The organism is Streptomyces tagetis, assembly GCF_018069565.1.
GTDB classification, from domain to species: Bacteria; Actinomycetota; Actinomycetes; order Streptomycetales; family Streptomycetaceae; genus Streptomyces; species Streptomyces tagetis.
The window spans coordinates 169,896-395,895 of record NZ_JAGPNL010000005.1 but is presented as its reverse complement, the minus strand read 5'-3'; the positions used below and the strand labels follow the sequence as shown (position 1 = coordinate 395,895).

Sequence of the window (226,000 nt, the reverse complement as noted above, 5' to 3'; positions counted from 1 at the left end):
CGGGATGCCCATGGCGGCGTTGGAGTCCCAGTTGTTGATCGCCAGCGGGTTGCCGGACGACTCGCGCATGATGTTGCGGTGAATGCCGTCGTAGCTGCCGGGAATCCCGTGCCGGGCCATGACGTCGAGCGACTCGCGGATCCAGCCGTCGAGGTTGTTCGGGTAGACCGTGGCCGTCGTGGCCGCCGTGGTGGCGGTCGTCGCGGCGGCCGGGGTGGCCGCGGGGGTGGCGGCGGAGGCGGTGGTGGCGCCGATGAGGGGCAGGGCCAGGACGGCGACGCCGGTACCGGCGACGGCGAGCTTGCGGGCGATGCGGGCGGTTCTGGCGTGACGGTTCAGACCGTTGGCAGGCATGGTGAGTCCCTCTCCTACGCCTACGAGGTGAGCTGTCGGGTTCGGGCGGGGAGGTGCCCGGCCACGCCCTCATGGGCACGGCTTCACCCCGAGCCGCTCCGGAGGTGTCCGGCGCGGCGACTTACCTGGGTCCCCCGCTCCTGCCGGCGAGTGTCGAGTGAATGGGTGAGCGTCGGGGCGGTGGCAGGATTCGGCGTCCGCCCGACAGGCCGGGAAGCTATGCGAGAGCACATGTCCGAAACAAGTGCAGGAATCACCCGACATGCTTGTTGACCTTGATACGGGGTATTTGGGGTGCTTGATCCTTTACGAGTGCACACGGCCAACTCGTATGCGGCACAACGGGCCCGCGCCCTTCCGGCGTCCGCGGGGCGGGGTTGAGCGGGGTGAGTCAAATCACTGCCCTCAATAAGTGCGGCAAAAGGGGCATTCAGGCCAAGGGGGCGTCAATCGGCCCCCGCCGGGGCGCCGGTGGGGCAGGGCGCGTCGGGGGTGTCGGGGCGCCGGGGGTCGGGCGGGGAGGTTCGGCGGGGAGGTGGGGTGTGGCCGGCGGGCGCATCCGGGTACCTGTGGGGCTTGTGGGGTCTGTGGGGTCTGTGGGGGCTACGGGGTCTGTGGGGCGTCTGCGGGGTGCCTGGGGTGGTGGGTCCGGCTGGGCGGCTCTGCGGAGTGGAGCGGTCCGGTTGCGGGCCTCCGGGGTGTCGGGGGCCTCGGGGGTGGCCTCCGGTGTCGGCGGGGCCGGTTGGGGCTTCGGGTGGTGTTCCGCCGCGCCGGGTGGGAGTCCGTGCCGCACGTGCGGGCGTGCGCCCGGAGCCGGGGGAGGGGCGCGTGCCCCATGGGTGAGGTTCTCGGGGTGCGCCCCGTGGGGAGGAGTGGTGGGATCTTCGGTGACGGCTTCCGGGCGTGCCGTGGCCCGCCGCACCCGCCTCCCGCCCTCCCCGCCAAATCGCTCAATATCTGCTCATATCACCTGATCAAAAACATACCGTTCGTGATCGGATATCGACCGGCCTGTAACGGTGGGCGCGAGCGGTGATCGAAACATGACCGGATACGCTGACTTGAGTGGTGGCAGCGACCTATCGACAGACCAGGTAATCGCCAGTAGACACCAGCAGACAGGAGACCCCTCGTGACCGTCGTCGGGCCATTCGGGCTGAGCGTGCGGGACCAGGCTCTCGAAGCCGATGTCCAGGCCGGGATGACGGCTGTCGAGGAAGGGTTGCTTGAGGCAACCAAGAGTGAGGTGCCGTTCATCACCGAGGCCGCCCAGCACCTGGTGCGGGCCGGCGGCAAGCGGTTCCGTCCGCTGCTGGTGATGCTCGCCGCCCAGTTCGGCGACCCCTACGCCCCCGGCATCGTGCCCTCGGCCGTGGTCGTCGAGCTGACCCACCTCGCCACGCTCTACCACGACGACGTGATGGACGAGGCCGCCGTGCGGCGCGGGGTGCCCAGCGCCAACACCCGCTGGGGCAACTCGGTCGCCGTCCTCACCGGCGACTTCCTGTTCGCCCGCGCCTCGCAGATCCTCGCCGACCTCGGCCCCGAGGCGGTCCGCGTGCAGGCCCTCGCCTTCGAACGGCTGGTCACCGGCCAGATCCTGGAGACCGCCGGGCCGCAGGACGGACGGGACCCCGTCGACCACTACCTCGACGTGCTCGGCGGCAAGACCGGATCGCTGGTCGCCGTCTCCTGCCGGTTCGGCGCGATGATGTCCGGCGCCGACGAACGGGTCGTCGACGTGCTCACCCAGTACGGGGAACGGCTCGGCGTCGCCTTCCAGCTCGCGGACGACGTCCTGGACATCGCCTCCGACTCCCACGAGTCCGGCAAGACGCCCGGCACCGACCTGCGCGAGGGCATCCCCACCCTTCCGGTGCTGCGGCTGCGCGAGCGCGCGGAACGGCTGGGACTCGCCGAGGACCGCGCCCTGTGCGACCTGCTCGACTCCGACCTGGCCGACGACGCCCGCCTCGCCGAGGCACTGCGCCTGCTCCGCGCCCACCCCGCCCTCGAACAGGCCCGGCGGGACACCGTCCGCTACGCCAAGGACGCCCGCGCCGCGCTCGCCCCGCTCCGGGAGTGCGAGGCGAAGGCCGCGCTGGTGGAGCTGTGCGACGCGGTGGTCCACCGCGCCGGCTGACCGACACCGCCACGCCCGGCCCCGCGTGTCGGACGCCCGACGGACCTCGCCACGCCCGGTTCGCGTGTCGCGCGCACGAGGGAAGACACGCCGCCCCGGCCGACCGTCCCGACACGCCCACCCCGGCGTGTCGTATGCACCAGGGTCTGCGCCGCGCCCGGTCCGCATGTCGCGCGCACCAGGGTCCGCGCCACACCCACCCCGTCGCGTCGTACGCCCCACAGCCCGCGACACACCCACCCCCGCGTGTCGCACACCCCACGGTCCCCGACACGCCGCCCCCGCGTGTCGTACGCCCCCGCGCCGACACGCACCCACACCCCTGCACCCCGACGGAGGTACGCGTCCCCTACGGGGTGCGCAGGACATGGACCCGGCGTGTCATCCCGCAGGAGTAGGCGGAGTTGGGCCCGGGGTCTGACGCTTCCACCCGGCTGATTTGGTCGTATGGAGACAACGGAAAACACCGCTCCTCGCCGCTTCGGGGGGAGAATGGTGGCTGACGGGTGGACACGTGCGCGTCGAGTCAGCCGCCGCCGACGACGGAGGTAGGGCACACATGGCACCGTTCGATTCCGAGGACAGCACGACGACCGCCGCGGCGGCCGGGGACGTGCGGGAGCCGCGGCGCAGGTTCGCGCGGTACGGCGTCCCGGTCACCGTGATGGGCGTGGCGGCGGCGGCCATCGGCCTCGTCCCGGCGCTCGCCGACTCCGGCGACCCGGACCTGCCGAAGCTGACGGCCGAGCAACTCGTCCAGAAGATCGCCGAGTCGGACGTGGAGCAGCTCTCCGGCACGGTCAAGATCACTACCGACCTCGGGCTGCCGGACCTCGGCGGGCTGGAGAGCGGCCTGCTCTCCGGTGCCGTGGGCGGGGCGGGCGGCGGCTCCGCGGCCGACCCGTCGGCCAAGCTCACCGAGCTGGCCACCGGCACGCACACCCTGCGGATCGCGGCCGACGGACCGGAGCGGCAGAAGGTGTCGCTGCTGGAGGACGCCGCCGAGTACAGCTTCATCCACGACGGCCAGGACGTGTGGGGCTACGACAGCCGGTCGAACGAGGTCTACCACGCGACCGTCGCCGACGGCGCCGAGCGCCCGGAGAAGGACGTGCCGGCCACGCCGAAGGACTTCGCCGAAGAGGCCCTGAAGGCGGTCGACGACACCACCTCCGTGACCGTGGACGGCACCGCCCGGGTGGCCGGCCGGGACGCCTACCGGCTGGTGGTCAAGCCCCGCCAGTCCGGTTCGACGGTCGGCGCGATCAGCGTGGCCGTGGACGCGAAGACCGGTGTGCCGCTGAAGTTCACGCTGACCCCGGCGAGCGGCGGCGCGGCCGTCGTGGACGTGGGCTTCACCCAGGTCAGCTTCGCCAAGCCGGACGCGTCCACGTTCGACTTCACCCCGCCCAAGGGCGCCAAGGTCACCGAGGCCGACCCGGCCGCCGAATCCGCCGAGAAGGGCAAGGACGGCAAGCCGGCCGAGGCCACGCGTCCCGGCCACGGGACCGAGTCCGGCCCGGCCGGTGAACTCGACGGCATGAGGGTGCTCGGCGAGGGCTGGAACGCGGTCGCCACCTTCGGCACCGGCGGCGAGGGACTTCCCACGGCCACCGGCGGCGGCGACCTCGACGGCTTCCTGGGCTCCTTCGGTGACCAGGTCAAGGGCGGTTTCGGCAAGGGCACGGTCTTCTCGACCCGCCTGATCAACGCCCTGGTCACCGACGACGGCACCGTCTACGTCGGCGCGGTCACCAAGGACGCGCTGGTCAAGGCGGCCGAGTCGGCCCGCTAGGACGGACCGGCGACGGACCGGCCACAAGCCGGCGGACAGACAAGCCGGCGGACAGACAAGCCGGCGGACAGACAAGCCGGCGAAGAGACCGGCGACGGCGGCCGGACAGCGAGACCGGCCGCCGACACGGGGACCGGCCGGACGGCGGCACCACGGGGGCGGGCAGGACAGGCACGACGACAGGGCAGCGGGACGCACGTCCCGGCCGTACGAGGGCAGCGCGCGCGACGAGGAGAGAGCCGATGGGCGAACCGTCCGGCACCGAAGCGGAGAGTCCGCCCGAGCCGGCCCACGGCCCGGCGTACGACCCCACCCCCGGCCCGGCCGAGGCCCCCGCCCCCGCGCCGTCGGCCCCCGCCCCCGCCCCGCCGGACGGTGCCGTCATCGCCACCCGCGCCCTCACCAAGCGCTACCGCGGCGGGCAACCGGCCGTCGACAGCCTGGACCTGACCGTCCCGGCGGGCAGCGTCTTCGGCTTCCTCGGCCCGAACGGCTCCGGCAAGACCACCACCATCCGCATGCTGATGGGGCTGATCGCACCGACCTCGGGCACCGCCCACGTCCTGGGCCGCTCCATGCCGCGCGCCGCCCGCACCGTCCTGCCGCGGGTCGGCGCCCTCATCGAGGGCCCGGCCGCCTACGGTTTCCTGTCCGGCCGGGACAACCTGCTGCGGTACGACGCCGCCGACCCGACCGCCGACCCCCGCACCCGGCGCCACCGGGTCGCGGCGGCGCTGGACCGGGTCGGCCTCGCCGCCGCGGCCGGCAAGCGGGCGGGGGCGTACTCGCTCGGCATGAAGCAGCGGCTCGGCCTCGCCGCGGCCCTGCTGCGCCCGCGCAGCCTGCTCGTGCTGGACGAGCCCACCAACGGGCTCGACCCGCAGGGCATGCGCGAGATCCGTTCCCTCGTGCGCGAGCTGGCCGCCGACGGCACCACCGTCTTCCTCTCCTCACACCTGCTCGACGAGATCGAGCACGTGTGCACCCACGCCGCCGTCATGGCCCGTGGCCGGCTCCTCGCACAGGGTGCGGTGGCCGACCTGGCGGCCGGGATGCGCGGGCGGCTGGTGGTGACCACGCCGGACCCGGGGGACGCCGCCCGGGTGCTCAAGGAGCGCGGCGCCGGGGACGTGGCGGTCGACGGGGACCGCGTCACCGCCCAGCCGCCCGACGGCGACCTCGCCGAGCTGAACGCCGCGCTCGTCACGGACGGCGTCCGGGTCCGCGGCTTCGCGGTGGAACGGGCCTCGCTGGAGGACGCGTTCGTGGCGCTGACCGGGGAGGGCTTCGATGTCGCGGGCTGACACACCGGACGCCGCCGAGCGGCCCGGCGCGCAGCGGGACCCCGCCCCGGTCACGGCCGGGGCCGGCGCACCGGCGGGGCGGCGGTTGCCGCCCTCCCTCGGGCTGTTCCGCAGCGAGCTGCTGATCACCTTCCGGCGGGGCCGCACCCTCGTACTGCTGGGCGTGCTGGCCGCCGTGCCGGTCCTGGTCGGCATCGCCGTGCGGATCGAGACGGGCGGCGGTCCTTCACGCGGCCCCGGCGGGGGACCCGGCGGACCGGCGTTCCTCGCGCAGGTCAGCAACAACGGGCTGTTCCTCGTCTTCACGGCGCTGGCGGTGACCCTGCCGTTCTTCCTGCCGATGGCCGTCGGCGTCGTCGCGGGCGACGCCCTCGCCGGCGAGTCGGCCGCCGGAACACTCCGCTACCTCCTGGTCGCCCCGGCCGGCCGCACCCGGCTGCTGCTCACCAAGTACGCGACCGTGACCGTCTTCTGTCTGGCGGCCACCCTCGTGGTCGCCGTCTCGGCGCTCGCGGTGGGGGCGCTCCTGTTCCCGCTCGGCGATCTCGTCACCATCTCCGGCACCCGCATCGGCTACGGCGAGGGACTGCTGCGGGCGCTGCTGATCGCGCTCGTCGTCGCCGCCTCGCTGACCGGCATCGCGGCGCTCGGCCTGTTCGTCTCCACGCTCACCGGCAGCGGCATCGCGGCGATGGCGGCCACCGTCGGCCTGCTGATCACCGTGCAGATCCTCGACCAGATCCCGCAGCTCCACGCGATCCACCCCTACCTCTTCACGCACCACTGGATGTCCTTCGCGGACCTGATGCGCGAGCCGGTCTACTGGGACGCGCTGGTGCGGAACCTCGGCCTCCAGGCCCTGTACGCGGCGGTGTTCGGCTCGGCGGCCTGGGCGCGGTTCGCGGCGAAGGACATCACGGCGTAGGACGCCCTCCCCGTGCCGCCCCGGCGGGCGCGGGGCCCGCTGGAACGAGCCTGTGACAGGCCGGTGACCCGGGGACCGGGAGCGACCGGGGAGACTCGGGGGCAGGAGGACGACCGGCACGACCGGGCCGCGCCGGGGACGCGGCCGGGACCGCCGGGGAAGCAGGGGGGAACCATGACTCGATCCGACCGCGACGAGCGGCGCGGCCCGCGGGACGCCGTGCGCGCGCACGCCACCGGGGTCCTGCCGATCGACGTACGCGTACCGGCGGGCGCGGCCGGTGTCCGGGGCGCGTCGGTCGACGGCGCCCTGGTCGTCGCGGCCCCCGGCCAGGAGATACAGCACGCCGTGCTGGAGCGCCTGCACCGGCTCGCGCTCGCCGCCGACCGGCCCGTCCTCGCCGCCGTGCGCGACGAACGGGTCGGCTGTGTCGTACCGCTCCGGGTCGACCCGGACGGCTCCAGCCACCTCGTCGCGGACCCGACCCCCCTGGCCCCGGACACCCCGGACACCCCGGACACGGCGGACACGGCGGCACCGGCCCCGAACACGCGGGACACGGACACAGGTCCGGACACGGATACGGACACGGACACGGACGCCACCGCGTGGGACCGGGCCACGCAGGTGCTCCGCCTGGTGGAGCCCGTACGGGAGGCCGCGGCGCCACGTACGGCAGAGCCCCCCGGCACCCCTGCCCTCCGGCCGCCCGGCACCCCCGCCCTCCCGCCACCCGGCACCCCTGCCCTCCCGCCACCCGCCCCGCACTCCGGCACCCCGCCCGCCGCGCTGCCCCGCTCCCTCGCCGTCCCGCCGCCGGGCACGGTCGTGCCGCCGACGGGCCGTTTCGGTCCGCCCCCGAGGATGGAGGCGGTCCCGGGCCCCGCCGTCGCCCCCCTGTCCCCGTACTCCCCGGCCCCCGGCGCCCCGCGCCCCGTACCGGGTCACACCCCGGACCCCGGGACCCACGGATTCCACGCACCTCGTCCCACCCCGGAACCGGCGACGCCCCCGCCCCCGCCACCCACCCCCGCCCCGCGGCACCTCCCTCCGCCGGGGGACGACCACGCCCGGCCCACCCCCGCCCGGGGTTTCGACGCCGTGGCCGAGGCGGTGCTCGGGGACGGTCCGCCCGAGCCGCCGGGCACCGCGCCCGGCGTCCTCGCCGAGCCGACGGCGCGGGTGAGCGAGGCGGTCCGGGAAGGGCGGACCGAGGAGGCGGCGCGGCTCGCGGAACGGACCGTCGAGACGGCCTCCGCGAGCCTCGGCCCGGACCACCCCGAGGTGCTGCGGCTGCGGGAGCTGACCGCGTACATCGCCTACCTCTCCGGCGATCCGGAGCGGGCGTTCCGCCTCTCGCTGGACCTGGCCGGAGTGCACCGCCGGGCGGGCGACGCGGAGGCCGCGTACGACAACGTCCGCAGCGCGGCCACCGCCTGGCGGGGCGTACGCGACCCGGAGCGGGGGCTGGAGCTGGGGCGCGCGGTGCTCGGCCTGTGGGACGAGCTGGCGGCCGAGGGCGGTCCGGCCGCCGAGGACACCGAGGAACGCGAGTCGGCCCACGCCCGCCAGACCCGCCTCACCGCCCGCCTGCGCGACCGGCGGGGCTGACCCGGTCGTCGCTACGCGGTGAGCTTCCAGACCGCGTAGGCGATGGCGTCGCTGTTGCGGTCCAGGGCCGTGTCGTCGATGTTGGCGACGGTGTCGCAGGAGGAGTGGTAGCAGGGGTCGAAGGCCCGGCCCGCCGTACCGCCCCACTTGGCGGCCTGCGCGGCGGTCTTGCGGTAGTCGGCGCCGCTGAAGAGGCCGCCGACGGGGACGCCCGCGTTCTTGAAGGGGGCGTGGTCGGAGCGGCCGTCACCCTCGGTCTCGATCTCGGTGGGGATGCCGAGGCCGGCGTAGTAGTCCTTGAAGGTCTTCTCGATCACGGGGTCGTCGTCGTAGACGAAGTACCCGGGGTTGGGCGAGCCGATCATGTCGAAGTTCAGGTAGCCGCCGATCTTCGCGCGTTCGGTGGCGGAGAGGGTGGAGACGTAGTGGCGGGAGCCGACCATGCCCAGTTCCTCGGCGTCCCACCAGGCGAAGCGCAGGTGCTTGGCGGGGTGGTGACCGGCGCGGGCCACGGTGAGGGCGGTCTCCAGGATGGCGGCCGAACCGGAGCCGTTGTCGTTGATGCCGGGTCCGGCGGCGACGCTGTCCAGGTGTGACCCGAGCATGACAACCTTGTTCGTGTCGCCGCCGGGCCAGTCCGCGACGAGGTTGTAGCCGGTGCGCCCGGAGGACGTGAACTGCTGGACGGTGGTGGTGAAGCCGGCCGCGTCGAGCTGGGCCTTCACGTAGTCGAGGGAGGCCCGGAAGCCGGTGCGGCCGTGGGCGCGGTTGCCGCCGTTGGCCGCGGCGATGGACTGGAACCGGGTCAGGTGCGCCTTGACGTTGGCCACGGATATGTCGGGCGCGGCGGCGGCCGGTGCGGCGGGCTCGGGGGCGGTGGCCGCGCCCGCCGCGGTGGTGCCGGCCAACAGGGTGACGGCGGCGACGGCACCAGCCGTCAGCGCACGCCCGGAGAGCGACAGCTTCATGTGGGGGCTCCGGATTCCTGGGAAGTCCCGGACGGGACTCGCATGGGAGGGGACGCGAGGATGGTGTGACCAGAGCTGACACCCCGTCAAGGCCACCAACCGGCCATCGCACCCCGCATATCGGAGACCGACGAAACACCCTCAGGCCGCGCCGCGCCGGGTCGGCCCGCAGCGAACGCAGAACTCGTTCCCGTCCGGGTCAGCCATCACTCCGAGGACCATGCCCGTACGCATCTTCCTGATGCGCGCTTTCACCAACGGGCGAGCCTTCTTGGTGAGGACGTGCCAGGCGAGTTCGAACGCGTGCATAACACCCGAAGCCGGCCGCGACCCGAGCCAGGGGGTCGTGTCGGCGCAAGTACACCCGGCCGACCAGGGCACGATGGTGCGGTGGGAAGTAGCAGCGGCGGTCACCCTCCCGGGTGACGATGAGCATGGTGACCCGCTCGGTCAGAACATGAGGCAGGCCGAGTGCCGAGGGATAGGCAAGCGACGAGGCTCCCGCGCCGTTGAGGGAGACGTAGAACGCCTCCCTCAACGGCGTGGTGGCCTTGTGCGTTGCGGGCACCGATCCCCTCACCTGATCAGCGACTACGTTGAATAAGCTCCGTGATCCACACTGTGAACCCCGAGCATGCCGTAGCCGTCAGCAGCGTCAACAGCCTCACGGGCACGCGCTGCATGGTCACTCGGAGTCCGCGAATGCGGATGTCCACCGCGGGTCGGATGGGTTCGGGCTGCACTGCTTCCCCCTGCTTGGGTTGGGGTCAACGGATGTCTTGGAGGCGGGTGCGCCAGTGGCGTTCGCTTCCACTCAGTTGTACGAGTCAGATGTGTGAACGGGTACGTCACGCTAAGTAGTTACCGTGCCATCCGCCATGTCGGCACAGATGCGTAGAGGTGGCACGGAGCGCATCGACGAAGGCGTTCGTGCTGCTGGACGGCACACTCCTGCCGATCGACCGGATCGCGGCCGACCAGCCCTTTTACTCGGGAAAGCACAAGAGACACGGGATGAACGTGCAGATCCTGACTGACCCCCGCGGTCGTCTTCTGTGGGCCTCGCTGGCCCCACCCGGTGCCATCCACGACCTCCGGGCCGCCCGCGAGCACGGCATCATCAGCACTCTCGCCGAGGCCGACATCAGATGCTGGGCGGACAATGGGTACCGAGGTGCCGGAGGTACCGTCCGTGTCCCCTACCGAGGTCCTTGGGAGACGCTTTCCACAAGTCAGCAGGCCGTCAACCGCTCCCACGCGAAGATCTGGGCCCAGGTCGAGCAGGCCGTCGCCATCAAGTCCTGGCGGCTCCTCGGCAAACTGCTGTGCTCAACCACCCGTATCACCAGCCTCGTCTACGCCGTCCTATGCCTCCATCTGGCCAGCTCAGAGTGTGGATGGAAGGCCCTCACTCCGTAAAAGAACGGAAGGGAGGTAAAAAAACTTGCGCCGCAGCTACCGCCGTTTGCGCGGGGAAGATTCACCAAATGGCGGCATGCGAAAATCCCTAACCCCTAGACTGCTAAGTTCTACGTCCCGTCAGGCGGACACGTGATGCCATTCGGGTAACGTCGGTCAGTCGGTATCCATCGGGAAATGCGGTAACCCTGCCGATGTCTTCCCTGGGCGCCCAAGAGGGCGATGTTCGCGGCAGATAGGAGATCACCTGGTCAACCATTCCTGCTGAAGCGATGCGAGAAAACTGATCGGCTGCACCGGATAGCAAAATAGACCGTGCCCCTGTATTGCTGAGCAGTTCCAACATTTTATCGAAATCAGTGCTCAGTGGTCCATGCGGAAGATGGAATACTTCGTTGCCGTGCCCTCCTGGCACTCCTTCTTCGATACCGCCTTCCTGACTGATCACGAGATCGTAAGATCCCCGGAGTGAATCCACTTCTCCAAGAGCGACACCTTGTGCGGAACTAAGGCCGGGTTTCCCGTCCTCGCCCGCTTCGTAGATCCACGTAATAAAGGGGCGGCCATTTTCAAGGGAGGCTCGCCAAGTGCTCAGAACCAGAAGTGCCTCATCTGCCAGAAAATCCTGTTCGACTTCTACTCCGGCCCTCCGCAGAAGAGCTGCCCCGCCTTCACCGCGAGAAGTCGGGTCCATTACGGCAATAAGCACTCTCGCTACGTTCGCATGGATCAAAGCCTCGCGGCATGGTGGTGTACGGCCATGGTGATTGCATGGTTCCAGTGTGACGACGGCCGTTCCGCCCTCTGCCCGTTTCCCGGCGGCGCTAAGCGCATTGACCTCGGCATGTGATTCACCTTTGCGTACGTGATAGCCCTCACCGGCGGTCCGGCCCTCGCTGTCGAGAATGACACAGCCGACAGGCGGGTTCGGACTGGTTGATCCCAGTCCCTGTGCCGAGATCGCGATTGCGCGACGCATGGCCGCCGCCTCGTCCGCGTTCGCCACCTCAGAAATTCCCCTCTTCCTCAATGGTGTCAAATAGTTGAGACACTGCCTGTGATGTATGAACTTCCCCGAGTGCGTTAATCGCGGACACCGTCTCGTGCATCGTGCGCAATGATCCGGAACTGCGTGCGATGCTCAGTGCGGAGGCGGCTTTCGCTGCCGCCGAGTCATACTCTCGTGTTCCCACGTACGCAAGTGCCAGGCGTGCCTGTGCGAGACCTCTGTCGCGCTGGTAGGCGTCGGGAAGCTCGTCGAGCGCTGCTTCAAAAAGCGGGACGGCCCGGTCAGGGCGACCGAGAGTGAGCCAGCAATTGGCGCGCTGAATCTCGATGTAACTTGCTGTACAGAAATCTCCGTGCCCAGCGCGGGCATCTCCCTTTGTGTCCGGCGAGGCGGCAAAGTCGTGGGCATCGTCCAGACGGGTATGGCAGGAAACCTCGTCCGCATCCAATGCATACCCCTGCGCTTCCTGCTGTATGGCAGCCGCTCGCATGGGTCGTGTAAGGGCGGTGCTGTTTCGCTGAGCAGCCTGAGCGAGGCTGATGGCCTGTGCCGCATTCTTCTTCGTGGTGGCCTGCTGGCTCTTTCGGAAGAGTGTCCATGTCAGCATGGGTTGATCGCCGGACTCGGTTGCCCATTCCATGGCCTGACTGGTCCACCTGGTGGCGTTCGGCATGTCTGCCGAGTCTTCATACAGCCACGCAGCGGACTCGGCGTATTGTGCGGCAAGTCTGAGGAGCTCGGAGCGCTGCGTTCCTCTGGTGTATTCCAGAAGCGATTCGAGGATGGATAGTTGTTGGCGCACTGACGTGAGAGCGTGCCGTGGGCCGAAGAGATTATCGGCCCGGACAAGGGAATGCCACATGTCTCGGAGATGCTCTATCGCTGCTTCGATGCGGGTTGCGTCGAGCTTCGGATACGGTGCGCAGACTGGGTTGGGTTCGCTGACGGGTGCCGGAAACAGCACCGGGTCCGCTGCTTGTAGGGCGGCGCCGATCGCGCCAGTCATCAGGGTTCGCCGGCTGATGGGCACGATCTGTTTTCTCCCCCCGATCCATACCGAGATCAGAAGTACACCGGAATGAGTGGCAGTAAGAGTTCCTTCGTCGCTCTGTGGGAGAAGACGCGCTGTGCCCGCTGCCTCTCGACTTGGATCAGAGTAAGTCGTCGAGTGAGGCAGGTGAACTTTTTCCGGGGAACCCTCCCACGGCCGTCGGGGTAACCCAAGCATTTCGCCGGGGATGCCGAAGCCGTCAGCTACGCGCTCGATCACTTGCTGCCCGCGAATTCTCCGTACACCACGGATCACATCACTCACGCGTGAACTGGTCATCTTGCCGACTGCGGCAGCCATCACTGCGTAACTGGAGCCCGTGCGTCTGTTGACGAGACGGAAGATCTCCTGAAAGTCATGGGTCGCGCAGGCTCTGCGCATGGCATCGCTCTGTAGCAGCGTGTCAGGGATCGTCAGCGAGTATCCGATGCGCCGTGTGTCGCAATCGTCCATGAGCGCCACCACCTTGGAGGGACGGAAGTGATCCCGTCCCAGGGTAGTCCCGGTGCTGCAGAGGGGTTCCCCAAATGGGCTTGCGGGGTTCCCCGTTCGCGGTTCCCGGACGGGTCCTGTCCGGCTGAAGATCTTCAGGCGGCGCGACCCACGTGCCGAACGGTCAGACCCCCGCGACGCGGTGGACGTCCGGGGGCGTGGCCGGCAACCGGTAGGAGGTTGACGACAATGCCCAAAGCTACAACCAGGCTTCTTGGAAGTCCCCAGCGCGCCGAGGCTGACACCGACGCGAGACAGGGTGAGTACACGACCTATGCGCCCTCGGGGGAGACGTGCCCCGTCTGCGCACAGCGGATCAAGTCGCTTGAACCCTGCCGCCGGGTGGAACTCCGGCAAGCCTCACGCGGCCTGGCCGTTCGGTACCGGCACTTGGAGTGTCCCCAGTGACCACGACCGATGACGGTGACCTCCTGGCGCCCACTGGCGAACTGACGGGCACGGTCGGGGACGACGTGCTGACCGTTCACCGGCTCAGCGAGGCAAAGCCGGCATGCGGCGCCGCCGGCGAGGTGGCCGAGTGGCAGCGAGCCGTCACATGTCCTGAGTGTCTGGATGCGGACCAGGACTGATGCCCTTGAAGGCACCTCCAGAACGAGCCCCGTTCCGCCGCGCTTTTTCCCCGAGGCGCGTGGGTGGGGCTTCTGGCTGCCCGTGCTGGGTGGTCGTAGTCGGGGGCTTCCCGCGTCCGGGGGCTCCAGCGGGTACGGCCGCAACTCAAGATCCGTACCCGACAACGCGAATAGCTGGCCTGGGCGTACGGGTCCGGTCCGGGGCGTCGACGAGGGCACTGCGGCACGACGGTGCTACGGCTTCACAGCCGGGGCGTCGAGCGGGTCGGGTCCGGGGCAGCCGCCCGGGGCGGGCGCGGCACCCGAAGCGGCCGTCACCCCCGAAGCGGCCCCCGCCTCCGTGGCGGGCTCGGCCGCCCCCGTCGTCCCCGACGCCACGATCCCCGCCTCGCGGGCCGCGCCACCCGGGCCTCCGGGCAGGACCGCCCCGCCGGGTCCCTCCAGCCGTTCCGCCAGGGTCCGTGCCGAGCGGCGGGCGGTGTGCAGGGCCTCCCAGGTGAGCACGGTCAGCGCCACCCAGACCAGCGCGAACCCGGCCCAGCGCTCGGTCGGCATCGCCTCGCGGAAGTAGAAGACGCCGAGCGTGAACTGGAAGACCGGCGCCAGGTACTGGAGCAGGCCCAGCGTGGACAGCGGCACCCGGATCGCCGCCGCGCCGAAGCAGGCCAGCGGCAGGGCGGTGACGATGCCGGTCGAGGCGAGCAGCAGGGCGTGGCCCGTGCCCTCGGTGGTGAAGGTCGACCCGCCGGACGCGCCGAGCCAGAGCAGGTAGCCGAGGGCGGGCAGGAACTGGATGGCGGTCTCGGCGGCGAGCGACTCGACCCCGCCGAGGTTGACCTTCTTCTTCACCAGCCCGTACGTGCCGAAGGAGAAGGCGAGGCAGAGCGAGATCCAGGGCGGCCGGCCGAAGCCGATGGTGAGCACGATCACGGCCGCGCACCCGGTCCCGACCGCCGCCCATTGCAGGGGCCGCAGCCGTTCCTTCAGGAGCAGCACGCCGAGGGCTATCGTCACCAGCGGGTTGATGAAGTAGCCGAGCGACGCCTCGACGACGTGGCCGTTGTTCACCGACCAGATGTAGACGCCCCAGTTCACGGTGATGACCGCGGCGGCGACGGCGGACAGGCCCAGCTTGCGCGGCTGCCGCAGCAGTTCGCCGGCCCAGGCCCAGCGCCGGACGACGAGCAGGGCGACGGCGACGAAGCCGAGGGACCACACCATCCGGTGGGCCAGGACCTCCGCGGCGCCCGCGGGCTTGAGCACGGGCCAGAAGAGGGGGACGAGCCCCCACATCCCGTATGCCGCGACGCCGTTCAGCAGACCTATTCGCTGTTCACTCCTGGACGACCCGGCCACGGGCACCTCCCTCTCGCCACCGACACACGGGTACGGACGCATGCCACGAACGAAGGTAGCGCCGCCCCCGGCCCCCTGTCATACCCGTGGTGCCCTACGGTCATGACAGGGGGCTGTGGGAGCGTACGGGGGTGCGCCGGACGCACGCGGGGGCGCTCAGTCGGCGAGGGCCTCCCGGACCGCCTCCGCGAGCGGGGTGGTGGGGCGGCCGGCCAGCCGGGAGAGGTCGCCGGTGGTGACGACCAGTTCGCCCTTCTCGATGGAGGCGTCCACGCCCGCGAGGACGGCGGCCAGCGGCGCGGGCAGCCCGGCCCCGGCCAGGATGCCGGTGTACGCCTCGACGGAGACCGGGGTGGCGACGATCTCGCGGCCGGTCTGCCGGCTCAGCTCGGCGGCGTACTCGGCGAAGTCCCAGGCGGTGTCGCCGCCCAGTTCGTAGGCGCGGTTCTCGTGGCCCTCGCCGGTCAGCACGGCGACGGCCGCCGCCGCGTAGTCGGCGCGGGAGGCGGAGGAGATCCGGCCCTCGCCGGCCGCGTGCACCACCGCGCCGTGCTCCAGGACCGGGGCGAGGCGCTCGGTGTAGTTCTCGTGGTACCAGCCGTTGCGCAGCAGGACGTACGGGACGCCGGAGGCGGTCAGCGCCTCCTCGGTGGCGCGGTGGTCGTCGGCGAGCGCGGCGGTGAGGGAGGCGGGCGCGCTGGTGTAGGCGAGCAGGGCGACCCCGGCGGCGCGGGCGGCGTCGATCACCGTGGCGTGCTGCCGGGGGCGGTCCCCGCCGACCTCGTTGCCGGAGATGAGCAGCACCCGGTCGCCGGGCGCGAACAGGCCCTCGAAGGTCTCCGGGGCGTCGTAGTCGGCGACCGCGAGGCGCACCCCCCGGGCGGCGAGGTCCGCGCCCTTGCCGGCGTCGCGGACGACGGCGGTGACCCGGTCGGCGGGCACCTTCTCCAGCAACTGGTCCACGACGTGGCGGCCGAGGTGTCCGGTGGCTCCGGTGACGACGATGCTCGTGGGGCTCGTGGGGCTCGTGGGGCTCGTGGGGCTCGTGGGGTTCGAGAGGTTCGTAGGGCTGCTCGGGGTGCTCATGGTGAGGGGACTCCTAGGGAGGATGCGGTGTCTCCGACCCTAGGAGGGGCGCTTTCCAAAAGTAAGTACCCACTTTTGAGTAAGGTACCCACATGGCCGTAAGTGACCCGCGCGCCGGCGAGGCGCTCTGCCCGTACCGGCTCGTCCTGGAGCACGTCACCAGCCGCTGGGGCGTGCTGGTGCTGATCGAGCTGCTGGAGCGGGGGCTGCGCTTCGGCGAGCTGCGCCGGGCGGTCGGCCGGACCGGCCGCGAGGTGAGCGAGAAGATGCTCACCCAGACCCTCCAGACCCTGGAGCGCGACGGACTGGTCCACCGCGAGGCCCACCCGGTCATCCCGCCCCGCGTCGACTACTCCCTCACCCCCCTCGGCCGCGAGGCCGCCCACCAGGTGCGGGCGCTCGCCCGGTGGACCGAGCGGCGGATGGCCGACGTGGACCGGGCCCGCCGGGCCTACGACGAGGCCCGGGACGCGACGCCCCGGGCCTCGTGAACCGCCGCCGCGCTCAGCCGACGACCGTCCAGGTGTCGTTGCCGGAGAGCAGCGCCGACAGGTCGCCCTTGCCGTGCCGCTCCACGGCCGCGTCGACCTGGTCGGCCATGAGCGTGTCGTAGACCGGCCGTTCGACGGAGCGGAACACCCCGATCGGCGTGTGGTGCAGGGTGTCCGGGTCGGCGAGCCGGGAGAGGGCGAACGCCGTGGTGGGCGTGGCGGCGCCCGCGTCGTGGACCAGGACCTCCGCCTCGTTCTGAGGGGTCACCGCGACCACCCGCAGGTCGCCGGTGTCGCGGTCGCGGACGACGCCCTTGGCACCGTCGGCGCCGAAGCGGATCGGCTGCCCGTGCTCCAGCCGGATCACCGCCTCCTCGGCCTGCTCCCGGTCCTTGAGCACCTCGAAGGCGCCGTCGTTGAAGATGTTGCAGTTCTGGTAGATCTCCACCAGGGCCGTGCCGGGGTGCTCGGCGGCCTGGCGCAGCACCTCGGTGAGGTGCTTGCGGTCGGAGTCGACGGTGCGCGCGACGAAAGACGCCTCCGCGCCCAGCGCCAGCGACACCGGGTTGAAGGGCGCGTCCAGGGAGCCCATCGGCGTCGACTTGGTGATCTTCCCGGTCTCCGAGGTGGGGGAGTACTGGCCCTTGGTCAGGCCGTAGATCCGGTTGTTGAACAGCAGGATCTTGAGGTTCACATTGCGGCGCAGGGCGTGGATGAGGTGGTTGCCGCCGATGGAGAGCGCGTCGCCGTCCCCGGTGACCACCCACACCGACAGGTCCCGGCGCGAGGTGGCGAGCCCGGTGGCGATGGCCGGGGCCCGGCCGTGGATGGAGTGCATCCCGTAGGTGTTCATGTAGTACGGGAAGCGGGAGGAGCAGCCGATGCCGGAGACGAAGACGATGTTCTCCCGGGCCAGGCCGAGGCTGGGCAGGAAGCCCTGGACGGCGGCGAGGACCGCGTAGTCCCCGCAGCCGGGGCACCAGCGCACCTCCTGGTCCGACTTGAACTCCTTCATGGACTGCCGTCCCTCGGCCTTCGGGACGAGGGAGAGCGCCTCGGCGGCGACCGGGGCGGTGGTGGTCGTCTCAGCCATCGATGGCCTCCTTCAGGACCGCGGCGAGCTGCTCCGCCTTGAACGGCATCCCGTTGACCTGGTGGTACGAGCGGGCGTCGACCAGGTACCTCGCCCGGACCAGCAGGGCGAGCTGGCCGAGGTTCATCTCCGGGACCACCACCCTGTCGTACCGGCGCAGGACCTCGCCGAGGTTGCGCGGGAAGGGGTTGAGGTGGCGCAGGTGGGCCTGGGCGATGGGCTCGCCGGCGGCGCGCAGCCTGCGCACGGCGGCGGTGACGGGGCCGTAGGTCGAGCCCCAGCCCAGCACGAGGGTGCGGGCGCCGTCCGGGTCGTCGACCTCGACGTCGGGGACGTCGACGCCGTCGACCTTGGCCTGCCGGGTGCGGACCATGAAGTCGTGGTTGGCCGGGTCGTAGGAGATGTTCCCCGTGCCGTCCTGCTTCTCGATGCCGCCGATGCGGTGCTCCAGGCCCGGCGTGCCGGGCACCGCCCAGGGGCGGGCCAGCGTCTCGGGGTCGCGCTTGTACGGCCAGAAGACCTCGGTGCCGTCCTCCAGGGTGTGGTTCGGCGTCCGCGCGAACCGCACCGAGAGGTCCGGCAGCTCGTCCGGCTCGGGCACGCGCCAGGGCTCGGAGCCGTTGGCCAGGTAGCCGTCGGAGAGCAGGAAGACCGGGGTCCGGTACGTCAGGGCGATCCGGGCCGCCTCCAGCGCCGCGTCGAAGCAGTCGGCCGGGGTGCGCGGGGCGACGACCGGGACCGGCGCCTCGCCGTTGCGCCCGTACATCGCCTGGAGCAGGTCGGCCTGCTCGGTCTTGGTGGGCAGGCCGGTGGAGGGGCCGCCGCGCTGGATGTCCACGACCAGCAGCGGCAGCTCCAGCGAGACGGCGAGCCCGATCGTCTCGCTCTTGAGCGCGACCCCCGGCCCGGACGTCGTCGTCACCGCCAGCGAACCGCCGAACGCCGCCCCGAGCGCCGCGCCGATGCCCGCGATCTCGTCCTCGGCCTGGAAGGTGCGCACGCCGAAGTTCTTGTGCCGGGACAGCTCGTGCAGGATGTCCGAGGCCGGGGTGATCGGGTACGAGCCGAGGAAGAGCGGCAGATCGGCCTGGCGGGACGCGGCGATCAGGCCGTAGGCCAGCGCCAGGTTGCCCGAGATGTTGCGGTAGACGCCGGGCGGGAAGGCCGTCGAGGCCGGCGCCACCTCGTAGGAGACGGCGAAGTCCTCCGTGGTCTCCCCGAAGTTCCAGCCGGCCCGGTAGGCGGCGATGTTGGCCTCGGCGATGTCCGGCTTCTTGGCGAACTTCGTCTTCAGGAACCGCTCGGTGCCCTCGGTCGGCCGGTGGTACATCCAGCTCAGCAGGCCCAGCGCGAACATGTTCTTGCTGCGCTCGGCCTCCTTGCGGCTGAGGTCGAACTCCTTGAGCGCCTCCAGCGTCAGGGTGGTCAGCGGCACCGGGTGCAGCCGGTACGCCTCCAGCGAGCCGTCCTCCAGCGGGGAGGCCGCGTAACCCACCTTCTGCAATGCGCGCTTGGTGAACTCGTCCGTGTTGACGATGATCTCCGCGCCGCTCGGCATGTCGCCGATGTTCGCCTTGAGCGCGGCCGGGTTCATGGCGACCAGCACGTTCGGCGCGTCGCCCGGGGTGAGGATGTCGTGGTCGGCGAAGTGGAGCTGGAAGGACGAGACCCCCGGCAGGGTGCCGGCGGGGGCCCGGATCTCGGCCGGGAAGTTCGGCAGCGTCGACAGGTCGTTCCCGAAGGACGCCGTGTCCGAGGTGAAGCGGTCGCCGGTGAGCTGCATACCGTCGCCCGAGTCGCCCGCGAACCTGATGATCACCCGGTCCAGCCGGCGGACGTCCTTCGTCCCCACCGGTTTGCGCTGCTCTCCCACGACGGTTCCGTCGGCCTGCTCCGCTGGGCTGCTGACCTGGCTGGTCACTGAAGTGGACCTCCCTAGAGGCGGCTGTCCCAGGACCGGCCTCCACGACCGGCCCGGATCAACCCTACGTCCGAGAGGCCCGGCTTCCGGTGGACATTCGCAGGAATGGACGCGGCGCGCGGGCCCCCGGTCACGCCGCCCGGCCACCCGGCCCGGGTGCGGGCCGCGGCGCCTCACACGCAGGGACGCCGCCCGGGGCCCCGCCGCCGCGCGCGGCCCGGCGGACCGGGGCGGCGGCGGGGTCCCGGACGGCGCTTCAGGACCTGAGGTAGGTGAGGACGGCCAGCACCCGCCGGTGGTCGCCGTCGCTCGGGGACAGGCCCAGCTTCAGGAAGATGTTGCTGACGTGCTTCTCCACCGCGCCGTCGCTCACCACGAGCTGCCGGGCGACCGCCGAGTTGGTCCGGCCCTCCGCCATCAGCCCCAGCACCTCCCGCTCCCGGGGGGTCAGCCCGGCAAGCACGTCCTGCTTGCGGCTGCGGCCCAGGAGCTGCGCCACCACCTCCGGGTCGAGCGCCGTGCCGCCCCGCGCCACGCGCACCACCGCGTCCACGAACTCGCGCACCTCGGCCACCCGGTCCTTGAGCAGGTAGCCGACCCCTCGGCTGGAGCCGGCGAGCAGTTCGGTGGCGTAGCGCTCCTCGACGTACTGGGACAGCACCAGCACGCCCAGCTCCGGGTGGGCCTTGCGGAGCTGCACCGAGGCCCGTACGCCCTCGTCGGTGTGGGTCGGCGGCATCCGTACGTCCGCCACCACCACGTCCGGCAGCATGCCGTCGGCGTCCAGCTCCGTGATGGTCTTGATCAGCGCCTCGCCGTCCCCGACCCCGGCCACGACCTCGTGGCCCCGGTCGGTCAGCAACCGGGTCAGCCCCTCTCTGAGCAGCACCGAGTCCTCGGCGATGACCACTCGCACCCTGTCCTCCACGATCACGTCCCCCACAGCCCGGCTCCGTCCGCCCGGCGGCCGACGCGGCCCGCGCCGCGTCCACCCACCGCCGGGGGCGACGGGTCCAGCATTCCAGCATCGCGGGCCGGACGGTGCGAGGACAACGGGCGGGGGGTGCGGAGCGGGACGCCGGTCCGGCTTCGGGCGTTCGGTGGCCGGTTTCGGCTGGTACGGAGCCGGGGGCGCCGGTTGGCTCGTACGGAGCCGGGGTCCCCGGGGGAGGGGGACCCCGCCGGCCGGGGCGGTCTCCTCGGCGTCAGCGTGGCAGCGGCTCGGTCCGCCAGGGCAGCTCGGCCGTCACCCGGGTCGGCCCGCCGGGCGGCGAGTCCACCACGAGGACGCCGTCCACCGCGCCGAGCCGCTCCGCCAGCCCCGCGAGACCGGACCCCGGACTGACGCGGGCACCTCCCACGCCGTTGTCCACGACCTGGAGCAGGAGCCGGTCCTCCGCACGCCACACGTCGACGGCGGCCGACGCGGCACGCGCGTGCTTGCTGACGTTCTGGAGGAGTTCGGAGACGGTGAAGTAGGCGATGCCCTCGATGGCGGCGGCGGGGCGTTCGGTGAGGTCGACGGTGACGGTGACGGGGACGGTGCAGCGGGAGGCGACGGAGGAGAGGGCCGCGTCGAGTCCGCGGTCGGTGAGGACGGCGGGGTGGATGCCCCGGGCCAGATCGCGCAGCTCCTGGAGCGCGGTCTTCACCTCGCCGTGGGCGTCGTCGACCATGCGGGCGGCGGCGTGCGGGTCCTCCCGGAGCTTCTCCTTGGCCAGGCCGAGGTCCATCGCCAGGCCGACCAGGCGGGCCTGGGCTCCGTCGTGCAGGTCGCGTTCGATGCGGCGCAGGTCGGCGGCGGCGGTGTCCACCACCACGCCCCGGTCCGACTCCAGCTCCACCACGCGCGTGGCCAGCGGCGACGGGCCGAGCAGCCCGTACACCAGCAGCCCGTCCACCGCCGTCAGCGCCCGGACGATCCAGGGGGTCGCCAGCGTGACCAGCAGACCGGCCAGCGCGGTGACGGTGACCTCGAACGGGTTGTCCAGGTACACCTGGTGCGTCCCGTCGCCGTAGAGCTGGATGCCGTCCTGGCCGGCGTAGGCGGGGAAGACCCAGAACCACAGCGGGTAGGTGAGCATCGTCCAGCCGACCGACCAGAAGGTCACCGCGACGCAGAACGAGAACACCGCCCACGGGAACTGCACCACCGCGTACAGCAGGCTCCGCCAGGACGCGCCGCTCTTGAGGACCGCCCCCATCCAGGCCATCGCGCCCGGCTTGCGCACCCGCAGCGGCTCCGGCTCGTCCACCCGCAGACCCAGCAGCGCGCGCGCCCGCGCCCGCTCCAGCGCCCCGAGCCCCCGGCAGCCGGCCAGCCCCGCCGCCAGCACCGGCACGCCCAGGAACGTCACCAGCAGACCCGCCCCGAGGGACACCATCGTGACGGCGTACGTGAAGAAGAGGACGCCGAGCGGCAGGCTCAGCAGCACGTACCCGTACTCCCGCCAGCTCCGCCCCTCGAACGGCGCCCGCAACCAGGCGGGCAGCAGGTGCCGGCGCGCACCGGGGTCCCCGGCGTGGCCGGACCCGCTCCCGAGCCCGTAACCCTGTCCGTACTCCGTGGCCATCGGCGCCGTCCCTCTTCCCTGTCCTCGGTCCTCGTGGTCCTCGCGGCGGTGCTGCCGTGCCTTCACCCTCCTCTTCCGGCGGCCGTCGGGCCATGGAGCCCGTCGGCGTCTCGGGAGGGGGGTTTTCCCCACCTTGGGGGCGGGGGAGCGGGGGAGCGGGGGTGGCGGGGGTGGCGGGGCACGTGTGCGGGAGGCCCCGGTCCCGGGCGGGCGGGACGGGGGCGGGCCGCCGGTCGGCCGACGCAGGGTCACGTGGTGCGGGTGTCCGGCGAGGGCCGGCGGCCGGTCGTCAGTGGCCGGCGGGGGCCGCGTCGGACTCCACGCGGTCGCGCCACGGCAGCTCGGCCGTCACCACCGTCGGACCGCCCTCCGGCGAGCTGACGACGAACAGCCCGTCGACCGCGCCCAGCCGGTCCGCGAGCCCGCGCATCCCGGTACCGCCCTCCAGCCGCGCGCCCCCGCGCCCGTCGTCGCCCACCTGCAACAGCAGCCGTTCCTCCGTACGCCACACCTCCACCGAGGCCGTCCTCGCCCCGCTGTGCTTGCTGACGTTCTGGAGGAGTTCGGAGACGGTGAAGTAGGCGATGCCCTCGATGGCGGCGGCGGGGCGTTCGGCGAGGTCGACGGTGACGGAGACGGGGACGGTGCAGCGGGAGGCGACGGAGGAGAGGGCCGCGTCGAGCCCGCGGTCGGTGAGGACGGCGGGATGGATGCCCCGGGCCAGGTCCCGCAGCTCCTGGAGTGCGAGCTTCACCTCGCCGTGCGCCTCGTCCACCATCCGGGCCGCGGCGTCCGGGTCCTCCAGCAGCTTCTCCTTGGCCAGACCCAGCCCCATCGCCAGGTTGACCAGGCGGGCCTGGGCTCCGTCGTGCAGGTCGCGTTCGATACGGCGCAGGTCGGCGGCGGCGGTGTCCACCACCACGCCCCGGTCCGACTCCAGCTCGGCGATCCGCCGCTCCAGCTCGTCCGAGGGCGACAACAGCGCCCGCACCATCGCCCGGTCCACGTTGGCCAGACCCCGCGCCAGGAACGGCAGCACCGGCCAGAGCACGAACAGCGAGACGAGCGTCACCGTGAAGGTGAGGATGCCCCACGGCAGCCGCATCAGGTCGTACAGCACCGTGCGCCAGCCCACCGGGTCCTTCAGCCCCAGCCAGAGCCGGGGCAGGAAACCGCCCGCGCGCCGCAGCGGTACCGCGCTCGGCTCCTCCACCCGCACCCCGAGCAGCGACCGGGCCCGCGCCCGCTCCAGCTTGCCCAGTTGCCGGGACCCCAGCAGCCCCGCCGCCAGCAGCGGCAGACCGATCACCGTGAACGTCAGACCGAAACCGACCAGCACCATCGTGATGGTGTAGACGAAACCGATCAGCGCCATCGGGAGGTTCGCCAGCAGGTGGGCGATCTCCCTCCAGGTGTGCGCGTCGTAGGCGAGCCGGGCCGGCGGCAGCGCGCCGCCGTCAGTGTTACCGGCGGACCCGGCGGACCCGGCGGACCCGGCGGACCCGGCGAAGGGGGAGGTCGAGTGGCGTTCGGTCATACGTGCCAGCGTGCCGTGCCGCGCGCCACCGCGCCATGAGGTGGGCCGCCGGGCCGCCCTGAGGAAAACCCCACCCCGGCCCCGAAGGGTCCCGACGGGCTGCTTACCGTCTCTTTAACAGGCCCTAGACTCCCGTGTCGGACAGATCGTCGACACGGCGGCGTTCGCGCCCGCGCCACACGGCCGGGCGACACGCCTCCGGGACAGGGAGGGACGGACGTGCCGCAACCGACCGCCGGCGACGGGCCCGCCGGCGCCGCGACCACCGTGCTCGCGGCGGGGTACTTCCCGTCCTACTCGGTCGTCGGAGTGCTCGCCGTCCTCGGCGTGCTCTTCGTCGCCGTCGCCTTCGGGGCCGGCCGCCTGCTGCGGCCCGTGGTCCCCACCCCGGAGAAGCTCCTCACCTACGAGTGCGGCGTCGACCCGGTCGGCGAGGGCTGGGCCCACACCCAGGTCCGGTACTACGTCTACGCCTTCCTCTACGTCGTCTTCGCCGTCGACTCGATCTTCCTCTTCCCCTGGGCCACGGTCTTCGCCGACCCCGGGTACGGGGCGACGATGCTCGTGGAGATGTTCGTCTTCCTCGGCTTCCTGACCGTGGGCCTGCTGTACGCATACAAGAAGGGCGTCCTGTCGTGGGCGTGAACCCCGGGGCCGCGCGGCCCGATCCCGCCGGTCCGGTGCCGCTGCCGGAGCCCCAGCGGCTCGGCGTGCTCTCCCGCCTGGCCCCCGAACCGATGAAGGTCGTCCTCAACTGGGGCCGCCGCTACTCGCTCTGGGTCTTCAACTTCGGCCTCGCCTGCTGCGCCATCGAGTTCATCGCCGCGTCGATGGCCCGGCACGACTTCATCCGCCTCGGCGTCATCCCCTTCGCGCCGGGCCCCCGGCAGGCCGACCTGATGGTGGTCTCCGGCACGGTCACCGACAAGATGGCCCCGGCGATCAAACGCCTCTACGAGCAGATGCCCGAGCCGAAGTACGTCATCTCCTTCGGCGCCTGCTCCAACTGCGGCGGCCCGTACTGGGACTCCTACTCCGTCACCAAGGGCGTCGACCAGATCCTCCCCGTCGACGTCTACGTCCCCGGCTGCCCGCCCCGGCCCGAGGCGCTGCTCCAGGGCATCCTGAAACTCCAGGAGAAGATCGCGCGGGAGTCGCTCGGCGAGCGGTACGGCACCTCCGCGTCCCGCCCGTCGGCGGCGGCCCTCCAGAGCGGGCTGGTCGCGCCGCCGGGGGCGGGGGGCGGGGGGAGTCTTGGTGCGGGTTCCGGTGGTTTGGGTTCTGGTGGTGGGGATTCCGGTGGTGCGGGTCCTGGTGGTGCGGATACCGGCTCGGATTCCGGCTCGGGGGAGGCGCGATGAGCGCGGCCGGCTGGCTGCCCGAGGCCGTCACCACGCTCTTCGGACCGGAGGCCGTGGCCGAGGAGTCGTACGACGTCCTGTGCGTGGACGTCCCGGCGGCGGAGTGGATCAGCGCCCTGGAGACCGCCCGCGACCGGCTGGGCTGCACCTACTTCGACTGGCTGAGCGCGGTCGACGAACCGGGCACCGGGATGCGCGTCGCCGCGCACCTCGCCGCCCTCGCCCCGGTGCGCAAACTGCTGCTGCGCACCACGGTCCCGCACGAGGCCCCCGTCCTGCCCACCGCCGTCGGCGTGTACGCGGGCGCAGGCTGGCACGAACGCGAGACCCACGAGATGTTCGGCGTCGTCTTCGAGGGCCACCCCGGGCTGGACCACCTGCTGCTCCCCGAGGGCTTCGAGGGCCACCCGCTGCGCAAGGACTTCGTCCTCGCCGCCCGGGTCGCCAAGGCGTGGCCCGGCGCGAAGGAACCCGGCGAGTCCGAGCACGGCGGCCCCCGGCGCCGCCAGATGCTCCCCCCGGGCGTCCCCGACCCCAACGAATGGGGCCCTCTCAAGGGCCAGCTCCCCCCGGCCACGGCCCGCGGCGCCGGCCGTACGGCGGGGGAGCGCCCCGCCCGCCGCACCCGCTCGGCCGCGGAAGGCTCCACCGGCCAGACGCCCCCGGCGGCGACCGCCCCCCGGCGCACCCGCAGCGCCTCGGAGGGCTCGGCGAGCCAGACACCCCGGCGTTCCCGCAGCGCGAGCGAGGGCTCGGCGAGCCAGCGCGCGGCGAAGACGGAGGAGACCGGCAAGGAGACGCCGACCGGCACCGGCTCGGACACGGGGGCCGGCACTGACACCGGCACCGGCTCGGGAGCCCCCGCCCCCCGTACCGCCCCCGTCGTACCCCGCAGCGCGGACGCCCCCTGGCACCACGCCCGCCCCGCCTTCGACGAACCGGAGGCCGGACCCGACGCCGGACCGCTGACCGGGCCCGAGACCGGACCGGAGGCCGGGCCCGAGACCGCACCCGAGGCGCCGCCCGAGCGCACGGACCCCCCGGCCGAGCAGCCCGCCCCGGCCCACGAGCCCGCCCCGGCCGACGAGCCCGGCACCACCACTCCGACCCCCGACGAGAACCGGCCGAACCCCCCTGGAGGCCCGCGGTGAACGACGTACTGGACGTCACCCTGCGCCTCCTCGTCGTCCTCGCCGTCTTCCTCACCTTCCCCCTGCTCGTCGGCCAGACCGAGCACAAGGTGATGGCCCACATGCAGGGCCGCGTCGGCCCGATGTACGCGGGCGGCTTCCACGGCTGGGCCCAGCTCGTCGCGGACGGCGTGAAGTTCGCGCAGAAGGAGGACATCGTCCCCGCGGAAGCGGACCGGCGTGTCTTCCAACTCGCCCCCGCCGTCGCGCTGCTGCCCTACCTCCTCGTGCTCCTCGTCATCCCCGTCGGCCCCGGCGAAGGCGCCGTCGGCCAGGTGGTCGACGCCGGCATCTTCTTCGTCCTCGCCGTCATGGGCGTCGGCGTCCTCGGCTCGCTCATGGCCGGCTGGGCCTCCGCCAACAAGTTCTCCCTCCTGGGCGCCCTGCGCACCGCGGCCCAGCTCCTCGCCTACGAACTCCCGATGCTGCTCGCCGCCGCCTCCGTGGCCATGGCGGCCGGCACCGTCTCACTCCCGGGCATCCTCGACGCCTTCACCTGGTGGTGGCTGCCGTGGCAGCTCGTCGGCGCGATCGTCTTCTTCGTCGCCGGACTGGCCGAACTCCAGCGCCCGCCCTTCGACATGCCGGTCGCCGACTCCGAGATCATCTTCGGCGCGTACACCGAGTACACCGGCCTGCGCTTCGCCCTCTTCCTGCTCGCCGAGTACGCCGGGATCGTCGTCCTGTGCGGCCTGACCACCGTCCTCTTCCTGGGCGGCTGGCACGGCCCCTGGGGCGCGGACGGCCTCGGCTGGGTGTGGACCCTGCTGAAGGCGGCCCTCCTCGCCTTCGTCGTGATCTGGCTGCGCGTCACCTACCCGCGGCTGCGCGAGGACCAGCTCCAGAAACTCTCCTGGACCCTCCTCGTCCCCCTCGCCCTCGCCCAGATCGCCCTCACCGGCGTCGTCAAGGTGGTGTTCCTCTGATGGCCCCGATCCCCGGCTCCGGCCTGGCCAAGGGCCTCGCCGTCACCCTGCGCACGATGACCCGCAGGACGGTCACCGAGCAGTACCCGGACGTCCAGCCCGACCTGCCCCCGCGCACCCGCGGCGTGATCGGCCTGTTCGAGGAGAACTGCACGGTCTGCATGCTCTGCGCCCGCGAGTGCCCCGACTGGTGCATCTACATCGACTCCCACAAGGAGACCGTCCCCGCGGCCACGCCCGGCGGACGCGAGCGCAGCCGCAACGTCCTCGACCGCTTCGCCATCGACTTCTCCCTCTGCATGTACTGCGGTATCTGCATCGAGGTCTGTCCCTTCGACGCGCTCTTCTGGTCCCCGGAGTTCGAGTACGCCGAGACGGACATCCTCGAACTCACCCACGAGCGGGACCGGCTCCGCGAGTGGATGTGGACGGTCCCGGCGCCACCGGCCCTCGACCCCGGCGCGGAGGAGCCGAAGGAACTGGCCGCCGCTCGCAAGACGGCTGACAAGCTCGCCGCCCAGCAGGACACCGACCGGCAGGAGGGCCGGGAATGACCCCCGCAGCGACCCTCGCGCGCCTCACGGCGGACACCGCGACCACGGCCGCCGAAGCCCCCGGCTTCCTCTCCCCGACCGGCGTCGAGATCACCTTCCTCCTCGTCGGGCTCGTCACCTTCGGCGCCGCCGTCGTCACCGTCACCACCCGGCAGCTCGTCCACGCCGCCCTGTGGCTGGTGGTGGCCCTCGGCGGCCTCGCGGTCGAGTACCTGCTGCTCACCGCCGAGTTCATCGCCTGGGTGCAGGTCCTCATCTACGTCGGTTCCGTAGTCGTCCTCCTCCTGTTCGGCCTGATGCTCACCAAGGCGCCCATCGGACGCTCGCCCGACGCCGACTCCGGCAACCGCCCGGTCGCCCTCGCCGTGGCCCTCGCCGCCGCGGCGGCCCTGGTCTGGGTCGTCGTCGACGCCTTCCGCACGGTCCGGATAGACCTGGACGGGCCCGCCGCCGGCTCCACCCGGGTCACCGGGGCGAGCCTCTTCCAGCACTGGGTGCTCCCCTTCGAGGCGCTCTCCGTCCTCCTCCTCGCCGCCCTCGTCGGCGCCATCGTCCTCTCCCGCCGCACCACCGCGGGACCTGCCCGGACCGGCCCCTCACCGGCCCCGGCCCCCACCCCGTCGGGAACCGGCCCGACCCCGCCGACCGCCACCACCTCCGGAAGCCCACGAGCCAGAACCCCCGGCACCGGTCCGGCCACCGGCCCGAACGACGCCACCGGCCCGGCCACCGGCGCCGCCGCGAGGGCCACTCCGGCCCCGGGCACCACCCTGGCCCCGGGCACCACCCCGGCCCAGGGCTCCGGCCCGGCCCCGACCTCCGGCCCGGCCCCGACCTCCGGCCCGGCCCCGGGCTCCGGCCCGGCCCCGGACAGCGGCCCACCGGCCACCGGCTCGCCCTCCGGGACCCCCCAGGCCCCCGACGGCCCCGCCCCCGCCCCCGACGCCCCTACTCCCGCCCCCGCCCCCGCCCCCGGCCCCGCCCCCGGCGATCCCGCCCCCGGCGCCCCCACCCCCCGTGACCCCGGCAAGGGCGGTGCCCGCTGATGCACCTCGCCTATCCCGCCGTCCTCTCCGCCCTCCTCTTCTGCACCGGCCTCTACGGAGTCCTCGCCCGGCGCAACGCGATCCTCGTCCTCATGTCGGTCGAGCTGATGCTCAACGCCGTCAACCTCAACCTCGTCGCCTTCGACGTCTGGCTCGCCAAGGCGGCCGAGGACACCCTGCACTCCGGACAGGCCCTCGCCCTGTTCACCATCGCCATCGCCGCCGCCGAGATCGGCATCGGCCTGGCCATCGTCCTCGCCGTCCACCGCAACCGCGGCACCGCGGACATCGACCGGCTCCGCGACACCGCCGAGAGCCCGGACGGCACCGACCCCGACGCCCCCACGGCCGGGACGGCCGACGAGAAGGCTGAGGCCACCGCGTGACCACGACCACCCTCGCCGTCCTCGTCCCGCTGCTGCCCTTCCTCGGGGCCGCCGCCGGCCTGCTGCTCGGCCGTACGGCGCCCGGCTTCGTCAGGCCGCTCGCCGTCCTGCCGACCCTCGCCTCCCTGGTCCTCGCCGCCCTGGTCGCCGCCCGCCAGGGCGGAGGCGCCGCCGTCGACGCCGCCACGGAGCTGACCCCCACCGGGTCCGTCCCCATCGCCCTCGCCCTGCACGTCGACGGCTTCGCCGCCCTCGTCGCCGTGCTGGTCGGCTGCGTCGCCACCTGCGTGCAGGTCTACTCGACGGGCTACCTCCGCGACGACCCCCGCTACCCCTCGTACGCGGCCCTCGTCTCCCTCTTCACCTCCGCGATGTTCCTCGTCGTCTACTCCGGCGACCTGATGGTGCTGCTGGTCGGCTGGGAGGTCATGGGCATCTGCTCCTACTTCCTGGTCGGCCACTACTGGGAGACCCCCGAGGCGCGCGCCGCCTCCCTCAAGGCGTTCCTCGTCACCAAGCTCGGCGACGTCCCCTTCCTGATCGGCCTGTTCGCGCTGGCCACCGACGCCGGCTCGTTCCGTGTCACGAAGATCCTCGGCGCCGTCGCGCACGGGTCGATCGACCACCCCACCGTCATCGCGCTGCTGCTCCTGGCCGGTGTGGCGGGCAAGTCCGCGCAGTTCCCGCTGCACACCTGGCTGCCGGACGCGATGGCCGGCCCCACCCCCGTCTCCGCGCTGATCCACGCCGCGACGATGGTCGCCGCCGGCGTCTACTTCGTCGCCCGCCTCCTCCCGCTCTTCGAGGCGTCCCCGGCCGCGATGCTCGTCCTCGCCGTCATGGCAGCCGTCACCATGGTCGGCTCGGCGCTCGCCGCCCTCGCCCAGGACGACATCAAACGCGTCCTCGCCTACTCGACCATCGGCCAGCTCGGCTACATGACAGGCGCCCTCGCCGCCGGCGACCGCGGTGCCGCCGTCTTCCACCTCCTCACCCACGGCGCCTTCAAGGCGCTGCTCTTCCTCGCCGCCGGCGTGATCATCCACGCCGCCGGCACCAACTCCCTGGCCGCCATGTCCCGCATGCGGAACCTGCGCGACCGGGTCCCGGACGCCTACTGGACGACGACCGTGGCACTGCTCGCGCTCGCCGCGATCCCGCCCTTCAGCGGCTTCTTCTCCAAGGAGTCCGTCCTCGTCGCCGCCGAACGCGCCGCCACCGGCCACACCGCGCACGCGTCCGGCGCCGCGGGCTGGACCGTCCTCGTCGCCGGCCTGCTCACCGCCGTGCTCACCGCCGGCTACGCGATGCGCCTGTGGCTGCTGGCCTTCCGGGGACGGGGCACCGAGGCCCCCGACCACGGCCGCCAGCCGGTCGTCATGAACGCCGTCCTGTGGGTCCTCGCCCTCCCCTCCCTCGCCCTCGGCGGGCTCGCCTTCCGCGTACTGCCCGACTGGTTCGACGGCCGGGACCTCACCCCCGCCCTCACCACCTCCGTCCTCGGCACCGGAGTCGCCCTGGTCGGCGGCATCGTCACCTATGCCGCCTGGCGGCACACCACCGCGCTCGCCTCCCGCGTACCGCTGGGCGCCGTCGCCGCCCACCCGGAGGGCGACGCCGCACTGGTGGAGGCCGAGGCCATCGCCAGCCACACCCCCGCCTACGGCGACATCGCCTCCGCCGCCGACCCCTCCGACCCCGGACGGCTGCTGCTCGGCCCGCTGCACCGGCACGCCGCCGCAGGCTTCCACCTGGACGCCGTGTACTCGACGCTGTTCGTCCGCCCGGTGCTGGCCGCGGCGAGCCTCGTCCGCTTCCTCGACCGCGAGGTCGTCGACACCTACGTACGCGGGGCCGGCCTCCTGCCCCGCCTGCTCGGCGCCGCCGTACGCCGGGCCCAGACCGGCAATGTGCAGACCTATGTGAGCGCGCTGCTCGCCGGCACCGTCGTCCTCACGGTCGCCGTCGTCCTCGTCGCCACGGGAGCGTGAGCAGGCGTGATCGATATCAACGAGTCCGTGATGCGGTTCCTCCTCGCGTTCGTGGTCGTCGGACCGCTCCTCGGCGCCGTGGCGGCCCTCCTGCCCGCCCCGCCCGGACTGAAGGGCAGCTCACCCGAGCAGGCCGTCCGGCGCCACGGCGTCACCGTCACCGGCGCCGTCCTGCTCGCCGCCCTCGTCCTCGTCGCCGGCTTCGACCACGACCAGCCCGCGAAGATGCAGGCCACCACGGACATCAGTTGGATTCCCGCACTCGACGTGCGCATCCACCTCGGCGTCGACGGCATCTCGCTCCCCCTCCTCGTACTGAGCGCGCTGCTGACCTTCCTGTGCGCGCTGTACTCCTACTTCGCGCCGCCCGCGGGCCCCTCCCCGAAGGCGTTCGTCGCCCTGCTGCTCGTCCTGGAGTCCGGCACCCTCGCCACCTTCGCCGTCCTCGACCTGATCCTCTTCTTCCTCGCCTTCGAGACGGTCCTGATCCCGATGTACTTCCTCATCGCCCGCTGGGGCGGCGAGAACCGGGTCAGATCCGCCTGGACCTTCATCCTCTACACGCTGCTCGGCTCCGTGGTCATGCTGCTCGGCCTGCTCCTCATCGGAATCAGGGCGGGCACATTCGACATGGTGGCACTCGCCACTGACAACGGCCGGTCGCTGACCACATCCGTGCAGGTCACCGCCGTTCTGGCGATCGGACTGGGGCTCGCCGTGAAGACCCCGATGTGGCCGCTGCACAGTTGGCTGCCCGACGCCCACACCGCCGCGCCGACCGTCGGCTCGGTCCTGCTCGCCGGCGTGCTGCTGAAGATGGGCACGTACGGCTTCGTCCGCATCCTGCTGCCCGCCGCCCCCGACGGCTTCCGCGTCTTCGCGCCCTACCTCGCCGCCCTCGCCGTCGTCGGCATCGTCTACGGCTCCCTCGCCTGCCTCGCCCTCGCCCGGCCGGGCGCCAAGGGCGACCTCAAACGCCTCATCGCCTACTCCTCCGTCGGCCACATGGGCTTCGTCCTGCTCGGCATCGCCTCGATGACGCCCACCGGCGTCAACGGCGCCCTGTTCGCCAACATCGCCCACGGCCTCGTCACCGGCCTGCTCTTCTTCCTGGTCGGCGGCGTCAAGGACCGTACCGGCACCACCGACCTCGACACCCTCGCCGAGGGCACCGGAGCGGCCCTCTACGGCCGGGCGCCCCGCCTCGGCGGACTGCTCGCCTTCGCCGCGGTCGCCTCGCTGGGACTGCCGGGACTCGCCGGGTTCTGGGGCGAGATGCTGGCCCTCTTCGGCGCCTTCGACCCGCACCAGGGCCTCAGCCGCCCCGCGTTCCTCACCTTCACGGCCGTCGGCGCGTTCGGCACCCTGCTGACCGCCGCGTACCTGCTGATCGTGGTCCGCCGCGTCTGCATGGGCGCCGTACCGCGCGAGGCGCCCCGGCTGTCCGACGTCCGCGGCCACGAGTTCGCCGCCTGGGTGCCGCTGGTCGTCCTCACCGTCGTCGCCGGGCTCTGGCCGAGGACCCTCCTCGGGCTGACCGACCCCGCCGTGCAGCAACTCCTCGCAGGAGGCACCCGATGAGCCCGGTGGCCCAGAGCCTCGTCCAGTCCGTCGACTGGCTCGCCATCGCCCCGCCCACCGTCGTGGCCGTCGCCGCGCTCGCCGTGCTGGTCGCCGACCTGTTCCTGCCGGACGCCCGCAAACCGCTGCTCGGCCTCGGCGCCGTCGGCGCGCTCGCCGCCGCCCTGCTCCTGCTGCTCCCGCTGGTGGGCGCCGACCGCTCGACGTTCTGCCTCACCGGCGACACGGCGGTGTGCAGCTACACCGCCGACACGTTCACCCTCGCCATCCAGTTCCTCGTCCTCGGCGGCGCCCTGGTGGCCGCCCTGCTGTCCGTCACCGCGCTGCGGGACTCCGGCCGGCGCCTGCCCGACGGCGAGTTCTGGTTCCTGCTGCTCTCCTCGGCGGCCGGCGCCGCGCTGCTGCCCGCCTCCCGCGACCTCGCCACCCTCGTCGTCGCCCTGGAAGTGGCCTCCCTGCCCGCCTTCGCCCTGGTGGGCCTGCGCCACGGCGACCGGCGCTCCTCCGAGGCCGCCCTGAAGTTCTTCCTCTCCTCGGTCACCGCGACCGCCGTCAGCCTGCTGGGCGTCAGCTTCGTCTACGCCGCCACCGGCACCCTCCACCTGACCCGGGTGGCCGAGCGCGTCCAGCACGTCGACGGCCAGTTCACCACCCTCGTACGGACCGGCGTCGTCCTCCTCCTCGTCGGCTTCGCCTTCAAGACGGCGGCCGTGCCCTTCCACTTCTGGGTCCCCGACACCTACGTCGGCGCCCCGCTGCCGGTCGCCGCGTACCTGTCGGTCGTCGGCAAGGCGGTCGGTTTCAGCGGCCTCATCCTCGTCACGGTCGTCGCCCTCCCCTCGTACGCCGACGTGTGGGGGCCCGCGCTCGCCGTACTGGCCGCGCTCACCATGACCGTCGGCAACCTCGGCGCCCTGCGGCAGAGCGGCACGCGCGCGTACAGCGCGGTACGGCTCCTCGCCTGGTCGTCCGTCGGCCAGGCGGGCTACCTCCTGGTGCCGATCGCCGCCGCCGCGTACGCCGACGACCCCCGGCGGCCGATCGGCTCCACCGTCGCCTACGCCCTCATGTACGCCGCCGTGAACCTCGGCGCCTTCGCGGTGGCCGCCCTCGTCGGCCGTACGAAGACCCTCAACCGGGTCGACGACTACCGCGGCCTGTACGCCGCCAACCCGCTGACCGCGCTGCTCCTCGCCTTCTTCCTGCTCTGCCTCGCCGGACTGCCGCCCGGGATCATCGGCCTCTTCGCCAAGGTCACCGTCTTCGCCGCCGCCGTCGACGCGGGCCTCGGCTGGCTCGCCGTCGTCATGGCCGTCAACGTCGTGATCGCCCTCTTCTACTACCTCCGGTGGACGGCCCTGCTCTTCCGCGCCCCCGAGGGCGAGACCGCCGCCCACCGCCTCCCGGCCCCCCTCACCGCGGCCCTCGCCGCCACCGGCGCCCTCGGCATCGCCCTCTCCGGAGCCCCCCAGCTCGTCCTGCGCTTCGCCGGCACCGCCCTCTTCTGAGCCCGACAGGGGCGCGTGGGCCCACCGCGACGGGCGCGCGGGCCCTCCGCGCGCCCCCTGAGGACAAGGGGCGCCCCCGGGGCGGTCCCCGCCACCCGTACGGACCGCGCACCACCGTACGCATCGGGGAACCGGCGGCATTCGCCTGGCGTTGACCAGTACGGAAGGGTCCACTGGGCGGGACGCGACACCACGACCAGGCGCATCCCGGACAGCGACCACGCACAGCGAAGCGAGACCAGCAACCAGAGGGTTCCCCTGCTGCACGATTTGGAGGGCGTACCGTGCACCGCCGGCACAACGGGCTCAGGACCGCAGTTCTCCTCGGGGGACTGTCCGCGCTCATCATCGTCATCGGCAGCTTCTTCGGCCGAGCCGGGCTCGTCGTCGCCGTCCTCGTCGCCCTGGGCACCAACGCGTACGCGTACTGGAACAGCGACAAGCTCGCCCTGCGCGCGATGCGCGCCCGCCCGGTCAGCGAGTTCGAGGCCCCCGCCCTCTACCGCATGGTCCGCGAGCTCTCCACCCAGGCCCGCCAGCCCATGCCCCGCCTGTACATCTCCCCGACGGAGGCGCCCAACGCCTTCGCCACCGGCCGCAACCCGCGCAACGCCGCGGTCTGCTGCACCGACGGCATCCTGCGCCTGCTCGACGAACGAGAGCTGCGCGGCGTCATCGGCCACGAACTCAGTCACGTCTACAACCGCGACATCCTGATCTCCTCGGTCGCCGGAGCCCTCGCCTCCGTGATCATGTTCCTGGTGAACTTCGCCTGGCTGATCCCCATCGGGCGGTCCAACGACGACGACGGCCCCGGCGTGCTCGGCATGCTGCTGATCATGATCCTGGGCCCGCTCGCCGCCACCCTCATCCAGCTCGCCATCAGCCGCTCCCGGGAGTACGAGGCCGACGCCTCCGGGGCCCAGCTCACCGGCGACCCGCTCGCGCTCGCCGGCGCGCTGCGCAAGCTGGAGGCCGGCACCCGGCAGCTCCCGCTGCCGCCCGAGCCGCGCATCGAGACCGCCAGCCACATGATGATCGCGAACCCTTTCCGGCCGGGGGAAGGACTGTCGAAGATGTTCTCCACCCACCCGCCGATGGCGGAGCGGATCGCCCGACTCGAAAAGATGGCAGGTCGCCACCAATGAAGACCATCCTGAACATCATCTGGCTCGTCCTCAGCGGCTTCTGGCTCTTCCTCGGCTACCTGGCCGCGGGCTTGCTGCTCTGCGTCACCATCATCGGCATCCCCTTCGGGATCGCCGCCTTCCGTATCGGTGTCTACGCGCTGTGGCCCTTCGGGTACACCACGGTCGAACGCCGGGACGCGGGAGCGCCCTCATGCCTCGGCAACGTGCTCTGGCTGGTCCTGGCCGGCTGGTGGCTGGCGCTCGGCCACATCTTCACCGGCATCGCGCTCTGCGTCACGATCATCGGCATTCCGCTCGGCATCGCCAACTTCAAGCTGATCCCCGTCTCGCTGCTCCCGCTGGGCCGCGAGATCGTCCGCACCGACCAGCCCTTCACGGCCACCGCCGGACAGCGCGACGGCTGGTAGCCGACGGCCCGTCAGGAGTGCGGGCGCAACCACGGGGCATGATCGGGGCGTCCTCTCCACCGACAGGACACGACAGCACGCGCGCGGGATCGGCCCACAGTGGCGGCACGGCGTGAACGAGAAGGGGCAGGGTAGCGGCATGACCGTCATCGGCTGGATCATCCTGGGACTGTTGGCCGGGGCCATCGCCAAGTTCCTGTTGCCGGGCCGCGACCCGGGCGGGATCATCGGCACCACGCTCATCGGCGTCGCGGGCGCGTTCCTCGGAGGCTGGATCTCGGCCCGCTGGCTGGACCACCCCATCAGCAAGGGCTTCTACGACGGCGCCACCTGGGCGGCGGCCATCGGCGGCTCCCTGGTCCTCCTGATCGGCTACCGCCTCCTCTTCGGCAACTCCCGGAACTGAACCCACCGGGACACCGCACAGACGAAAAAGGGTGGGCACCCACGGGCGCCCACCCTTCGCCGTACGTCCCGGACTACCGGTAGTTCACGAACTGCAGCGCGAAGTCGAAGTCCTTGCCCTTCAGTAGCGAGATCACGGCCTGGAGGTCGTCCCGGCTCTTCGAGGTGACCCGCAGCTCCTCACCCTGCACCTGGGCCTTCACGCCCTTCGGGCCCTCATCGCGGATGATCTTCGCCACCTTCTTCGCGTTGTCCTGGGAGATGCCCTCCTGGATCGACGCGAAGATCTTGTACTCCTTGCCCGAGAGCTGCGGCTCACCGGCGTCCAGGGCCTTCAGCGAGATGCCGCGCTTGATCAGCTTGGACTGGAAGACGTCGAGCACGGCCTTCACCCGGTCCTCGGAGTTCGCCTCCAGGAGGATCTTCTCCCCGGACCACCCGATCGAGGCGCCCACACCCTTGAAGTCGTAGCGCTGCGAGATCTCCTTGGCGGCCTGGTTGAGGGCGTTGTCGACCTCCTGCCGCTCGACCTTCGAGACGATGTCGAAACTGGAGTCGGCCATGTCCTGTGGCTCCTTGTATCTGGTGCGTGTCGGGTCGCGTACGGGACCCGTACCGGCATACGACGGCGGCCACCGAGCCCCTCCGGGGGCCTCGGCCGCACCCGGCCAGCCTAGCCACCCGCGGCGCCCGGGACGGCGATCAATCAGGTGGCGGAGCACCCCCGCGCATCGGGTATTGTTTACGTCGTTGCCACGGAGCACCGCCCCAAGCGGCGCGACGAGCAGCGAACCCCGGCGGTGTGCCCGAGCGGCCAAAGGGAGCAGACTGTAAATCTGCCGGCTCAGCCTTCCCAGGTTCGAATCCTGGCGCCGCCACCAGACCGAAAGGGTCTGTGACCAGCAGCAATGCTGATCACAGACCCTTTCGGCGTTCATGAGACCGACCTGATCGTTATGGGTGCTTTTTCCCAGTGTGTCTCACCCTGATTCGGGTGCTGACCAGTCCGCGTGGGGCAGACACGGGGTGCCTAGTGCCGCGTCAGGCAACGTTCGCCCGCTCCTCTTCGTCTGATGCCGAGGTGGCTGCGGTCAGTCGGTTGGTGATCTCTTCGGCGGTCAGTACGAGCGCGAAGCCCTTGCGTAGCACAGCGAGTTCCGGTTCCTGTCGCGACTCGTCATCGGTGGCCGTGACATCGGCCCCGAAGACGACCTTGTAGCCGCGTTCGTATGCCTGCCGGGCCGTGGTGCCGCAGCAGTAGTTGGTAAGCGTTCCCGTGACGATGACCGTGTCGCGGTCGAGGTTGCGCAGCATTGTGTCGAGGGGGGTGTCGTAGAACGCCCCGTAGGAGGGCTTACGGATCAGGGCTTCATCGGGACGACGGCCCATCCGGCCCCACACCTCGGCAGGGCCCGGTCGGTGCCAGTCGCGGTCGGCGTGCGGGAGGAAGCGCAGGGCGTGCGGCCGGTCCAGACCGAGATGGGTGTCGTCGAAGATGGTCCAGATGACCGGGACCGCGGCGGCCCGGCAGTCTTCGGCCAGTTGCTGCAGCCGGGGCGCCATCCGGGTGGACGCGGGCACCCAGTAGGGACTCCAGTTGGGCCGGACGAACTCGTCCTGCATGTCGATGACCAGCAGTGCCGTCCGTTCGGGCCGTATGTCGAACGATGCTCGGCCGTGCTCGTAGGCGTTGCGCGCTCGCTCGGTCACCCATTCCTCGGTGTACGTCATTCCCGCCCCCTGTGTCGGTTCGAGGTACATCGCTTCGAGGTACCTCGCTTCGATGTGCGAGAGTAGCAGCATGCTCGAACTCGCGATCCTGGGATTCCTGGCCGAGGGGCCGCTGCACGGCTATCAACTGCGCCACCGGATAGCGCACTTGTCCGGCCATGCCCGGCCCGTCAGCGACGGCAGCCTCTACCCGGCGATCAACCGGCTGGTCAGCGCCGGGCTGCTCGGCCGACGGACAGAACCGGGTGCCTCGGCCGCTCAGCGGCACACCCTGAGCCTGACCGGCCCCGGCCGCTGTGAGCTGCTGAGCCGGCTGCGGGGTGCCAACGGTCTGGACATCAGCGACAGCACCCGGTATTTCACGGTTCTGGCCTTCCTCTCTCACCTGCCCGACACTGCTGACCAGCACGCGGTACTGCGTCGCCGGCTGGAGTTCCTGGAACAGCCCGCGAGCTTTTTCCACGATGGTGACCACCCGCTGGGTGCCGACGACATCGACGACCCCTACCGGCGTGGCATGCTCACCATCGCCCGCGCCACCAGCCGCGCGGAAAGGTCCTGGCTTCGGGGAATGCTGGCCTGACACGGCACCGACAGGCACCTCGCCCGGTCTGGAGCCGGACGCCTCCTCTTCCCGAGAGGCTGGGGGCCGGCAGAGCCCGTACGGGTCCGTGAGGTGATCAGTAGCAATGCTGGTTGCGGGCTCTTTTGGTGTTTTGGGCTGGGTGGGGGTGGCCGGGGTGGTGAACCGGGTGCGGTTGGGGTGCGTCTTCTGGTGGGACCGTCACCGCTAGTGCAGGGGAAGTGCCATGGCTGACAAGGGTGTTGAGCAGGACGACGAGCGGGGTTACGGGGCGGGGCCCTGGTGGGGCGATCTCGGGACGTGGGGGGCGGTCGTGCTGATCGGTGTCGGCGGGCTCGCGGCGGGGTGGGTCTTCCTGCGGCCGTTCGGCAGTTCGGAGGAGACCGCGCTCGGCTACTACCAGGCGGCCAGGGTCGCCGCCATCGGACTGGTGATCGTGGGGAGCGCCTTGCTGAGCCGTCGCCGCACCGCGGGCCGGGGCGGCGAGGAGTCAGCCGAGGGGGAACCTTCGTGACCGAGGGGCCTCTCCGGTGGGCAGGTGGGTGTCATGATGTGCCGTGTGGCCGGTGGGGAGCCGGTGCGGGGGAAGGGGAGGCCGGGGCATGACGGTTTACGCGGGCGTCATGGGGGCGCTCGTGGCGTTGCTCATCGGGGTTTCCGGGGTGGCGGCGCTCACGCGGGGGTGGCTGCTGCCGGTGAACCGGCGGTCCGTGCGGCGCGTACGGCTGCACGGCTGGGGGCAGTTGGTGATGGCGCTCGGCCTCGGCTGGAACGCCGCCTGCGCGCTCACACTCGACCGCCTTGCCGCGTACGACGGGCTCATGCGGGAGTGGGGGACCTTCGGCGGCATCGCCCTGATCCTCGGGGGGCTGGTCCTGGTGATGCTGAGCCAGCTTCCCCGGCGTGAGCGGCGGGGCGGCGGCACGCCGGTCGTCTGACCGCGTCGCCCTGGCGTGTCGCCCTCGGTGTCGTATCTGCCTGTCGTGTCACGTTCGCCTGCCACGCATGCCTGTCGAGTCACGTCCGTCCGTCGCGCCACGCCCGGCGGTGTTCCGGGTGGCCTGTGGGCGCTTGGCGACGTGTCGCGGGCAGACTGGGGGGATGTCGTTGTCCTCCCGGTCCTCCGGTTCCTCCGGTTCCGCACGCCGTCGGCGCTGCCCCGAGTGCCGCCGCGAGATCGCCGTCGTCGCCGGACGCTACGCGCGGCACGATCCGCCCGGCGCCCGGGTCAGCGCCGACCTCGTCTCCTGCCCGGGATCGCGCCGCCCGGCACAACTCGGGGCGGCGCAACCCTCCCTGGACGGCTACGTCGTCCCCGAGGTCCCCGGCCAACTGCCCTTGTTCTGAACCCCGTAGGACGGCACCGTCGGCGTCCGCGCCCTCGGTGTCCTCAGTTCCCGGCCACCGACTTCACCGCGACCGACACCGGCGCCGAGCCGCTGATCAGCTCCAGCGTCAGCCCCGCCGTCGCCGGCGTGTCCACCAGCTCCGCCAGGACCGCGGCCACGTCGTCCCGCGGTACCGGTCCGCGGCCGGTGTGCGCCTCCAGCCGCACCAGCCCCGTACCGGCGTCGTCCGTCAGCAGACCCGGGCGCAGGATCGTCCAGTCCAGCGCCTCCAGCGAGCGCACGTACGCGTCGGCCTCGCCCTTCGCCCGCAGGTAGACGTCGAACACCTCGTCGCCCTCGTGCCGCGGATCGGCGTTCATCGCCGACACCACCACGAAACGCCGTACGCCGGCCCGTACCGCCGCGTCCGCGAAGAGGACCGCCGCCGCCTTGTCCACCGTCTCCTTGCGGGCCGCGCCGCTCCCGGGACCCGCGCCGGCCGCGAAGACCGCCGCGTCGGCGCCCCGCAGCCGTTCCGCGACCTCGTCGGCCGAGGCCGACTCCAGGTCGAGGACCACCGGCTCGGCACCGGCCTCCCGCAGATCGTCGGCCTGCTCGGCCCGGCGGATGATGCCCGCCACCTCGTCACCACGCGCGGCGAGCAACCGCTCCAGCCGCAGCGCGATCCGACCATGACCCCCAGCGATGACAATGCGCATGCCTTCGACCGTACGCCGCCACAGCCGTCCGCGCCGGACGGCTCCGGCCCGGTCCCCGCGACCCGGCCTACGGCGCGGGGAGGCGCGGGGAGCGGGGGCGCACCGCCACAGTGGGGCGCGCGGCCACGCCGTCCGGCCTCACGGCGACTCCCCGCGCCCCTCCCGGCCGTCCCGCTCGCCGCGCCCCTGACGGGGCAGCCCCGGGTCCGCCACGACCGGCGGGTCGCCGAACTCCCGTACCGCGCTGGTCCGCGAGACCACCCGCCCGCGGTGCACCACGATCCGGCTGTACGCCAGGGAGAGCGCCCCCGCCAGCCCGTCCCCGCGCACCGCGAGGAGCTCGGCCGGGAAGCCCGCCTCCACGCGCACCTCGGGCAGGCCCAGCACCGACCGCGCCGTGGAACTCACCGCGTCGTACGCCTCCCGGGGGCGCAGCCCGTGCCGCGAGGCCAGCAGGAAGGCCGCCTCCAGGGGGTCGCCGCGCCCCACCGGGTTGGAGACGTCCCGCAGCGCTCCGCTCCCGGCGGCGACGCGTACCCCGGCGGCGCGCAGCAGCCGTACCGGCGCCGGCGCGTCGCGGTGGTCGGCGCCGCCGTCCCCGCCCCCGGCGCAGCCGCCCTGCGGCAGGCAGACCACCGTCACCCCGGCCGCCGCGAGCAGGTCGGCCATCCGGGAGGCCACCTCGTCCGGCAGCAGGGCCAGCCCCTCGCACGGCCCGAGCGTCACCCCGGGGCGCAGTCCGCCCGCCATCGCCGCGATCCGGGCCAGTCGCGCCGGGTCGGCGGCGTCCGTGTGCAGGTCGACGGGGACGCCGTGTTCGGCGGCGATCTCCAGGACCGCCTCCACGTACCCCGTCGGGTCGGGGTCCAGGTCGGGACAGCCGCCCGCCACGTCCGCGCCCATCTTCAACGCGTCCCGCAGTATCGCCAGCCCCTCGGCCCCCGCCACCCCCGTCAGTACCCTCGGCACCGCCACCGTGGTCAGCTCCGCCAGCCCGCGCAGCGCCCGCCGCGCCCGCAACACGCCGGTCAGCGCGCCCAGCCCCGGTACATCGCCCACCCGTACGTGCGCCCGCAGCGCCGTGGCGCCGTGCCCGAGCTGGAGCAGGGCCGCCTCCGTGGCACGCCGCTGGACTTCCCTGGGGTCGTCGCAGACGGGTCCGGGCGTGTCGGCCGTCAGCGCCGTGTCGGCGTGGATGTGCGGCTCGGCGGGGGCGGGCAGGAGCAGGTAGCCGGTGAGGTCGACGCGGGAACCGGAACCGGGCGGACGGCCCCCGGTCAGGCTGCCGGCGGTGCCGACCGCCTCGATGCGGTCGCCGTGCAGCCGTACGTCCACGGTGCGGCCGTCGGCGAGCCGGGCCCCGGACAGCAGCAGCGAGCCGCCGTCGGCCGGGCCGGGCCGGGAGGACGAGTGGGGCGGCTGCGGCTGGCTGTCGGGCATCGCGCTCCTCTGGGCTCGGGGCTGCGCAGTGGGGACGCAAGATCACGCACAAGATCACGCAGAGTGGGTCGAGCCTAGGACGGTGATCAGTCCGCGGCGCGGAGGAGCGCAATAGTCGTACCGCAGGGGTCCCCCTGCCGGGCCGCACCGATCTTGGCGCGGAGAACGCGTGCAGGGGGTGGGCATGTGCGTGCCAGGGGAGTGGTGAGGGAGGGGTTCGGCAGGGTGGGAGGGGCTGTGCGCGGCAGGGTGGGAGGGGCTGTGCGCGGGAGTGTGGGGGTGCGGGGGTGCGGAAGTGCGCGACGTGCGTACGGGGTGAGGGGCCGCGGCCGGTCGGCGCCGGGGGAGCGTCCCGGGCCACCGCCGTGCCCCCGTACCCCCGTACCCCCGTGCCCCGTGCCCCCGTGCCCGTACTCCGCCCGGCGGGCCGCCCGCCGCTTCTGTGGCTCCTCGCCGGAGCGTCCGGCCCCCGGCCTCCCGGCCCCCGCCGCGGCGTCCACCCCCCTCTCCCGGCTCCTGCCAGGGGCGTCGCCGGGGCGGTCCGGGGGCTCGGGGAGGCGGTCGGTGGGGGCCGGGAAATGGATTTGGGCGATGGGCGGGCAAGCGTGTAATGTCTTCCTCGCTCGCCCCAATAGCTCAGTCGGCAGAGCGTCTCCATGGTAAGGAGAAGGTCAACGGTTCGATTCCGTTTTGGGGCTCTGGTGTGAGAGGTTCCCGCCGTCAGGCGGGGCCCGATCGCATCTCAGCGGTGTAGCTCAGTCGGTAGAGCAAGCGGCTCATAATCGCTGTGTCACCGGTTCAAGTCCGGTCACCGCTACTTTAAGTAGCCGATTGCGGGGTCGGTCCTTCGATCGGCTACTCTTTCTGCGTTGAACATCGTCAATCCGTTCGTCAAGGAGCACTCACGTGGCTGCCACCGACGTCCGCCCGAAGATCACGCTGGCCTGCGTGGAGTGCAAGGAGCGGAACTACATCACCAAGAAGAACCGGCGTAACAACCCGGATCGTCTTGAGATGAAGAAGCACTGCCCGCGTTGCAATGCGCACACCGCGCACCGCGAGACGCGATAAATCAGGCTCGTACGCGAGGCCGTCCCCGTAGTCAGGGGGCGGCCTCGCGTCGTTCTGGCCCCGGAACCTCGGAGTCCGGGACTCCGGCACTCCGGGACTCCGGGACCCGACACTCCCGGACTTCCGGAGTCCCGACCGTCGGGCCACCGGCCGCCAGCCACCAGCCACCGCCGCCCGTTCACCCCCGCTTTTCGGCCACCCGCCTCCCGCGCCGCGATGGCGGACGTCACGGAGGGTCACGGGCGTCGGCGGTCGCAGACAGCAGCAGTCGCAGAGACCAGGAGGTGCGAGCCCATGGCGCTCGACCAGTCGTTCGTGGGGCGGACCTATCCGCCGACCGCGCCCTACGAGGTGGGCCGGGAGAAGATCCGCGAATTCGCGGAGGCGGTGGGTGACCCCAACCCCGCGTACACGGACACCGAGGCCGCCAAGGCGCTCGGCCACCCGGACGTGATCGCCCCGCCGACCTTCGTGTTCGCCATCACCTTCAAGGCGGCCGGCGAGGTCGTCCAGGACCCGCAGCTCGGGCTGGACTACAGCCGGGTCGTGCACGGCGACCAGAAGTTCGCGTACGTGCGCCCCGTCCGCGCCGGCGACCGGCTGACCGTCACCTCCACCATCGAGGCGGTCAAGTCGATGGCCGGCAACGACATCCTGGACATCCGCGGCGAGGTCCACGACGCGGCCGGCGAGCACGTCGTGACCGCCTGGACCAAGCTCGTGGCCCGCGCGGCCGAGGAGGCGTGAGCACCCCATGACGGCGAAGATCGCGTACAGCGACGTCGAGGTCGGCACCGAACTGCCCGCCCGGAGCTTCCCCGTGGACCGCGCCACCCTCGTGCGCTACGCGGGCGCCTCCGGCGACTTCAACCCGATCCACTGGAACGAGCGGTTCGCCAAGGAGGTCGGCCTCCCGGACGTCATCGCGCACGGCATGTTCACCATGGCCGAGGCGATCCGGGTCGTCACCGACTGGACCGGCGACCCCGGCGCGGTCGTCGAGTACGGCGTCCGCTTCACCCGGCCCGTGGTCGTGCCCGACGACGACAAGGGCGCCGTGATCGAGGTCGGCGGCAAGGTCGCGGCCAAGCTGGACGACCACACCGTCCGCGTCGACCTCACCGCGACCTGTGGCGGGCAGAAGGTCCTCGGCATGTCCCGCGCGCTCGTTCGGCTGGCCTGACCGGCGGCGGTCCGAGCGCGCGGCGAGGGATGCTCTCCGGGCCCGTGAACCCTCCGGGGGCCACGGGGCCCACTTCGGGCCGGAGAGTGGCCCTCGCCGGCCCTTGACGTAGTTAGTGATTACCCACTAACTTCCTCGCATGGTCAGGATGAGTGCGGAGGAGCGGCGCGAGAGCGTCATCCGCGCGGCGACGAGCGAGTTCGCCCGGGGCGGCTATCACGGCACGTCCACGGAGGCCATCGCCAGACGGGTGGGGGTCTCCCAGCCGTACCTCTTCCGGCTCTTCCCGGGCAAGAAGGCGATCTTCCTCGCGGCGGCCGAACGCTGTCTGGAGGACACCCGCCGGGTCTTCGAGGAAGCCTCCGAGGGGCTGCGCGGCGAAGAGGCCCTGCACGCCATGGCGGCGGCGTACACGCGGCTGATCACGGAGCGGCCCGAGCGGCTCCAGATGCAGTTGCAGGTCTACGTCACCGTCGCCGCCGCCGAGGCCGCCGGCGACCACGAGTTCGGCGAGATGGTCCGCACGCGCTGGATGGAGCTGTGGGACGCCGTCCACCTCCCGCTCGGCGGCGACACCGGGGAGACGACCTCGTTCATGGCGTTCGGCATGCTTATCAACACCCTGGCCGGCATGGGCTTCCCGCCCGGCCACCGGGTCTGGGAGGGGCTCGACCTCTCGGCCCGCGTCCGGCGGGGGGCGGAGGGCGTCTAGCCCGGCGCGGGCGCGCGGGGTGAGACGGGGGCGCGTGCGCGTCCGGAGGGATCACTGTTCCGCTCGTACGCCGGTGTACTTCACGGGCGCCTTCGTGTGCCCACGCAACTTAGTGATCAATAACTAATCGCTGTTCGCGCAGAGCGGCGGACACCCTCTGGGGGAGAGATGTCACAGCACAGCGCACCACGCGGGGGAGCCGGCTGGGCCCTCGTCATCACCAGCGTCGCCGGGTTCATGGCGGCCCTCGACAACCTCGTCGTCACCACCGCGCTGCCCTCGATCCGCGCGGACCTCGGCGGCGCGCTGCACGACCTCGAATGGACCGTGAGCGCCTACACGCTCACCTTCGCCGTCCTGCTGATGTTCGGCGCGGCCCTCGGCGACCGCTTCGGCCGGCGCCGTCTCTTCCTCGCCGGGCTCACCGTCTTCACCGCGGCCTCCGCCGCCGCGGCCCTGGCCCCCGGCATCGACGCCCTCATCGCCGCCCGCGCGGTCCAGGGCGTCGGCGCGGCCGTCATGATGCCGCTGACGCTGACCCTGCTGACCGCGGCCGTACCGGCCGAGCGGCGCGGGATGGCGTACGGGATCTGGGGCGCCGTCAACGGGCTCGCCGTGGCTTCCGGCCCCCTGGTCGGCGGCAGCCTCACCGAGCACATCTCCTGGCAGTGGATCTTCTGGCTGAACGTTCCGCTGGGCCTCGCCCTGCTGCCGCTCGCCCGGCTCCGCCTCACCGAGTCGTACGGCACCGGCGCCCCGCTCGACATCCCCGGCACGCTGCTCGCCAGCGGCGGACTCTTCGGGATCGTCTACGGGCTGGTCCGCGGGCCCGCCGACGGCTGGACCGGCACCGTGGTGCTGACCGCGCTGTCCGCCGGGGCCGCGCTCCTCGTCGGCTTCGTCGTGTACGGCACCCGCGCCGCCCACCCGATGCTGCCGATGCGGCTGTTCCGCTCCCGGGCCTTCGCCGGGATCAACGCGGCGAGCCTGCTGATGTTCCTCGGCATGTTCGGTTCGATCTTCCTGCTCAGCCAGTACATGCAAGGCGTGCTCGGTTACTCGCCCACCCAGGCGGGGCTGCGCATGCTGCCGTGGACCGGCATGCCGATGCTCGTGGCGCCCCTCGCCGGGCTCCTCTCCGACCGGATCGGCGGGCGCCCCGTCGTCGCCGCCGGGCTCTTCCTCCAGGCGGCCGGCCTCGGCTACCTCGCCTCCGTGGTCACGGCCGACGCCACCTACGCCGTCCAACTGCCCGGACTGGTCCTCGGCGGCATCGGCATGGCCCTGTTCTTCGCCCCGGCCGCCGCCCTGGTCATGTCCAGCGTCCGGCCGCGCGAGCAGGGCATCGCCTCCGGCGCCAACAACGCGCTGCGTGAGGTGGGCGGGGCGCTCGGCATCGCCGTGATGGGGGCCATCTTCGCTGCGCGGGGCGGTTACGAGTCCGCCCAGTCCTTCGTCGACGGGCTGCGGCCCGCGGTCGCCGTGGGCGCCGGGGTGGTCGGCCTGGCCGGGGTCGCGGCCCTGGCGGTCCCCTCGGGCCGCCGGAACGGGGTGGAGGCCACGCCCGGGACCGCGGCGGAGCGCACGCCGGTCGACACGCCGGCAGGTGACACGCCGATGCCGGGCAGGGGTGTCGGCACGGCGGTACGTGACAGGCCGATGCCGCGCACGGGTGTCGACACGCCGGTACGCGACACGCCGACGGCCCGCACAACTGTCGGCACGCCTGTGCGCGACACGCCGATGCCACGCACGGGAGCCAACACGCCGGTAGGCGACACGCCGACGGCCCGCACAGCAGCCGACACGCCCCTACGGGACACGCCGACGCCCGGCACCCCGGTGCCCGACACGCCCGTACCCGGCGCGGCGGCCCCCGCCCTCACCCCCGACACCGGACCCGCCGCGCGCTGACCGCCCGCCGCCCGCCCTCCGCCCCGACCAGATCCACGCACCCCGCGTGCGACCCGCCCGGCGCCCCCACCCCCGGCAACCGCCCGACACGCCGGCCCCGACGCCGACCCCAACACCACCCCGCCACCACCCCGCCCCCGCCACACCGCTCCCAACGCACCCCCCCCGACACGCCAGGAAAAGCCCGTCGACACCACGACAAGGAGCCCGACATGCCCACCCTTCCCTGGACCGCGCCGCACCAGCCGCCGTCGGCGACGGCCGAGGTGCACGTCTTCGCCTCCCGTTTCGAGACCCGCAGCCTGTGGGGCGCGCTGAGGTTCCTGGCCCGTACGCCCGGGGTGTGGCGGCAGGTCGGCGCCGCGCCCGGCGCGTACGGGGCCACCCTGAAGGCGGAACCCTTCCGCCGGACGTTCTGGACGCTCTCCGCCTGGGAGTCGCCCGGGGCGCTGCGGGACTTCGCGCGCTCGGGCGCCCACGCGCCCACGTCCAGGGGGCTGTCCGGGCAGATGCGGGACGCCGCGTTCGCCTCCTGGACGGCGCCCGCCGGGGAACTGCCCGTCTCCTGGGCGGAGGTCCGGCGGCGTCTGGGCTGACCTGGGCGGGGCCGCCCGCGGGGGTGGGCCTGTCGGTGCGGTCTCGTAGTCTTGGGCCCGTGCAGGAACTCCACGACGCCCCCCTCGCCCCCCTGACCACCCTCCGGCTGGGCGGCCCCGCCACCCGCCTGCTCACGGCCACGACCGACGACGAGGTCGTCGCCGCCGTCCGCGAGGCCGACGACAGCGGCACGCCCCTGCTGCTCATCGGCGGCGGCTCCAACCTGGTCATCGGGGACAAGGGCTTCGACGGCACCGCCCTGCACCTGGCCACCCGGGGCTTCGCCCTCGACGGCACCACGCTGGAACTCGCGGCCGGCGAGGTGTGGACCGACGCCGTCGCCCGCACCGTCGAGGCCGGACTCGCCGGCGTCGAGTGCCTGGCCGGCATCCCCGGCTCGGCGGGCGCGACCCCCGTCCAGAACGTGGGCGCCTACGGCCAGGAGGTCGCCGGCACGATCACCGAGGTCGTCGCCTACGACCGCGAGGCCCGCGAGACGGTCACCCTCGCCAACGCCGACTGCGCCTTCTCGTACCGCAACAGCCGCTTCAAGGCCGAGCCCGACCGTTACGTCGTCCTGCGCGTCCGCTTCGCCCTGGAGGACGCCGACGGCCTCTCCGGGCCGATCCGGTACGCCGAGACGGCCCGCGCCCTCGGGGTCGCCCCCGGCGACCGGGTGCCGCTGGCCGCCGCGCGCGACGTCGTGCTGAAGCTGCGCGCCGGCAAGGGCATGGTCCTCGACCCCGAGGACCACGACACCTGGTCGGCGGGGTCGTTCTTCACCAACCCGATCCTCACCGAGGAGGAGTTCGCCGCCTTCCGCGCCCGGGTGGCGGACCGCCTCGGCACCGCCGCCGAACCGCCCGCGTACCCGGCGGGGGAGGGGCGCACCAAGACCTCCGCGGCCTGGCTGATCGACAAGGCCGGTTTCACCAAGGGCTACGGCACCGGACCCGCCCGCATCTCCGGCAAGCACACCCTCGCCCTCACCAACCGGGGCGGGGCGACCACGGAGGACCTGCTGGCGCTCGCCCGCGAGGTCGTGGCCGGGGTCCACGAGGCGTTCGGCGTCACCCTGGTCAACGAGCCGGTGACGGTCGGCGTCAGCCTCCACCCGTAGGACGCGCCCACGGCACCCGCCGCCCCGCCCGCGCCCGCCACCGCCCCGCCTGGCCTCACCCCGCCCGGCCTCACCCCGCCCGGCCTCACCCCGGCCTCTCGCTCGCCACTCACCCCACCGGCTTGTTCAGCCAGTCGTCCACGCCCGCCAGGAGCTTCGCCCTGACCTCCGGCGGGGCCGCCGAGCCGCGGACCGACTGGCGGGCCAGCTCCGCCAGTTCCGCGTCGGTGAAGCCGTGGTACCGCCGCGCGATCTCGTACTGCGCCGCCAGCCGGGAGCCGAAGAGCAGCGGATCGTCCGCGCCCAGCGCCATCGGCACCCCCGCGTCGAACAGCTTCCGCAGCGGCACGTCCTCCGGCTTCTCGTACACGCCGAGGGCGACGTTGGACGCCGGGCACACCTCGCAGGTCACCTGCCGGTCCGCGAGCCGCTTCAGCAGCCGCGGGTCCTCCGCCGCCCGCACCCCGTGCCCGATCCGGTCCGCCTCCAGGTCGTCCAGGCAGTCCCGCACCGACGCCGGGCCGGTCAGCTCGCCCCCGTGCGGCGCGGACAGCAGCCCGCCGTCCCGGGCGATCGAGAAGGCCCGGTCGAAGTCGCGGGCCATGCCCCGGCGCTCGTCGTTGGAGAGGCCGAAGCCGACCACGCCCCGGTCGGCGTAGCGCACCGCCAGCCGGGCCAGGGTGCGCGCGTCCAGCGGGTGCTTCATCCGGTTCGCGGCGACCAGCACCCGCATGCCGATGCCGGTGTCGCGCACCGTCGTCTCCACCGCGTCCAGGATGATCTCCAGCGCCGGGATCAGCCCGCCCAGGCGCGGCGCGTACGAGGTGGGGTCCACCTGGATCTCCAGCCACTCCGAGCCGTCCCGCAGGTCCTCCAGCGCCGCCTCGCGGACCAGCCGCTGGATGTCCTCGGGCTCCTGGAGGCAGGAGCGGGCCGCGTCGTACAGCCGCTGGAAGCGGAACCAGCCCCGCTCGTCGGTCGCCCGCAGCTTCGGCGACTCGCCCCGGGAGAGCGACTCCGTCAGCGCGTCGGGCAGGCGCACGCCGTGCTTGTCGGCGAGTTCCAGCAGGGTGGCGGGCCGCATCGACCCGGTGAAGTGCAGGTGGAGATGGGCCTTCGGCAGCTCAGAGAGATCACGTACACGCTCCATTCCGTGATCCTGCCGCACGCCGGGCCCGGCCCGGAAGCCGTTTCCCCATACGGGGGCTTGCTCGCACAAAGGAACAGAGCACCCCCCGGCGTCCGGGGGGTGCTCCGTGAGGGATGCGTGGAAGGGTGAGGGGCCGTCAGTCCCGGGCCTCCGCCAGCAGCTTCTGCACCCGGCTCACGCCCTCGACGAGGTCCTCGTCGCCGAGCGCGTACGACAGCCGCAGGTAGCCCGGTGTGCCGAACGCCTCACCCGGCACCACCGCGACCTCGGCCTCCTCCAGGATCAGCGCGGCCAGCTCCACGGAGTCCTGCGGACGGCGGCCCCGGATCTCCTTGCCGAGCAGCGCCTTCACCGACGGGTACGCGTAGAAGGCGCCCTCCGGCTCCGGGCACACCACGCCGTCGATCTCGTTGAGCATCCGCACGATGGTCCGGCGGCGCCGGTCGAAGGCCTCCCGCATCGTGGCCACGGCGTCCAGGTCGCCGGAGACCGCGGCCAGGGCCGCCGCCTGGGCGACGTTGGACACGTTCGAGGTGGCGTGGGACTGGAGGTTGGTCGCGGCCTTCACCACGTCCTTGGGGCCGATGAGCCACCCGACGCGCCAGCCGGTCATGGCGTACGTCTTGGCGACGCCGTTGACCACGACGCACTTGTCGCGCAGCTCGGGCAGGATCGCCGGCAGCGAGGTGAAGCGCGCGTCGCCGTAGACCAGGTGCTCGTAGATCTCGTCGGTCAGCACCCACAGGCCGTGCTCGACGGCCCAGCGGCCGATCGCCTCGGCCTCCTCGGCGCTGTAGACGGCGCCGGTCGGGTTGGAGGGCGAGACGAAGAGGACGACCTTGGTCTTCTCCGTCCGGGCCGCCTCCAACTGCTCGACGCTCACCCGGTAGCCGGTCGTCTCGTCGGCGACCACCTCGACGGGGACACCGCCGGCCAGCCGGATCGACTCGGGGTACGTCGTCCAGTACGGGGCCGGGACGATGACCTCGTCGCCCGGGTCGAGGATCGCGGCGAACGCCTCGTAGATGGCCTGCTTGCCGCCGTTGGTGACGAGGATCTGGGACGGGTCGACCTCGTAGCCGGAGTCACGCAGGGTCTTCGCGGCGATGGCGGCCTTCAGCTCGGGCAGGCCGCCGGCCGGCGTGTAGCGGTGGTACTTCGGGTCCTTGCACGCCTCGACGGCGGCCTCGACGATGTAGTCCGGGGTCGGGAAGTCGGGCTCGCCGGCACCGAAGCCGATCACCGGACGCCCGGCGGCCTTGAGAGCCTTGGCCTTGGCGTCCACGGCGAGAGTGGCGGACTCGGAGATCGCGCCGACTCGGGCGGAGACCCGGCGCTCGGTGGGAGGGGTAGCAGCGCTCATGCACCCCATCGTTCCAGACCCGAAATGCCCGGGGCACGCGGGTTTCACAGACTGAACAGCCGCGGTCGCGGCCCTGAACAAGAGTCCGGAACCGGCCCGCGGCCTGGGCGATCTTCGGCCAAGGACGGCCGAAGGCCCCTCCCACGGGCGCTTTCTGTTCGACGCCCGGCCCCGGAACACGTACACTCTCACCTCGTTGGCCTTCAGCGGCCCGCCGCCACTCGGTGCACACCAGGCAACCGGGCGGATGCGGTACGTTGGGGGACGCACAAAGGGTCGTAGCTCAATTGGTAGAGCACTGGTCTCCAAAACCAGCGGTTGGGGGTTCGAGTCCCTCCGGCCCTGCTACACACTCCTCCGCCAGGATGTGTGCGCATGTACGTACTGCAATGCACCGCCGTGCGGCTCAGACCGGGCGCGGCACGGCCACGACCCGGAATCAGGTGAGGACGAGTGACGGACGCCGTGGGCTCCATCGACATGCCTGATGCCCAGGACGAAGCGCCGAACTCCAAGAAGAAGTCCCGTAAAGGCGGCAAGCGCGCCAAGAAGGGCCCTCTGAAGCGTCTGGCGCTCTTCTACCGCCAGATCGTCGCCGAGTTGCGCAAGGTCGTCTGGCCCAGCCGCAACCAGCTCACGACGTACACCACCGTGGTGATTATTTTCGTGGTCATCATGATCGGGCTGGTGACTCTGATTGACTATGGCTTCAGCCACGCCGCCAAGTACGTCTTCGGCTGAGCCGCAAGCGAAGGGCGCCGAGGTACCCGGCGCCCCTTTCGCGTGTTCCACCCCTATGTATCCAGGAAGAAGCAGCCACCGTGTCTGACCCGAACGTGAACGACGCCGCTGAGCCTCGCGGGGAGGCTGCCGAGTCCATCGAGGACAAGCCCGGCACCGTCGAGGGCTCGGACAGCGAGGCCACCGAGACCTCCACCGAGGTCGAGGGCACCGAGGCCGTCGTCGCCGACGAGACGGACGAGTCGGACGAGACGGGCGAGTCGGACGAGACGGGCGAGACGGGCGAGGACGTCGCCGCGGACGCGGAGACCGAGGAAGAAGCCGAGGCCGAGGAAGAGGCCGAGGAAGAGGCCGAGCCGCAGCTCGACCCGGTCGAGCAGCTCCGCCAGGAACTGCGCGTCCTGCCCGGCGAGTGGTACGTGATCCACACCTACGCGGGCTACGAGAAGCGCGTGAAGGCCAACCTGGAGCAGCGCGCCGTCTCGCTGAACGTCGAGGACTTCATCTACCAGGCCGAGGTCCCCGAGGAAGAGATCGTCCAGATCAAGAACGGCGAGCGCAAGACCGTCCGGCAGAACAAGCTGCCCGGTTACGTGCTCGTCCGCATGGACCTGACGAACGAGTCCTGGGGCGTCGTCCGCAACACCCCCGGCGTCACGGGCTTCGTGGGCAACGCCTACGACCCCTACCCGCTCTCCCTGGACGAGATCGTCAAGATGCTCGCCCCGGAGGCCGAGGAGAAGGCCGCCCGCGAGGCCGCGGAGGCCGAGGGCAAGCCGGTGCCGCAGCGCAAGGTCGAGGTCCAGGTCCTGGACTTCGAGGTGGGCGACTCGGTCACCGTCACCGACGGCCCCTTCGCCACCCTCCAGGCCACGATCAACGAGATCAACGCCGACTCGAAGAAGGTCAAGGGCCTCGTCGAGATCTTCGGCCGCGAGACCCCGGTCGAGCTCTCCTTCGACCAGATCCAGAAGAACTAGGTCACCCGGTTCTCCCTGGACCACCAGCGTCCGGACAGGTCAGGCAGTCGCGTACGCGATCGCCTGACCTGCCCGGTTTTTGGCCGCGCATCCATACCCGTTATCGTTGTGCGGTATGCCTGCGTCCGGGTTGTTCCCGGTGCGTGGGCAGGACCCGAATGAAAGGACCCGGAGAGCCATGCCTCCCAAGAAGAAGAAGGTCACGGGGCTCATCAAGCTCCAGATCCAGGCCGGTGCCGCGAACCCGGCTCCGCCGGTCGGCCCCGCGCTGGGTCAGCACGGCGTCAACATCATGGAGTTCTGCAAGGCCTACAACGCCGCGACCGAGTCGCAGCGCGGCTGGGTCATCCCGGTGGAGATCACGGTCTACGAGGACCGCTCCTTCACCTTCATCACCAAGACGCCGCCGGCCGCCAAGATGATCCTCAAGGCCGCGGGCGTGGAGAAGGGCTCCGGCGAGCCGCACAAGACCAAGGTCGCCAAGATCACCCGCGACCAGGTCCGCGAGATCGCCACCACCAAGCTGCCCGACCTCAACGCCAACGACCTGGACGCCGCCGAGAAGATCATCGCCGGCACCGCCCGTTCCATGGGCGTCACGGTCGAGGGCTGATCCCCACCTTCCCGCAGAAAGTGGCGGGGCCTGCTCGGCCCGGACCACAACTCCTCAGCAACCCCAGGAGCAGTAGTGAGCAAGCGCAGCAAGTCTCTCCGCGCTGCGGACGCCAAGATCGACCGGGAGCGCCTGTACGCCCCGCTCGAGGCCGTCCGTCTCGCCAAGGAGACCTCCACGACCAAGTTCGACGGCACCGTCGAGGTCGCCTTCCGCCTGGGTGTCGACCCGCGCAAGGCCGACCAGATGGTCCGTGGCACCGTGAACCTCCCGCACGGCACCGGCAAGACCGCCCGGGTCCTGGTCTTCGCGACCGGTGACCGTGCCGAGGCCGCGCGTGCCGCGGGCGCCGACATCGTCGGCGCCGACGAACTCATCGACGAGGTGTCGAAGGGCCGTCTGGACTTCGACGCCGTCGTCGCCACCCCGGACCTCATGGGCAAGGTCGGCCGCCTCGGCCGCGTGCTCGGTCCCCGTGGTCTGATGCCGAACCCCAAGACCGGCACCGTGACCCCGGACGTCGCCAAGGCTGTCAACGACATCAAGGGCGGCAAGATCGAGTTCCGCGTCGACAAGCACTCGAACCTGCACTTCATCATCGGCAAGACCTCGTTCGACGAGACCAAGCTGGTGGAGAACTACGGCGCGGCCCTGGACGAGATCCTGCGTCTGAAGCCGTCCGCCGCGAAGGGCCGGTACATCAAGAAGGCCGCCGTGAGCACCACCATGGGCCCCGGCATCCCGGTCGACCCGAACCGCACCCGCAACCTCCTCGTCGAGGAGGACCCGGCCGCGGTCTGAGCCGACGGCTCGCTCGACGGTCACGGGCCCCGCACCTCACGGTGCGGGGCCCGTTCCCCTTTTCCGGTTTTTCCGGGTCTTTCGGCTCACGGTCCCACGGCTCACGCCTTATGGCTCACGCCTCACGCCTCATGGCCCACGGCTCACGACCCACGCCCGCGGCCGTCTCCGTCGTCCACCCTCCGCCGGGCCTTTCCCCCGGGGGAGAGGCGGTCCAGGCTTTGCGGGACGGGTCCCGCGCGCCTCGGCTAGCGTGCGGGCAGGTGACGCGCACAGGGGTGGGACGACATGACGAGCACGACGCTACGCCGTACGGCCTTCTCGACCGCGGTGACGGCCGCGCTGCTGCTGTGCACGCCCTCCTGCGCCGGGGCCGGCGCCACCGGCGGCGACCGGCACGAGGGCCGCCCGCCGGCCACGCCGGCCGCCTCCGTGCCGCCCGCCCTGCGCGCCGCCGAACGGGCCGTCGGCCGGGCCGGCTCCGCCCGGGTCGAGTCGGCCACCGTCATGGGCAGCGAACTGTCCCTGGAGGCCGCGGGCGCCCTCGGCTGGAGCGACGGCCTCACCGGCACCCTGACCATCACGTACACCGGCGGCACCACCGCCGAGACGATGCGCGGGCTCGGCACCACCGCCATGGAGGCCCGGTACCTGACGGACGCGTACTACGCGAAGATGGGCGACGCCTTCGCCGACCGGGTCGGCGGCCGGCACTGGATCAGGTACGTCTACGCCGATCTGGAGGAACTGGGCGGCCTCGGCGCCGGCTTCGCCGACCAGATGCGCAGCACCACCCCCCACCAGGCCCTCAAACAGCTCCTGGCCTCCGGGGACGTACGGCGGATCGGCGAGGAGACCACCCGCGGCCGGCGCACCACGCATTGGTCCGGCACCGTGGACGGGGCCACCGCGCAGACCGTCGACATCTGGGTCGACGACCGGGACCTCCTCGTCAAGAAGGTGGAGCGGGGCCGGACGGCGACCGGGGAGCTGACCCAGACCGCCTACTACAGCGACTACGGCGTGACCGTCGCCGCCGAGCGCCCGCCGGCCGCGGACACGGCCGACTTCAAGGAGCTGCTGGCGGAGCAGACGGGCTCCTGACGCAGGAAAACTCCCTGAGTATTCGAACCGACTCGCGATAGTCTCGCGTCCTTACTGTGAACGAGTAATCGCTTTCCCGTGCCCCTGTGGGCACCTGGTGTCCCTTGGGGGGAATCCATGAAGACGTCCGTGCGGGTGCGTGTGCCCGTCGCCACCGGTCTCGCCGCGCTGCTGCTCGCCGGTGGTGCGGTGGGCTGTTCCCAGGAGACGAAGGCGGAGGGGACGCCGGGCATGACCCCGGCCGCCGCGGTCGCCAAGGCGGCCAAGAACTCCGAGGACATCACCTCGCTGCACTACCGCATGACCGGCCGCACGCCCGAGGAGGGCCGGATCGAGGGCGAGGCCCGGATGCGGCTCAAGCCCGAGCCCGCGATGGACATGAAGGTGAAGGTGCCCGACGAGGACCCCGACGCGACCGTCGAGGTCCGTCTCCTGGACGGGGTCATGTACATCGGCGGCGGCGCCGAGGCCGCCAAGGAGCTGGACGGCAAGAGCTGGGTCAAGTTCGACCTGGAGGCGCTGGGCGCCGGCGGTGACCTCAACGAGCTGGGCGGCCCCTCCCAGGCCGACAAGAACCCGGCGGCCGAGTCCACCTTCCTCACCGGCGCCAAGGACGTGCGCGAGGTCGGCACCGAGACCGTCGAGGGCGTGAAGACCACCCACTACGAGGGCACGGTCACCCTGGCCGACCTGGAGAAGTCCTTCCAGGGCGACGGGAAGGGCGAGGAGGAGCGCCGCAAGAGCCTGGAGGAGTACAAGGACCTCGGCGTCGACAAGCTCACCATGGACATGTGGGTCGACGAGAAGGACCGCACCAAGCAGTTCCGCATGCGCGGCGACGCGAGCAAGGGCGAGCTGGACATGACCGTCACCTTCCTCTCGTACAACGAGCCCGTGGAGATCACGGCCCCGCCGGCCGGCGAGACCATGGACCTCGCCGAGATGATGGAGGAGATGGGCCAGGGCTGAGCCCTGGGCCGGATGGCCACGGGAGCGGATTTGCCTGTGGCCGCCCCGTTCCCGTACTCTCCCTGAGAAGCCAAAGACCGCTGGTCGTCGCCGTGTGTTCGCAAGAGGACACGGTGGCCGAAGGAACCGCTGAACTGCGGACGACCCGCGTAGGTGACAGAGGATGAGCTCCCGGCCGTACTGTCGTACGTCCCGGTCGAGCCACGCCCCGTGCGCCTGCGCCCGGGGCGTTTCGTTTTCTCCAGTCCTCCTTCGGGGTCCGCGCGGTCCGAATCACCCGGAAGGAGGCCGAGGCTCTATGGCGAGGCCCGACAAGGCTGCCGCGGTTGCCGAGCTGACGGACAAGTTCCGCAGCTCCAACGCCGCTGTGCTGACCGAGTACCGCGGTCTCACCGTGGCGCAGCTCAAGACGCTGCGCCGGTCGCTCGGTGAGAACGCCCAGTACGCCGTGGTGAAGAACACGCTGACCAAGATTGCGGCCAACGAGGCCGGGATCACGACGCTGGACGACCAGTTCAATGGTCCGACGGCGGTCGCCTTCATCACCGGTGACCCGGTGGAGTCGGCGAAGGGTCTGCGCGACTTCGCCAAGGACAACCCGAATCTCGTCATCAAGGGCGGTGTCCTGGAGGGCAAGCCGCTCTCGGCCGACGAGATCAAGAAGCTCGCGGACCTCGAGTCCCGTGAGGTTCTGCTCTCCAAGCTGGCGGGTGCCTTCAAGGGCAAGCAGTCCCAGACTGCGCAGCTCTTCCAGGCGCTTCCCTCGAAGCTCGTCCGCACCGTGGACGCGCTCCGTGCCAAGCAGGACGAGCAGGGCGGTGCCGAGTAATTCGGCTCGCTTTCCGGCCCTCGCCGCCTGAGGCAGGGGCCATAGCGGGCCCGACGTACGCCCGCCTCACCCCGTACACCCGGCACCAGCCGAAATAGTGGAAGGACCGCCATCATGGCGAAGCTCAGCCAGGAAGACCTGCTCGCGCAGTTCGAGGAGATGACCCTCATCGAGCTCTCCGAGTTCGTGAAGGCGTTCGAGGAGAAGTTCGACGTCACCGCCGCCGCCGCGGTCGCCGTGGCCGGCCCGGCCGGTCCGGCCGCCCCGGTCGAGCAGGCCGAGGAGCAGGACGAGTTCGACGTCGTCCTCACCGGCGCCGGCGAGAAGAAGATCCAGGTCATCAAGGTCGTGCGTGAGCTGACCTCCCTGGGCCTGAAGGAGGCCAAGGACCTCGTCGACGGCACCCCGAAGCCGGTCCTCGAGAAGGTCAACAAGGAGCAGGCCGAGAAGGCCGCCGAGGCCCTCAAGGGCGCCGGCGCCTCGGTCGAGGTCAAGTAAGACCTCACGGGTCCTCGCGGGCCTGTAACGCCTCAGCACCGAAGAGCGATCATCCAATCGGGTGGTCGCTCTTCGGTGTGTCCGGGGCCCGGCGGCGGCTGCCTTGCGTGGGCGGCGACGGGGAGTATGGTGATCTTCGTCGTGCCGTCTCCGGGGACCACGAGGGACCCCGGCGGCACCGGGTTTCGGCAAGGGGGGCCTTGACGAACCGCACGAGGCGCGCAATTCTCAGGACGCGTCGTCACAAGGTCCGAATCCGAGGCATGGATCGACGACGAAGAGGGCAGTATCACGGTGCGTTGAGGATTGACCTCCCGCAGGTGGTGAGAACAACGAGGAGCCAAGACGGTCCGGGAAACCAGCACTGGACATCAGTGAGCCAAGTGGCTACACTGACCCTTTGCGCTGCCTGTTAGCTGCCCCCTGCCCGTCACCAGGGGTCCGCCCTCGCCCGAGCACTGACGACCAGAGCATGCCTGACCTGGCATTCCGCCACATCAGGCACCCCCTGTCTCCGTGCACGGAAGAGGGGCCGGTACGCGCGTAGTGAGTCCGAGCCCTCGGAAGGACCCCCTCTTGGCCGCCTCGCGCAATGCCTCGACCGCGAATACGAACAACGCTGCCAGCACCGCCCCGCTGCGCATCTCCTTTGCAAAGATCAAGGAGCCCCTCGAGGTTCCGAACCTTCTCGCGCTGCAGACCGAGAGCTTCGACTGGCTGCTCGGCAACGACGCCTGGAAGGCTCGCGTCGAGTCGGCTCTGGAATCCGGTCAGGACGTCCCCACCAAGTCCGGTCTGGAGGAGATCTTCGAGGAGATCTCCCCGATCGAGGACTTCTCCGGGTCGATGTCGCTGACCTTCCGCGACCACCGCTTCGAGCCCCCGAAGAACAGCATCGACGAGTGCAAGGACCGCGACTTCACGTACGCCGCGCCGCTCTTCGTCACCGCCGAGTTCACGAACAACGAGACCGGCGAGATCAAGTCCCAGACCGTCTTCATGGGCGACTTCCCGCTCATGACGAACAAGGGCACCTTCGTCATCAACGGCACCGAGCGTGTCGTGGTGTCGCAGCTCGTCCGTTCGCCTGGCGTCTACTTCGACTCCTCCATCGACAAGACGTCCGACAAGGACATCTTCTCCGCCAAGATCATCCCGTCCCGGGGCGCCTGGCTGGAGATGGAGATCGACAAGCGCGACATGGTCGGTGTCCGCATCGACCGCAAGCGCAAGCAGTCCGTGACCGTCCTCCTCAAGGCGCTCGGCTGGACCACCGAGCAGATCCTGGAGGAGTTCGGCGAGTACGAGTCCATGCGCGCCACCCTGGAGAAGGACCACACCCAGGGCCAGGACGACGCGCTGCTCGACATCTACCGCAAGCTGCGTCCGGGCGAGCCCCCCACGCGTGAGGCCGCGCAGACGCTGCTGGAGAACCTGTACTTCAACCCGAAGCGCTACGACCTGGCCAAGGTCGGCCGCTACAAGGTCAACAAGAAGCTCGGCGCCGACGTGCCGCTGGACGCGGGCGTCCTGACCGTCGAGGACGTCATCTCGACGATCAAGTACCTGGTGAAGCTGCACGCCGGCGAGATCGAGACGGCCGCCGACAACGGCCAGACGATCGTCGTCGAGACCGACGACATCGACCACTTCGGCAACCGCCGTCTGCGCAGCGTCGGCGAACTGATCCAGAACCAGGTCCGCACGGGTCTCGCCCGTATGGAGCGCGTCGTGCGCGAGCGCATGACGACCCAGGACGTCGAGGCGATCACGCCGCAGACCCTGATCAACATCCGGCCGGTCGTCGCCTCCATCAAGGAGTTCTTCGGCACCAGCCAGCTCTCGCAGTTCATGGACCAGAACAACCCGCTGTCGGGTCTCACCCACAAGCGCCGCCTGTCGGCGCTGGGCCCGGGTGGTCTCTCCCGTGAGCGGGCCGGCTTCGAGGTCCGTGACGTGCACCCCTCGCACTACGGCCGCATGTGCCCGATCGAGACCCCCGAAGGCCCGAACATCGGCCTGATCGGCTCGCTCGCCTCCTACGGCCGGGTCAACGCCTTCGGCTTCGTCGAGACCCCCTACCGCAAGGTGAACGAGGGCCAGGTCACCGACGAGGTCGACTACCTGACCGCCGACGAGGAAGACCGCTTCGTCATCGCGCAGGCCAACGCCGAGCTCAACGACGACCTGCGCTTCGCCGAGGCCCGCGTGCTGGTCCGCCGCCGCGGCGGCGAGGTCGACTACGTCGGCCCCGACGAGGTCGACTACATGGACGTCTCGCCGCGCCAGATGGTGTCCGTGGCGACCGCCATGATCCCGTTCCTGGAGCACGACGACGCCAACCGTGCCCTCATGGGCGCGAACATGATGCGGCAGGCCGTCCCGCTGATCCGCTCCGAGTCCCCGCTCGTCGGCACCGGCATGGAGTACCGCTCCGCGGTCGACGCCGGCGACGTGGTCAAGGCCGAGAAGGGCGGTGTGGTCCAGGAGGTCTCCGCGGACTACATCACCACCGCCAACGACGACGGCACGTACATCACGTACCGCCTGGCCAAGTTCGCCCGCTCCAACCAGGGCACCTCGGTCAACCAGAAGGTCCTCGTCGACGAGGGCGACCGGATCATCGAGGGCCAGGTCCTCGCCGACGGTCCGGCCACCGAGAACGGCGAGATGGCGCTCGGCAAGAACCTGCTGGTCGCCTTCATGCCGTGGGAGGGCCACAACTACGAGGACGCGATCATCCTGTCGCAGCGCCTCGTGCAGGACGACGTCCTCTCCTCGATCCACATCGAGGAGCACGAGGTCGACGCCCGCGACACCAAGCTGGGCCCCGAGGAGATCACCCGGGACATCCCGAACGTCTCCGAGGAGGTCCTCGCCGACCTCGACGAGCGCGGCATCATCCGCATCGGCGCCGAGGTCATCGCCGGCGACATCCTCGTCGGCAAGGTCACGCCCAAGGGTGAGACCGAGCTGACCCCCGAGGAGCGGCTGCTGCGCGCGATCTTCGGTGAGAAGGCCCGCGAGGTCCGCGACACCTCGCTGAAGGTGCCGCACGGCGAGACCGGCAAGGTCATCGGCGTCCGCGTCTTCGACCGCGAGGAGGGCGACGAGCTGCCCCCGGGCGTCAACCAGCTCGTCCGTGTCTACGTCGCCCAGAAGCGCAAGATCACCGACGGTGACAAGCTCGCCGGCCGTCACGGCAACAAGGGCGTCATCTCCAAGATCCTGCCGATCGAGGACATGCCGTTCCTGGAGGACGGCACCCCGGTCGACATCATCCTGAACCCGCTGGGCGTCCCCTCCCGGATGAACCCGGGCCAGGTCATGGAGATCCACCTCGGCTGGCTCGCCAGCCGCGGCTGGGACGTCTCCGGCCTCGCCGACGAGTGGGCCGAGCGCCTCAAGGTGATCAGCGCCGACCGCGTCGAGCCCGGCACCAACGTCGCCACGCCCGTCTTCGACGGTGCCCGTGAGGACGAGATCGCCGGTCTGCTCCAGCACACCATCCCGAACCGGGACGGCGAGCGGCTGGTGCTGCCCTCCGGCAAGGCGCGGCTCTTCGACGGCCGCAGCGGCGAGCCGTTCCCGGAGCCGATCTCGGTCGGCTACATGTACATCCTCAAGCTGCACCACCTGGTCGACGACAAGCTCCACGCCCGTTCGACCGGTCCGTACTCCATGATCACCCAGCAGCCGCTGGGTGGTAAGGCTCAGTTCGGTGGCCAGCGCTTCGGTGAGATGGAGGTGTGGGCCCTTGAGGCCTACGGCGCCGCCTATGCGCTCCAGGAGCTGCTGACCATCAAGTCCGACGACGTCACCGGCCGCGTGAAGGTCTACGAGGCGATCGTCAAGGGCGAGAACATCCCCGAGCCCGGCATCCCCGAGTCCTTCAAGGTGCTCATCAAGGAGATGCAGTCTCTGTGCCTCAACGTGGAGGTGCTGTCCAGCGACGGTATGTCCATCGAGATGCGTGACACCGACGAGGACGTCTTCCGCGCTGCGGAGGAGCTCGGCATCGACCTGTCGCGGCGCGAGCCGAGCAGCGTCGAAGAGGTCTGACGGGAGTTCCGGCGGCCTTCGCGCCGAAGGCCGCCGGCCCCAGGACCCCCGTTTCAGACCCCATGACTCACAACCCTGAGAGGGATTGACGCATAGTGCTCGACGTCAACTTCTTCGACGAGCTCCGGATCGGTCTGGCCACCGCTGACGACATCCGTCAGTGGAGCCACGGCGAGGTCAAGAAGCCCGAGACCATCAACTACCGCACCCTCAAGCCGGAGAAGGACGGGCTCTTCTGCGAGAAGATCTTCGGTCCGACCCGGGACTGGGAGTGCTACTGCGGCAAGTACAAGCGTGTCCGCTTCAAGGGCATCATCTGCGAGCGCTGTGGCGTCGAGGTCACGCGCGCCAAGGTGCGCCGTGAGCGGATGGGCCACATCGAACTGGCCGCCCCCGTCACCCACATCTGGTACTTCAAGGGCGTCCCGTCGCGCCTCGGCTACCTGCTCGACCTCGCCCCGAAGGACCTGGAGAAGGTCATCTACTTCGCGGCGTACATGATCACGTACGTCGACGAGGAGCGCCGCACCCGCGACCTGCCCTCGCTGGAGGCCCACGTCTCCGTCGAGCGCCAGCAGATCGAGCAGCGCCGCGACGCCGACCTGGAGGCCCGCGCCAAGAAGCTCGAGACCGACCTGGCCGAGCTGGAGGCCGAGGGCGCCAAGGCGGACGTGCGCCGCAAGGTGCGCGAGGGCGCCGAGCGCGAGATGAAGCAGCTCCGCGACCGCGCGCAGCGCGAGATCGACCGCCTCGACGAGGTGTGGAACCGGTTCAAGAACCTCAAGGTCCAGGACCTGGAGGGCGACGAGCTGCTCTACCGCGAGCTGCGCGACCGCTTCGGCACCTACTTCGACGGCTCGATGGGCGCCGCGGCGTTGCAGAAGCGCCTGGAGTCCTTCGACCTGGACGAGGAGGCCGAGCGCCTCCGCGAGATCATCCGTACCGGCAAGGGCCAGAAGAAGACCCGTGCCCTGAAGCGGCTCAAGGTGGTCTCGGCGTTCCTGCAGACCTCCAACAGCCCCAAGGGCATGGTCCTGGACTGCGTCCCGGTCATCCCGCCGGACCTGCGTCCGATGGTGCAGCTCGACGGTGGCCGCTTCGCGACCTCCGACCTGAACGACCTGTACCGCCGGGTGATCAACCGCAACAACCGCCTGAAGCGCCTTCTCGACCTCGGTGCCCCCGAGATCATCGTGAACAACGAGAAGCGCATGCTCCAGGAGGCCGTCGACGCGCTCTTCGACAACGGCCGCCGCGGTCGCCCGGTCACGGGCCCCGGCAACCGTCCGCTGAAGTCGCTCTCCGACATGCTCAAGGGCAAGCAGGGCCGCTTCCGCCAGAACCTGCTCGGCAAGCGCGTGGACTACTCCGCGCGTTCCGTGATCGTCGTCGGTCCGCAGCTCAAGCTGCACCAGTGCGGTCTGCCGAAGGCGATGGCGCTGGAGCTCTTCAAGCCGTTCGTGATGAAGCGCCTGGTCGACCTGAACCACGCGCAGAACATCAAGAGCGCCAAGCGCATGGTCGAGCGCGGCCGTACGGTCGTCTACGACGTGCTGGAAGAGGTCATCGCGGAGCACCCGGTCCTGCTGAACCGGGCGCCCACCCTGCACCGCCTCGGCATCCAGGCATTCGAGCCGCAGCTCGTCGAGGGCAAGGCCATCCAGATCCACCCGCTCGTCTGCACCGCGTTCAACGCGGACTTCGACGGTGACCAGATGGCCGTGCACCTGCCGCTGTCCGCGGAGGCGCAGGCCGAGGCCCGCATCCTGATGCTGTCCTCGAACAACATCCTCAAGCCGGCCGACGGCCGTCCGGTGACGATGCCGACCCAGGACATGGTGCTGGGCCTGTTCTTCCTCACCACCGACGGCGAGGGCCGCGACGTCAAGGGCGAGGGCCGTTCCTTCGCCTCCGTCGCCGAGGCGATCATGGCCTTCGACGCGGGCGAGCTGTCGCTCCAGTCGAAGATCGTGGTCCGCTTCCCGGTGGGCACCATCCCGCCGCGCGGCTGGGAGCCCCCGGCCCGCGAGGAGGGCGAGCCCGAGTGGCAGCAGGGTGACACCTTCACCCTGGAGACCACGCTGGGCCGCGCGCTCTTCAACGAGCTGCTGCCCGAGGACTACCCGTTCGTCGACTACGAGGTCGGCAAGCGCCAGCTCTCGGAGATCGTCAACGACCTCGCCGAGCGCTACCCGAAGGTCATCGTGGCGGCGACGCTCGACAACCTGAAGGCGTCCGGCTTCTACTGGGCCACCCGCTCCGGCGTGACCGTCGCCATCTCGGACGTCATCGTCCCGGAGGCGAAGCGGGCGATCGTCCAGGGCTACGAGGCCCAGGACGAGAAGGTCCAGAAGCAGTACGAGCGCGGTCTGATCACCAAGGACGAGCGCACGCAGGAGCTCATCGCGATCTGGACCAAGGCGACCAACGAGGTCGCCGAGGCGATGAACGACAACTTCCCGAAGACCAACCCGATCTTCATGATGGTGAACTCGGGTGCGCGCGGCAACATGATGCAGATGCGTCAGATCGCCGGTATGCGTGGTCTGGTGTCGAACGCGAAGAACGAGACGATCCCGCGGCCGATCAAGGCGTCGTTCCGCGAGGGCCTGTCCGTGCTGGAGTACTTCATCGCCACGCACGGTGCCCGCAAGGGTCTGGCGGACACCGCGCTGCGGACCGCCGACTCGGGTTACCTCACCCGTCGTCTGGTCGACGTCTCCCAGGACGTCATCATCCGCGAGGAGGACTGCGGTACCGAGCGCGGTCTGAAGCTGCGGATCGCCGAGCGGGACGCGGACGGCACGCTGCGCAAGGCCGAGGACGTGGAGACCAGCGTCTACGCCCGGATGCTCGCCGAGGACGTCGTCATCGACGGCAAGGTGATCGCGCCGGCCAACGTCGACCTCGGTGACGTGCTCATCGACCAGTTGGTGCACCACGGTGTCCAGGAGGTCAAGACGCGTTCGATCCTGACCTGCGAGTCCGCCGTCGGCACCTGTGCCATGTGCTACGGCCGTTCGCTGGCCACGGGCAAGCTGGTCGACATCGGTGAGGCGGTCGGCATCATCGCCGCCCAGTCCATCGGTGAGCCCGGCACCCAGCTCACGATGCGTACCTTCCACACCGGTGGTGTGGCCGGTGACGACATCACCCAGGGTCTGCCCCGTGTCGTCGAGCTCTTCGAGGCCCGTACGCCGAAGGGTGTCGCCCCGATCTCCGAGGCCTCCGGCCGCGTGCGGATCGAGGAGACCGAGAAGACCAAGAAGATCGTCGTCACCCCGGACGACGGCAGCGACGAGACGGCGTTCCCGATCTCGAAGCGTGCCCGTCTGCTGGTCGGCGAGGGCGATCACGTCGAGGTGGGCCAGAAGCTCACCGTGGGTGCCACCAACCCGCACGACGTGCTGCGCATCCTGGGTCAGCGTGCCGTCCAGGTCCACCTGGTCGGCGAGGTCCAGAAGGTCTACAACTCGCAGGGCGTGTCGATCCACGACAAGCACATCGAGATCATCATCCGGCAGATGCTGCGCCGGGTGACGATCATCGAGTCGGGCGATGCCGAGCTGCTCCCCGGCGAGCTGGTCGAGCGGTCGAAGTTCGAGACCGAGAACCGGCGCGTGGTCCAGGAGGGCGGTCACCCGGCCTCCGGCCGTCCGCAGCTCATGGGTATCACCAAGGCGTCGCTGGCGACCGAGTCGTGGCTGTCGGCGGCCTCCTTCCAGGAGACGACCAGGGTCCTGACGGACGCGGCGATCAACGCCAAGTCCGACTCCCTGATCGGCCTCAAGGAGAACGTCATCATCGGTAAGCTCATCCCGGCCGGTACGGGTCTGTCCCGCTACCGCAACATCCGGGTCGAGCCGACCGAGGAGGCCAAGGCCGCGATGTACTCGGCCGTCGGCTACGACGACATCGACTACTCGCCGTTCGGCACCGGCTCCGGCCAGGCCGTCCCGCTGGAGGACTACGACTACGGTCCGTACAACCAGTAAGCGAGCAGCATGACCGAAGGGCGGTCACCCCTCACGGGGTGGCCGCCCTTCGGCGTGCGCGGGGGGAGCGGTCAGGGCACGCCCAGTTCGAAGAGGACGTAGTGGGCGTACCAGCCGGAGGCGAGGGCCGCGGTGGTGAAGAAGACCGTGAGGCCGGGCAGCCGGAGGCGGCCGAGGGCCGCGGCGGGGGCGATCAGCAGGGGGAAGGCCGGCAGCAGGTAGCGCATGGTGTTGCCGAACATCTGCTGGGTGCCGAGCACGGTGACGATCGTGGCCAGGGTGTACGCGACCAGCACCAGCGGGGGCCGTTTGCGCAGCATCAGGGCGACGAGGAAGGGCAGCGCCAGCACCAGTTGCAGGGAGAGCAGGTCGGGGACGGCGAAGGCGAAGACGTAGTCGTGCCGGCCGACGGCCAGGTTCCGCAGCACGTCCAGGGTGTAGGCGCCGTAGTCGAAGAAGTGCGCCCAGCCCTCGCGCTGGAGCGTGAAGTACGCCGTCGCCTCGCCCGTGGACCAGCCGACCCAGGCGATGTACGAGAGCAGCCCCAGCGGGGCGACGAGCATGGCGTAGACCGGCCCCCGCACCCCGTGTTCCCGTCTGCTCGCCGGGCGGGCGAGGGTGACCAGGGCGGCCAGGCCCACGGCGCCGATGAGGACGGCGGAGGTGGGCCGGTTGAGCCCGGCGAGGAAGGCGAGGAGTCCGGCCGCCACCCAGCGGCGGGTCATCACGGCGTAGCAGGCCCAGGCCGCGATGGCGACGAAGAGGGACTCGGAGTAGACGGCCCACTCGACGCCCGCGCCCGGCGCCACCGCCCACAGCCCCGCGGCGATGGTGCCCGCGCGGACGCCGGCGACCAGCTTGACCACGCTGTAGACGCCGGCGGCGGCGACGAAGGAGCACAGGACGGAGACGAGGATGCCGGAGCCGTACAGGCCGAGGCCGGTCGCCTCCGAGACCATGCGGATCAGCGACGGGTAAAGCGGGAAGAAGGCGACCGAGTTCTGCCGGACGGTGAACAGGCCCTCCGTCTCCAGCCGGACCAGCGCGGGCTGGTAGCCGTGCTCGGCGACCCGGAGGTACCACCAGCCGTCCCAGGTGCCGAGGACGTCCCACCAGTGGGCGCCGCCGCCGAAGCGCGGGTTCTTGTCGTGGTAGTCCCCGGCGTACTCCAGCAGGGCGGCGAAGACCGCGAGGCCGACGAGCTTGAGGACGCCGTAGAGGGCGAGCGGCGCGAGGAAGGGGCGGGCGGCGGGGGGCAGGGACATGCCCCGGAGCCGGGCGGGGAGCCATGCGGGCCACGGCGTGCGCCGGCCCCCGGCCGATCCGGCGTGCGCGCCGGTGTCCTCGTCGTGCGCGCCTCCCGACGCGCCGGTCACCGTGTCGCCGGCAGCCGTTTCCATGGCCGTCATCCCCCCTGGCCCGACCTCGGGCCTCCCTTGCTGCCATAAGATCGCACAAGAGTCGCACACCTGTGCTCTGCGTCGGGGGAGGGGAGGGGCGGTGCCCGAGGAACGGGACGAGCCGGTCGCGCTGTCGGTCGTGATCCCCATGTACAACGAGGAGGAGGCCCTGCCCGCGCTGGTCAGCCGGGTGCGGCCGGTCCTCGACGGCCTCGGTGTCGCCCACGAGGTCATCGCGGTCGACGACGGCAGCGGCGACCGTACCGCCGAGCTGCTCGCCGCCTTCCGGCTGGGCTGGCCCGAGCTGCGGATCATCTCGCTGCGGCGCAATTCCGGTCATCAGGCCGCCCTCACCGCCGGCCTGGACCGCTCGGCGGGCGCCTACGTGGTCAGCCTGGACGCCGACCTCCAGGACCCGCCGGAGAAGATCCCCGAGATGCTGGCGCTGGCCCGCGCCGAGGGCCTCGACATCGTCTACGGCGTCCGCGCCGACCGCAGCAGCGACACCGGCTTCAAGCGCTGGACGGCGGGGCTCTACTACCGGCTCATGCGCCGGCTGGCCGGGCCCTCCGTCCTCGCCCAGGCCGGTGACTTCCGGCTGCTCAGCCGGGCCGCCGTGGACGCCCTCAAGGCCCTCCCCGACCAGCAGCGGGTCTACCGGCTCCTGGTGCCCTGGCTCGGCTTCCCCAGCGGGCAGGTCACCTACGAACGCGCCCCGCGCACCGCCGGCCGCACCAAGTACCCGCTGGGCCGGATGATCCGGCTCGCCGTGGACAGCGTCACCGGCTTCTCCGCGGCCCCGCTGCGGCTGGCCACCTGGCTCGGCGCCGGCGCCTTCGTGGTCTGCCTGGGGCTGCTCGTCTACACGCTCACCGCGTTCGCGCTGGGGCGGACGGTGCCGGGGTGGACCTCGCTCTTCACCGGGCTGGTGTTCATCGGGGCGGTCCAGTTGATCTGCGTCGGGCTGCTCGGTGAGTACGTCGGCCGGATCTACACGGCGGTCCAGAACCGGCCGACCTACTTCGTGCGCAACGACACATCGGCGCCGGAGGCGGAAACACCGGCGGACAAGCCCCGCGTACCCGCTCCCCGGGGCTGAGACGGCCCGCATCGTGCCAGGACGGAACGGGCGGAACGGGGAGAAGCGGGGAGAAGCGGGCGGGAGCCGGACGGCGCTCCGGGTGCGGCCCATTTGTTTTGACCGCAGCGAATGCTATAGGTACGCTCAGACCTTGTGCCTGGGGTGTGCCCTGGCTCTGGTGTGTGCCTTTCCACCACACCGAAGAGCTGTGACCGGCCACCGTGATCTGCGCATTCTTTTCGCCGTGCGGCGGGAGTCCGCGTGATTCGACACACCCGACCGCGTGGGTCGGTGACGTTCCAGGTTAGCTGTACCCATCGGCACACAGAAACCGGAGAAGTAGTGCCTACGATCCAGCAGCTGGTCCGGAAGGGCCGGCAGGACAAGGTCGACAAGAACAAGACGCCCGCGCTCGAGGGTTCGCCCCAGCGTCGTGGCGTCTGCACGCGTGTCTTCACGACCACCCCGAAGAAGCCGAACTCGGCCCTGCGCAAGGTCGCGCGTGTGCGTCTGACCAGCGGCATCGAGGTCACCGCTTACATTCCGGGTGAGGGGCACAACCTGCAGGAGCACTCGATCGTGCTCGTGCGCGGCGGCCGTGTGAAGGACCTGCCGGGTGTTCGCTACAAGATCATCCGAGGCTCCCTCGACACTCAGGGTGTCAAGAACCGCAAGCAGGCCCGCAGCCGTTACGGCGCCAAGAAGGAGAAGTAAGAATGCCTCGTAAGGGCCCCGCCCCGAAGCGCCCGGTCATCATCGACCCGGTCTACGGTTCTCCTCTGGTGACCTCCCTGATCAACAAGGTGCTGCTGAACGGCAAGCGCTCCACCGCCGAGCGCATCGTCTACGGCGCCATGGAGGGCCTGCGCGAGAAGACCGGCAACGACCCGGTCATCACGCTGAAGCGCGCTCTCGAGAACATCAAGCCGACGCTTGAGGTCAAGTCCCGCCGTGTCGGTGGCGCCACGTACCAGGTGCCGATCGAGGTCAAGCCCGGTCGTGCCAACACCCTGGCGCTGCGCTGGCTCGTCGGTTACTCCCGCGCCCGCCGCGAGAAGACGATGACCGAGCGTCTGCTCAACGAGCTCCTCGACGCCTCCAACGGCCTCGGTGCCGCTGTGAAGAAGCGCGAGGACACGCACAAGATGGCCGAGTCCAACAAGGCCTTCGCGCACTACCGCTGGTAGTCGGAAACCCCTTCGAAACCGAGAGAAGACTGAAGCCTTATGGCTACCACTTCGCTTGACCTGGCCAAGGTCCGCAACATCGGGATCATGGCCCACATCGACGCGGGCAAGACGACCACCACCGAGCGGATTCTGTTCTACACGGGCGTTTCGTACAAGCTGGGCGAGACGCACGAGGGCTCGGCGACCATGGACTGGATGGAGCAGGAGCAGGAGCGTGGTATCACCATCACCTCCGCTGCGACCACCTGTCACTGGCCGCTTGAGGACATCGACCACACCATCAACATCATCGACACCCCGGGCCACGTCGACTTCACGGTCGAGGTGGAGCGTTCGCTGCGCGTCCTCGACGGTGCCGTCACGGTGTTCGACGGTGTCGCCGGTGTCGAGCCGCAGTCCGAGACGGTGTGGCGTCAGGCGGACCGCTACGGCGTTCCGCGTATCTGCTTCGTGAACAAGCTCGACCGCACCGGAGCCGACTTCCTCCGTTGCGTCGGCATGATCTCCGACCGGCTCGGCGCCCAGCCGCTGGTCATGCAGCTCCCCATCGGTGCCGAGGCCGACTTCCGCGGCGTCGTCGACCTCGTGACGATGAAGGCGTACGTCTGGTCCGCCGAGGCGTCCAAGGGCGAGATGTACGACACCGTCGAGATCCCCGAGGACCTGGCCGAGCTGGCGGAGGAGTACCGCGCCAAGCTGCTGGAGTCCGTGGCGGAGAACGACGACAAGCTGATGGAGCTGTACCTGGAGGGCACCGAGCCCTCCGTGGAGCAGCTCTACGAGGCCGTCCGCCGTATCACCATCGCCTCCGGCAAGAGCGAGAACACCACCATCACCCCGGTGTTCTGCGGTACCGCCTTCAAGAACAAGGGTGTGCAGCCGCTGCTCGACGCGGTCGTGCGCTTCCTGCCCTCTCCGCTGGACGTCGAGGCCATCGAGGCCCACGACGTGAAGAACCCGGAGACGGTCATCACGCGCAAGCCGTCCGAGGACGAGCCGCTTGCCGCGCTGGCGTTCAAGATCATGAGCGACCCGCACCTCGGCAAGCTCACCTTCGTCCGCGTGTACTCCGGACGCCTGGTGTCCGGCACTCAGGTGCTGAACTCCGTCAAGGGCAAGAATGAGCGCATCGGCAAGATCTACCGCATGCACGCCAACAAGCGTGAGGAGATCGACGCGGTGGGCGCCGGCGACATCGTCGCCGTCATGGGCCTGAAGCAGACCACCACCGGTGAGACGCTCTCCGACGACAAGGCCCCGGTCATCCTGGAGTCCATGGACTTCCCGGCGCCGGTCATCCAGGTCGCCATCGAGCCCAAGTCCAAGGGCGACCAGGAGAAGCTGGGCGTCGCGATCCAGCGCCTGGCCGAGGAGGACCCGTCCTTCCAGGTCCACTCGGACGAGGAGACCGGCCAGACCATCATCGGCGGTATGGGCGAGCTGCACCTTGAGGTGCTGGTCGACCGCATGCGCCGTGAGTTCAAGGTCGAGGCCAACGTCGGCAAGCCTCAGGTCGCCTACCGCGAGACCATTCGCAAGGCGGTCGAGAAGGTCGAGTTCACCCACAAGAAGCAGACGGGTGGCACCGGCCAGTTCGCGCGCGTCATCATCGCCATCGAGCCGCTCGAGGGCAGCGACGCCTCGTACGAGTTCGTCAACAAGGTGACCGGTGGCCGTGTGCCGAAGGAGTACATTCCTTCGGTCGACGCCGGCGCGCAGGAGGCCATGCAGTTCGGCATCCTCGCGGGCTACGAGATGACCGGCGTCCGCGTCACCCTGCTCGACGGTGCCTACCACGAGGTGGACTCCTCCGAGCTGGCCTTCAAGATCGCCGGTTCGCAGGCGTTCAAGGAGGCCGCGCGCAAGGCCAGCCCCGTGCTGCTCGAACCGATGATGGCCGTCGAGGTCACCACGCCCGAGGACTACATGGGCGAGGTCATCGGTGACATCAACTCCCGCCGTGGCCAGATCCAGGCCATGGAGGAGCGGGCCGGTGCCCGCGTCGTGAAGGGCCTCGTGCCCCTCTCGGAGATGTTCGGCTACGTCGGCGACCTCCGCAGCAAGACGTCGGGTCGCGCGAGCTACTCGATGCAGTTCGACTCCTACGCCGAGGTTCCCCGGAACGTCGCCGAGGAGATCATCGCGAAGGCCAAGGGCGAGTAACGGACTCCGTTCACACGCTTTAGGCTTGACTCCGGAGCCTGATGGGGCATTCCGCCGTGAACCCGGCGAAATGCCCCGCGGCCCGGGATTTCCAGCAAAGATCACCTGGCGCCGATGAGTAAGGCGTACAGAACCACTCCACAGGAGGACCCCAGTGGCGAAGGCGAAGTTCGAGCGGACTAAGCCGCACGTCAACATCGGCACCATCGGTCACATCGACCACGGTAAGACGACCCTCACGGCCGCCATTACCAAGGTGCTGCACGACGCGTACCCGGACCTGAACGAGGCCTCGGCCTTCGACATGATCGACAAGGCGCCCGAAGAGCGCCAGCGCGGTATCACCATCTCGATCTCGCACGTCGAGTACCAGACGGAGTCGCGTCACTACGCCCACGTCGACTGCCCCGGTCACGCGGACTACATCAAGAACATGATCACCGGTGCCGCGCAGATGGACGGCGCCATCCTCGTGGTCGCCGCCACCGACGGCCCGATGCCGCAGACCAAGGAGCACGTGCTCCTGGCCCGCCAGGTCGGCGTTCCGTACATCGTCGTCGCCCTGAACAAGGCCGACATGGTGGACGACGAGGAGATCCTTGAGCTCGTCGAGCTCGAGGTCCGCGAGCTGCTCTCCGAGTACGAGTTCCCCGGCGACGAGGTTCCTGTCGTCAAGGTCTCCGCTCTGAAGGCCCTCGAGGGCGACAAGGAGTGGGGCAACACCGTCCTCGAGCTGATGAAGGCCGTGGACGACTCGATCCCCGCTCCCGAGCGTGACGTCGACAAGCCGTTCCTGATGCCGATCGAGGACGTCTTCACCATCACCGGTCGCGGTACGGTCGTCACCGGCCGCATCGAGCGTGGTGTCCTCAAGGTCAACGAGACCGTCGACATCATCGGCATCAAGACCGAGAAGACCACCACCACGGTCACCGGCATCGAGATGTTCCGCAAGCTGCTCGACGAGGGCCAGGCCGGTGAGAACGTCGGTCTGCTGCTCCGCGGCATCAAGCGCGAGGACGTCGAGCGCGGCCAGGTCATCATCAAGCCGGGCTCGGTCACCCCGCACACCGAGTTCGAGGCGCAGGCGTACATCCTGTCGAAGGACGAGGGTGGCCGTCACACCCCGTTCTTCAACAACTACCGCCCGCAGTTCTACTTCCGTACGACGGACGTGACCGGCGTCGTGACCCTCCCCGAGGGCACCGAGATGGTCATGCCGGGTGACAACACCGAGATGAAGGTGGAGCTCATCCAGCCCGTCGCCATGGAAGAGGGCCTGAAGTTCGCCATCCGCGAGGGTGGCCGCACGGTGGGCGCCGGCCAGGTCACCAAGATCAACAAGTGAGCCTCGCTCACCTGAGGATCGCCTGATCTGACAGGCCCGAAGAACCCGCACGACTTTGGTCGTGCGGGTTCTTTTGTGTGTAAGTGTGACAAGGGGGCCTGGCCCACTTACACGTGTACTGCCTTCATCGCCTCGTCCAGGACGGCGCTCAGCTCGCGCAGGGCCTCACGGGCGATGTCCGCGTCCTCGTGCTCCAAGTCGCTCGTGGCGCGGGCGTGGCGGGCGGCGAGGCCGGGCCGGCGGGCGATCTCGATGTCGCGTGACCAGGCCAGGACCCAGCTCCGTACGGGGCTGAGGGATTGCCACTCCACGGCCTGGGCGAACGCCTCGTCCTTGGTCCGCCGCATCTCCGGCAGGCGACCGGGATCGACGACGGCGAGGGCGGCACGCAGCGCGTCCGGCGTCTGCTCCGGACGGGGAACCAGCTCGTGTCCGTGGTCGGCCTGCGTGCTCATGGAGTCCTCCCGGGAGTGCATGGGTGAGAGTAGTCGTCCGGGAGGAATGGGGTGGGGGAGCGCACGGGTGGTTGTCTTGTGGCGTCAGCGAAGAACGGCAGGTTCTCGCGGGACGCCCTTGACGAGCACATCGGCCACTACACCGGCGAGGCCGAGCGGGTAGACCGTTTCTGTGGTTGAGCGGAGCTCGTCCAGCGACCACCAGCGGCGAGCCCGGATGTTGTCCGTCTGTGTGGCGCGTGCGGCATCGAGGGTGTCGGACGATGCGCGGACGAGGAAATACTTCTCGATCTGTTGCACGCGGCGCCCGCCGACTGGATGTTCTCGGCGACGCTCGGCGATCTCGCCGGACAGGGTCACGTCCTTCGCGCCGAGTTCCTCGCCCAGTTCGCGCAGGGCGGCGGTCGGGTAGTCCTCACCCGGCTCAAGGCTGCCGCCTGGGGTTGCCCAGAAGCCGCCATTCTCGTCGTAGCGGAGCAGCAGGATGCGCTGGTCAGCGTCGAGAATGACGGCTCGGGCCGCCTCCCGGAGGGGCAGTGCGCTCATGGTTCCAGTCTGGCGGGTGGTTCAGCTCCGCTCGACCAGGTAGTCCCCGATACACAGGGCGTCCAGGTCGCACGCCTGGAACGTGGCCAGGGCGTGTGCGGGGGGTCTCCACGATGGGAGCCGGGCTGTCGGGCGCGCTCGGCTGGTGGTCAGGGGGCCAGCGGCAGTGGTGCCTGCTCCGCGGACGGCCCCAGGTACGTGTAGTCGGTGGCCCGCGCGATGCCCACGGCGTCCAGGCGCTGTCGGAACCGGACCCGGAAGTGGACGTTGTCCCCCAGTCCGGGGCGCATACGGAGCAGCACCTCGGGCTCCTCGAAGTGGACGTCGTAGGCGGGGGCGTTCTTGGCCGTGCCCGTCTTCACCTTGACCCAGCCGCTCTCCCGCAACTCCGTGATGCGGCCGGAGATGGTGAGCTCCTGGTCGCGCGGCCGGGTTTCGCGGAGCCGTCCCACGTACTCCCGGCCCCGTCGGCCGAGCCGGGCGCTGCGTGTGCCGCCGTTCGCGTCGTACCAGGTCACGTCCAGTTCCAGCGCGTACTTGTCGAGTGCCCGTGCCATGGCGTCCACGGAGTCGAAGAGCCGTGCCCACTCGCGCACGTCCCCTTCGGATTCGAGCGCGTCCAGCAGCCTGGTGAGAGTCTGCATACCGGTGCTGGTGGCGGAGGTGGCGCGTCCGGTCAGGACCGGCTCGTCCGGCGTCTGGGGCACGGCGACGGGACGGGCGTGGATCACGGTGCTGCCCATGGAGAGGCTGGTGAGCTCCAGTTGGACCGGGGTGCCCGCGGCGGCGGAGACGGCCTTCTCGACGGGATCGAGGAGGGCGTCTCCCCACTGGAAGCGCAGGGCGCCGCCCTCGGTGTCGGGCCCGGTGAGGCGGAGCCGCAGCTCTTCGTCCAGATGGGCGCTGGGCGCGTACTCCCGCACCGCGGCGAGCCGGCTGGCCCGGTGGTCGGCCTCCACCTCGTCGTCGTCCCGGTCCTCGGTCCCCATCTGCTCCAGCAGCCGACGCGCGTTCGCGGCGGCGTCCGGGTCGTCTCCGCGGAGGGCGCGCCTGCGCTCGCGCCAGCCGTCACCGGTCGTCACAGTCGCACCTCCAGGTATCCGCGTGCCGGGGCGGCACTGGCCTCGGACGGGGAGCGGTCCTCTTGGCCGGGCAGGCGACAGCGCTGCCACCAGTCGTCCCAGACCCCTCTGTGCATGAAGTATGTCCGTTCCTCGGCGCTCATGCGCTCAGGCTGGAAGACGTGGCCGACCGGCTGGTAGCCGACTCTGACGGGTGAGACGCCGTACTTCCGCCTGATGGTGTCCCGGCTCTTGAAGGCGTCGGTCAGCCACTTCGACCCCGGCCGGCCGCGGACCGCCCGCTCGGCCCGGATGTCGATCAGGAGTGTGGCGTCGATGTTGCCGGGGTCGAGCTTCGCACTGACGAAGCTGCCGCCGAGCCACAGCCTGTGGAGGAGCGGGTGGCCGCCGAGTGCGTCCGGGTAGGCGTCCTCCAGCGTGAGAAAGCGGTCGAGGTAGTTGTGGAGCCCGTCCCACAGGGTGGGCCGGGTGCCGGAGTCGGCGAACTGTGGTGCGCTGACCAGCAGGGATTCCGCCTCGTCGAGAGAGACCGAGTACCGGCCCAGCGGGAGGAAGCCGGTGGTGGTGAAGGAAGGCAGCACGTGGGTCCTGGGTCGGCGGTGGGTGTGGAAGTCGGTTCGGACGCTAGAGGCGGGGGGAGCCGTTCGTACGGCATTCGAGGCAGTGAGGTACGGAGTCGGGGGCGCGGAAGGCGCGGTCGCAGCGGTCGCAGTTGCGCAGAGTGTGGCGGGGTGGTGGGGGTGTGGCGGGGGCCCGGAACGGGGGCGGGGGCGGCAACTGGGCGGTGAGGCGGTGGGCGAGGAGGGCGGCGGGGCGGCGTAAGGGCTCGTCCGGCAGGGCGGAGGCGAGCGCGTGGCGTACGGCACCGGGGGTGACGTCGCGCTCCAGCCAGGCGGCGACGCCGGGGGCCAGGTGGGCGGTGTCGGTGGCGGAGAGGAGCAGGCGGGGGTCGTGGCGGCGCAGACCGGTGAGGAGGTCGGCGGCCTGCTGGAGGAGGGCGGGGGCGGGGACGGCGGGGTGCGGTACGGCGGGCAGGGGTACGGCGGGGAGGGGCTTGGGGGGTGCGGGGGCGGGGTGGGGGCCGGTGGTGGTTGCCGTGGGGCGGGGGTGGGGCGGGGGTGGGGGGTTCGGGTGGCGGGTTGTCGGGCGGGGTGGGCGGGAGGGGCCCGGGGGTGTGGACGGGCGGGGCTGCCGGGGTGCCGCGGACGGGCGGGGCGGGCGGTCGGCGCGGGCGGCGTCGGCGGGAGCGCGGCGGGGGCCCGGCTGGTTGCAGGAGATGGTGCGGGTGATGATGCGGCCAGTGGACGTACGGACGCGTTCGCGGCGCAGGTAGCCGTGGGCCTCCAGCTCGCGCAGGGCGGCGGCGATGCGCGTCGGGCCCTCCGGGAAGCGGGCGGTGAGCGACTTGATGTCGGCGCCGGCACCGGTGGGCAGCGACTGGATGTGGCAGCCGAGTCCGATCGCCAGCAGCGACAGCGCCGGGTGCTGGACCAGGTGGTTGCCGATCACCACGAAGCGGGTGGTGTGGCGGGTGTTCTCGTGGATGACGCCGCGATGGTGACGCGATCGGGTCGGATTGCCGTCGTCGGCTGACCGGGAGCGCGGGGGCGCGCTAGGGTTTTGGGTATCCATCGGGAAGGTGTCTTCTTCCTTGGTGGTCAGGCCCTCGCACTGGGATTGCCGTCCCGGCGAGGGCCGAAGTCTTTTTGCGGTTGTGTGCGCTGAGCGTAGGGGAGCCGGGGGTACGGAAATCCAGCCGAGCCGGTGATGTTCACCCGCCCGAGTGAGGGTGCGCCTCGGGCGGGAGGGGTGGGGCTGGTTGGGGTTCTTTCCCCACCGGTTCTTTCCTGGTCAGAGCGCCGAGGGCACCGGAACCTCAGAACGTGGGTCCCGGTGGGGCGACGCACAGTTCGGCCCACACGGTCTTGCGCGGGAAGCGGTCCTCGGTCACTCCCCACCGGTCCGCCAACGCCTCCACGAGCAGCAGGCCACGGCCGGATTCGGCGTCGGGCGCGGGGATTCGAGGCTCGGGAAGCTCCTCGCCCCGCGTGTCGGTGACCTCGATACGCAGCGTGTCGCCTACGACGTACAGGACGAGCCGGAAGTCACGGCCGGGCACCCGTCCGTGCGCGGCGGCGTTGTTGGCCAGCTCGGCGACGAGGAGCCGCGCCGGGTCCAGCGGCAGGCCCCAGGACCGGAACTGCTCGGTCGCCAGCAGCCGGGCGAGGCGGGCACCTCGTGGCGTGGGGGAGAGCTGCACGCTGAAGTGGCGGACGTGGCTCATGAGTTCGGCGGATTTCTGGTTCACGTCACTCAGCGTGGCGGCGTGTGCGTACGGTGAGAAGTGACTCCATGAGTACGTACGGTCACTGTCCGGAGGTTGTCCGGTGCTGTCCGGTCCGTCGGAGCGGTTGGTACGGGTAGGGCGTCGCGGTACGGCGCGGACGGCAGAGGGGTGAGGCATGGCGGTGGACGGCGAGGCGGTACGGCCCACGGAGGCGGCGGGCGAGGCGGACGAGCCGGGGTGGGAGGTGGACCCGGACGACGAGTGGGGCGTCGCCGTCATCGCCACGGTGGGGCGGCAGTTGAAGCTCCGGCGCGAGGCGGTGGGGCTGCGCGCCGCCGAGTTCGGTGCGGCGGTCGGGTACGGGGAGGACCTCGTCTACAAGGTCGAGGGAGGCAAGCGCATCCCCCGGCAGGAGTACCTGGACAGGGCCGACGAGGTCCTGAGCGCGGGCGGCCTCATCGCAGCGACCTGGGAGGACGTGAAGAAGGTCCGGTATCCGAAGAGGGTACGGGAGCTGGGGAAGCTGGAGAGTAAGGCGGTTGAGATCGGCTTGTACGAGTGCAACATCGTCCCTGGGTTGCTACAGACGCGGGAGCACGCCCGCGCGGTGATCGGGGCGGCTCAGCCGCCGTACTCGCCAGACGATGTGGAACGCATGGTGGCGGCCCGGCTGGCCCGGCAGTCCGTGTTCGAACGTGACCCCGCTCCGTCCATCCACTTCGTGGTGGAAGAGGCACCGCTGCGCCGTCGAGTTGGGGGCACAATGGTGTGGCAACAGCAGCTCGAACGCCTGCTGCGAGTAGGGCGATCGAACAGGGTCACCCTTCAGGTCATGCCGACGAACACAGAGGCTCACCCAGGCTTGGATGGCAGGATCGAGCTGTTGAAGTTCCCGGACGGTACGGCTGTGGGGCGTGCCGACGGCCTGTTCAGCGCACGGCCCGTCTCTGACCCGAGGCAACTCCGCATTCTGGAACTGCAATACGGAACCATCCGGGCACAGGCACTCCCGCCTCGGGAGTCGCTGGTCTTCATCGAGCAACTGCTGGGAGAGACATGATGCGAAAGGCCTCCTCTGGGGATGCCTCCGAACTGGCGTGGTTCAAGAGCAGCTACAGCGGCGGCACCAACGGCGAGTCGTGCCTTGAGATCGCCGTCAGTCCCCGCATCGTGCACGTCCGCGATTCCAAGAGCGTGGGCGGGCCTCGGCTGGCGATGACGCGCGGTGCGTGGGCGCACTTCGTGAATCACGCATCGGGGAGCTGACGATTTCGCCCCGTGCATCGCTGCTTCTGGAGGAAGCATGATCGGTGAGGTATCAGCCGGGGACGCCTCTGCCTTGCTCTGGGTCAAGAGCAGCTACAGCGACGGTCCCAATGGCAACTCCTGCGTAGAGATCGCGATAGCCCCCCGCACCGTGCATGTGCGTGACTCCAAGAGGCGCGGCGGGCCTCGGCTGGCGCTGGCGCCTGGCGCGTGGGTGCGCTTTGTCGCGTACGCCTGCGAGGGGTGACCTCTCGGCGTCGCGCATAGCGAGACGCGGCCCCGGGTGCGCCGTGGTGGCGGGCCCGGGGCCGCTCCATTCCCCCGCGGAATGGTCAGGTGCGGGTCAGACCCGCTGCCACAGGGCCGGGACGTTCGAGGGCTCCCAGCCCGCCTGGGCCTGGTGGCCCTGGAGGCACCGGTACGAGGCGCCGCCGTACGTCACCGTGTCGCCCGGCTGGTAGACCGTGCCGGCCGCCCAGGTGCCCCCGGCGGGCGGGGGCTCTTCGCCGCCGCCCCCGTTGCCGGAGGTCTTCAGGGTCAGGCCGTACGTCTGGAGCAGGGGGTTGATCGGCTGGAAGAAGGTCTCGCCGCCGCTGCCGCAGTTGCCGGAGCCGCCCGAGGTGACGCCCTGGGCCTGGCTGCCGGAGATGTACGAGCCGCCGGAGTCGCCGGGCTCGGCGCACACCGTGGTGCGGGTGACGCCGGTGACGGTGCCCTCCTGGTAGGAGACGCTGGTGTTGAGCTGCTGGACGGTGCCGCAGTGCCAGCCCGTGGTGGAACCGGAGCGGCACACCGAGGAGCCGACCGGGGCCTGCGTGGACCCGGCGACCTGGACGCTCTGCCCGCCGGCGCCGTTGACGTACGGGGTCGCGGTCCAACTGGAGTTGGTCGCCACCCAGGCCATGTCGCGGCCCGGGAAGGTCGAGCCCTGGAAGGTGCCCTGCGCGACGCGGTTGGCGCCGCTCGTGGAGGCCCCCGCCCGCCCGCAGTGACCGGCGGTGGCGAAGCCCTGCTGGGTGCCCTTGGTGACCGGGAAGCCGATCGAGCAACGGCCGCTGTTGTTGATGTAGTACGCCTCGCCGCCGCGCAGGTCGTAGAAGGTGCGGGGCCGCTCGGTGCGCTGCTCGACCCGGACCAGGGAGGCGTCCACCCCGGCCGCCGCCAGCAAGTCCTGGACCGCGGCGGTCCGTACGGCCTCCACGACCAGCGTGTTGCCGCGGACGTCGACGTACCAGACCGGGGCGTCGGTGGTGTCCCGGCCGTTCGCCGCGCGGTCCACGCGGGCCTTGGCGGCGTCCAGGTCGGCCAGCGAGTGGCGTACGACCTTCGCCTCGGCGCCCTGGGCCGTGATGGCGGCGACGTCGCGCGCGTCGGTGGTCGCCACGGTGAGGGTGCCGGATTCGGCGCCGCGTACCCAGGCTCCGGCGTAGTCGGTGCCCAGGGCCGCCTGGAGCCTGCCGGCGGCGGCACCGGCCTCGGCCTCGTTGGCCAGGCGCCGGTGGGCCTGCGCGGCGTCGAGGCCGAGGTCGCGCTGCATCGCCTTCAGCAGGGCGGGCGGGGCGGCGTCGGTACGGAGGGTCTCGGCGGCCGAGGGCGGGGTGTCGACCGGTGCCTGGGCGCTGGCGGAACCGGCCAGTCCGGCCACGAGCAGGGCTGCCGCCGCGACGAGGGCCGCGCCCGCGCCTCTGGCTCTCGCTCGGGAGTGACGCTGGAACATCGGGGATAGGGGGGACAGGGGGGACATGGGGTATCTCCTCGGTCTCGGTGGGAGGTGCCGAAACCGTAGGGAGGCCCCTTGGGGGGTCGTAAGCCGTCGTCCTGCCCTCTGCGCGGTGTTATGGATGGCGGGAGCCGGCCGGGCTGGGGGGCGTTGCCCGAGGTCAGGGGAGGGGCGGGACCGGCTCGGGGGCGGCGGGGTGCCGGGGAACTCCACGCCGTACCCGGGTCCGGTCGTCCCGTACCCGGCCCTCCCGTACCTCCTCGTCCCGCCCCCGCTCGTCCCGCCCCTCCTCGTCCCGCCCCGACTCGTCCCGTTCCGCGAGCCACTCGGTGTAGCTGTCGCTGCCCGCCGCCACGTCGGCGTGGGCGAGGCGGGCCTGCGTCAGGACGGTGGCGGCGGTGTCCTCCGGCTGGGTCGCGGCGTGCCGGCCGAGCAGGTGCCGCCAGGTGAGGGGCGTGTCCGTGAGCGGCCGGGTGACGATGCCGGGCGTGGTGGGGAAGGTGGCCCGGCACAGCCCGATCGCCCGGCCCACCTGCACCAGGTGGACGAGCGAGGCGGTGTCGGCCTCGTACAGGCGGCGCGGGGTGAACCCGGCGCGGGCGCACGCCGCGGTGAAGCAGTCGCCGAAGCAGCCGTCGCCGGGGACGCAGGCCCACTCCTCCTCCGCCAGCTCCGGCAGGGCCAACTCGCCGCGCCCGGCGAGGGGATGGGCCTCGGAGAGCATGACGAAGACCGGGTCGACGGCGACCTCCTGCCAGACCAGTTGCTCGGCGGCGGGCGGGGCGGCCGATCCGCAGGTGCCGGTGAGGGCGAAGTCGAGGCGTCCCTCGCCGAGTTGGTGGGCCAGCTCGCGTTCGGACCAGGAGGTGCAGGTCGTCATGCGGGCGTGCGGGGACACGTCCGCGAGCCGGTCGACGAGGGCGCCGAGCAGGGGGCCGTGGGTTCCGCCGAGCCGGAGCCGGTCGGTGGTGCGCGGCGCCCGCGCGAACCGGGCGGCCTCGCGCTGTAGTTCGCTGACCGCGGGGAGCACGATCCGGCTCCGCTCCAGCACCAGTTCGCCCAGGGCGGTGGCCCGGACGCCGTGCCGTCCCCGCTCGAACAGCGCGCCACCCAGGGCTCGTTCGATGCGCTTGAGCTGTGCGCTCAGCGCGGGCTGCGCGAGGCCGAGCGCCGTCGCCGCCCTGGTGAGGCTGCCCGCGTCGGCGATGGCCCGGACCGTCTTGAGGTGACGCAACTCCAGCTCCATAGGGGGAGCTTGCGACGGGGGAGGAGCCGGGGCAAGAGGTTGGTCCGGACCATTGTCGGAGGGATTCACCAGAGGCGGTCGATTACTCCCGGGTAAAGCCCGACGCGGGCGCCCGCGAACGTCGCCTGGGCCCGCCTCGCCGCCGGGGAGAAGAAGCCGGCCAGGGTCACCTTGTCGAAACCCGGAGCGTCGCTGGGGAAGGGGTCGGCCGGGGTCCCCCCGACCAGCACCGTGCCGGCGAGCACCTGCCATCCGGCGCTCTCGTAGAAGCCGCGCAAGGGGCGGTCGCAGGTGAACAGGGCGAGGTCGAAGGGGAGTTCGGCCATCATCCGCCGGGCCTCGGTCACCAGGTGGCGCCCGTGGCCCCGGTGCCGTACGGCGGGGTCCGTGACGACCGTGCTCAGGCCGCCCGCGGCGTAGCGGTGGCCCCGGTGGGTGATCTCCTTGGCCAGGACGTCCAGCGCGGCCAGGACGCGGCCGTCGTCCACCAGCAGGACCGACAGGGGCGACAGCGCGGGGTCGTGTACGGGGCCGGGGGCGGGCTCCGGTTCGGGCCACGCCTCGGTCTGGAGCCTGCGGACCTGTCCGCGCAGTGCCGGGGGCGTCCGCGCCTCCGGGAAGGTCACGATGTGCAGGGCCGGTCCTCCTGGATCACCGTCCGGGCGTCCGCCCGGATCTCACCACGCCCTCTCGGGCCCAACCCGGGCGAGTCTGCCCCACGCCCGCTCACCTCGGCATCCCCGCGCCGCCGGCCCCGGGGGGCGCCGCCTCCGGGCTCCGGCGGCGACCCCCGGGGTCGGTCGGCATGATTGGGGCTCCGCCGTCGGGGAAGGGCACCTCCGTCCGGTGCGAAACGGGCTCCCGGGGTGCCGATGCGTCCTCGGTCATGATCGGAGACCGGGTTGCGAGGCGGTTCCGTATCGCGTTCAAAGGTGAGGAGCGACACAACCGGGGTCTGACGGGGAAATTGGAAACTAGGATAAAACGGTCAGCAGTATCGATATGTGGTGTGATCGTCTCACATAGTGAGCAGGTGATGCGCCGGGCGCTGGCCACGGCGTTTATGTGGGCGTCACACTGAAGTGTCCTGCGCGCGGCAACGGCGCCGAGCGCCCCTCACCGGACCGCACCCATTCGTGTGCCGGGCCGGCTCCGGTGCCAGCCGTGCCAGCAGAAAGGGCTCCCGTGACGACGCGACCCGACATCAACACCACGCTCGACCTCCTGCGGATCGAGATCGAGCACCGCAACCCGGCCCAGCCCGAGTTCCACCAGGCCATCCACGAGGTGCTGGAGACCCTGGCCCCGGTCGTCGCCGAGCGCCCCGAGTACGCGGAGCCGGGCCTCATCGAGCGGTTGTGCGAGCCGGAGCGGCAGGTCATCTTCCGGGTGCCGTGGCAGGACGACCACGGGCGGGTGCACGTCAACCGCGGCTTCCGGGTGGAGTTCAACAGCGCCCTCGGCCCCTACAAGGGCGGCCTGCGCTTCCACCCCTCGGTCAACCTGGGGATCATCAAGTTCCTCGGCTTCGAGCAGGTCTTCAAGAACGCCCTCACCGGCCTCGGCATCGGCGGCGGCAAGGGCGGCAGCGACTTCGACCCGCACGGCCGCAGCGACGCGGAGGTCATGCGGTTCTGTCAGTCGTTCATGACCGAGCTGTACCGCCACATCGGCGAGCACACCGACGTACCGGCCGGTGACATCGGCGTCGGCAGCCGGGAGATCGGCTACCTGTTCGGCCAGTACCGCCGGATCACCAACCGCTGGGAGGCCGGCGTCCTCACCGGCAAGGGCCAGGGCTGGGGCGGCTCGCTGATCCGCCCGGAGGCGACCGGGTACGGCAACGTGCTGTTCGCCGGTGCCATGCTGCGCGAGCGCGGCGAGGACCTGGAGGGCCAGACCGCCGTCGTCTCCGGCTCCGGCAACGTCGCGATCTACACCATCGAGAAGCTCACCGAACTCGGTGCCAACCCGCTGACCTGCTCGGACTCCAGCGGTTACGTGATCGACGAGAAGGGCGTCGACGTCGCCCTGCTGAAGCAGGTCAAGGAGGTCGAGCGCGGCCGGATCGGCACCTACGCCGAGCGCCGGGGCGCCTCCGCGCGGTTCGTGCCGGGCGGGCGGGTCTGGGAGGTCCCGGCCGACATCGCGCTGCCCTCGGCCACGCAGAACGAGCTGGACGAGAACGACGCCGCCACCCTGGTCCGCAACGGCGTCAAGGCCGTCTCCGAGGGTGCCAACATGCCGGTCACCCTGGAGGCCGTGCACCTGCTCCAGCGCGCCGGCGTCGCCTTCGGCCCCGGCAAGGCCGCCAACGCGGGCGGGGTCGCGGTCAGCGCCCTGGAGATGGCCCAGAACCACGCGCGTACGTCGTGGACGGCCCAGCGCGTCCAGGACGAGCTGAGCCACATCATGAACGACATCCACACCACCTGCCACGAGACCGCCGAGCGCTACGGCTCCCCCGGCGACTACGTCACCGGTGCCAACATCGCCGCCTTCGAACGCGTCGCCGACTCGATGCTGGCCCAGGGCGTCATCTGATCCCGGTCGTGCCCCGGGTGCCGCCACGAGCGGCGGGACGGTCCCCCGGCCGTGCCGCCGCTCTTCGCGTCCGTACGGTCCCGACGGCGTCACTGCGTGTGGCCGAGGGGTGGTTCGGGAGGGGGTGTTCGGGGGCGCCGGTTTGACCTGGGTCACTCTCGGGGTAATCTCTACGGCTCGATTGGCCAGCGCCGCGTCTGGTGTGACAGACTAACGGGGTTGCTCGGTCGAGTGCCGATGCTGCGCGCCTCCCGCCGGGGGGACCGGAAGCGAGTCCCACAGTACTCGTCGCCCCTGATCAGGGGCGGACGTACGGGAATCTTCCGGGAAGCGTCAGCGGGGTGCAGACCAGGTATCCGGTGGGCCTCTCGCCCCCGCCCGCGGACCCGGAAGGGACCCGCACTCCCCCTCGCAGGGAAGTTCCGCCCAAGGGACATCCATGTCAGCGGGAGCGCGACACGCCCGACCGCGTGGGTCGGAGGGGAGGGGCGTTTGCACCGCCGGGTTCCGGAGCGTTCACGAGAGACAGGACTACGAAGCAGCCATGGCGGGACAGAAGATCCGCATCCGGCTCAAGGCCTACGACCACGAGGTCATCGACTCCTCGGCGAAGAAGATCGTCGAGACGGTGACGCGCACTGGTGCGTCGGTCGCGGGCCCGGTGCCGCTGCCCACTGAGAAGAACGTGTACTGCGTCATCAAGTCGCCGCACAAGTACAAGGACTCGCGCGAGCACTTCGAGATGCGCACGCACAAGCGCCTGATCGACATCCTCGACCCGACCCCCAAGACCGTTGACTCTCTGATGCGACTCGACCTCCCGGCCGGTGTCGACATCGAGATCAAGCTCTGAGGGCCGGTGATCTGAAGATGACCAAGCAGATCAAGGGCATCCTGGGCGAGAAGCTCGGCATGACGCAGGTGTGGGACGAGAACAACCGTGTCGTCCCGGTCACCGTCGTCAAGGCCGGACCCAACGTCGTCACCCAGGTCCGTACGAACGACGCCGACGGCTACGAGTCGGTCCAGATCGCCTTCGGCGAGATCGACCCGCGCAAGGTGAACAAGCCCCTCAAGGGCCACTTCGCCAAGGCCGACGTCACCCCGCGCCGCCACCTCGTCGAGATCCGCACCGCGGACGCCGCCGAGTACACCCTCGGCCAGGAGATCACCGCCGAGGTGTTCGAGGCCGGTGTCAAGGTCGACGTGACCGGCAAGAGCAAGGGCAAGGGCTTCAGCGGCGTCATGAAGCGCCACAACTTCGGTGGCCTCGGCGCCGGTCACGGTGCCAAGCGTGTGCACCGCGCCCCCGGCTCCATCGGTGGCTGCGCCACCCCTGGTCGTGTGTTCAAGGGCCAGCGCATGGCGGGCCGCATGGGCAACGAGCGGGTCACCACCCAGAACCTGACCGTCCACGCCGTTGACGCGGAGAAGGGTCTGCTGCTCATCAAGGGCGCGGTTCCCGGTCCGAACGGCGGCCTCGTCCTGGTCCGCACCGCGGCCAAGGGGGCCTGAGGTAACCGATGAGCACTGTTGACATCCTTTCGCCTGCGGGCGACAAGGCCGGTACCGTCGAGCTCCCCGCGGAGATCTTCGGCGTGGAGAAGGTCAGCATCCCGCTGATCCACCAGGTCGTCGTCGCGCAGCTCGCAGCCGCCCGCCAGGGCACCCACAAGACCAAGACGCGTGGCGAGGTCCGCGGCGGTGGCAGGAAGCCGTACCGCCAGAAGGGCACCGGCCGTGCCCGTCAGGGCTCGACCCGCGCTCCGCAGTTCGCCGGCGGTGGCGTCGTCCACGGCCCCCAGCCGCGCGACTACTCGCAGCGGACCCCGAAGAAGATGAAGGCCGCGGCCCTGCGTCACGCCCTCACCGACCGGGCCCGCCACAACCGTATCCACGTCGTCTCCGGCGTGATCGAGGGCGAGACGCCGTCCACGAAGGCCGCGAAGAGCCTGTTCGGCAAGATCAGCGAGCGCAAGAACCTGCTCCTGGTCGTCGACCGCGCCGACGAGGCCGCGTGGCTGTCCGCCCGCAACCTGCCCCAGGTCCACATCCTGGAGCCGGGCCAGCTCAACACGTACGACGTTCTCGTCTCGGACGACGTGGTCTTCACCAAGACCGCCTTCGAGTCCTTCGTCGCCGGCCCGCAGACGGCCAACGACACCGAAGGGAGCGAGGTCTGATGGCTACGCGTCACCCGTCCATCGCCTCGAAGGCGGCCAAGGCCGCCAAGGCCGCGCGCGTCGCCAAGGCGCGTCGCCACGCCGCCGAGGGCAAGAACACCGTCGTCACCCCGGCCAGCAAGGCGTTCACGGACCCCCGTGACGTGCTGCTGAAGCCGGTCGTGTCGGAGAAGAGCTACGCGCTGCTGGACGAGAACAAGTACACGTTCGTCGTCGCGCCGAACTCCAACAAGACCCAGATCAAGGAGGCCGTCCAGGCGGTCTTCTCGGTCAAGGTCACCGGGGTAAACACGATCAACCGTCAGGGCAAGCGCAAGCGGACCCGCACCGGCTTCGGCAAGCGTGCGGACAGCAAGCGCGCGATCGTGACCCTCGCCGAGGGCGACCGTATCGACATCTTCGGCGGTCCGACCTCCTGACGGGGGGTCTGAGCGTCCAGATTTCGGAAGAACTTCCGAGGACTGAGAGACAATGGGTATCCGCAAGTACAAGCCGACGACTCCGGGCCGTCGTGGCTCCAGCGTCGCCGACTTCGTCGAGGTCACGCGGTCCACGCCGGAGAAGTCGCTGGTCCGCCCGCTGCACAGCAAGGGCGGCCGGAACAACACCGGTCGTGTGACCGTTCGCCACCAGGGTGGCGGACACAAGCGCGCCTACCGCGTGATCGACTTCCGTCGTCACGACAAGGACGGCGTGCCGGCGAAGGTCGCGCACATCGAGTACGACCCCAACCGCACCGCGCGCATCGCGCTGCTCCACTACGCGGACGGCGAGAAGCGCTACATCCTCGCGCCGCGCGGCCTCGGCCAGGGCGACCGTGTCGAGAACGGCCCCGCCGCCGACATCAAGCCGGGCAACAACCTCGCGCTGCGCAACATCCCGGTCGGTACCACGCTGCACGCCATCGAGATGCGGCCGGGCGGCGGCGCCAAGCTGGCCCGCTCCGCCGGCACCTCGGTGCAGCTCCTCGCGAAGGAGGGCGCCTACGCCCACCTCCGCATGCCGTCCGGTGAGATCCGCCTGGTCGACGTGCGCTGCCGCGCCACGATCGGCGAGGTCGGCAACGCCGAGCAGAGCAACATCAGCTGGGGCAAGGCAGGCCGCAAGCGCTGGCTGGGCGTCCGCCCGTCCGTGCGTGGTGTGGTCATGAACCCGGTGGACCACCCGCACGGTGGTGGTGAGGGCCGGACCTCCGGTGGCCGCCACCCCGTGTCCCCGTGGGGCAAGAAGGAAGGCCGTACTCGTTCGCCCAAGAAGGCGTCGAACAAGTACATCGTCCGCCGCCGCAAGACGAACAAGAAGCGCTAAGGACGGGTTGAGATGCCTCGTAGCTTGAAGAAGGGGCCCTTCGTCGACGACCACCTGATCAAGAAGGTGGACACGCAGAACGAAGCCGGCACCAAGAACGTCATCAAGACCTGGTCCCGTCGCTCGATGATCGTCCCGGCCATGCTCGGCCACACGATCGCGGTGCACAACGGCAAGACCCACATCCCGGTGTTTGTCACCGAGTCCATGGTCGGCCACAAGCTCGGCGAGTTCTCGCCGACGCGCACCTTCCGGGGTCACGTCAAGGACGACCGGAAGTCGAAGCGCCGCTAAGCAAGCGGGGTGTGAAAGATCATGACAGACACTGAAGGGACAACCATGGAAGCCAGGGCCCAGGCGCGGTACATCCGCGTCACGCCCATGAAGGCCCGCCGCGTGGTGGACCTCATCCGCGGCATGGATGCCGCGGAGGCTCAGGCGGTCCTGCGTTTCGCCCCGCAGGCCGCGAGCGTGCCGGTCGGCAAGGTGCTGGACAGCGCCATCGCCAACGCCGCGCACAACTACGACCACACCGATGTCGACAGCCTCTTCATTTCCGAGGCCTTCGTCGACGAGGGCCCGACCCTGAAGCGGTTCCGGCCGCGCGCCCAGGGCCGTGCCTACCGGATCCGCAAGCGGACCAGCCACATCACCGTGGTCGTCAGCAGCAAGGAAGGAACCCGGTAATGGGCCAGAAGGTAAACCCGCACGGGTTCCGGCTCGGTGTCACGACCGACTTCAAGTCGCGTTGGTACGCCGACAAGCTGTACAAGGACTACGTCAAGGAAGACGTCGCCATCCGTCGGATGATGACGTCCGGCATGGAGCGCGCCGGCATCTCCAAGGTGGAGATCGAGCGCACCCGTGACCGTGTCCGCGTGGACATCCACACCGCGCGTCCGGGCATCGTCATCGGCCGCCGCGGCGCCGAGGCCGACCGCATCCGCGGTGACCTCGAGAAGCTCACGGGCAAGCAGGTCCAGCTCAACATCCTCGAGGTCAAGAACCCCGAGACGGACGCGCAGCTCGTGGCCCAGGCCGTCGCCGAGCAGCTCTCCTCCCGCGTCTCCTTCCGCCGGGCCATGCGCAAGAGCATGCAGTCCGCCATGAAGGCCGGCGCCAAGGGCATCAAGATCCAGTGCGGTGGCCGTCTCGGCGGCGCCGAGATGTCCCGCTCGGAGTTCTACCGCGAGGGCCGTGTGCCCCTGCACACGCTCCGCGCGAACGTGGACTACGGCTTCTTCGAGGCCAAGACGACCTTCGGCCGTATCGGTGTGAAGGTCTGGATCTACAAGGGCGACGTCAAGAACATCGCCGAGGTCCGCGCCGAGAACGCCGCCGCCCGTGCCGGCAACCGCCCGGCCCGTGGTGGCAACGACCGCCCGGCCCGTGGCCGCGGTGGCGAGCGTCGCGGGCGCAAGCCGCAGCAGCAGGCTCCGGCCGCCGAGGCTCCCAAGGCCGAGGCCCCGGCGGCTGCCGCTCCGGCTGAGAGCACCGGAACGGAGGCCTGACCACCATGCTGATCCCCCGTAGGGTCAAGCACCGCAAGCAGCACCACCCCCGGCGCAACGGCATGTCCAAGGGTGGCACGCAGGTTGCGTTCGGCGAGTACGGCATCCAGGCGCTGACCCCCGCGTACGTCACGAACCGCCAGATCGAGGCGGCTCGTATCGCGATGACCCGTCACATCAAGCGTGGCGGCAAGGTCTGGATCAACATCTACCCGGACCGCCCCCTGACGAAGAAGCCGGCCGAGACCCGCATGGGTTCCGGTAAGGGTTCTCCGGAGTGGTGGGTCGCCAACGTCAAGCCCGGACGCGTGATGTTCGAGCTGTCGTACCCCAACGAGAAGATCGCCCGTGAGGCGCTGATCCGCGCGGCCCACAAGCTGCCGATGAAGTGCCGGATCGTCAAGCGCGAGGCAGGTGAAGCGTGATGTCGGCCGGTACCAAGGCGTCCGAGCTGCGCGAACTGGGCAACGAGGAGCTTCTCGCGAAGCTCCGCGAGGCCAAGGAAGAGCTGTTCAACCTCCGTTTCCAGGCGGCGACGGGTCAGCTCGAGAACCACGGCCGTCTCAAGGCGGTCCGCAAGGACATCGCGCGGATCTACACCCTGATGCGCGAGCGTGAGCTGGGCATCGAGACGGTGGAGAACGCCTGATGAGCGAGAGCAATGTGACTGAAGAGAAGACCGTGCGCGGTTTCCGCAAGACCCGCGAGGGTCTGGTCGTCAGCGACAAGATGGACAAGACCGTCGTCGTCGCCGTCGAGGACCGTGTCAAGCACGCGCTGTACGGCAAGGTCATCCGCCGTACGGAGAAGCTCAAGGCGCACGACGAGCAGAACGCCGCGGGTGTCGGCGACCGTGTCCTCCTCATGGAGACCCGGCCGCTGTCCGCGACGAAGCGCTGGCGCGTCGTCGAGATCCTCGAGAAGGCGAAGTAGTCCGGAGGGGGCCGCGCGCCCCCTCCGCCCCCGGCCGGGGGCGGGCCACCCGCGGGTGAGCCGCCCCCGGCACGGGCGCCGGTCTCGAAGACATCAGTAATTCCTGCGGGAGCAACCCGCAGGACGGTTCCGCCAGGCTCTCCGGTTCACCCGCCGGAGGGAACCGGCAGACAATCAGGAGATAGACGTGATCCAGCAGGAGTCGCGACTGCGTGTCGCCGACAACACGGGTGCGAAGGAAATCCTCTGCATCCGTGTGCTCGGTGGCTCCGGTCGCCGCTACGCGGGTATCGGTGACGTCATCGTCGCCACCGTCAAGGACGCGATCCCCGGTGGCAACGTGAAGAAGGGTGACGTCGTCAAGGCCGTCATCGTTCGCACCGTCAAGGAGCGCCGCCGTCCCGACGGCTCGTACATCCGCTTCGACGAGAACGCCGCCGTCATTCTCAAGAACGACGGCGACCCTCGTGGCACCCGTATCTTCGGCCCGGTCGGCCGTGAGCTGCGCGAGAAGAAGTTCATGAAGATCATCTCCCTCGCGCCGGAGGTGCTGTGAGCATGAAGATCAAGAAGGGCGACCTGGTCCAGGTCATCACCGGCAAGGACAAGGGCAAGCAGGGCAAGGTCATTGCCGCTTACCCGCGCGACGAGCGTGTCCTGGTCGAGGGTGTCAACCGGGTCAAGAAGCACACCAAGGCCGGTCCGACCGCTCGCGGTTCGCAGGCCGGCGGCATCGTGACCACCGAGGCCCCGATCCACGTCTCCAACGTCCAGTTGGTCGTGGAGAAGGACGGCGCCAAGGTCGTCACCCGCGTCGGTTACCGCTTCGACGACGAGGGCAACAAGATCCGCGTTGCCAAGCGGACGGGTGAGGACATCTGATGGCTACCACCACCACTCCGCGTCTCAAGACGAAGTACCGCGAGGAGATCGCGGGCAAGCTGCGTGAGGAGTTCTCCTACGAGAACGTCATGCAGGTTCCCGGCCTCGTGAAGATCGTGGTCAACATGGGTGTGGGCGACGCCGCCCGCGACTCCAAGCTGATCGAGGGCGCCATCCGCGACCTCACCACGATCACCGGTCAGAAGCCGGCCGTCACCAAGGCCCGGCGTTCCATCGCGCAGTTCAAGCTGCGCGAGGGTCAGCCGATCGGCGCGCACGTCACGCTCCGTGGCGACCGCATGTGGGAGTTCCTGGACCGCACCCTGTCGCTCGCGCTGCCGCGCATCCGCGACTTCCGCGGCCTGTCCCCCAAGCAGTTCGACGGCCGTGGCAACTACACCTTCGGTCTCACGGAGCAGGTCATGTTCCACGAGATCGACCAGGACAAGATCGACCGCGTCCGGGGTATGGACATCACCGTGGTGACCACGGCGACCAACGACGAAGAGGGCCGTGCCCTTCTGCGTCACCTCGGCTTCCCGTTCAAGGAGGCGTGAGCGAGATGGCGAAGAAGGCTCTCATCGCGAAGGCTGCTCGCAAGCCCAAGTTCGGAGTGCGCGGCTACACCCGCTGCCAGCGCTGTGGTCGTCCGCACTCCGTGTACCGCAAGTTCGGCCTGTGCCGCGTGTGCCTTCGTGAGATGGCTCACCGTGGCGAGCTGCCGGGCGTGACCAAGAGCTCCTGGTAATCCGGTAATTCCGGGTTATTCAGGCTCTCGGTAAGCATCTGGGTCGGCAGGGGCCCGCCTCCACATGCCTTAGGCTTGTGGGGTTGGGCGTCTGCCGCCCGTACGACTTACTACGCCGTAGGTCCACCGCGCCGCACCCGTCCCGTCTCGGATCGGGGAGAGGGATGGCGCACCAGGAAACCCCGGCGAGAGAGGCCGAAGGCCAATTCATGACCATGACTGATCCGATCGCAGACATGCTGACGCGTCTGCGGAACGCGAACTCGGCGTACCACGATTCCGTGACGATGCCGGCGTCCAAGATCAAGTCTCACATCGCGGAGATCCTCCAGCAGGAGGGCTTCATCACGGGCTGGAAGGTCGAGGACGCCGAGGTCGGCAAGAACCTCGTCCTGGAGCTCAAGTTCGGCCCGAACCGCGAGCGCTCCATCGCGGGCATCAAGCGGATCTCCAAGCCCGGTCTCCGGGTCTACGCGAAGTCCACCAACCTGCCCAAGGTGCTGGGCGGCCTCGGCGTGGCGATCATCTCCACGTCGCACGGGCTCCTCACCGACAAGCAGGCCGGCAAGAAGGGCGTGGGTGGGGAAGTCCTCGCCTACGTCTGGTAACGGAAGGGAACGGAGGAAACAGCTATGTCGCGCATCGGCAAGCTCCCCATCGCGGTTCCCGCCGGCGTGGACGTCACCATCGACGGCCGGACGGTCTCGGTCAAGGGCCCCAAGGGCTCGCTGACCCACACCGTCGTGGCGCCGATCGACATCGCCAAGGGCGAGGACGGCGTGCTCAACGTCATCCGCCCCAACGACGAGCGTCAGAGCAAGGCCCTTCACGGCCTGTCCCGCACGCTGGTGGCGAACATGATCACCGGCGTGACCCAGGGTTACGTGAAGAAGCTCGAAATCAGCGGTGTCGGTTACCGCGTGCTCGCCAAGGGTTCGAACCTGGAGTTCTCCCTCGGCTACAGCCACCCGATCCTGGTCGAGGCCCCCGAGGGCATCTCCTTCAAGGTCGAGTCCCCGACCCGTTTCTCGGTCGAGGGCATCGACAAGCAGAAGGTCGGCGAGGTCGCGGCCAACATCCGCAAGCTCCGCAAGCCCGACCCGTACAAGGCCAAGGGCGTCAAGTACGAGGGCGAAGTCATCCGCCGCAAGGTCGGAAAGGCGGGTAAGTAAGCCATGGCATACGGGCAGAAGATCCTCAAGGGCGACGCCTACAAGCGCGCCGCGATCAAGCGCCGTCACATCCGGATCCGCAAGAAGGTCGCGGGTACGGCGGAGCGCCCCCGTCTCGTCGTGACCCGCTCCAACCGCCACATCGTGGCGCAGGTGATCGACGACCTCAAGGGCCACACCGTGGCGTCGGCGTCCACCCTGGACACCTCGATCCGCAGCGGCGAGGGCGACAAGTCCTCGCAGGCCAAGCAGGTCGGGGCCCTGGTCGCCGAGCGCGCCAAGGCCGCCGGTGTCGAGGCCGTCGTATTCGACCGAGGTGGCAACCAGTACGCCGGGCGCATCGCCGCCCTGGCGGACGCCGCCCGCGAAGCCGGTTTGAAGTTCTGACCGGTTCCGTAGCTAGCGGAAACAGAGAGAGGTAATTTCCATGGCTGGACCCCAGCGCCGCGGTAGCGGTGCCGGTGGCGGCGAGCGGCGGGACCGGAAGGGCCGTGACGGCGGCGCGGCTGCCGCCGAGAAGACCGCTTACGTCGAGCGCGTCGTCGCGATCAACCGCGTCGCCAAGGTTGTGAAGGGTGGTCGTCGCTTCAGCTTCACCGCGCTGGTCGTGGTGGGCGACGGTGACGGCACTGTCGGTGTCGGATACGGCAAGGCCAAGGAGGTGCCGGCCGCCATCGCCAAGGGTGTTGAGGAGGCCAAGAAGCACTTCTTCAAGGTCCCCCGCATCCAGGGCACCATCCCGCACCCCATCCAGGGTGAGAAGGCTGCCGGCGTCGTGCTGCTCAAGCCCGCGTCGCCCGGTACCGGTGTGATCGCCGGTGGTCCGGTGCGCGCCGTGCTGGAGTGCGCCGGTATCCACGACGTGCTGTCGAAGTCGCTCGGCTCCGACAACCAGATCAACATCGTGCACGCGACCGTGGAGGCCCTCAAGGGCCTGCAGCGTCCCGAGGAGATCGCGGCCCGCCGCGGTCTGCCGCTTGAGGACGTCGCTCCCGCGGCCCTCCTGCGGGCACGTGCCGGGGCGGGTGCGTAATCATGGCGCAGCTCAAGATTACGCAGGTCAAGTCCTACATCGGCAGCAAGCAGAACCACCGTGACACCCTGCGTTCCCTTGGTCTCAAGGGCATCAACACGCAGGTCGTCAAGGAGGATCGTCCCGAGTTCCGCGGCATGGTGCACACCGTCCGCCACCTCGTGACGGTCGAGGAGGTCGACTGATCATGGCGGAGCAGAACCCGCTCAAGATCCACAACCTCCGTCCCGCCCCGGGCGCCAAGACCGCCAAGACCCGCGTCGGTCGTGGTGAGGCGTCGAAGGGTAAGACGGCCGGTCGTGGTACCAAGGGCACCAAGGCCCGTTACCAGGTTCCGGAGCGCTTCGAGGGTGGGCAGATGCCCCTCCACATGCGCCTCCCGAAGCTGAAGGGCTTCAAGAACCCGTTCAAGACCGAGTACCAGGTCGTGAACCTGGACCGGCTGGCCGCGCTCTACCCCGACGGTGGCGAAGTCACCGTCGAGGGGCTCGTGGCCAAGGGTGCGGTGCGCAAGAACAGCCTCGTCAAGGTCCTCGGCCAGGGCGAGATCTCCGTGGCGCTCCAGGTGACGGTGGACTCCGTCTCCGGCTCCGCCAAGGAGAAGATCACCGCCGCCGGCGGCACCGTCACCGAGCTCGTCTGAACCCAGGCGCCTCGATGACGTGAGCCATCCCGACCGGGGATACCCCACAAAAGGGGTATCCCCGGTTGGTCGTTCCAAGGGCGGTGCCCACGCCGGTAAAGTGGCCTGCACTGCCCACTTCCGTGGGGTGCCGTACCTGGGGCACCCTGAGCGGCAGTTGTCCGTTACGCAATACGTCGTCAGTCGAACCTCAAGACCGTCACCCTTGACGCAGAAGCGCGGGGGTCGCAGGAGGCACCGTGCTCACCGCGTTCGCCCGGGCGTTCAAGACGCCCGACCTGCGCAAGAAGCTGCTCTTCACGCTCGGCATCATCGTGGTGTACCGACTCGGTACCCACGTTCCGATTCCCGGAGTCGACTACAGAAGCGTCCAGGAGTGCGTGGACCAGGCGTCCGGCAACCAGGGCCTCTTCGGTCTGGTCAACATGTTCAGCGGTGGCGCCCTGCTGCAGATCACGGTCTTCGCGCTCGGCATCATGCCGTACATCACGGCCAGCATCATTCTGCAGCTCCTGACCGTCGTCATCCCGCGCCTGGAAGCCCTGAAGAAGGAAGGCCAGGCGGGTACGGCGAAGATCACGCAGTACACCCGCTACCTGACCATCGCGCTCGCCATCCTCCAGGGCACCGGCCTGGTGGCCACCGCCCGCAGCGGCGCGCTCTTCTCCGGCTGCACCGTCGCGGGCCAGATCGTCCCGGACCGCGCCATCTTCACCACCGTCGTGATGGTGATCTGCATGACCGCCGGCACGGCCCTCGTGATGTGGCTCGGTGAGCTGATCACCGACCGCGGCATCGGCAACGGCATGTCGATCCTGATGTTCATCTCGATCTCCGCGACCTTCCCCTCCGCCCTGTGGGCCATCAAGAAGCAGGGTGACCTGGCGGGCGGCTGGATCGAGTTCGGCACCGTCATCGCCGTCGGACTGGTCATGGTCGGCCTCGTGGTCTTCGTCGAGCAGGCCCAGCGCCGCATTCCGGTCCAGTACGCGAAGCGCATGATCGGCCGCCGTTCCTACGGCGGCACGTCCACCTACATCCCGCTCAAGGTGAACCAGGCGGGCGTCATCCCCGTCATCTTCGCCTCGTCGCTGCTCTACATTCCGGCGCTGATCGTCCAGTTCTCCAACTCGCAAGCGGGCTGGGCGACCTGGATCACGAAGAATCTCGCCGACACGGCCGCGACGCCGCACATCATCATGTACTTCCTCTTGATCGTTTTCTTCGCCTTCTTCTACGTGGCCATCTCGTTCAACCCCGAGGAAGTCGCGGACAACATGAAGAAGTATGGTGGCTTCATCCCGGGCATCCGGGCTGGCCGACCGACCGCTGAGTACCTGAGCTACGTACTCAACCGGATCACCTGGCCGGGTTCGCTGTACCTGGGTCTGATCGCTCTCGTGCCGACAATGGCGTTGGCCGGTTTCGGGGCAAACCAGAACTTCCCGTTCGGCGGGACGAGCATCCTGATCATCGTGGGTGTCGGTCTCGAAACGGTGAAGCAGATCGAGAGCCAGCTCCAGCAGCGCAATTACGAAGGGTTCCTCCGCTGATGCGAATCGTCCTCGTCGGGCCACCGGGTGCAGGAAAGGGAACACAGGCCACCCGCCTCGCAGAGACGTTGCACATCCCGCACATCTCCACGGGCGACCTGTTCCGCGCGAACATCAGCCGGCAGACGGAGCTGGGCAAGCTCGCCAAGTCCTACATGGACGCCGGCAACCTGGTGCCGGACGAGGTCACCATCGCCATGGCCAAGGACCGCATGGAGCAGCCCGACGCCGAGGGCGGCTTCCTGCTCGACGGCTTCCCGCGCAACGTCTCCCAGGCCAAGGCGCTGGACGAGACGCTGGAGCGGGAGGGCATCAAGCTGGACGCGGTGCTCGACCTGGAGGCTCCCGAGGACGAGGTCGTCAAGCGCATCGCCGGCCGACGGGTGTGCCGCAACGACTCGGCCCACGTCTTCCACGTGACGTACAAGCCCTCCGCCAAAGAAGGCGTCTGCGACGTCTGCGGCGGCGAGCTGTACCAGCGTGACGACGACACCGAGGAGACCGTCCGCAAGCGGCTCGAGGTCTACCACACGCAGACCGAGCCGATCATCGACCACTACAAGGCGCAGGGGCTGGTCGTCACCATCTCCGCGATGGGCGCCGTGGAAGCGGTCACCGAGCGCGCGCTGGAGGCGCTCCAGGGCGGCCGTTAGGCCCCTCACCGGCACCGGCCGCGGTTCCCTTCCCGGGGACCGCGGCTGAGCTGTGCCAGGGGCGGGAACCGGCGCGGCCGAGCCGTGCCGGGGGCGCGCGGCGGGCCCCGTATCGTTGGAGCCGTATCCCTTCCCGGTCCAGAAAGGCCGCAGTCCCCATGGTGCAGATCAAGAACCCCGAGCAGATCGCCAAGATGCGCGAGGCGGGGCTGGTCGTCGCCGCCATCCACGCGGCCACGCGCGAGGCCGCCGTGCCCGGCGCCACGACCCGGGACCTGGACCAGGTCGCCCGCAAGGTGCTCGCGGAGCACGACGCCAAGCCGAACTTCCTCGGCTACGGAGGCTTCCCGGCGACCATCTGCACCTCGGTGAACGAGGTCGTCGTCCACGGCATCCCCTCCGACGAGGTCGTCCTCAAGGACGGGGACGTCATCTCGATCGACTGCGGCGCGATCATCGACGGCTGGCACGGCGACGCCGCCTTCACCGCCTTCGTCGGCTCGGGCCACGCCCCGGAGCTGGTCGAGCTGTCGCGGGTGACGGAGGAGTCCATGTGGGCCGGGATCGCGGCCATGAAGCAGGGCAACCGGCTCGTGGACGTCTCCCGCGCGATCGAGAGCTACATCCGCCGCCAGCCGAAGCCGGGCGGCGGCAAGTACGGGATCATCGAGGACTACGGCGGCCACGGCATCGGCACCGAGATGCACATGGACCCGCACCTGCTGAACTACGTCGACCGCCGGCGCGGCAAGGGCCCGCGGCTGGTGCCGGGGTTCTGCCTGGCGATCGAGCCGATGGTCTCGCTCGGCACCCCGCGCACCGAGGTGCTGGAGGACGAGTGGACCGTCGTCACCACGGACGGCACCTGGTCCTCGCACTGGGAGCACTCCGTCGCCCTCACCGAGCAGGGCCCGCTGGTGCTGACCGCCCCGGACGGCGGCAAGGCGAAGCTGGCCGAGCTGGGGATCACCGCGGCGCCCGACCCGCTGGCCTGACCACACGCGCCACCCGGGTCCCGCCGGGCCCGAAGGCCCCGTTCACCTCACAGGTCGCACCCGTCCCACCCGTCCCACCTGCGCTGGTGTCCGTCCGGCCCCCTCCGCCGCACCGGTCGCGGGGGCGGAAACGGCGCCACGCCCGGACGGGGGTCCCGTGCATAACGATCGCCCGGATGGGGCAGACTTCCTCGTTTCGCCTTTCCGGGGCTGCTGACGTAGACTGACTCGTCGGCTCTGGTGCACCCGCATGTCTGCATGCACTCCATCGGTGCGCAGGAGTCGATCAAGGTAGTCGATTCGAAGGGCGAAGCGTGGCCAAGAAGCAAGGTGCCATCGAGATCGAGGGCACTGTCGTCGAGTCTCTTCCGAACGCCATGTTCAAGGTCGAGCTCCAGAACGGCCACCAGGTTCTGGCACACATCAGCGGCAAGATGCGTATGCACTACATCCGCATCCTCCCTGACGACCGGGTCGTGGTGGAGCTCTCTCCGTACGACCTGACCCGTGGCCGGATCGTCTACCGGTACAAGTAGATCTTGCCCACACCCCGCGTCCGCGCGGGGTCGCCGGCAACTGACCCGGAGAACCTCACCCCATGAAGGTCAAGCCGAGCGTCAAGAAGATCTGCGACAAGTGCAGGGTGATCCGCCGTCACGGCCGGGTCATGGTCATCTGCGACAACCCGCGCCACAAGCAGCGCCAGGGCTGACGCTCGACCGTCCCTCCGCGATTCGCAGGACTTCGCGCGACGCGAGCTGAACGTACATACGCAGAACCCGGGCATCGCGGTGCCCGACACCCCCGGTTCGGAGGCCGGGGACCTGGTCCGTACCTGGTACGGCGGTCCGGGAGCCGGTTCTGTGGAAGACCTCCGACAATCAACTGGAGCCATTGAATGGCACGCGTATCCGGTGTTGACATCCCGCGCGAAAAGCGCGTGGAGATCGCCCTCACCTACGTGTTCGGCATCGGCCGGACCCTTTCGCAGCAGACGCTGGCCGCCACCGGCGTCGACCCGAACACCCGCGTCCGCGAGCTCTCCGAGGAGCAGCTCGTCGCGATCCGCGAGTACGTCGACAACAACATCAAGACCGAGGGTGACCTCCGTCGCGAGGTCCAGGCCGACATCCGCCGCAAGGTCGAGATCGGCACCTACCAGGGTCTGCGTCACCGTCGTGGCCTGCCCGTCCGCGGTCAGCGCACCAGCACCAACGCGCGTACCCGCAAGGGCCCGCGTCGCGCCATCGCCGGCAAGAAGAAGCCCGGCAAGAAGTAGTCCACAGCGGACCCCTGTCCACGGTCTTCGCTGTAGGACCGACCACCTCCCGTAGGAGTTTGTAGATGCCCCCCAAGGGTCGTCAGGGCGCTGCCAAGAAGGTGCGCCGCAAGGAAAAGAAGAACGTCGCTCACGGCCACGCGCACATCAAGAGCACGTTCAACAACACGATCGTCTCGATCACGGACCCCACGGGCAACGTGATCTCCTGGGCCTCCGCCGGCCACGTCGGCTTCAAGGGCTCGCGCAAGTCCACGCCGTTCGCCGCGCAGATGGCCGCCGAGTCGGCCGCCCGTCGCGCGCAGGAGCACGGCATGCGCAAGGTCGACGTGTTCGTCAAGGGCCCGGGTTCCGGTCGTGAGACCGCGATCCGCTCGCTCCAGGCGACCGGTCTCGAGGTCGGCTCCATCCAGGACGTCACCCCGACGCCGCACAACGGCTGCCGTCCGCCGAAGCGCCGTCGCGTCTGACGTCCGCTTCACCGGGTTTCGCGGGCGGTACGGCTCTTTCCGGTCGTGCCGCCCGTACCCTTGCAGTACATGGTCGGGCGTCATATAGCGGGCGCCCCTGACTGAAGGATGCACACATGCTGATCGCTCAGCGTCCCTCCCTGACCGAAGAGGTCGTCGACGAGTTCCGCTCCCGGTTCGTGATCGAGCCGCTGGAGCCGGGCTTCGGCTACACCCTCGGCAACTCGCTGCGCCGTACGCTCCTCTCCTCGATCCCGGGTGCGGCGGTCACGTCCATCCGCATCGACGGTGTCCTGCACGAGTTCACCACCGTGCCGGGCGTCAAGGAGGACGTCACCGACCTGATCCTCAACATCAAGCAGCTCGTGGTCTCCTCGGAGCACGACGAGCCGGTCGTGATGTACCTGCGCAAGCAGGGCCCGGGTCTGGTCACCGCCGCCGACATCGCGCCCCCGGCCGGTGTCGAGGTGCACAACCCCGACCTCGTCCTCGCCACGCTCAACGGCAAGGGCAAGCTGGAGATGGAGCTGACCGTCGAGCGCGGTCGCGGCTACGTCTCCGCCGTGCAGAACAAGCAGGTCGGCCAGGAGATCGGCCGTATCCCGGTCGACTCGATCTACAGCCCCGTGCTGAAGGTCACCTACAAGGTCGAGGCCACCCGTGTCGAGCAGCGCACCGACTTCGACAAGCTGATCGTCGACGTCGAGACCAAGCAGGCCATGCGTCCCCGTGACGCCATGGCGTCGGCCGGCAAGACCCTGGTCGAGCTGTTCGGCCTCGCCCGCGAGCTGAACATCGACGCCGAGGGCATCGACATGGGTCCGTCCCCGACGGACGCCGCGCTCGCCGCCGATCTGGCGCTGCCGATCGAGGAGCTGGAGCTCACGGTCCGGTCGTACAACTGCCTCAAGCGCGAGGGCATCCACTCGGTGGGCGAGCTGGTCGCGCGCTCCGAGGCGGACCTGCTCGACATCCGCAACTTCGGCGCCAAGTCGATCGACGAGGTCAAGGCGAAGCTCGCGGGGATGGGGCTCGCCCTCAAAGACAGCCCGCCCGGATTCGACCCGACCGCCGCGGCGGACGCCTTCGGCGCCGACGACGACGCGGACGCCGGATTCGTGGAGACCGAGCAGTACTGATCGACCGGCCCGTCCGGTGTGATCGGCACTGACCGGTCCCGCCTCCGGGGGCCCCGCGCGGGCCCCCGGATCTCCGACAGGCGACCGCCTGCTCGGATACTGACCCCGGTACCTGGTACGGCCGGGGCAGACACCTAGGAGAAACACCATGCCGAAGCCCGCCAAGGGTGCCCGTCTGGGCGGCAGCGCCGCGCACGAGAAGCTGCTCCTCGCGAACCTCGCGAAGTCGCTCTTCGAGCACGGCCGCATCAAGACCACCGAGTCGAAGGCCCGCCGCCTGCGGCCCTACGCCGAGCGTCTGATCACCAAGGCGAAGAAGGGGGACCTTCACAACCGCCGCCAGGTGCTCCAGGTCATCACGGACAAGGGCATCGTCCACACGCTCTTCACCGAGATCGGCCCGCGGTACGAGAACCGCCCGGGTGGCTACACCCGGATCACCAAGGTGGGCAACCGCCGCGGTGACAACGCGCCCATGGCCGTCATCGAGCTGGTCGAGGCGCTGACCGTGGCGCAGGAGGCCACCGGTGAGGCCGAGGCCGCGACGAAGCGCGCGGTCAAGGAGGACGCCCTCAAGAAGGACGAGGCCGTCGAGGCTGTCGAGGCCGACCAGCCGGCCGAGGCCGTCGAGGCTGCCGAGGCTCCGGCCGAGGACGCCAAGGACGCCAAGGACGCCAAGGACGACTGAGGCTCCCTCTCGCGGTGAGCGGGTCCGCCCCCTGCGGGGCGGGCCCGCTTTCGCGTACCGGGGGCGCTCCGGCACCTGAGAGGATCTAGGGGTGAGTGACGAAGTACGGCCCGGACACGTACGGGTGCGGCTGGACCTCTCCTACGACGGCACGGAGTTCTCCGGCTGGGCCCGGCAGGCGGGCGGGCGGCGGACCGTGCAGGGGGAGATCGAGGACGCGCTGCGCACGGTGACGCGGTCCAGGGAGACGACGTACGAGCTGACGGTCGCCGGACGGACCGACGCCGGGGTGCACGCCCGGGGCCAGGTCGCCCACGTGGACCTGCCCGGCGAACTGTGGGCGGAGCACCGGGAGAAGCTGCTGAAGCGGCTCGCCGGGCGGCTCCCCAAGGACGTGCGGGTGTGGTCCCTCACCGAGGCGCCGGCCGGGTTCGACGCCCGTTTCTCGGCGATCTGGCGGCGCTACGCCTACCGGGTCACCGACGCCCCCGGCGGCGTGGACCCGCTGCTGCGCGGCCATGTGCTCTGGCACGACTGGCCGCTCGACGTGGACGCGATGAACGAGGCGGCCCGGGGACTGCTCGGGGAGCACGACTTCGCGGCGTACTGCAAGCGTCGGGAGGGCGCGACGACCATCCGCACCCTCCAGGAGCTGAGCCTGCGGCGCGGGGAGGACGGCATCGTCACCGCCACCGTCCGGGCGGACGCCTTCTGCCACAACATGGTGCGCTCCCTGATCGGGGCGCTGCTCTTCGTCGGCGACGGCCACCGCGCGCCCGACTGGCCCGCCAAGGTGCTGGCGGCGGGCGTCCGCGACTCGGCCGTCCACGTGGTGCGCCCGCACGGGCTGACGCTGGAGGAGGTCGGCTACCCGCCGGACGACCTGCTCGCCGCCCGCAACCGGGAGGCCCGCAACCGCCGCACCCTGCCGGGCACGGCCGGCTGCTGCTGAGGCGCGCGCCGCCCGCTCAGCCGCCCGTCCAGGTGCTCAGCAGACCGGCGACGGCGGTCGCGGCGCCGTCGGCGTCCCGGCCCTCGCCCCGGGCGCGGGGCGCCAGCTCCAGGTGGACGAAGGTCGCGTGCTGCCGCTTCGCGGCCCGGCTCTGGACGTTGGTCGTGCCCTCCAGCGGGCAGCGTGCCGACCAGCCCCGGCAGACGCGCAGCCCCTCCGTCTCCATCCGGTCCGCGAGCGCGGAGACCTCCCCGGGCGCGCTCTGCGCGGCGCCGGTCGACAGTACGGCGTCGTAGCGGTCCGTGGTGGACCGGGCGAAGCCGTGGAGCTGGATGCCGGGCACGCCGCGCTTCTGCAATTCCACGACGATGCCGTGGAAGGCGCTGTCCTCGCGGTGGGCGACGTCGGCGGCGCCCGCGCCGCCCCCGGCCAGCCGGTGGGCGCCGGCCAGCACCAGCGCACCGCCCGGGGTGCCCTCCAGCAGGCGTACCCCGAGTGCCTCGGTGTCCCGGTCGGAGACGGGGTGCGGCACCTGGGCGCTCCAGCGGATGCGGGAGTCGGCGCTCAGGTACAGCCGGCCCCACCGGTCGCTCGCACCCGTGCCGGTGGCGGCGATCTCGTCGTAACGGCGGCCGGACTCGGTGTCGGTGAGCCGGGTGACACCGAGCCCGATCGGGCCGAGCAGACGCTCCGCCTCGTGCGCGTCGCCGTCCAGCAGGCTGCCGACCCCCCGGGCCAGCCGTCGCCGCTCGTCCTCGCCCGGCGGGGAGTAGGGGCCGTCGCGGCGCAGGCCGCGGGTGTACGACAGGACGCGGCTGCGCAGATCGACCAGTTCCCTGGCGGTCGGGACCGAGTCCCGGGCCGAGGGCTCCCGCGCGGTCTGACAGCCGGTCAGCGCGAGGATGACACCGATCAGACCGAGAACGGAGACAAAGCGTGACTGCCTTGTGATCGTAAGTACGGAGGGAGTCGTGTGTTTCATGTGAATATATTGCGGTGACATCCTGTAAGTCTCTCCGCACGGGTCGGACGGTGGTAATCCTCGCGGCGACAGTCGCCCTCGCCGCGGGCTGTGCTTCCGAGGAAGCGAAGCCGCAGGCGAAGCCGGGCGGGCGTTCCTTCACCGTCGCCGCCGCCGGAGACGTGCTCATCCACCCCGAGCTGGTGGAACAGGCTGCCCGGGACGCGGAGGAGACCGGCGAGGGCCAGGCCGGGCTGGACTTCGGGCCGCTGCTCGCCGGGGTGAAGCCGGTCATCAGCAAGGCCGATCTGGCCATCTGTCACCTGGAGACTCCCGTCGGCAAGCCCGAGGGGCCCTTCCAGGGGTACCCGGAGTTCCTCGTGCCGCCGCAGATCCTGACGGCCCTGAAGGACGTGGGGTACGACACCTGCTCCACGGCCTCCAACCACACGTTCGACCACGGGCTGAAGGCCGTACGGCGGACGCTGGACGCCATGGACAAGGCGGGCCTCGGGCACGCCGGCTCGGCGCGCACGCCCAAGGAAGCAGAGCAGATCAACATCCGGGACGTCAACGGCGTCAAGGTGGCGCATCTCTCCTACTCCTGGGAGTCCTTCCTCAACCCGACGCCCGAGAAGGAGCGCTGGGCGTTCAACCGGAGCAGCCTGGAGAAGATCAAGAGGGAAGAGGGGCGGGCCCGGAAGGCGGGCGCCGAGGTCGTCATCGCCTCGGTCCACTGGGGTCTCGAGCACTACAACGAGCCGAGTGTGCCGCAGCTCAACCTGGCCCAGCGGATCACCGAGGAGACCGGCGTCGACCTGGTGATCGGACACCACGCCCACGTGGTCCAGCCGATCCAGAAGGTCAACGGCACCTGGGTGGCCTACAGCCTCGGCAACCAGGTGGCCCGTCACTCCTCGCCCACCGGGCTGACCGAGGAGGGGGTGATCGGCTGGTTCGAGTTCCGGGAGACCACGGAAGGCGGCTGGGACGTCGCCGCCCGCTACCGCACCACCCTCGTGGACATCCCGCCCCTGGTGGAACCGGGCGAGGAGGTGCCCGAGGGCGCCGTCGCGGACCACCGCCTCGTGGACGTGCAGGACCGGATCGACCATCCGGACGGCCTCTCCGAAGGGCGGCTCGCCCGTTACCGGCTGGCGGCCGACCGCACCCGCGGCTTCCTCTACAACCGGGGTGCTCCCGGTGGTGACGGGCTGAAGCCGCTGTCGCTGGATGAGTGACCAGCGCCATAGGCGATTTCATGATGTGTCTACAACCATCAGTGTTTTGAACAGTCTTGCACCATGACGGCGTCGTATGACCGCATCTGTGGTGCGTCTACCGCGCGCTGAGCACCCGCAGCGACCAAGGAAGAAGACCGGTGACATCGAGTCGTGCCGCGTACCCCGGAGGGAAAGGGCGGCGCCGCAGCCGCAGGCGGGCGGACATGCCGCTGCTGGGCGGCATCCGCCCGCCGATCGCGGTGCTGTGCCTGCTGATCGTCGCCCTCGCCGGTCTCACGGCGAAGGTGCTCGGTCCCGGCGACGACGCCGCGGTGCCCCAGGCCGTGCTCTCCTCCCAGCAGCACTTCGCGGAGGACGGCGCCATCGCGCTGCGCGCCTCGATCGACGAGCGGGTCACCGACCTCCAGCGCACCACCGCCGCGGTGAACGCCGGAACGCCCCGGGAACCGGAGGACATCCTGTCCGACCTGGGACGGACCTACCAGAAGTGGACCGGCACCACGGTGATCGACCTGGAGAGCGGCAAGGTGCTCGCCGCACGAGGAGAAAGGATTCCTCTCGCCTGGCTCGACAAGGAGACCCTCGTCGGCGAGCACGCCCTCACCCCCCGCATGGTGCGGCTGGAGACGGGTGACGTCCGGCTGATGACGATGGCCGTCCTGGACCCGAAGGACCGGCCCCAGCAACTGCTGATCGCCTCCAACAGCCTCTCCGTGCCCGCCATCAACCTCGGCCCGTTCCGCAGCATGGCAGTGGTCGCCCGGGACGGCGAGGTCCTCGCCACCGCGGGCTTCGAGCAGTCCGAGGCCCTGAACTCCGACGCGGAGCGCGAGGAACTCGCCTTCCTGCAGAAGCAGATGTCCGGTTTCGCCGGCCAGGCGGCCGACCGCACCGAGCAGCACCCCGTCAGCGCCCGCGAGCCCGGGGCACGGGGGTACCCCGGAGTCAGCGGGACTCTGCTGGGCGACGACTACAACGGCCGGATCGCCTCCGCCGGATACGCCTCCCTCGCCTCCTCCGACCCCGAGGAGAAGGACAGCGTCGCCGCGGGCCTCGGCCTCACGGTGGTGGCCATGCTCCCCGTGGTCCAGCAGCACGGCGCCGCCGACACCGGCCGGGAACTGTACGGGCTGATCGCCGCCGGCGCGCTGGTCGTGCTCGGACTGTTCGCCGCCGCCGTACTGTGGACGGCCGTGCAGCGCCCCCTGCTGCGCCTGTTCCTGGAGTCGCGCCGGCTCGCCCGCGGCGACCTGACCCGGCCCGTGGCCGTGCCCCGGTGGGGCGAGCCCGCCCGGATCGGCGCCGCCCTGGAGCGCCTGCGGACCCAGCTCGACGTCTCCGGCCGGGGCGAGGACCCCGTCCCCGCCGGCCGCCGCTCGCGCCTCGGGCTGCGGGCGCCGCTCGCGCTCACCGCCGTTCTGCTGCTGCTGTGGTGCGTGCCCGTGGGCCTGCTGCTCAACCGCACCGACGGTTCGGTCAGCGTCCCGGCCGCCATCGTCAACGACCAGCGCGACCGCACCGACCTGATCTCCGACCGCGTCCGCCAGGCCCTCAACGAGGCCCAGGCCGACCTGGTCTCCACCTCCCGGCTGATCGACGCCGACGACCGGCCGAGGACCGGGACCCTGCTGGCGGACGCCCTCAAGGAGCACCCCCGGTACCAGGCCCTGTACGTCGTCGGCCCCGGCGGCGAGGTCGTCGCCCGCGCCGGTTCGGCCCCGCACGACTGGGCCGACGAGAAGGGCCTCCCGCTGGTCCGGGTCTCCGGCCACGGCGGCAAGAAGCCGGTGATCCAGGCCGGCGCCCCGGTGCCGGAGCACCAGGGCACCACCCTGGTCGGCGAGGTGCGGGTGGAGTTCCTCAACTCCCTGCTGAACCGGCCCGGCCTCGGCTCGGTACGGGTCGTGGACGCCGAGGCGCGGACCATCGCCGCCGGCGACGGCTTCCTCGCCTTCGAGAAGCTGCCCGACGCCCTGACCGACCTGGTCCGCGCCAGCAACGAACAGGTCGGCGCGGGCCCCGTCGAGAACGGCCTGCTGCTGCGGGACGGCGGCGGCGTCACCGTGGCCGCCGCGGCGCCGTTCTCCGGCGGTGGCACCGCCTCCGACATCGGCTGGAGCGTGGTCAGCCGGCAGGACGCGGCCCACTTCGAGATCGCCGCCTACGAGCGCGAGGACCGCAGCGTCCTCGCCGGGATGCTCGGGCTCGCCGCGATCGTCGTCTGCCTGGGCTGGGTGTACCTCGTCGTCGTCCGGCCGCTGCGGGCCCTGGCCGTCGGCGCGGAGAAGCTCGCGGACGGCGACCTCAAGACCGTGCACTACCCCCGCTACCAGGACGAGGTCGGGGCCGTCGTCCGCAGCCTCGAACTGCTCCGCCAGCAGTTGCAGGCCCGTCGGCAGAACCAGGCACGCCGGACCGCCGAGCCCCGCCTCGGCGCCGGAGGAAGGTGAACCCCCGTGCTCTACCTCTACTTCGTCCTGCTGGCGGGCGGCCTGTTCCTGCTCGTCGCGGGCATCGTGGAGCAGCGCCGGCACTACGCCGCCCTGCACTCCATCCGGTCCCGGGTCCTGGTCAACGGCATCCGCGGCAAGTCGTCCATCACCCGGCTGTGCGCCGGTGCGCTGCGGGGCGGCGACCTGATCACCGTCGCCAAGACGACCGGTACGGCCGCGCGCTTCATCCACCCCGACGCCACCGAGGAGCCGGTCTACCGCAAGTTCGGCATCGCCAACGTCGTCGAGCAGATCGGTATCGTCCGCCGGGCCGCCGCCTACCGCCCCGACGCGCTGGTCATCGAGTGCATGGCCGTCATGCCGGCCCTCCAGGAGGTCAACCAGAGCAAGCTGATCCGGTCCACGATCGGCGTGCTGTGCAACGTCCGGGAGGACCACCTCGCCGAGATGGGACCCACGCTGGACGACGTGGCCCGCTCGCTGTGCCGGTCGATGCCGGAGCACGGCATCTGCGTCACCGCCGAGAAGGAGCGCTTCCACATCCTCCAGGAGGAGGCGGACGCCCGGGACTGCCGACTGGTCTACGCCGACCCCGAGATGGTCACCGACGAGGAGCTGCGCGGCTTCAGTTGGTTCACCTTCAAGGAGAACGTCGCCATCGCCCTGGTCGTCGCCGAACTGCTCGGGGTCGAGCGGAAGGTGGCCCTCCAGGGCATGTACGACGCGCCGCCGGACCCGGGCGTGCTCTCCGTGGAGCGTTACGTGGCCCCCGAGGGCAAGCGGCTCGCCTTCGCCAACGTCTTCGCGGCCAACGACCCCGAGTCGACGCTGATGAACATCAACCAACTGCTCGACCTCGGCGCGATCCGCCGCCCCCTCAACGTCGTGATCAACTGCCGCCCGGACCGCGTCGAGCGCAACGGCCAGATGGGCGAGATCGTCCCCGACCTGGAGCCGGACAACGTCTTCGTCATCGGGCACCCGTCCAAGAGCGCCATCGACGCCATACCCGCCCAGTGGCGGGACCGCGCGGTCGACCTCGGCGGCGAGCGCAGGTCCGCCGACGACTTCATGCCGGCCCTGCTCGGCCGCATGTCCGACGGCTCCTCGCTGGTCGCCATCGGCAACATCCACGGCCAGGGCGAGGAGCTCCTGGAGTACCTGGCCGAACTCCCGGCGGACGACACGGACACCGACACCGGTACCGGCCCAGGCTCCGGCATCGGCCCAGGCCCCGGCATCGGCAACGACCCCGGCCCCGCCGCGCCGGGCCCGGCCGCCGCCGTACCGGCCCAGGCGCCGCGCCTGGACCCGTTCGCCTCGTACCCGACGGCGTACGAGGAGCGCTACCAGGCCGCGCGGACCCAGGAGATCCCGGTCCTCCGCGTCCCGGGCCGGCCGACGGGCCGGTCCGAGCAGGCGGACGGCCGGGAGGAGCACCACGAGTACGAGCAGCACGCCCCCGCCCGGCAGCCCTGGCCGCCCCACGACGAACCGTACGACGACCCCTACGGCGGAACACCCCGCCCACCCGCCCGGAGACCGCGTTGACCACCTCCGCACTGACCCCCGAGATGGCCGCCCTCGGCATCGCCATAGGGCTGTTCTTCTCGCTCCTGTGCTACCTCACGACCAACCTGTCCCCGGGCGGCATGATCACGCCCGGCTGGATCGCGCTGACCCTCATCGAGGACCTCCAGCGCGCGGCCATGATGGTGGGCGTCACCGCGCTGACCTACGCGGGCACCAAGGTCATGCAGCGGCTGGTGATCCTCTACGGCAAGCGGCTGTTCGCCGCGGTGGTGCTGCTGGGCGTCCTGCTCCAGGCCACGGTGATGATCGTGCTCTCGCTCGAGTTCCCGCTGATGTACGGCAACCAGACCCTCGGGTTCATCGTGCCCGGCCTGGTCGCCTACCAGATGGTGCGTCAGCCCAAGGGAGCCACTCTGCTGGCGACCGGCACGGTCTCCCTCATGGCCTACATCGTCGTCGCCGCCGGCCTGCTGCTGGGCATCATGCCCACCGTCTGAGAACCGAGGAGAAGCGAACCATGGCAGGGAAAGCGAAGAAGAAGTCGCGTCCGGCCGTCTCCGGCCTCGTGGTGCTGGCGCTCGTCGCGACGTCGGGCTACCTCACCCTGGAGCTGCGCAAGCGGGACGAGAAGGGCGTCACCCAGGTCACGAACATCGGCGTCCTGGAGGGCAACGCCGCCTCGGGCGCCGAGGACAAGGGCCGGGAGAGCTGGTCCCGGCTGGAGAACCCCGCGCGCTCGGTACTGCGCGACGGGGAGGGCCGTATCAAGGCCGTCCTCACCGACGGGGCGCGCATCGCCACGCTGACCGGGCCCGCGCGCACCTTCGCGGAGCCCACCTCGACCTCCTCCAAGGTCTCCACGACGGACTGGGTCCGCCTCATGCCCGAACCGTGGGAGGAGGGCGCCGAGAAGGAGAAGTGGTTCACGCAGTGGTACGCCGAGTACAAGGACAGCAAGGAGGACGACCTGTTCGCCTCGGCCTTCCAGTACGTGGCCGGAGCCCCGCCGAAGAAGGACGAACAGGGGCTGGTCTACGCCGGTGACGCCAACTTCGGCCCGCTGAACACCACCGGCGCCGAGGGCGGCGACCTGCGGCTGGAGCAGTCCGACTTCTACGACTACCTCGGCATCCCGTACACGTTCCGGGACGGGTCGACCGGTGTCCCGGAGGCCATGCGCGCCAAGTCGCTGGACTGCTCCGGCTTCATCCGCATGGTGCTCGGCTACCGGGGCCGCTACCCGCTGATGTCCTCGGACGCCTCCGGCGACGGCCTGCCGCGCACCGCCAACGGCATGGCCCGCTCCAAGGAGGGCGTCGACGTGCTGCCGCTGGCCGGGATCACGCCGGACGACCGGCCGTCCGCCATCGACCAGCTCCAACCCGGCGACCTCGTCTTCTTCAAGCTCGACGCCCGCACCGGGGAGCGGCTGGACCACGTCGGCATGGTGGTCGGCTACGACACCGAGGGCCACCTGCTGTTCATCTCCAGCCGCGAGGAGGTCAACGGGCCGACCATCGGCGACATCGGCGGCGTCTCCCGCCTGGACGGCAACGGCTACTACGCCAAGACGCTGCGCAGCGCCAAGCGTCTGTGACCGTCCGGCCGCCCGGGGCCCGCGCACCGGGCGCCGGGCCCGGCGCCGCCGGGGGTCGCGGAAGGGCCGGGGGAGGGGCGCCGCGGGGCTCGGGGGCGGTCAGCCGGCGGTGGCCGCCGCGGACGCCTGGGCCTCGCCGCGGCGGTGGATCTGGCGGAAGGTGAACTCGGCCAGGTCGTCGCCGGCCCGGAAGACCTCGGTGGCCTGCTCCGTCACGCTCTCGCCGTCGGTGAACCCGCCGACGGTGAAGTAGGCGTAGCGGCCGTAGGCGTTGGTGGTGGAGCGGCAGACGGCGCCGGTGCAGAAGGACTCCACGCCGCCGCCGGACAGCGAGCGCACGAGGCTCTTCTTGTCGGCGTCGCCCTTGGCCTTCGCGGCCTGCGCCTCGGTGTCGAAGACGGCCACGCCGACGGTGACGGCGATGTCGTCCCGGGTGTAGGTGACGCGGATCAGGCGGGTGCAGCCGTTGGCGTCCAGGACCTGCGGCAGGCTGCCCTGGGCGGCCGAGGAGCAGGTGCGGGTGTCGGCCGTCGGGCCCTTCTTGTAGACCGCGTCGCCCTGGGTGAGCTGGGTGCCGGGGAAGAGCAGGTCCGGGCTGAGCGGCGCCTTGTCCTTGGCCGCGCTGGCGATGAACTCCTTCGGGTCCAGCGGTGGCGGCGCGCTGGTCGGCGCGAAGGAGGGCCCGCCGGACTGGCTCGGCAGATCCGTCGTCGGCCCCTGCGAGGAGGCGGCCGGCGTCTTGTCGGAGCCGTTCGCCGAGACGACCGCCACGGCGACGGCGCCGGCTATCGCCACGGTGGCCAGCGCACCCGCGCCGACGAACAGCATCCGGCGCCGTCGGGCGCGTGCCTCCGACGCCTCCGCGAGGGCGGCCCAGTCGGGTGTCCGGTCACCGTCGCCGGTCCAGGGCTCGTCTTGCCGAGAATGCGGTTTCCAGGGATCCCACGGTGACTGAGGTCCCCCCTGCCCAAAGCTCATGGGCGGCATCTTAGACGGGCCGGGAGGCGTGCTGTTCCGCCTCCGCGGGCCGCGCAGCGCCTAGCGTTCCCCCCATGCTGACGGGCAAAAACGACATCTCCGGGTGGTTGGTGCGGCCGGCGGAGCGGTACCTGTGGGCGGTGTCCGCGGCGGTGCTCGGAGCGACCGCGGCGAGTGCGGCGCGGGCGGCGCCGGACGGCGGGATGGACAACGCGATCGTGGTGCGGGCGGCCCGGACCTGGCTCGCCGGCGGCTCCCCCTACGACGACCCGCACTTCCTGTACCTGCCGAGCGCGCTGCCGGCCGCCGTGCCCGAGGCGCTGCTGCCCGGGGCGGTGCTGCGGGTGCTGGTGCCGTGCGCGGTGACGGCCCTGCTGGTGGCGGCCTGGGGCTGCGCGCTGCGGCTGCACCGGGTGCCCCTCGGCAGCCGGCTCGCCGCGCTCGGTCCCCTCGCGCTGGCGGCGGGCTTCGCGCCCTTCGGGCACCTGGTGCGGCTCGGCAACTGGACGGTGGTGGCGGTGGTGGCCCTGCCGCTGTGCCTGCTGCTGGCGAGCCGGGGCCGGTGGACGGCGGCCGGCGCGGTGGTCGGGGCGGCCGTCGCGGTCAAGCCGCTGCTCGCGCCGGTGGCCCTGCTGTTCGTCTTCGCCCGCCGCCCGCGGGCGCTGGCCGCGGCCGTGCTGCCGCCCGTGCTGGCCTCCGCGGCGGCGGCGCTGCTCATGCCCGACCCGGCCGGCTTCGTCACCCGTACCCTGCCCTTCCTGCTCCACGGCGAGGACGGCTTCGTCCGGCTCTACGAGGCGTCCCCGGCGGCCGTGCTGCCCCGGCTCGGGGTGCCGGCGGCCCTGGCGGAGGGAGCCGCGCTGTCGGCCGCCGGGGCCGGGGTGCTCTGCGCGTACCTGCGCTGGCGGCGGGCCGATCCGGGACCCGGGCGGCTCGCGGAGACCGGGGCGGGGCTGATGCTCTCTGCGTTCCTCGTCTCCCGGCCCTCGTACGACCACTACCTCCTGGTGGTGGTCGTGCCGCTGCTCGCCGGGCTGCCCGCGGCGGGGTCGGCGGCGCGGCGGCCCGGGTTCTGGATCGCCCTGGTGCCGCAGGTGCCGGGGGTGCCGTGGCCCTGGCTGGAGGCGGAGGGTCGGCGGGCCTTCAAGGACGCGTTCACGCTCTGTGTCCTGGCGGTGACGGTGGCGGGGCGGGCCCGCGCCGGCTCCGGACCGGGCGGCGGACAGGCGCGCGGAGGGGGCGCGCGCGAGGCGGTACGTGCGCCGGCGACCCCGTTTTGACCCCGCTGCCGCGGCCCGGGTATTCTGCACAGTCGTTATGTGTATTGGCTTGCTCATTCTCACGTGAGGGGCCCTTACACCGGTCGACCGGGACCGATGACCAGCGACCTGCACGCGGTTTGCGTCACCGCAGTGCGGTCAGGGCTGTCTGATCGTCTTCGGTGACCTTGTCAGGACCAATCACTGAAGAAGCGAAGGCTACGAACCGTGCGTACGTACAGCCCCAAGCCCGGCGATGTGACGCGCCAGTGGCACGTCATCGACGCCCAGGACGTCGTCCTGGGTCGTCTGGCCTCCACCGCCGCCTCCCTCCTGCGTGGCAAGCACAAGCCGATCTACGCGCCCCACGTCGACACCGGTGACTTCGTCGTCATCGTCAACGCCGACAAGGTGCACCTCTCCGGCAACAAGCGGACCCAGAAGCTGGCCTACCGCCACTCCGGCTACCCCGGCGGTCTGCGCTCGGTGCGCTACGACGAGCTGCTGGACAAGAACCCGGAGAAGGCCATCGAGAAGGCCGTCAAGGGCATGCTCCCGAAGAACTCCCTGGGCCGTCAGATGCTCTCGAAGCTGAAGGTCTACAAGGGTGACCAGCACCCGCACGGCGCCCAGCAGCCGGTGCCGTTCGAGATCACCCAGGTCGCGCAGTAAGTCCGGCCACCCCCTAAGACTGAACAGAATCTGAGGAGCATCGTGGCCGAGACCACTGCCGAGCAGCCGCTCGAAGAGATCGACATCGACAGCTACACCACCGAGTCCGAGGTCCCCGTCGAGGGTGAGTACACCTCGGAGTCCCTGGCCTCCCGCTTCGGCGAGCCCCAGCCGGCCGCCGGCCTGGGCCGCCGCAAGAACGCCATCGCCCGTGTCCGGATCATCCCGGGCACCGGCAAGTGGAAGATCAACGGCCGCACCCTTGAGGACTACTTCCCGAACAAGGTGCACCAGCAGGAGGTCAACGAGCCCTTCAAGGTGCTCGAGCTGGACGACCGTTACGACGTCGTCGCCCGCATCGCCGGCGGCGGTGTCTCCGGCCAGGCCGGTGCCCTGCGCCTGGGCGTCGCCCGCGCGCTGAACGAGGCCGACGTCGACAACAACCGCGGCCCCCTGAAGAAGGCCGGCTTCCTGCGCCGCGACGACCGCGCGGTCGAGCGGAAGAAGGCCGGTCTGAAGAAGGCCCGCAAGGCTCCGCAGTACAGCAAGCGCTAAGCTCGCTGCCTGCTCGTGCGCACCGCGAGCCGGTCCGGCTCGCTCCGCGTACTCCGAACGCCCCGGCGGCACGCCACAGTGCTGCCGGGGCGTTCGTTTCTCACCGCCACTAGGCGTATAACGGCACAAGACGTTCAAAGGCTTGTGTGACCGGATGGCTGGATCAGTGCCAGGGTCATCGTGTGCCCCGGAACCGGGAGCCGTCTGCGCGGGCCGTACCTCAGCGCTTTGGAACTTGACGTTTCCTCAGGAGGACAAGTGGGACGACTCTTCGGCACGGACGGCGTGCGGGGCGTCGCCAACGCGGACCTGACCGCCGAGCTGGCGCTCGGCCTCTCGGTCGCCGCGGCGCACGTACTGGCCGAGGCGGGCACCTTCGCCGGACACCGGCCCACCGCCGTGGTCGGGCGGGACCCGCGGGCCTCGGGCGAGTTCCTGGAGGCGGCCGTGGTGGCGGGGCTGGCCAGCGCCGGCGTGGACGTGCTGCGGGTCGGCGTGCTGCCGACGCCCGCAGTGGCCCACCTCACCGGCGCCCTCGGTGCCGACCTCGGCGTGATGCTCTCCGCCAGCCACAACGCCATGCCCGACAACGGCATCAAGTTCTTCGCCCGCGGCGGCCACAAGCTCGCCGACGAGCTGGAGGACCGCATCGAGTCCGTCTACGCCGAGCACCGCACCGGCGCCCCCTGGGAGCGGCCCACCGGCGTCGGCGTCGGCCGGGTGCGCGACTACGACGAGGGGCTCGACCAGTACGTCGCCCACCTCGTCGGCGTCCTGCCCAACCGGCTCGACGGGCTGAAGATCGTCCTCGACGAGGCGCACGGCGCGGCCTCCCGGGTCTCGCCCGAGGCGTTCGCGCGGGCCGGGGCCGAGGTCGTCACCATCGGCGCCGTGCCGGACGGCCTCAACATCAACGACGGCTGCGGCTCCACCCACCTCGACCTGCTCAAAGCGGCCGTCGTCGAGCACGGCGCCGACCTCGGCATCGCCCACGACGGCGACGCCGACCGCTGCCTGGCCGTGGACCACACCGGCGCCGAGGTCGACGGGGACCAGATCCTCGCCGTGCTCGCGGTGTCGATGCGGGAGCGCTCCGCCCTGCGCCGCGACACCGTCGTCGGCACCGTCATGTCCAACCTGGGCTTCAAGCTGGCCATGGAGCGCGAGGGCATCCACCTCGTGCAGACCGCGGTCGGCGACCGGTACGTCCTGGAGCAGATGAAGGCCGAAGGATACGCGCTCGGCGGCGAGCAGTCCGGCCACGTCATCATCCTCGACCACGCCACCACCGGCGACGGCACCCTGACCGGCCTGATGCTGGCCGCGCGGGTCGCCGAGACCGGGCGCACCCTCCAGGACCTCGCCTCCGTCATGGAGCGGCTGCCGCAGGTCCTGGTCAACGTGCCCGACGTGGACCGGACCCGGGTCCGCACCTCCGCCGAGCTGGCCACCGCCGTCACCGAGGCCGAACACGAACTGGGCACCACCGGACGCGTCCTGCTGCGCCCCTCCGGCACCGAGCCGCTGGTCCGCGTGATGGTCGAGGCGTCCGACATCGAGCAGGCCCGCTCCGTCGCCGGCCGGCTCGCCGACGCCGTCAAGTCGGCGCTGGGCTGAGGGGTTTCCCGCCGCGGGTGCGGCGGCCGGGGCCGTCGTCACGGTCGGGCCGGCGGGGGGACGGACCGGGGCGGCGGGGAGGCGTCAGGCGGGCCGTGACCCCCGCCGGCCGCGCGGCCGGACCGGTCGCCGGGTCCGCGGGCGGCGCCAGGCCCACAGCGCCTTCTGGGTGAGCAGGGTCAGCGTCCCGGCCAGCACGATGCCGGACAGGTTGAGCACCAGTTGCTGCGCCGAGTGCCAGCCCTGGTGGGTGTCGCCGTAGACGAGGGCGACGGCCGCGTTGGCCGCGGCGGGCACCGTCGTCACGGAGATCGCCACGCCGACCAGCGCCCCCGACTTGGCCGAGGTCAGCGAGAGCGTGCCCGCGATGCCGGCGAGGACCGCGACCACGAACGAGAACCAGTCCGGGGCCGAGACGAAGCTCGTGTTGGGCCGCGCCCCCTCCAGCCGCGCCTTGCTGAACAGCCCCACCGCGTCCATGAAGAGGCTGAAGCCCGCCGTCACCGCCATCGCCGCCGCGAAGCCCAGCACCAGCGCGAGGGCGGACCGCAGGGCGAGCCGCGGCGCCCGCTGCACGATCGCCGTGCAGACGCCGGCCAGCGGGCCGAACTCCGGGCCGACCGCCATCGCGCCCACGATCAGCACCGGGTTGTCCAGCACCACACCGCAGGCCGCGATCATCGTGGCGAGGGTGATGAAGGCGACGTAGGTGATCGACAGCGTCGACTCCTCCTGCGTCGCCTCCTCCAGTTGCTCCCACAGCACCGCGTCCGCCGCCTCGCCGGGCGCCTCCCGCTCGGCCCGCTCCGCCTGCCGCGACAGCGACAGGTCGAGGCTCTCGGCCGTGATGGCCCCGTGGCGGTCGACGCCCAGCTCCTGGAGACCGCTGATCAGCTCGTCGCCGGTCTCGCGGGCCACGTCGCACAGGACGAGGTCGCCGGCGGGGTCGCGGGCGGCGCCGGGCACCACCACGAGGTGGGCGGTGCCGACCGTCCGGTCGATCAGGCCGACGGCCTCGGCGGTCCGGTCGGCCGGGACGATCAGGCGCAGGTGCAGCATGCGGCCCTTTGTAACAGGCCCGGCGTCACAGCTTGCGCAGCCGCAGCCGCTGGACCTTGTGGTCGGGTCCCTTGCGCACGACCAGCGTGGCCCGGCCCCGGGTGGGGGCGACGTTCTCCACCAGGTTGGGCTTGTTGATGGTCCGCCAGGTGGTGCGGGCGTAGTCGAGGGCTTCCTCCTCGGAGACCTGCGTGTACTTGCGGAAGTACGAGGACGGGTCCTGGAACGCGGTCTCGCGCAGCTTGCGGAAGCGGTTGAGGTACCAGCGCTCGACGTCCTCGGTGCGGGCGTCGACGTACACGCTGAAGTCGAAGTAGTCGGCGAGGCCGACCCGGGTGCGGCCGTCCTTGCCGGGCAGGGCGGGCTGGAGCACGTTGAGGCCCTCGACGATGAGGATGTCGGGGCGGCGGACGACCAGCTTCTCGCCGGGGACGATGTCGTAGATGAGGTGGGAGTAGACGGGGGCGGTCACCTCGTCCTTGCCGGCCTTGACGTCGGCGACGAAACGGGTCAGCGCACGGCGGTCGTACGACTCGGGGAAACCTTTCCGCGACATCAGCCCGCGGGCCTCCAGCTCCCGGGTCGGCAGCAGGAAGCCGTCGGTCGTGACCCGCTCCACGCGCGGGTGCTCGGGCCAGCGCGAGAGCAGGGCGCGCAGCAGCCGGGCGACGGTGGACTTGCCGACCGCGACCGAGCCGGCGACCCCTATGACGAAGGGGGTGCCGGACTGGGAGCCCTTCTCGCCGAGGAAGGTGTTGAGCGCGCCGCGCAGGCCGTCGGTGGCGCCGACGTAGAGGTTGAGCAGGCGGGAGAGCGGGAGGTAGATGTCCCGCACCTCGTCGAGGTCGATGACGTCGCCGAGGCCGCGCAGTTGCTCGACCTCCTCGGCGGTGAGGGGCAGCGGCGTCTTGTCGCGCAGCGCGCTCCACTCGGCGCGGGTGAGGTCGACGTAGGGAGTCGCCTCCGGCCGGGGCCGGTGGGCGCTCTGGGGCAGCGAGGAGACCGGAGAGATCACATTCCATTGTTAACGGAGTTTGAACGGGGCGGCAGGTGGGCTCCGTCACGCTCGGGCGGCGGGGGTGCGGGTGGGGGTGCGGGTAGGGGTGTGGGCAGGGGGTGGGCGGGGGTGCCGGCAGGGGTGCGGGCGGGGGTGCGAGTGGGGTGCCGGGGCCGGTGGATACGGCGCCGGGCGGCCGGAGTTGGCGGCGCCGGGACGTCGGCGCGCGCGGCGCCGGCCGGCCGGTGGGCGCGGTGGATCACGCCACTGTCACGGTCGGGTACCGGGTCGACTTATCAAGATCAACTGTGAGCGTCCTGTGCGTAAAGTGCGCGCGAAGCCTGTGGATTCCTCCACGGGTCCGGAAGAAAGAGTTGCCCGACGTGACAAGCCACGCCGTCCGCCGTTCCGCCCTCGCGGCCTCCGCCGCCGCCCTGACCCTGCTGGTCACCGCCTGCGGCGGTTCCTCGGACGACGGCAAGAAGGACGAGGGCAAGGCCAAGGCCGACCCCGCCGCGTCGGCCGCCCCCGCGGCCAAGGCGCTCACCGCCGCCGAGCTGGAGAAGGCCGCGCTGACCCAGGCGGACCTCAAGAGCGGCAAGGTCACCGACAAGATCGCGGCGGACGAGGACGCCACCAAGGACAAGGTGAAGGCCGACGACGCCGCCTGCCTGCCGGTCGCCTTCGCGCAGAGCGGGGTGGCCCAGGCGGACCCCTCGGCCGCCGTGAAGCGGCAGTGGACGCGCGAGCCCGAGAAGCCCTCGGGTGACCTGTCCGACGAGGAGATGCTGCTCGCCTCCATGGCCGTGGACCAGGCGTTCGTGACGCTCTCCTCCTACGAGGGCGGCGCCGAGCAGCCGCTGAAGGACCTGGCCGCGGCGGCCGAGAAGTGTGCCGGCGGGTTCACCACGACGATGCTCGGCGAGAAGATCAAGGTCGGGAAGGTCGCCGTGACCGAGGCGCCCGCGGGCGGGGACGAGGGCCTCGCCCTCACCCTGACGGTGGAGGCCGACGAAGACGTCAAGATGCCGCAGAAGATCGTCGTGATCCGCAAGGGCGCCACGCTCGCCTCGTTCACCGCCGTCAACTTCGCCTCCGCTGCCACGGGCGAGGACTTCCCGTTCCCGGCGGAGCTGGTGGACGCGCAGCTCCCCAAGCTCGGCTGACCGGTCCCCGCGACCGGTTCGGTTTCCGCGACCGGTTCGGTTTCCGCGACCGCGATTTTTCCCACCGGGGCGTTCGTGCCCCGGTGGGAATTTCCGATTTCGGGCACGTGACGACAGGTTGGCGATCGAAGCTGACCGTAGGCTTTCGGTCATGTGCGGAATTGTGGGATATGTGGGGTCTCGGTCGGCGCTCGACATCGTGATGGCCGGACTCAAACGCCTGGAGTACCGGGGCTACGACTCGGCGGGCGTCACGATGCTCGCGGACGGCGGCCTCGCCCCCGCCAAACGCGCCGGGAAACTCGTCAACCTGGAGAAGGAACTCGCCGAACGCCCGCTGCCCGCGGCCACCACCGGCATCGGCCACACCCGCTGGGCCACCCACGGCGCCCCCACCGACGTCAACGCCCATCCGCACCTCGACAACGCGGGCCGGGTCGCCGTCGTCCACAACGGCATCATCGAGAACTTCGCGCACCTCCGCGCCGAGCTGGAGGGACGCGGCCACACCCTCGCCTCCGAGACCGACACCGAGGTCGTCGCCCACCTGCTCGCCGAGGAGTACTCCGGCCGCGCCGACCTCGCCGAGGCGATGCGGCGGGTGTGCCGGCGGCTGGAGGGCGCGTTCACGCTGGTCGCGGTGCACGCGGACGCGCCCGGCGTGGTGGTCGGCGCCCGCCGCAACTCGCCGCTCGTGGTCGGGGTCGGCGACGGGGAGTCCTTCCTCGCCTCGGACGTCGCCGCCTTCATCGCGCACACCCGGGACGCCGTCGAACTGGGCCAGGACCAGGTCGTCGAGTTGCGCCGGGACGGGGTGAAGGTCACCGGGTTCGACGGCCGCCCGGCCGACGTCCGCTCGTACCACGTCGACTGGGACGCCTCGGCCGCCGAGAAGGGCGGCTACGCCTCCTTCATGCTCAAGGAGATCGCCGAGCAGCCCAAGGCGGTCGCCGACACCCTGCTCGGCCGCGTCGACGGCTCCGGCTCGCTCACCCTCGACGAGGTGCGCATCCCCCCGGAGCTGCTGCGCGAGCTGGACAAGGTCGTCATCGTCGCCTGCGGCACCGCCTTCCACGCCGGGCTGATCGCCAAGTACGCCATCGAGCACTGGACGCGCATCCCCTGCGAGGTGGAGCTGGCCAGCGAGTTCCGCTACCGCGATCCCATCCTCGACCAGCGGACCCTGGTGGTCGCCATCTCCCAGTCCGGGGAGACCATGGACACCCTCATGGCCCTGCGGCACGCCCGCGAACAGGGCTCCCGGGTGCTGGCCATCTGCAACACCAACGGCTCCACCATCCCGCGCGAGTCCGACGCGGTGCTCTACACCTACGCCGGGCCCGAGGTCGCCGTCGCCTCGACCAAGGCGTTCCTCACCCAGCTCGTCGCCTGCTACCTCGTCGCCCTCTACCTCGGGCAGGCGCGCGGCACCAAGTACGGGGACGAGATCCGCGACGTCATCCGCGACCTCTCGCGGATCACCGGATCGGTGGAACGGGTGCTGGAGACCATGGAGCCGGTACGGGAACTGGCGCGCTCCCTCGCCCACCACGACACGGTGCTCTTCCTCGGCCGGCACGTCGGCTACCCGGTCGCCCTCGAAGGCGCCCTGAAGCTCAAGGAACTGGCGTACATGCACGCCGAGGGCTTCGCCGCGGGCGAGCTGAAACACGGGCCGATCGCGCTGATCGAGGAGGACCTGCCGGTCGTCGTGGTCGTCCCGTCCCCTCGGGGGCGCTCCGTGCTCCACGACAAGATCGTGTCCAACATCCAGGAGATCCGGGCCCGGGGCGCGCGCACCATCGTCATCGCCGAGGAGGGCGACGAGGCGGTCGTCCCCTACGCCGACCACCTGATCCGCGTCCCGGCCACCCCCACCCTCCTCCAGCCCCTGGTGGCCACGGTCCCCCTCCAGGTCTTCGCCTGCGAACTCGCCACCGCCCGCGGCAACGAGGTCGACCAACCCCGCAACCTGGCCAAGTCGGTGACGGTGGAATAGCGCCCCGGCGACGGTCTGAACGTTTCCTCGCCACTCGAAAGCAGGAACGCCTCCCTCATCCGGGAAAACGCCCTCCCTGCCGGTCTTAGCGTGCGGGCGTGGCCGCCCGGCCGACCCCTGGAGCGACCTGTCGGCTGCCCGGCGTCATACCGAACGAGGCGGCGGGCGGAATGCCGCCCGAGAGACGTGGAGGGAGCTGGAGAAGATGGTCGTCACGTACTTCCCGGGCAGGGGGACGGTCTTCGAGGAGGCGTACAACGAGGGACGGGCCGAGGGGGAGGCCAAGGGCAGGGCGAAGGGGAAGGCCGCGGGGGTGTTGCGGGTCCTGGAGGTGCGGGGGATCGAGGTCTCCGAGGCCGAGCGGGAGCGGATCACCCGGTGCGAGGACCTGACGCGGCTCGACGACTGGCTCGACCGGGCCGGGACCGTCGGGCGGGCGGAGGAACTGTTCGCGGACGAGCCGGAGGAGGACGGAGCCGGGTGAGTCTGGGGTCGTAAGGTGCTGGCATGGGGATTGTCGGGGTCGGGATCGATGTGGCCGAGGTCGAGCGGTTCGGGGCCGCGCTGGAGCGGACGCCCGCCCTCGCGCGGCGGCTCTTCCTGGAGAGCGAGTTGCTGCTGCCGGGCGGGGAGCGCCGGGGCGTCGCCTCGCTCGCCGCGCGCTTCGCGGCCAAGGAAGCGCTCGCCAAGGCGCTCGGCGCACCCGCCGGCCTGCTCTGGACCGACGCCGAGGTGTACGTCGAGGACAGCGGCCGACCCCGCCTGCGCGTCACCGGGACCGTCGCGGCCCGCGCCGCGGACCTCGGCGTGGCCTCCTGGCACGTGTCCCTGAGTCACGACGCGGGCGTGGCCTCGGCCGTCGTCATCGCGGAGGGCTGACGCGTTCGGCGGTGCGGTCCGTGACGCTCCCGCCGTACGGGGAAGACTGCACGGCATGCGTACTGCGTACAGCGTGGAGACGGTCCGGGCCGCCGAGCGGACCCTGATGGCACGGCTGCCGGACGGCGCCCTGATGCAGCGGGCCGCGGCCGGTCTCGCCGCCGCCTGCGCCCAGCTCCTCGGCCGGGTCTACGGCAGCCGGGTCGTCCTGCTCGTCGGCAGCGGCGACAACGGCGGCGACGCCCTCTGGGCCGGGGCCCGTCTCGCCCGGCGCGGTGCCGCCGTCACCGCCGTCCTGCTCGCCCCCGGCCGCGCCCACCCCGGCGGGCTCGCCGCGCTGCGCCGGGCCGGCGGCGTCACCGTCCCCGCCGCCGACGGCGTACCCCTCGTCGAGCGCGCCGACCTCGTCCTCGACGGCATCGTCGGTATCGGCGGCACCGGCGGCCTGCGCGCCGAGGCCGTGCCGCTCGCCGAGGCCGCCCACCGCTCCCGGGCCGCCGTCGTCGCCGTCGACCTGCCGAGCGGCGTCGACGCCGACACCGGGCAGGTGCGCGGCGCCGCCGTCCGCGCCGATCTGACCGTCACCTTCGGCACCCACAAACCCGCCCTGTTCGTCGACCCCGCCCGGGAGCACGCCGGGTCGGTCCGGCTCGTCGACATCGGCCTGGAACTCCCCGCCGGCCCCTTCCTGGAGGCGCTCCAGCACGCCGACGTGGCCCGGCTGCTGCCGGTGCCCGCCGCCGAGAGCGACAAGTACCGGCGGGGCGTCGTCGGCATCGCCGCCGGCTCCGCCCGCTACCCCGGCGCCGCCGTCCTCGCCGTCTCCGGCGCCCTGCGGGGCGGCGCGGGCGCGGTGCGGTACGTCGGCCCCGCCGCCGACGCGGTCATCGCCCGCTACCCCGAGACCCTCGTCTCCGACCAGGGCCCGAAGAAGGCCGGGCGCGTACAGGCGTGGGTGGTCGGGCCCGGCGCCGGCGACGACGCCCGTACCGTCGCTCAGGTGCTGGCCCTGGACGTCCCCGTCCTCGTCGACGCCGACGGACTGCGGCTGGCCCCGGCCCGCGACGTGCGCCGGCGCACGGCACCCACCCTGATGACCCCGCACGCCGGTGAGGCCGCCGCCCTGCTCGGCGTGGGCCGGGACGAGGTCGAGGGGGCGCGGCTGGACGCCGTACGGGAGCTGGCCGGGCGGTACCGGGCGACCGTGCTGCTCAAGGGCTCGACGACGCTGGTCGCCGGGCCGGACGGCGGCCCCGTACGGGCCAACGCGACCGGCACGCCCTGGCTCGCCACCGCCGGCAGCGGGGACGTCCTGTCGGGGCTCGCCGGCTCCCTGCTCGCGGCGGGGCTCCCGGCCCTGGACGCGGCGAGCGCGGGCGCGTACGTGCACGGGCTCGCGGGCCGGTTCGCGGCCCGTCACGCGCCGGCCGGTGCCCACGACATCGCCGACGCGATCCCCCGGGCCTGGCGGGACGTCCGGGAGGCGGGAGTGGGCTGAGGCGGCGCGCCCGCGCTCGCCGTGTGGTGCTCGCCCTGCCGCGCGGTCGTCGCCCTCACCCGGTCCCCGTCTCCCGGTCTCCCGGTCTCCTTCGGGACACATCCCCGCTCGGGGGGTGGCTCGTTCACGGGGGTGGGGGTTTATGCTTCGGCGCCGGTGCTTGGCGTGCCCTGCCCGGTGTCGTCGCTGGTCATGAGCCACCCGCCGGCCGGCGTCCCGTCCCCGGGGGTGGCTCGTCCCCCTCCCCGTACCGTCCCCGGCGCGTGGCCGGAGGCACCGGGGTGGGGCGCTCCTGAGAGACTGGTGGGCGATGAGTGAGAAAGCTGGCCGCCGGACCGCGCCCCTGCGGGCCCGCGCGGAGATCGACCTGGCCGCCCTGCGGGCCAACGTGCGCACCCTGCGCGAACGGGCACCCGGCGCGGCCTTCATGGCCGTGGTCAAGGCCGACGCCTACGGCCACGGCGCCATCCCCTGCGCCCGCGCCGCCGTGGCCGCCGGTGCGGAGTGGCTCGGCACCGCCACCCCGGAGGAGGCCCTCGCGCTGCGCGCCGAGGCGGACCTCCCCGACGACCTGCGGATCATGTGCTGGCTCTGGACGCCGGGCGGCCCCTGGCGCGAGGCCGTCGAGGCCCGCCTCGACGTGTCCGTCGGCGCGCTGTGGGCGCTGGAGGAGGTCACCGAGGCGGCCCGGCAGGCCGGGCGGCCCGCGCGCGTGCACCTGAAGGCCGACACCGGCCTCGGACGCGGCGGCTGCCAGCCCGGGGACTGGGCCGAGCTGGTGGGCGAGGCGCTGCGCGCCGAGCGCGAGGGGCTGATCCGGATCACCGGCGTCTGGTCCCACCTGGCCTGCGCCGACGAGCCCGGACACCCCGCCACCGCCGCGCAGCTCACCCGCTTCCGCGAGATGACCGAGCGGGCCGAGGAGCAGGGAGCCCGCTTCGAGGTCCGGCACATCGCCAACTCGGCGGCCACGCTGACCCTCCCGGAGAGCCACTTCGACCTGGTCCGGACCGGCATCGCCCTCTACGGCGTCTCGCCCAGCCCCGAGCTGGGTTCCCCCGCCGACCTGGGCCTGCGCCCGGTGATGCGGCTGTCCGCGTCGCTCGCGCTGGTCAAGGACGTCCCCGGCGGCCACGGCGTCGGCTACGGGCACCACTACACCACCCCCGGCGCGACCACCCTCGGTCTCGTCCCGCTCGGCTACGCGGACGGCGTCCCGCGCCACGCCTCGCACACCGGCCCGGTGCTGGTCGACGGCAAGTGGCGCACGGTGGCGGGGCGGATCGCGATGGACCAGTTCACCGTCGACCTCGGCGGGGACCGGCCCGCCGCGGGGGCGGAGGCGGTGCTGTTCGGCCCCGGCGACCACGGCGAGCCCACCGCCGAGGACTGGGCGCAGGCCGCCGGCACCATCGGGTACGAGATCGTCACCCGCGTCGGAACCCGGGTGCCCCGCGTCTACGTTGACGAGGAGCGGGCCTAGCTCCGTAGGGCCACCCGGCCGGACCTGAGGGCCCCTGTCGGGTCACCGGCCCCCGCCGGTCGCCGGGACGGCCCCGGAGCACCGGCCCGCCGCGTGAGGCGCCACGGCCGGCCACGGCCCGCGCGCCTCACTCGTACGGGTGAGAAAGCGACGAGAGAGAGCAGCCGGGCGGTCCGGTGAAGAGGAGCGGTACGTGAGCGAGAGCAGAGCGGACGGTGCCGTGGGCGCCGCGGCTGCCGCCGCCTTCGCCGCGGACAACTGGCGCCGGACCACCGGCATCGCCGGGGTCGCCATAGGCGTGGTCGCCGCGGGCGCCGCCGCCGGCGTGGCGATAGAACGGCTCACCGTCGGCCGCGGGATGCGCCAGAAGGCGCGGCTCGCCCTCGACGCGGCGGGACCGTACGGCGGGGTGCGCGGCACCCCCGGCCGGGCGTACGCCGACGACGGCACGGAGCTGTACTACGAGGTCGACGAGGTCGCCCCCGAGGCCGCGCCCGCCGCCCCCCGGCGCCGCCGCCTCTTCGGCCGCCGGGAACCCGCCCCCGTGACCGTCGTCTTCTGCCACGGCTACTGCCTCAACCAGGACTCCTGGCACTACCAGCGCGCCGCCCTGCGCGGCGTCGTCCGCACCGTGCACTGGGACCAGCGCAGCCACGGCCGTTCCGGGCGGGGCGTGGCCCAGGCGCGGGACGGCGAGCCGGTCACCATCGAGCAGCTCGGCCGGGACCTGAAGGCGGTGATCGACGCGGCCGTGCCCGAGGGCCCGATCGTGCTGGTCGGCCACTCGATGGGCGGCATGACCGTGATGGCCCTCGCGGACGCCTTCCCCGAGCTGGTCCGCGAGCGGGTGGCCGGCGTGGCCCTGGTCGGCACGTCCTCCGGCCGGCTGGGCGAGGTGAACTTCGGCCTCCCGGTGGCCGGGGTCAACGCGGTGCGCCGGGTGCTGCCGGGCGTGCTGAAGGCGCTGGGGCAGCGGGCCGAGCTGGTGGAGCGGGGGCGGCGGGCGACGGCGGACCTGTTCGCCGGGGTGATCAAGCGGTACTCGTTCGCGTCCCGGGACGTCGACCCGGCCGTGGTCCGGTTCGCCGAGCGGATGATCGAGTCGACGCCGATCGACGTGGTCGCCGAGTTCTACCCGGCCTTCACCGACCACGACAAGACCGAGGCCCTCGCCCACTTCGACGGGCTGCCGGTGCTGGTGCTGGCCGGGGTGCGGGACCTGATCACGCCCAGCGAGCACAGCGAGGCCATCGCCGACCTGCTCCCGGAGGCCGAATCGGTGCTGGTCCCGGACGCCGGGCACCTGGTGATGCTGGAGCACCCGGAGCTGGTCACCGACCGCCTCGCCGACCTGCTCGCCCGCGCGGGCGCCGTGCCGTCAGGGGCTACCGTTGGGGGCTATGGACGCAGCACCTCAGGACCCGGCACGGCAGGACCCGGCGCGGCAGGACCCGGCACGGCCGGCCCCGGCACCTCAGGCCCCGGCGCCGCAGGCCCCGGCGCCGCAGGGCCCCGCTGAGACGGCCCCCGCCGAGACGGCCCCCGCCCTCGCGCTCACCGTCACCTCCGCCGAGGGGATGCGGGACCTGGGCCGCCGGCTCGCCAAGCTGCTGCGCGCCGGTGACCTGGTGATGCTCAGCGGGGAGCTGGGCGCGGGCAAGACGACGCTGACCCGCGGCCTCGGCGAGGGGCTGGGCGTGCGGGGCGCCGTCACCTCGCCCACCTTCGTGATCGCCCGCGTGCACCCCTCCCTCGGCGACGGCCCGCCGCTGGTCCACGTCGACGCCTACCGGCTCGGCGGCGGACTGGACGAGATGGAGGACCTCGACCTGGACGTCTCCCTGCCCGATTCGGTGATCGTGGTGGAGTGGGGCGAGGGCAAGGTGGAGGAGCTGACCGAGGACCGGCTGCACCTGAGGATCGACCGGGCCACCGGCGGCACCGGCGCTGCCGGCGCCACCACCGACACCAGCGCCACCGATGCCACCGAAGACGACGTGCGCCGGGTGACCCTGACCGGCCTCGGCGCCCGCTGGAGCACGGCCGACCTGAACTCGCTCGCCGCCTGAGGCGGCCAGGCCCCTCCGGGCCGGGGACCCCCTGGCAGGGAGCGGGCGGCGGACACGACGGGGTGTTCCGACACGTTGTCGGCAAGATGTTGCGTTTCGGACCCCGGCCGTGATGACATGGTACCCAGTACGTGGTTAGGCATGCCTAACCACGTCCGCCCCCGCCCTTCAGGAGGCGTCCATGCCCGAGTCCGCGAACCACCCGAGGCCGCCCACCGCCCCCGGGGTCTCCGTACGGGATCTGCTCGCGGCGGGCGCCGCGGCCCTCGCCGTGTCGACTCCGCCCCGCGCACCCGAACCCGACTCCCGGCACACCGCCCCGGAACACCGCGAGGCCGCCTGACCGCCTGACCCCGGGAGCGCCCGCCGGGGCCACGGGGTCTACGGGACGACGACGACCTGCTGGCCGATCGTGGCGAAGCCCCACATCGCGTCGCCGTCCGCCCGCTTCTCCCGGATGCCCCCGGTCGCCGTGGACGGCGCGGACCGCGCCGACTCGTCCACGGCCGCGCTGAACCCGATGACCACGTCCCGGTTGACGGCGAAGCGCACGACGTGCTCGACCGGCACACCGTCCGACCCGGTGATCGCGTTCGACCGGGACGTGACCGCGTAGGTGCCCGGCTCGGGGTCGATCCCGCCGGGCTCGACGGTGAAGGTGCGTCGGACCGTGCCGCCCGCCTCGACCAGCCAGACCCGGTCGTCGTCCAGGGAGTACACGACCCGTTCGCCCTTGCCGGACCCGGTGGGCAGCGCCGCCGGGTGGTTCCGGTCCCGGGGCGCCTTCGAGGCGCCGGGGCTGGGCGCGGCGTGCGCGTGGGCGCGGCTCAGCTCGTCGGGGACGCGGGCCGCGGCCTGGTAGCCGAGGGCGCCGACCGTCACGAGGGCCGCCGCGGTGAGCCCGGCCGTGATGCCGGCGCTGCTGCTTGCCACTGGGGACCACCTCGGCAGTCGTACGCATCAGTCGTCTACGTCATGTACGGCATGTGCGGCATGTCGGTCCTGCGTCATGCTCCCGGCGACGTTAGCAGCCGGGACCGGTCTCGCCGGGGCGTCCGACACGAGCCGCCGTTCGCCGTAGGCTGTTCGCGTGCTCTTGCTCGCTCTGGATACCGCCACACCCGCCGTCACCGTCGCGCTGCACGACGGGACGGACGTCATCGCCTCGTCGAGCCAGGTGGACGCGCGCCGGCACGGTGAACTGCTGCTGCCCGCCGTCGACCGGTTGCTCTCCGAGGCCGGATCGCGGCTCGCCGACGTCACCGGCATCGCGGTCGGTATCGGCCCCGGCCCGTACACGGGCCTGCGGGTCGGCCTGATGACCGCGGACACCTTCGGGCTCGCGCTCGGCGTCCCCGTGCACGGCGTGTGCACGCTGGACGCGCTGGCGTACGCCGCGGACCTGGAGGAGCCCTTCGTGGTGGCGACCGACGCGCGCCGCAAAGAGGTCTACTGGGCGCGGTACGCCGACTCCCGCACCCGGCTGACCGACCCGGCCGTCGACCGCCCCGCCGACATCGCCGAGCAGGTCGCGGCCGTGCCCGCCGTCGGCGCGGGCGCCCTGCTCTACCCGGACGTCTTCCCCCGCGCGCACGAGCCGGAGCACGTGTCGGCCGCCGCGCTGGCCCGGCTCGCCGCGGAGAGGCTCGCGGCCGGCGAGGAACTGCCCGCGCCCCGGCCGCTGTACCTGCGCCGGCCGGACGCGCAGGTGCCCAGGAACTACAAGGTGGTCACCCCGAGGTGACCGGGCCCGTGACTGCCGAGCTGCGCGAGATGCGCTGGTGGGACATCGACCCCGTGCTCCGGCTGGAGCGCGAGCTGTTCCCGGAGGACGCCTGGTCGCGGGGGATGTTCTGGTCCGAGCTGGCCCACGCCCGCGGCCCCGGGGCGACCCGGCGGTATCTGGTCGCCGTGGCGTCCCGCGCCGACGCCGAGGGTGAGGAGATCGTCGGCTACGCGGGCCTCACCGCCTCCGGCGACCAGGCCGACGTGCAGACCATCGCCGTCGCCCGCGAGTTCTGGGGCACCGGGCTCGGCGCCCGGCTGCTGACCGAGCTGCTGCGGGCGGCGACCGCCTTCGACTGCGCCGAGGTGCTGCTGGAGTGCCGGGTGGACAACACCCGCGCGCAGAAGCTGTACGAGCGCTTCGGCTTCGAGCCCATCGGCATCCGGCGCGGCTACTACCAGCCGGGGAACGTGGACGCCCTGGTGATGCGACTGACCACAGCGCCCGGCGGCGGCCCCGCCGCGGGCGCCGACCCCGTACAAGGAACCGACAACCATGGCTGACTCCCGCGACGAGCCTCTCGTACTGGGGATCGAGACCTCCTGTGACGAGACCGGTGTCGGCGTCGTCCGCGGCACCACGCTGCTGGCCGACGCCGTCGCCTCCAGCGTCGACGAGCACGCCCGTTTCGGCGGGGTCGTGCCGGAGGTGGCGAGCCGCGCCCACCTGGAGGCGATGGTCCCCACCATCGAACGCGCCCTGAAGGAGGCCGGGGTGAGCGCGCGCGACCTCGACGGCATCGCCGTCACCGCCGGCCCCGGACTCGCCGGCGCGCTGCTGGTCGGCGTCTCGGCGGCGAAGGCGTACGCGTACGCGCTCGGCAAGCCGCTGTACGGCGTCAACCACCTCGCCTCGCACATCTGCGTGGACCAACTGGAGCACGGGCCGCTGCCGGAGCCGACCATGGCGCTGCTGGTCTCCGGCGGGCACTCCTCGCTGCTGCTGTCGGCCGACATCACCTCCGACGTCCGCCCGCTGGGCGCGACCATCGACGACGCGGCGGGCGAGGCGTTCGACAAGATCGCCCGCGTGCTGAACCTGGGCTTCCCCGGCGGCCCGGTCATCGACCGGTACGCGCGCGAGGGCGACCCCACCGCCATCGCCTTCCCGCGCGGGCTGACCGGCCCGCGCGATCCCGCCTACGACTTCTCCTTCTCCGGTCTCAAGACCGCCGTGGCCCGCTGGATCGAGGCGAAGCGGGCGGCGGGGGAGGAGGTGCCGGTGCGCGACGTGGCGGCCTCCTTCCAGGAGGCGGTCGTGGACGTGCTCACCCGCAAGGCGGTACGGGCCTGCAAGGACGAGGGCGTCGACCACCTGATGATCGGCGGCGGGGTGGCCGCCAACTCGCGGCTGCGGGCGCTGGCCCAGGACCGCTGCGAGGCGGCCGGCATCCGGCTGCGGGTGCCCCGGCCCAAGCTGTGCACGGACAACGGCGCGATGGTGGCCGCCCTCGGCGCCGAGATGGTCGCCCGGAACCGGGCCGCCTCCGACTGGGACCTGTCGGCCGACTCCTCGCTGCCGGTGACCGAACCGCACGTCCCGGGCGAGGCGCACGACCACGCCCACCACACCGGCGAGGGGAACCTGTACTCGTGACCGTCGCGCTGATGTGGGAGGCGCGGGCGCTGCCCGGCCGGGGCGGGGAACTGCTGGAGTGGGCGCGGGGGCGGGAGCTGCCGTCGGCGCCGCTGCGCCGGGAGACCTTCCGCGCCCCGCAGGACCGGGTCCTCGTCGTCACCTGGTGGGACGCCCCGTACGACGCGGAGCTGCCCGAACTTCCCGACCCCGACCCGGCGTTGGTGAGCCGCCCGGTGCACCGCTGGCGCTTCGAGTCGGTCGCCGCCGACTGACCCGCGCCCCCGGCGGGTCCGGGCGGGCCCCGGAGCCGCCGGGGGCACGGCACCGCGGCCGAGGACGCTACGGCACCGGAGCCACCCGCACCGGGCAGCGCAGGCGCCGGCCGGTGCCCGGCTCGCGGGCCGGTCCGGTCAGGGTCAGCCGGGCCGTGTGCCGCACCTCCGCGCTGGAGGCGGCGAGCCGTAGCTCCAGGGCGCCCGGTTCCACCACGCGGCGGCCCGAGCGGCCGGTGAACGCCGCGAGGTCCGGATGGAAGCGGAACGTCACCCGGCGGGCCTCGCCGGGCGCCAGTTCCACCCGCCGGTAGCCGATCAGGCGGACGTCCGGCCGGGTCACCGAGGCCACCGGATCGTGCAGGTAGAGCTGGACCACCTCGGCGCCGGGCCGCTCGCCGGTGTTGCGGACGGTCAGCGCGAGGTCGTACGCCTCGTCCGTGGAGAGCGCGGCCTCCTCGGCCCCGCCGGTGAAGTCCTCCCAGGCGAACGTCGTGTACGAGCGGCCGTGCCCGAAGGGGTAGAGCGGGGTCGGGTCGAGGTTGCTGACCTCGCCGGCCAGGCCCAGCGGGGGCTGGAGGTAGGTCCACGGCTGTCCGCCGGGCAGCTTCGGCACGCTCACCGGGAGCCGGCCCGAGGGGGTGACGCGGCCCGACAGGACGCCCGCGAGGGCCGGTCCGCCCTCCTCGCCGGGGAAGAACGCCTGGACGACGGCGCCGAGCCGGCCCGCCCAGCGGCCCAGCGCGTACGGGCGCCCGGTGAGCAGCACCAGCACCACCGGCACGCCGGTCGCCACCAGCGCGTCCAGCAGCTCGCCCTGGACGCCGGGCAGCCGCAGGTCGCTCGCGTCGCACCCCTCGCCGGACGTGCCCCGGCCGAAGAGGCCCGCCCGGTCGCCCAGGACCGCCACGCACACATCGGCCTCGGCGGCCTTCGCCACCGCCTCCGCGAAACCGGAGGCGTCCGGCTCGGAGGTGTCGCAGCCGGGCGCGAACGTCACCTTGGCGTCGGGGAGTTCGGCGCGCAGGGCGTCCAGCGCGGTCGGGATCTCGATGCCCGTGGGCACCTCGGGGTGGTGGGGCAGCACGTGGGAGGGGAAGGAGTAGCAGCCCAGCATGGCGAGGGCGTCGGCGGCGCGGGGGCCGACCACCGCGATCCGGGTGTCGGGGGCGAGCGGCAGTACGCCGTCCGGGTTGTCCAGGAGCACCACCGACTCCTCGGCCAGGCGGCGGGCGAGGGCGCGGTTGGCGGGGGAGTCGAGGTCGACGGGGGCCTCCGCCCCCTCCTCCCGTGGTGGCGCCTGCGGTGTCCAGTCCTCGTCCAGCAGCCCCAGGGCGCACTTCTGGAGCAGCACCCGGCGGGCCGCCCGCTCGACCAGTCCGGCGGGGACCGTGCCCGCCCGGACGGCCTCCAGCAGCGGGGTGCCGTAGCACTTGAGGGTGGGCAGCTCGACGTCGATGCCGGCGTCGAGGGCCAGGTGCGCGGCCTCGGCGGGGGTGCCGGCGACGCGGTGCAGGGACTCCAGGAAGCCGACGCCGAAGTAGTCCGCGACCACCGTGCCGGTGAACCCCCACTCCTCGCGGAGCAGGCCGGTCAGCAGCGTGGGGTCGGCGGAGGCGGGGACGCCGTCCGTCTCGGTGTACGCGGCCATCACCGACCGCGCGCCGCCCTCGCGCAGCGCCATCTCGAACGGCACCAGCGTGACGTCCGCGAACTCCCGCACGCCCGCCCGCACCGGGGCGAGGTTGCGGGCGCCGGCCGAGGAGGCGTACCCGGCGAAGTGCTTGAGGGTGGCGACGATCCCGGCCGACTCCAGCCCGCGCACGTAGGCGCTGCCGATGGTGCCGACGAGGTACGGGTCCTCGCCGATGGTCTCCTCCACCCGGCCCCAGCGGGCGTCGCGGACGACGTCCAGGACGGGGGCGAGGCCCTGGTGGACGCCGACCGAGCGCAGGTCGTGGCCGATCCGCCGGGCCATCTCCTCGACCAGCTCCGGGTCGAAGGCGGCGCCCCAGGCCAGCGGCACGGGGTACGCGGTGGCCCGCCAGGCGGTGAAGCCGGCCAGGCACTCCTCGTGGGCGAGGGCCGGGATGCCGAAGCGGCCGGCCTCGGTGATGCGCCGCTGGGCGCTGGCGAGCGCGCGGGCGCCGAGGGCCGGTTCGACGGGGGCGGTGCCGAAGGGGCGGGTGAGCTGGCCGAGGCCGTGGGTGATCAGCTCGTCCCAGTCGTGGTCGGCGGACATCTGGTTCTGGAGCGGGGCGACGCCGTCGCCGTCCGTGGCGGCGCCCACCCACACGCCGTACAACTGGGCGGTCTTCTCCTCCAGGGTCATCCGGGACAGGAGGTCGTCGACGCGGGCGGCGGCGGTCAGGGCGGGGTCACGCCAGGGCGCGGTGGTCATGGAACTCCTGTCGGGGTGGACGGACGGCCCTCTCACGAACGGTGTCACGAATGTTTCGATGTATCAATCGAATGTTCCGGAAACCTATGGCGCACGGAAGTCTTCGTCAAGGGGGTCCGCAGGGATACGATCGCCGCCATGACATCCCCGCAGCCCGCTGAAACCCGGACGCAAAGGCGGTCCGCCCAGACCGCGACGCTCGCCGAGATCGCCCGCGAGGCCGGCGTGTCGGCACCGACTGTTTCGAAGGTCCTCAACGGCCGTGCGGACGTGGCTCCGACGACCCGCGCCCGCGTGGAGGACCTGCTGCGCGCCCACGGCTACCGGCGCCGGCGGGCCGAGGCGACCCGCTCCCCCCTCATCGACCTGGTCTTCCACGAGTTGGAGAGCGCCTGGGCGATGGAGGTGATCCGGGGCGTGGAGAACGCGGCGCGGGACGCGGGGCTCAGCGTCGTGCTCTCCGAGAGCGCGGGGCGCCTGACCCCCGGGCGGACCTGGGCCGACCAGGTCGCCGCGCGCCGCCCGCACGGGGTGATCCTCGTCCTGTCCGGGCTGGACGAGTCCCAGCGGGCGCTGCTGACCAGCCGCTCCATCCCGTTCGTGGTGATGGACCCGGCGGGCGACCCGGGCGCCGACGTGCCGTCCATCGGCGCCACCAACTGGCAGGGCGGCCTCGCCGCCACCCGGCACCTCATCGACCTGGGGCACACCCGGATCGGCGCGATCAGCGGGCCGACCCGCATGATGTGCAGCCGCGCCCGGGTGGACGGCTACCGGGCCGCGCTGGAGACGGCCGGGCTGCCGGTCGACCCCGCGCTGATCGCCACCGGCGACTTCCACCACGAGGCCGGCTACCGGCAGGGGCTGGAGCTGCTGCGCCGCCCCGACCGGCCGACCGCGGTCTTCGCCGGGAACGACCTCCAGGCGCTCGGGCTCTACGAGGCCGCCCGCGAGCTGGGGCTGCGCATCCCGCAGGACCTGAGCGTGGTCGGTTTCGACGACCTGCCGGTGGCCCGCTGGGTGGGGCCGCCGCTGACGACGGTGCGGCAGCCCCTCATGGAGATGGCGGAGGCCGCCGCCCGGCTCGTCCTCGACCTGGGCCGCGACGACGGCCCGCCGGCGGCCACCCGGGTGGAACTCGCCACCAGCCTGGAGGTCCGCAGCAGTACGGCACCGCCTCCGGCGGACTGACGAAGCCAGTCGGCTCACCGGCCGAAACTTTCGAGGGTCCGGTGCGGTGCCGCCGTCCGCCGGGAGGGCGCCGGCTCCGTCAGAGGGTCGCCGGGTGGCCCAGGAGGACCGTGGGGGCGCCCGCGACCCGGGTGAGGAAGACCGTGGCCGCGTTCGGGCCCTGCGGTCTGACCTTGCGGCGCAGCTCCTCCGGCTCGATCGCCGAGCCGCGTTTCTTCACGGTCAGGGTGCCGATGCCGCGCTCCCGCAGCAGCGCCTTGAGCTTCTTGAGGTTGAACGGCATCCGGTCGGTGATCTCGTACGCCGTCGCGTACTCCGTCGTCACCAGCGCGTCGGAGGTGACGTAGGCGATGGTCGGGTCGAGCAGTCCGCCGCCGACCTCTTCGGCGGCCTCGGCGACGAGGTGGGCGCGGATGACGGCGCCGTCCGGCTCGTAGAGGTAGCGGCCGGGCGGGCGGACCGGCGGGTCCGGCAGGCGCCGGGAGAGCAGGGTGCGCGGCCCCGGCAGCAGCGTGGCCCGTACGGTGCCGGGCTCGGTGCCGAACCACAGCACGGCCTCTTTGACCTCGCCGCCGTCGGAGATCCACTCGGCCTCGGCGCCCTCGGGCACCACCTCGTGGGGGATGCCGGGCGCGAGTTTCAGCGCGGCGGCGCGCGGTGCGGTGCGGGCCGCCTCGACGGCCCAGGAGAGCGGCGGCGAGTACGCCTCGGGGGCGAAGATCCGGCCGCCGCCGGGCCGCCCGCCGCGCCGGGCCGGGTCGACGAAGACCGCGTCGCAGCCGCCCGTACCGACCTCCGTGACATCCGCCTCGCGCACCTCGATCAGCGCGTCGAGGCCCAGTTCCCGGGCGTTGGCGCGGGCCGCCGCCACCGTCACCGGGTCGCGGTCGACGGCCAGCACCCGGATGCCCGCGCGGGCCAGCGCGATCGCGTCGCCGCCGATCCCGCAGCACAGGTCGGCCACGGAGCGCACCCCGAGGGCGGCCAGCCGTCCGGCGCGGTGGGCGGCGACGCTCGCGCGCGTCGACTGCTCGACCCCGTCGGGCGTGAAGAACATCCTCGCGGCGTCCCGCGCCCCGAACTTGGCCACCGCCCGCTGCCGCAGCCGGGCCTGGCCGAGCGCGGCCGACACCAGGTCCGGCGGATGGGTGCGGCGCAGGCGGGTGGCGACCGCGAGTTCTCGGGCGGGATCGGTGCCGCGGACCTCGTCGAGGAGCGCGCGGCCTTCGGGCGTGAGGAGCGCGTGGAGGGCTTCTGGGTCTTTCACCGGCTCATTGTGGGCCAGTCGGTGGAAGCCGCGCGCACGGCGCGGGTGTCGGGCCGGGAGCCGGGACCGGGCGCTGTCAGTATCCGAGGCCATGCGAGTAGTCGTACAAAATGACAAAAGCCGGGCGAGACGCTCCTTCCGGGCGTCCTCGCCGGGGGCCCGGACGTGCGGCGGCCTCGCCGTGCTCCTCGTCGCGGCCCTCGCCTCCGGCTGTGCGCACGACGCGTCCCCCGAGCGGGACACCGCGGCCCGGCAGCCCCTCCAGGCGCCCCCCGCCCGCGCCCAGGAGGCCCCCGAGGCCAAGGCGCGGGCCGAACAGGCGGCCCGTGCCGCCGCCGCCAAACGCTGGAACCTGAGCCAGGTCCCCCTCGCCGCGCCCCCGCCCCCCGCCGAGAAGCCCGAGATCACCGCGCGCGAGGGGTTCGAGGTGGACGGACAGGAGGAGCTGCCGCCGGTCTTCACCACGATCCCCACCGAGGACAAGGTCGTCTTCCTCACCATCGACGACGGCGCCGAGAAGGACCCGGCGTTCCTGCGCATGATGGACGAGCTGAAGGTCCCGTACACCGTCTTCCTCACCGACGAGGAGATCAAGGACGACTACGGCTACTTCCGGAAGATGCGCGACCTCGGCGTCACCCTCAACAACCACACCCTGAGCCACCCGTACCTCCCCGCCCTCTCCTACGAGCAGCAGCGGCGGGAGATCTGCGGGATGCAGGACGTGATGGAGAAGCAGTACGGCAAGCGCCCGGCCCTCTTCCGCCCGCCGTACGGCAACTACAACCGCGACACCCTCGTCGCCGCCAAGTCCTGCGGCATCCGGTACGCGCCCATCTGGGACGAGGAGGTCTACGTCGACCACTGGGAGTACCGCGAGTGGGACCGGAGCCTGCACCCGGGCGACATCGTCCTCAGCCACTTCCGCGGCCACGCCGACTGGAACGGCACCATGACCGACCTCGCCCGGCGCTTCCTCGACAAGGTCACCGCCGAGGGGTACGCCGTGGCCCGGCTGGAGGACTACCTGTGAGGCGGGGGCGGTTCCGGACCGCCGGCGCCGCCCCGACGGCCGTCCTCGCGGCCCTCCTGCTCGCCGGCTGCGCCCCGCCCGCCGGCCCCGCGCCCGGCCCCGCCGCCGGCCAGCCCGCCGCGCCCGCCGAGGCCGGCGACGCGGTGCTGCCGCCGGTCGTGGACCACGTCCCCACCACCGACAAGGTCGTCTTCCTCACCTACGACGACGGGGCCGAGCGCGACCCCGGCTTCGCCGACGTGATCCGCGAACACCGGCTGCCCGTCACCCTCTTCCTCACCGAGGACGTCGCCGGACCGGCCTACGGGCGGTTCGCCCGGCTGCGCTCGGTCGGCGCGAGCCTGCAGAACCACACCCTGGAACACCGCTCCCTGCGCGGACTGCCCTACGCCGGACAGCGCGCCGAGATCTGCGGCCAGCGGCGCAAGCTCGACACCCGCTTCGGCGTCCGCCCCCACCTGCTCCGCCCGCCCTACGGCACGTACGACACCACGACCCTGCGGGCCGCCGCCGACTGCGGGATCACCGCGCTCGTGCTGTGGCGCGCGTCCGTCGGCGCGGGCGGCGAACTCGCCTTCACCGGCGGCGAGCCGCGGCTGCGGCCGGGCGACATCATCGCCGTCGACCCGGACGAACCGGCCGGTCCGCCGCCCGGCGAGACCACCCTGAGACTGCTGCGGACCATCGCGGAACAGGGGCTGACCGTGGGGCGGCTGGAGGACTATCTCTGACCTGCCTCTGACCCCCGGCCCCGGCGACGCGACGCGGGGAATTGGCACTCCGCTTGACCGAGTGCTAATCGCGGTCATAGTCTCAGGTCTGGCACTCCCCTCAGGAGAGTGCCAACACAGCGACGGGCAGGTCCGGCACCCGCGACGACGGATCGACCTGGTCGCCACCTCAGACAGTTAACCCCGTGAGATCTCCGAAGGGGGAGGTCGGATCGTGACGACCGCCAGCACCAAGGTTGCCATCAAGCCGCTCGAGGACCGCATCGTGGTCCAGCCGCTCGACGCCGAGCAGACCACGGCTTCGGGCCTGGTCATTCCGGACACCGCCAAGGAGAAGCCCCAGGAGGGCGTCGTCCTGGCCGTGGGCCCGGGTCGCTTCGAGGACGGCAACCGTCTTCCGCTCGACGTCTCCGTCGGTGACGTCGTGCTCTACAGCAAGTACGGCGGCACCGAGGTGAAGTACAACGGCGAGGAGTACCTCGTCCTCTCGGCCCGCGACGTGCTCGCGATCATCGAGAAGTAGATCGAGAAGTAGCGAGAAGTAAGCCGGCATCACGCCGGCTCCTGCTCAGCAACTGTGCCCCTGGCCCCCGCGGACGACAAGAAGCCGGGCGCCCGGGGCGCAGTCAGTTTTCTAGAATCCCGAGAGGGCTCACGCTCCCATGGCGAAGATCCTGAAGTTCGACGAGGACGCCCGTCGCGCCCTTGAGCGCGGCGTCAACAAGCTCGCCGACACCGTGAAGGTGACGATCGGCCCCAAGGGCCGCAACGTCGTCATCGACAAGAAGTTCGGCGCCCCGACCATCACCAACGACGGCGTCACCATCGCCCGCGAGGTCGAGATCGACGACCCGTACGAGAACCTGGGCGCCCAGTTGGTGAAGGAGGTGGCGACCAAGACCAACGACATCGCGGGTGACGGTACGACCACCGCGACCGTCCTGGCCCAGGCGCTCGTCCGCGAGGGTCTGAAGAACGTCGCCGCGGGTGCCTCCCCGGCGCTGCTGAAGAAGGGCATCGACGCGGCCGTCGCCGCCGTGGCCGAGGACCTCCTCGCCACCGCGCGTCCGATCGAGGAGAAGTCCGACATCGCCGCCGTCGCCGCGCTGTCCGCCCAGGACCAGCAGGTCGGCGAGCTGATCGCCGAGGCGATGGACAAGGTCGGCAAGGACGGTGTCATCACCGTCGAGGAGTCCAACACCTTCGGCCTGGAGCTGGACTTCACCGAGGGCATGGCCTTCGACAAGGGCTACCTGTCGCCGTACTTCGTGACGGACCAGGAGCGGATGGAAGCGGTCCTGGAGGACCCCTACGTCCTCATCAACCAGGGCAAGATCTCCTCCATCGCGGACCTGCTGCCGCTGCTGGAGAAGATCATCCAGTCCAACGCCTCGAAGCCGCTGCTGATCATCGCCGAGGACGTCGAGGGCGAGGCCCTCTCCACCCTCGTCGTCAACAAGATCCGCGGCACCTTCAACGCCGTCGCGGTGAAGGCCCCCGGCTTCGGCGACCGCCGCAAGGCGATGCTCCAGGACATGGCCGTCCTCACGGGCGCCACGGTCATCTCCGAGGAGGTCGGCCTCAAGCTCGACCAGGTCGGCCTGGACGTGCTCGGCACCGCCCGCCGCATCACGGTCACCAAGGACGACACCACGATCGTCGACGGCGCCGGCCAGAAGGCCGACGTCGAGGGCCGCATCGCCCAGATCAAGGCCGAGATCGAGGCCACGGACTCCGACTGGGACCGCGAGAAGCTCCAGGAGCGCCTCGCGAAGCTGGCCGGCGGCGTGTGCGTCATCAAGGTCGGCGCCGCCACCGAGGTGGAGCTGAAGGAGCGCAAGCACCGTCTGGAGGACGCCATCTCCGCGACCCGCGCCGCGGTCGAGGAGGGCATCGTCTCCGGTGGTGGCTCCGCCCTGGTCCACGCCGTCAAGGTGCTGGAGGGCAACCTCGGCAAGACCGGCGACGAGGCCACCGGCGTGTCGGTCGTCCGCCGCGCCGCCGTCGAGCCGCTGCGCTGGATCGCCGAGAACGCCGGCCTGGAGGGCTACGTCATCGTCTCCAAGGTGGCGGAGCTGGAGAAGGGCAGCGGCTACAACGCCGCCACCGGCGAGTACGGCGACCTGGTCAAGGCCGGCGTCATCGACCCGGTGAAGGTCACCCGCTCCGCCCTGGAGAACGCGGCCTCCATCGCCTCCCTCCTCCTGACGACCGAGACCCTGGTCGTCGAGAAGAAGGAAGAGGAAGAGCCCGCCTCCGGCGGCCACAGCCACGGCCACGCCCACTGAGCGCTGCGCTGAGCTGAGCTGAGCGAACGGTGCCCAGTGCCCCTGCGGGGGTGCTGGGCACCGTTCGTCGTCGGATGCGAGGCATCCGGCAGCGCAAGACCTGTGTCACCTTGGGAGAGCCGCGTCGCTTGACCAGAACGTGGACGTCACATTCGGAGCCGGCAATTCCTGCTCCGAGTAGTCGGGGCCGCTGGGTCTGCTGGTCGGCTGAGCAACCTCGGACTTCTCCACGCACGGAGTGGTGACACTCAGGTGGGCTTGACCATTCGGCCCGATCAGGACTTCCAGTTGGAAGCCGTCCTCTGTCTTGAAGTGGGCGGCCAGCCCGTTCGGGCTCGTCGCGACAAGACTGTATCCCTTGCTCTTCCAGTGACGTTCCAGCACACCGAGAAAGCTGCCACGCCGCTCGGCGGAGATGACGGTCATCACGGCACGGTCGCGGTCCACGTAGCAGTCACCCGGCATGGAGTACCGATGTGTCCACTGAACCGGAGGCTTGATCGCGGCGAATGCCTCGTCCAGAATCCCGTCCGCCTTGTCCGCGGCCTCTTGCAGGTTCATCTTCGCTTGTCCTTCCTTGCCCGAGGACGGAGAACCCGCCATGCCGCATCCAGTGAGAAGCAGTGCCAGCAGTGAAGCCACCGCACTCATTCGCCTCATCGCGGCGTCTCCCTTATGACGTATTCCGGATGACCTGCGACAATGGCCGCGATATTTTGCGCGGAGACCTTGTCTTTCCCTTCTTCCGGTGTGAAGTAGTTACTATGGGCTTCAATGTCGAGCTTTGACTCCAACACGTCGGGGAAGGAGGGCTGCATCAGCGCTGGTCCGGGCAGGGTCTGAAATCTGTTGGCACCGAAAGCCTTGCTTGCCGGATCTTTTCCGAACCAGATGTCGTCGTCACCCAGGTCGGCAATCTCTCCTCCGAGATACGCCCCCAATGGCCCTCCGCTGAAGAATCCTATGGTTCCTGCCAGGGCTTCGTTCTTCGAAGGAAGCTTGGTGACGATGTCGTTCTCCGCCGCACCGACCCACACGTGGTTCTTGCCCACGCCCAGTTCCTCCGCCTTGTCCACACCGACGCCGGGGCTTCCGACGAGAATCACGTCGTCAACGCCAGGAATACCGCCAGCCTCCTGCGTCGCGGCTCCTACCAGTCGAGAACCGTAGGAGTGCCCGATGGCGGTCACATGGGAGTCGGGGTTCGTGTTGGTTGCCGATATCCCGTCCATGAAGCTGTTGTATGCGGGCGCACCGCGCTCGGCGCCAAGGGCAGTCATCACATCAATCGATTGAGGAGCGTCGTAGCCGAGCCATACGATCGCGGATGAGGACGCATCGAATTTCTGAGCACCGACAGCCGTATAGAAAGCGCGCTTTATCGTGCCGTCGGCGAACTCGGAGTCGAGCTTTGTTCCCAAGCCCGGCACGTAGGCAGCCACATTCTTCGACGTGTCGGGATTCCCATAGGCTACGACGGCTCTCCCGTTTCCTTCAAGGCCGATGCCCAGGAGGTACATCGGCGGCACGCTGGGTTTCCCAAGCTTCTCCTGGATCTTCTCCAGGCCGCCCAACTTGGCCTGTGACACCTCGTCGTGGCGACCCTCTAGTGACGCGATGAGAAGGGGCAGGTTCTCACGGTTCGCCTCGTCGCGCACCAGGGCGGGAATGCCGTCCAGGTTTCCGATGACCTCGGGGAAAGCAATCTTGTATTCTTCGCGCTGTTCGTCGGTGAGGCCGTCCCACCACTCCTTGCGGTCGGCGGGGGACTTGTCGAAGGGGACGGTGTCCCGAAGGTATTCGCGCGCGGCCGAGCTGACAGCACCGACGTCGGACGCCACATCCGCCCATGTCTTCGTGGTGACGTCCAGCCCTGGCGCAGCCTTGAGCTTCCCCAGTGCCTTGCTGTACCGCTCGTCGATCTCCGTGGCTTCGCGCAGGGCGTGGGCTATGCGGTCGGCGATGTCCTGGGCCTTGGCGTGGTGCGGGTTGCCGTGGTGGATGTCGATGCCGCCGGCTCCCGCGTCCGGTGAGTACAGCCCGTTGGGGCCAGGGCCGTACAGGGCTCTGTTGCCGGGGCCCAGCATGCCGTTGTCGCCGACGGCCGTGCCGCCGGGGATCTCGCCTCCGGTCGCCTTGTTCTCACCGCCGGCCGGGAAGGTGACATCCCCGGCCGAACTGACGGGATACCCGAGGGCTGCCGCGTCGTCCAATGCCGCGATCAGGCGGCGCCGAGGTGAGGCGATCTCGGCGGAGAAACCGTTGAGCGACCCGCTGACCAGTCCGCACTCGACCCGGGTGTAACGAAAGTTCTCCGAAAGCTTCTTCAGCTGCTTCTGCGCCGCGTCAGCGGCCTCCCCCTCATTGGCCTCTTTCATGGCCTTGGTGATCTGCTTGTCGATGCGCTTCCCGGCCGCGTCTGCCGCATCGCTCACCATGCGGTATCCGTCCGCCGCTTCCGCGTACTCGGCCGGCTTGAGCCCCTTGAGTGCCGCGAGGTCCATACCGGATCACCCGTCGCTGCCGTGGGAAGCAGACCCGTCCTGGCCACCGGCACTCAGCGCGGCAATCTCAGCCCTGATCGCCTCGTCGGTCCTCAGCTGGTCGTTCCCCGTCTTCTCCAGCACGCCGGCAAGCCCGTCGCACCACTCGCCGATGTCCTTCGCCCGACGCTCCCACGAGTCGAACACGCCCAACTGCGCCGTGGCGGTCAGAAACGCGCCCTTCTTGTCGAGCCCGGTCTGCGCGTCCTCCAGCTTCTTCAACGCCTTGCCCATGCCGGTCCGCAGCTCCCCGAGCCCTTCCCCGGCCTTGGACCACGCGGTCTTGTCCGACCTCAACCTGCCGGACGGAGGCCCGTACGTAGCACTCGGGCTCGTGCCACCCTGATCGGCCGGCAACTGATTGAGCTGCGTGTGCGCGGACTGCCGCTCAGCCGCCGCAGCCTTGAGCTGCTCCCACTCCTCCCACGCCATGCGTGGCCCTCCCTGGCTTCCTCGCACGCCCGCCGGCCGAACACGCCCGTCCACCAGCGGCGTTGTGTGGATGAAGCAAACGCTAACGCGCCGTCACCACCGGCCCCACCCGTATCCGGCATCACGACGTCTGAGTAGCCGTACTCAGACTGGAACAAGCCGCGAACCGGCCGGGCCGGCGTTTCCCGCCGCAGCCCCGTCGTGCACGCGTTGCCCATGGTGGTGTCATGAACGACGACAGCAGGGGCGAGGTCCCCGACCGGACCCGGACGGCCGAAGGAGGGGAGCTGAGCAGAGGGACGCCGGGGCGCCGTCAGGTGACGCGGTCCCGGGTGTGACCGTCGTCGGGCGCCCCCAGTACGCCGGACGTCCGCACCGAGTCTCCTACTGCGGTCCGTACTTTCGTTCCGACCGTGACGTGATCCCGCTCATCAGCCCCCGCGGCAACAGCTTCGCCGCGCCCGTCAGGGCCTTGTAGCGCGGGTCCGGGATGGAGAGGGACTTGCCTCGGGACAGGTCGGTCAGGGCCTCGGCGACGACCTTGTCGGCGTCCAGCCACATCCAGTTCGGGATGTTGTCCGTGCCCATGCCGGCGCGCTGGTGGAACTCCGTGCGGACGAAGCCGGGGCAGAGCGCCATCAGGCGGACGCCGGTGCCGGCCAGGTCCCGCGCCACGCCCTGCGTGAACTGCGCGACCCACGCCTTCGAGGCGCCGTACGTGCCGTGCGGGACGAAGGCCGCGACCGAGGCCACGTTGACCACGCCGCCGCGCCCGCGCTCGCGCATCGTCTCCGCCGCCGCCGCGGTCAGCCGCAGCACCGCCTCGCAGTGCACGGTGAGCATCCGCAGCTCGTCGGCCATGGGGACGTCGAGGAAACGGCCCTTGTTGCCGAAGCCGGCGTTGTTGACCAGCAGGTCGACGGGGTGCTTGCGCTCGCGCAGCCGGGCGGCGACCGCCTCGATGCCGGTGTCCGTGGCCAGGTCGGCGACGAGCACCTCCGCCTCGATGCCGTGCCGGTCGTGCAGTTCGGTCGCCTGCACGCGCAGCCGTTCGTCGTTCCGGGCCACCAGGACGAGGTCGTGCCCGTCGGCCGCCAGCCGCCGCGCGAACGCGGCACCGATACCCGCCGTCGCACCCGTAATCAATGCCGTTGTCATGTGGCCAGCGTAGTGACCCGGACGTCGCGCGTCCGCTTCGCGCACCGGCCCCACGGGCCGTCAGGAGGCGGAGAGTGTTCCGGCGGTGAGGCCGGGTCAGCCCGCGTACGACTCCACGTACGTGCGCGCCTTCGCCAGGGACTCCGGGTGCAGCGCCTCGCCCGCCGCCAGCAGCCGCGGCAGCAGGTCGCGCTCCGTGGTCACCGCCCGGAACTGCAGGGCGACCGTCACGTCGTGCGCCGGGCGGTGCACGATCTCCACCGGATCGCCCGCCCGGATCTCCCCGGGCACGACGACCCGCAGGTACGCGCCCGGAGCGCCGCGCTGCATGAACCGCTTCACCCAGCGCGGCTCGCCCAGGTGCCCCTGGAAGGTCCGGCACGGGATGCGGCCGCTGGTGACCTCCAGGACCACCTCCGGCCCGATCCGCCAGCGTTCGCCGATGAGCGCGCCGGAGACGTCCAGGCCGGAGGTGGTGAGGTTCTCGCCGAAGGAGCCGTGCGCCAGGGGGCGGCCCAGCTCGCTCTCCCAGGCGTCCAGGTCCTCGCGGGCCATGGCGTACACGGCCTGGTCGTCGCCGCCGTGGTGCCGCGTGTCGCACACCGCGTCCCCGGCCACCCCGCTCGCGCCCACGCCCTTGGGCCCCGGCGCCGCCACGCGCACCGGGCCGTCGGCCGGCCGCTTGTCGATACCGGTGACCCCGTCGGGGTGATCGGTGTACGGCACGACCGTCGCGCGCCCCAGATTGATGGAAAGAAGCCTCATGAGCAGACCGTAAGTCATACTTGATCAAAGCGTCGACGTATTTTTCCGCATCTGCTCAAAGGATGTCTTATCCTCGGGAGAATGATCGAGGCCCGACATCTCCGTGTCCTGCGCGCCGTGGCCGCCACCGGCTCCTTCTCCGCCGCCGGCCGCGAGCTGGGCTGCACCCAGCCCGCCGTCAGCCAGCAGATGAAGGCCCTGGAGACCTCCGTCGGCACGCCCCTGATCGTGCGCAGCGGACGCGAGATGCGGCTGACCCAGGCCGGAGAGGCCCTCGTACGGCACGCCGCCGGCATCCTCGCCGGGCTCACCGCCGCCGAGGAGGAGGTCGCCGCCATCGCCGGGCTGCGCGCCGGGCGGGTCCGGCTGGTCTCCTTCCCGAGCGGCAGCTCCACCCTGGTCCCGGCCGCCCTGGCCGCGCTGCGCGCCGCGCACCCCGGCACCCGCGTCTACCTGGAGGAGGCCGAGCCGCCGCGCTCCGTGGAGCTGCTGCGCGAGGGCGACTGCGACATCGCGCTCGCCTTCCGCTACGAGGGGGCGGCCGGCGCCGAGGAGTGGGACGACCTGGTCGTCCGCCCGCTGCTGAGCGACCGGCTGGTGGCCCTCGTACCCGAGCGGCACCGGCTCGCGCGCACGGAGGACGGCTCCCTCGCCATCGGCGAACTCGCCGGTGAGCCGTGGATCGCGGGGTGCCCGCGCTGCCGGGGCCAGCTCGTCGAGGTCTGCGAGGGGGCGGGCTTCACGCCCCGCATCGACTTCGCCACCGACGACTACCCGGCCGTGGCCGGCCTGGTCGGGGCCGGTCTCGGCGTGGCGGTCCTGCCCGAGCTGGCCGTGGAGTCCGTACGGCCCCGGGGCGTGCGCGCGGTGGCGCTGGAACCGGCGGTGCGGCGCGAGATCGTCGCGCTCACCCTGCCCGACCTGGCCCAGGTCCCGGCGGTCGCCGCGACCCTGGACCAACTCGCCCGCGCGGCGGCCCGCCAGAGCGCGGGGGACTGAGCCGGTCCCGCGGCGGGCGGGCCCGGGAGGCGGCCCCCTCGTGACGCCTCGTCACGCCCCCTGGAGGGGCCTCCGTACAGGAAAGGACCCGGGCACCCTGCACGTGCCCGGGTCGGCGATGTTCTGCAAAAACGTTCCTTCAGCAGGTGCCGCCGCGATGGGTCAATCGTGTCCGGACGCGTCGGCCCCGGCCGGTGCCGAGGCGGCCACCAGCCGGTGGCGTGCCCGTCCCATCAGTTCCTCGCGTTCGTCCTCGGTCAGTCCGCCCCACACGCCGTACGGCTCGCGCACCGCGAGGGCGTGAGCCGCGCACTCCGCGCGCACCGGGCACCTCATGCAGACCTCCTTGGCCGAGTTCTCGCGGGCGCTCCTGGCCGCGCCGCGTTCACCCTCCGGGTGGAAGAAGAGAGAGCTGTCCACCCCGCGGCACGCGGCGAGGAGCTGCCAGTCCCACAGGTCCGCGTTCGGTCCGGGAAGGCGGGAGAAATCTGCCATGGCGTGACCCCTTGTAGCCGATCTGGGTGGATACGGTGTCCACGACCGTACAACTACGATCTAAGGAGATGAAAATATGACTCATTGCGAATCTAGCCGCAGACACCGCCGAAGTGGAAGAAAATCGGCTAAATGGGGCACTGCTTGTGATGAAACGGCGTGAGTACGTCGCGCATGTCTGCACCGTGTCCGCGCACTCACGTAGAGTGCCGAAGACGACACTCGGCCCCGTAACTCTTTCGGGTGACCATCGTTGAGAGTGCGGAGGCGGTTGAAGGAACAGGACTCGGGCGGGCGTCCGAGACGGTCGACCGCACAGGTGACGATTCGTACCAGCCTGGAGGCTCAACGTGACGCGCATCAGCGGAGGACGGCCATGACTTCCGTCCTCGTCTGCGACGACTCCCCGCTTGCCCGAGAGGCGCTTCGCCGTGCGGTCGCGACCGTGCCCGGCGTCGAACGCGTGACGACGGCCGCCAACGGCGAGGAAGTCCTCCGCCGCTGGGGAGCCGACCGCTCGGACCTGATTCTCATGGACGTCCGCATGCCCGGACTCGGCGGTGTCGAGACCGTCCGCCGGCTGCTGTCCGCCGACCCCGGTGCCCGCATCATCATGCTCACCGTCGCCGAGGACCTGGACGGCGTGGCCCTGGCCGTCGCCGCCGGTGCCCGCGGTTACCTGCACAAGGACGCCTCGCGCGCCGAACTGCGGGCCACCGTGACGCAGGCCCTCGCCGACCCGACCTGGCGGCTCGCACCGCGCCGCCTTCGCTCCGCCGAGATGGGCGCCGCGCCGACGCTCACGGCGCGCGAGATCCAGGTGCTGGAGGGCATGAGCCACGGCCGCTCCAACGCGGAGATCGGCCGTGAGCTGTTCCTCTCCGAGGACACGGTCAAGACGCACGCCCGGCGGCTGTTCAAGAAGCTCGGCGCCTCGGACCGGGCGCACGCGGTGGCGCTCGGATTCCGGTGGGGCCTGGTCCGCTAGGTCCCCCGTGCGGAGACCGGACGGTGTCGTGGCGCACCCCGCTTACCGTCAGGTGAGCGGGGGTGACAAGGCGGCCCGCCGGATGCCCGCTGCTCGTTTCGCGGCGGATGGCGCATCCTTGAGGTGTGGAGTTCCTCGGGGACGAGTCGGTCGAGCGGAAGGGGAGGGCGCAGGGGATGATGAGTGCCGGCGCACCTGCTCATAACGCTTCGGTGCACAACAGCGGGCACGGAGCCACGGATCGGAAGGCCGCAAGGCACCATGGACCGATGCGTGACGACGAGGCTGCCGCCGACCGGGGGACGGTCGGCGGGCTCGTGCACCGGGCGGTCGACGGAGACGAACAGGCCACGCACGACCTGCTCGCCCACGTGCATCCGCTGGCGCTGCGCTACTGCCGTACGCGGCTGTCGCGGCTGCCCGGCGACGCCCGGCACTTCGTCGAGGACCTCGCCCAGGAGGTCTGCGTGGCGGTGCTCCTCGCGCTGCCCCGGTACAAGGACACCGGGCGTCCCTTCGAGGCGTTCGTCTTCGCCATCGCCGCCCACAAGGTCGCCGACCTGCAACGGGCCGCGATGCGGCACCCCGGTTCGACGGCCATCCCCTCCGACGAGATGCCCGAGCGGCCCGACGACTCGCTCGGCCCGGAGGAGCGGGCGCTGCTCAACAGCGACGCCGCCTGGGCGAAGAAGCTCCTCGCCAACCTCCCCGAGAACCAGCGGGAGCTGCTCCTGCTGCGCATCGCGGTCGGGCTCACCGCCGAGGAGACGGGCCAGATGTTGGGAATGTCACCCGGCGCCGTGCGGGTCGCGCAGCACCGCGCGCTGAGCCGGCTCCGGGCGCTGGCGGAGCAGTAGGCGCTGGCGGAGCAGTAGGGGCCGGCGGAGCAGTAGGCGCGGGCGGGGCGTTCGGCGTCGGCGGGGCGGCAGGGTGGTCTCGGCGGGCGCCGGCTCCCGCGCGCCGCCGCCGCGTTCCGGACCGGGCCCCCGTTCCCCCGCGGGCCCTGCCCGTGCGACGGTACGTGTGACCGTACGACGGTGTGAACGTACGAAGTGCGGTCCCGTCCGGCACCGTGGAATGAGACACCTCGCATTCCCGTTAGCATGGACATCCGCACCGATCAAGGCCATTTGGGGAAGGTGTCATGACTGCCAACGTCGACGGAGTGCCCGAGAAATTCGCGACGCTCGGGCTGACCTACGACGACGTGCTGCTGCTGCCGGGCCCGTCGGACATGGCACCCGACGAGATCGACACCGCCTCGTACGTCTCCAAGAACGTGCGGGTGAACATCCCGCTGCTCTCCGCCGCCATGGACAAGGTCACCGAATCGCGCATGGCGATCTCGATGGCCCGCCAGGGCGGCGTCGGCGTCCTGCACCGCAACCTGTCCATCGAGGACCAGGCCAACCAGGTCGACCTGGTGAAGCGGTCCGAGTCGGGCATGGTCGCCGACCCGATCACCATCCACCCCGACGCCACCCTCGGCGACGCGGACGCGCTGTGCGCCAAGTTCCGCATCAGCGGCGTGCCCGTCACCGACGGCTCGGGCCGGCTGCTCGGCATCGTCACCAACCGCGACATGGCCTTCGAGACCGACCGCTCCCGCCGGGTGAGCGAGGTCATGACGCCGATGCCGCTGGTCACCGGCAAGGTCGGCATCTCCGGCGTGGACGCCATGGAGCTGCTGCGTCGCCACAAGATCGAGAAGCTGCCGCTCGTCGACGACCAGGGCGTGCTCAAGGGCCTGATCACGGTCAAGGACTTCGTCAAGGCCGAGCAGTACCCGAACGCCGCCAAGGACGCCCAGGGGCGGCTGCTGGTCGGCGCCGCGGTCGGCGTGGCCGGCGACTCCTTCGAGCGGGCCCAGGCGCTGATCGAGGCGGGCGTCGACTTCATCGTCGTCGACACCGCGCACGGTCACTCCCGCCTGGTCGGCGACATGGTCGCCAAGATCAAGTCGAACTCCGCCGGCATCGACGTCATCGGCGGCAACATCGCCACCCGGGACGGCGCCCAGGCGCTCATCGACGCCGGCGTGGACGGCATCAAGGTCGGCGTCGGCCCCGGCTCCATCTGCACCACCCGCGTCGTCGCCGGCATCGGCGTGCCGCAGGTGACGGCGATCTACGAGGCGTCCCTCGCCGCCAAGGAGGCCGGTGTCCCGGTCATCGGCGACGGCGGCCTGCAGTACTCCGGCGACATCGCCAAGGCCCTGGTCGCGGGCGCCGACACGGTGATGCTGGGCTCGCTGCTGGCCGGCTGCGAGGAGTCGCCGGGCGAGCTGCTCTTCATCAACGGCAAGCAGTTCAAGTCGTACCGGGGCATGGGCTCGCTGGGCGCCATGCAGACCCGGGGCGACCGCAAGTCCTTCTCCAAGGACCGCTACTTCCAGGAGGGCGTCGCCTCCGACGAGCAGCTCGTCCCCGAGGGCATCGAGGGCCAGGTGCCCTACCGGGGCCCGCTCTCCTCCGTCGTCCACCAGCTCGTCGGCGGTCTGCGCCAGTCGATGTTCTACGTCGGCGGGCGCACCGTGCCGCAGCTCCAGGAGAACGGCCGCTTCGTGCGGATCACCTCCGCCGGGCTGAAGGAGAGCCACCCGCACGACATCCAGATGACCGTCGAGGCGCCGAACTACAGCCGCAAGTAGCCCGGCCGGAGGCGGCCCCGGGAGCATCCGGGGCCGCCTTCGCCGTGCCCGTCGGCGATACTGGAAGACGCTGCACGCAACAGGGAAAGGCCACAGACGTGACTGAGATCGAGATCGGGCGCGGCAAGCGCGGCCGGCGGGCATACGCGTTCGACGACATCGCCGTCGTCCCCAGCCGCCGTACCCGGGACCCGAAGGAGGTCTCGATCGCCTGGCAGATCGATGCCTACCGCTTCGAGCTGCCCTTCCTGGCCGCCCCGATGGACTCGGTCGTCTCCCCGGCCACCGCCATCCGCATCGGCGAGATGGGCGGCCTCGGCGTGCTCAACCTCGAAGGACTCTGGACCCGGTACGAGGACCCGCAGCCGCTGCTCGACGAGATCGCCGAGCTGGACGCCGCGACGGCCACCCGGCGCCTCCAGGAGATCTACGCGGCCCCGATCCAGGAGGAGCTGATCGGCCGGCGCATCAAGGAGGTGCGCGACTCCGGCGTCGTCACCGCCGCCGCGCTCTCCCCGCAGCGCACCGCCCAGTTCTCCAAGGCCGTGGTCGACGCGGGCGTGGACATCTTCGTCATCCGCGGCACCACCGTCTCCGCCGAGCACGTCTCCGGCTCGCACGAGCCGCTCAACCTGAAGCAGTTCATCTACGAACTGGACGTCCCGGTGATCGTCGGCGGCTGCGCCACCTACACCGCGGCCCTGCACCTGATGCGCACCGGCGCGGCCGGTGTCCTCGTCGGCTTCGGCGGCGGCGCCGCGCACACCACCCGCAACGTGCTCGGCATCCAGGTCCCGATGGCGACGGCCGTCGCCGACGTGGCCGCCGCGCGCCGCGACTACATGGACGAGTCCGGTGGCCGGTACGTGCACGTCATCGCGGACGGCGGCGTGGGCTGGTCCGGCGACCTGCCCAAGGCCATCGCCTGCGGCGCCGACTCGGTGATGATGGGCTCGCCGCTCGCGCGCGCCAGCGACGGGCCGGGCAAGGGCAACCACTGGGGCATGGAGGCCGTCAACGAGGAGCTGCCGCGCGGCCAGAAGGTCGACCTCGGCACCGTCGGCACCATCGAGGAGATCCTCACCGGCCCCTCCCACACCCCCGACGGCTCGATGAACTTCTTCGGCGCCCTGCGCCGCGCCATGGCCACCACGGGGTACAGCGAGCTGAAGGAGTTCCAGCGGGTCGAGGTGACGGTCGCGGAGTCCCGCCACCGCCGCTGACCCGTCCTCGCGGTGGGCGAAGGCAGGCGAGGGTACGCACACGAAAGGGCCCGGAGCAGCACGCTCCGGGCCCTTCGCGCCGGTCAGAGGCGGTGTGCGGCCCCCGTGGGGGTGGCGCCTCGGGTGTCCAGCAGGAGCTGGGCCTTCACCGACAGGCCCTGGAGGTCGTATGTGCGGTGCTGCTGGAGCAGGATGGTGAGGTCGGCGTCGGCGGCGGCCTCGTAGAGCGAGTCGGCGCGCGGGACGGGGTGGCCCAGCAGGTTCCAGGACGGGATGTGCGGGTCGTGGTAGCTGACGGCGGCGCCCAGCTCGCGCAGGCGGGTGGCGATCTCCTGGGCCGGGGTGGCCTGCTGGTCGGGCAGGTCGGCCTTGTAGGTGACGCCGAGGAGGAGGACGCGGGCGCCGCGCGCGGACTTGCCGTGCTCGTTGAGGAGGGCGGCGGCGCGCTGGACGACGTAGCGGGGCATCTGGTCGTTGACCCGCTGGGCCAGCTCCACCAGGCGCAGCCCGCGCGGGGTGCGGCCGGTCAGGTCCTGGGGGGCGGAGTGGCCGCCGACGCCGGGTCCGGGGCGGAACGCCTGGAAGCCGAAGGGCTTGGTCTCCGCGCAGCGGATGACGTCCCACAGGTCGACGCCCAGGTCGTGGCAGAGCACGGCCATCTCGTTGACCAGGGCGATGTTCACATGGCGGAAGTTGCTCTCCAGGAGCTGCACCGTCTCCGCCTCCCGCGTGCCGCGCGCGCGGACCACCCGGTCGGTGAGCCGGCCGTAGAAGGCGGCGGCCGATTCGGTGCAGGCGGGGGTGAGGCCGCCGATGACCTTGGGCGTGTTGGCCGGGGTGAAGTCGCGGTTGCCGGGGTCGGCGCGGCTGGGGGAGTAGGCGAGGTGGAAGTCGCGGCCGGCCCGCAGCCGGGAGCCCTCCTCCAGGATCGGGCGCAGGAACTCCTCCGTCGTGCCCGGCTCCACCGGCGACTCCAGGACGACCGTGGTGTGCGGGCGCAGGTGCTCGGCGAGGGTGCGCGCGGCGGCCTCCACCTGGGTGAGGTCCGGGGCGCCGGCCGGTCCGGGCGGGGCCGGCGCGCAGATGACCGCGGTGCGCACCCGGCCCAGCTCGGCCGGGCGGACGGCGGTGCGGAAGCCCCCCGCCAGCATCCGGCGCACCTCGGCGGGGGTGAGGGGGCCGGGCTCCGGGCCGGTCTTGAAGCCGACGGTGGAGATGCCGGCGGCGACGGCGGCCTGGGCCAGGGGCAGTCCGTACGGGCCGAGTCCGATGACGGCGAGATCTGCGGGCATGACGTGGGCCGTCCTTCCCAGTAGCCGAAGGGGGACAGGTGCGCAAGCCCTGTGGACAGGATGGGCGAGCACAACGTCAGACTAGGAGTAAATATGACCGATATGTGGGATTGATCGGCCGAGTCTCGGCGAGTGTTGACGCGCGTCACCGGGGAGGGTTGTCCACAGGCGGGTCCCGCGTGGTGGCCGATCACGGACATCACGGTAAGAATCTGGCCACGGGGGTACCGGGAACCAGGCCGTCCCCGACGGGCGCGGCCGAGGCGACTGACAGCGGGAGGCAGCGGTGAGGACAGCGACACTGGGGCCGGCCGAGCGGGCCGCGTCGCTCGCGGCCATGGCCGAGCGCGAACTGGACGTCCTGGTGGTCGGCGCGGGTGTGGTCGGATCGGGCACCGCGCTCGACGCCGCGACGCGCGGACTCTCCACCGGACTGGTCGAGGCCCGCGACTGGGCCTCCGGCACCTCCAGCAGGTCCAGCAAGCTCATCCACGGCGGGCTCCGGTACCTGGAGATGCTCGACTTCGCCCTGGTCCGCGAGGCGCTGAAGGAGCGCGGGCTGCTCCTGGAGCGGATCGCCCCGCACCTGGTGCGGCCGGTGCCCTTCCTCTACCCGTTGCGGCACCGGGGCTGGGAGCGGCTGTACGCCGGCTCCGGCGTCGCCCTCTACGACGCCATGTCCATGGCCCGCGCACACGGCCGGGGCCTGCCCGTGCACCGCCACCTCACCCGCCGGCACGCCCTGCGGGTGGCCCCCGCGCTGCGCAAGGACGCGCTGGTCGGCGCCCTCCAGTACTACGACGCCCAGGTGGACGACGCCCGCTTCACCGCCACGCTGGTGCGCACGGCCGCCGCCTACGGCGCCCAGGTCGCCAACGGGGCGCGGGTCACCGGCTTCCTCCGCGAGGGCGAGCGGGTGGTCGGCGCCCGCGTCCAGGACGTCGAGAGCGGCGGCGAGTACGAGATCCGCGCCCGGCAGGTGGTCAACGCGACCGGGGTGTGGACCGACGACACCCAGGCGATGGTCGGCGAGCGCGGCCGGTTCCACGTCCGCGCCTCCAAGGGCATCCACCTGGTCGTCCCCAAGGACCGCATCCACTCCTCCACCGGGCTGATCCTGCGCACCGAGACGTCCGTGCTCTTCGTCATCCCCTGGGGCCGGCACTGGATCGTCGGCACCACCGACACCGACTGGGACCTGGACAAGGCCCACCCGGCCGCCTCCAGTGCCGACATCGACTACCTCCTCGACCACGTCAACGAGGTGCTGTCGGTCCCCCTCACCCGCGACGACGTCCAGGGCGTCTACGCGGGGCTGCGCCCCCTGCTGGCCGGCGAGTCGGACGCCACCAGCAAGCTCTCGCGCGAGCACACCGTCGCCCACCCGGTGCCGGGCCTGGTCGTCGTGGCCGGCGGCAAGTACACGACGTACCGGGTGATGGCCAAGGACGCGGTGGACGCCGCCGTGCACGGGCTCGACCTGCGGGTCGCCGAGTGCGTCACCGAGGACGTCCCGCTGCTCGGCGCCGAGGGGTACCGGGCGCTGTGGAACGCGCGGGCGCGGATCGCCGCCCGCACCGGAGTGCACGTGGTGCGCGTCGAGCACCTGCTCCACCGGTACGGGGCCCTCGCCGAGGAGGTGCTCGAACTCGTCGCCGACGACCCCTCGCTGGGCGAGCCGCTGGCCGCCGCCGACGACTACCTGCGCGCCGAGATCGTCTACGCCGCCTCCCACGAGGGCGCCCGGCACCTGGACGACGTGCTCACCCGCCGCACCCGCATCTCCATCGAGACCTTCGACCGCGGCACCCGCAGCGCCCGCGAGGCCGCCGAGCTGATGGCGCCCGTGCTGGGCTGGGACACGGAGCGGCTGGAGCGGGAGGTCCACCACTACGAGAAGCGCGTCGAGGCCGAGCGGGAGTCCCAGCTCCAGCCCGACGACCTCACGGCGGACGCGGCCCGGCTGGGGGCGCCGGACATCGTGCCGCACTGAGCCGGCGGGCGGGCCGCCCGGTGTGGCGTCCCGGTGTTGCGTCCCGGTGTGACAGCGGGCGGGCCGAGCGGTGTGGCGTCCCGTGTGACGCCTCGGTGTGACGCCTCGGTGTGGGGCCTCGGTGTGGGGCCTCGGCAGGGCGACCCGGGTGGCCCGGCCGTGCTGCCCGTCCCGTCTGCCGGGCCCGCCCCGGCCGCATTGCCCAGCCCCGTTTGCCGGGCCCGCCCCGGCCGACCCGGCCGCCCCGTCCGGCTCGTCCCGTGCGCCCCTCTGCGTCCCCGCCCGTCCCCGCCCGTACCGCCCGCCCGGTCCGTCTCGTCCGTCCGTGTCCGCCCCGGTTGACGTGGGGTCAATCCCCCGTGACACCCCGCCTCGTGACGCTCGGGACCCCGCGCGGGCACCCTCCGCCACAGTGCCGCCCGAGGGGCACCCTGGGCGTCGGGCACTTGTCGGGTGAGGGACAATGAAGGCTCTGTCAGGGCGGGTTGCTTGAGGGGACGCATGTCGGAGGCGGAGCGGGCGGGCACATCCCGTCAGGACGAGAGCGCACGTCTCCTCGCCGGGCGGTACCGGCTGGGAGGCGTGCTCGGCCGCGGCGGCATGGGGACGGTGTGGCGGGCCGAGGACGAGACCCTGGGGCGCACGGTCGCCGTCAAAGAGCTGCGGTTCCCGACCAACATCGACGAGGAGGAGAAGCGGCGCCTGATCACGCGGACGCTGCGCGAGGCCAAGGCGATCGCGCGCATCCGCAACAACAGCGCCGTGACCGTCTTCGACGTGGTCGAGGAGGACGACCGCCCCTGGATCGTGATGGAACTCGTCGAGGGCAAGTCCCTCGCCGAGGTCATCCGCGAGGACGGCCTGCTGGAGCCCCGGCGCGCGGCCGAGGTCGGCCTCGCCATCCTCGACGTGCTGCGCTCGGCGCACCGCGAGGGCATCCTGCACCGTGACGTGAAGCCGTCCAACGTGCTCATCGCCGACGACGGCCGGGTCGTCCTCACCGACTTCGGCATCGCGCAGGTGGAGGGCGACCCCTCCATCACCTCCACCGGCATGCTCGTCGGCGCCCCCTCGTACATCTCCCCGGAGCGGGCCCGCGGTCACAAGCCCGGCCCCGCCGCCGACCTGTGGTCGCTCGGCGGGCTGCTCTACGCCTCGGTCGAGGGCGTCCCCCCGTACGACAAGGGCTCGGCGATCGCCACGCTCACCGCGGTGATGACGGAGACGCTGGAGGAGCCCAAGAACGCCGGTCCGCTGCGCGACGTCATCTACGGACTGCTCACCAAGGACCCCGCGCTGCGCCTCGACGACGCGGGCGCCCGCGCCCTGCTCACCAAGGTCGTCCACGCCCCCGCCGGCGGGCGGGAGCCGGACGACGCCACCAAGGTCGTACCGCTGCCCGCCCAGCCCGGCGGGCGGCGTGAGGAGTCCGGGGACCGGCTGCGCGGCGCGCTGCGCTCGGTGCGCAAGGCCGCCTCCGGCGCCGGGGCCTCCGGCGCCGCCCGGACGGCGACCGCCTCCCCCTCCGCGGGCGCGCCGGCCGCCTCCGCCCCCGCCGGTGCCCCCGCCTCCCCGGCGGTCCCCGGGGCCCGCACCACCGCGCCGGGCGGGCGCGGTTCCGGCTGGCCCGTCATGCCCCCGCCCGACCTGCCGCCCGCTCCGGTGCGCCGGGCGCCGCTCACCGACGTGGTGCCCCGGCGCACGCTGATCGCCATCGCGGTCGTCGTGGTGCTCGCCGTGCTCGGCACCGTGCTCGCCCTCACCCTCGGCGACGACGACCTGGACGGCGCCAAGGGGGCCGGCGACCGGCCCACCGCCTCCGCCGGCGCGAGCGGCGACACCAAGCGGGACGACGACGGCGACACCCGTACCGACGGCTCCGCGGCACCGGCCGGCGGCACCCGGGACGGCGGCGGGAGCGACGACCCCGCCGGGAACGGCTCCGAGGCCACCGGCGCCACCGGCGGCGACGCCACCGACGGTGCGGCCGACGCGGGCGGGGACGACGCGGCGGGCGGCGGCGCGGGCGCGGTCTCCACCCACCAGGGCACTCAGGGCTACTCCATCGGCCTGCCCGAGGGCTGGTCGTACGCCTCCACGGGCTCGGCGGGGGACCGTTTCACCGGCCCCGGCGGGCAGAAGCTGCTCGTCGCCTGGACCACCACGCCCAAGGGCGACCCGGTCGCCGACTGGAAGAACCAGGAGCGGTACATGGTCCGCTCCCAGTACCGCAAGGTCCGTATAGAGAAGGTCGACTACCGGAACTGGAACACCGCCGACTGGGAGTTCACCTACACCGAGGGCGGTACCGGCTACCGCACCATCGACCGGGGCTTCGTCGTCAGCGACCGGGCCGGGTACGCGCTCATGTACACCGCCAGGGCCGCCGACTGGGACGGTGACCAGCGGGTGAACGCCTGGAAGGTCCTCACCGAGACCTTCCGGCCCAAGGACTGACCCGGCCGGCCGGCGCCGGGGGCCGGAGCGGAATCCCGCATCCCCGCTCTGCGGGTTGCCTCCGGCACGTATCGTGAAGGGTCGCGGACCGTGCGCAGCGGGAACGGGCCGCGGGGCGAAGGGAATCGACCGCCGGTCTGCCGGGGGAGGCAACGTGGACGACTACGCGGGACGGGTACTCGCCGACCGCTACCGCCTGCCCCTGCCGCCCTCGGACGAGTACGAACTCACCGAGAGCCGCGCCTTCGACACCTACAGCGGACAGGAAGTCCTGGTCCGCCAGGTGCCGTTGCCGGAGGTCGTCGAGGCGGAGGTGCTCGACGCGGACGGGCTGCCCGACGGGTTCACCGCCCGTGGCGGACGGCGCCCCGCGCAGCGGCCCCCGGTCCCGGGCGAGGGCCCCCGCAGGCCCGCCGACCCCGTGGTGCGCCGCGCCGTCGAGGCCGCGCAGGCCGCCGCCGCGGTCCCCGACCACCCGCGGCTCGACCAGGTCTTCGACGTGTTCGCCGAGGGCGGTTCGCTCTGGATCGTCAGCGAACTCGTCGCCGCCCGGCCGCTCGCCGCGCTCCTCGCCGAAGAGCCGCTGTCGCCGTACCGGGCGGCCGAGGTCGCCGCCGACGTCCTCATGGCGCTGCGGGTGCTGCACGCGCACGGCTGGGTCCACCGCAACATCACCGCCCGCACGGTGCTGGTCTGCGACGACGGGCGGGTGATGCTCACCGGCCTCGCCGTCGGCGCGGCCGAGGAGACGCTGTGCGGCTACGACCCCGTCCCCGCCCCCGACGACCCGGACCCCGCGCCCGGCCACGGCTCCGGCGCCCCCGCCCCCGGGCCCGCCGCCCTTCCCGCCGGTCCCGCCGCGCTCGGTCCCGGCGCCCTCGGTCCCGGTGCCCTCGGTCCCGGGGCCGCCGACCCGGAGGCCGCCCGGCGGGAAGCCATCGAGGCCCGCAACGCCCGGGGGCTGCCCTCACCCGGCGCCGACGGCCCCCTCGGACTTCCGGCCGGTCCCGCCGCGCCCACCGGCACCAGCGGCGACATCCGGGCCGCGCGGGCCGGGGCCATCGCCGCCTACCGGGCCGGGGCCCGCGCCGCCGCCCGCGTCCAGGAGGAGCGGAACGGCCACGCCGCCCTGGCCGGCCCCCGGCCCACCGAGGACGACCCGGCCGCGCCCCCCGACCCGCCGGGGCGGATCGCCGACCCCTACGGCGTCCGTTCCGCCGCCTGGCACGGCGCCGCGCCCCGCACCTCCGGCGAGCCGGCGGCTCCCGCCCCGGCGGAGGACCGGGTGCTGCCCGCGCCGCCCGCCTCGGCCGCCTCGCCCGCCCCGTCCGCTCCGCCCGCCGGGTCCGCCGGACAGTGGGACGAGCCCGCCGCCCACGTCCCCGCCCGCCGGGGACCCGCCACCGCGCTCGCCGCCGAGCGGGCCCGGCAGGCCCGGATGGCCGTCGTCGGCCCGGTCACCGAACGCTGGGCCCCCGAACAGGCCGGACCGGTCCACGAAAACTGGCAGTTGGCCGCGCCCATCGGGCCCGCCACCGACCTGTGGGCCCTGGGGGCCCTGCTCTTCCGCGCCGTCCAGGGCCACGCGCCCTACCCGGAGGACTCCACCGCCGAACTGGTGCAGATCGTCTGCTCCGAGCCCCCGGCCTTCGCCGAGGAGTGCGGTCCGCTGCGCCCGGTCGTGGAGTCGCTGCTGCGCCAGGACCCCACCGAGCGCATCGACTTCGAGGAACTGAGCGGCTGGCTGCGCTCCCTGGTGCGCTCCGCGCCCGAGCCGGAGGCCGGGCTGCACGTCGTCCCCGCCCCGCCCGCCGACGCCCGCCGCCTGCCCATCGTGCGCCGCCGCGGCGAAGTGGTGCGCCGGCGCCGGGCCGGGCTCCCCGCCCGGCAGGGCCGGCACAAGCGGGACCGGCGCGCGGGCCGCTCCCCGCGCAGCCTCGGCCGGACGCTGCTCGTGCTGATCCTCTTCGCGCTGGCCGGGGCGGTCGCGTACGCCGTGTACTTCATGCCGAGGTCCGGGCCGGAGACCACCGGCCGCACCGGGACCGTCGGCGAGGTGAGCCAGGCCCCCGTCGACCCCGGCACCGAACCGAGTCCGGACGGCTTCCCGCCCGGCACCGGCGCCTCCGCCTCCTCCGGCACCGCCGAGACCCAGACCACCGCCCCGCAGGCCCCCGAGGGGTTCGTCCTGCGCGAGGACCCCGAGGGCTTCACCGTCGCCGTCGCCGAGGGCTGGACGCGCACCCCCCGCAACGGCAGCGGCCAGGTCGTCTACGCCAAGGGCGACTTCGAGCTGATCATCGTGCCGGGCCGGGACCGCGCCGACCGGTACGGCGACGACCCGATGGTCTACCAGCGCGACGTGGAACGGGAACTGGAGCCCTACCGCGCCTCCAGTTGGGCCACCTCCAGCGGGCTGAAGACCATCCAGGTCGGCGGACGCACCATGGCCGAGGGCCAGTTCACCTGGACCGGCTCCGGCGGCGGCGAACTCTACGTCCGCAACGCCGCGTTGCTCCTCGACGGCCGCTACCACGTCGTCCAGGTGCGCGGTCCGGAGGCGGAGCGCGACGAGGTGACCCGGATCTGGGAACAGGCGTCGTCCACCTACCGGTTCACCCGCTGACCGGCCCCGCGCCCGGTACCGGGGTGCCAACCGTCACAGAGCGGTCTCCATGCCACCCCGGGCGTTCCCCCGCCGGGTGCCGGTCCCTAGTCTGAGCCTGACAAGAGCATTGCGGGGCAACGTGAATCAGATGCAGGGCCGGCTCGTGGCGGGCCGTTACCGGCTCGGCGAGGCCATCGGCAGCGGCGGTATGGGCCGGGTGTGGCGCGCACACGACGAGGTCCTCCACCGGGCGGTCGCCATCAAGGAGTTGACCGCCGCGCACTACGTCTCCGAGAGCGACCAGGCGATCCTGCTGGCCCGCACCCGGGGCGAGGCGCGCGCGGCGGCGCGGATCAACCACTCGGCCGTCGTCACCGTGCACGACGTCCTCGAACACGACGGCCGGCCGTGGATCGTGATGGAGCTGGTCGAGGGCCGTTCGCTCGCCGACGCGGTCCGCGACGAGGAGCGCGTCGCACCGCGCGAAGCCGCCCGGATCGGCCTGTGGGTGCTGCGCGCCCTGCGCGCCGCCCACGCCGCGGGCGTCCTCCACCGGGACGTGAAACCCGGCAACGTGCTGCTCGCCGCGGACGGCCGGGTGCTCCTCACCGACTTCGGCATCGCCCAGATCGAGGGCGACAGCACCATCACCCGTACCGGGGAGGTGGTCGGCTCGGTCGACTACCTCGCCCCCGAGCGAATCCGCGGCCAGGACCCCGGCCCCTCCTCCGACCTGTGGGCGCTCGGCGCCACCCTCTACACCGCGGTCGAGGGACGCTCCCCGTTCCGCCGCACCTCGCCGCTGACCACGATGCAGGCCGTCGTCGAGGAGGAGGCCGCCGAGCCCCGCGACGCCGGGCCGCTCGCGCCCGTCATCGCCGCCCTGCTGCGCAAGGACCCGGCCACCCGCCCGGACGCCACCGAGACGGAACGGCTGCTCGCCCAGGCGGCGGAGGGCCGCATACCCGAGGCGGGCCGCCCCTTCGACCCGGCGGCGCCGACCGTGCCGTACGGGGCGGGGGCGCCCGGGGCGCACGGGGCTCCGGCGCACGGGACGCACGGGACGCACGGGTCACCCGCGCACACGGCGCACACGGCTCCCGCGCACGGGACGCACGGGCCCCACGGGACCCACGCGGCGCACGCGGCACCGCCCCACGCGCCCGAGGGCGTGCCCGCCACCGTGCCGACGGCGGGGACCGGCCCGGCCACGCCCACGCCCACCGCGCCCGCCCCGGCGGCCCCCGCCGTCCCCACCCGGTCGCTGCGCCGCCGGCTGCGCACCCTGGTCCTGGTCGTCGCGGTGGCCGCCCTGGTCGGCGGCGGCACCGCCGTGGTCCTCCAGAAACAGACCGGCGGCGACTCCGGCACCGGGCAGGGCGCCCCACGGGAGCCGTCGCCGTCCGCCACCGGGACCCCGTCCGCGGCCGATCCGGGCGCCGCCGATCCGGCCGCAGCCGGCCCGGCCGGCATCCTCCCGGACGGCTGGGAGCGCCGCGAGGACCCGGTGGGTTTCAGCCTCTCGCTGCCCAAGGGCTGGGAGCGGCGGGTCTTCGGCGACGACGGCGAACTCGTCATGATCGACTACACCCCCGACGACGGCGAGCACTTCCTGCGCGTCGCCGTCGACACCGAACCCGACTTCAACGACCCCTACGCCCACCAGCTCGATCTGGAACAGCAGTTGCAGCGGCTGGTCGACTACGAGCGGGTGACCCTGCGCCGGACCACCTACCGGGACCGCGACAGCGCCCGCTGGGAGTACACCTGGACCGCGCTGGCCAAGGACACCGCCTTCCCCGGCCCGCGCCGCGCCGTCGAGGAGACGTACATGTCCCGGGACGGCGTCGAGTACGCGCTCTACATGTCCGGTCCCGCCGAGGGGTGGGAGACCACCCGCCGCCAGTTCACGACCGTGCTCCAGAGCTGGCAGGAGAAGACCGGCTAGCCCCGTCCGGCCGGCCTCCGGCGCCAGTGCGCCCCTTGATCGACTCCGGCCGTGCTCCGTGCGCCCCCTGACCGGGTCGTTTGTCGGCCAACCGGGGCCGCGGGGCCCGGAGTCGGCGGGGTGGGTGGGGCATGATGGGACACATGGTGACCGAGGGGGCGGGCGGGCGTGTCATCGCGGGCCGGTACCGGCTTCAGGAGCGGCTCGGCAGCGGCGGTATGGGCGTCGTGTGGCGGGCCACCGACCACCTGCTGGGCCGTCAGGTCGCGGTCAAGGCGATCCCGCTCGACGAGACGCTCTCCGACGCCGAGGCGCGCGGCCTGCGGGAGCACACCCTGCGCGAGGCCCGCGCCGTGGCCCGGCTGCGGCACCCGCACGTCATCGTCGTCCACGACGTCGTCGAGGACGAGGACCATCCGTACATGGTCATGGAGCTGGTCGACGGCGGGTCGCTCGCCGACCGGGTGCTGGAGCGCGGCCCCGTCGACGCCGCCGAGGCCGCCCGGATCGGCATCGCCCTGCTCGGCGCGCTGGACACCGCCCACGCCGCCGGCATCCTGCACCGGGACGTGAAACCGTCCAACGTGCTGGTCGCCGGGGACGGCCGGATCGTCCTCACCGACTTCGGCGTGGCCCAGGTCGCGGGCACCAGCACGCTCACCGAGAGCGGGACCTTCGTCGGCTCGCCCGAGTTCACCGCGCCCGAGCGGATGTCCGGCTCCGGTGCCGGTCCTGCCTCCGACCTGTGGTCGCTGGGCGTGCTGCTCTGCGTGGTGCTCAGCGGCGGATCGCCCTTCCACCGGGACTCGCTGGGCGCCGTCCTGGACGCCGTGCTCACCGACGAGATCCACCCGCCGGTCCAGACCGCGCCGCTGCTGCCCGTCGTACGCGGACTGCTGGAACGCGACCCGGAACGGCGGCTGCGCGCGGGTGAGGCGGAGCGGATGCTGCGCGCCTTCCTCGCCACCGGCCGTACGCCGCCGCTGCCGCGCCCGCCCGGCGAACGGCCCGCCGGCCGGGGCGTGCTGGTGGCCGCGGCCCTGGTCGTGGCGGCGGTGGGCGCCGGGATCTGCGCGGTGGCGCTGCTCTCGGCCGACGCGGGGGAGGGCGGCGGCGCACCGGCCAGCTCCGTGCCCGCGACGCCGGGAGCCCCGACCGGGACGGCCGCGCCCTCCGCCTCCGCGCCCACCGCGACGGTCACCGTCACCCGCTCCGCCCCCGGCACGCCGGAGCGGGCTCCGGCGGACATGGCCGACTCGCCGGACATGGCCGACCCGCCGGACGCGGCCGACCCACGGGACGCGGTCGACCCACCGGACGCGGCCGACCCGCCGGGCGCCCCCGGCAGTCCCGGCGCCACCGGTGCCCAGGGGGCGTCCGCCGGGTCCGGGGTGTCCGGAAACCACCCCTCCTGAACGCCCGCGCCCGGCACCCGCCGTGAGCCCCCCGGCCGCCGTGCCCGCCGAACGCGCCTAAAAGGGAGATAAAAGGCGCCGCGCGTCACGGGTCTGTGACCGGTTCCGCCCCCCTGTGGAGGGCGGCGGGTCCGGCACGATATGGATGGACCCATGAGCAGCAACGGGGGACCCCGCGACGGGTCGGACGATCCGACGAGCTTCGCCCTGCAACCACCGAACCCGCAGGCCGCCGTCCCGCATCCCGGCAATCCGTACGCGACGCCGAGCACGGCGCCGACCCGTGTCGTGCCGCCGCGCCCGGCCGGGCCCGCGAGTACCCCGGCGGCGCCCGACCCCGGCACGGGACGGCTCATCGCCGGCCGCTACCGGCTGCTCGCCAAGCTCGGCCACGGCGGCATGGGCACCGTGTGGCGGGCCCAGGACGAGACCGTCGACCGCGAGGTCGCCGTCAAGGAGCCCCGCGTCCCCGACCACGTGCCCGAGCGGGAACGGGCCAACGCCTACGAGCGGATGCGCCGCGAGGCCCGCGCCGCCGCCCGGCTCGACCACCCGGCCGTGGTCGACGTGCACGACGTGGCGGTCGTCGACGACCGGCCCTGGATCGTGATGGAACTGGTGCGGGGCCGCTCGCTCGGCGACGTCCTCCAGGAGGGCACCCTCGGCGTGCGCGAGGCCGCGCGGATCGGCCTGGAGGTGCTCGGCGCGCTGGAGGCCGCGCACGCCGCCGGCATCCTGCACCGGGACGTGAAGCCGGACAACGTCCTGCTCGGCCGGTACGACCGGGTCGTCCTCACCGACTTCGGCATCGCCCAGATCGAGGGCGAGACCAATCTGACCGACACCGGAGGCTTCGTCGGCTCGCCCGAGTACATCGCCCCCGAGCGGGTGCTCGGCCAGCGCCCCGGCCCCGCGAGCGACCTGTGGTCGCTGGGCGTGGTGCTGTACGCGGCGACCGAGGGCGTCTCGCCGTTCCGGCGCAGCAACACCCCCGCCACGCTCCAGTCCGTGCTCAACGCCGTGCCCGCCGCGCCCGCCACCGCGCAGGGCCCGCTGGCCGAGGTGATCACCGGCCTGCTGGACAAGGACCCGGCCCGCCGCCCCGACGCCGCCCGGGTCCGCGCCCTGCTGGAGGCCGCCGCCAACCCGCCGCCGCCCGAGCCGACCCGGGTCCTCGCCCCGGGCCCGGCGCCGGCCGCGGGCGGCATCCGGCTCGGCCGCAAGGCGCTGGCGGTGCTCGGTGGCGTCGTCGTCGCGGCGGTGGTCGCGGGCTATCTGGTGATCGCCGACCCGTTCGCCGGGCCGCTGCCCAAGGGCTGGGAGAAGCAGGAACTGGGCAAGCAGGCCGGGATGAGCCTCGCGGTGCCGGCCGCCTTCGTCCGGCAGGAGCGCAAGGACGACTGGGACGGCACCAACGAGCGGTTCGCGGACCCGAGCGGCCTGGTCGTCGTCGCGGTGGACCGGGACGTCAAGAAGGACGACGACAAGACGAGCCTCACCCGCGACACCGTCCCGGACACCGCGGCGGCCGGGGCCTGGGCCGACTGGGACAAGCTCAAGGACGGCGAGTACTCCTGGAACATCGCCGCCGAGCCCGCCCCGAAGGGCGAGCCCAGGGAGACGCTGCACCAGGACCGCAAGGCCGCCGAGAACGTCATCGCGTACACCACGGACGACACGCAGAACCCGCGCGAGCGCGAGATCCACCTCGTCTACTACCGGGCCGACAACGGCGACATGTACCGGCTGTGGGTCGACTACCCGCGCACCGGCTACTTCGCGGACACGGGCCGGGAGATCGCCCGGACCGTGATCGACAACTGGGAGGTCGACCGCCTCTGAGCACCGGCACCGCGGCGAGCGGCCCCAACGGCGTCCCGGCGGCCGAGCACACCGGAGACTCCGGCACGGGCGGATCTCGTACGGAGGGTTCGCGTACGGGCGGCTCCCGTACGGGGCTCTCGCGCGCGTCCGGCTCCGGGGAGGCCGCCGGGGAGTCCGACGCGGGCGGCGTCTTACCGGGCCGGCTGGTGGGGGAGCGGTACCGGCTGCTCGCGCCCCTCGGTTCCGGCGCGTCCGGCACCCTGTGGCGGGCCCTCGACGAACGGGCCGGGACCGAGGTCGCCGTCCGTGAGCCACGGCTGCCCGGCGACCCGGGCGGCGAGGTCCGGCGGCGGGCCGCGCACCGCCTCGGCCACGAGGCCCGCGCCGCCGCCCGCGTCGACCACCCCGCCGCCCTCGCCATCCTGGACGTGGTCGTCGAGGGCGCCGTACCCGACGGACCGCCCTGGATCGTCACGGAGTACGTGCCCGGCGAGTCCCTGCGCGACGTCCTCGCCCGGGGCCCGCTGGCCGCGCCCGAGGCGGCCCGGGTCGGCCTCGCCGTGCTCGGCGCCCTCACCGCGGCGCACGCCGTGGGCATCGTCCACCGCGACGTACGGGCGGCCAACGTGCTGCTCGGGCCGCACGGCCGGATCGTCCTCACCGACGTCGGCACGGCCCGCCCGCCCGGCGCGGGCGACCCCGGCGGCATCCCGGGCGCCGGTCCCGCCGCCGACCTGCGCTCCCTGGGCGCCCTGCTCCACACCGCCGTCACCGCCGGACCGGCGAACGGAGCGGGACCGGCGGGCGGAGCGGGACCGGCGGACGGAGCCGGACCGGAGGGGGCCGGGCCGGAGGGGGCCGGGCCGCTGGCCCCGCTGGTCCGGCGGCTGCTGGCGTACGGCACCGGCCCGGAGCCGTACCCCGGCGCGCGGGAGACCGAGGCGGCCCTGCGAGCCGTGGCCGAGGCCCCCGCCCCCTCCGTCCCCTCCGCCCCAGGACCGGCCTCGGCGGGCGGTCGCGCGGCGGCGGGTTTCCCGGTGGCCGACCCCGGGCTTCCGGCACGTACGACGCCCTGATCAGGGCATTCGTTGCCAGCGATCACTGGCGGGGTGTGAGCGGTCGGTGAATCCGATTACCGACGGGTACACAAAGCTCGCGGGGCGGCATACCCTGCGCCTCATGACGGACGCGCAGGCCCCGGAACTCACCCGCACCAATCCCCTCGCCCCCGCACCGGAGGGCGCCCGCACCGCCGCCGACGTGGTGACCCCCGAACTGGTCGCCGCGCTCACCAAGGGCGTGGGCGGCTCCGGGCGCACCGCCAACCACACGCCGTTCACCGGCGAGAAGCTGGCCGATCTGCCCGAGTCGACCCCCGAGGACGTGGCCCGCGCCTTCGAGCGGGCCCGCGCCGCTCAGACCGCGTGGGCCGCCGTCCCGGTGCGCCGCCGCGCCGCCGTGCTGCTGCGCTTCCACGACCTGGTGCTCCAGCGGCAGGCCGAGGTCCTCGACCTGATCCAACTGGAGACAGGCAAGGCCCGCCTGCACGCCCACGAGGAGGTGCTCGCCGTCGCCGTCGCCGCCCGGCACTACGGCCGCCGCGCCCCCGCCTACCTGCGCCCCAGGCGGCACGCCGGTGCCCTGCCCGCGCTGACGAAGGTCACCGAACTGCGCCACCCGCGCGGCGTCGTCGGCCAGATCGCGCCCTGGAACTACCCCCTGGAACTCTCCGTCGGCGACGCGCTCCCCGCCTTCGTCGCGGGCAACGCGGTCGTGATGAAGCCGGACACCGAGACCGCCCTCACCGCCCTGTGGGCGCGGGACCTGCTGGTCGAGGCCGGTCTGCCCGCCGAGGTCTTCCAGGTCGTCATCGGCGACGGCCCGGTCGTCGGACCGGAGGTCGTCCGCCACGCCGACTACGTCTCCTTCACCGGCTCCACCCGCACCGGCCGCGAGGTCGCCCGCGGCGCCGCCGGCCGCCTGGTCGGCGTCTCCCTCGAACTGGGCGGCAAGAACGCCATGCTGGTGCTGGAGGACGCCGACGTGGAGAAGGCGGCGGCCGGCGCCGTCCGCGCCTGCTTCTCCTCCGCCGGACAGCTCTGCATCTCCATCGAGCGGATCTACGTCCACGCGTCGGTCGCCGACGCCTTCCTGGAGCGCTTCGCCGCCCGCACCCGCGCCCTGCGCCTCGGCACCGCCCTGGCCTACGGCGCCGAGATGGGCTCGCTGGTGGGCCCCCGGCAACTGGAGACCGTCGAGCGGCACGTCGCCGACGCCGTCGAACGGGGCGCGAAGCTGCTCGCCGGCGGGGTCGCCCGCCCGGACGCCGGTCCGTACTTCTACGAGCCGACCATCCTGGAGGGCGTCACGGACGACATGGCCGTGTGCGACGAGGAGACCTTCGGCCCGGTCGTCGCCGTGCACCGGTTCACCAGCGAGGACGAGGCGATCGCGCGGGCCGAGGCGACGCCGTACGGCCTGAACTCCTCGGTGTGGACCCGCGACGCCCGGCGCGGCCGGTCCGTCGCCGCCCGGCTGCGCACCGGCACCGTCAACATCAACGAGGGGTACGCGCCCGCCTACGGCAGCGTGCAGTCGCCGATGGGCGGCATGAAGGACTCCGGGCTGGGCCGCCGGCACGGCTTGGAGGGCATCCTCAAATACACCGAGGCGCAGACCGTCGCCGAGCAGCGGCTCCTGCCGATGGCGCCCTCGCTCGGCATGGACGACCGGGCGTACGCGGAGTTCATGACCCGCGGCCTGCGCCTGATGAAGGCGTTCCGCTTCCGTTAGAAGCCACCCGCGGTCCGTGAGAGGCCACCCGCACGGTCCGTGAGAGGCCACCCGCGGCCCGCGCGAGGCCGCCCGCTCCCGCCGGGGGCCGTCCTGCCAGGGCCCCCGGCGCCCCCATCCACCGCACCCGTTCTCGACGAGGAGAGCACGTGTCGCAGGAGAAGACTGTCCGGAACCGGTCCGCGAAGGAGCCCGGCGGGCCCGCCGGGGACGGGTACGACTACGACGTCCTGGTCGTGGGGTCGGGGTTCGGCGGCTCCGTCTCCGCGCTCCGGCTCACCGAGAAGGGGTACCGGGTCGGCGTCCTGGAGGCGGGCCGCCGCTTCACCCGCGAGTCGCTGCCCCGCACCTCCTGGGACCTCCGGAACTACCTGTGGGCCCCCGCCCTCGGCCTCTACGGCATCCAGCGCATCCACCTGCTCGGCAACGTGATGGTGCTCGCGGGCGCCGGCGTCGGCGGCGGCTCCCTCAACTACGCCAACACCCTGTACGTGCCGCCGAAACCGTTCTTCGAGGACCCCCAGTGGCGGGACATCACCGACTGGCAGGCCGAACTCGCCCCGTACTACGACCAGGCCCGGCGCATGCTCGGCGTCCGCCTCAACCCGACCCTGACCCCCTCCGACGAGCACCTCAAGGCCGCCGCCGAACGGATGGGCGCCGGCGACACCTTCCACCTGGCGCCGGTCGGCGTCTTCTTCGGCGACGGCCGGGACGCCGACGGCACCGCGCGCGCGAAACCCGGCGAGCGGGTGGCGGACCCCTACTTCGGCGGCGCGGGCCCGGACCGGCGGGCGTGCCGGGAGTGCGGCGAGTGCATGACGGGGTGCCGGCACGGCGCGAAGAACACTCTCAACGAGAACTACCTCCACCTCGCCGAGAAGGCGGGCGCCGTGGTGCACCCCATGACCACCGTCGTCTCCGTCACGGACGACTCCCGGGGCGGCTACGCGGTCGCCACGCTCCCCACCCACCGGCGGCGCAGGGGCGCCGGGCGCACCTTCACCGCCCGCCGGGTCGTTCTCGCCGCCGGCACCTACGGCACCCAGACCCTGCTGCACCGCATGAAGGCGTCCGGCCGGCTGCCGTACGTCTCCGACAAGCTGGGCGAGCTGACCCGCACCAACTCCGAGGCGCTGGTGGGCGCCCAGACCGACGACCGGCGCTACCGCGAGGCCACCGGCCGGCCGCGCGCCGACTTCACCCGAGGCGTCGCCATCACCTCCTCCGTCCACCCGGACGCCGACACGCACATCGAACCGGTGCGGTACGGCAAGGGGTCCAACGCGATGGGCGGGCTCTCGATCCTCCAGGTGCCCTACGCGGGCGAGGGCGCCTCCGGCGGGGCCCGCCTCCGGGGCTTCCTGGGCCACGCGGCCCGCCATCCGCTGCTGCTGCTCCGCTCGCTGACGTACCGCCGCTGGTCGGAGCGGACCATCATCGGCCTCGTCATGCAGTCGCTGGACAACTCCCTGACGACCTGTCTGAAACCGGCGGGCGTCGGCAAGGGCCTGCTCACCGCCCGTCAGGGGCACGGCGCTCCCAACCCGCGGCAGATCAGGGCGGCGACGGAGGGCGCCTCGGCGCTCGCCGCGGAGATCAACGGCTTCGCCGGGTCCAACGTGGGCGAGCTGATGGGCACCCCGCTCACCGCGCACTTCCTCGGCGGCTGCGCCATCGGCGCCTCCCGGGAGACGGGCGTCATCGACCCGTACCACCGGCTCTACGGGCACCCGGGCATCTCGGTCGTCGACGGTGCCGCCGTCTCCGCCAACCTGGGCGTCAACCCGTCCCTGACCATCACGGCGCAGGCCGAGCGGGCGATGTCGTACTGGCCGAACAAGGGCGAGGAGGACCCGCGGCCCGCGCAGGGCGCGGCGTACGCGCGGCTCGACCCGGTGGAGCCGGTGGCCCCGGCGGTCCCGGAGGGGGCCTTCGGCGCGCTGCGGCTGCCGTTCCTCGGGATACCGGAGGTCCCGGCGCGCAAGCCGGCGGCGGAGGGCTGACACCGGGGGTGCCTGCGCGGGGATGTCCGCGTGGGTGGGTCCGGCGCGGGCGGGGCCGGAAACGGGGGAGGACCTGCGCCCCCCTCCGAGCGCAGGTCCTCCGGGTCGTGCCGGGTCCGCCGACGGGCACGCCGGGCCGTGGGCCCGGCATGCCGTCCGGCCGTCGGGCGTTACGCCGCGACGCCCGCCTTGCGGCGCCGGACCACGAACATCGCGCCGCCGCCGACGGCGACCGCGAGGCCGCCGGCCAGCGCGATCGTGGGCAGTGCGGAGCTGGAGCCGGTCTCGGCGAGGGTGCCGGTCACCACGGGGGTGGTGGCCGCCGGCTTCTTCTGCGAGATCGGGGCCTTGCCACCGAGCTGCGGCTTGGAGCCGGAGGTGTCGGTGCCCGGGGCGACGATGCGGAACTTGTAGGAGATGTCGCCGAAGCCGAGGCAGTCGCCCTCGGCGTCGCCGTAGATGGTCGCGCCGAGGGTGAAGCCGGCGCCGACCGGAGCGCCCGGACGCACGTCGACGCGCATCGGGATGCTCACCTCGTAGCCGGGCTCCAGGGTCGGGGTCTGGCCGACGAAGCCGACGGCGTAGCCGTCCTCGCTCAGGTCCTCCCAGACGTTGTCGTCCGGGTTCCATGCCTGGAGGCGGACCTGCTTGCTGCGGAAGAGGTCCTCGCCGTCGGCGTCGCTGGAGGCGCCCGCCAGGTAGACCAGTTCCTCCAGGGTGGAGTCCGAGTTGTTGGCCACGTTCAGCGAGAACTTGTGCCAGCCGCTGCCGGCCACGATCTTGCCGGGCAGGCCGCTGATGCCCATGTCGACCTTGCTGTCCTCGCAGATGCCCGTCCCGGGCTCCTCGGGCTCCTCCTCCTCGGGCGCGGAGGTGCTCGGTGCCGGGGTGGAGGGGGTCGTCTCGGAGGCGCCCGGGGCGGGAGTCTCCTCGTCGGTGCCCTCTTCGTCCTCCTTCTCCCCGGGGGTGGGGCCCGTGGTGTCCTCGGGCGTGGACTCGGTGGTGTCCGTGGTGGCGCCCGGAGTCGGGGTCTCCGTCTCCGTGTTCTCGGTCTGCTCCTGCTCCGAACGGTCGGTGCTGTCGGAGGTGTCGGAGGTGGCGGCCGGGGCGGGCGTCGTGTCGCCGGTGGCGTACGCGGCGGGGGCGGCGAGCAGCGCCGCAGGGGCGATGACCGCCGCGGCAGCCGCGGTTGCCATGGCACGACGAAGCTTCATGAAGACCTCAGGTAGTCCGGCGTGCCGCGGGACGGCACGCGTGAGTCAAGGGGAAGCCTCCGCGGTGGGGCGCGGGTACGGCCCGTGGTTCGATCCGATCGAGTTCGTTCCGTTGAACCGTCGGGAACTGTTCGATCCGTTCGGTCCAGTCGCATGTTTGATCACCGACGGGTGCGAATGGTTGTCCCCGACCTCACACGGAATTTATGTGTCCTGCGTCACATGTCCGCGGGTGCGGCGACGGCGGGCGCGGGCGGGCGGCGGCGCCCGGCGGGCACGGGGAAGGGCCCCGCGGGGCGTGCGCCGCGAGGCCCTTCCGTACGGGCGCCGGCGCCGTCGCGGCGGCGGGCCCGGGAGCGGCGCCGGGGGGTCGCACCGCTCGGGGTGGGGGGTGGTACGGGTCCGGGCCGCGCGGTACGCGGGAGGACGGCGGCCCGCGCGCCGCATCGTGCCGGGGGCGGGGCCACCGCGGCCGTACGGCCCGGTGTGTGTCGAAGTCCGTCCGGCCGGTCCCGGGCGTCCCCGGGACCGGCCGTTACTTGGGTGACCGGGCTGCTGTCCCCTGCCGTCCGGTCACTTCCCGGGGCGAGGTCCCACGACGTACGGCACGATCCGTACGTCTCATCGCCCCGGTGAGCCACGCGTGGTTCTCTCGGGCCCGCCCCTGGCTGGCACGGACATCGGGACCAACGAGGCGATCGGCGTACCGGTCACGCGCCGTACGGGTGAGAGCGGGCCCGAACTCAGATGCGACCCCGGCACAGCTCCAGCATGGTCATCGCCAGCGCCGTGCCCGGACGGCCCAGGGCGTCCCGGTAGCGGCCGAGGATCTCCATCTCGCGGGAGAGGTTCACGCGCCGGCCGCCGGAGGTGATCCGGGCGTCCTGGACGACCGCGGAGACGGCCATCCGCTCCTGGATCAGGCCGATGATCCGGTCGTCGAGCGCGTCGATGCGGTCCCGGGCACCGGCGATCACGTCGGCGGCCTCGGGACCGTGGGCGCCGGTGCGATCGGTGCCCGGTGTCCCCGGCCGGGCGGCGGGCGCCTGGGCGGTGGTGGTGGCGGGGGCGGTGGGGGCCGCGGCGGGGGTGGTGGCGGTGGCGGTCATGGCGGGGGCTCCTTCGGGGGCCGGTGCGGTGGCCCCGGGTCCCACCCGGCCCGGACACGGCAGACGCCCCGGACCGTGTGGCCCGGGGCGCCTGGGAAGTCGCTTGTCAGTGGCTCAAGCAGCACGACCATGGCAGCCGGTGGGCCGGTTGCCATAGGTAAAGAGGAACGTCGGGTGCGTGAGCATGGGCCCCAGTATGCCGGGCGGACGCACCGTGTCCAAGCCGGTTCGCATCGTGAGACACGGTGCGGGGGAGGCGCGGGGGCGGTCCGGGGGCGGTGCTGGGACGGCGGGAGGCGGCGCGGGGTGGCGCGGGCGCCGGACTGGGGCGGCGCGGGCCGGACCGGGGTGGCGCGGGCCGGACCGGGGTGGCGCGCGCCGGCGCGGGAAGCGCAGGGGAGCGGGTGGGCGGGCCGCCGGGGCGGGGCCGCCCCGGAGCCTCGGTAGACTCGGGGGCACCAGACCCCCGCCCGAACGCCGGAAGGCACCCCGTGTCATCAGCGACTTCCGCTGCCGCCGCCCCCGACACCGTCCTGGTCGTCGACTTCGGCGCGCAGTACGCCCAGCTCATCGCCCGTCGCGTCCGCGAGGCGCGGGTCTACAGCGAGATCGTGCCGAGCAGCACGCCGGTCGCGGAGATGCTCGCCCGCAAGCCCGCGGCCATCATCCTCTCCGGCGGCCCCTCCTCGGTGTACGAGCCGGGCGCCCCCACCGTCGACCGCGCCCTGTTCGAGGCAGGCGTACCGGTGTTCGGCATGTGCTACGGCTTCCAGCTCATGGCGCAGGCCCTCGGCGGCACCGTCGACAACTCCGGCGCCCGCGAGTACGGCGGCACCCGCATGACCGTCTCCCGGCCGTCCTCCACCCTCTTCGAGGGCACCCCGGCCGAGCAGTCCGTGTGGATGTCCCACGGCGACGCCTGCTCCGCCGCCCCCGAGGGCTTCACCGTCACCGGCTCCACCGAGGTCGTCCCGGTCGCCGCCTTCGAGAACGACGAGAAGCGGCTCTACGGCGTCCAGTACCACCCCGAGGTGATGCACTCCACCCACGGCCAGCAGGTGCTGGAGCACTTCCTGTACCGCGGCGCCGGACTCACCCCGTCCTGGACCACCGGCAGCGTGATCGAGGAGCAGGTCGCCGCGATCCGCGAGCGGGTCGGCGACAAGCGCGCCATCTGCGGCCTCTCCGGCGGCGTGGACTCCGCCGTCGCCGCCGCCCTCGTCCAGCGGGCCATCGGCCACCAGCTCACCTGCGTCTACGTCGACCACGGCCTGATGCGCAAGGGCGAGACCGAGCAGGTCGAGAAGGACTTCGTCGCCGCGACCGGCGTCCAGCTCAAGGTCGTCGACGCGAGCGAGCGGTTCCTGAAGGCGCTCCAGGGGGTCTCGGACCCCGAGGAGAAGCGGAAGATCATCGGCCGCGAGTTCATCCGGGTCTTCGAGCAGGCCCAGGCCGAGATCATCGCCGACGAGGGCCCCGCCGTGGAGTTCCTGGTCCAGGGCACCCTCTACCCGGACGTCGTCGAGTCCGGCGGCGGCACCGGCACCGCCAACATCAAGTCCCACCACAATGTGGGCGGCCTCCCCGAGGACCTGGAGTTCCAGCTCGTCGAGCCGCTGCGCCAGCTCTTCAAGGACGAGGTCCGGATGGTCGGCCAGGAGCTTGGCCTGCCGGACGAGATCGTCCAGCGCCAGCCGTTCCCCGGCCCCGGCCTCGGCATCCGCATCGTCGGCGAGGTGACCAAGGACCGGCTGGACCTGCTGCGCGAGGCCGACGCCATCGCCCGCGAGGAGCTGACCGCGGCCGGTCTCGACCGCGAGATCTGGCAGTGCCCCGTGGTGCTGCTCGCCGACGTCCGCTCGGTCGGCGTCCAGGGCGACGGCCGTACCTACGGTCACCCGATCGTGCTGCGCCCGGTCTCCAGCGAGGACGCCATGACGGCCGACTGGTCCCGGCTGCCGTACGACGTGCTCTCCCGGATCTCCACCCGGATCACCAACGAGGTCGCGGAGGTCAACCGGGTCGTCCTCGACATCACGTCGAAGCCGCCGGGGACCATCGAGTGGGAGTAGCGGGCCCCGGGCACGCCGTCCCGTGGACCGCGCGCCCAGGAGCCCGCCCTACGCGCGCCTGAGGGTGCGCAGGGGTTCGCCCGGCCGCCAGACGCGGACGACCAGGAGGTCGCCCTCGACGGCGGTCCGGACGACCTCCGACAGATCGGCCCGGAAGAGGTGGAACGGCTGCGGCGGTTCCACCTCTTCGACGTACGCGGCCCGCTGCGCCTCCTCCTCGGGCCCGGTGCCCTCCACCTCGACCGCCCGCCCCGCGATCCGGACGTCCCCGCCGCCCATGCCGGTGCCCTCCCCGGGGTTGGCCTGGAGCGCGAAGCGCGGGTCGCGGCGCAGGTCGAGCGCCTTGAGCGAGCCGGGCATCATCCCGAGCCACAGCTCCCCGCCGAGGAAGCGCACCTCCAGCCCCGACGTGCGCGGCGAACCGTCCCGGCGCAGGGTCGCCAGCGTGTGGTGGGGATGGGCGGCGAACCGTGCCTCGACGGTGGCGGCCAGTTCGGGTTCGTCGGCGGTGAAGCGGGCCCAGGGCGCGGTGCTCGGTGTCATGGTTCCGAGTCTGCGCCCGAAACTCGACATCCTCTGTCCGGTATCGATCGGGTCTGCCGGAAGTCGCCCGTCTTTACCGGAGAGAACTGTCCTCTCGGCCTCACGGACGGTAACTTCCGCCCATGGAGCAATCCCGTGCCACAGAACCAGCGCGCGGCACGCGCGAGGCGCCCCCGGCCGCCCCGGCGCCGGTGCCCACCGACCGGCTGCGGTTCGCCATGCCGCCCATGCACGATGCGGTCGAGGACGAACGCCGGCACCGCAAGGAACGGCTCGCCGGGGCGTTGCGGCTCTTCGGCCGCCACGGGTTCGAGGATGGGGTCTCCGGCCACATCACCGCCCGCGACCCGGAGTTCAGCGACTGCTTCTGGGTCAACCCCTTCGGCATGCCCTTCGCGCACATCAAGGTGAGCGACCTGGTGCTGGCCAACGCCGACGGCCAGGTGGTGGAGGGCGCCCACCACGTGAACCAGGCCGCCTTCACCGTCCACTCCCAGGTGCACGCCGCCCGGCCGGACGTCGTCGCGGTGGCCCACTGCCACTCCGTGCACGGGCGCGCGCTGGCCGCCCTCGCCGACCTGCTGGACCCCATCACGCAGGAGAGCTGCGCCTTCTACGAGGACCACGCCCTGTACGACAGCTACTTCGGGGTCGCCGTCGACGCCGCGGAGGGGCGGCGGATCGCCGAGGCGCTCGGCTCCGGCAAGGCGCTCGTGCTGCGCAACCACGGGCTGCTCACGGTGGGCGGCTCGGTGGACGCGGCGGCCTGGTGGTTCCTCTCCATGGAACGCTCCTGCCAGGTGCAGCTCGCGGCGAAGGCGGCGGGGCGGCCGGTGCCGATCGACCACCGGCAGGCGGTCGCCACCCGGGAGCAGCTCGGCGGCGACCTGGTCGCGTGGATCAATTACCAGCCGTTGTGGGAGCAGGTCAGCCGGGGTGAACCGGACCTGTTCGGCTGAATCCGGCGGCCGGGTTTTTTCCGGACCACGCGCCCCCGTGTCAACACGGCGATGGCCACATCACCCGTTCGGGACGGCGTGCGCCGGGGGCGACGGGCGCGGGACCGGTGGTGTACGGCACAATTCGCTGTCATCACAAGGGATTTGCGGGTGTTGTCGCGGTGTTGTCGCCGGGTTGGGCGCGGGAGTGCGGCGCGGGAGTGCGGAAAGGCGGGCGTCGGGCGTGGCGGTACAGGAGGCGAGGGGCGGGGGCAGCCCCGGCAGCGGGTACGAGGCGGCCCACGGGGGTGGCTGCACCTGCGGTGACTGTCCGCACGGCGCCCGAGAAGGGCACCGCCGGGCGGTCGCCGCGTTCCTGCTGCGGCGGGACGAGTTCGCGGCCGGACAGGGGCTGCCCGCCGCGGTGGCCCACTCGGCCCCGGCGTCCCGGCAGTGGATCTCCGAGGAACTCGCCCAGGCCGCCGAACTCGTCGCCGAACGCGGCCGGGCCGAGGGCGAGGCGTGGCTCGGCGGCCTGTGGCGCCGCACGGCCTTCGCCGTGTGGGCCGGGGTGGTGCTGACGCTGCTGGTGCAGGCGCTCACCGCGATCGGCGCCGGCTGGACGGCGGCCCGCACCGCAGGGCTCGCCGCCGCCGCGGTGGTGGCCCTGGCGCTGACGGCCGCCTCCTGGTTCCACCGGGCGCGGGGCGGGGCGCTGGCCCCGGTCCTCGGCGAGGACAACCGGCTCTCCACCTCCCGCGCGGTCGCTGCGGCCTGGGTGCTGTTCGTCGCGTACGCCGTGCTGGTCCTCGCCGGGCAACTGATCGCCGCCTCCGGGCACGCCGAGCGCGACGCGCTGATCGCCGGGCTCGAACTGACCCGCGGCGCCGGGGCGGTGACGGTGCTCGCCGTGGTCTGCGGGATCGCCGTCCTGGTGCGCCGGGTGGTGGGCACGCGCGTCCTCGGGCAGCGGCTCCAGAAGGTGCGGGCCGACCGGCCGCGCGCCGCCGACCTGCTCACCGACGACGCGGGCCGCGGCACCTTCGCCGACATCCAGTACGTCGTGATCAGCGCGGTCGCCCTGGTCTTCGCGGCGGTCCGGCTGGCCCGGCGCCCCGAGCAACTGCCCGACCTGCCCTGGGGGCTGGCCGTGGTGGTGCTGGTGTCGGCGGCGACCTACCTGGCCGGCAAGTACGCGGAGGGCGGCCGTCCGGTCATCCTCTCCGTGGTCCGGGCCCGGGAGGCGGGCGATCTGGACGCGCCGATCCGCACCGGCGACGACATCGAGATCCGGGGCGCGGGCTTCGTACCGCCGGGCGCCCAGCGCGCCGACCGGCTGGCCCGCATGGTGGTCCGCATCGGCACGGTCCACGTCCACGTCCCGCTGGTGCCGGTCACCGGCGGCTTCAGCAACCCGGCGGACGACCGGCTGACCGTACCGGTCCCCGCGGACGTGGAACCGGGCCGCGTGGAGGTCCAGGTCGTCACCAGCGCGGGCGTGGAGACGAACAGATACGCCATCGACGTAACGGACTGACCCGGCGCCGGACCACTCCGCGGCCTTGCCGCCCCGCCGCCGCGTGGTCCCACCGACACCTCGGCCCGGCAGGCCCCCGCCGCCCCTCCGTCGGCCCGGCCCCGCCGTTCCGGGAAAATCCGGCGCGGTGTGCTTGAGCACTCCCCCTCCCGCCGTTCGTATGGTCTCCTGAGGTCTCGGCACGCGCGGCGGGAGGCGGCGGCAGTGATGGCTCACGGCACGCGTACGGACAGGGGCACAGGCAGGGGCACGGACACGGACCTCTCGCCCCCCGGCGGGGCGGGACCACGGGCTCTCGCCTCCCGGTACGCCCTCCTCCCGCTACGGATCTTCCTCGGCGTCACCTTCCTCTACGCGGGCCTCGACAAGCTCACCGACAGCGCCTTCCCGAAGGACGCGGGCGCGGGCTCCGTCGGCGACATGATGCGGGCCGTACGCGACTCCTCCGCCCTGCCCGCCCTGGTCGACCTGGCCCTGCGCAACCCGCCCGGCTTCGGCTACGCCATCGCCCTCGGCGAGGTGGCCGTCGGCATCGGCACCCTCCTCGGCCTGCTGGCCCGCCTGGCGGCGCTCGGCGGCGCCCTGATCTCGCTCAGCCTCTGGCTGACCGTGAGCTGGGCCTCCGACCCCTACTACTACGGCAACGACCTCGTCTACCTCATGGCCTGGCTCCCCCTCGTACTCGCGGGCGCACCGCTGCTCTTCCTGGACGCGGCCCTGCGTGCCCGGCGCCGCCGGAGCGGCTCCCTTCCGTAGTCGTCGGCCCCCGGCGGCACCGTCAGGTGCGGATGCGGGTCGGCGGAGCGTCCCGGCGGGCGGCGCGGCGGCGCCTGCGCACCGACCCGGCCACCATGCCGACTGCGCCCGCCAGGAACAGGCCGCCCACGACGAGCGGGACCAGCGCGAGGCGCGGGACGCGCCACACCCCGGCCGCGTCCCCGGCGAAGAGGACGCCCGCGGTGAGCAGACAGGCCCCGGCGACCAGCCGTCCCGGCTGGAACTCATGACGCAGCACGGCTCACCTCCGCCTGTCCGATGCCGACCCGCAGGTCGAGGTCGAGGGTGCCGGCGGCCTTGCCGCCCGGGGTCGGTTTCAGGGTGGTCTCCTGGTGCCGGTCCGGCGTCACGTCCACGTCCTTCGGGTCGTCGCCGGGCAATTGGATGTCGCCGACGCCCACGTCGACGGTGAGCCGCACGGTCACGTCCGGCGGCACGATCACCCGTATCCGGCCCAGCCCGGCGCCCGCCCGGGTGCTCACCGTCTGCCCCTCGGCGACTTTCAGCCCGGACAGGTCGAGGGTGCCGCTGCCCGTGCCCACGTGGTACCGCGCGCGGACGTCGGAGACCGCGGCCGGTGTCCAGGTCGACTCGGTCCACCGGGTGCCGACGTCCTTGGGCAGCGCCGCCGAACCGGCCAGCAGGCCCGCCGTGACCACCGCGAGGAAGACGGAGCCCGCGCCCGTGCGCCCGAGGAAGGCACTGACCGCGATGCCCAGGCCGAAGACGGCCAGCGCGCAGGCCAGTCCGGTCTGGAGGCTGGTGCCGAGCGGCTGGTGGTCCCAGGTCAGGCCGGTGCCCAGCCCGGCGGCGACCAGGGCGAACAGGAAGGTCCAGCCGCCTATCCCGCGCGGTCCCCGGGGCCGGGGGGCCTGCCGCGGGGGCGCGTAAGGATTCCGGACGTGGGCGCCGCGCACCGCGGCGTACCCGATGGCGACGGCCGCGTCGATGTCCCGCCGCTCCGCGTCACTGCGCGGCCCCCACAGGTACCCGGTCCCGCCGACGTGGCCGCCGTCCTTGACGAGGGGGTCGCGCCACCAGGACGGGTGCGTGACGCCGACCGGCGGCGCCTGCGCCTCCGGCGGGGCGTCGGCGACCGCCTGCGCGGTGAGCGGGTCGGGGCTGGGGGCGCCGCGCTGCTGCGACCAGTACCCGGCGCCCGCGAGGAGGAGGGAGAGGACGACGGCGAAGGTGAGCACGCCGCCGTTGTTCAGCATGGTCAGGAAGACCCCGCAGCCGACCAGGGCGAACATCACGGCCGCCAGCGACTGGCCGTCGACCCGGCCGGTCAGCAGCTTGCGCACCTCGTTCTCCTCGTCGTCCTCGTAGGGGACGAAGAGCCAGGCGAACCCGTAGAAGATGAGGCCGATGCCGCCCGCGGCGGCGAGCACCGCGAGCGTGATCCGGAAGATCACCGGGTCCATGTCGCACTGCCGGCCGAGCCCGGAGCACACCCCGGCGAGGGTCTTGTACCGGCGGTCGCGCCGGAACCGGTGCGGCGGCTCGGGCACGCCCGCCCCGGCGGGGCCCGCCGGGTCCGTCGCGCCCGCGGTCCCCGGACCGGCGCCCGGCGCCGGGCGCGGACCGGCACCGGGCCCCGGCCCCGGTCCCGTCGCGGCGTGCTCGTGATCTGACATGGGTCCATGGTGACGGGCGCGGCGGCGCGGCGGCAGCGGGGGCGACCCTGGCCGGACCCTGATTTCGGCCCTGAGCCGGTGCCCGGGGGTTGTTCGAGCCGGGGACCCCCCGAAGATCAGGGAAGTCTCCGGGACCGCCCCTGATGCCCGCGCTCCCACGGCCGTGTGACCATCGGTGTCATGCCGGAAGCCGCCGCAGCGCCTCTCACCGAACCGCGGCCGCCGCGCAAGCTCTACCGCAGCAGTGACGGACGCTGGCTCGGCGGGGTGGCGCGGGGGCTCGCCGGGCACCTCGGGCTGCCCGTGGTCTGGGTGCGGCTCGTCTTCGTCGGGCTCTTCATGGCCGACGGCCTCGGCGCCCTGCTCTACGCGGCCTTCTGGTTCTTCGTGCCGCTCGGTGTCGGCGGGGTCGAGACGCAGAAGCCGCCCTCCCTGGTCACCGCGGAGACCTCGCCGGACGGGCGGCGCCGGATCGTCGCCCGCAAGCCCGACAAGGGGCAGATCGTCGCCCTGCTCCTCATGGTCGTCGTCGCCATGGTCTTCGTGGGCAACGTCAACCTCGGGGGCGGCGGCGCCAAGGCGTACCTGTGGCCGACCGTGCTCGTCGGCGCGGGCGTCGCCCTCGTCTGGCGCCAGGCGGACAACGCCCGCCGGGCCCGCTGGGCCGAGGTCGGCCGGGACCGGCGCACCGTCACCCTGCTGCGTACGGTGGCCGGGGTCCTGCTGGTGACGGCCGGCACCTCCGGCATCTTCGTCCTCCAGGGGTCCGCCGCCCACCTCGGCTCCGTCCTCCAGGCCGCGCTGGCCGTCCTCGTCGGCGTCACCCTGCTCGCCGGTCCCTACCTGGTGCGCATGACGCAGGACCTCTCCGAGGAGCGGCTGATGCGCATCCGCGCCCAGGAGCGCGCCGAGGTCGCCGCCCATGTGCACGACTCCGTCCTGCACACCCTGACCCTGATCCAGCGCAACGCGGAGAACGCGGGCGAGGTGCGCCGCCTGGCCCGCGCCCAGGAACGCGACCTGCGCAACTGGCTCTACAAACCCGAGGGCAACGGAAAGGACGAGGACGAGGAGCCCGCCACCCTCGCCGAGGCCGTGAAGAAGAACGCGGCCGAGGTCGAGGACAAGCACGGCGTCCCCCTGGAGGTCGTGGTCGTCGGGGACTGCCCGCTCGACGAGGGGATCGCGGCGCAGATGCAGGCGGCACGCGAAGCGATGGTGAACGCCGCCAAGTACGGTGGCGAGGGCGGCGCGGTGCAGGTGTACGCCGAGGTGGAGAAGCGCACGGTCTTCGTGTCCGTACGGGACCGCGGGCCCGGCTTCGACCTCGACGCGATACCCGCCGACCGCATGGGTGTCAGAGAATCGATCATCGGCCGCATGGAGCGCAACGGCGGTACGGCGCGGCTGCGCGCGGTGCCGGGCGGCGGCACGGAGGTCGAGCTGGAGATGGAGAGGGCGGAGACGACGTCATGAGCGAGCCGACCGAGACGAACGCGGCGGGCGGCGCGGGCGGACGCCATGTGCGTGTCGTCCTCGTCGACGACCACCGGATGTTCCGCACCGGGGTGCAGGCCGAGATCGGCCAGACCGAGCAGACCGGGGTGGAGGTCGTCGGGGAGGCGGCCGACGTCGACCAGGCGGTCTCCGTCATCACCGCCACCCGGCCCGAGGTGGTGCTCCTCGACGTCCACCTGCCCGGCGGCGGCGGGGTCGAGGTGCTGCGCCGCTGCGCGCCGCTGATGGGTGACGCGGAGCGGCCCGTCCGCTTCCTCGCGCTCTCCGTCTCGGACGCGGCGGAGGACGTGATCGGCGTGATCCGGGGCGGCGCCCGTGGCTACGTCACCAAGACGATCACCGGCGCGGACCTCGTCGACTCGGTCTTCCGGGTCCAGGAGGGGGACGCCGTCTTCTCCCCGCGCCTGGCCGGGTTCGTCCTCGACGCCTTCGCCTCCACCGACGCCCCGCCGGTCGACGAGGATCTCGACCGGCTCACCCAGCGCGAGCGCGAGGTGCTGCGGCTGATCGCCCGGGGGTACGCGTACAAGGAGATCGCCAAGCAGCTCTACATCTCGGTCAAGACGGTCGAGTCGCACGTCTCGGCGGTGCTGCGCAAGCTCCAGCTCTCCAACCGCCACGAACTGACCCGCTGGGCGACCGCACGCCGGCTGGTCTGACGGGCCCGGGGCTCACGCCACCCGGGTCGCCCCGGCGAAGGGCATCGCGTCGACGGGGTCGAGGCGTACCGGGGACGAGGGGTTCGGGGCGTGGATCATGCGGCCGTCGCCGACGTAGATGCCGACGTGGCTGATGCCGGAGTAGAAGAAGACCAGGTCGCCGGGGAGGAGCTGGGCGCGGGAGACCCGCCGGCCGGCGCCGATCTGGGCGTACGTGGTGCGGGGCAGGGAGATCCCGGCGGAGCGGTAGGCGGCCTGGATGAGCCCCGAGCAGTCGAAGGAGTTCGGTCCGGTCGCGCCCCACACGTAGGGGCTGCCGAGCTTCTGGTAGGCGTACGCGACGGCCGCCGCGCCGCGTGAGCCGGGCGCCGGCGCGGCCGGGGCCAGGGCCTCCCGGCCGTCGGCGGCGGCGCGGGTGGCGTGGCCGGTGCCGGGGCCGGCGGCGTGCCGGGCGCGTTCCTCGGCGGTCAGCCGGGACAGGAGGCGGCGGGCCTCCTCCAGCTTGCCGGTGACGGTGGTGCGGTGGCGTTTCAGCTCGGACTGGCGCGTGGTCAGCGTGGACAGCTCGACGCGCGCGGCGCCGCGCAGCCGCTCGACCTGCCGCAGCTCCTTGCGGACCTCCCCGAGGGTGGCCTGCTGCCGGGTGCCCGCCCGTTCCATGAGGGCGGCGCCGTCGAGGTAGCGGTCGGGGTCGGAGGAGAGGGCGAGTTGGAGCGCCGGGTCGAGTCCGCCGCTGCGGTACTGGGCGGCGGCGACCGAACCGAGCGATTCCCGCGCGGAGTTCAGCCGGTCCTCGGTGCGGGCCACCTCGTCGCGCAGCTCGTCCAGCCGCTCGCGGGCGGCGTCCGCCTTCTCCTTCGCGCCGTTGTACTTCTCGGTGGCCTCCTCCGCCTCGCGGTAGAGCCGGTCGACCTTGGCCTTCACCTGGGCGGGTGTCGGCTCCGGGGCGGCGTGCCCGGTCCCGCTCAGGCAGGTCGCGCCGGCCGCCCCCGCGAGGGTGAGGGTGACGGCGGCGCGGGCCGTGCCGCCGCCCGCCGCGCGCTGTCGTGGCCGCCTGCGATGCGCTGCCACCAGAGATCCACGTCCTTCCACAACGTCCATGTGTGCGTCCGGGTGGTCCCGTCTGCCGGTCGCACCGGGTCGCACCCAGGGGAGGACGCTAGGCGGCACCGTCCCGATCCGGTCCCCCTTTGCGCGGAACTGTCGGTACCCCAGCGCCGGGCGACCGCATGTGACCGTTTCACCGGTCCGGGCTCGTCGTCTTCCCGCAGGGTGATGATCAATCCGCCGGTTCCGGGGACGCACGAGGGCCGCGGAGTGCTATGGGACGCGCGGGAAGAGCGAGAACGGACTGAGAACGGACCGAGAACGGACCGAGAACGGACCGAGGAGGGACCGAGGAGGGACCGAGGGCCGAGCGGGTCAGGGCACCGGCGCGGACCGCGGGCCGAGCGGGGCGGGACACCGGAGGAAGGCCGGTGTCGGGGGGTCACGGCCCCGTGGCTAGGCTCCGCCCCATGGACGTACTCATCCACATTTTCGTCGGTCTGCACATCATCGGCATCGCGGCGCTCCTGGGCGGCTTCCTGACCCAGATGAAGGCCATAGGCCAGGGCACCGCCCGTTTCACCCCGGCCATGCTGCACGGCGCCCTGACGATGCTGGTCACCGGAGCGGTCCTGGTCGGCCTCAACCAGGCCGACGACCGCCTCGTCGACAACGTCAAGATCGGCGTCAAGCTCGCCGTGCTGATCGTGATCCTCGGCCTGGTCTACGTGAAGCGCGACGACGAGAAGGTGGACAAGCCGCTCTTCGGCCTGGTCGGCCTGCTGACCGTGGCGAACATCTTCATCGCGGTGCTGTGGACCTGAGCCCCGCCCCGGCGGAGAGGGACCGCAGGTCGGTCCGGGCCGCGGCGACCGCCCCCACGGCGACCGCCAGCCAGCCGGCCACCGCCACCCACACCAGTGCCCGGCCCGGATGCGTCAGCCAGGGCACGGAGACGGCGGTGGCCACCGACAGCGTCGCCGCCGCCGTTATGCCGAGCGGGAACACCGTCGACCAGCGGCGCACGTCGTAGCGGAGCCGGGGCCACACCACCTCGGAGACCAGGAGCACCGCGTACCAGGCGAGGTCGAGGGTGAGTACGACGACGGTGACGTGACGCAGCAGCGTGTCCGCGTCGTCGTTCCACAGATACGGTCCGGCCTGGGCCGCCATGAGCAGCTTGGCCCCGGCCAGCGCCGAGATGGCGAGCGCGCCGCCCGCCACCCACTGGTCCCCGGCGCCCCGGGCCACCTCGCGCGGATCGAAGCGGAAGAGCGCGACCGCGTAGAGCGCCAGCCCCAGCCAGAACGGCACCAGCGCCGCGTGGGCCGGCCACGCCGTCGACGTGGTCGCGGAGAGCGTGGCACCGAGCACGGCGAGCCCCTCGGTGGCCACGCAGCCCAGGAAGACCGCCCCCGGCATCCGCCGCCCCCAGCGCCGTACGACCAGCACCAGCAGCACCGGCCACAGCAGCGCGGCCAGCGCCAGCAGCACCGCCGCCACGGGCGTGGCGCCGAGCAGCGCGAACCGGGTGCCGACCACGGTCGTCGCGGCCACGGCGGTGAGCGCGCCCGGCGTCCCCGCCTGCGCCGCCCACTTCGCCCGGTCGCGCACCAGCAGGACGACGAAACCGGCGGCGAGCGCGACCCAGGCCGCGCACGCCAGGGCCAGCGCGACGAGGGACAGGCTCTCGTGGCCGATGAGGTGCAGGGCGACCGAGACGATGCCGGTCGCCATCACGGCGGCTCCGGCCGCCGGCGGCCTCCGCGCCCACCAGGCGCGCAGAGCAGAGGTGCGCGATGCCATGCGCCGAGCCTAGAGAGCCCCCCGCCTCAGGCCGGGCGCACCACGCTGTGGATCGATGACTCGCCGTCGTAGAAGACCGACTCCTCGCGGACGTACGTGCCTGTGGGTTCTCGGCACTCACCGCCGTGTCCGGTCCCCGGGCGGTGGTCAGACCGCCGGGGGTGACGTCTTGCCAGGCCCCTGACCTGCCTTCACGAGGGCGGCGGCTCGGTGGCGAGCCTGTCGGCAGGCACTCGCTCGACGCGGGTCCACCCCCTCCAGCCCCGCTCCTCCAGGATCGCCACCAGCCGCTCGGCGCCCGGTGAGGACTCGACCATGGTCGAGTCCAGCAGGTCGACGAACTGGTCGTCGAAGCCGTCGGCACCCGTCTCGCCGGCCTCCACGGCGCGCGTCATCAGACGCTCCACGATGTCGGCGACCTCGACCACCCGCGGATCGTCGGCCGACCAGTCGAGTGCCCCGCTGAGAAGGCCGTAGAGCCTCACCATGTCGGGGTCGTCCAGTTCCTCGTGCTTCTTGGCGATCACGTCGTCGATCAGATGCGGCGTCCGGGCGGCAATCATGATCCAGGCATCCCGCTCCATCTCGATGTACCGCTCCTCGACGCCGAGTCCGCGCAGCCGGTCGAGGTAGCCCACGACGCTCTGCGGGAGCGCCAGGTGCTCTCCGGCGGCGAGCCGGCCGAGCCGTTCGCGGGTGCCCTGGAGGCGCCGGATCTCGGCGCGCAGGTCCTTGTCGATCTCCCGGACGCTGTCGGCGAACTCCTCCGGGCCGGCGTCGAGGAGTTCCTGCACCCGGGCCAGGGGCACACCGGCATCCGCCAGGACGTGGACCCGGATCAGTCGCACGACCGCGCCGGCGTCGTAGGCCCGGTACCCGGACCGGTCGCGCTCCGGCTCCGGCATCAGGCCGATCCGGTGGTAGTGGCGTACCGCCCGCACCGTCACCCCGGCGTACGCCGCAAGCCGGCTGATGGTGAGCATGGCTCTCAGACTGCCTCAGCCGGTCTTCCGGCGATAGGAGGCCATCGCGAAGACGTACGCCACGACGAGGATGCCGACGCACCAGGCGAGGGCGATCCAGATGCCGTCGCCGAGGGGCTGCTCTGTGAACAGAGCGCGGATCGTGTCGACGACGGACGTCACCGGCTGATGCTCGGCGAACCAGCGCACCGGCGCGGGCATGGTCTCCGTGGGCACGAACGCCGAGCTGATGAACGGCAGGAAGATGAGCGGGTAGGCGAACGCGCCCGCGCCCTCGACCGACGCCGCGGAGAGCCCCGGGATCACGGCGATCCAGGTCAGCGCGAGGGTGAACAGGAACAGGATGCCGGCGACCGCGAGCCAGGCCGGCACTCCCGCCCCGGAGCGGAAGCCCATGAGCAGAGCGACGCCCACGACGATCACGAGCGAGAGCAGGTTGGCGACCAGAGACGTGACGACATGCGCCCAGAGCACACCCGACCGTGCGATCGGCATGGAATGGAACCGCTCGAAGATCCCGCTCTGCATGTCGGTGAACAGCCGGTACGCGGTGTAGGAGATGCCCGACGCGACGGTGATGAGCAGGATGCCGGGCAGCATGTAGGTCACGTAGGAAACCGACCCGGTGTCGATCGCGCCCCCGAACACGTAGACGAACATCAGCATCATGGCGACCGGCGTGATGACGGTCGTGATGATGGTGTCCACGCTGCGGGTGACATGGCGCAGGGTCCGCCCCGTGAGAACGGCGGTGTCAGCGAAAAAGTACGCGGTCATCCTTGTCCCCTAGGCGTTCGTGCCGGTGGCGTCGGTCTTGTTGTCGCTGCCGGTGATCGCGAGGAAGATCTCCTCCAGGGTCGGCTGCTTCTCGACGTACTCGACCGTGGCGGGCGGGAAGAGCCGCTTGAGCTCGGCGAGGGTGCCGTTCACGATGATCCGGCCCTGGTGGAGTATCGCGATCCGGTCGGCCAACTGCTCGGCCTCGTTCAGGTACTGCGTGGTGAGCAGCACCGTCGTTCCGTGGCCGGCGAGCTTTTTGACCGCGTGCCACACCTCGATGCGCCCCTCGGGGTCGAGGCCGGTCGTCGGCTCGTCCAGGAAGATCACCGGTGGATTGCCGATGAGGCTCATCGCGATGTCCAGCCGTCGGCGCATCCCGCCCGAATACGTGGACACCTTCCGCGCGCCGGCGTCGGTCAGGGAGAAACTCCTCAGCAGGTCGTCCGCGATCGCGCCCGGATTCTCGAGGTGGCGCAGCCTGGCGACGAGCACGAGGTTCTCCCGACCGCTGAGGATCTCGTCGACGGCCGCGAACTGGCCGGTGAGGCTGATGGACGCCCGCACGTTCGCCGGATGCGCGGCGACGTCGAAGCCATGGACGCCTGCCGTTCCCGCGTCGGCCTTCAGGAGCGTGGCGAGAATCCTCACGGTCGTGGTCTTGCCGGCCCCGTTGGAGCCGAGCAGGGCGAAGATGGTGCCCCGCTCCACGTCGAAGTCCACGCCGCACAGCACGTCGAGCTTCCCGTACGACTTCTTCAGACCCCGCACGCGGATCGCCGGGCCGGCGATCGATTGGGTCACCATGGTCATCTGCCTCCTCCGGGGAGCCTTTCGACCGACTGCGAGAAGCTCCTGCCGGAAGGATGGAGGGTTGACCCAGCGTCAAGGTCAAGCCCTCGACGACGTGGTACCTGTGGCGGAGTGCGACCGCAGACTCCGACAGCCTCGGCGCGAAAGGACGGAAGCGATTCCCGGCGATCCGGCGCAGACGACAGGGCGGCGACAGAACGCCGGGAACCCGGCGGATCTCACGCGGCGCTACACCGCTCAGGCCGGGCGCACCACGCTGTGGATCGACGACTCACCGTCGTAGAAGACCGACTCCTCGCGGACGTACGTGCCCGGCTTCGGGGCGTGGATCATCATGCCGTTGCCGATGTAGAGGCCGACGTGGCCGAGGTCGTCGTAGAAGAAGACGAGGTCGCCGGGGCGGGCCTGGGAGAGGGGGACCGTGGTGCCGGCGCCGACCTGGTCGTAGGTGGTGCGCGGGAGCGAGACGCCGGCGGCCCTCCAGGCGGCCTGTGTCAGCCCGGAGCAGTCGTAGGAGCCGGGGCCGGTGGCGCCCCAGACGTAGGGCTTGCCGATCTGGGTGCGGGCGAAGGCGAGGGCCTTGGCGGCCTTGGCGTCGTACGAGGAGTCCGGGGCCGGGGTCTGACCGGTGCTGCCGGTGTCCGGCGCGGGCGGGGCCGTCGGGGAGGCCGTCGGGGCGGGTGCCGGGGTGGGCGTGGGGGCCGGTTCGGCGGCCTGCCGCCGGGCCAGCTCGGCGGCCTCGCGGGCGGCCTCCTCCTGCTTCCGCCTCTCGATCTCGGCGAGCCGGGCCTTCTCCTCGGCGGTGAGCGTGGAGAGCAGTTCGCGGGCGGTGGCCAGCTTCTTCTGCACGGTGGCCTTGGCCGTCTTCAGGTCCCGCTGGGAGTCGGTGAGCGTCTGGAGGTGCTCCGCGGCCTCCCGGCGCTTGTCCATCGTCTCCGCCTGCCGGGTGACGAAGTCGTCGACCGCGCCCTGCTGGCGGCTGGTGAGCCGGTCCATCAACTGGGCGCGGTCGAGGTACTGCTCCGGGGAGTCCGCCAGCAGGAAGGTGGCGACGTCGGGGGCGGCGGCGCCGGTGCGGTACTGGGCGGAGGCGTAGGCGCCCAGCTCCTCGCGCGCGTCGTTGAGCTTCTGGGTGCTCTGTGCCACGTCGTCCAGGAGGGCGTCGACCTTCTTGCGCTGCTTGGTCGTCTTCTCCTGGGCCGCGTTGTACTTCTCCGTCGCCGAACCGGCCTGGCGGTAGAGGTCGCCGACCTTCCGCTCGACCTCTTCGAGGCTCGGTTTGCCGTCCGGTGACGGGGAGGCGTCGGCCGTCTGGGAGAGCAGGGCGACCGAGGTGAGGGCGGCGGTGGCGATGGCCGGGGTCCGCAGACCCGCGGTGCGCGGGCCGGGGGCACGCGACTTGCGGTGCGACGCCAAGGGGGACGACTCCTTCCCGTGTCCGCCTGCCCGGGACGCGGGGGGCCGCTCCCGGGGCCGTCCGGGCTCCGGGGGAGGGGCCGCGGTCCGTGCGGGAGGGCCGTCCACGGCCCGGTGCCCGGGGGCGGGCGGCCGGTCGTCCGGTCTCGGCCGGGTCTCCGGCTCCGGGCGCCGCGCGGGCACGCCGGACTCGGCGGAGGCCGCGCGGACCGGCGACGTTCGCCGGAGGGGGTCGTACGGCCTGCCCGCACCGTAGCCAACGCGTGTGGTCCCTGTGAAGGTTGCCGGGTGATATGCCCGATACGTTTTCGTGACCTTCCCGCGTCCGTCACTCTTCGTGTTCTGCCTGGTCGCGGGGTGTGCGCGCGGCCGGGTCCCGGCCGATTCCCGGGGCGGGGACCGCTTGTCGGTGGGGCGCCCTAGACTCGTAGAGCGATGAGCAGCCTCTTTGACGAACACTTCCTGGCGAGCCTCCAGACCCCCCGCGGTCACGAGGAGGAGCCCCCGCCGCCGCCCGAGGACGAGCACGCGCCGGAGCCGGTGCCGCACGATCTGTTCGGCGGGCAGTTCGACGCGCCGCCGGACCGTGACACGCACTACCGGGACGGGGCGCCCCGCCCGGTCCTCGACCCCGCCGCGCTCCTCGACGGGCTCAACGAGAACCAGCGCGCCGCCGTCGTCCACTCCGGCTCCCCCCTGCTCATCGTGGCCGGCGCCGGCTCCGGCAAGACCCGGGTGCTCACCCACCGCGTCGCCCACCTGCTCTCCGCGCGCGGCGTCCACCCCGGCCAGATCCTCGCCATCACCTTCACCAACAAGGCCGCGGGCGAGATGAAGGAGCGCGTCGAGCAGCTCGTCGGCCCGCGCGCCCACGCGATGTGGGTGATGACCTTCCACAGCGCCTGCGTACGCATCCTGCGCCGGGAGTCCAAGCGGCTCGGCTTCACCTCGTCCTTCTCGATCTACGACGCGGCCGACTCCAAGCGGCTGATGGCCCTGGTCTGCCGCGACCTCGACCTGGACCCCAAGCGCTTCCCGCCCAAGTCCTTCAGCGCCAAGGTCAGCAACCTCAAGAACGAGCTGATCGACGAGGAGGACTTCGCCGCGCAGGCGGCCGACGGTTTCGAGAAGACGCTCGCGCAGGCGTACGCGCTGTACCAGTCGCGGCTGCGCGAGGCGAACGCCCTCGACTTCGACGACCTGATCATGACGACCGTGCACCTGCTGCGCGCCTTCCCGGACGTCGCCGAGCACTACCGCCGCCGCTTCCGGCACGTCCTCGTCGACGAGTACCAGGACACCAACCACGCCCAGTACGCCCTCGTCCGCGAGCTGGTCGGCAGCGCCTCGGAGCACCCGGTCGAGGTGCCGCCGGAGGCCGAGGTCCCGCCGGCCGAGCTGTGCGTGGTGGGCGACGCCGACCAGTCGATCTACGCCTTCCGCGGCGCCAACATCCGCAACATCCTCCAGTTCGAGGAGGACTACCCGGACGCGAAGACCATCCTGCTGGAGCAGAACTACCGCTCCACGCAGACCATCCTCAGCGCCGCCAACGCGGTCATCGAGCGCAACGAGTCCCGCCGCCCCAAGAACCTGTGGACCAACCAGGGCGCCGGCTCGCAGATCACCGGGTACGTCGCCGACACCGAGCACGACGAGGCCCAGTTCGTCGCCGACGAGATCGACCGGCTCACCGACGCGGGCGAGGCGAAGGCCGGCGACGTCGCCGTCTTCTACCGCACCAACGCCCAGTCCCGCGTCTTCGAAGAGGTCTTCATCCGCGTCGGCCTGCCCTACAAGGTCGTCGGCGGCGTCCGCTTCTACGAGCGCAAGGAGGTCCGGGACGTCCTGGCCTACCTGCGCGTGCTCGCCAACCCCGAGGACTCGGTGCCGCTGCGCCGCATCCTCAACGTCCCCAAGCGCGGTATCGGCGACCGCGCCGAGGCCATGATCGACGCGCTCGCCCAGCGGGAGCGGATCAGCTTCCCGCAGGCGCTGCGCCGGGTCGACGAGGCGTACGGCATGGCCGCCCGGTCGGCCAACGCCGTCAAGCGGTTCAACACCCTCATGGAGGACCTGCGCACCATCGTCGAGTCCGGTGCCGGACCGGCGACGGTGCTGGAGGCCATACTCGAACGCACCGGGTACCTCGCCGAGTTGCAGGCATCCAGCGACCCGCAGGACGAGACCCGCATCGAGAACCTCCAGGAACTCGCCGCCGTCGCCCTGGAGTTCGAGCAGGAGCGGGCGGAGAGCGAGGACGGCGGCTCACTGGCCGACTTCCTCGAACAGGTCGCCTTGGTCGCCGACTCCGACCAGATCCCGGACGACGAGGAGGGCGACGGCGTCGTCACCCTCATGACCCTGCACACGGCCAAGGGCCTGGAGTTCCCGGTCGTCTTCCTCACCGGCATGGAGGACGGCGTCTTCCCGCACATGCGCGCCCTCGGCCAGACCAAGGAACTGGAGGAGGAGCGCCGCCTCGCCTACGTGGGCATCACCCGCGCCCGCGAGCGGCTGTACCTCACCCGGTCGACGCTGCGCAGCGCCTGGGGCCAGCCCTCGTACAACCCGCCCTCGCGGTTCCTGGAGGAGATCCCGGCCCCGCACCTGGAGTGGAAGCGGACCGGTGGCGCCGGGCAGGCCGCCGGGCCGGTCTCGGCGGTGGCGGCCTCGCTGTCGTCCTCGCGTTCCCGTTCCTCGGCGTCGGGCGCGTCCGGGTTCGCCACCCGGCGCACGGCCGAGAAGCCGACGGTCTCGCTGACGGTCGGCGACCGCGTCACGCACGACCAGTTCGGGCTGGGCACGGTGGTCGGGGTCAAGGGCACGGGGGCGAACGCGGAGGCGACGGTCGACTTCGGCGACACCAAGCCGAAGCGGCTGCTGCTGCGGTACGCGCCGGTGGAGAAGCTGTGAGTCCGCGCGCCGCCTGAGCGGGGGCGGACGAGAGGGCCGGGTCCCGCGGTGGAGCGGGGCCCGGACCGGTGGGCCGGTCCACGGCGGGGCCGCCCCCTGGGGGCGCGGGCACACCGCGCGGTGAACGGGGGCCGGATCAGGACGGGTTGAGTCCGTGGCTGCGCAGCCAGGTCAGCGGGTCGATCGCCGAGCCGCCGCCGGGCCGCACCTCGAAGTGCAGGTGGGGGCCGGTCGAGTTGCCGGAGCTGCCCGAGAAGGCGATCGGCTCACCGGCCTTGACGACGGTGCCCGAGGGGACCTGATAGCTGGAGAGGTGGCAGTACCACGTCTCCGTACCGTCCTTCGCGGTGACGATCGCCATGTTCCCGTACGCGCTGTTGTACTGGGTGCGGACCGTGCCGTCGGTCGCCGCCATCACCGTCGTGCCGTAGGTGACGGGGAAGTCGATGCCGGTGTGCTGGGACATCCAGTTGATGCCGGCCTGGCCGTAGAAGGCGCTGAGGCCGTGCTGCGCGACGGGGAGCGCGAACTTGGGGCGCAGCCGTTCCTTGCGCGCCGCCTCCTCCGCCGCCCGCTTCTTCTCGGCGGCCTGCTCGGCCTTGAGGTCGATGCGCTCCTGGGTGCGGCTGGCCCGGTCGGCGAAGTCCGTGGCGCCCGCCGCGACGTTGGCGAGCTGGGTGTTGAGCTTGTTGTTGGCGGTGGACGGGGCCACCGGGGCCGCTTTGGTGTCGGCCGCCTGCGCCGAGGTGTCCTTGTCCTCGCCGGACAGGCCGCCGACGGAGGCCGCGGCGATCCCGGCCACGCTCATCACGCACGCCGAGGGCACGGCGATGGTCAGCAGCGCCGAACGCCGGGCGGGCTGGCGGCGGCGGGAGCGCGGGGCGCCGGGGCGGGCGGCGGGGACGCTCGGGGTGATGTCCTCCTGGTCCTCCAGGAGGACGTCCACGACGGGCAGTTCGCCGGTGGCGGCGAGGTCTCCGTCGTGCGGGTGGTCGCCGTCCTCGGCGGGGGGCGCGGGGTCCGGGGAGGTGGCGGTGGGCGCGGGGGCGTCGGCGGGTTCCGCCGGGCCGGCCGTGTTCCACTGCGTGGCGTCGTAGGCGCCGGAGTCGTAGGCCCCGTTGTCGAAGGCTCCGGTGCCGAACGCGCCGGAATCGAAGGCTCCGGTGTCGAAGGCGGACCGCGCCTCGAAGGACTGGGTGTCGAGGTGCTGTCCGTCGAAGGTCTGCGTCGTCGGCTGGAGCGTCTCGAAGGTGCCCGTGTCGAGGGTGCCGGCGTCGAGGGTGCCGGCGTCGAAGGTGCCCGTGTCGAAGGTCTGGGCGTTCCAGTCCCACTGCTGCGTCCGGTCGGCCGGCTCGCCCGACTGCTCGGGCTGCTGCCAGGCGCCCGTGTCCCACTGGCCGCTCGCGTCGGCGTTCTCCTGCTGCGCGGGCTGCTGGTAACCGGTGTTCCAGGCGGTCGCGTCGTAGGAACCGCTGTCGTAGACCGCCTGTTGCTGGGCGGCGTACGGGTCGTAGGACTGCCCGCCTCCGGACGTCCACTGGGTGGCGTCGTAACTCCCCGACGTGTCGTAACCGCCGGTATCGGCGCCGGGCATGCTGCCGAAGAGGGGGTCCGCGGCGTACGTCCCCGTGGTGGGGGCCCCGGTCGCGTAACCGGTGGCGTCGTAATCGCCGTACATGGTGAGGTCGCCGTACTGGGCTTCCCCGGTGCCGTAGGACGCGTACTGCGCCGGATCGGCGTCGGAAGCCGGGGCCGGGGTGGTCATGGTCCCCGACGGGTGACGGTCGTTCACCAACTTCTCTTTCGCCTCGACAACAGGGCTGCCAGAGCAGTGCGGCGACTGTACCCGGCGGTATGGCGGCGGGACAATCTTCTGCAGGTTTCGCGTCCGAAGGAAACGGGCAATCGGCCGTGTTTTGGGGGACGGCGGGCGCGACTTTGGCATTGTGTTCGAGGCGTGTTCGACTTTCGCCGGGTGGTGTTCGGCTCCGGGGAGGTCTCGGCGCGGACTTCGCGGTGGTCTCCGGGTGGTCTCCGGGGTGGTTTCCGGGGTGGTTTCCGGTGTGGCGCTCGGGGTGGTCTTCGGCGCGGCGTCCGGTGCGGTCCTCGGTTCCCGGTCCTCGGCGCGCGCTCGGCTCAGGCGAGGGTCAGGCGACGGTCAGGCCGCCCGCCGTGCCGCCGGCCGCCGGGCCCGTGAGCGGTCCGGCCGTGTCGAGGACCTGGCGTATCCGGGTGGCGACCGCCGGGTGGACCGGCAGGGCGAGGTGGCCGATGCCGCTGACCCGTACGTTCTCCGCCGTCAGGTCCGGGTGGTCGACGCAGGCCGCCTCCATCGGGTCGATCACGTGGTCCAGGTCGCTCCAGAAGCTGACGAACCGGGTACGGCAGCCCGGCGCCGGCTGGGCCAGCTCCTCCAGGAGGTCCGAGCCGGGGCGCATCTGCCGCACGATCGGGTGGGCGTCGGCCAGCGGGACGACCCGGGTCCCCGCGTGCGGGGTGCCGAGGGTGACGAGGACCCGTACGCGCCGGTCGCCGCCGAGGCGCTGCGCGTAGTAGCGGGCGATCAGTCCGCCGAGGCTGTGGCCGACGATGTCGACCCGCTCGCTGCCGGTCCGCCGGCAGATCTCCTCGATGTGCCGGTCGAGCAGCGCGGCGGCGACCCGGACGTCGCTGGTCAGCGGCGAGAAGTTCACCGACTCGACCCGGTGCCGGCCCTGCTGGGCCAGGGCGCGGCGCAGCAGCAGGAAGACGGAGCGGTTGTCGAAGAAGCCGTGCAGCAGGACGACCGGCGGTCCCTGTGACACCGGCAGCCGGGGCGCGGGCGGGGTCAGGAGGGCGTCCGGCGGGTTCGCCGTCGGGACGGGCGGGGCGAGCCGGCGCTCCTGGACGATGCCCGAGGGATAGAGGAGGACGTGCCCGGCGAGTACCGCGACCTCCAGTGCGGTGGCCTTCAGGAGGGTCAGGGAGATGCCCGTCAGCCGTCCCGGCAGTGCCGTGAGGTCGGTGAGCAGAGCCGGAAAGGGCTCAGGAAGACGCCGGTAGAGCGGCAGGAGGGGCAGTGCCGCCGTCGTGACCTTCATGGACGACCTCCTGTCGGCGTGCGCAGGGACGCCTCAGTCCACCGTGTGCCCGTGTGGAGAGCCGTGACACCAGTGGTCGGTGAGGTGTGTGAGGTGGCCGGGCGGGCTGCCGCCGGTGGGGTGCCGTGGGGGGCGTGGGCGGGTCCCGTCGTGCCCGGTGTGAGCGGGGCGTGGTCACCTTGTCCCACCGTGTGATTTCCCCCTCTGTATGGACCGCGAAACCGCCGGTTGCGGGATGCTGGGGATAACGTTCGTTCACTTCCCCCGGACGGGTGGTACCGGGTGGTACCGGGTCCTGCGGAGGTTCGCGCGTCGGGGGCCGGCGTGTCGGCCCCGGGTGGCGTTCCCGGTGCAGGGGTGGCGTTCCCGGTGCACGGGCGCGGGCGGGATGTGCGGTACTTGTCGGTACGGATGGATGTAATCGCTTCATGGAGGCAGTGATGGGTGTGGCAGCCGGTCCGATCCGCGTGGTGGTGGCCAAGCCGGGGCTCGACGGTCACGACCGCGGGGCCAAGGTGATCGCGCGGGCGCTGCGCGACGCCGGTATGGAGGTCATCTACACCGGGCTCCACCAGACTCCCGAGCAGATCGTGGACACCGCGATCCAGGAGGACGCCGACGCGATCGGGCTCTCCATCCTCTCCGGCGCCCACAACACGCTCTTCGCCGCCGTGATCGACCTGCTGCGGGAGCGCGACGCGGCGGACATCCTCGTCTTCGGCGGCGGGATCATCCCGGAGGCGGACATCGCCCCGCTGAAGGAGAAGGGCGTCGCGGCGATCTTCACTCCTGGCGCGACCACGGCCTCCATCGTGGACTGGGTCCGGGCGGCGGTCCGGGAACCGGCCCAGCGGACCTGATCTCGCCGGGCCGCTTCCCTCCTTGGCCGCCTGCGCACTCTCGTCGGCGGCCCCGTGTCCTGGGGTCAGGCGTCCTCGGGCGCGAGTGCGGCGAGCAGGCCGCGGACACGGGCCTCGATCTCGTCGCGGATCGGCCGGACGGCTTCGATGCCCTGTCCGGCCGGGTCGTCGAGTGCCCAGTCGAGGTACTTCTTGCCGGGGAAGACCGGGCAGGCGTCGCCGCAGCCCATGGTGATCACCACATCGGACGTCCGCACCGCCTCGGTGGTCAGCACCTTGGGGATCTCGGCGGAGATGTCGACGCCCGCCTCGGCCATCGCCTCGACGACGGCCGGGTTCACGGCGCCGGCCGGGGCGGAGCCGGCCGAACGGACGGTGACGCGGCCCCGCCCGAGGTGGGTGAGGAAGGCGGCGGCCATCTGCGAGCGTCCGGCGTTGTGGACGCACACGAACAGTACCGAGGGCTTCGGGACGGGGTCAGGCACGGGCGGGGCCTTCCGGGGCGGCGGCCGGACGGGCCGCGAGGTCAGGGGTGCCGGGGGTGCCGGGGGTGTCAGAGATGTCAGCGGTGCCGGGGGTGTCAGGGGTGTCGGGGAAGAAGCGGCGGGCGGCGAGGGCGACGGAGACCAGGCCGATCAGCACGGGCACCTCGATGAGCGGGCCGACGACCCCCGCGAGGGCCTGCCCGGAGGTCGCGCCGAAGGTCGCGATGGCCACGGCGATGGCCAGCTCGAAGTTGTTGCCCGCGGCGGTGAACGCCAGCGTCGTCGCCCTGGGATAGTCCAGGCCGACGGCCTTGCCCAGGGCCATGGAACCGGCCCACATCACGGCGAAGTACACCAGCAGCGGCAGCGCGATCCGTACGACGTCCAGCGGCCGGGAGGTGATCGCATCGCCCTGGAGGGCGAACAGTACGACGATCGTGAACAGCAGCCCGTACAGGGCGAAGGGGCCGATGCGGGGGATCAGCTTCGTCTCGTACCAGGAGCGTCCCTTGGCCCTCTCGCCGATGCGGCGGGTCAGGAACCCGGCGGCGAGCGGGATGCCGAGGAAGACCAGCACGCTGCGGGCGATCTCCCACACCGAGATGTCCAAGGCGGTCTGGCCGAGGCCGAGCAGGCCGGGCAGGACGGACAGGTAGAACCAGCCCAGCACGGAGAACGCGACCACCTGGAACACGGAGTTCAGGGCGACGAGGACCGCGGCGGCCTCGCGGTCGCCGCGGGCCAGGTCGTTCCAGATGATGACCATGGCGATGCAGCGGGCCAGCCCGACGATGATCAGTCCGGTCCGGTACTCCGGCAGGTCCGGCAGGAAGATCCAGGCGAGGGCGAACATGACGGCCGGGCCGAGCACCCAGTTGATGACCAGGGACGGGATCAGCAGGCGCTTGTCGCGGGTGACGGTGTCCAGGCGGTCGTAGCGGACCTTCGCCAGGACCGGATACATCATCACCAGCAGCCCCAGCGCGATCGGCAACGAGACCCCGGTGACGGTGATCTTCGCGAGCGCGTCCCCCAGCCCCGGGACCAGGCGGCCGAGCCCGAGGCCGACGGCCATCGCCGCGAGGAGCCACACGGTGAGGAACCGGTCCACCAGCGACAGCCGTCCGGCCACCGAGCCGGTCGCGGCGGTGGCCGTCTCGCTCACGAAGCGGCCCCGGTGGGCTCGTCGAGGGGCTGAGGGGGCTGAAGGGACTGAGGGGGCTGGGCCTCCGGGCTGTCGGGGCGCGTCAGGATCGCGGCGAGCCGGTCCGTCGTTTCCGGCACCAGCCGGTAATACACCCACGTTCCCCGGCGCTCGGAGGTGATCAGACCGGCCTGCTTCAGCAGCTTGAGGTGATGGGAGATCGTCGGCTGCGACAGGTCGAAGGCCGGGGTCAGGTCGCAGACGCAGATTTCCCCGCCCGCCCGCGAGGCGATCATCGACAGCAGCCTGATCCGCGCCGGGTCGCCCAGGGCCTTGAACACCTTGGCCAGCTCGACGGCCTGGCCCTCGTCCATGGGTGCGCTCAGCAGCGTCGGGCAGCACCCCTCGGCACCGTCCCGGCCGAGCACCACCAGCTCTTGTTTCGACATGCTTCTATATTGACGTTTCTCGAACCAAGGCGCAAGGTTGCATTGAAGAAGGTCAATGCAGCCCGGCCCGGGTCGTGCCCGGACCCCCACGAGGAGTCACCGTGACGAGCGAGCAGAACACCGACCTGCGCGAGACCGTCCGCCGCCGCTATGCCGCAGCCGCCCTCCAGGTCACCCAAGGCGGCACCGCCTGCTGCGGACCGCGGGCCATCGAGGTCGACGAGAACTTCGGCTCCACCCTCTACGCCGCCGCCGACCGCGACGAGCTGCCCGCCGAGGCCGTCGCCGCCTCCCTGGGCTGCGGCAACCCGGCCGTCGTCGCCGACCTGCGTGAGGGCGAGTGGGTCCTGGACCTCGGCTCCGGCGGCGGCATCGACGTCCTGCTGTCCGCCCGCCGCGTCGGCCCCACCGGCAAGGCATACGGCCTGGACATGACCGAGGAGATGCTCGCCCTGGCCCTGGCCAACGCCGAGAAGGCCGGCGCCACGAACGTCGAGTTCCTCAAGGGCGCCGTCGAAGCCATCCCGCTGCCCGCCACGACGATCGACGTCGTCATCTCCAACTGCGTGATCAACCTGTCCACCGACAAGCCCGCGGTCTTCGCCGAGACCTTCCGCGTCCTCAGGCCCGGCGGCCGGATCGGTGTCTCCGACGTCGTCGCCGACGACACGCTCACCACCGGGCAGCGGGCCGAACGGGGCGACTACGTCGGCTGCATCGCCGGTGCCCTCTCCTTCGCCGAATACCGCCAGGGCCTGGAGACCGCCGGATTCACCGACATCCGGATCACCCCCACCCACGCGGTCGCCGACGGCATGCACTCCGCCATCGTCCACGCCACCAAGCCCGCGACCACGGTCGGCACCACGACCGGCAACGCGGATGGCAACGCCGCCGCCGGCGAGGCGAAGGCGACGTCAGGCTGTGACTGCCAGAACTGAGCCGGCCCCTGTCGGTGGCTCCGGCGCGAAGCCACCCGCCTCGTCGGCGACCGACGGCCGACGCGCCGGGGCACCCCAGGTGAGCCCAGCGCACGGGGATGAGGGGCCCCCGCATGTGCTGACCCTGCCCGCCCCGGCCGTACGGTCCCGATGGCTGCCCGCGCCTCGTCGTACCGCCCCCGTATCGCACCCCCCTCCGTACCCGCACCCCCTCCGTACCCGCCCCCCCGTACCCGCATGCCCTCCGTACCGCCGTACCGCGCCCGGCGTCAGGCCGCCGTCGGGGGCGGGTCCGGGGTGGTGGCGCCCAGTTCCGCGGCCATCGCGGCCCGTAGGCGCAGGGTCGTGACCAGCCGCCGGAACGCCTCCGCCCAGTACCCCGCCGCCCCCGGCGACGCGTCCTCCCGTTCGTCGGGCGGCGCCAGCAGGGCGTCGAGCCGGACCGCCTCCGCGGGGTCGAGGCACCGTTCGGCCAGGCCCATCACGCCGCTGAAACTCCACGGATAGCTCCCGGCGTCCCGGGCGATGTCCAGCGCGTCGATCACCGACCGCCCCAGCACCGGGGCCCACGGCACCCCGCAGACGACGAGCAGTTGGAACGCCTCGGACAGCCCGTGCCCCGCGATGAACCCGGCGACCCAGGCGGCCCGCTCCTCCGCTCCCATCGTGCCGAGCAGCCGGGACCGCTCGGCCGGCGACACCACGCCCGGACCGCCCGGACCGCCCACCCCGGGCGCGGTCGGCGCCCCCAGCAGTGCCGCCGCCCACTCGGCGTCCCGCCGGCGTATCGCCGCCCGGCACCAGGCCGCGTGCAGGTCGTCCCGCCAGCCGTCCGTCACCGGCAGGGCGACGATCTCCGCCGGGGTGCGGCCCCCGAGCCGCGCGGACCAGAGCGCGAGCGGCGCCGCCTCCACCACCTGGCCGAGCCACCAGGACCGTTCGCCGCGACCGGCGGGAGCCCTGGCCGCGACGCCGTCGCGCTCCATCCCGGCGTCGCACGCGTACGGCGCCTCCACGGTGATCGTCGCCGGGTCGCGGGCGAGGTCCAGTGAGACGCAGGACAGGGCCCGCCGGCCCATCCGCGCGGCGAGCGCCGACCCCGGCAGCGTCGACAGCAGCTCCGCCGCAGTCGCCCGCACCGTACGGCTGCGGTCGGACAGCGCCTCTTCGAGGAAGGGCTCGTCGGCCGGTCCCAGCCCCGTCCGCAGCGAGTCGAGGAACATCAGCCGGTCCTCGGCCCGCTCCGTCGCCCAGGTCGAGACGAGCAGGTCCCGGGCTGCGGCCGGGTCGGCGGCGCGCAGCGAGCCCAGCAGTGCCACGCGCTCCGCGAACAGCCCCTCCCGCCACAGCCGCGCCGCCGCCTCGGGGCCGGTGAGCGAGGGGCCGGTGAGCGCCGGACCGGCCCCGCCCGCCGTGCGCAGGGCGAAGCGCCAGTCCGGGTTCCACCGGGCCAGCCACAGGGCGCGCGGCCCGGCGAAGGCCAGCACCGCCGTGCGCAGGTCGGTACGGGCACGGGCCGCGTCCAGCAGGGCGGGCAGGGCCGCGGACAGCGCGGTGTACCCACGGGCGTTGGCCGTGGCCAGCCACTGGGGCAGCAGTTCCATCAGGTCGGGCGCGGCGCCCCGGCGCCCGCCGGCGGCCAGGCCGGCCCGGTCGGCGAGCAGCGTCGTCAACCGGCGGGCGGCGGCCTCCGGCAGCGGTGGCCGGGGGTCCTCCGGGGCCGGGCTCGGGCGGTCGGCCGCACGGGCCGGGGCCAGTCCGGCGCGGCGGCGGACGGTCGCCACGGCCGCCGCGTCCAGCAGCGCCGTCGGCGCGTCGCGGGCCGCCGCCCGGCCGGCCGCGTGACCCGCCGGGTGACCTGCCGTGTGATCTGCCGTGTGACCCGGTGGCGGACGCCGGTCGGTGCCGAGCAGGGCCGCGGCGACGAGGTCGTCCCAGCTTCCCGGCCCGCCCGCTTCCACGGCGGTGGCCTCGCTCATGACGCTCCTTTCACAACGCGACTGCGCAAGAGCTTTCACAGCACGACTGCGCAAGAGAAGGGGAGGACGGGTGGGACGCACGTCAGCACAGGGGCACCACCGGGCCCGGTCCGTCCGGCCAGACCGCGAGCGGAGTGAAGCCCCGGTGCCCGCACTCGCCGAAGACCCGGACCGGCCGCCCGCCCGACACCGCCGCCAGCCGCCACAGCCCCGGCCGGTCACGGGCCCGCGCGGTCAGCGGCAGCGCCGTGTCCTCGGCGGCGTCCGCCACCTGCCACGTTTCACCGGCCGGCTGTGGAACGACCGCCTTCAGCGTCACCGCGACCGACTCCAGCCACGGATCGGCGCGCACGGCCTCGCCGTACCGGGCGGCGGCCCGGGTCACCGTCACTCCCGGCGGGCGTGCCGGGTCCGGGACCGGCGGCGCGAACCGCTCGCCCAGCGCGACGCGCTGCCCGCCCGCACCGTCGTACGCCGACACCTCCGCGTCCAGCGCCAGACCCACCGGCAGGTCCGGCTCCGGGGCGCGTCCGGCGGCGCCGTAGGAGAGGAGCAGCGCGGTGCGGTGCGACGCCGTGCCGTACAGCCAGGTGCGACGGGTCGTCAGCCGGGGGTCGGCCGTGTCGTACCGGGCGAGGACCAGCCAGCGGTCCCTGAGCGGCGGTCCGCCTGGCGGCGCGGTCAGCCCGACGCGGGTGCGGACCACCGCCGCCAGTTCCGGAGGCAGCCGCTCGCGTCCGAGCCAGCCCCGCCCGAGCAGGTGCAGCAGCGCGCACTCCTCCAGCAGCTTCCCCGGCCACTCCGGGCCCGAGCCCGGTATCGCCCCCAACTCCCGCACCCGCGCCGCCAGTCCGGGGGCCTGGGCGTCGACCATGCGGGCCGCCGTCTCCTCCCACATCCCGTATCCGGCCCGGCGGGCGCCCGCGAGCCCGCCGCGCAGCAGGTCGGTCAGCCGCCGCTCCAGCTCCGCGGCACCCTGGTCGATCCGCCCGGCCCGGCGCTCCGCCCGCCGCCGGGCCGCCGCCGGATCGGCCCCCCGGGGCGCGGAACCGGCGGCTCCCCCCGTCCGCTTCCCCCGCGCGCGCTCCCGCCGGGCCGCCCGCCACCGCGCCGCCCATTCCGGCACCTCCCCCCTCGGCACCGCGCCCCCCGCGCCGGCCCACAAGAGCAGCAGGCCGAGAGCGTGCTTGCACGGGACCCTCGGGCTCGGGCACTCGCACAGGTACGCCGGTCCGTCGGCCTCCGCCGGCTCCACCGCCGTCCGGTACTCCGCGCTGCCCGACCCCTCGCACCGTCCCCACACCACCCCCTCCTCGCTCCACCCCGTCCCCGACCACGGACCGGCCACACCGAGCCTGCTCCCCGCCGCGCGTGACGCGGGGTCAGGCGCCAGTGCCAGCACCTGGTCGGCTGTCCAGCGCACCCCCGGCACAGTCATGTCTCCGAAGGTAGAGCCACCCACTGACAATCCGCCCCGAGCGGGAGTTTCCGCAGGTCAGAGCGATTGTCAGTGGGGTGGTGCACGGTAGATGCCACACGACCGAACCGGCCGAGCTGGAGGGGGACTGGCCATGTCCGTGTCTGTGCAACCGATGCCCGCCGACCCGATCCACGAGGGCGCCGCACCCGGCGCCGAGGTGCTGCGACCACACGCCGAGGACGCCTTCGCCGGCGAACTCGCCGCACTGGCCGCGCGGGACGAGAGGCCGCGCCCGCCGCGCTGGAAGCTGTCGCCCTGGGCGGTGGCGACGTACCTGCTCGGCGGCACCCTGGCCGACGGCACCGTGATCAGCCCGAAGTACGTGGGCCCGCGCCGCATCGTCGAGGTCGCCGTCGCCACGCTCGCCACCGACCGCGCCCTGCTCCTGCTCGGCGTGCCGGGCACGGCGAAGACCTGGGTCTCCGAGCATCTGGCCGCCGCGGTCAGCGGTGACTCGACGCTGCTCGTGCAGGGCACCGCCGGCACCCCGGAGGAGGCCATCCGCTACGGCTGGGACTACGCGCGGCTGCTCGCGCACGGCCCCAGCCGGGACGCGCTCGTGCCGAGCCCGGTCATGCGGGCCATGGCCGAGGGGCGGACCGCGCGGGTGGAGGAGCTGACCCGCATCCCGGCGGACGTGCAGGACGCCCTGATCACCGTCCTGTCGGAGAAGACGCTGCCCATACCGGAGCTGGGCGAGGAGGTGCAGGCGGTCCGCGGCTTCACTCTGATAGCGACGGCCAACGACCGCGACCGCGGGGTCAACGACCTCTCCAGCGCCCTGCGCCGCCGCTTCAACACGGTGGTGCTGCCGCTGCCGGAGAGCGCCGAGGCCGAGGTCGCCATCGTCGCCCGCCGGGTCGACCAGATCGGCCGCGCGCTCGACCTGCCGGCCGGGACCGACGGGCTCGCCGAGATACGCCGGGTCGTCACCGTCTTCCGCGAGCTGCGCGACGGCGTGACCTCGGACGGGCGGACGCGGCTGAAATCGCCGAGCGGCACGCTGTCCACGGCCGAGGCGATCTCCGTGGTGACCGGCGGCCTGGCGCTGGCCGCCCACTTCGGCGACGGGGTCCTGCGGGCCGGGGACATCGCCGCGGGCCTGCTCGGCGCGGTCGTCCGCGATCCGGCCGCCGACCGCGTCGTCTGGCAGGAGTACCTGGAGACGGTGGTCCGCGAGCGCGACGACTGGCACGACTTCTACCGCGCCTGCCGTGAGGTGACGGGATGACGGGGACGGGGGCACGGATGGCGGAGTACGCAGGGAGCGGTGGGAGCGGCGGCGGTACGGCGGGGGACGACGACTCGTCATGGACCCGGCGCCGGGAGGGAGTCCGGGGCCGTGGCGCGGCGCGGAGGGGGTGACGGAATGGGGGAGGGGCTCGTGCTCCTGGGGGTACGGCATCACGGGCCGGGGTCGGCACGGGCGGTACGGGCGGCGCTGGAGGCCGCCCGGCCGGACGCGGTGCTGATCGAGGGGCCGCCCGAGGCCGACGCGGTCACCCCGCTCGCCGCCGATCCGCAGACGCGTCCGCCCGTCGCCCTCCTCGCCCACGCCGTGGACGCGCCGGGGCGCTCGGCGTTCTGGCCGCTGGCCGCGTTCTCCCCGGAGTGGGTCGCGCTGCGCTGGGCGCTGGAACACGGGGTGCCGGCCCGGTTCATCGACCTCCCGGCCGCGCACACCCTGGCCCGGACCGGCCCGGACTCCCCGCCCACCCGGACCGATCCGCTCACCGTGCTCGCGGAGGCCGCCGGGTACGACGACCCCGAGCGCTGGTGGGAGGACGCCGTCGAACACCGGGGCGCCGTGGAGGAAGGGGACGCCCTGGCGCCCTTCACGGCGCTGGAGGAGGCGATGACGGCCCTGCGCGAGAGGGAGGGGACGACGGGGAGAGAGCGGAGACGGGGGAGAGAGGAACCAGCGAGCGAGGAGGGCGAGGAGGTCGAGGAGGGCGGAGAGAGCGGAGAGGGCGGAGAGGAGATAGAGGGGACGGAGACAGAAGGGACGGAGATAGAGAGGACAGCGGAGGCAGCGGAGGAAGAGGGGACAGCGGAGGCGGCGGAGGCAGAGGGGAGCGGCGGTGAGGCCGGGGGGCCGGAGCCGGGGGACGGGGACCTGGTGCGGGAGGCGTACATGCGGCTCCGGATACGGGCCGCGCGGCGCGAGTTCGGCGAGGACGTCGCCGTGGTGTGCGGCGCCTGGCACGTCCCCGCGCTGCGCCGCAAGGTCACCGTCGCCGCCGACCGGGCCCTGCTGAAGGGGCTGCCCCGGACCAAGGTCGAGGTGACCTGGGTGCCGTGGACCCACCGCCGGCTCTCCCGGGCCAGTGGTTACGGGGCGGGCATCGACTCGCCGGGCTGGTACGGGCACCTGTTCACCGCGCCCGACCGGCCCGTGGAGCGCTGGCTGACCCGGGTGGCCGGACTGTTGCGCGAGGAGGACCGGCCGGTCTCGCCGGGGCACGTCATCGAGGCCGTGCGGCTCGCCGGGGCCCTCGCCGCGCTGCGCGGCAGGCCGCTGCCCGGACTGGGCGAGACGACGGACGCCGTACGGGCGGTGATGTGCGAGGGCTCCGACATACCGCTGGCCCTCATACGGGACCGGCTCGTGGTCGGCGACGTGCTGGGGCGGGTGCCGGAGGGGGCGCCGGCGGTGCCGTTGCAGCGGGACCTGGCCCGGCTCCAGCGCCGGTTGCGGCTGGCCCCGGAGGCGCGGGACCGGGAGCTGGACCTCGACCTGCGCAAGGAGACCGACGCCGGGCGGAGCCGGCTGCTGCACCGGCTGCGGCTGCTCGGGGTCGGCTGGGGTGAGCCGGCCGAGGCCCGGGGGGCCACGGGCACCTTCCGGGAGGGCTGGCGGCTGCGGTGGGAGCCCGAGCTGTCGGTGCGGGTCGCCGAGGCGGGGGTCTGGGGCACCACCGTGCGGGCCGCCGCGACGGCCAAGGCCGAGGCGGACGCCGTCGCCGCGCCCGCCCTCGCGGAGGTCACCGCGCTCGCCGAGGTGTGCCTGCTCGCGGGTCTGGACGACGCGCTGCCGGGGGTGATGCGGGTGCTCGCCGACCGCGCGGCGCTCGACACGGACGTCGGCCACCTCGCGCAGGCCCTGCCCGCGCTGGTCCGTTCCCTGCGCTACGGCGACGTGCGCGGCACCGGCACCGCCGGGCTCACCGAGGTGGCGGCGGGGCTCGCCGAGCGGGTCTTCGTCGGCCTCCCCCCGGCCTGCGCGGGCCTGAACGCCGAAGCGGCCGACCGCATGCGCGACCACATCGACGCGGTCCACGCGGCGATCTCCCTCCTCACGGACCCACCCCCCGACGACAGGACCCCGGCGCCGGGTGGCGCGGGCACGCAGGGCGGGACCCTCGCGCCGGGCGGGACCCCCGCGCCGGGCGGGACCCCCGCGCCGGGTGGCGTCCTCGCGCCAGGTGGTACCCCAGTGACGAGTGGGCTCCCTGGGCCAGGTGGTGCGCCCGCCCCCGGCGACGGTCACCTCACCCTGCGGGCCCGGTGGTCGATGGTGCTGCGGGGGCTGGCCGGGCGGGAGGTGGTGGGCGGGGGGATACGGGGGCGGGTGGTGCGGTTGTTGCTGGACGGAGGGGAGCTGGCACCGGACGAGGCCGCGCGGCTCATGGGCCTCGCGCTCTCCCCCGGGACGCCCCCGGCGGACGCGGCGGCCTGGGTCGAGGGCTTCGTCGGCGGGGGCGCGGACGGCGGGCTGCTCCTCGTCCACGACGAGCGGCTGCTCGCACTGGTCGACGACTGGCTGACCGGCGTACCGGCGCAGGCGTTCACGGACGTGCTGCCGTTGCTGCGGCGCACCTTCTCGGCGTACGAGCCGGGCGTGCGCCGCACCCTGGGCGAACTGGCCGGCCGCGGCCCCCGGCGCGGCACCGGCAGCGCGCCCGGCGCCCCCGCACCCGGCTTCGCACCCGACCCCGACCCGCACCGCGCGGACGCCGTCCTTCCCGTGGTCCGCCTGCTCCTGGGCCTGGACACGGCGGGCACCGACGGCGGCGCCGCGCCCGCCCCGGCCCACCCGGCCGACGGCGACGTACGCCTGGAGGCGACCACATGACCGAACGGACGGGGGACCACATGACCGAAGGGACGACGGCGGCCGGCACGACAGAGCTGGACGCCCACCCCACCCCCACCCCGCACGCCACCCCCACCCCCGCCTCCACCCTCGCCGAAGCTCCCGCCCCGCACGCCACCCCCGCCCCCACCGAAGCCCCCGCTCCCGACCCCGAGCGGATGCGGCGTTGGCGGCTGGTGCTCGGGGGCGGGGGCGGGGACGGCGACGGCACCGGGCAGGTGCTCCGGGGGCGGGACGCCGGGATGGACGGGGCGCTCACCGCGCTGTACGGGCGGGACGCGAAGGACGGGGACGGCACCCGGGCGGGCCGGCAGCGCGGGGCGGGGCTCGGGGCGTCGGCGCCGTCGGTGGCGCGGTGGCTCGGCGACATCCGCACGTATTTCCCCGCCTCCGTCGTCCAGGTGATGCAGCGGGACGCCATCGACCGGCTCGACCTCGCCGCGCTGCTGCTGGAGCCGGAGATGCTGGAGGCCGTCGAGGCCGACGTGCACCTCGTCGGCACCCTCCTCTCGCTGCACAAGGCGATGCCCGAGACGACCCGGCGCACCGCGCGGGCGGTGGTCCGCAAGGTGGTCGAGGAGCTGGAGCGGCGCCTCGCCCCGGGTACCCGCGCCGACCTCACCGGCGCGCTCGACCGCGGCGCCCGCACCGGCCGGCCCCGCCACCACGCCATCGACTGGAACCGGACCATCGCCGCCAACCTCCGGCACTACCTCCCCGAGCACCGCACCGTCGTCCCCGAGCGCCTGGTCGGGTACGCGAGGGCGGCCAGGTCGGTGCGCAAGGAGGTCGTGCTCTGCGTCGACCAGTCCGGGTCGATGGCGGCGTCCGTGGTGTACGCGTCGGTGTTCGGGGCGGTGCTGGCCTCGCTGCGGGCGCTCGACACCCGGCTCGTCGTCTTCGACACGGAGGTCGTGGACCTCACCGAGCACCTGGACGACCCGGTCGACGTGCTCTTCGGCACGCGGCTGGGCGGCGGCACCGACATCAACCGGGCGCTCGCCTACTGCCAGTCGCGGATCACGCGGCCCGCCGAGACGGTCGTCGTCCTGGTCAGCGACCTGTACGAGGGAGGGATACGGGACGAGATGCTGCGCCGGGTGGCGGCGATGAAGGCGTCGGGGGTCGGTTTCGTGGCCCTGCTGGCCCTCTCGGACGAGGGGACGCCCGCCTACGACCGGGAGCACGCGGCGGCGCTCTCCGCACTCGGCGTACCGGCCTTCGCGTGCACGCCGGACCGGTTCCCGGAGGTGATGGCGGCGGCCCTGGAGAAGCGCCCGCTGCCGATACCCGACACCCGCGCCGGGTGACGCCCCGGCCGCGCCCGGCCTACCCGAGAGTAACCCCGGAGGGAAGCCCCACATCCCGCCCCACCTGCGCACCCTCCCCGGCACCCTCCACCCCGCCCCCGCCCCGCCCCCGCCCCGCCCCCGCCCCGACCCCACCCCGACCCCCCTCCCCGGCACGGCGTGCCAAGGCGCGCGGCATCATGTGACAGGTATCACCGCTCAGGTGTGACCCGCGATTTAGAGACCCCACGCAACCGGCGATAGCCTGCGAGATGGACATGCCGCGCGCTCGGCCACCGTGTGCGCTCCCCTAGTGACACATTGCGGACGTCACGGTTGCCCGTCGCGGCACGCCCACGCATCCAACGAACCGCGAGATCACTGATAGGGACGGAAGCGCGTGGACCTGTTCGAGTACCAGGCGAGGGACCTCTTCGCCAAGCACGATGTACCGGTGCTGGCCGGTGAAGTCATCGACACGCCTGAGGCGGCGCGCGAGATCACCGAGCGTCTGGGCGGCAAGTCCGTCGTCAAGGCTCAGGTGAAGGTCGGTGGCCGCGGCAAGGCCGGTGGCGTCAAGCTGGCCGCCACTCCGGACGAGGCCGTCGCGCGGGCGACGGACATTCTCGGCATGGACATCAAGGGCCACACGGTCCACAAGGTGATGATCGCCGAGACCGCTCCGGAGATCGTCGAGGAGTACTACGTCTCCTTCCTCCTCGACCGTGCCAACCGGACCTTCCTCTCCATCGCCTCCGTCGAGGGCGGCATGGACATCGAGGAGGTGGCCGCCACCCGCCCGGAGGCCGTCGCCAAGACCCCGATCGACGCCATCGACGGCGTGACGCCGGAGAAGGCCCGCGAGATCGTCGAGGCCGCGAAGTTCCCGGCCGAGGTCGCGGAGAAGGTCGCCGACGTCCTGGTCAGGCTCTGGGACACCTTCATCAAGGAGGACGCCCTCCTCGTCGAGGTCAACCCGCTGGCCAAGGTCGCCTCCGGGGACGTCATCGCCCTGGACGGGAAGGTGTCGCTGGACGACAACGCGGAGTTCCGTCACCCGGACTTCGAGGCGCTGCACGACAAGGAGGCGGCCGACCCGCTGGAGGCCGCTGCCAAGGAGAAGAACCTCAACTACGTCAAGCTCGACGGTGAGGTCGGCATCATCGGCAACGGCGCGGGCCTGGTCATGTCGACCCTGGACGTCGTCGCCTACGCCGGTGAGAAGCACGGCGACGTGAAGCCGGCGAACTTCCTGGACATCGGTGGCGGTGCTTCCGCGCAGGTGATGGCGGACGGTCTGGAGATCATCCTGGGTGACCCGGACGTGCGCTCGGTGTTCGTGAACGTCTTCGGTGGCATCACCGCCTGCGACGAGGTCGCCAACGGCATCGTGCAGGCGCTGAAGCTGCTGGAGGACCGGGGCGAGAAGGTCGAGAAGCCGTTGGTGGTCCGACTGGACGGCAACAACGCCGAGCTGGGCCGGAAGATCCTCACCGACGCCGACCACCCGCTGGTCCAGCGTGTCGACACGATGGACGGCGCGGCGGACAAGGCCGCCGAGCTGGCCCACGCCGCCAAGTAACAACTCAGGACGAGGACACCAACACACCATGGCTATCTGGCTCAACAAGGACAGCAAGGTCATCGTCCAGGGCATGACGGGCGCCACCGGCATGAAGCACACCAAGCTCATGCTCGGGGACGGCACCAGCGTCGTGGGCGGCGTGAACCCCCGCAAGGCGGGTCAGACCGTCGACTTCGAGGGCACCGAGGTACCGGTCTTCGGCACGGTGAAGGAGGCCATCGAGAAGACGGGCGCCGACGTCTCGGTCATCTTCGTGCCGGAGAAGTTCACGAAGGACGCGGTCGTCGAGGCGATCGACGCGGAGATTCCCCTCGCGGTCGTGATCACCGAGGGCATCGCGGTGCACGACTCGGCGGCGTTCTGGGCGTACGCGGGCAAGAAGGGCAACAAGACCCGCATCATCGGTCCGAACTGCCCCGGCATCATCACCCCGGGTCAGTCGAACGTGGGCATCATCCCGGGTGACATCACCAAGCCGGGCCGTATCGGCCTGGTCTCGAAGTCGGGCACGCTGACGTACCAGATGATGTACGAGCTGCGTGACATCGGCTTCTCGACGGCGGTCGGCATCGGTGGTGACCCGATCATCGGCACCACGCACATCGACGCGCTCGCCGCGTTCGAGGCCGACCCGGACACCGACCTGATCGTGATGATCGGTGAGATCGGCGGCGACGCCGAGGAGCGCGCGGCCGACTTCATCAAGGCCAACGTGACCAAGCCGGTCGTCGGCTACGTCGCGGGCTTCACCGCGCCCGAGGGCAAGACGATGGGCCACGCCGGCGCGATCGTCTCCGGTTCGTCCGGCACCGCCCAGGCGAAGAAGGAGGCCCTGGAGGCCGCCGGAGTCAAGGTCGGCAAGACCCCGACCGAGACCGCGAAGCTCGCCCGCGAGGTTCTCGGCGGCTGAGTCGGCCGAGTCGGCTGAGTCGGCTGAGTCGGCCGAGTCCGCACGCAGCACGCCCGGTGGGCCCGCTTCCCTTGTGGGGGCGGGCCCACCGGCATGCCGGGCCCCGGCAGGGAAGCCACCCGGCTGCCTCACGCCACCCCGGCGCGTCCCCGGTCCGTCAGCCGGGGCGCGGGACGAGCCGTTCCGGACCGGCCTGGGCCTCGTCGCGCAGTTTCTGGCGCAGCGCCAGTTCGTCGTCGGACAGGGGCCCCGGCGCCACCTTCGGCGGCACCCCGCGCACCGTCTCGCCGGGGGAGACGGGCGGTTCGTAGTGCGTGGGGGCGGTGCGCAGCGCCAGGGTGGTGGTGCCGATGAGGGCGGCGGTGAAGGCGATGGCCGCCCGTGCCATGAAGCGGGCCCGGCGTTCGCTGCCGCGGCGCACGGCCGGGGGCTCGGCGGCCCGCAGCCGGGCGGTGGAGGCCAGTTCGGCCAGCCGACGGTGGAGCGTGCCGGGTTCCGCGAGGCCGGGGAGCCGGTCGGCGACGGCCTCACGGGCGTTCATCAGCCGGTGGGCGGTGGCCGGAGTGCTGGCCTCCGTCTCCGCGGCCGTCTCGGACAGGCCGACGCCGACGCCGTCGTGGAGCAGGAGCGTGCGGCGGTAGGAGGGCGGCAGCCGCAGCAGCGTGTCCAGCAGGGCGCGGTCGGCGGTGTCCGGGGGAGGGGGCTCCGGGCTCCGGTGACGGCGGCGCCACCGGTTCCAGGGGGAGAGGGCGTACTCGTACGCCGCCGCCCGGACCCAGCCGGCCGGGTCGCGGTCGCGGGCGACCTCGGGCCAGCGCTCCCAGGCGAGTTGGAAGGCCCGCTCGACCGACTCCCGGGCCAGTTCGCGGCGGCCGGTGAGCAGGTAGGTCTGCCGGACGAGGGCGGGGGCGGCGAAACCGTACAGCAGGTCGAACGCCTGAGCAGGCGTCATGGCGGGCGCCTCGTCGCCGTCCGGCACGGGGTGGGGCAGGGCGTCCGGTGCGGCATCCGGTACGAGGCCCGGTACGGGGTCCGGTACGAGGCCCGGTACGGGGTCCGCCCCGACCCGCCCGACGACGGCCCCCGGCGCCCCGCCCCCCGAACCGTCTGCCCGCCCGTCCGCCCCGCCTGACGGGCCGTTCCGCCCCCCGCCCGCCGTCACGGCCCCGACGGCCAGGACCACCGGCACGGAGACCGGTACGCCCTCGCACCCCGACGCGGGCTCCGGCTCCGGCACCGGGGCCTCCTCCGACGCGGCCTCGGGGCCCGCCTCCGCCCGCTCCGCCCCCGGCCCCTTCTCCCTCTCCCTCTCCCTCTCCCCCTCCCTCTCGTTCTCCCTCTCCCGGGCCTTCTCCCGCTCCCTCTCCTCGGCGAGGGTGTGGAGGAGTCGTACGTACGCCTCCGCCCGTCGGCCGCGCGGGGTGGTGCGCCCGCTCTCCCAGGCGCGGACCGTGTCACGGGTGACGCCCACCCGCGCCGCGAGCTGAGCCTGCGTCAACGCGGCGGTCTCGCGCAGGCGTCGACGGGTCGTCGGGGGCGGGACCGGGGGTGTGGGGGGCCGGGTCACAGGACACCCCTTCGTACGAAAAAGCACATAAGCACATATTGAGCGACACAGCGGGGCTTCGCCTGTTACGCCGGGAAAGCGCGTGTCGTTGGGAGCATGGCGGGGTGATCCTGACGACCGCTCGCCGAGCCCCGTTCTCCCGGCTGCGCGCCCGCTGGCGTGACCGGCCGCCGGGTCTGTCCGCCGGTCTGCTGGGGGGCGTCTTCGCGGCCGGGCTGGGCCTGACCTTCTTCGCCGCCCTCGTCATGGTGCTGTGGGTCAGCTCGCCGTACCCGGACAGCGGACCCGGCGGCGCCCTGCACGTCGCCGCGTCGCTGTGGGTCCTCGCGCACGGCGCCGAACTGGTCCGCACCGAGACGCTCTCCGGCCTCCCCGCGCCGCTCGGCGTCACCCCGCTGCTCCTGCTGGTGCTGCCGGTGTGGCTGGTGTACCGCGCGGCGCGGGACGCCACGGACGCCGGACACGATCCGGACGGCGGTACGGGCGGCGGCACGGGCGGCGGTACGGGCGGCGGTACGGGCGAACCGCGCGCGCCCGGCGCCCCCGGCCCTGCCTCCGCTCCTCCCCGCCCCGAAGCCGCCCCGCCGCCCGTGCCCGCGCGGACCGCGTGGACCGGTGTCGTCCTCGGCTATCTCGGCGTCGCCGCGCCGGTCGTGCTGTACGCGGCCGGCGGGGGCCTGCCGCCCTCCTGGCCGTGGGCGCTCTTCTGTCTGCCACTGGTCGTCATGGGCGCGGCCGGGGTCGGGGTGTGGACGGCGCACGGACGTCCCAAAGGTCCGGCGGGACGGGTGCTGGGCGTGTTCCCGGCGGGCGTGCGGGATCTGCTCGTGGGGCCGGACGGGCGGCCCGGCACCGTGGTGCGCGCCGCGTGCGCCGGAGTGGCGGTGCTGGCCGGGGGCGGGGCGCTGCTGCTGGCCGGGTCGCTGGTCTGGCACGCCGGAGCCGCCTGGGACGACGTCCTCGTGCTGACGGGGAACTGGACGGGCCGGTTCACGGTACTGGTGCTCTGCCTGACGCTGGTGCCGAACGCGGCCGTCTGGGCGGCGGCCTACGCCCTCGGCCCCGGTTTCACACTCGGTACCGGAAACGTCGTGGGCCCGCTGTCCTCGGCGCCCGCCCCGGTGCTGCCGCCGTTCCCGTTGCTGGCGGCGGTGCCGGAGGCCGGGCCGGGGACGCCGCTGCACTGGGCGGCCGGGACGGTGCCGCTGGTCGCGGGGGTGGCCGTGGGCTGGTGCACGGCACGGGCGGCCACGGCGGACGGCAACCGAAAGGCGACCGGCCCCGGCGCCACTGCGGGTGCCGGCGCCAGTGCCGGGGCCGGGTTGCCGGAGCCCTGGAGCTGGCAGCGGACCGCCGGGGCGGCCGGGCTGACGGCGCTGCTCTGCGCCGTGTTCGTCGCCGTGCTGACGGTGTTCGCGGGCGGCCCGCTCGGCACGGACGCGCTCGCCCGGTTCGGCCCGGTGTGGTGGGAGACCGGGGCGGCGGCGCTGGTGTGGATCGCGGTGGTGGCGACCCCGGTCGCCCTCGGCGTACGCGGCTGGTGGTGCCGGGGCCGGACCCCGGCCGCACACCCCGGCAAGGAACCCGCGAAGACCCCCGCGAAACGCTTCAGGAAGGGCCCCACCAAGCCCACCACCCCGGGCCCCACCCCCCACGCCACCCCAGGCCCCACCCCCCACGCCACCCCCGACCCCGCCCCAGCCCCAGCCTCCGATTCCACCCCCACCCCCACCCGCCCCCGCCGCCTCCGGATGCCCGCGCTGCCGCCGCTGCCCGCGCTCGGCTCGCTCCGCCCCTGGCCCCGCCGCACCGCGAAGGCACCGGCCCAGGCACCCGCCCAGGCACCGGCCAAGGCCCCGTCACCCGCCCTTGCCGGCGCGGCACCGCGCCCCCGCGACGGCGACGACCTGTTCCCCTACGGCCTGTACGACGAGGACGACGACGGCACGGGCGCCGATGCCCTCTACGACCTGCTCCCCCTGGACCCGCCCCCGCACGCCACGCACGCCCCGCCCCCGCCGAAGCCCCCGCACGCGACCCACACCCCGCAACCGCCCCCGCCGAAGCCCCCGCACGCGACCCACACCCCGCAACCACCCCCGCCGAAGCCCCCGCACGCCCCGAACCCCCCGCACACACCCCCACCCCCACCCCCCGCACAACCGCCGAAGCCGCCGCACCCGCCCCGGACCCCCTGAGGGACCCGGCGGCGGGGCGACGGCCCCGAAGCAGGTCGATCACACGCCGGACGAGGACACGCCCCGACCCGGCGTCACTCCTCCGTGTCCAGCACCCCCCGCAGTTCCTTCGGCAGGAGCTTGCCGCACGCGTCCTTCGCCACGCTGGTCAGCGCGTCGCTGCGGCACGTGTAGTAGTCGCGGTAGACCATCTGGGCGGCGAAGGACCCGGCGACCAGGACGATGGCCAGCGAGGCCGTCACCAGGCCGCTGATCGCGGCGGTCCGCTGCGGGCGCCCCGGCGGCTCCTCGGCGCGGGCCGGCTTGTCCGGGTCGGACGCGCGCGGCTTGGCCCGCAGCGAGCTGATGCCCCAGTACAGGGCGAGCGCGCCGAGCAGCAGCGCCACGTACTGCCAGGTGAAGAGGGCGAAGAACAGCGCCCACATACCGCACAGCAGCGCGTACCGGGCGCGGCGCTGGGCCGGGTCGTTCGGGTCCCAGCGGGGGCCCCGGCCGCCGCCCTGGCCCTCGGGGCCGTTGGCGCCGGGCCGTTCCCCGAAGCCGCCGGAGGAGCGGCCGGGCTGGCGGTCGCTCCACTGCCGGCTCCACGGAGACCGTCCCCGGCCGCCGCCCGGCCCCCCGGAGTCACCCGAGTCGCCGGAGTCGCCCGAGTCGTTCGAGGGGCGGCGGGGCTGCCAGGGGCGGTCCGGACTGCCCTCGGGCGGCGCGGCGAACGGATTGTCGTCCTGGCCGGAGCCACCCGGTCCGCCGGACGAGCCGGAGGCCGGGTCGGAGGACCCGCCGGAGGACGCGTCGGGGGGTGAGGAGGGACGTTCCCGCAGCACGAGGGTGCTGCGCTCCCCTGGCTGCGCCGACTGCTGGGGGAGCGTGAGCAGTCGCAGGCTGCGGTCGGGCATCAAGTGAGCGTCTTCCCCTTGTCGTGACACGGACGGTGGTGGTGAGCGACGAACCCGGTCGGGCACGCGCGGGCGCGCGGCCGTCAAGCGATGCGCCCCGGTCCCGCGCCCACCGGGCAACACACCCCGTGAACGCGTGGCCCGCGGGTCGCGTTCCCGGTCCGGCTCCCCGCAGACGCTATCTTCCGGCCAGGCCCCCGTCCCGAGGGGGCCGTCCGGTGTGCCGGTATCGTTGCCGACGGTCGGCCGCTTCGTAGACTTCCCCGTATCCCGGGGCGTGAAGCATTCGTACGACTGTACAAACCGACTGCACAGACCGCCTCCCCGAGAAAGGGCCCCCACCGTGGCCGCCAAGCCCGTGGCCAAGCGCCTCGTCGTGCTGGTCTCCGGAACCGGCAGCAATCTGCAGGCGCTCCTCGACGAGATCGCCGCCACCGGCGCGGAGGCGTACGGGGCCGAGATCGTCGCCGTCGGCGCGGACCGCGACGGCATCGAGGGGCTCGCGCGCGCCGCGCGCGCCGGAGTGCCCACCTTCGTCTGCCGGGTCCGTGACCACGGCACCCGGCAGGAGTGGGACGCGGCCCTCGCCGAGGCCGTCGCCGCCCACGAGCCGGACCTCGTGGTCTCGGCCGGGTTCATGCGGATCGTGGGGAAGGAGTTCCTCGCGCGGTTCGGCGGCCGGTTCGTCAACACCCACCCCGCGCTCCTCCCCAGCTTCCCGGGGGCGCACGGGGTGCGGGACGCGCTGGCGTACGGCGCCCGGGTCACCGGGTGCACCGTCCACTTCGTCGACGACGGCGTCGACACCGGGCCGATCATCGCGCAGGGCGTGGTCGAGGTGCGGGACGAGGACGACGAGAGCGCGCTGCACGAGCGCATCAAGGAAGTCGAGCGAAGACTGCTCGTCGATGTCGTGGGGCGGCTCGCCCGCAACGGCTATCGCATTGAGGGACGAAAGGTAGTTATCCAGTGACCGCCGAGAGCAACAAGCGGGCCATCCGTCGCGCGCTGGTCAGCGTCTACGACAAGACCGGGCTCGAAGGACTCGCCCGCGGCCTGCACGAGGCGGGCGTCGAACTCGTCTCCACCGGCTCCACCGCCTCCCGCATCTCCGCGGCCGGGGTCCCCGTCACCAAGGTGGAGGAGCTGACCGGCTTCCCCGAGTGCCTGGACGGCCGGGTCAAGACGCTCCACCCCAAGGTGCACGCCGGCATCCTCGCCGACCTGCGCCTGGACAGCCACCGCGAGCAGCTCGCCGAGCTGGGCGTGGAGCCGTTCGGCCTGGTCGTGGTGAACCTGTACCCGTTCCGCGAGACGGTCGCCTCCGGCGCCACCCCGGACGAGTGCGTGGAGCAGATCGACATCGGCGGCCCCTCCATGGTCCGCGCCGCCGCCAAGAACCACCCGTCCGTGGCCGTCGTCACCGACCCCGCCCGTTACGGCGACGTGCTCTCCGCGGTCCGGGACGGCGGCTTCGACCTCGCCGCCCGCAAGAAGCTGGCCGCCGAGGCGTTCCGGCACACCGCCGCCTACGACGTGGCCGTCGCCTCCTGGTTCGCCGACGACTACGCCCCCGTGGACGACTCGGGCTTCCCCGGCTTCCTCGGCCTCACCTGGGACCGCGCCCGCACCCTGCGCTACGGCGAGAACCCGCACCAGCCCGCCGCGCTCTACACCAGCGCCGCCGGTGGCCTCGCGGAGGCCGAGCAGGTGCACGGCAAGGAGATGTCGTACAACAACTACACGGACACGGACGCCGCCCGCCGTGCCGCGTACGACCACGACGAGCCCTGCGTGGCGATCATCAAGCACGCCAACCCGTGCGGGATCGCGGTCGGCCGGGACGTCGCCGAGGCGCACCGCAAGGCGCACGCCTGCGACCCCGTCTCCGCCTACGGCGGCGTGATCGCCGTGAACCGCCCGGTCAGCAAGGAGATGGCCGAGCAGGTCGCGGACATCTTCACCGAGGTCGTCGTCGCCCCCGGTTACGAGGACGGCGCGCTGGAGGTGCTGACGCGGAAGAAGAACATCCGCGTCCTGCGCGCCCCCGAGGCCCCGGCCGCCCCGGTCGAGGTCAAGCCTATCGACGGCGGCGCCCTCCTCCAGGTCGCCGACCGCCTCCAGGCCGCCGGTGACGACCCCGCCACCTGGACCCTCGCCAGCGGCGAGCCCCTCTCCGCGGCCGAGCTGGACGAGCTGGCCTTCGCCTGGCGGGCCTGCCGCGCCGTCAAGTCCAACGCCATCCTGCTCGCCAAGGACGGCGCCTCCGTCGGCGTCGGCATGGGCCAGGTCAACCGCGTCGACTCCTGCCGCCTCGCCGTCGAGCGGGCCGGTGAGGAGCGGGCACGCGGCTCCTACGCCGCCTCCGACGCCTTCTTCCCCTTCCCCGACGGCCCCGAGATCCTCATCGCGGCCGGGGTCAAGGCCATCGTCCAGCCCGGCGGTTCCATCCGCGACGAGCAGGTCGTCGAGGCCGCGACGAAGGCCGGCGTGACGATGTACTTCACCGGCACGCGGCACTTCTTCCACTGAGCCGCCGGCCCCCTGGCCACCCGGCTCCCCTGATGGCCCTCGGCCCGGTTCACCGGCCGAGGGCCACCTCGCACCAGACGGTCTTGCCGCCCTCCCGGGGCAGTACGCCCCAGCGCAGCGCCACCGAGTCGAGCAGCAGCAGGCCCCGGCCCGTCTCCTCCTCCACCCCGGCGTGCCGCACCACCAGCCAGGCGTGCGGCTCCCGGTCGGTCACCTCGACCCGGGCCCGCCCGCACCCCATGCTCCCGACCCGCACGGAGACCGGGGTGCCCTCGCCGACGTGCCGGATCACGTTGGCCAGCAGCTCGCCGACACAGAGCTGTACGTCCGCGCACGGCACGCCGAAGTGCTCCCGCACCGCCCGCCGTACGTCCGGTACGGCCTTGGGCAGCGCCAGCAGATCCAGGCTGAGCGGCCTTCTCACCCCGCCTCTCCCTTCCGGAGCGCCGCCGCCAGCGCCTGCGCCGTCTCCAGGTTGCAGTTACCCAGAGCGATCAGTGGGGTGGCGTACGACGCCGCGAACGAGGGGAGTTCGAGCCCGAGGGAGGGAAGCGTGATGCCGTGTGCGGCCAGCGCGTCGCGCAGGTCCTCCAGGCCGGCATCTGCCTCCTGGACGTGGGGGTGGTGCACGGTGTCGTCCGCCCTTTCGTGTGCGTTGTGTGACGAAGTTCTCACACAGTGGCGTGGCGCGGCGTACCGTGAAAGGGAATTGGGTTGCGCACGGTGACTGGCAAAAACGGGGTGATGAGGATGCCGGCTCGCAAGGACCCGGACGCGTCGATCAGCGTTCCCTGCTTCTACGGGGCGGAGTTGCGCTTCAAACGGGAGGAGGCGGGCCTGACGCTGGAGCAGTTGGCGGAGGGCAGCTTCCGGGGCATCTCGTTCCTGAGTCAGATCGAACGGGGTGAGCGGCGCATGCCGGTTGACCTCGCCCGCCACGTCGACGAACGCCTGGGCACGGACGGCTTCTTCCAACGCCGCTGCGACGACGTGGCGAAGGCGCGGCAAGTTGGACACGCCTGGTACTTCGCTGACGTCCCTGAGATGGAAAAACAGGCCCTGACCCTGGAGGAATGGGCTCCCACCGGTGTCCCGGGGCTTCTTCAGACAGGAGCGTACTTCCGCGGGCGCATGCAGTACGTGGCTCCGGACGTGCCTCCGGAAGTGGTCGAGGAACGAGTCAAGGCAAGGGTGGCGCGTGCCGATTTGTGGGAGCGAGCGGACCGCCCCACCTACTGGGGGATTCTGAAGGAGTCGACCTTCCGGAGAACGCCACTTCCACCTGCGGTCATGGCCGAGCAGGTGCAGCACATCGTCGACGTGATCCGGTCTTCGCGGAGCGTTCTCCAGGTGATTCCGGAAAGCCACCCGTGGGCCCCGCTCGACTTCGCCATGGCCAAGATCATGACCTTTGCCGATGCCCCGCCGACGGTGTACACCGAGGGTGATTTCACAGGGCAGATCGTCGACTTTCCGCCTCAGGTAAGGGAGTACCGCTATCGGTACGATCTGTTGAGGGCCGTCGCACTGCCACCCGAGGCGTCCCTGGAACTGTTGGAAGACGCAGCGAGGGACTACAGACATGCAGCGCAGCAACGGGATTGACCTGCTCTCCGTCGCTTGGCGCAAGTCCAGTTACAGCAACGATGATGGTGGCGACTGCGTGGAAGTAGCCGACCACCTCCCCGGCGTCGTGCCCGTCCGCGACTCCAAGAACCCGCAAGGCCCCGTCCTCCTGATCACTGCCCGCGCATGGGCCCCGTTCCTCTCTGGGCTCAAGTCGTCTTGAACATACGGCGGTGGCCCCCGGCGTCAGCGCGCCGGAGGCCACCGTCAACCGCGTCCGGGCCGGGTCAGCAGGGGCGGAGGGACCAGATCGGGTCCCACGTCGCCGTACCGGCCTGGTACGCCGTCGACGTCCACCGCACGCTGCCGTCCTGGTTGTAGAACTTGGCGACGGTGCCCGGCGTCTGGTTGTTGGTGAAGGGACCGTCGCCGGTCCAGTTGGTCAGGGTCCACGTCTGGCACTTGTAGAAGTCGAACTTCTGGCCGTTGACGAGCATGCACAGGTGCCCGTAGTCGCAGGCCAGCGCCTTGACGGAGTTGCCCTCGGGCGCCGCGGTGACGGTGAGGCCGTCGTAGCGGACGGCGTCGGCCGTGACCTCCAGCGGCTTCTGGCTGCCACCGAGGACCTGCTCGGCGGACTCCTGGAGGCTGGTCACCCGCGTCCCGGCCGGGTCCGCGGCGGACGCCGTGACCGAGGTGCCCGCTAGCAGGGCGACGGCCACGGCGAGCAGTGCGGCAGGCTTCTTCACGTTCACTGGTTCCCCCATGTGACGAAGAGTGGGTCGTGCCGCCGAAGCGGCATGGCTCCACGGTGCGGCAGGCCGGCCCCGCGCCGGTACCTCGGAAGTCCCAGGGTCACGTGCGGCCCGGGGGCGTGTACTTCTTGAGGTAGTGGGCGACGCGGGCGCAGTAGTCGCGGTACTTCGGGGGGACTCCGCCCGCGTCGTTCACCTTCCGGTACGAGGTCCGGTACGCCGCCGCGATCAGGACGCGCCGGTCGCCGGGGAGGGTGACCTCCAGGTTCGGCGCGATGAAGCAGAGGTAGCGGCCGACGGCGGGGATGGAGACGGCGGCGGAGAAGGGCGGCTTGGGGACGGTCGCGGAGGGCTGGCCGTCGGGCCTGATCCAGTACCGCAGCACGCTGGGGGTCCAGCGGGCGATGCCGTACTCGTCCTTGTCGGGGTCGGAGAGCGCGGGGTCGAAGTCGCTCTCGGCCTTGAGCAGGGCGGCGACCAGCGAGGGGGTGACGTCGGGGTGGGAGCAGTCGTGGGCGGCGTCGACGATGAGCGGCCGGTAGGAGGGCGGGACACCCTGGTCGGTACGGAGTTCGGCGGCGCCGTATCCGGCGGGGCCGGGGGCGCCGGGCGGCGGAGCGTCGGCGGGGAGGAGGCCGTAGCCGACGGCGGCGGCGAGGGCGGTGGTGAGGGCGCCGCCGATGAGGAGGCGGGTGCGCCGGGGGCGTAAGCGGGCGCGCAGCCGCCACAGGAGCGCGCGGGGCGCGGGCTCGGCGCCGGCCGTCGTGGCGACACGGCGCAGCAGTTCCTCCGTACCGACGCGGTCCGCGTGGGTGCGGGCGAGGCAGTCCCGGACGATTTGGTGCCATTCCTCGGGGAGGGCGGGGGAGAGGCGGAGTTCGTCGGTGCCCCGGGCGTAGGCGGCGGTGGCGTCGCGGCGGGTGGCCGGGGTGGCGCCGGGGAGCGGGAAGGTGCCGGTGAGGGTGAGGTGGGCGAGGACGCCGAAGGCCCACACGTCGGCGGAGGGGCGGGTGCGGCGCCCGCGTTCGCCGATCTCGGACCAGAGCAGTTCGGGCGGGGTGTAGTCGGGGGTGGAGAAGGCGGGGGAGTAGGCGTGGGTGCCCTCCAGCTCGGCGGCCATGTTGAAATCGGCCAGCCGCGCCGAACCGTCCCGCATCAGCAGCACATTGGCCGGTTTCAGATCCCCGTGGACCCACCCGGCGCGGTGCAACTGGGCGAGCCCTTCGCAGACCTGGGCGAGCAGCGCGGGCCCGTCGGCGGGCGGGGGCCCGGTGGCGAGGAGGGCGGCGAGGGAGCCCTCCGCCTTCTCCAGGACGAGGACGGTGGCGCCGTCGAGGCCGGGGCGGTCGGGGTCGTCGACGGTGAGCGTCTCGTACATGCGGATGAGGCGGGGGCGGCGCAGACTGCGGTGCAACCGCACCTCGCGTTCGACGAGTTCGCGCAGGTGGGCGAGGCGGCGGGGGGTGCCGGTGCCGGTGGGCAGGAACTTCAGGGCGGCGGTGTCGGGCAGGCCGCGCGGGTCGGGGGCGGTGCGCCGGGCCTCGTAGACGCTGCCGAAGGCGCCGGTGGCGAGGGGGCGCCGCACCTCCCAGACCCCGACCCGGTACCCCCGGGGCACCGGGACGGCGTACGGCTCGGTCACCGGTCCGTCCGGCCGGGGGCGGCCGTCGGCGCGGCGTGCGGTGGGGCGGCCAGCACCACGAGGTCGTCCTCGCGGACGAGGTCGAAGCGGAGGGCGAGGGAGACCAGGGACTCCTTCTTGCCGTTGAGGCGGGGGCCCGCCTCGGCGCGGTCGGGGCCGGGCTTGAGGCGGAGCTTGACGGCGAGGTAGTCGATGTTCCACTGGACGGAGGTGCGGGAGGCGGCGGGCCAGGCCGGGCCGAGCCGTTCGACGACCTCGGCCATGGTGGGCAGCGGGGCGTGCGGCGCACCGCGCAGCCGGGGTTCGCAGAGGGCGGCGAGGACGGCGAAGTACCGTTTGGTGCGGTCGAGGGAGAAGGCCGGGGCGGTCGGCTCGCCGTCGGTGCCGTCCTCGCCGCGCAGGTAGTCGTGGCGCGGCGCCCACACCTCGACGGGGAGCAGATCGCCCCCGGCGGGCAGCACGATCCGCGAGAACTCGAACGGCACCGGCGCGTCCAGCCGCCCCGGCGCCACCTTGACGTGCTCGCCGGCGCCCTCCGGGTTCTCCACCACGTAGGTCTGGCGGGCGGACAGGTTGCTCAGGGTCCAGAAGGTGCCGTGGGCGGTGATCTCCCCGGCCCTGCGGGACACCCCCTCGTGCCGGATCGGCAGCCCGCCCTCCGGCACCGCCCGCCCGAAGACGAGCCGCTCACCGGGCGCGAGCCGTAACTGAGGCTGGTCCTCCGTGGTCGGCGGAGGTACCACGATGATGCTGTACAAGGCGCGTCTCCCCCTGGGCCTGACGGCGTCACCAGCCAGCCTAGAACCACGCACCGACCCCCTGTCCCCCCTCATTCGAGTGAGACCCCACCCCTACGGTGTGAAGCCGCCACCCGCTTGCCGCGTACAGCCCGGCCGGCGGTCAGGGTGTGATGAGGCGGCTGGTGAAGCCGGCGGCGAGGAGGTTTTCGTAGGCGGCACGCACGTCCTTGGGGACTTCCTGCGCGACGGCGAATCCGAGCTTGGGGTACTCGATCACCCGCTGGAGGTCACCGACGAGCATGTCCAGGACGAGCCGCCCGTCACCGACGCTCCTGACGTAGTCGTCGAGATCCACGGATTCCGAGGCACAGCGCACGTCGACCTCGGGCCAGAGCTTGCGGGCGGTGGCGTAGGAACGACGCTCCATGTACGGCTTGGAGACCAGCAGCACCGAGGCCGGGGAGATCCCGGCGTCGGCGAGAACCTGACGGGAGTACGTGATGTTGTGCCCGGTGTTGCCGGCGCGGGGCTCCAGCAGGATCGCCTCATCGGGCACGCCGAGGGTGAGGGCGTGCTCCCGGTAGTGAACGGCCTCACCACGCGGGAAGCGTGCCGCGGTGGTGGGGCTGTTGCCGCCCGTGAAGACAAGAATGGGGAAGAGTCCGGCCCGGTACAGTTCGGCGCTCGTGGTTGCCACGCCGAGGTCGTGACTGCCGAGGCCGATCGCCACGTCCGCCGGACGAAGTGCGTGGCGCATCTGGTGGTAGTCCCAGATCAGCCGGGCGTTCGCCCACTGCTCGTCGGTCACGGCCTGCCGGCTGTCCGTCTGTCCCGTCACTGGCGTCTCTCCCTGATCAGTGGCGCCCGGGGCTCTTCACCCCACCGCTCGTGGCGTGCCTGCCCGTGATCTTCCTCTCCCGCCTCTCCCGCACCGGGACCGACGGTGTCGGCGGGTGTCAGGGGGTCAGCAGGGCGCGGACGGCGTCGCTCACCTCGGGCAGTTCGCCGGGCAGGGCCCACTGGTGGGCGTCGTGTTCGGTGAGGACGACGGGGCCGGTCCTCTCCACGGTGACGGCGAAGGTGAACTGGCGGGTGGTGCCGCCCCGGCTGTTGCGGTAGTCGAAGTGGCCAAGGTAGGAGGTGACCTGGTCGATGGTGAGGCCGGTCTCCTCGGCGGTCTCCCGGTGGAGGGCGTCCAGGACCGTCTCCCCGGCCTCGACCTTTCCAGAGGGGATCTCCCACATCCCGCCCAGGTAGTCGTCGGGTCTGCGCCGCACGAGCAGGGTGCGGCCGTCGTGGCCGATCACGGCGGCGGCGACGAGGCCGCTGATCCCGGCGGCCTCGGCATCGGCCGCCAGACCGGCCACGAACTCGGGGGAGGGGACGGTCATCGCAGCTCCTCATGACGATCACTGACCTTGACGGCCGCAGCGACGTACTGCTCGGCCAGTCCGAGATCCCGTACACGATGCCAGACCGGGAGCTTGATCACGTGGGTGTGGGCGTGTTCGGCGACGGGGAAGTCCCCCGGCCCGTAACGGTGATGGGTGCGCGGGTGTCCGGGAAACAGCGGACCAGGCTGCTGGTACAGCGGCAGTCGGTGCAACGGGCAGGTGGAGCCGGGCCGGTCGAACTCGGTGGCGCCCTCGGCGATCAGCGCCTGGTGGAACCGCCCGATCGGCAGACCGCCGAGTTCGCCGGGTCGGTAAGTGAGCGTCAATCCGTACCAGGACGGAACCACCCCTTCGGGCATGGCGGTGACCTCCAGGCCGGGTACCCCGGCGAGCCGGTCGGTGAGGTGGCGCGCGACCACCGCCCGTCCCGCGAGGTAGCCGTCCAAGCGGCCGAGCTGGTCGTGGGCGATGGCTGCGGCGAGGGGGTGGATGCGGAGCTTGAGGCCGGCCCCGGTGACCGCGTACCGCGCGAGTGGATGGCCCCCCGGGATCTCGGACTTGGCCCGCTTGTTGTAGTGCGCGAACGCGATGACGCGGTAGTAGGTCTCATCGTCGTCCGTGAGGACGAACCCGCCCTCGCCGCCCGAGAGCGGCTTGGGACCGTTGAGGGAGAACGCCGAGGCGAGGCCGAAGGTGCCGACCTTCCGCCCGTTGAGGCCGGCGCCGTGGGCGTGGGAGCCGTCTTCCAGCACGATCAGGTCGTGCGTGCTTGCCACCGTCTGGATGCCGGTCATGTCGGCCGGCCTGCCCCACAGATGGGTGACCATCACCGCCCGGGTCCGGGGTGTGATCAGCTCTTCTACCCGGTTCGGGTCGATGTTGCCGTCCGGCCGGGTCTCGCACAGCACCGGCACCGCGCGGAGGTGGAACAGCGGGGAGGCGGTGGCGTGGAACGTCCAGGCCGGAACGATGACCTCGTCGCCGGGCTGGATGCCCGCGGCCCAGTAGACGGCGTGCAGGGCGGCGGTGCCGGAGCTGGTGGTGACCGCGTGCCGGACGCCGAAGTACTCCTGGAGTGCGTCCTCCAACTGGGCGACGATCCCGGACCTGCCGGGGAGGGAGATCGCCTCCTCCAACTGGGCGGCGACCTTGGTGTGACTGGTGTCATCGAGCGGCGGCCAGGTGAAGTGCGGGCCGGTGGCGGTGACGGCGGGCCGGCCGCCGAGCAGGGCGAGGGGACCAGTCACAGCATCTCCTTCGGGTCGACGTAGAGCCCCGCTTCCTTGGACCGGTAGCAGGAGGCGATGAAAGCGGCGTGCGCGAGGTGCTGGTCGGGGCCGGAGGTGTTGGGCCGCTCGCCGTCCAGGACGCGGCAGAAGTAGTCGATCTGCGCGGCCGACGCCGAGGCCGGCGCGTGCGGGCGGGTCAGCTCCTCCACGACCGCGCCGCCCAGGTCGAGGCGCTGTACCCGGCCCTTGGTCAGCAGCACCGAGCCACGGGTGCCGACCACGTGCAGCCGCTCGGTCTTCGGGGCCACCCACCGTGACAGCAGCACGGAGCCGTAGAGGTCGGTGTCGTAGCCGAGTTGGATGACGGCGGTGTCCTCCGCGTCGTAGCCGCCGCCGGGAACGGCGGTGGTGGAGAACTGGGCGATGACTCGGCTGGGCAGGCCGAAGTACCACAACAGCAGGTCGATGAGGTGATAGCCCATGTCGATGATGCAGCCACCCCCGGCCTGACGGATGTCTCCGCGCCATCCACTGCCGGGGTCGTCGGTGTGGAAGGTGTACCGGCCGTCGATGAGGAACGGAGTGCCTATCTGGTCCAGCAGCCCGGCGACGCTGGAGTAGATCGGGTTGAAGCGCCGTTGGAGGGTGACCATGAGCTCGATCTGCCCGGACCGGCAGATCTCGGCGAGGTCCTGGGCCTCCGGCACGGAGGTGGCGAACGGCTTCTCCTTGAGAACGTGAACGCCCCGGGTCGCGCACGCCTGGACGACCTCGCGGCCGGCGTGGTGCGGGACGGCGACGACCACGAAGTCGGGGGCCACCACGTCCAGCAGCTCACCGACACGGACGAACCCGGGGACTTGGAGCACGTCCTGCCGCTGCCGCAACGTGTCGGGGTCGCTGTCGCAGACGGCGACGAGTTCGGCCCTGCCGGAGGCGAGCAGGCCGGGGAGGTGGTCTTCGAGCGCCTGGTGGCCGAGGCCGATGACCGCAGCGCGTCTCATCATGCGCGGACTCCTTCCGGTTCGTGACGGAACTTGCCGGTGCACGACGAGTAGAGCCCAACACTCCGTTGCCAACCAGGTGTCGTCAGTAGTCCCGGGGTGGTCCCGCCTGTACGCACAGTAGGCTCGTGCTCACCGTCGATGATGGGATTGGTCCCGTGGACGACCTGATCCGGCACCCCCTCGCGTACGCTCGCGCGCTTCGCGGCTGGTCCCAGACCGATCTCGCGGTCCGCATCCACCGCGCCGCCCGGCGTCGGCCCGAGGGCCTGCGCTCCGGCACCGACAAGGCCGCCGTCAGCAAGTGGGAGAACTGGCGTAAAACGCCCAGCATCGAGTCCCAGCTTCTGATCGCCGATGCCTTCGGCGTGCCGATCGGTGATCTGGAGGCATTCGCGTGGCCGCACTGGCTGCCGGGTCAGGAGCGACCGGTTCCGCTCGGACCGGCATTCACCGTCCGCGCACTTCGAGACGCACAGAGAGCCGCAATGGACCACCGCCGCCGCACCTTCATGACGTACAGCGCGCTCGCGCTGGCGGGACTCGCCACCCAGTGGGCCGCCCTTGAGCCCGGCCGGCTCACCACCGCCCTTGACGGCAAGCAGGTCGACGGGGAGCTGGTCGACTGGCTGGAGGGCACCAGCGCCAAGCTGAACGCACTGCCCACCGAACAGCGCCAGCACACTGCCAAGCTGATGGACGCCCACTTGGACATGGTCACCGACCTGCTGGAACACGGCCGCTACACCGAGCCGCTGGGCCAAAGGCTCCACCTGCTGGCGGCCTCCCTGGCCGGCACCTGCGGCTGGCACCGTTTCGACCAGGGCTGGCACTTCGCCGCCGGCAAGCTATGGAACGCGGCCCTGGCGAACGCGCACGCCGCCCGCGCCCGCGACCTCGGCGCAGGCATCCTCTCCGACTTCGCCTACCAGTCCATCTGGCTCACCCAGCCCGGCGCCGCCCTCGAACCACTCAGTCAGGCCCTCGTCCACACCCGGCACCCCACCGCTCGTTCCCTTCTCCATCTTCGCCGGGCTCGCGCGCACGCCGCCCTCGGGGCTGCCTCCGCCTGCCACCGCGACCTGGCCGCCGCCGAGGCCGCCCTGCTGACCGACAGCCCGGACCCGGCCCCGGCCTGGTGCCGGTGGATGAGCGAGGCGGACCTTGCCGTCGACTCCGGCCGGTGCATGCTCGACCTGGGCCGCACCGACGAAGCCCATGCGCGGATCGGCGAGGGCATGAGCTTGCTGCCGCGCTCCCGGGACAAGACGCGCGGAATCTTCATGACTTACGAGGCTCACAGCCTCCTCCAGGCCCGTGACGTCGAGCAGGCCCTCACGGTGACCAACCGGTCCCTCGACCTCGCCACCCGCATCGGCGCCGAACGGTGTGTCGCCTTGGTGCGTGAACTCGTTCCGGCGTTCAAGCCTTACCGAGGCGTCGACGGCGTCACCGACCTCATGGACCGGCTGAGGGCCGGCTGAGTAGACCCTTCGGCCAGAGAAGAATCCGGGCCAGGGCACCACCCACGCGTCAGGGCCGTGGCTCTCCTTGTTTGGGGAGGCACGGCCCTGGGGTGAGGTGGTGGGTCAGTACTTGGGGCGGTTGAACCAGTAGCCGCCGTTCTTGTTGGCGCAGAAGACGATGATCAGGATGCCGAGCACCACGCTGACGAGGGCGAAGACGTTCGCGCCGAGCAGGCTGATGAGGCTGAACAGCAGCACCACGGAGGCGTAGACGATCGCCGAGACCCGCACACCGCCCCGGCCGGTCGAGAACTTCGCTCCGGTGAAGATCGCCCAGAACGCGAAGGCCAGCACGATGACACCGAGGACGATCATCAGACCGGTGCCGATGCTGGCGAACGCGTCCGCGTCCTCCGCGCTGATGCTCTCGTCCTGGGCGACCGCCTCGTCGAGCAGGTCGGTGAACCAGGCACTGGCGATCATCATCAGCAGGCCGCCGAGGACCTGGAAGCCGCCGAGCACGAAGAGCATCGCGCGCGCGGCCTTCACCGTGCCGGGCATGGCCGTGGGGACACCGCCGGGGAAGCCGCCGCCGGGGT

Annotated in this window: 212 protein-coding genes, 4 tRNA genes, 4 pseudogenes and 1 riboswitch (2 of these 221 only partly in view); of the genes and pseudogenes, 148 read left to right on the top strand and 72 right to left on the bottom strand. The window is 72.2% G+C overall.

The features are described 5' to 3' along the window. Positions 1–354, bottom strand: partial view of a transglycosylase SLT domain-containing protein gene (locus J5Y05_RS20155; protein WP_210874414.1) — the 5' portion only. It extends 159 nt beyond the left edge of the window; 354 of the gene's 513 nt are visible here — the first part of the coding sequence; its start codon is at positions 352–354; its stop codon lies off the left edge, out of view. Between the two features lie 2 nt (positions 355–356). Further along, positions 357–513: riboswitch (cyclic di-AMP (ydaO/yuaA leader) on the bottom strand. A gap of 973 nt (positions 514–1,486) precedes the next feature. Here J5Y05_RS20155 and J5Y05_RS20150 point away from each other — a divergent pair. From J5Y05_RS20150 to J5Y05_RS20130, 5 genes are all read left to right on the top strand, one after another. Further along, positions 1,487–2,497, top strand: a complete 1,011-nt coding sequence (locus tag J5Y05_RS20150) for a polyprenyl synthetase family protein (RefSeq protein ID WP_210874413.1) — start codon at positions 1,487–1,489, stop codon at positions 2,495–2,497. A gap of 559 nt (positions 2,498–3,056) precedes the next feature. Then, positions 3,057–4,292 (top strand): LolA family protein, encoded by a 1,236-nt coding sequence (locus tag J5Y05_RS20145; protein ID WP_210874412.1) that lies wholly within the window; start codon positions 3,057–3,059, stop codon positions 4,290–4,292. A 242-nt stretch (positions 4,293–4,534) separates the two neighbouring features. Next, complete coding sequence (locus J5Y05_RS20140) at positions 4,535–5,596, top strand: ABC transporter ATP-binding protein (RefSeq protein WP_210874411.1); 1,062 nt, start codon at positions 4,535–4,537, stop codon at positions 5,594–5,596. Further along, positions 5,583–6,521, top strand: coding sequence for an ABC transporter permease (locus J5Y05_RS20135; protein WP_210874410.1), 939 nt, complete (start codon positions 5,583–5,585; stop codon positions 6,519–6,521). The genes J5Y05_RS20140 and J5Y05_RS20135 overlap by 14 nt, the downstream gene beginning before the upstream one ends. A gap of 174 nt (positions 6,522–6,695) precedes the next feature. Beyond that, a complete protein-coding gene (locus J5Y05_RS20130; protein WP_210874409.1) occupies positions 6,696–8,132 on the top strand; it encodes a tetratricopeptide repeat protein in 1,437 nt (478 codons plus the stop codon). Between the two features lie 11 nt (positions 8,133–8,143). On the opposite strand, the gene J5Y05_RS20125 is transcribed toward J5Y05_RS20130, so the two are convergent. Further along, positions 8,144–9,100, bottom strand: coding sequence for a M28 family metallopeptidase (locus J5Y05_RS20125; protein ID WP_210874408.1), 957 nt, complete (start codon positions 9,098–9,100; stop codon positions 8,144–8,146). Positions 9,101–9,413: 313 nt separating this feature from the next. Then, positions 9,414–9,536 (bottom strand): annotated as a pseudogene (locus J5Y05_RS20120) (IS5/IS1182 family transposase); the annotation flags it as partial. Between the two features lie 473 nt (positions 9,537–10,009). Between J5Y05_RS20120 and J5Y05_RS20115 the strand changes: the two are divergent. Then, a pseudogene (locus J5Y05_RS20115) lies at positions 10,010–10,519 on the top strand (transposase family protein); the annotation flags it as partial. Positions 10,520–10,622: 103 nt separating this feature from the next. Here J5Y05_RS20115 and ribD read toward each other — a convergent pair. Both ribD and J5Y05_RS31940 read right to left on the bottom strand, forming a co-directional pair. Then, positions 10,623–11,525 carry a bifunctional diaminohydroxyphosphoribosylaminopyrimidine deaminase/5-amino-6-(5-phosphoribosylamino)uracil reductase RibD gene (ribD, locus tag J5Y05_RS20110; protein ID WP_307854003.1) on the bottom strand — a complete coding sequence of 301 codons (903 nt, stop codon included), beginning with the start codon at positions 11,523–11,525 and terminating at the stop codon, positions 10,623–10,625. 1 nt (position 11,526) lies between these two features. Next, positions 11,527–13,032 carry an NsdA family TPR-like regulatory protein gene (locus J5Y05_RS31940; protein ID WP_247614958.1) on the bottom strand — a complete coding sequence of 502 codons (1,506 nt, stop codon included), beginning with the start codon at positions 13,030–13,032 and terminating at the stop codon, positions 11,527–11,529. A 443-nt stretch (positions 13,033–13,475) separates the two neighbouring features. Between J5Y05_RS31940 and J5Y05_RS20100 the strand changes: the two genes are divergently transcribed. Next, positions 13,476–13,661 carry a hypothetical protein gene (locus J5Y05_RS20100; protein WP_210874407.1) on the top strand — a complete coding sequence of 62 codons (186 nt, stop codon included), beginning with the start codon at positions 13,476–13,478 and terminating at the stop codon, positions 13,659–13,661. Between the two features lie 234 nt (positions 13,662–13,895). Here the strand turns inward: J5Y05_RS20100 and rarD are convergent, their stop codons facing one another. Next, positions 13,896–15,017, bottom strand: a complete 1,122-nt coding sequence (gene rarD / locus J5Y05_RS20095; protein WP_210874406.1) for an EamA family transporter RarD — start codon at positions 15,015–15,017, stop codon at positions 13,896–13,898. A 156-nt stretch (positions 15,018–15,173) separates the two neighbouring features. Beyond that, entirely contained in the window at positions 15,174–16,103 is a 930-nt protein-coding gene (locus tag J5Y05_RS20090) for an SDR family oxidoreductase (RefSeq protein ID WP_210874405.1), read from the bottom strand. Between the two features lie 92 nt (positions 16,104–16,195). On the opposite strand from J5Y05_RS20090, the gene J5Y05_RS20085 reads away from it, so the two are divergent. After that, entirely contained in the window at positions 16,196–16,594 is a 399-nt protein-coding gene (locus tag J5Y05_RS20085; RefSeq protein WP_210874404.1) for a winged helix-turn-helix transcriptional regulator, read from the top strand. Between the two features lie 13 nt (positions 16,595–16,607). Here J5Y05_RS20085 and J5Y05_RS20080 read toward each other — a convergent pair whose 3' ends face one another. The 5 genes from J5Y05_RS20080 to J5Y05_RS20060 all read right to left on the bottom strand — a co-directional run bounded on the left by J5Y05_RS20080 (position 16,608) and on the right by J5Y05_RS20060 (position 23,718). Beyond that, the gene (locus J5Y05_RS20080) at positions 16,608–17,687 is read right to left on the bottom strand and encodes a 2-oxoacid:ferredoxin oxidoreductase subunit beta (RefSeq protein ID WP_210874403.1); all 1,080 of its coding nucleotides are present in this window, start codon (positions 17,685–17,687) and stop codon (positions 16,608–16,610) included. Then, positions 17,680–19,608, bottom strand: coding sequence for a 2-oxoacid:acceptor oxidoreductase subunit alpha (locus tag J5Y05_RS20075; protein WP_210874402.1), 1,929 nt, complete (start codon positions 19,606–19,608; stop codon positions 17,680–17,682). The genes J5Y05_RS20080 and J5Y05_RS20075 overlap by 8 nt, the downstream gene beginning before the upstream one ends. Before the next feature lie 256 nt (positions 19,609–19,864). Beyond that, positions 19,865–20,524: a response regulator gene (locus tag J5Y05_RS20070; protein ID WP_504740156.1), complete on the bottom strand. Its 660-nt coding sequence runs from the start codon at positions 20,522–20,524 to the stop codon at positions 19,865–19,867. Positions 20,525–20,813: 289 nt separating this feature from the next. Further along, positions 20,814–22,181 (bottom strand): sensor histidine kinase, encoded by a 1,368-nt coding sequence (locus tag J5Y05_RS20065; protein WP_210874401.1) that lies wholly within the window; start codon positions 22,179–22,181, stop codon positions 20,814–20,816. A 289-nt stretch (positions 22,182–22,470) separates the two neighbouring features. Continuing rightward, entirely contained in the window at positions 22,471–23,718 is a 1,248-nt protein-coding gene (locus J5Y05_RS20060) for a sensor histidine kinase (protein WP_210874400.1), read from the bottom strand. 219 nt (positions 23,719–23,937) lie between these two features. On the opposite strand from J5Y05_RS20060, the gene J5Y05_RS20055 reads away from it, so the two are divergent. From J5Y05_RS20055 to J5Y05_RS19995, 13 genes and pseudogenes are all read left to right on the top strand, one after another. Continuing rightward, the gene (locus tag J5Y05_RS20055) at positions 23,938–24,363 is read left to right on the top strand and encodes an NADH-quinone oxidoreductase subunit A (RefSeq protein ID WP_210874399.1); all 426 of its coding nucleotides are present in this window, start codon (positions 23,938–23,940) and stop codon (positions 24,361–24,363) included. Then, the gene (locus J5Y05_RS20050) at positions 24,354–25,079 is read left to right on the top strand and encodes an NADH-quinone oxidoreductase subunit B (RefSeq protein WP_372450505.1); all 726 of its coding nucleotides are present in this window, start codon (positions 24,354–24,356) and stop codon (positions 25,077–25,079) included. Before J5Y05_RS20055 ends, J5Y05_RS20050 begins: the two co-directional genes overlap by 10 nt. Continuing rightward, positions 25,076–26,230, top strand: coding sequence for an NADH-quinone oxidoreductase subunit C (locus J5Y05_RS20045; RefSeq protein ID WP_210874398.1), 1,155 nt, complete (start codon positions 25,076–25,078; stop codon positions 26,228–26,230). Before J5Y05_RS20050 ends, J5Y05_RS20045 begins: the two co-directional genes overlap by 4 nt. After that, the gene (locus J5Y05_RS20040) at positions 26,227–27,195 is read left to right on the top strand and encodes a complex I subunit 1/NuoH family protein (RefSeq protein WP_210874397.1); all 969 of its coding nucleotides are present in this window, start codon (positions 26,227–26,229) and stop codon (positions 27,193–27,195) included. The genes J5Y05_RS20045 and J5Y05_RS20040 overlap by 4 nt, the downstream gene beginning before the upstream one ends. After that, entirely contained in the window at positions 27,195–27,749 is a 555-nt protein-coding gene (locus tag J5Y05_RS20035) for a NuoI/complex I 23 kDa subunit family protein (protein WP_210874396.1), read from the top strand. Before J5Y05_RS20040 ends, J5Y05_RS20035 begins: the two co-directional genes overlap by 1 nt. After that, positions 27,746–28,318: pseudogene (locus J5Y05_RS20030) on the top strand (NADH-quinone oxidoreductase subunit J family protein); the annotation flags it as partial. The gene J5Y05_RS20035 and the pseudogene J5Y05_RS20030, both read left to right, overlap by 4 nt. Positions 28,319–28,794: 476 nt before the next feature. Then, complete coding sequence (gene nuoK / locus J5Y05_RS20025) at positions 28,795–29,181, top strand: NADH-quinone oxidoreductase subunit NuoK (RefSeq protein WP_210874395.1); 387 nt, start codon at positions 28,795–28,797, stop codon at positions 29,179–29,181. Then, on the top strand, positions 29,178–31,172 hold the full coding sequence (locus J5Y05_RS20020) for an NADH-quinone oxidoreductase subunit 5 family protein (RefSeq protein WP_210874394.1): 1,995 nt from the start codon (positions 29,178–29,180) through the stop codon (positions 31,170–31,172). Before nuoK ends, J5Y05_RS20020 begins: the two co-directional genes overlap by 4 nt. 6 nt (positions 31,173–31,178) lie before the next feature. Then, positions 31,179–32,753, top strand: coding sequence for a complex I subunit 4 family protein (locus J5Y05_RS20015; RefSeq protein WP_210874393.1), 1,575 nt, complete (start codon positions 31,179–31,181; stop codon positions 32,751–32,753). Continuing rightward, positions 32,750–34,261 carry an NADH-quinone oxidoreductase subunit N gene (locus J5Y05_RS20010; RefSeq protein WP_210874392.1) on the top strand — a complete coding sequence of 504 codons (1,512 nt, stop codon included), beginning with the start codon at positions 32,750–32,752 and terminating at the stop codon, positions 34,259–34,261. Before J5Y05_RS20015 ends, J5Y05_RS20010 begins: the two co-directional genes overlap by 4 nt. 284 nt (positions 34,262–34,545) lie before the next feature. Continuing rightward, a complete protein-coding gene (gene htpX, locus J5Y05_RS20005) occupies positions 34,546–35,409 on the top strand; it encodes a zinc metalloprotease HtpX (protein WP_210874391.1) in 864 nt (287 codons plus the stop codon). Further along, complete coding sequence (locus tag J5Y05_RS20000; protein WP_210874390.1) at positions 35,406–35,819, top strand: YccF domain-containing protein; 414 nt, start codon at positions 35,406–35,408, stop codon at positions 35,817–35,819. The genes htpX and J5Y05_RS20000 overlap by 4 nt, the downstream gene beginning before the upstream one ends. A gap of 139 nt (positions 35,820–35,958) precedes the next feature. Next, a complete protein-coding gene (locus tag J5Y05_RS19995; protein WP_210874389.1) occupies positions 35,959–36,225 on the top strand; it encodes a GlsB/YeaQ/YmgE family stress response membrane protein in 267 nt (88 codons plus the stop codon). A gap of 73 nt (positions 36,226–36,298) precedes the next feature. On the opposite strand, the gene J5Y05_RS19990 is transcribed toward J5Y05_RS19995, so the two are convergent. After that, positions 36,299–36,787, bottom strand: coding sequence for a YajQ family cyclic di-GMP-binding protein (locus J5Y05_RS19990; RefSeq protein ID WP_030422023.1), 489 nt, complete (start codon positions 36,785–36,787; stop codon positions 36,299–36,301). Between the two features lie 233 nt (positions 36,788–37,020). Here J5Y05_RS19990 and J5Y05_RS19985 point away from each other — a divergent pair. Further along, positions 37,021–37,105, top strand: a tRNA-Tyr gene (locus J5Y05_RS19985). 160 nt (positions 37,106–37,265) lie between these two features. Here the strand turns inward: J5Y05_RS19985 and J5Y05_RS19980 are convergent. Further along, positions 37,266–38,027, bottom strand: a complete 762-nt coding sequence (locus J5Y05_RS19980) for a cysteine hydrolase family protein (protein WP_247614957.1) — start codon at positions 38,025–38,027, stop codon at positions 37,266–37,268. Here J5Y05_RS19980 and J5Y05_RS19975 point away from each other — a divergent pair. The 4 genes from J5Y05_RS19975 to J5Y05_RS19960 all read left to right on the top strand — a co-directional run bounded on the left by J5Y05_RS19975 (position 38,026) and on the right by J5Y05_RS19960 (position 39,885). Continuing rightward, positions 38,026–38,538, top strand: a complete 513-nt coding sequence (locus tag J5Y05_RS19975) for a PadR family transcriptional regulator (protein ID WP_210874388.1) — start codon at positions 38,026–38,028, stop codon at positions 38,536–38,538. The genes J5Y05_RS19980 and J5Y05_RS19975 overlap by 2 nt on opposite strands. Positions 38,539–38,764: 226 nt before the next feature. After that, the gene (locus J5Y05_RS19970; RefSeq protein ID WP_210874387.1) at positions 38,765–39,052 is read left to right on the top strand and encodes a hypothetical protein; all 288 of its coding nucleotides are present in this window, start codon (positions 38,765–38,767) and stop codon (positions 39,050–39,052) included. An 88-nt stretch (positions 39,053–39,140) separates the two neighbouring features. After that, positions 39,141–39,476 (top strand): hypothetical protein, encoded by a 336-nt coding sequence (locus tag J5Y05_RS19965; protein WP_210874386.1) that lies wholly within the window; start codon positions 39,141–39,143, stop codon positions 39,474–39,476. A 163-nt stretch (positions 39,477–39,639) separates the two neighbouring features. Next, complete coding sequence (locus J5Y05_RS19960) at positions 39,640–39,885, top strand: hypothetical protein (protein ID WP_210874385.1); 246 nt, start codon at positions 39,640–39,642, stop codon at positions 39,883–39,885. A gap of 43 nt (positions 39,886–39,928) precedes the next feature. Here the strand turns inward: J5Y05_RS19960 and J5Y05_RS19955 are convergent, their stop codons facing one another. Then, positions 39,929–40,585 (bottom strand): NAD(P)H-binding protein, encoded by a 657-nt coding sequence (locus J5Y05_RS19955; protein ID WP_210874384.1) that lies wholly within the window; start codon positions 40,583–40,585, stop codon positions 39,929–39,931. Between the two features lie 138 nt (positions 40,586–40,723). Then, positions 40,724–42,025 (bottom strand): amidohydrolase family protein, encoded by a 1,302-nt coding sequence (locus J5Y05_RS19950; protein WP_210874383.1) that lies wholly within the window; start codon positions 42,023–42,025, stop codon positions 40,724–40,726. Positions 42,026–42,650: 625 nt separating this feature from the next. On the opposite strand from J5Y05_RS19950, the gene J5Y05_RS19945 reads away from it, so the two are divergent. The 9 genes and pseudogenes from J5Y05_RS19945 (at position 42,651) to J5Y05_RS19905 (ending at position 48,622) form a co-directional block, all read left to right on the top strand. Then, positions 42,651–42,723 (top strand) — tRNA-Thr (locus J5Y05_RS19945). 46 nt (positions 42,724–42,769) lie between these two features. Then, positions 42,770–42,842, top strand: a tRNA-Met gene (locus J5Y05_RS19940). An 89-nt stretch (positions 42,843–42,931) separates the two neighbouring features. Continuing rightward, positions 42,932–43,096 (top strand): 50S ribosomal protein L33, encoded by a 165-nt coding sequence (gene rpmG / locus J5Y05_RS19935; protein ID WP_003948671.1) that lies wholly within the window; start codon positions 42,932–42,934, stop codon positions 43,094–43,096. 294 nt (positions 43,097–43,390) lie between these two features. Then, entirely contained in the window at positions 43,391–43,843 is a 453-nt protein-coding gene (locus J5Y05_RS19930; RefSeq protein ID WP_210874382.1) for a MaoC family dehydratase N-terminal domain-containing protein, read from the top strand. Positions 43,844–43,850: 7 nt separating this feature from the next. Beyond that, on the top strand, positions 43,851–44,279 hold the full coding sequence (locus J5Y05_RS19925) for a MaoC family dehydratase (RefSeq protein ID WP_210874381.1): 429 nt from the start codon (positions 43,851–43,853) through the stop codon (positions 44,277–44,279). 139 nt (positions 44,280–44,418) lie between these two features. Beyond that, positions 44,419–44,991 (top strand): TetR/AcrR family transcriptional regulator, encoded by a 573-nt coding sequence (locus tag J5Y05_RS19920; RefSeq protein ID WP_210874380.1) that lies wholly within the window; start codon positions 44,419–44,421, stop codon positions 44,989–44,991. A gap of 168 nt (positions 44,992–45,159) precedes the next feature. Next, positions 45,160–46,566: pseudogene (locus tag J5Y05_RS19915) on the top strand (MFS transporter); the annotation flags it as partial. 551 nt (positions 46,567–47,117) lie between these two features. Further along, positions 47,118–47,501, top strand: coding sequence for a DUF3291 domain-containing protein (locus J5Y05_RS19910; protein WP_210874379.1), 384 nt, complete (start codon positions 47,118–47,120; stop codon positions 47,499–47,501). A 59-nt stretch (positions 47,502–47,560) separates the two neighbouring features. Then, a complete protein-coding gene (locus tag J5Y05_RS19905) occupies positions 47,561–48,622 on the top strand; it encodes a UDP-N-acetylmuramate dehydrogenase (RefSeq protein WP_210874378.1) in 1,062 nt (353 codons plus the stop codon). Between the two features lie 109 nt (positions 48,623–48,731). Here the strand turns inward: J5Y05_RS19905 and J5Y05_RS19900 are convergent, their stop codons facing one another. After that, a complete protein-coding gene (locus J5Y05_RS19900) occupies positions 48,732–49,772 on the bottom strand; it encodes an adenosine deaminase (RefSeq protein ID WP_210874377.1) in 1,041 nt (346 codons plus the stop codon). Positions 49,773–49,908: 136 nt separating this feature from the next. After that, a complete protein-coding gene (locus tag J5Y05_RS19895; protein WP_210874376.1) occupies positions 49,909–51,135 on the bottom strand; it encodes a pyridoxal phosphate-dependent aminotransferase in 1,227 nt (408 codons plus the stop codon). 272 nt (positions 51,136–51,407) lie between these two features. Between J5Y05_RS19895 and J5Y05_RS19890 the strand changes: the two genes are divergently transcribed. The 11 genes from J5Y05_RS19890 to J5Y05_RS19840 all read left to right on the top strand — a co-directional run bounded on the left by J5Y05_RS19890 (position 51,408) and on the right by J5Y05_RS19840 (position 65,727). Then, a tRNA-Trp gene (locus J5Y05_RS19890) sits at positions 51,408–51,480 on the top strand. A gap of 108 nt (positions 51,481–51,588) precedes the next feature. Then, positions 51,589–51,876, top strand: a complete 288-nt coding sequence (gene secE, locus J5Y05_RS19885) for a preprotein translocase subunit SecE (protein WP_210874375.1) — start codon at positions 51,589–51,591, stop codon at positions 51,874–51,876. Positions 51,877–51,956: 80 nt separating this feature from the next. Further along, positions 51,957–52,856, top strand: coding sequence for a transcription termination/antitermination protein NusG (gene nusG / locus J5Y05_RS19880; RefSeq protein ID WP_210874374.1), 900 nt, complete (start codon positions 51,957–51,959; stop codon positions 52,854–52,856). 178 nt (positions 52,857–53,034) lie between these two features. Beyond that, complete coding sequence (gene rplK, locus J5Y05_RS19875; RefSeq protein WP_004984556.1) at positions 53,035–53,469, top strand: 50S ribosomal protein L11; 435 nt, start codon at positions 53,035–53,037, stop codon at positions 53,467–53,469. Positions 53,470–53,544: 75 nt separating this feature from the next. After that, on the top strand, positions 53,545–54,270 hold the full coding sequence (rplA, locus tag J5Y05_RS19870) for a 50S ribosomal protein L1 (protein ID WP_030422038.1): 726 nt from the start codon (positions 53,545–53,547) through the stop codon (positions 54,268–54,270). Positions 54,271–54,558: 288 nt separating this feature from the next. After that, on the top strand, positions 54,559–55,374 hold the full coding sequence (locus J5Y05_RS19865; RefSeq protein ID WP_210874373.1) for an SCO4651 family lipoprotein: 816 nt from the start codon (positions 54,559–54,561) through the stop codon (positions 55,372–55,374). 117 nt (positions 55,375–55,491) lie between these two features. After that, a complete protein-coding gene (locus J5Y05_RS19860; RefSeq protein ID WP_210874372.1) occupies positions 55,492–56,343 on the top strand; it encodes an SCO4651 family lipoprotein in 852 nt (283 codons plus the stop codon). A 298-nt stretch (positions 56,344–56,641) separates the two neighbouring features. Next, positions 56,642–57,172: a 50S ribosomal protein L10 gene (gene rplJ, locus J5Y05_RS19855; protein ID WP_210874371.1), complete on the top strand. Its 531-nt coding sequence runs from the start codon at positions 56,642–56,644 to the stop codon at positions 57,170–57,172. Between the two features lie 114 nt (positions 57,173–57,286). After that, positions 57,287–57,670, top strand: a complete 384-nt coding sequence (gene rplL / locus J5Y05_RS19850; protein WP_210874370.1) for a 50S ribosomal protein L7/L12 — start codon at positions 57,287–57,289, stop codon at positions 57,668–57,670. Positions 57,671–58,246: 576 nt separating this feature from the next. Then, entirely contained in the window at positions 58,247–61,732 is a 3,486-nt protein-coding gene (gene rpoB, locus J5Y05_RS19845; RefSeq protein ID WP_210874369.1) for a DNA-directed RNA polymerase subunit beta, read from the top strand. A gap of 95 nt (positions 61,733–61,827) precedes the next feature. Then, positions 61,828–65,727 (top strand): DNA-directed RNA polymerase subunit beta', encoded by a 3,900-nt coding sequence (locus tag J5Y05_RS19840; RefSeq protein ID WP_210874368.1) that lies wholly within the window; start codon positions 61,828–61,830, stop codon positions 65,725–65,727. Positions 65,728–65,798: 71 nt separating this feature from the next. Here J5Y05_RS19840 and J5Y05_RS19835 read toward each other — a convergent pair whose 3' ends face one another. Further along, a complete protein-coding gene (locus tag J5Y05_RS19835) occupies positions 65,799–67,127 on the bottom strand; it encodes a putative hexosyltransferase (protein ID WP_210874367.1) in 1,329 nt (442 codons plus the stop codon). Between the two features lie 100 nt (positions 67,128–67,227). On the opposite strand from J5Y05_RS19835, the gene J5Y05_RS19830 reads away from it, so the two are divergent. From J5Y05_RS19830 to tuf, 5 genes are all read left to right on the top strand, one after another. Next, a complete protein-coding gene (locus tag J5Y05_RS19830) occupies positions 67,228–68,226 on the top strand; it encodes a glycosyltransferase family 2 protein (protein WP_307853995.1) in 999 nt (332 codons plus the stop codon). Positions 68,227–68,550: 324 nt separating this feature from the next. Beyond that, positions 68,551–68,922, top strand: a complete 372-nt coding sequence (gene rpsL, locus J5Y05_RS19825; protein ID WP_030422047.1) for a 30S ribosomal protein S12 — start codon at positions 68,551–68,553, stop codon at positions 68,920–68,922. 2 nt (positions 68,923–68,924) lie between these two features. Then, positions 68,925–69,395: a 30S ribosomal protein S7 gene (rpsG, locus tag J5Y05_RS19820; RefSeq protein ID WP_003974303.1), complete on the top strand. Its 471-nt coding sequence runs from the start codon at positions 68,925–68,927 to the stop codon at positions 69,393–69,395. 39 nt (positions 69,396–69,434) lie between these two features. Then, a complete protein-coding gene (gene fusA, locus J5Y05_RS19815; RefSeq protein ID WP_210874366.1) occupies positions 69,435–71,561 on the top strand; it encodes an elongation factor G in 2,127 nt (708 codons plus the stop codon). 154 nt (positions 71,562–71,715) lie between these two features. Next, a complete protein-coding gene (gene tuf / locus J5Y05_RS19810; RefSeq protein ID WP_210874365.1) occupies positions 71,716–72,909 on the top strand; it encodes an elongation factor Tu in 1,194 nt (397 codons plus the stop codon). A 107-nt stretch (positions 72,910–73,016) separates the two neighbouring features. On the opposite strand, the gene J5Y05_RS19805 is transcribed toward tuf, so the two are convergent. The 6 genes from J5Y05_RS19805 to J5Y05_RS19780 form a co-directional block, all read right to left on the bottom strand. Next, complete coding sequence (locus J5Y05_RS19805; RefSeq protein ID WP_210874364.1) at positions 73,017–73,364, bottom strand: hypothetical protein; 348 nt, start codon at positions 73,362–73,364, stop codon at positions 73,017–73,019. 84 nt (positions 73,365–73,448) lie between these two features. Further along, the gene (locus J5Y05_RS19800; RefSeq protein WP_210874363.1) at positions 73,449–73,910 is read right to left on the bottom strand and encodes an NUDIX hydrolase; all 462 of its coding nucleotides are present in this window, start codon (positions 73,908–73,910) and stop codon (positions 73,449–73,451) included. A gap of 149 nt (positions 73,911–74,059) precedes the next feature. Continuing rightward, positions 74,060–74,992, bottom strand: a complete 933-nt coding sequence (locus tag J5Y05_RS19795) for a hypothetical protein (RefSeq protein ID WP_210874362.1) — start codon at positions 74,990–74,992, stop codon at positions 74,060–74,062. Then, a complete protein-coding gene (locus J5Y05_RS19790) occupies positions 74,989–75,573 on the bottom strand; it encodes a DUF6932 family protein (RefSeq protein ID WP_210874361.1) in 585 nt (194 codons plus the stop codon). The genes J5Y05_RS19795 and J5Y05_RS19790 overlap by 4 nt, the downstream gene beginning before the upstream one ends. 43 nt (positions 75,574–75,616) lie before the next feature. After that, the gene (locus J5Y05_RS19785) at positions 75,617–76,624 is read right to left on the bottom strand and encodes a helix-turn-helix domain-containing protein (RefSeq protein ID WP_210874360.1); all 1,008 of its coding nucleotides are present in this window, start codon (positions 76,622–76,624) and stop codon (positions 75,617–75,619) included. A 244-nt stretch (positions 76,625–76,868) separates the two neighbouring features. Next, entirely contained in the window at positions 76,869–77,300 is a 432-nt protein-coding gene (locus tag J5Y05_RS19780; protein WP_210874359.1) for an ATP-binding protein, read from the bottom strand. 154 nt (positions 77,301–77,454) lie between these two features. Between J5Y05_RS19780 and J5Y05_RS19775 the strand changes: the two genes are divergently transcribed. From J5Y05_RS19775 to J5Y05_RS19765, 3 genes are read left to right on the top strand one after another with little or no spacing between them, the layout of a single operon-like run. After that, entirely contained in the window at positions 77,455–78,339 is an 885-nt protein-coding gene (locus J5Y05_RS19775) for a helix-turn-helix domain-containing protein (RefSeq protein WP_210874358.1), read from the top strand. Further along, positions 78,336–78,545, top strand: coding sequence for a DUF397 domain-containing protein (locus J5Y05_RS19770; protein ID WP_210874357.1), 210 nt, complete (start codon positions 78,336–78,338; stop codon positions 78,543–78,545). Before J5Y05_RS19775 ends, J5Y05_RS19770 begins: the two co-directional genes overlap by 4 nt. A gap of 37 nt (positions 78,546–78,582) precedes the next feature. Further along, positions 78,583–78,792 carry a DUF397 domain-containing protein gene (locus tag J5Y05_RS19765; RefSeq protein ID WP_210874356.1) on the top strand — a complete coding sequence of 70 codons (210 nt, stop codon included), beginning with the start codon at positions 78,583–78,585 and terminating at the stop codon, positions 78,790–78,792. A 96-nt stretch (positions 78,793–78,888) separates the two neighbouring features. Here the strand turns inward: J5Y05_RS19765 and J5Y05_RS19760 are convergent, their stop codons facing one another. The 3 genes from J5Y05_RS19760 to J5Y05_RS19750 form a co-directional block, all read right to left on the bottom strand. After that, positions 78,889–80,262 (bottom strand): carbohydrate-binding protein, encoded by a 1,374-nt coding sequence (locus J5Y05_RS19760; RefSeq protein WP_210874555.1) that lies wholly within the window; start codon positions 80,260–80,262, stop codon positions 78,889–78,891. A gap of 163 nt (positions 80,263–80,425) precedes the next feature. Continuing rightward, on the bottom strand, positions 80,426–81,511 hold the full coding sequence (locus J5Y05_RS19755) for a LysR family transcriptional regulator (protein ID WP_210874355.1): 1,086 nt from the start codon (positions 81,509–81,511) through the stop codon (positions 80,426–80,428). A 65-nt stretch (positions 81,512–81,576) separates the two neighbouring features. Next, on the bottom strand, positions 81,577–82,137 hold the full coding sequence (locus tag J5Y05_RS19750; protein ID WP_307853994.1) for a GNAT family N-acetyltransferase: 561 nt from the start codon (positions 82,135–82,137) through the stop codon (positions 81,577–81,579). Positions 82,138–82,696: 559 nt separating this feature from the next. On the opposite strand from J5Y05_RS19750, the gene gdhA reads away from it, so the two are divergent. The 32 genes from gdhA (at position 82,697) to truA (ending at position 102,197) form a co-directional block, all read left to right on the top strand. Further along, positions 82,697–84,055 (top strand): NADP-specific glutamate dehydrogenase, encoded by a 1,359-nt coding sequence (gdhA, locus tag J5Y05_RS19745; RefSeq protein WP_210874354.1) that lies wholly within the window; start codon positions 82,697–82,699, stop codon positions 84,053–84,055. Between the two features lie 544 nt (positions 84,056–84,599). Beyond that, on the top strand, positions 84,600–84,908 hold the full coding sequence (gene rpsJ / locus J5Y05_RS19740) for a 30S ribosomal protein S10 (RefSeq protein ID WP_003948644.1): 309 nt from the start codon (positions 84,600–84,602) through the stop codon (positions 84,906–84,908). Between the two features lie 17 nt (positions 84,909–84,925). Continuing rightward, a complete protein-coding gene (gene rplC / locus J5Y05_RS19735; RefSeq protein WP_030420839.1) occupies positions 84,926–85,570 on the top strand; it encodes a 50S ribosomal protein L3 in 645 nt (214 codons plus the stop codon). A gap of 8 nt (positions 85,571–85,578) precedes the next feature. Beyond that, positions 85,579–86,238: a 50S ribosomal protein L4 gene (gene rplD / locus J5Y05_RS19730; protein WP_210874353.1), complete on the top strand. Its 660-nt coding sequence runs from the start codon at positions 85,579–85,581 to the stop codon at positions 86,236–86,238. Next, positions 86,238–86,657: a 50S ribosomal protein L23 gene (gene rplW / locus J5Y05_RS19725; protein WP_210874352.1), complete on the top strand. Its 420-nt coding sequence runs from the start codon at positions 86,238–86,240 to the stop codon at positions 86,655–86,657. The genes rplD and rplW overlap by 1 nt, the downstream gene beginning before the upstream one ends. 52 nt (positions 86,658–86,709) lie before the next feature. Then, the gene (gene rplB / locus J5Y05_RS19720) at positions 86,710–87,546 is read left to right on the top strand and encodes a 50S ribosomal protein L2 (protein WP_210874351.1); all 837 of its coding nucleotides are present in this window, start codon (positions 86,710–86,712) and stop codon (positions 87,544–87,546) included. A gap of 12 nt (positions 87,547–87,558) precedes the next feature. Next, entirely contained in the window at positions 87,559–87,840 is a 282-nt protein-coding gene (rpsS, locus tag J5Y05_RS19715; RefSeq protein WP_003974263.1) for a 30S ribosomal protein S19, read from the top strand. Positions 87,841–87,885: 45 nt separating this feature from the next. Continuing rightward, the gene (rplV, locus tag J5Y05_RS19710; RefSeq protein ID WP_210874553.1) at positions 87,886–88,233 is read left to right on the top strand and encodes a 50S ribosomal protein L22; all 348 of its coding nucleotides are present in this window, start codon (positions 87,886–87,888) and stop codon (positions 88,231–88,233) included. Next, positions 88,233–89,057 carry a 30S ribosomal protein S3 gene (gene rpsC / locus J5Y05_RS19705; protein WP_161226989.1) on the top strand — a complete coding sequence of 275 codons (825 nt, stop codon included), beginning with the start codon at positions 88,233–88,235 and terminating at the stop codon, positions 89,055–89,057. The genes rplV and rpsC overlap by 1 nt, the downstream gene beginning before the upstream one ends. A 5-nt stretch (positions 89,058–89,062) precedes the next feature. Then, positions 89,063–89,482, top strand: coding sequence for a 50S ribosomal protein L16 (gene rplP, locus J5Y05_RS19700; protein ID WP_030420833.1), 420 nt, complete (start codon positions 89,063–89,065; stop codon positions 89,480–89,482). After that, on the top strand, positions 89,482–89,706 hold the full coding sequence (gene rpmC / locus J5Y05_RS19695; protein WP_007494763.1) for a 50S ribosomal protein L29: 225 nt from the start codon (positions 89,482–89,484) through the stop codon (positions 89,704–89,706). The genes rplP and rpmC overlap by 1 nt, the downstream gene beginning before the upstream one ends. Further along, complete coding sequence (rpsQ, locus tag J5Y05_RS19690; protein WP_210874350.1) at positions 89,706–89,990, top strand: 30S ribosomal protein S17; 285 nt, start codon at positions 89,706–89,708, stop codon at positions 89,988–89,990. Before rpmC ends, rpsQ begins: the two co-directional genes overlap by 1 nt. Before the next feature lie 187 nt (positions 89,991–90,177). Further along, a complete protein-coding gene (gene rplN, locus J5Y05_RS19685; RefSeq protein WP_003998823.1) occupies positions 90,178–90,546 on the top strand; it encodes a 50S ribosomal protein L14 in 369 nt (122 codons plus the stop codon). Positions 90,547–90,548: 2 nt separating this feature from the next. Continuing rightward, the gene (rplX, locus tag J5Y05_RS19680; RefSeq protein ID WP_030420831.1) at positions 90,549–90,872 is read left to right on the top strand and encodes a 50S ribosomal protein L24; all 324 of its coding nucleotides are present in this window, start codon (positions 90,549–90,551) and stop codon (positions 90,870–90,872) included. Next, positions 90,872–91,429, top strand: coding sequence for a 50S ribosomal protein L5 (gene rplE / locus J5Y05_RS19675; protein ID WP_030420830.1), 558 nt, complete (start codon positions 90,872–90,874; stop codon positions 91,427–91,429). The genes rplX and rplE overlap by 1 nt, the downstream gene beginning before the upstream one ends. A 5-nt stretch (positions 91,430–91,434) precedes the next feature. Next, the gene (locus J5Y05_RS19670) at positions 91,435–91,620 is read left to right on the top strand and encodes a type Z 30S ribosomal protein S14 (RefSeq protein WP_003948630.1); all 186 of its coding nucleotides are present in this window, start codon (positions 91,435–91,437) and stop codon (positions 91,618–91,620) included. A 209-nt stretch (positions 91,621–91,829) separates the two neighbouring features. After that, entirely contained in the window at positions 91,830–92,228 is a 399-nt protein-coding gene (gene rpsH / locus J5Y05_RS19665; protein ID WP_007384075.1) for a 30S ribosomal protein S8, read from the top strand. A 24-nt stretch (positions 92,229–92,252) separates the two neighbouring features. Then, the gene (gene rplF, locus J5Y05_RS19660; protein ID WP_210874349.1) at positions 92,253–92,792 is read left to right on the top strand and encodes a 50S ribosomal protein L6; all 540 of its coding nucleotides are present in this window, start codon (positions 92,253–92,255) and stop codon (positions 92,790–92,792) included. A 3-nt stretch (positions 92,793–92,795) separates the two neighbouring features. Further along, positions 92,796–93,179, top strand: a complete 384-nt coding sequence (gene rplR, locus J5Y05_RS19655; RefSeq protein WP_210874348.1) for a 50S ribosomal protein L18 — start codon at positions 92,796–92,798, stop codon at positions 93,177–93,179. Positions 93,180–93,219: 40 nt separating this feature from the next. After that, entirely contained in the window at positions 93,220–93,825 is a 606-nt protein-coding gene (rpsE, locus tag J5Y05_RS19650) for a 30S ribosomal protein S5 (protein WP_030420826.1), read from the top strand. A 2-nt stretch (positions 93,826–93,827) separates the two neighbouring features. Next, positions 93,828–94,010: a 50S ribosomal protein L30 gene (rpmD, locus tag J5Y05_RS19645; protein ID WP_003974250.1), complete on the top strand. Its 183-nt coding sequence runs from the start codon at positions 93,828–93,830 to the stop codon at positions 94,008–94,010. A 2-nt stretch (positions 94,011–94,012) separates the two neighbouring features. Further along, entirely contained in the window at positions 94,013–94,468 is a 456-nt protein-coding gene (rplO, locus tag J5Y05_RS19640) for a 50S ribosomal protein L15 (protein ID WP_210874347.1), read from the top strand. A 239-nt stretch (positions 94,469–94,707) separates the two neighbouring features. Then, positions 94,708–96,021 carry a preprotein translocase subunit SecY gene (gene secY, locus J5Y05_RS19635; RefSeq protein WP_030420824.1) on the top strand — a complete coding sequence of 438 codons (1,314 nt, stop codon included), beginning with the start codon at positions 94,708–94,710 and terminating at the stop codon, positions 96,019–96,021. After that, positions 96,021–96,674 carry an adenylate kinase gene (locus tag J5Y05_RS19630; protein WP_210874346.1) on the top strand — a complete coding sequence of 218 codons (654 nt, stop codon included), beginning with the start codon at positions 96,021–96,023 and terminating at the stop codon, positions 96,672–96,674. Before secY ends, J5Y05_RS19630 begins: the two co-directional genes overlap by 1 nt. Positions 96,675–96,832: 158 nt before the next feature. Next, complete coding sequence (map, locus tag J5Y05_RS19625) at positions 96,833–97,669, top strand: type I methionyl aminopeptidase (protein ID WP_210874345.1); 837 nt, start codon at positions 96,833–96,835, stop codon at positions 97,667–97,669. Between the two features lie 314 nt (positions 97,670–97,983). Continuing rightward, complete coding sequence (gene infA, locus J5Y05_RS19620; protein ID WP_003948620.1) at positions 97,984–98,205, top strand: translation initiation factor IF-1; 222 nt, start codon at positions 97,984–97,986, stop codon at positions 98,203–98,205. 62 nt (positions 98,206–98,267) lie between these two features. Further along, the gene (rpmJ, locus tag J5Y05_RS19615) at positions 98,268–98,381 is read left to right on the top strand and encodes a 50S ribosomal protein L36 (RefSeq protein WP_003974245.1); all 114 of its coding nucleotides are present in this window, start codon (positions 98,268–98,270) and stop codon (positions 98,379–98,381) included. A gap of 186 nt (positions 98,382–98,567) precedes the next feature. After that, entirely contained in the window at positions 98,568–98,948 is a 381-nt protein-coding gene (gene rpsM / locus J5Y05_RS19610; protein WP_210874344.1) for a 30S ribosomal protein S13, read from the top strand. Positions 98,949–99,013: 65 nt separating this feature from the next. Beyond that, positions 99,014–99,418, top strand: coding sequence for a 30S ribosomal protein S11 (gene rpsK, locus J5Y05_RS19605; RefSeq protein ID WP_003948617.1), 405 nt, complete (start codon positions 99,014–99,016; stop codon positions 99,416–99,418). A gap of 116 nt (positions 99,419–99,534) precedes the next feature. After that, complete coding sequence (locus J5Y05_RS19600; protein ID WP_003966937.1) at positions 99,535–100,557, top strand: DNA-directed RNA polymerase subunit alpha; 1,023 nt, start codon at positions 99,535–99,537, stop codon at positions 100,555–100,557. 148 nt (positions 100,558–100,705) lie between these two features. Continuing rightward, a complete protein-coding gene (rplQ, locus tag J5Y05_RS19595) occupies positions 100,706–101,245 on the top strand; it encodes a 50S ribosomal protein L17 (protein WP_210874343.1) in 540 nt (179 codons plus the stop codon). A 91-nt stretch (positions 101,246–101,336) separates the two neighbouring features. Continuing rightward, a complete protein-coding gene (truA, locus tag J5Y05_RS19590) occupies positions 101,337–102,197 on the top strand; it encodes a tRNA pseudouridine(38-40) synthase TruA (protein ID WP_210874342.1) in 861 nt (286 codons plus the stop codon). Positions 102,198–102,213: 16 nt separating this feature from the next. Here truA and J5Y05_RS19585 read toward each other — a convergent pair whose 3' ends face one another. Continuing rightward, positions 102,214–103,179, bottom strand: a complete 966-nt coding sequence (locus J5Y05_RS19585; RefSeq protein ID WP_247614956.1) for a hypothetical protein — start codon at positions 103,177–103,179, stop codon at positions 102,214–102,216. A gap of 50 nt (positions 103,180–103,229) precedes the next feature. Here J5Y05_RS19585 and J5Y05_RS19580 point away from each other — a divergent pair, with 50 nt between their 5' ends. From J5Y05_RS19580 to J5Y05_RS19560, 5 genes are all read left to right on the top strand, one after another. Beyond that, complete coding sequence (locus tag J5Y05_RS19580; protein ID WP_210874341.1) at positions 103,230–104,399, top strand: CapA family protein; 1,170 nt, start codon at positions 103,230–103,232, stop codon at positions 104,397–104,399. Positions 104,400–104,605: 206 nt separating this feature from the next. After that, positions 104,606–106,852, top strand: a complete 2,247-nt coding sequence (locus J5Y05_RS19575) for a HAMP domain-containing protein (RefSeq protein WP_210874340.1) — start codon at positions 104,606–104,608, stop codon at positions 106,850–106,852. A 6-nt stretch (positions 106,853–106,858) separates the two neighbouring features. Next, positions 106,859–108,406 (top strand): poly-gamma-glutamate synthase PgsB, encoded by a 1,548-nt coding sequence (gene pgsB, locus J5Y05_RS19570; protein ID WP_210874339.1) that lies wholly within the window; start codon positions 106,859–106,861, stop codon positions 108,404–108,406. Further along, complete coding sequence (locus J5Y05_RS19565) at positions 108,403–108,885, top strand: poly-gamma-glutamate biosynthesis protein PgsC/CapC (RefSeq protein WP_210874338.1); 483 nt, start codon at positions 108,403–108,405, stop codon at positions 108,883–108,885. Before pgsB ends, J5Y05_RS19565 begins: the two co-directional genes overlap by 4 nt. 20 nt (positions 108,886–108,905) lie before the next feature. Beyond that, entirely contained in the window at positions 108,906–109,985 is a 1,080-nt protein-coding gene (locus J5Y05_RS19560; protein ID WP_210874337.1) for a C40 family peptidase, read from the top strand. A 99-nt stretch (positions 109,986–110,084) separates the two neighbouring features. On the opposite strand, the gene J5Y05_RS19555 is transcribed toward J5Y05_RS19560, so the two are convergent. Next, the gene (locus J5Y05_RS19555; RefSeq protein WP_210874336.1) at positions 110,085–110,963 is read right to left on the bottom strand and encodes a hypothetical protein; all 879 of its coding nucleotides are present in this window, start codon (positions 110,961–110,963) and stop codon (positions 110,085–110,087) included. Between the two features lie 74 nt (positions 110,964–111,037). Here J5Y05_RS19555 and J5Y05_RS19550 point away from each other — a divergent pair, with 74 nt between their 5' ends. The 4 genes from J5Y05_RS19550 (at position 111,038) to glmM (ending at position 115,066) form a co-directional block, all read left to right on the top strand. After that, positions 111,038–112,243, top strand: coding sequence for a glycosyltransferase 87 family protein (locus J5Y05_RS19550; RefSeq protein WP_210874335.1), 1,206 nt, complete (start codon positions 111,038–111,040; stop codon positions 112,241–112,243). A gap of 207 nt (positions 112,244–112,450) precedes the next feature. Then, positions 112,451–112,894 (top strand): 50S ribosomal protein L13, encoded by a 444-nt coding sequence (gene rplM, locus J5Y05_RS19545; RefSeq protein WP_210874328.1) that lies wholly within the window; start codon positions 112,451–112,453, stop codon positions 112,892–112,894. A 42-nt stretch (positions 112,895–112,936) separates the two neighbouring features. Next, on the top strand, positions 112,937–113,449 hold the full coding sequence (gene rpsI / locus J5Y05_RS19540; RefSeq protein WP_030420816.1) for a 30S ribosomal protein S9: 513 nt from the start codon (positions 112,937–112,939) through the stop codon (positions 113,447–113,449). A gap of 258 nt (positions 113,450–113,707) precedes the next feature. Next, complete coding sequence (gene glmM / locus J5Y05_RS19535; protein WP_210874326.1) at positions 113,708–115,066, top strand: phosphoglucosamine mutase; 1,359 nt, start codon at positions 113,708–113,710, stop codon at positions 115,064–115,066. Between the two features lie 84 nt (positions 115,067–115,150). Here glmM and J5Y05_RS19530 read toward each other — a convergent pair whose 3' ends face one another. Then, positions 115,151–116,125: a DUF389 domain-containing protein gene (locus J5Y05_RS19530; protein ID WP_210874324.1), complete on the bottom strand. Its 975-nt coding sequence runs from the start codon at positions 116,123–116,125 to the stop codon at positions 115,151–115,153. Positions 116,126–116,150: 25 nt separating this feature from the next. Then, positions 116,151–117,140 carry a type I pantothenate kinase gene (coaA, locus tag J5Y05_RS19525; RefSeq protein ID WP_210874322.1) on the bottom strand — a complete coding sequence of 330 codons (990 nt, stop codon included), beginning with the start codon at positions 117,138–117,140 and terminating at the stop codon, positions 116,151–116,153. A gap of 365 nt (positions 117,141–117,505) precedes the next feature. Here coaA and J5Y05_RS19520 point away from each other — a divergent pair, with 365 nt between their 5' ends. The 9 genes from J5Y05_RS19520 to J5Y05_RS19480 all read left to right on the top strand — a co-directional run bounded on the left by J5Y05_RS19520 (position 117,506) and on the right by J5Y05_RS19480 (position 126,559). After that, positions 117,506–118,288, top strand: coding sequence for a hypothetical protein (locus J5Y05_RS19520; RefSeq protein ID WP_210874320.1), 783 nt, complete (start codon positions 117,506–117,508; stop codon positions 118,286–118,288). A 151-nt stretch (positions 118,289–118,439) separates the two neighbouring features. Then, a complete protein-coding gene (gene glmS / locus J5Y05_RS19515) occupies positions 118,440–120,287 on the top strand; it encodes a glutamine--fructose-6-phosphate transaminase (isomerizing) (RefSeq protein WP_210874318.1) in 1,848 nt (615 codons plus the stop codon). Positions 120,288–120,492: 205 nt separating this feature from the next. Next, complete coding sequence (locus tag J5Y05_RS19510) at positions 120,493–120,771, top strand: hypothetical protein (RefSeq protein ID WP_210874310.1); 279 nt, start codon at positions 120,493–120,495, stop codon at positions 120,769–120,771. 23 nt (positions 120,772–120,794) lie between these two features. After that, a complete protein-coding gene (locus J5Y05_RS19505) occupies positions 120,795–121,166 on the top strand; it encodes a holo-ACP synthase (RefSeq protein WP_210874308.1) in 372 nt (123 codons plus the stop codon). 55 nt (positions 121,167–121,221) lie between these two features. Beyond that, positions 121,222–122,664 (top strand): NAD(P)H-hydrate dehydratase, encoded by a 1,443-nt coding sequence (locus tag J5Y05_RS19500; RefSeq protein WP_210874306.1) that lies wholly within the window; start codon positions 121,222–121,224, stop codon positions 122,662–122,664. A gap of 310 nt (positions 122,665–122,974) precedes the next feature. Next, positions 122,975–124,147, top strand: coding sequence for an alanine racemase (gene alr, locus J5Y05_RS19495; protein ID WP_210874304.1), 1,173 nt, complete (start codon positions 122,975–122,977; stop codon positions 124,145–124,147). Positions 124,148–124,340: 193 nt separating this feature from the next. Then, complete coding sequence (locus J5Y05_RS19490; RefSeq protein WP_210874302.1) at positions 124,341–125,666, top strand: alpha/beta fold hydrolase; 1,326 nt, start codon at positions 124,341–124,343, stop codon at positions 125,664–125,666. Beyond that, positions 125,548–126,216, top strand: a complete 669-nt coding sequence (gene tsaE, locus J5Y05_RS19485) for a tRNA (adenosine(37)-N6)-threonylcarbamoyltransferase complex ATPase subunit type 1 TsaE (RefSeq protein ID WP_210874299.1) — start codon at positions 125,548–125,550, stop codon at positions 126,214–126,216. Before J5Y05_RS19490 ends, tsaE begins: the two co-directional genes overlap by 119 nt. A gap of 181 nt (positions 126,217–126,397) precedes the next feature. After that, positions 126,398–126,559, top strand: a complete 162-nt coding sequence (locus J5Y05_RS19480) for a hypothetical protein (RefSeq protein ID WP_210874291.1) — start codon at positions 126,398–126,400, stop codon at positions 126,557–126,559. Positions 126,560–126,597: 38 nt separating this feature from the next. Here the strand turns inward: J5Y05_RS19480 and J5Y05_RS19475 are convergent, their stop codons facing one another. After that, positions 126,598–127,149: a hypothetical protein gene (locus tag J5Y05_RS19475; RefSeq protein ID WP_210874289.1), complete on the bottom strand. Its 552-nt coding sequence runs from the start codon at positions 127,147–127,149 to the stop codon at positions 126,598–126,600. Positions 127,150–127,306: 157 nt separating this feature from the next. Here J5Y05_RS19475 and tsaB point away from each other — a divergent pair, with 157 nt between their 5' ends. From tsaB to J5Y05_RS19455, 4 genes are read left to right on the top strand one after another with little or no spacing between them, the layout of a single operon-like run. Continuing rightward, on the top strand, positions 127,307–127,960 hold the full coding sequence (tsaB, locus tag J5Y05_RS19470; RefSeq protein WP_210874287.1) for a tRNA (adenosine(37)-N6)-threonylcarbamoyltransferase complex dimerization subunit type 1 TsaB: 654 nt from the start codon (positions 127,307–127,309) through the stop codon (positions 127,958–127,960). Then, on the top strand, positions 127,957–128,505 hold the full coding sequence (rimI, locus tag J5Y05_RS19465; RefSeq protein WP_372450504.1) for a ribosomal protein S18-alanine N-acetyltransferase: 549 nt from the start codon (positions 127,957–127,959) through the stop codon (positions 128,503–128,505). Before tsaB ends, rimI begins: the two co-directional genes overlap by 4 nt. Then, positions 128,498–129,598: a tRNA (adenosine(37)-N6)-threonylcarbamoyltransferase complex transferase subunit TsaD gene (gene tsaD / locus J5Y05_RS19460; RefSeq protein WP_210874285.1), complete on the top strand. Its 1,101-nt coding sequence runs from the start codon at positions 128,498–128,500 to the stop codon at positions 129,596–129,598. Before rimI ends, tsaD begins: the two co-directional genes overlap by 8 nt. Beyond that, positions 129,595–129,852 carry a hypothetical protein gene (locus J5Y05_RS19455; protein ID WP_210874283.1) on the top strand — a complete coding sequence of 86 codons (258 nt, stop codon included), beginning with the start codon at positions 129,595–129,597 and terminating at the stop codon, positions 129,850–129,852. The genes tsaD and J5Y05_RS19455 overlap by 4 nt, the downstream gene beginning before the upstream one ends. A gap of 67 nt (positions 129,853–129,919) precedes the next feature. Here the strand turns inward: J5Y05_RS19455 and J5Y05_RS19450 are convergent, their stop codons facing one another. Continuing rightward, complete coding sequence (locus tag J5Y05_RS19450) at positions 129,920–132,253, bottom strand: beta-xylosidase/alpha-l-arabinosidase (protein WP_210874280.1); 2,334 nt, start codon at positions 132,251–132,253, stop codon at positions 129,920–129,922. A gap of 138 nt (positions 132,254–132,391) precedes the next feature. Between J5Y05_RS19450 and J5Y05_RS19445 the strand changes: the two genes are divergently transcribed. Next, complete coding sequence (locus J5Y05_RS19445; protein ID WP_210874279.1) at positions 132,392–133,444, top strand: LacI family DNA-binding transcriptional regulator; 1,053 nt, start codon at positions 132,392–132,394, stop codon at positions 133,442–133,444. Positions 133,445–133,523: 79 nt separating this feature from the next. Here the strand turns inward: J5Y05_RS19445 and J5Y05_RS19440 are convergent, their stop codons facing one another. Next, positions 133,524–134,711: a THUMP-like domain-containing protein gene (locus tag J5Y05_RS19440; protein ID WP_307853989.1), complete on the bottom strand. Its 1,188-nt coding sequence runs from the start codon at positions 134,709–134,711 to the stop codon at positions 133,524–133,526. Positions 134,712–134,802: 91 nt separating this feature from the next. On the opposite strand from J5Y05_RS19440, the gene J5Y05_RS19435 reads away from it, so the two are divergent. The 4 genes from J5Y05_RS19435 to groL all read left to right on the top strand — a co-directional run bounded on the left by J5Y05_RS19435 (position 134,803) and on the right by groL (position 138,763). After that, positions 134,803–135,744: a polysaccharide deacetylase family protein gene (locus J5Y05_RS19435; protein ID WP_210874275.1), complete on the top strand. Its 942-nt coding sequence runs from the start codon at positions 134,803–134,805 to the stop codon at positions 135,742–135,744. Then, positions 135,741–136,475, top strand: coding sequence for a polysaccharide deacetylase family protein (locus J5Y05_RS19430; RefSeq protein ID WP_210874272.1), 735 nt, complete (start codon positions 135,741–135,743; stop codon positions 136,473–136,475). The genes J5Y05_RS19435 and J5Y05_RS19430 overlap by 4 nt, the downstream gene beginning before the upstream one ends. A 214-nt stretch (positions 136,476–136,689) precedes the next feature. Further along, the gene (groES, locus tag J5Y05_RS19425) at positions 136,690–136,998 is read left to right on the top strand and encodes a co-chaperone GroES (protein WP_165240547.1); all 309 of its coding nucleotides are present in this window, start codon (positions 136,690–136,692) and stop codon (positions 136,996–136,998) included. Between the two features lie 139 nt (positions 136,999–137,137). After that, positions 137,138–138,763 (top strand): chaperonin GroEL, encoded by a 1,626-nt coding sequence (gene groL, locus J5Y05_RS19420; protein WP_210874270.1) that lies wholly within the window; start codon positions 137,138–137,140, stop codon positions 138,761–138,763. A gap of 105 nt (positions 138,764–138,868) precedes the next feature. Here groL and J5Y05_RS19415 read toward each other — a convergent pair whose 3' ends face one another. From J5Y05_RS19415 to J5Y05_RS19395, 5 genes are all read right to left on the bottom strand, one after another. Further along, positions 138,869–139,405: a hypothetical protein gene (locus J5Y05_RS19415; protein ID WP_307853988.1), complete on the bottom strand. Its 537-nt coding sequence runs from the start codon at positions 139,403–139,405 to the stop codon at positions 138,869–138,871. A 14-nt stretch (positions 139,406–139,419) separates the two neighbouring features. After that, complete coding sequence (locus J5Y05_RS19410) at positions 139,420–141,267, bottom strand: alpha/beta hydrolase (protein WP_210874268.1); 1,848 nt, start codon at positions 141,265–141,267, stop codon at positions 139,420–139,422. Between the two features lie 6 nt (positions 141,268–141,273). Further along, on the bottom strand, positions 141,274–141,738 hold the full coding sequence (locus J5Y05_RS19405) for a hypothetical protein (protein ID WP_210874267.1): 465 nt from the start codon (positions 141,736–141,738) through the stop codon (positions 141,274–141,276). A 384-nt stretch (positions 141,739–142,122) separates the two neighbouring features. Next, positions 142,123–142,896, bottom strand: coding sequence for an SDR family NAD(P)-dependent oxidoreductase (locus J5Y05_RS19400; protein WP_210874265.1), 774 nt, complete (start codon positions 142,894–142,896; stop codon positions 142,123–142,125). Between the two features lie 96 nt (positions 142,897–142,992). Next, positions 142,993–143,661 (bottom strand): MOSC domain-containing protein, encoded by a 669-nt coding sequence (locus J5Y05_RS19395; RefSeq protein ID WP_210874263.1) that lies wholly within the window; start codon positions 143,659–143,661, stop codon positions 142,993–142,995. Between the two features lie 81 nt (positions 143,662–143,742). On the opposite strand from J5Y05_RS19395, the gene J5Y05_RS19390 reads away from it, so the two are divergent. Beyond that, positions 143,743–144,660, top strand: a complete 918-nt coding sequence (locus J5Y05_RS19390) for a LysR family transcriptional regulator (RefSeq protein ID WP_210874261.1) — start codon at positions 143,743–143,745, stop codon at positions 144,658–144,660. A 162-nt stretch (positions 144,661–144,822) separates the two neighbouring features. Here the strand turns inward: J5Y05_RS19390 and J5Y05_RS19385 are convergent, their stop codons facing one another. Further along, entirely contained in the window at positions 144,823–145,155 is a 333-nt protein-coding gene (locus J5Y05_RS19385) for a WhiB family transcriptional regulator (RefSeq protein WP_210874259.1), read from the bottom strand. Between the two features lie 376 nt (positions 145,156–145,531). Here J5Y05_RS19385 and J5Y05_RS19380 point away from each other — a divergent pair, with 376 nt between their 5' ends. The 4 genes from J5Y05_RS19380 (at position 145,532) to J5Y05_RS19365 (ending at position 150,016) form a co-directional block, all read left to right on the top strand. Next, a complete protein-coding gene (locus J5Y05_RS19380; RefSeq protein WP_003948568.1) occupies positions 145,532–146,143 on the top strand; it encodes a response regulator transcription factor in 612 nt (203 codons plus the stop codon). Between the two features lie 269 nt (positions 146,144–146,412). After that, complete coding sequence (locus tag J5Y05_RS19375; protein WP_210874250.1) at positions 146,413–147,000, top strand: sigma-70 family RNA polymerase sigma factor; 588 nt, start codon at positions 146,413–146,415, stop codon at positions 146,998–147,000. A gap of 287 nt (positions 147,001–147,287) precedes the next feature. Beyond that, positions 147,288–148,793, top strand: a complete 1,506-nt coding sequence (gene guaB, locus J5Y05_RS19370) for an IMP dehydrogenase (RefSeq protein WP_210874242.1) — start codon at positions 147,288–147,290, stop codon at positions 148,791–148,793. Between the two features lie 98 nt (positions 148,794–148,891). Beyond that, positions 148,892–150,016 (top strand): GuaB3 family IMP dehydrogenase-related protein, encoded by a 1,125-nt coding sequence (locus J5Y05_RS19365; RefSeq protein WP_210874240.1) that lies wholly within the window; start codon positions 148,892–148,894, stop codon positions 150,014–150,016. Positions 150,017–150,099: 83 nt separating this feature from the next. Here J5Y05_RS19365 and J5Y05_RS19360 read toward each other — a convergent pair whose 3' ends face one another. Beyond that, positions 150,100–151,308: a nucleotide sugar dehydrogenase gene (locus J5Y05_RS19360; RefSeq protein WP_210874238.1), complete on the bottom strand. Its 1,209-nt coding sequence runs from the start codon at positions 151,306–151,308 to the stop codon at positions 150,100–150,102. Positions 151,309–151,594: 286 nt separating this feature from the next. Here J5Y05_RS19360 and J5Y05_RS19355 point away from each other — a divergent pair, with 286 nt between their 5' ends. From J5Y05_RS19355 to J5Y05_RS19315, 9 genes are all read left to right on the top strand, one after another. Then, positions 151,595–153,301 (top strand): glycerol-3-phosphate dehydrogenase/oxidase, encoded by a 1,707-nt coding sequence (locus J5Y05_RS19355; protein ID WP_210874235.1) that lies wholly within the window; start codon positions 151,595–151,597, stop codon positions 153,299–153,301. A 501-nt stretch (positions 153,302–153,802) separates the two neighbouring features. Next, positions 153,803–155,758, top strand: coding sequence for a serine/threonine-protein kinase (locus J5Y05_RS19350; protein WP_210874233.1), 1,956 nt, complete (start codon positions 153,803–153,805; stop codon positions 155,756–155,758). 154 nt (positions 155,759–155,912) lie between these two features. Next, a complete protein-coding gene (locus tag J5Y05_RS19345; protein ID WP_210874231.1) occupies positions 155,913–158,384 on the top strand; it encodes a serine/threonine kinase C-terminal domain-containing protein in 2,472 nt (823 codons plus the stop codon). A 130-nt stretch (positions 158,385–158,514) separates the two neighbouring features. Next, a complete protein-coding gene (locus J5Y05_RS19340) occupies positions 158,515–160,314 on the top strand; it encodes a serine/threonine-protein kinase (protein ID WP_210874229.1) in 1,800 nt (599 codons plus the stop codon). A 143-nt stretch (positions 160,315–160,457) separates the two neighbouring features. Then, complete coding sequence (locus tag J5Y05_RS19335) at positions 160,458–161,729, top strand: serine/threonine-protein kinase (RefSeq protein WP_210874227.1); 1,272 nt, start codon at positions 160,458–160,460, stop codon at positions 161,727–161,729. A 153-nt stretch (positions 161,730–161,882) separates the two neighbouring features. Beyond that, positions 161,883–163,571, top strand: a complete 1,689-nt coding sequence (locus J5Y05_RS19330) for a serine/threonine-protein kinase (RefSeq protein WP_210874225.1) — start codon at positions 161,883–161,885, stop codon at positions 163,569–163,571. Positions 163,572–163,759: 188 nt separating this feature from the next. After that, the gene (locus J5Y05_RS19325) at positions 163,760–164,629 is read left to right on the top strand and encodes a serine/threonine-protein kinase (protein ID WP_307853986.1); all 870 of its coding nucleotides are present in this window, start codon (positions 163,760–163,762) and stop codon (positions 164,627–164,629) included. A 103-nt stretch (positions 164,630–164,732) separates the two neighbouring features. Then, a complete protein-coding gene (locus J5Y05_RS19320; protein WP_210874223.1) occupies positions 164,733–166,346 on the top strand; it encodes a succinic semialdehyde dehydrogenase in 1,614 nt (537 codons plus the stop codon). Positions 166,347–166,495: 149 nt separating this feature from the next. Then, positions 166,496–168,352, top strand: a complete 1,857-nt coding sequence (locus J5Y05_RS19315) for an FAD-dependent oxidoreductase (RefSeq protein ID WP_210874221.1) — start codon at positions 166,496–166,498, stop codon at positions 168,350–168,352. A 170-nt stretch (positions 168,353–168,522) separates the two neighbouring features. On the opposite strand, the gene J5Y05_RS19310 is transcribed toward J5Y05_RS19315, so the two are convergent. Beyond that, positions 168,523–169,548, bottom strand: coding sequence for an LAETG motif-containing sortase-dependent surface protein (locus tag J5Y05_RS19310; protein WP_247614953.1), 1,026 nt, complete (start codon positions 169,546–169,548; stop codon positions 168,523–168,525). Between the two features lie 761 nt (positions 169,549–170,309). Next, complete coding sequence (locus tag J5Y05_RS19305) at positions 170,310–170,675, bottom strand: chorismate mutase (RefSeq protein WP_210874217.1); 366 nt, start codon at positions 170,673–170,675, stop codon at positions 170,310–170,312. Positions 170,676–171,166: 491 nt separating this feature from the next. On the opposite strand from J5Y05_RS19305, the gene guaA reads away from it, so the two are divergent. Continuing rightward, positions 171,167–172,747, top strand: coding sequence for a glutamine-hydrolyzing GMP synthase (gene guaA / locus J5Y05_RS19300; RefSeq protein WP_210874214.1), 1,581 nt, complete (start codon positions 171,167–171,169; stop codon positions 172,745–172,747). 48 nt (positions 172,748–172,795) lie between these two features. On the opposite strand, the gene J5Y05_RS19295 is transcribed toward guaA, so the two are convergent. After that, positions 172,796–173,290, bottom strand: a complete 495-nt coding sequence (locus J5Y05_RS19295; protein ID WP_210874212.1) for a pyridoxamine 5'-phosphate oxidase family protein — start codon at positions 173,288–173,290, stop codon at positions 172,796–172,798. 122 nt (positions 173,291–173,412) lie between these two features. Between J5Y05_RS19295 and J5Y05_RS19290 the strand changes: the two genes are divergently transcribed. The 3 genes from J5Y05_RS19290 (at position 173,413) to J5Y05_RS19280 (ending at position 176,521) form a co-directional block, all read left to right on the top strand. Next, positions 173,413–174,249: a class II aldolase/adducin family protein gene (locus J5Y05_RS19290; protein WP_210874210.1), complete on the top strand. Its 837-nt coding sequence runs from the start codon at positions 173,413–173,415 to the stop codon at positions 174,247–174,249. A 223-nt stretch (positions 174,250–174,472) separates the two neighbouring features. Further along, on the top strand, positions 174,473–175,765 hold the full coding sequence (locus J5Y05_RS19285; protein WP_210874208.1) for a hypothetical protein: 1,293 nt from the start codon (positions 174,473–174,475) through the stop codon (positions 175,763–175,765). 207 nt (positions 175,766–175,972) lie between these two features. Then, positions 175,973–176,521 carry a DoxX family membrane protein gene (locus J5Y05_RS19280; RefSeq protein WP_210874206.1) on the top strand — a complete coding sequence of 183 codons (549 nt, stop codon included), beginning with the start codon at positions 175,973–175,975 and terminating at the stop codon, positions 176,519–176,521. A 22-nt stretch (positions 176,522–176,543) separates the two neighbouring features. Here J5Y05_RS19280 and J5Y05_RS19275 read toward each other — a convergent pair whose 3' ends face one another. Together J5Y05_RS19275 and J5Y05_RS19270 are read right to left on the bottom strand one after the other, a co-directional pair. Further along, positions 176,544–176,780 carry a hypothetical protein gene (locus J5Y05_RS19275; protein WP_210874204.1) on the bottom strand — a complete coding sequence of 79 codons (237 nt, stop codon included), beginning with the start codon at positions 176,778–176,780 and terminating at the stop codon, positions 176,544–176,546. Beyond that, the gene (locus tag J5Y05_RS19270; RefSeq protein WP_210874202.1) at positions 176,767–178,179 is read right to left on the bottom strand and encodes a PspC domain-containing protein; all 1,413 of its coding nucleotides are present in this window, start codon (positions 178,177–178,179) and stop codon (positions 176,767–176,769) included. The genes J5Y05_RS19275 and J5Y05_RS19270 overlap by 14 nt, the downstream gene beginning before the upstream one ends. Positions 178,180–178,359: 180 nt before the next feature. Here J5Y05_RS19270 and J5Y05_RS19265 point away from each other — a divergent pair, with 180 nt between their 5' ends. Both J5Y05_RS19265 and J5Y05_RS19260 read left to right on the top strand, forming a co-directional pair. Next, entirely contained in the window at positions 178,360–179,655 is a 1,296-nt protein-coding gene (locus J5Y05_RS19265) for an ATP-binding protein (protein WP_210874200.1), read from the top strand. Next, a complete protein-coding gene (locus tag J5Y05_RS19260) occupies positions 179,652–180,356 on the top strand; it encodes a LuxR C-terminal-related transcriptional regulator (RefSeq protein ID WP_210874199.1) in 705 nt (234 codons plus the stop codon). The genes J5Y05_RS19265 and J5Y05_RS19260 overlap by 4 nt, the downstream gene beginning before the upstream one ends. Positions 180,357–180,368: 12 nt before the next feature. Here the strand turns inward: J5Y05_RS19260 and J5Y05_RS19255 are convergent, their stop codons facing one another. Beyond that, positions 180,369–181,457, bottom strand: a complete 1,089-nt coding sequence (locus tag J5Y05_RS19255; protein ID WP_247614951.1) for a C40 family peptidase — start codon at positions 181,455–181,457, stop codon at positions 180,369–180,371. 416 nt (positions 181,458–181,873) lie between these two features. Between J5Y05_RS19255 and J5Y05_RS19250 the strand changes: the two genes are divergently transcribed. Further along, positions 181,874–182,227, top strand: coding sequence for a hypothetical protein (locus J5Y05_RS19250; protein ID WP_210874195.1), 354 nt, complete (start codon positions 181,874–181,876; stop codon positions 182,225–182,227). On the opposite strand, the gene J5Y05_RS19245 is transcribed toward J5Y05_RS19250, so the two are convergent. From J5Y05_RS19245 to J5Y05_RS19225, 5 genes are all read right to left on the bottom strand, one after another. Then, on the bottom strand, positions 182,205–183,209 hold the full coding sequence (locus J5Y05_RS19245) for a tellurite resistance/C4-dicarboxylate transporter family protein (RefSeq protein ID WP_210874192.1): 1,005 nt from the start codon (positions 183,207–183,209) through the stop codon (positions 182,205–182,207). The two genes, J5Y05_RS19250 and J5Y05_RS19245, sit on opposite strands and share 23 nt — an antisense overlap. Before the next feature lie 191 nt (positions 183,210–183,400). Further along, positions 183,401–184,192 carry a MerR family transcriptional regulator gene (locus J5Y05_RS19240; RefSeq protein ID WP_210874190.1) on the bottom strand — a complete coding sequence of 264 codons (792 nt, stop codon included), beginning with the start codon at positions 184,190–184,192 and terminating at the stop codon, positions 183,401–183,403. 15 nt (positions 184,193–184,207) lie between these two features. After that, on the bottom strand, positions 184,208–184,969 hold the full coding sequence (locus J5Y05_RS19235; RefSeq protein WP_210874188.1) for an ABC transporter permease: 762 nt from the start codon (positions 184,967–184,969) through the stop codon (positions 184,208–184,210). A gap of 9 nt (positions 184,970–184,978) precedes the next feature. Beyond that, positions 184,979–185,776, bottom strand: coding sequence for an ABC transporter ATP-binding protein (locus J5Y05_RS19230; RefSeq protein WP_210874186.1), 798 nt, complete (start codon positions 185,774–185,776; stop codon positions 184,979–184,981). A gap of 243 nt (positions 185,777–186,019) precedes the next feature. After that, entirely contained in the window at positions 186,020–187,198 is a 1,179-nt protein-coding gene (locus tag J5Y05_RS19225) for a C40 family peptidase (RefSeq protein ID WP_210874184.1), read from the bottom strand. 435 nt (positions 187,199–187,633) lie between these two features. Between J5Y05_RS19225 and pcrA the strand changes: the two genes are divergently transcribed. Continuing rightward, positions 187,634–190,114 (top strand): DNA helicase PcrA, encoded by a 2,481-nt coding sequence (gene pcrA, locus J5Y05_RS19220; RefSeq protein WP_210874182.1) that lies wholly within the window; start codon positions 187,634–187,636, stop codon positions 190,112–190,114. Positions 190,115–190,250: 136 nt separating this feature from the next. Here the strand turns inward: pcrA and J5Y05_RS19215 are convergent, their stop codons facing one another. Further along, positions 190,251–191,906 carry a M23 family metallopeptidase gene (locus J5Y05_RS19215; protein ID WP_210874180.1) on the bottom strand — a complete coding sequence of 552 codons (1,656 nt, stop codon included), beginning with the start codon at positions 191,904–191,906 and terminating at the stop codon, positions 190,251–190,253. Positions 191,907–192,261: 355 nt separating this feature from the next. Next, positions 192,262–193,194, bottom strand: coding sequence for a lipase family alpha/beta hydrolase (locus tag J5Y05_RS19210; RefSeq protein WP_210874179.1), 933 nt, complete (start codon positions 193,192–193,194; stop codon positions 192,262–192,264). Between the two features lie 440 nt (positions 193,195–193,634). On the opposite strand from J5Y05_RS19210, the gene icmB reads away from it, so the two are divergent. Beyond that, positions 193,635–194,054: a coenzyme B12-dependent isobutyryl CoA mutase small subunit gene (gene icmB, locus J5Y05_RS19205; protein ID WP_210874177.1), complete on the top strand. Its 420-nt coding sequence runs from the start codon at positions 193,635–193,637 to the stop codon at positions 194,052–194,054. Positions 194,055–194,119: 65 nt separating this feature from the next. On the opposite strand, the gene J5Y05_RS19200 is transcribed toward icmB, so the two are convergent. From J5Y05_RS19200 to J5Y05_RS19190, 3 genes are read right to left on the bottom strand one after another with little or no spacing between them, the layout of a single operon-like run. After that, on the bottom strand, positions 194,120–194,539 hold the full coding sequence (locus J5Y05_RS19200) for an arsenate reductase ArsC (RefSeq protein WP_210874175.1): 420 nt from the start codon (positions 194,537–194,539) through the stop codon (positions 194,120–194,122). Beyond that, on the bottom strand, positions 194,532–195,704 hold the full coding sequence (arsB, locus tag J5Y05_RS19195; protein ID WP_210874173.1) for an ACR3 family arsenite efflux transporter: 1,173 nt from the start codon (positions 195,702–195,704) through the stop codon (positions 194,532–194,534). Before arsB ends, J5Y05_RS19200 begins: the two co-directional genes overlap by 8 nt. Further along, positions 195,701–196,132 carry an ArsR/SmtB family transcription factor gene (locus J5Y05_RS19190; protein ID WP_210874171.1) on the bottom strand — a complete coding sequence of 144 codons (432 nt, stop codon included), beginning with the start codon at positions 196,130–196,132 and terminating at the stop codon, positions 195,701–195,703. The genes arsB and J5Y05_RS19190 overlap by 4 nt, the downstream gene beginning before the upstream one ends. Positions 196,133–196,233: 101 nt before the next feature. Here J5Y05_RS19190 and arsM point away from each other — a divergent pair, with 101 nt between their 5' ends. Continuing rightward, a complete protein-coding gene (arsM, locus tag J5Y05_RS19185) occupies positions 196,234–197,073 on the top strand; it encodes an arsenite methyltransferase (protein ID WP_210874169.1) in 840 nt (279 codons plus the stop codon). 269 nt (positions 197,074–197,342) lie between these two features. Here the strand turns inward: arsM and J5Y05_RS19180 are convergent, their stop codons facing one another. Then, positions 197,343–199,052 (bottom strand): DUF5691 domain-containing protein, encoded by a 1,710-nt coding sequence (locus tag J5Y05_RS19180; RefSeq protein WP_210874166.1) that lies wholly within the window; start codon positions 199,050–199,052, stop codon positions 197,343–197,345. Positions 199,053–199,134: 82 nt separating this feature from the next. After that, positions 199,135–200,490, bottom strand: a complete 1,356-nt coding sequence (locus J5Y05_RS19175) for an SWIM zinc finger family protein (RefSeq protein WP_210874165.1) — start codon at positions 200,488–200,490, stop codon at positions 199,135–199,137. Between the two features lie 133 nt (positions 200,491–200,623). Here J5Y05_RS19175 and J5Y05_RS19170 point away from each other — a divergent pair, with 133 nt between their 5' ends. The 5 genes from J5Y05_RS19170 (at position 200,624) to sucD (ending at position 208,412) form a co-directional block, all read left to right on the top strand. After that, entirely contained in the window at positions 200,624–201,763 is a 1,140-nt protein-coding gene (locus tag J5Y05_RS19170; RefSeq protein ID WP_210874163.1) for an ATP-binding protein, read from the top strand. A gap of 138 nt (positions 201,764–201,901) precedes the next feature. After that, positions 201,902–204,607, top strand: a complete 2,706-nt coding sequence (locus J5Y05_RS19165; protein WP_210874160.1) for a DUF5682 family protein — start codon at positions 201,902–201,904, stop codon at positions 204,605–204,607. A 179-nt stretch (positions 204,608–204,786) separates the two neighbouring features. Then, positions 204,787–205,938, top strand: coding sequence for a VWA domain-containing protein (locus tag J5Y05_RS19160; protein ID WP_247615001.1), 1,152 nt, complete (start codon positions 204,787–204,789; stop codon positions 205,936–205,938). Between the two features lie 379 nt (positions 205,939–206,317). Further along, entirely contained in the window at positions 206,318–207,499 is a 1,182-nt protein-coding gene (gene sucC / locus J5Y05_RS19155) for an ADP-forming succinate--CoA ligase subunit beta (protein WP_210874156.1), read from the top strand. A 28-nt stretch (positions 207,500–207,527) separates the two neighbouring features. Then, positions 207,528–208,412, top strand: coding sequence for a succinate--CoA ligase subunit alpha (gene sucD / locus J5Y05_RS19150; RefSeq protein WP_210874154.1), 885 nt, complete (start codon positions 207,528–207,530; stop codon positions 208,410–208,412). A 157-nt stretch (positions 208,413–208,569) separates the two neighbouring features. Here sucD and J5Y05_RS19145 read toward each other — a convergent pair whose 3' ends face one another. Continuing rightward, positions 208,570–209,979: a helix-turn-helix domain-containing protein gene (locus J5Y05_RS19145; protein ID WP_210874152.1), complete on the bottom strand. Its 1,410-nt coding sequence runs from the start codon at positions 209,977–209,979 to the stop codon at positions 208,570–208,572. Between the two features lie 104 nt (positions 209,980–210,083). On the opposite strand from J5Y05_RS19145, the gene J5Y05_RS19140 reads away from it, so the two are divergent. Then, on the top strand, positions 210,084–212,177 hold the full coding sequence (locus J5Y05_RS19140) for a cell division protein PerM (RefSeq protein WP_210874151.1): 2,094 nt from the start codon (positions 210,084–210,086) through the stop codon (positions 212,175–212,177). 74 nt (positions 212,178–212,251) lie between these two features. Here J5Y05_RS19140 and J5Y05_RS19135 read toward each other — a convergent pair whose 3' ends face one another. After that, positions 212,252–213,073 (bottom strand): hypothetical protein, encoded by an 822-nt coding sequence (locus J5Y05_RS19135; RefSeq protein WP_210874149.1) that lies wholly within the window; start codon positions 213,071–213,073, stop codon positions 212,252–212,254. A gap of 343 nt (positions 213,074–213,416) precedes the next feature. On the opposite strand from J5Y05_RS19135, the gene purN reads away from it, so the two are divergent. Further along, on the top strand, positions 213,417–214,046 hold the full coding sequence (purN, locus tag J5Y05_RS19130) for a phosphoribosylglycinamide formyltransferase (protein ID WP_210874147.1): 630 nt from the start codon (positions 213,417–213,419) through the stop codon (positions 214,044–214,046). Further along, positions 214,043–215,605, top strand: a complete 1,563-nt coding sequence (purH, locus tag J5Y05_RS19125; RefSeq protein ID WP_210874145.1) for a bifunctional phosphoribosylaminoimidazolecarboxamide formyltransferase/IMP cyclohydrolase — start codon at positions 214,043–214,045, stop codon at positions 215,603–215,605. The genes purN and purH overlap by 4 nt, the downstream gene beginning before the upstream one ends. A gap of 49 nt (positions 215,606–215,654) precedes the next feature. On the opposite strand, the gene J5Y05_RS19120 is transcribed toward purH, so the two are convergent. Together J5Y05_RS19120 and J5Y05_RS19115 are read right to left on the bottom strand one after the other, a co-directional pair. Then, complete coding sequence (locus J5Y05_RS19120) at positions 215,655–216,029, bottom strand: ATP-binding protein (RefSeq protein ID WP_210874143.1); 375 nt, start codon at positions 216,027–216,029, stop codon at positions 215,655–215,657. After that, positions 216,026–216,235 (bottom strand): hypothetical protein, encoded by a 210-nt coding sequence (locus tag J5Y05_RS19115; protein ID WP_210874141.1) that lies wholly within the window; start codon positions 216,233–216,235, stop codon positions 216,026–216,028. Before J5Y05_RS19115 ends, J5Y05_RS19120 begins: the two co-directional genes overlap by 4 nt. A gap of 120 nt (positions 216,236–216,355) precedes the next feature. Between J5Y05_RS19115 and J5Y05_RS19110 the strand changes: the two genes are divergently transcribed. Then, positions 216,356–217,210 carry a helix-turn-helix domain-containing protein gene (locus tag J5Y05_RS19110; protein ID WP_210874139.1) on the top strand — a complete coding sequence of 285 codons (855 nt, stop codon included), beginning with the start codon at positions 216,356–216,358 and terminating at the stop codon, positions 217,208–217,210. After that, entirely contained in the window at positions 217,188–217,394 is a 207-nt protein-coding gene (locus tag J5Y05_RS19105) for a DUF397 domain-containing protein (RefSeq protein WP_210874131.1), read from the top strand. Before J5Y05_RS19110 ends, J5Y05_RS19105 begins: the two co-directional genes overlap by 23 nt. Before the next feature lie 64 nt (positions 217,395–217,458). On the opposite strand, the gene J5Y05_RS19100 is transcribed toward J5Y05_RS19105, so the two are convergent. From J5Y05_RS19100 to J5Y05_RS19070, 7 genes are all read right to left on the bottom strand, one after another. After that, positions 217,459–217,938: a hypothetical protein gene (locus J5Y05_RS19100; RefSeq protein WP_247614949.1), complete on the bottom strand. Its 480-nt coding sequence runs from the start codon at positions 217,936–217,938 to the stop codon at positions 217,459–217,461. Between the two features lie 88 nt (positions 217,939–218,026). Then, positions 218,027–219,568 (bottom strand): serine/threonine-protein kinase, encoded by a 1,542-nt coding sequence (locus J5Y05_RS19095; RefSeq protein ID WP_210874130.1) that lies wholly within the window; start codon positions 219,566–219,568, stop codon positions 218,027–218,029. Continuing rightward, on the bottom strand, positions 219,565–220,326 hold the full coding sequence (locus tag J5Y05_RS19090) for an FHA domain-containing protein (RefSeq protein WP_210874121.1): 762 nt from the start codon (positions 220,324–220,326) through the stop codon (positions 219,565–219,567). Before J5Y05_RS19090 ends, J5Y05_RS19095 begins: the two co-directional genes overlap by 4 nt. 142 nt (positions 220,327–220,468) lie before the next feature. Next, complete coding sequence (locus tag J5Y05_RS19085) at positions 220,469–221,146, bottom strand: YdcF family protein (RefSeq protein WP_210874119.1); 678 nt, start codon at positions 221,144–221,146, stop codon at positions 220,469–220,471. A 118-nt stretch (positions 221,147–221,264) separates the two neighbouring features. Further along, entirely contained in the window at positions 221,265–221,699 is a 435-nt protein-coding gene (locus tag J5Y05_RS19080) for an NUDIX domain-containing protein (RefSeq protein WP_210874117.1), read from the bottom strand. Next, on the bottom strand, positions 221,696–222,949 hold the full coding sequence (locus tag J5Y05_RS19075; protein WP_210874115.1) for a DegT/DnrJ/EryC1/StrS family aminotransferase: 1,254 nt from the start codon (positions 222,947–222,949) through the stop codon (positions 221,696–221,698). The genes J5Y05_RS19080 and J5Y05_RS19075 overlap by 4 nt, the downstream gene beginning before the upstream one ends. After that, on the bottom strand, positions 222,946–223,938 hold the full coding sequence (locus J5Y05_RS19070) for a Gfo/Idh/MocA family protein (protein ID WP_210874114.1): 993 nt from the start codon (positions 223,936–223,938) through the stop codon (positions 222,946–222,948). The genes J5Y05_RS19075 and J5Y05_RS19070 overlap by 4 nt, the downstream gene beginning before the upstream one ends. 155 nt (positions 223,939–224,093) lie before the next feature. Here J5Y05_RS19070 and J5Y05_RS19065 point away from each other — a divergent pair, with 155 nt between their 5' ends. After that, entirely contained in the window at positions 224,094–225,419 is a 1,326-nt protein-coding gene (locus J5Y05_RS19065) for a helix-turn-helix transcriptional regulator (protein ID WP_210874112.1), read from the top strand. A 105-nt stretch (positions 225,420–225,524) separates the two neighbouring features. Here the strand turns inward: J5Y05_RS19065 and J5Y05_RS19060 are convergent, their stop codons facing one another. After that, positions 225,525–226,000, bottom strand: partial view of a hypothetical protein gene (locus tag J5Y05_RS19060; protein WP_210874110.1) — the 3' portion only. It continues 127 nt past the right edge of the window; 476 of the gene's 603 nt are visible here — the last part of the coding sequence; its start codon lies beyond the right edge, outside the window — the gene reads right to left on this strand; the stop codon is at positions 225,525–225,527.

What these genes read in the sequence shown, in the direction of transcription:
- rplF (WP_210874349.1), top strand. Translation starts at nt 92,253, where the DNA reads ATGTCGCGCATCGGCAAGCTCCCCATCGCGGTTCCCGCCGGCGTGGAC.
- J5Y05_RS19375 (WP_210874250.1), top strand. Translation starts at nt 146,413, where the DNA reads ATGCGTGACGACGAGGCTGCCGCCGACCGGGGGACGGTCGGCGGGCTC.
- J5Y05_RS19575 (WP_210874340.1), top strand. Translation starts at nt 104,606, where the DNA reads ATGCCGCTGCTGGGCGGCATCCGCCCGCCGATCGCGGTGCTGTGCCTG.
- rpmC (WP_007494763.1), top strand. Translation starts at nt 89,482, where the DNA reads ATGTCGGCCGGTACCAAGGCGTCCGAGCTGCGCGAACTGGGCAACGAG.
- J5Y05_RS19900 (WP_210874377.1), bottom strand. Translation starts at nt 49,772, where the DNA reads ATGGAGCGTGTACGTGATCTCTCTGAGCTGCCGAAGGCCCATCTCCAC.
- J5Y05_RS19270 (WP_210874202.1), bottom strand. Translation starts at nt 178,179, where the DNA reads ATGTCAGATCACGAGCACGCCGCGACGGGACCGGGGCCGGGGCCCGGT.
- rplK (WP_004984556.1), top strand. Translation starts at nt 53,035, where the DNA reads ATGCCTCCCAAGAAGAAGAAGGTCACGGGGCTCATCAAGCTCCAGATC.
- J5Y05_RS19295 (WP_210874212.1), bottom strand. Translation starts at nt 173,290, where the DNA reads ATGACACCGAGCACCGCGCCCTGGGCCCGCTTCACCGCCGACGAACCC.
- J5Y05_RS19560 (WP_210874337.1), top strand. Translation starts at nt 108,906, where the DNA reads ATGGCAGGGAAAGCGAAGAAGAAGTCGCGTCCGGCCGTCTCCGGCCTC.
- J5Y05_RS19180 (WP_210874166.1), bottom strand. Translation starts at nt 199,052, where the DNA reads ATGAGCGAGGCCACCGCCGTGGAAGCGGGCGGGCCGGGAAGCTGGGAC.
- J5Y05_RS19360 (WP_210874238.1), bottom strand. Translation starts at nt 151,308, where the DNA reads ATGCCCGCAGATCTCGCCGTCATCGGACTCGGCCCGTACGGACTGCCC.
- J5Y05_RS19170 (WP_210874163.1), top strand. Translation starts at nt 200,624, where the DNA reads ATGTCCGTGTCTGTGCAACCGATGCCCGCCGACCCGATCCACGAGGGC.
- J5Y05_RS19310 (WP_247614953.1), bottom strand. Translation starts at nt 169,548, where the DNA reads ATGGCAACCGCGGCTGCCGCGGCGGTCATCGCCCCTGCGGCGCTGCTC.
- J5Y05_RS19600 (WP_003966937.1), top strand. Translation starts at nt 99,535, where the DNA reads ATGCTGATCGCTCAGCGTCCCTCCCTGACCGAAGAGGTCGTCGACGAG.
- rpsH (WP_007384075.1), top strand. Translation starts at nt 91,830, where the DNA reads ATGACCATGACTGATCCGATCGCAGACATGCTGACGCGTCTGCGGAAC.
- rplR (WP_210874348.1), top strand. Translation starts at nt 92,796, where the DNA reads ATGGCATACGGGCAGAAGATCCTCAAGGGCGACGCCTACAAGCGCGCC.
- J5Y05_RS20145 (WP_210874412.1), top strand. Translation starts at nt 3,057, where the DNA reads ATGGCACCGTTCGATTCCGAGGACAGCACGACGACCGCCGCGGCGGCC.
- J5Y05_RS19230 (WP_210874186.1), bottom strand. Translation starts at nt 185,776, where the DNA reads ATGGTGACCCAATCGATCGCCGGCCCGGCGATCCGCGTGCGGGGTCTG.
- J5Y05_RS19450 (WP_210874280.1), bottom strand. Translation starts at nt 132,253, where the DNA reads ATGACCACCGCGCCCTGGCGTGACCCCGCCCTGACCGCCGCCGCCCGC.
- J5Y05_RS19305 (WP_210874217.1), bottom strand. Translation starts at nt 170,675, where the DNA reads ATGACCGCCACCGCCACCACCCCCGCCGCGGCCCCCACCGCCCCCGCC.
- J5Y05_RS19910 (WP_210874379.1), top strand. Translation starts at nt 47,118, where the DNA reads ATGCCCACCCTTCCCTGGACCGCGCCGCACCAGCCGCCGTCGGCGACG.
- J5Y05_RS19265 (WP_210874200.1), top strand. Translation starts at nt 178,360, where the DNA reads ATGCCGGAAGCCGCCGCAGCGCCTCTCACCGAACCGCGGCCGCCGCGC.
- J5Y05_RS19290 (WP_210874210.1), top strand. Translation starts at nt 173,413, where the DNA reads ATGGAGCAATCCCGTGCCACAGAACCAGCGCGCGGCACGCGCGAGGCG.
- icmB (WP_210874177.1), top strand. Translation starts at nt 193,635, where the DNA reads ATGGGTGTGGCAGCCGGTCCGATCCGCGTGGTGGTGGCCAAGCCGGGG.
- rplL (WP_210874370.1), top strand. Translation starts at nt 57,287, where the DNA reads ATGGCGAAGCTCAGCCAGGAAGACCTGCTCGCGCAGTTCGAGGAGATG.
- J5Y05_RS19995 (WP_210874389.1), top strand. Translation starts at nt 35,959, where the DNA reads ATGACCGTCATCGGCTGGATCATCCTGGGACTGTTGGCCGGGGCCATC.
- J5Y05_RS31940 (WP_247614958.1), bottom strand. Translation starts at nt 13,032, where the DNA reads ATGGACGATTGCGACACACGGCGCATCGGATACTCGCTGACGATCCCT.
- J5Y05_RS19760 (WP_210874555.1), bottom strand. Translation starts at nt 80,262, where the DNA reads ATGTTCCAGCGTCACTCCCGAGCGAGAGCCAGAGGCGCGGGCGCGGCC.
- J5Y05_RS19320 (WP_210874223.1), top strand. Translation starts at nt 164,733, where the DNA reads ATGACGGACGCGCAGGCCCCGGAACTCACCCGCACCAATCCCCTCGCC.
- J5Y05_RS19100 (WP_247614949.1), bottom strand. Translation starts at nt 217,938, where the DNA reads ATGGGGGAACCAGTGAACGTGAAGAAGCCTGCCGCACTGCTCGCCGTG.
- map (WP_210874345.1), top strand. Translation starts at nt 96,833, where the DNA reads ATGGTGCAGATCAAGAACCCCGAGCAGATCGCCAAGATGCGCGAGGCG.
- glmS (WP_210874318.1), top strand. Translation starts at nt 118,440, where the DNA reads ATGTGCGGAATTGTGGGATATGTGGGGTCTCGGTCGGCGCTCGACATC.
- J5Y05_RS19210 (WP_210874179.1), bottom strand. Translation starts at nt 193,194, where the DNA reads ATGAAGGTCACGACGGCGGCACTGCCCCTCCTGCCGCTCTACCGGCGT.
- J5Y05_RS20035 (WP_210874396.1), top strand. Translation starts at nt 27,195, where the DNA reads ATGGCCCCGATCCCCGGCTCCGGCCTGGCCAAGGGCCTCGCCGTCACC.
- J5Y05_RS20085 (WP_210874404.1), top strand. Translation starts at nt 16,196, where the DNA reads ATGGCCGTAAGTGACCCGCGCGCCGGCGAGGCGCTCTGCCCGTACCGG.
- J5Y05_RS19410 (WP_210874268.1), bottom strand. Translation starts at nt 141,267, where the DNA reads ATGGACCTCGCGGCACTCAAGGGGCTCAAGCCGGCCGAGTACGCGGAA.
- J5Y05_RS19505 (WP_210874308.1), top strand. Translation starts at nt 120,795, where the DNA reads ATGGGGATTGTCGGGGTCGGGATCGATGTGGCCGAGGTCGAGCGGTTC.
- tsaE (WP_210874299.1), top strand. Translation starts at nt 125,548, where the DNA reads ATGGACGCAGCACCTCAGGACCCGGCACGGCAGGACCCGGCGCGGCAG.
- rpsQ (WP_210874350.1), top strand. Translation starts at nt 89,706, where the DNA reads ATGAGCGAGAGCAATGTGACTGAAGAGAAGACCGTGCGCGGTTTCCGC.
- rpsG (WP_003974303.1), top strand. Translation starts at nt 68,925, where the DNA reads ATGCCTCGTAAGGGCCCCGCCCCGAAGCGCCCGGTCATCATCGACCCG.
- J5Y05_RS19245 (WP_210874192.1), bottom strand. Translation starts at nt 183,209, where the DNA reads ATGGCATCGCGCACCTCTGCTCTGCGCGCCTGGTGGGCGCGGAGGCCG.
- fusA (WP_210874366.1), top strand. Translation starts at nt 69,435, where the DNA reads ATGGCTACCACTTCGCTTGACCTGGCCAAGGTCCGCAACATCGGGATC.
- sucD (WP_210874154.1), top strand. Translation starts at nt 207,528, where the DNA reads ATGGCTATCTGGCTCAACAAGGACAGCAAGGTCATCGTCCAGGGCATG.
- J5Y05_RS19435 (WP_210874275.1), top strand. Translation starts at nt 134,803, where the DNA reads ATGCGAGTAGTCGTACAAAATGACAAAAGCCGGGCGAGACGCTCCTTC.
- alr (WP_210874304.1), top strand. Translation starts at nt 122,975, where the DNA reads ATGAGTGAGAAAGCTGGCCGCCGGACCGCGCCCCTGCGGGCCCGCGCG.
- J5Y05_RS19970 (WP_210874387.1), top strand. Translation starts at nt 38,765, where the DNA reads ATGGCTGACAAGGGTGTTGAGCAGGACGACGAGCGGGGTTACGGGGCG.
- J5Y05_RS19405 (WP_210874267.1), bottom strand. Translation starts at nt 141,738, where the DNA reads ATGGCGTGGGAGGAGTGGGAGCAGCTCAAGGCTGCGGCGGCTGAGCGG.
- J5Y05_RS19530 (WP_210874324.1), bottom strand. Translation starts at nt 116,125, where the DNA reads ATGCTGCACCTGCGCCTGATCGTCCCGGCCGACCGGACCGCCGAGGCC.
- J5Y05_RS19555 (WP_210874336.1), bottom strand. Translation starts at nt 110,963, where the DNA reads ATGAGCTTTGGGCAGGGGGGACCTCAGTCACCGTGGGATCCCTGGAAA.
- J5Y05_RS19895 (WP_210874376.1), bottom strand. Translation starts at nt 51,135, where the DNA reads ATGAGCGCTGCTACCCCTCCCACCGAGCGCCGGGTCTCCGCCCGAGTC.
- J5Y05_RS20140 (WP_210874411.1), top strand. Translation starts at nt 4,535, where the DNA reads ATGGGCGAACCGTCCGGCACCGAAGCGGAGAGTCCGCCCGAGCCGGCC.
- J5Y05_RS19385 (WP_210874259.1), bottom strand. Translation starts at nt 145,155, where the DNA reads ATGGCAGATTTCTCCCGCCTTCCCGGACCGAACGCGGACCTGTGGGAC.
- J5Y05_RS20045 (WP_210874398.1), top strand. Translation starts at nt 25,076, where the DNA reads ATGAGCGCGGCCGGCTGGCTGCCCGAGGCCGTCACCACGCTCTTCGGA.
- groL (WP_210874270.1), top strand. Translation starts at nt 137,138, where the DNA reads ATGGCGAAGATCCTGAAGTTCGACGAGGACGCCCGTCGCGCCCTTGAG.
- J5Y05_RS19510 (WP_210874310.1), top strand. Translation starts at nt 120,493, where the DNA reads ATGGTCGTCACGTACTTCCCGGGCAGGGGGACGGTCTTCGAGGAGGCG.
- tsaD (WP_210874285.1), top strand. Translation starts at nt 128,498, where the DNA reads ATGGCTGACTCCCGCGACGAGCCTCTCGTACTGGGGATCGAGACCTCC.
- J5Y05_RS19950 (WP_210874383.1), bottom strand. Translation starts at nt 42,025, where the DNA reads ATGCCCGACAGCCAGCCGCAGCCGCCCCACTCGTCCTCCCGGCCCGGC.
- J5Y05_RS20130 (WP_210874409.1), top strand. Translation starts at nt 6,696, where the DNA reads ATGACTCGATCCGACCGCGACGAGCGGCGCGGCCCGCGGGACGCCGTG.
- J5Y05_RS20125 (WP_210874408.1), bottom strand. Translation starts at nt 9,100, where the DNA reads ATGAAGCTGTCGCTCTCCGGGCGTGCGCTGACGGCTGGTGCCGTCGCC.
- J5Y05_RS19960 (WP_210874385.1), top strand. Translation starts at nt 39,640, where the DNA reads ATGTCGTTGTCCTCCCGGTCCTCCGGTTCCTCCGGTTCCGCACGCCGT.
- J5Y05_RS19330 (WP_210874225.1), top strand. Translation starts at nt 161,883, where the DNA reads ATGAGCAGCAACGGGGGACCCCGCGACGGGTCGGACGATCCGACGAGC.
- J5Y05_RS19240 (WP_210874190.1), bottom strand. Translation starts at nt 184,192, where the DNA reads ATGCTCACCATCAGCCGGCTTGCGGCGTACGCCGGGGTGACGGTGCGG.
- J5Y05_RS19805 (WP_210874364.1), bottom strand. Translation starts at nt 73,364, where the DNA reads ATGAGCACGCAGGCCGACCACGGACACGAGCTGGTTCCCCGTCCGGAG.
- J5Y05_RS19190 (WP_210874171.1), bottom strand. Translation starts at nt 196,132, where the DNA reads ATGTCGAAACAAGAGCTGGTGGTGCTCGGCCGGGACGGTGCCGAGGGG.
- J5Y05_RS19860 (WP_210874372.1), top strand. Translation starts at nt 55,492, where the DNA reads ATGAAGACGTCCGTGCGGGTGCGTGTGCCCGTCGCCACCGGTCTCGCC.
- J5Y05_RS19070 (WP_210874114.1), bottom strand. Translation starts at nt 223,938, where the DNA reads ATGATGAGACGCGCTGCGGTCATCGGCCTCGGCCACCAGGCGCTCGAA.
- J5Y05_RS20065 (WP_210874401.1), bottom strand. Translation starts at nt 22,181, where the DNA reads ATGGCCACGGAGTACGGACAGGGTTACGGGCTCGGGAGCGGGTCCGGC.
- rplD (WP_210874353.1), top strand. Translation starts at nt 85,579, where the DNA reads ATGAGCACTGTTGACATCCTTTCGCCTGCGGGCGACAAGGCCGGTACC.
- J5Y05_RS19250 (WP_210874195.1), top strand. Translation starts at nt 181,874, where the DNA reads ATGGACGTACTCATCCACATTTTCGTCGGTCTGCACATCATCGGCATC.
- J5Y05_RS19800 (WP_210874363.1), bottom strand. Translation starts at nt 73,910, where the DNA reads ATGAGCGCACTGCCCCTCCGGGAGGCGGCCCGAGCCGTCATTCTCGAC.
- J5Y05_RS19165 (WP_210874160.1), top strand. Translation starts at nt 201,902, where the DNA reads ATGGGGGAGGGGCTCGTGCTCCTGGGGGTACGGCATCACGGGCCGGGG.
- rpsK (WP_003948617.1), top strand. Translation starts at nt 99,014, where the DNA reads ATGCCCCCCAAGGGTCGTCAGGGCGCTGCCAAGAAGGTGCGCCGCAAG.
- J5Y05_RS19235 (WP_210874188.1), bottom strand. Translation starts at nt 184,969, where the DNA reads ATGACCGCGTACTTTTTCGCTGACACCGCCGTTCTCACGGGGCGGACC.
- J5Y05_RS19990 (WP_030422023.1), bottom strand. Translation starts at nt 36,787, where the DNA reads ATGGCCGACTCCAGTTTCGACATCGTCTCGAAGGTCGAGCGGCAGGAG.
- J5Y05_RS19480 (WP_210874291.1), top strand. Translation starts at nt 126,398, where the DNA reads ATGCCCGAGTCCGCGAACCACCCGAGGCCGCCCACCGCCCCCGGGGTC.
- J5Y05_RS20090 (WP_210874405.1), bottom strand. Translation starts at nt 16,103, where the DNA reads ATGAGCACCCCGAGCAGCCCTACGAACCTCTCGAACCCCACGAGCCCC.
- J5Y05_RS19380 (WP_003948568.1), top strand. Translation starts at nt 145,532, where the DNA reads ATGACTTCCGTCCTCGTCTGCGACGACTCCCCGCTTGCCCGAGAGGCG.
- J5Y05_RS19585 (WP_247614956.1), bottom strand. Translation starts at nt 103,179, where the DNA reads ATGAAACACACGACTCCCTCCGTACTTACGATCACAAGGCAGTCACGC.
- J5Y05_RS19340 (WP_210874229.1), top strand. Translation starts at nt 158,515, where the DNA reads ATGCAGGGCCGGCTCGTGGCGGGCCGTTACCGGCTCGGCGAGGCCATC.
- J5Y05_RS19765 (WP_210874356.1), top strand. Translation starts at nt 78,583, where the DNA reads ATGATCGGTGAGGTATCAGCCGGGGACGCCTCTGCCTTGCTCTGGGTC.
- J5Y05_RS19925 (WP_210874381.1), top strand. Translation starts at nt 43,851, where the DNA reads ATGACGGCGAAGATCGCGTACAGCGACGTCGAGGTCGGCACCGAACTG.
- rplO (WP_210874347.1), top strand. Translation starts at nt 94,013, where the DNA reads ATGGCGGAGCAGAACCCGCTCAAGATCCACAACCTCCGTCCCGCCCCG.
- J5Y05_RS19630 (WP_210874346.1), top strand. Translation starts at nt 96,021, where the DNA reads ATGCGAATCGTCCTCGTCGGGCCACCGGGTGCAGGAAAGGGAACACAG.
- rplW (WP_210874352.1), top strand. Translation starts at nt 86,238, where the DNA reads ATGGCTACGCGTCACCCGTCCATCGCCTCGAAGGCGGCCAAGGCCGCC.
- J5Y05_RS19865 (WP_210874373.1), top strand. Translation starts at nt 54,559, where the DNA reads ATGACGAGCACGACGCTACGCCGTACGGCCTTCTCGACCGCGGTGACG.
- rplJ (WP_210874371.1), top strand. Translation starts at nt 56,642, where the DNA reads ATGGCGAGGCCCGACAAGGCTGCCGCGGTTGCCGAGCTGACGGACAAG.
- rpsC (WP_161226989.1), top strand. Translation starts at nt 88,233, where the DNA reads ATGGGCCAGAAGGTAAACCCGCACGGGTTCCGGCTCGGTGTCACGACC.
- rpsM (WP_210874344.1), top strand. Translation starts at nt 98,568, where the DNA reads ATGGCACGCGTATCCGGTGTTGACATCCCGCGCGAAAAGCGCGTGGAG.
- J5Y05_RS19980 (WP_247614957.1), bottom strand. Translation starts at nt 38,027, where the DNA reads ATGCTGCTACTCTCGCACATCGAAGCGAGGTACCTCGAAGCGATGTAC.
- J5Y05_RS19280 (WP_210874206.1), top strand. Translation starts at nt 175,973, where the DNA reads ATGGCTCACGGCACGCGTACGGACAGGGGCACAGGCAGGGGCACGGAC.
- rpsJ (WP_003948644.1), top strand. Translation starts at nt 84,600, where the DNA reads ATGGCGGGACAGAAGATCCGCATCCGGCTCAAGGCCTACGACCACGAG.
- J5Y05_RS19785 (WP_210874360.1), bottom strand. Translation starts at nt 76,624, where the DNA reads ATGGATACCCAAAACCCTAGCGCGCCCCCGCGCTCCCGGTCAGCCGAC.
- J5Y05_RS19400 (WP_210874265.1), bottom strand. Translation starts at nt 142,896, where the DNA reads ATGACAACGGCATTGATTACGGGTGCGACGGCGGGTATCGGTGCCGCG.
- rplV (WP_210874553.1), top strand. Translation starts at nt 87,886, where the DNA reads ATGGAAGCCAGGGCCCAGGCGCGGTACATCCGCGTCACGCCCATGAAG.
- J5Y05_RS19965 (WP_210874386.1), top strand. Translation starts at nt 39,141, where the DNA reads ATGACGGTTTACGCGGGCGTCATGGGGGCGCTCGTGGCGTTGCTCATC.
- J5Y05_RS19105 (WP_210874131.1), top strand. Translation starts at nt 217,188, where the DNA reads ATGCAGCGCAGCAACGGGATTGACCTGCTCTCCGTCGCTTGGCGCAAG.
- J5Y05_RS19500 (WP_210874306.1), top strand. Translation starts at nt 121,222, where the DNA reads ATGCGTACTGCGTACAGCGTGGAGACGGTCCGGGCCGCCGAGCGGACC.
- J5Y05_RS19135 (WP_210874149.1), bottom strand. Translation starts at nt 213,073, where the DNA reads ATGCCCGACCGCAGCCTGCGACTGCTCACGCTCCCCCAGCAGTCGGCG.
- J5Y05_RS19175 (WP_210874165.1), bottom strand. Translation starts at nt 200,490, where the DNA reads ATGACTGTGCCGGGGGTGCGCTGGACAGCCGACCAGGTGCTGGCACTG.
- J5Y05_RS19955 (WP_210874384.1), bottom strand. Translation starts at nt 40,585, where the DNA reads ATGCGCATTGTCATCGCTGGGGGTCATGGTCGGATCGCGCTGCGGCTG.
- J5Y05_RS19395 (WP_210874263.1), bottom strand. Translation starts at nt 143,661, where the DNA reads ATGAGGCTTCTTTCCATCAATCTGGGGCGCGCGACGGTCGTGCCGTAC.
- nuoK (WP_210874395.1), top strand. Translation starts at nt 28,795, where the DNA reads ATGCACCTCGCCTATCCCGCCGTCCTCTCCGCCCTCCTCTTCTGCACC.
- rpsE (WP_030420826.1), top strand. Translation starts at nt 93,220, where the DNA reads ATGGCTGGACCCCAGCGCCGCGGTAGCGGTGCCGGTGGCGGCGAGCGG.
- rplP (WP_030420833.1), top strand. Translation starts at nt 89,063, where the DNA reads ATGCTGATCCCCCGTAGGGTCAAGCACCGCAAGCAGCACCACCCCCGG.
- J5Y05_RS19975 (WP_210874388.1), top strand. Translation starts at nt 38,026, where the DNA reads ATGCTCGAACTCGCGATCCTGGGATTCCTGGCCGAGGGGCCGCTGCAC.
- J5Y05_RS20010 (WP_210874392.1), top strand. Translation starts at nt 32,750, where the DNA reads ATGAGCCCGGTGGCCCAGAGCCTCGTCCAGTCCGTCGACTGGCTCGCC.
- pcrA (WP_210874182.1), top strand. Translation starts at nt 187,634, where the DNA reads ATGAGCAGCCTCTTTGACGAACACTTCCTGGCGAGCCTCCAGACCCCC.
- rpsS (WP_003974263.1), top strand. Translation starts at nt 87,559, where the DNA reads ATGCCTCGTAGCTTGAAGAAGGGGCCCTTCGTCGACGACCACCTGATC.
- J5Y05_RS19445 (WP_210874279.1), top strand. Translation starts at nt 132,392, where the DNA reads ATGACATCCCCGCAGCCCGCTGAAACCCGGACGCAAAGGCGGTCCGCC.
- J5Y05_RS19255 (WP_247614951.1), bottom strand. Translation starts at nt 181,457, where the DNA reads ATGGACGTTGTGGAAGGACGTGGATCTCTGGTGGCAGCGCATCGCAGG.
- rplC (WP_030420839.1), top strand. Translation starts at nt 84,926, where the DNA reads ATGACCAAGCAGATCAAGGGCATCCTGGGCGAGAAGCTCGGCATGACG.
- J5Y05_RS20135 (WP_210874410.1), top strand. Translation starts at nt 5,583, where the DNA reads ATGTCGCGGGCTGACACACCGGACGCCGCCGAGCGGCCCGGCGCGCAG.
- J5Y05_RS19775 (WP_210874358.1), top strand. Translation starts at nt 77,455, where the DNA reads ATGGCGGTGGACGGCGAGGCGGTACGGCCCACGGAGGCGGCGGGCGAG.
- rpmJ (WP_003974245.1), top strand. Translation starts at nt 98,268, where the DNA reads ATGAAGGTCAAGCCGAGCGTCAAGAAGATCTGCGACAAGTGCAGGGTG.
- rplQ (WP_210874343.1), top strand. Translation starts at nt 100,706, where the DNA reads ATGCCGAAGCCCGCCAAGGGTGCCCGTCTGGGCGGCAGCGCCGCGCAC.
- guaB (WP_210874242.1), top strand. Translation starts at nt 147,288, where the DNA reads ATGACTGCCAACGTCGACGGAGTGCCCGAGAAATTCGCGACGCTCGGG.
- J5Y05_RS19110 (WP_210874139.1), top strand. Translation starts at nt 216,356, where the DNA reads ATGCCGGCTCGCAAGGACCCGGACGCGTCGATCAGCGTTCCCTGCTTC.
- rplE (WP_030420830.1), top strand. Translation starts at nt 90,872, where the DNA reads ATGGCTACCACCACCACTCCGCGTCTCAAGACGAAGTACCGCGAGGAG.
- J5Y05_RS19770 (WP_210874357.1), top strand. Translation starts at nt 78,336, where the DNA reads ATGATGCGAAAGGCCTCCTCTGGGGATGCCTCCGAACTGGCGTGGTTC.
- J5Y05_RS20000 (WP_210874390.1), top strand. Translation starts at nt 35,406, where the DNA reads ATGAAGACCATCCTGAACATCATCTGGCTCGTCCTCAGCGGCTTCTGG.
- J5Y05_RS19160 (WP_247615001.1), top strand. Translation starts at nt 204,787, where the DNA reads ATGCGGCGTTGGCGGCTGGTGCTCGGGGGCGGGGGCGGGGACGGCGAC.
- J5Y05_RS19920 (WP_210874380.1), top strand. Translation starts at nt 44,419, where the DNA reads ATGGTCAGGATGAGTGCGGAGGAGCGGCGCGAGAGCGTCATCCGCGCG.
- J5Y05_RS20080 (WP_210874403.1), bottom strand. Translation starts at nt 17,687, where the DNA reads ATGGCTGAGACGACCACCACCGCCCCGGTCGCCGCCGAGGCGCTCTCC.
- J5Y05_RS19080 (WP_210874117.1), bottom strand. Translation starts at nt 221,699, where the DNA reads ATGACCGTCCCCTCCCCCGAGTTCGTGGCCGGTCTGGCGGCCGATGCC.
- J5Y05_RS19930 (WP_210874382.1), top strand. Translation starts at nt 43,391, where the DNA reads ATGGCGCTCGACCAGTCGTTCGTGGGGCGGACCTATCCGCCGACCGCG.
- rpmD (WP_003974250.1), top strand. Translation starts at nt 93,828, where the DNA reads ATGGCGCAGCTCAAGATTACGCAGGTCAAGTCCTACATCGGCAGCAAG.
- J5Y05_RS19335 (WP_210874227.1), top strand. Translation starts at nt 160,458, where the DNA reads ATGGTGACCGAGGGGGCGGGCGGGCGTGTCATCGCGGGCCGGTACCGG.
- J5Y05_RS19835 (WP_210874367.1), bottom strand. Translation starts at nt 67,127, where the DNA reads ATGGAAACGGCTGCCGGCGACACGGTGACCGGCGCGTCGGGAGGCGCG.
- J5Y05_RS19390 (WP_210874261.1), top strand. Translation starts at nt 143,743, where the DNA reads ATGATCGAGGCCCGACATCTCCGTGTCCTGCGCGCCGTGGCCGCCACC.
- J5Y05_RS19550 (WP_210874335.1), top strand. Translation starts at nt 111,038, where the DNA reads ATGCTGACGGGCAAAAACGACATCTCCGGGTGGTTGGTGCGGCCGGCG.
- rplX (WP_030420831.1), top strand. Translation starts at nt 90,549, where the DNA reads ATGAAGATCAAGAAGGGCGACCTGGTCCAGGTCATCACCGGCAAGGAC.
- J5Y05_RS20060 (WP_210874400.1), bottom strand. Translation starts at nt 23,718, where the DNA reads ATGACCGAACGCCACTCGACCTCCCCCTTCGCCGGGTCCGCCGGGTCC.
- J5Y05_RS19670 (WP_003948630.1), top strand. Translation starts at nt 91,435, where the DNA reads ATGGCGAAGAAGGCTCTCATCGCGAAGGCTGCTCGCAAGCCCAAGTTC.
- J5Y05_RS19350 (WP_210874233.1), top strand. Translation starts at nt 153,803, where the DNA reads ATGTCGGAGGCGGAGCGGGCGGGCACATCCCGTCAGGACGAGAGCGCA.
- J5Y05_RS19260 (WP_210874199.1), top strand. Translation starts at nt 179,652, where the DNA reads ATGAGCGAGCCGACCGAGACGAACGCGGCGGGCGGCGCGGGCGGACGC.
- rplB (WP_210874351.1), top strand. Translation starts at nt 86,710, where the DNA reads ATGGGTATCCGCAAGTACAAGCCGACGACTCCGGGCCGTCGTGGCTCC.
- J5Y05_RS19755 (WP_210874355.1), bottom strand. Translation starts at nt 81,511, where the DNA reads ATGGAGCTGGAGTTGCGTCACCTCAAGACGGTCCGGGCCATCGCCGAC.